The sequence below is a fragment of the Curtobacterium sp. VKM Ac-2887 genome (assembly GCF_015350935.1).
Taxonomy (GTDB): Bacteria; Actinomycetota; Actinomycetes; order Actinomycetales; family Microbacteriaceae; genus Curtobacterium.
The window spans coordinates 57,672-279,914 of the sequence record NZ_JADKSB010000003.1; the positions used below are offsets into that span (position 1 = coordinate 57,672).

The 222,243-nt window shown below is 71.3% G+C and carries 226 protein-coding genes, 5 tRNA genes and 1 riboswitch (2 of these 232 running past the window's edge); of the genes, 121 read left to right on the top strand and 110 right to left on the bottom strand.

Features of this window, described 5'->3' with window-relative positions:
• A protein-coding gene (locus ITJ69_RS04510; RefSeq protein WP_194672122.1) for a hypothetical protein crosses the window boundary here: on the bottom strand, positions 1 to 188 show its beginning. The gene continues 310 nt to the left of window position 1, outside the view; 188 of the gene's 498 nt are visible here — the first part of the coding sequence; it begins with the start codon at positions 186 to 188; its stop codon lies off the left edge, out of view.
• A 71-nt stretch (positions 189 to 259) separates the two neighbouring features.
• On the opposite strand from ITJ69_RS04510, the gene ITJ69_RS04515 reads away from it, so the two are divergent.
• Together ITJ69_RS04515 and ITJ69_RS04520 are read left to right on the top strand one after the other, a co-directional pair.
• Positions 260 to 871, top strand: coding sequence for a hypothetical protein (locus tag ITJ69_RS04515; protein WP_194672123.1), 612 nt, complete (start codon positions 260 to 262; stop codon positions 869 to 871).
• 52 nt (positions 872 to 923) lie between these two features.
• Positions 924 to 1,772, top strand: a complete 849-nt coding sequence (locus ITJ69_RS04520; protein WP_194672124.1) for an ornithine carbamoyltransferase — start codon at positions 924 to 926, stop codon at positions 1,770 to 1,772.
• On the opposite strand, the gene ITJ69_RS04525 is transcribed toward ITJ69_RS04520, so the two are convergent.
• The 6 genes from ITJ69_RS04525 to ITJ69_RS04550 all read right to left on the bottom strand — a co-directional run bounded on the left by ITJ69_RS04525 (position 1,766) and on the right by ITJ69_RS04550 (position 5,296).
• Entirely contained in the window at positions 1,766 to 1,906 is a 141-nt protein-coding gene (locus ITJ69_RS04525) for a hypothetical protein (RefSeq protein WP_165901085.1), read from the bottom strand. The two genes, ITJ69_RS04520 and ITJ69_RS04525, sit on opposite strands and share 7 nt — an antisense overlap.
• A gap of 17 nt (positions 1,907 to 1,923) precedes the next feature.
• A complete protein-coding gene (locus ITJ69_RS04530; RefSeq protein WP_194672125.1) occupies positions 1,924 to 2,451 on the bottom strand; it encodes a hypothetical protein in 528 nt (175 codons plus the stop codon).
• Positions 2,452 to 2,462: 11 nt separating this feature from the next.
• Positions 2,463 to 3,116: a signal peptidase I gene (locus tag ITJ69_RS04535; RefSeq protein WP_323742977.1), complete on the bottom strand. Its 654-nt coding sequence runs from the start codon at positions 3,114 to 3,116 to the stop codon at positions 2,463 to 2,465.
• Positions 3,113 to 3,997: a hypothetical protein gene (locus ITJ69_RS04540; protein ID WP_194672127.1), complete on the bottom strand. Its 885-nt coding sequence runs from the start codon at positions 3,995 to 3,997 to the stop codon at positions 3,113 to 3,115. The genes ITJ69_RS04535 and ITJ69_RS04540 overlap by 4 nt, the downstream gene beginning before the upstream one ends.
• Positions 3,994 to 4,590, bottom strand: a complete 597-nt coding sequence (locus ITJ69_RS04545) for a TasA family protein (protein WP_194672128.1) — start codon at positions 4,588 to 4,590, stop codon at positions 3,994 to 3,996. The genes ITJ69_RS04540 and ITJ69_RS04545 overlap by 4 nt, the downstream gene beginning before the upstream one ends.
• A gap of 151 nt (positions 4,591 to 4,741) precedes the next feature.
• Positions 4,742 to 5,296: an alternate-type signal peptide domain-containing protein gene (locus ITJ69_RS04550; protein ID WP_123291956.1), complete on the bottom strand. Its 555-nt coding sequence runs from the start codon at positions 5,294 to 5,296 to the stop codon at positions 4,742 to 4,744.
• A 356-nt stretch (positions 5,297 to 5,652) separates the two neighbouring features.
• On the opposite strand from ITJ69_RS04550, the gene pnuC reads away from it, so the two are divergent.
• A complete protein-coding gene (gene pnuC / locus ITJ69_RS04555) occupies positions 5,653 to 6,318 on the top strand; it encodes a nicotinamide riboside transporter PnuC (RefSeq protein ID WP_123291957.1) in 666 nt (221 codons plus the stop codon).
• Positions 6,319 to 6,445: 127 nt separating this feature from the next.
• Positions 6,446 to 7,156 (top strand): hypothetical protein, encoded by a 711-nt coding sequence (locus ITJ69_RS04560; protein WP_194672129.1) that lies wholly within the window; start codon positions 6,446 to 6,448, stop codon positions 7,154 to 7,156.
• On the opposite strand, the gene ITJ69_RS04565 is transcribed toward ITJ69_RS04560, so the two are convergent.
• From ITJ69_RS04565 to ITJ69_RS04590, 6 genes are all read right to left on the bottom strand, one after another.
• Complete coding sequence (locus ITJ69_RS04565; RefSeq protein ID WP_123338725.1) at positions 7,153 to 8,376, bottom strand: ABC transporter permease; 1,224 nt, start codon at positions 8,374 to 8,376, stop codon at positions 7,153 to 7,155. The genes ITJ69_RS04560 and ITJ69_RS04565 overlap by 4 nt on opposite strands.
• A complete protein-coding gene (locus ITJ69_RS04570; protein WP_123338726.1) occupies positions 8,373 to 9,299 on the bottom strand; it encodes an ABC transporter ATP-binding protein in 927 nt (308 codons plus the stop codon). Before ITJ69_RS04570 ends, ITJ69_RS04565 begins: the two co-directional genes overlap by 4 nt.
• A gap of 145 nt (positions 9,300 to 9,444) precedes the next feature.
• The gene (locus tag ITJ69_RS04575) at positions 9,445 to 11,106 is read right to left on the bottom strand and encodes a glycoside hydrolase family 13 protein (RefSeq protein ID WP_194672232.1); all 1,662 of its coding nucleotides are present in this window, start codon (positions 11,104 to 11,106) and stop codon (positions 9,445 to 9,447) included.
• Between the two features lie 68 nt (positions 11,107 to 11,174).
• The gene (locus ITJ69_RS04580) at positions 11,175 to 12,080 is read right to left on the bottom strand and encodes a carbohydrate ABC transporter permease (protein ID WP_123291961.1); all 906 of its coding nucleotides are present in this window, start codon (positions 12,078 to 12,080) and stop codon (positions 11,175 to 11,177) included.
• Positions 12,080 to 13,027 carry a carbohydrate ABC transporter permease gene (locus tag ITJ69_RS04585; RefSeq protein ID WP_123291962.1) on the bottom strand — a complete coding sequence of 316 codons (948 nt, stop codon included), beginning with the start codon at positions 13,025 to 13,027 and terminating at the stop codon, positions 12,080 to 12,082. Before ITJ69_RS04585 ends, ITJ69_RS04580 begins: the two co-directional genes overlap by 1 nt.
• An 11-nt stretch (positions 13,028 to 13,038) precedes the next feature.
• Complete coding sequence (locus tag ITJ69_RS04590) at positions 13,039 to 14,337, bottom strand: ABC transporter substrate-binding protein (RefSeq protein WP_194672130.1); 1,299 nt, start codon at positions 14,335 to 14,337, stop codon at positions 13,039 to 13,041.
• A gap of 132 nt (positions 14,338 to 14,469) precedes the next feature.
• Here ITJ69_RS04590 and ITJ69_RS04595 point away from each other — a divergent pair, with 132 nt between their 5' ends.
• Entirely contained in the window at positions 14,470 to 15,726 is a 1,257-nt protein-coding gene (locus tag ITJ69_RS04595) for an ROK family protein (RefSeq protein WP_194672131.1), read from the top strand.
• Here ITJ69_RS04595 and ITJ69_RS04600 read toward each other — a convergent pair.
• Complete coding sequence (locus tag ITJ69_RS04600; RefSeq protein ID WP_194672233.1) at positions 15,632 to 16,360, bottom strand: NUDIX hydrolase; 729 nt, start codon at positions 16,358 to 16,360, stop codon at positions 15,632 to 15,634. The two genes, ITJ69_RS04595 and ITJ69_RS04600, sit on opposite strands and share 95 nt — an antisense overlap.
• Before the next feature lie 154 nt (positions 16,361 to 16,514).
• Entirely contained in the window at positions 16,515 to 17,345 is an 831-nt protein-coding gene (locus ITJ69_RS04605; protein ID WP_194672132.1) for a siderophore-interacting protein, read from the bottom strand.
• A gap of 113 nt (positions 17,346 to 17,458) precedes the next feature.
• Between ITJ69_RS04605 and ITJ69_RS04610 the strand changes: the two genes are divergently transcribed.
• A complete protein-coding gene (locus ITJ69_RS04610; protein WP_194672133.1) occupies positions 17,459 to 17,980 on the top strand; it encodes a hypothetical protein in 522 nt (173 codons plus the stop codon).
• A gap of 85 nt (positions 17,981 to 18,065) precedes the next feature.
• Here the strand turns inward: ITJ69_RS04610 and ITJ69_RS04615 are convergent, their stop codons facing one another.
• From ITJ69_RS04615 to ITJ69_RS04665, 11 genes are all read right to left on the bottom strand, one after another.
• Positions 18,066 to 19,049 (bottom strand): glycoside hydrolase family 16 protein, encoded by a 984-nt coding sequence (locus ITJ69_RS04615; protein ID WP_228504866.1) that lies wholly within the window; start codon positions 19,047 to 19,049, stop codon positions 18,066 to 18,068.
• Positions 19,050 to 19,324: 275 nt separating this feature from the next.
• Positions 19,325 to 20,518, bottom strand: coding sequence for an alpha-hydroxy acid oxidase (locus ITJ69_RS04620; protein ID WP_123672509.1), 1,194 nt, complete (start codon positions 20,516 to 20,518; stop codon positions 19,325 to 19,327).
• A gap of 128 nt (positions 20,519 to 20,646) precedes the next feature.
• Positions 20,647 to 22,125 (bottom strand): rhamnulokinase, encoded by a 1,479-nt coding sequence (locus tag ITJ69_RS04625; RefSeq protein ID WP_194672135.1) that lies wholly within the window; start codon positions 22,123 to 22,125, stop codon positions 20,647 to 20,649.
• A gap of 51 nt (positions 22,126 to 22,176) precedes the next feature.
• Positions 22,177 to 24,261 carry a bifunctional aldolase/short-chain dehydrogenase gene (locus ITJ69_RS04630; RefSeq protein ID WP_194672136.1) on the bottom strand — a complete coding sequence of 695 codons (2,085 nt, stop codon included), beginning with the start codon at positions 24,259 to 24,261 and terminating at the stop codon, positions 22,177 to 22,179.
• A 4-nt stretch (positions 24,262 to 24,265) separates the two neighbouring features.
• Complete coding sequence (rhaI, locus tag ITJ69_RS04635; RefSeq protein ID WP_194672137.1) at positions 24,266 to 25,438, bottom strand: L-rhamnose isomerase; 1,173 nt, start codon at positions 25,436 to 25,438, stop codon at positions 24,266 to 24,268.
• A 335-nt stretch (positions 25,439 to 25,773) separates the two neighbouring features.
• Entirely contained in the window at positions 25,774 to 28,080 is a 2,307-nt protein-coding gene (locus tag ITJ69_RS04640) for an alpha-L-rhamnosidase (RefSeq protein WP_194672138.1), read from the bottom strand.
• A gap of 120 nt (positions 28,081 to 28,200) precedes the next feature.
• Positions 28,201 to 29,004: a carbohydrate ABC transporter permease gene (locus ITJ69_RS04645; RefSeq protein WP_243648916.1), complete on the bottom strand. Its 804-nt coding sequence runs from the start codon at positions 29,002 to 29,004 to the stop codon at positions 28,201 to 28,203.
• Between the two features lie 89 nt (positions 29,005 to 29,093).
• Positions 29,094 to 30,029, bottom strand: coding sequence for a carbohydrate ABC transporter permease (locus ITJ69_RS04650; protein ID WP_243649937.1), 936 nt, complete (start codon positions 30,027 to 30,029; stop codon positions 29,094 to 29,096).
• Positions 30,030 to 30,033: 4 nt separating this feature from the next.
• Entirely contained in the window at positions 30,034 to 31,383 is a 1,350-nt protein-coding gene (locus tag ITJ69_RS04655) for an ABC transporter substrate-binding protein (RefSeq protein ID WP_194672139.1), read from the bottom strand.
• 281 nt (positions 31,384 to 31,664) lie between these two features.
• Complete coding sequence (locus tag ITJ69_RS04660; protein WP_194672140.1) at positions 31,665 to 32,750, bottom strand: LacI family DNA-binding transcriptional regulator; 1,086 nt, start codon at positions 32,748 to 32,750, stop codon at positions 31,665 to 31,667.
• Between the two features lie 79 nt (positions 32,751 to 32,829).
• Positions 32,830 to 33,840, bottom strand: coding sequence for a LacI family DNA-binding transcriptional regulator (locus tag ITJ69_RS04665; RefSeq protein WP_123291975.1), 1,011 nt, complete (start codon positions 33,838 to 33,840; stop codon positions 32,830 to 32,832).
• A gap of 432 nt (positions 33,841 to 34,272) precedes the next feature.
• Here ITJ69_RS04665 and ITJ69_RS04670 point away from each other — a divergent pair, with 432 nt between their 5' ends.
• From ITJ69_RS04670 to ITJ69_RS04680, 3 genes are all read left to right on the top strand, one after another.
• A complete protein-coding gene (locus tag ITJ69_RS04670) occupies positions 34,273 to 35,628 on the top strand; it encodes an MFS transporter (protein WP_207895494.1) in 1,356 nt (451 codons plus the stop codon).
• Positions 35,625 to 35,966, top strand: coding sequence for an L-rhamnose mutarotase (locus ITJ69_RS04675; protein ID WP_131879475.1), 342 nt, complete (start codon positions 35,625 to 35,627; stop codon positions 35,964 to 35,966). Before ITJ69_RS04670 ends, ITJ69_RS04675 begins: the two co-directional genes overlap by 4 nt.
• Before the next feature lie 78 nt (positions 35,967 to 36,044).
• Positions 36,045 to 36,311, top strand: a complete 267-nt coding sequence (locus ITJ69_RS04680; protein ID WP_194672141.1) for a hypothetical protein — start codon at positions 36,045 to 36,047, stop codon at positions 36,309 to 36,311.
• Positions 36,312 to 36,374: 63 nt separating this feature from the next.
• Here the strand turns inward: ITJ69_RS04680 and ITJ69_RS04685 are convergent, their stop codons facing one another.
• The 7 genes from ITJ69_RS04685 to ITJ69_RS04715 form a co-directional block, all read right to left on the bottom strand.
• Positions 36,375 to 39,044, bottom strand: a complete 2,670-nt coding sequence (locus tag ITJ69_RS04685; protein ID WP_194672142.1) for an alpha-L-rhamnosidase — start codon at positions 39,042 to 39,044, stop codon at positions 36,375 to 36,377.
• Between the two features lie 13 nt (positions 39,045 to 39,057).
• On the bottom strand, positions 39,058 to 40,002 hold the full coding sequence (locus tag ITJ69_RS04690; protein WP_228504869.1) for a carbohydrate ABC transporter permease: 945 nt from the start codon (positions 40,000 to 40,002) through the stop codon (positions 39,058 to 39,060).
• Positions 39,999 to 40,976 (bottom strand): sugar ABC transporter permease, encoded by a 978-nt coding sequence (locus ITJ69_RS04695; protein WP_323742980.1) that lies wholly within the window; start codon positions 40,974 to 40,976, stop codon positions 39,999 to 40,001. The genes ITJ69_RS04690 and ITJ69_RS04695 overlap by 4 nt, the downstream gene beginning before the upstream one ends.
• Positions 40,973 to 42,340, bottom strand: a complete 1,368-nt coding sequence (locus tag ITJ69_RS04700; protein WP_194672143.1) for an extracellular solute-binding protein — start codon at positions 42,338 to 42,340, stop codon at positions 40,973 to 40,975. The genes ITJ69_RS04695 and ITJ69_RS04700 overlap by 4 nt, the downstream gene beginning before the upstream one ends.
• Before the next feature lie 165 nt (positions 42,341 to 42,505).
• Positions 42,506 to 43,816 carry a cytochrome P450 gene (locus tag ITJ69_RS04705; RefSeq protein WP_194672144.1) on the bottom strand — a complete coding sequence of 437 codons (1,311 nt, stop codon included), beginning with the start codon at positions 43,814 to 43,816 and terminating at the stop codon, positions 42,506 to 42,508.
• A gap of 28 nt (positions 43,817 to 43,844) precedes the next feature.
• Positions 43,845 to 45,113, bottom strand: coding sequence for an NAD(P)/FAD-dependent oxidoreductase (locus ITJ69_RS04710; protein ID WP_194672145.1), 1,269 nt, complete (start codon positions 45,111 to 45,113; stop codon positions 43,845 to 43,847).
• Between the two features lie 2 nt (positions 45,114 to 45,115).
• Complete coding sequence (locus ITJ69_RS04715; RefSeq protein ID WP_165918787.1) at positions 45,116 to 45,307, bottom strand: ferredoxin; 192 nt, start codon at positions 45,305 to 45,307, stop codon at positions 45,116 to 45,118.
• Between the two features lie 143 nt (positions 45,308 to 45,450).
• Between ITJ69_RS04715 and ITJ69_RS20890 the strand changes: the two genes are divergently transcribed.
• The 4 genes from ITJ69_RS20890 (at position 45,451) to ITJ69_RS04735 (ending at position 51,271) form a co-directional block, all read left to right on the top strand.
• Complete coding sequence (locus ITJ69_RS20890; RefSeq protein ID WP_323742981.1) at positions 45,451 to 46,311, top strand: AraC family transcriptional regulator; 861 nt, start codon at positions 45,451 to 45,453, stop codon at positions 46,309 to 46,311.
• A gap of 62 nt (positions 46,312 to 46,373) precedes the next feature.
• A complete protein-coding gene (locus tag ITJ69_RS04725; RefSeq protein ID WP_194672146.1) occupies positions 46,374 to 48,950 on the top strand; it encodes an alpha-L-rhamnosidase in 2,577 nt (858 codons plus the stop codon).
• A gap of 116 nt (positions 48,951 to 49,066) precedes the next feature.
• Positions 49,067 to 49,981: a metallophosphoesterase gene (locus ITJ69_RS04730; RefSeq protein WP_194672147.1), complete on the top strand. Its 915-nt coding sequence runs from the start codon at positions 49,067 to 49,069 to the stop codon at positions 49,979 to 49,981.
• A 228-nt stretch (positions 49,982 to 50,209) separates the two neighbouring features.
• A complete protein-coding gene (locus ITJ69_RS04735) occupies positions 50,210 to 51,271 on the top strand; it encodes an NADP-dependent oxidoreductase (protein ID WP_194672148.1) in 1,062 nt (353 codons plus the stop codon).
• A gap of 25 nt (positions 51,272 to 51,296) precedes the next feature.
• Here ITJ69_RS04735 and ITJ69_RS04740 read toward each other — a convergent pair whose 3' ends face one another.
• From ITJ69_RS04740 to ITJ69_RS04750, 3 genes are read right to left on the bottom strand one after another with little or no spacing between them, the layout of a single operon-like run.
• A complete protein-coding gene (locus ITJ69_RS04740) occupies positions 51,297 to 52,175 on the bottom strand; it encodes an ABC transporter permease (protein ID WP_173169249.1) in 879 nt (292 codons plus the stop codon).
• Positions 52,162 to 53,124 (bottom strand): ABC transporter ATP-binding protein, encoded by a 963-nt coding sequence (locus ITJ69_RS04745; RefSeq protein WP_194672149.1) that lies wholly within the window; start codon positions 53,122 to 53,124, stop codon positions 52,162 to 52,164. The genes ITJ69_RS04740 and ITJ69_RS04745 overlap by 14 nt, the downstream gene beginning before the upstream one ends.
• 38 nt (positions 53,125 to 53,162) lie before the next feature.
• The gene (locus ITJ69_RS04750) at positions 53,163 to 54,239 is read right to left on the bottom strand and encodes a LolA family protein (RefSeq protein ID WP_194672150.1); all 1,077 of its coding nucleotides are present in this window, start codon (positions 54,237 to 54,239) and stop codon (positions 53,163 to 53,165) included.
• A gap of 139 nt (positions 54,240 to 54,378) precedes the next feature.
• Between ITJ69_RS04750 and ITJ69_RS04755 the strand changes: the two genes are divergently transcribed.
• Positions 54,379 to 55,848, top strand: coding sequence for an FGGY-family carbohydrate kinase (locus ITJ69_RS04755; RefSeq protein ID WP_194672151.1), 1,470 nt, complete (start codon positions 54,379 to 54,381; stop codon positions 55,846 to 55,848).
• 86 nt (positions 55,849 to 55,934) lie between these two features.
• Here ITJ69_RS04755 and ITJ69_RS04760 read toward each other — a convergent pair whose 3' ends face one another.
• Genes ITJ69_RS04760 through ITJ69_RS04775 form a run of 4 tightly spaced genes read right to left on the bottom strand, consistent with a single transcriptional unit; the run spans position 55,935 to position 60,639 of the window.
• A complete protein-coding gene (locus ITJ69_RS04760; protein WP_194672152.1) occupies positions 55,935 to 56,417 on the bottom strand; it encodes a ribose-5-phosphate isomerase in 483 nt (160 codons plus the stop codon).
• Complete coding sequence (locus tag ITJ69_RS04765; RefSeq protein ID WP_194672153.1) at positions 56,414 to 58,153, bottom strand: dihydroxyacetone kinase family protein; 1,740 nt, start codon at positions 58,151 to 58,153, stop codon at positions 56,414 to 56,416. Before ITJ69_RS04765 ends, ITJ69_RS04760 begins: the two co-directional genes overlap by 4 nt.
• 11 nt (positions 58,154 to 58,164) lie before the next feature.
• Positions 58,165 to 59,481 carry an MFS transporter gene (locus ITJ69_RS04770; protein WP_207895492.1) on the bottom strand — a complete coding sequence of 439 codons (1,317 nt, stop codon included), beginning with the start codon at positions 59,479 to 59,481 and terminating at the stop codon, positions 58,165 to 58,167.
• Positions 59,482 to 59,508: 27 nt separating this feature from the next.
• Positions 59,509 to 60,639: a zinc-binding dehydrogenase gene (locus ITJ69_RS04775; protein ID WP_123672438.1), complete on the bottom strand. Its 1,131-nt coding sequence runs from the start codon at positions 60,637 to 60,639 to the stop codon at positions 59,509 to 59,511.
• Positions 60,640 to 60,744: 105 nt separating this feature from the next.
• On the opposite strand from ITJ69_RS04775, the gene ITJ69_RS04780 reads away from it, so the two are divergent.
• A complete protein-coding gene (locus tag ITJ69_RS04780; protein WP_132099999.1) occupies positions 60,745 to 61,557 on the top strand; it encodes a GolD/DthD family dehydrogenase in 813 nt (270 codons plus the stop codon).
• Positions 61,558 to 61,582: 25 nt separating this feature from the next.
• Positions 61,583 to 62,545, top strand: a complete 963-nt coding sequence (locus ITJ69_RS04785) for a sugar-binding transcriptional regulator (RefSeq protein WP_111084401.1) — start codon at positions 61,583 to 61,585, stop codon at positions 62,543 to 62,545.
• A gap of 126 nt (positions 62,546 to 62,671) precedes the next feature.
• On the opposite strand, the gene ITJ69_RS04790 is transcribed toward ITJ69_RS04785, so the two are convergent.
• Positions 62,672 to 63,196, bottom strand: a complete 525-nt coding sequence (locus tag ITJ69_RS04790) for a DinB family protein (protein WP_194672154.1) — start codon at positions 63,194 to 63,196, stop codon at positions 62,672 to 62,674.
• A 210-nt stretch (positions 63,197 to 63,406) separates the two neighbouring features.
• Here ITJ69_RS04790 and ITJ69_RS04795 point away from each other — a divergent pair, with 210 nt between their 5' ends.
• Entirely contained in the window at positions 63,407 to 64,939 is a 1,533-nt protein-coding gene (locus tag ITJ69_RS04795; RefSeq protein WP_123938534.1) for an MFS transporter, read from the top strand.
• A 237-nt stretch (positions 64,940 to 65,176) separates the two neighbouring features.
• Here the strand turns inward: ITJ69_RS04795 and ITJ69_RS04800 are convergent, their stop codons facing one another.
• Positions 65,177 to 66,205, bottom strand: coding sequence for a GTP-binding protein (locus tag ITJ69_RS04800; protein WP_194672155.1), 1,029 nt, complete (start codon positions 66,203 to 66,205; stop codon positions 65,177 to 65,179).
• Positions 66,206 to 66,262: 57 nt separating this feature from the next.
• Here ITJ69_RS04800 and ykgO point away from each other — a divergent pair, with 57 nt between their 5' ends.
• From ykgO to ITJ69_RS04815, 3 genes are all read left to right on the top strand, one after another.
• Positions 66,263 to 66,385: a type B 50S ribosomal protein L36 gene (gene ykgO / locus ITJ69_RS04805; RefSeq protein ID WP_131879438.1), complete on the top strand. Its 123-nt coding sequence runs from the start codon at positions 66,263 to 66,265 to the stop codon at positions 66,383 to 66,385.
• A 28-nt stretch (positions 66,386 to 66,413) separates the two neighbouring features.
• On the top strand, positions 66,414 to 67,070 hold the full coding sequence (locus ITJ69_RS04810; protein ID WP_194672156.1) for a histidine phosphatase family protein: 657 nt from the start codon (positions 66,414 to 66,416) through the stop codon (positions 67,068 to 67,070).
• Positions 67,071 to 67,257: 187 nt separating this feature from the next.
• Complete coding sequence (locus tag ITJ69_RS04815; protein ID WP_194672157.1) at positions 67,258 to 69,294, top strand: hypothetical protein; 2,037 nt, start codon at positions 67,258 to 67,260, stop codon at positions 69,292 to 69,294.
• A gap of 78 nt (positions 69,295 to 69,372) precedes the next feature.
• Here the strand turns inward: ITJ69_RS04815 and ITJ69_RS04820 are convergent, their stop codons facing one another.
• Entirely contained in the window at positions 69,373 to 71,133 is a 1,761-nt protein-coding gene (locus tag ITJ69_RS04820) for a glycerol-3-phosphate dehydrogenase/oxidase (RefSeq protein ID WP_194672158.1), read from the bottom strand.
• Between the two features lie 191 nt (positions 71,134 to 71,324).
• Here ITJ69_RS04820 and ITJ69_RS04825 point away from each other — a divergent pair, with 191 nt between their 5' ends.
• The 4 genes from ITJ69_RS04825 (at position 71,325) to ald (ending at position 75,967) form a co-directional block, all read left to right on the top strand.
• The gene (locus tag ITJ69_RS04825) at positions 71,325 to 72,287 is read left to right on the top strand and encodes a sugar-binding transcriptional regulator (RefSeq protein WP_165901120.1); all 963 of its coding nucleotides are present in this window, start codon (positions 71,325 to 71,327) and stop codon (positions 72,285 to 72,287) included.
• Positions 72,288 to 72,336: 49 nt separating this feature from the next.
• Positions 72,337 to 73,296, top strand: a complete 960-nt coding sequence (locus ITJ69_RS04830) for a helix-turn-helix transcriptional regulator (protein ID WP_133937936.1) — start codon at positions 72,337 to 72,339, stop codon at positions 73,294 to 73,296.
• 53 nt (positions 73,297 to 73,349) lie between these two features.
• The gene (locus tag ITJ69_RS04835; protein ID WP_194672159.1) at positions 73,350 to 74,738 is read left to right on the top strand and encodes an FAD-binding oxidoreductase; all 1,389 of its coding nucleotides are present in this window, start codon (positions 73,350 to 73,352) and stop codon (positions 74,736 to 74,738) included.
• Positions 74,739 to 74,866: 128 nt separating this feature from the next.
• Positions 74,867 to 75,967 carry an alanine dehydrogenase gene (gene ald, locus ITJ69_RS04840; protein ID WP_194672160.1) on the top strand — a complete coding sequence of 367 codons (1,101 nt, stop codon included), beginning with the start codon at positions 74,867 to 74,869 and terminating at the stop codon, positions 75,965 to 75,967.
• A 225-nt stretch (positions 75,968 to 76,192) separates the two neighbouring features.
• Here the strand turns inward: ald and ITJ69_RS04845 are convergent, their stop codons facing one another.
• A complete protein-coding gene (locus ITJ69_RS04845; RefSeq protein ID WP_123292320.1) occupies positions 76,193 to 76,993 on the bottom strand; it encodes a tryptophan-rich sensory protein in 801 nt (266 codons plus the stop codon).
• A 164-nt stretch (positions 76,994 to 77,157) separates the two neighbouring features.
• Here ITJ69_RS04845 and ITJ69_RS04850 point away from each other — a divergent pair, with 164 nt between their 5' ends.
• The 7 genes from ITJ69_RS04850 (at position 77,158) to ITJ69_RS04880 (ending at position 84,401) form a co-directional block, all read left to right on the top strand.
• Positions 77,158 to 78,141, top strand: coding sequence for a magnesium and cobalt transport protein CorA (locus tag ITJ69_RS04850; RefSeq protein ID WP_307860976.1), 984 nt, complete (start codon positions 77,158 to 77,160; stop codon positions 78,139 to 78,141).
• A gap of 14 nt (positions 78,142 to 78,155) precedes the next feature.
• Positions 78,156 to 80,270, top strand: a complete 2,115-nt coding sequence (locus ITJ69_RS04855; protein WP_194672161.1) for an alpha-galactosidase — start codon at positions 78,156 to 78,158, stop codon at positions 80,268 to 80,270.
• 60 nt (positions 80,271 to 80,330) lie between these two features.
• Positions 80,331 to 81,614 (top strand): chloride channel protein, encoded by a 1,284-nt coding sequence (locus ITJ69_RS04860; protein WP_123338757.1) that lies wholly within the window; start codon positions 80,331 to 80,333, stop codon positions 81,612 to 81,614.
• A gap of 54 nt (positions 81,615 to 81,668) precedes the next feature.
• A complete protein-coding gene (locus ITJ69_RS04865) occupies positions 81,669 to 81,923 on the top strand; it encodes an antitoxin (RefSeq protein ID WP_416354925.1) in 255 nt (84 codons plus the stop codon).
• A gap of 133 nt (positions 81,924 to 82,056) precedes the next feature.
• Positions 82,057 to 83,349, top strand: coding sequence for an aminotransferase class V-fold PLP-dependent enzyme (locus ITJ69_RS04870; protein WP_194672241.1), 1,293 nt, complete (start codon positions 82,057 to 82,059; stop codon positions 83,347 to 83,349).
• Positions 83,346 to 83,795, top strand: coding sequence for a Fe-S cluster assembly sulfur transfer protein SufU (sufU, locus tag ITJ69_RS04875; RefSeq protein ID WP_131921813.1), 450 nt, complete (start codon positions 83,346 to 83,348; stop codon positions 83,793 to 83,795). Before ITJ69_RS04870 ends, sufU begins: the two co-directional genes overlap by 4 nt.
• Before the next feature lie 135 nt (positions 83,796 to 83,930).
• On the top strand, positions 83,931 to 84,401 hold the full coding sequence (locus ITJ69_RS04880; RefSeq protein ID WP_194672162.1) for a GNAT family N-acetyltransferase: 471 nt from the start codon (positions 83,931 to 83,933) through the stop codon (positions 84,399 to 84,401).
• Here the strand turns inward: ITJ69_RS04880 and ITJ69_RS04885 are convergent.
• From ITJ69_RS04885 to ITJ69_RS04895, 3 genes are read right to left on the bottom strand one after another with little or no spacing between them, the layout of a single operon-like run.
• The gene (locus ITJ69_RS04885) at positions 84,394 to 84,717 is read right to left on the bottom strand and encodes a hypothetical protein (RefSeq protein WP_194672163.1); all 324 of its coding nucleotides are present in this window, start codon (positions 84,715 to 84,717) and stop codon (positions 84,394 to 84,396) included. The two genes, ITJ69_RS04880 and ITJ69_RS04885, sit on opposite strands and share 8 nt — an antisense overlap.
• Before the next feature lie 28 nt (positions 84,718 to 84,745).
• Entirely contained in the window at positions 84,746 to 85,201 is a 456-nt protein-coding gene (locus ITJ69_RS04890; RefSeq protein ID WP_194672164.1) for a hypothetical protein, read from the bottom strand.
• A gap of 18 nt (positions 85,202 to 85,219) precedes the next feature.
• A complete protein-coding gene (locus ITJ69_RS04895; protein WP_194672165.1) occupies positions 85,220 to 86,272 on the bottom strand; it encodes a zinc-binding alcohol dehydrogenase family protein in 1,053 nt (350 codons plus the stop codon).
• A gap of 95 nt (positions 86,273 to 86,367) precedes the next feature.
• On the opposite strand from ITJ69_RS04895, the gene ITJ69_RS04900 reads away from it, so the two are divergent.
• Positions 86,368 to 86,943 carry a TetR family transcriptional regulator gene (locus tag ITJ69_RS04900; RefSeq protein WP_194672166.1) on the top strand — a complete coding sequence of 192 codons (576 nt, stop codon included), beginning with the start codon at positions 86,368 to 86,370 and terminating at the stop codon, positions 86,941 to 86,943.
• On the opposite strand, the gene ITJ69_RS04905 is transcribed toward ITJ69_RS04900, so the two are convergent.
• From ITJ69_RS04905 to ITJ69_RS04920, 4 genes are all read right to left on the bottom strand, one after another.
• Entirely contained in the window at positions 86,897 to 87,352 is a 456-nt protein-coding gene (locus ITJ69_RS04905) for a GNAT family N-acetyltransferase (protein WP_194672167.1), read from the bottom strand. The genes ITJ69_RS04900 and ITJ69_RS04905 overlap by 47 nt on opposite strands.
• A gap of 61 nt (positions 87,353 to 87,413) precedes the next feature.
• Positions 87,414 to 87,989 carry an HdeD family acid-resistance protein gene (locus ITJ69_RS04910; RefSeq protein ID WP_194672168.1) on the bottom strand — a complete coding sequence of 192 codons (576 nt, stop codon included), beginning with the start codon at positions 87,987 to 87,989 and terminating at the stop codon, positions 87,414 to 87,416.
• 52 nt (positions 87,990 to 88,041) lie between these two features.
• A complete protein-coding gene (locus tag ITJ69_RS04915; protein WP_260235416.1) occupies positions 88,042 to 88,284 on the bottom strand; it encodes a hypothetical protein in 243 nt (80 codons plus the stop codon).
• Between the two features lie 52 nt (positions 88,285 to 88,336).
• Entirely contained in the window at positions 88,337 to 88,819 is a 483-nt protein-coding gene (locus ITJ69_RS04920; RefSeq protein WP_194672169.1) for a MarR family winged helix-turn-helix transcriptional regulator, read from the bottom strand.
• A gap of 61 nt (positions 88,820 to 88,880) precedes the next feature.
• On the opposite strand from ITJ69_RS04920, the gene ITJ69_RS04925 reads away from it, so the two are divergent.
• The 3 genes from ITJ69_RS04925 (at position 88,881) to ITJ69_RS04935 (ending at position 91,227) form a co-directional block, all read left to right on the top strand.
• Positions 88,881 to 89,249 (top strand): VOC family protein, encoded by a 369-nt coding sequence (locus tag ITJ69_RS04925; RefSeq protein ID WP_194672170.1) that lies wholly within the window; start codon positions 88,881 to 88,883, stop codon positions 89,247 to 89,249.
• A 66-nt stretch (positions 89,250 to 89,315) separates the two neighbouring features.
• Positions 89,316 to 90,719, top strand: a complete 1,404-nt coding sequence (locus ITJ69_RS04930) for an LLM class flavin-dependent oxidoreductase (RefSeq protein WP_207895489.1) — start codon at positions 89,316 to 89,318, stop codon at positions 90,717 to 90,719.
• Positions 90,720 to 90,723: 4 nt separating this feature from the next.
• Positions 90,724 to 91,227 carry a GNAT family N-acetyltransferase gene (locus tag ITJ69_RS04935; RefSeq protein ID WP_194672171.1) on the top strand — a complete coding sequence of 168 codons (504 nt, stop codon included), beginning with the start codon at positions 90,724 to 90,726 and terminating at the stop codon, positions 91,225 to 91,227.
• 4 nt (positions 91,228 to 91,231) lie between these two features.
• On the opposite strand, the gene ITJ69_RS04940 is transcribed toward ITJ69_RS04935, so the two are convergent.
• Together ITJ69_RS04940 and ITJ69_RS04945 are read right to left on the bottom strand one after the other, a co-directional pair.
• Complete coding sequence (locus tag ITJ69_RS04940) at positions 91,232 to 91,819, bottom strand: VOC family protein (protein WP_123292003.1); 588 nt, start codon at positions 91,817 to 91,819, stop codon at positions 91,232 to 91,234.
• Between the two features lie 117 nt (positions 91,820 to 91,936).
• Positions 91,937 to 92,692 carry an SGNH/GDSL hydrolase family protein gene (locus ITJ69_RS04945; RefSeq protein WP_200849207.1) on the bottom strand — a complete coding sequence of 252 codons (756 nt, stop codon included), beginning with the start codon at positions 92,690 to 92,692 and terminating at the stop codon, positions 91,937 to 91,939.
• 173 nt (positions 92,693 to 92,865) lie between these two features.
• On the opposite strand from ITJ69_RS04945, the gene ITJ69_RS04950 reads away from it, so the two are divergent.
• The 6 genes from ITJ69_RS04950 (at position 92,866) to ITJ69_RS04975 (ending at position 100,049) form a co-directional block, all read left to right on the top strand.
• Entirely contained in the window at positions 92,866 to 94,425 is a 1,560-nt protein-coding gene (locus ITJ69_RS04950) for an NCS1 family nucleobase:cation symporter-1 (RefSeq protein ID WP_123292004.1), read from the top strand.
• An 82-nt stretch (positions 94,426 to 94,507) separates the two neighbouring features.
• Positions 94,508 to 95,272 (top strand): aspartate/glutamate racemase family protein, encoded by a 765-nt coding sequence (locus tag ITJ69_RS04955; RefSeq protein ID WP_131879412.1) that lies wholly within the window; start codon positions 94,508 to 94,510, stop codon positions 95,270 to 95,272.
• Complete coding sequence (gene allB / locus ITJ69_RS04960) at positions 95,269 to 96,687, top strand: allantoinase AllB (protein WP_194672172.1); 1,419 nt, start codon at positions 95,269 to 95,271, stop codon at positions 96,685 to 96,687. The genes ITJ69_RS04955 and allB overlap by 4 nt, the downstream gene beginning before the upstream one ends.
• Before the next feature lie 43 nt (positions 96,688 to 96,730).
• Positions 96,731 to 97,963, top strand: a complete 1,233-nt coding sequence (locus ITJ69_RS04965; RefSeq protein ID WP_131845765.1) for a pyridoxal-phosphate-dependent aminotransferase family protein — start codon at positions 96,731 to 96,733, stop codon at positions 97,961 to 97,963.
• Positions 97,960 to 99,219 carry an allantoate amidohydrolase gene (locus ITJ69_RS04970; protein WP_159573203.1) on the top strand — a complete coding sequence of 420 codons (1,260 nt, stop codon included), beginning with the start codon at positions 97,960 to 97,962 and terminating at the stop codon, positions 99,217 to 99,219. Before ITJ69_RS04965 ends, ITJ69_RS04970 begins: the two co-directional genes overlap by 4 nt.
• Positions 99,216 to 100,049 (top strand): MurR/RpiR family transcriptional regulator, encoded by an 834-nt coding sequence (locus ITJ69_RS04975; RefSeq protein ID WP_123292009.1) that lies wholly within the window; start codon positions 99,216 to 99,218, stop codon positions 100,047 to 100,049. The genes ITJ69_RS04970 and ITJ69_RS04975 overlap by 4 nt, the downstream gene beginning before the upstream one ends.
• Here the strand turns inward: ITJ69_RS04975 and ITJ69_RS04980 are convergent.
• A complete protein-coding gene (locus ITJ69_RS04980; protein ID WP_194672173.1) occupies positions 100,016 to 100,531 on the bottom strand; it encodes an SRPBCC family protein in 516 nt (171 codons plus the stop codon). The two genes, ITJ69_RS04975 and ITJ69_RS04980, sit on opposite strands and share 34 nt — an antisense overlap.
• Positions 100,528 to 101,103 (bottom strand): GNAT family N-acetyltransferase, encoded by a 576-nt coding sequence (locus ITJ69_RS04985; RefSeq protein ID WP_194672174.1) that lies wholly within the window; start codon positions 101,101 to 101,103, stop codon positions 100,528 to 100,530. The genes ITJ69_RS04980 and ITJ69_RS04985 overlap by 4 nt, the downstream gene beginning before the upstream one ends.
• Before the next feature lie 44 nt (positions 101,104 to 101,147).
• On the opposite strand from ITJ69_RS04985, the gene ITJ69_RS04990 reads away from it, so the two are divergent.
• Together ITJ69_RS04990 and ITJ69_RS04995 are read left to right on the top strand one after the other, a co-directional pair.
• Positions 101,148 to 102,185, top strand: coding sequence for a dipeptidase (locus tag ITJ69_RS04990; protein ID WP_194672175.1), 1,038 nt, complete (start codon positions 101,148 to 101,150; stop codon positions 102,183 to 102,185).
• Positions 102,186 to 102,263: 78 nt separating this feature from the next.
• Positions 102,264 to 103,292, top strand: a complete 1,029-nt coding sequence (locus tag ITJ69_RS04995; protein WP_194672176.1) for a PDDEXK nuclease domain-containing protein — start codon at positions 102,264 to 102,266, stop codon at positions 103,290 to 103,292.
• Here ITJ69_RS04995 and ITJ69_RS05000 read toward each other — a convergent pair.
• A complete protein-coding gene (locus ITJ69_RS05000) occupies positions 103,283 to 103,954 on the bottom strand; it encodes a DUF899 family protein (protein WP_194672177.1) in 672 nt (223 codons plus the stop codon). The genes ITJ69_RS04995 and ITJ69_RS05000 overlap by 10 nt on opposite strands.
• Positions 103,955 to 104,120: 166 nt before the next feature.
• Between ITJ69_RS05000 and cysK the strand changes: the two genes are divergently transcribed.
• Together cysK and epsC are read left to right on the top strand one after the other, a co-directional pair.
• On the top strand, positions 104,121 to 105,059 hold the full coding sequence (gene cysK, locus ITJ69_RS05005) for a cysteine synthase A (RefSeq protein WP_123292013.1): 939 nt from the start codon (positions 104,121 to 104,123) through the stop codon (positions 105,057 to 105,059).
• On the top strand, positions 105,056 to 105,640 hold the full coding sequence (gene epsC / locus ITJ69_RS05010) for a serine O-acetyltransferase EpsC (protein ID WP_243649931.1): 585 nt from the start codon (positions 105,056 to 105,058) through the stop codon (positions 105,638 to 105,640). Before cysK ends, epsC begins: the two co-directional genes overlap by 4 nt.
• Positions 105,641 to 105,704: 64 nt before the next feature.
• Here epsC and ITJ69_RS05015 read toward each other — a convergent pair whose 3' ends face one another.
• Entirely contained in the window at positions 105,705 to 106,004 is a 300-nt protein-coding gene (locus ITJ69_RS05015) for an excalibur calcium-binding domain-containing protein (RefSeq protein WP_235035941.1), read from the bottom strand.
• A gap of 155 nt (positions 106,005 to 106,159) precedes the next feature.
• Here ITJ69_RS05015 and ITJ69_RS05020 point away from each other — a divergent pair, with 155 nt between their 5' ends.
• Entirely contained in the window at positions 106,160 to 106,534 is a 375-nt protein-coding gene (locus ITJ69_RS05020; protein WP_123292015.1) for an MmcQ/YjbR family DNA-binding protein, read from the top strand.
• Here ITJ69_RS05020 and ITJ69_RS05025 read toward each other — a convergent pair whose 3' ends face one another.
• Positions 106,535 to 107,182, bottom strand: coding sequence for an MOSC domain-containing protein (locus ITJ69_RS05025; protein WP_123938558.1), 648 nt, complete (start codon positions 107,180 to 107,182; stop codon positions 106,535 to 106,537).
• A gap of 106 nt (positions 107,183 to 107,288) precedes the next feature.
• Here ITJ69_RS05025 and ITJ69_RS05030 point away from each other — a divergent pair, with 106 nt between their 5' ends.
• From ITJ69_RS05030 to ITJ69_RS05040, 3 genes are read left to right on the top strand one after another with little or no spacing between them, the layout of a single operon-like run.
• The gene (locus ITJ69_RS05030) at positions 107,289 to 107,843 is read left to right on the top strand and encodes an RNA polymerase sigma factor (protein ID WP_111084365.1); all 555 of its coding nucleotides are present in this window, start codon (positions 107,289 to 107,291) and stop codon (positions 107,841 to 107,843) included.
• Complete coding sequence (locus ITJ69_RS05035; RefSeq protein ID WP_194672179.1) at positions 107,840 to 108,484, top strand: hypothetical protein; 645 nt, start codon at positions 107,840 to 107,842, stop codon at positions 108,482 to 108,484. Before ITJ69_RS05030 ends, ITJ69_RS05035 begins: the two co-directional genes overlap by 4 nt.
• On the top strand, positions 108,481 to 108,789 hold the full coding sequence (locus tag ITJ69_RS05040; protein WP_194646517.1) for a hypothetical protein: 309 nt from the start codon (positions 108,481 to 108,483) through the stop codon (positions 108,787 to 108,789). The genes ITJ69_RS05035 and ITJ69_RS05040 overlap by 4 nt, the downstream gene beginning before the upstream one ends.
• Before the next feature lie 75 nt (positions 108,790 to 108,864).
• On the opposite strand, the gene ITJ69_RS05045 is transcribed toward ITJ69_RS05040, so the two are convergent.
• From ITJ69_RS05045 to ITJ69_RS05075, 7 genes are all read right to left on the bottom strand, one after another.
• Positions 108,865 to 110,031: a low temperature requirement protein A gene (locus tag ITJ69_RS05045; RefSeq protein ID WP_323742983.1), complete on the bottom strand. Its 1,167-nt coding sequence runs from the start codon at positions 110,029 to 110,031 to the stop codon at positions 108,865 to 108,867.
• Between the two features lie 92 nt (positions 110,032 to 110,123).
• Positions 110,124 to 111,014, bottom strand: coding sequence for a phospholipase (locus tag ITJ69_RS05050; protein WP_194672180.1), 891 nt, complete (start codon positions 111,012 to 111,014; stop codon positions 110,124 to 110,126).
• Positions 111,015 to 111,304: 290 nt separating this feature from the next.
• Positions 111,305 to 111,760, bottom strand: coding sequence for a MarR family winged helix-turn-helix transcriptional regulator (locus ITJ69_RS05055; protein ID WP_131921792.1), 456 nt, complete (start codon positions 111,758 to 111,760; stop codon positions 111,305 to 111,307).
• Between the two features lie 186 nt (positions 111,761 to 111,946).
• The gene (locus tag ITJ69_RS05060) at positions 111,947 to 112,597 is read right to left on the bottom strand and encodes a GntR family transcriptional regulator (RefSeq protein ID WP_194672181.1); all 651 of its coding nucleotides are present in this window, start codon (positions 112,595 to 112,597) and stop codon (positions 111,947 to 111,949) included.
• Between the two features lie 122 nt (positions 112,598 to 112,719).
• Positions 112,720 to 113,511, bottom strand: coding sequence for a YqjF family protein (locus ITJ69_RS05065; protein WP_194672182.1), 792 nt, complete (start codon positions 113,509 to 113,511; stop codon positions 112,720 to 112,722).
• Positions 113,508 to 113,906, bottom strand: a complete 399-nt coding sequence (locus tag ITJ69_RS05070; protein WP_123338786.1) for a hypothetical protein — start codon at positions 113,904 to 113,906, stop codon at positions 113,508 to 113,510. The genes ITJ69_RS05065 and ITJ69_RS05070 overlap by 4 nt, the downstream gene beginning before the upstream one ends.
• 29 nt (positions 113,907 to 113,935) lie before the next feature.
• Positions 113,936 to 115,210 (bottom strand): bifunctional phosphopantothenoylcysteine decarboxylase/phosphopantothenate synthase, encoded by a 1,275-nt coding sequence (locus tag ITJ69_RS05075; protein ID WP_194672243.1) that lies wholly within the window; start codon positions 115,208 to 115,210, stop codon positions 113,936 to 113,938.
• 64 nt (positions 115,211 to 115,274) lie between these two features.
• On the opposite strand from ITJ69_RS05075, the gene ITJ69_RS05080 reads away from it, so the two are divergent.
• Positions 115,275 to 116,066 (top strand): NRDE family protein, encoded by a 792-nt coding sequence (locus ITJ69_RS05080; protein ID WP_173169278.1) that lies wholly within the window; start codon positions 115,275 to 115,277, stop codon positions 116,064 to 116,066.
• 57 nt (positions 116,067 to 116,123) lie between these two features.
• Here ITJ69_RS05080 and ITJ69_RS05085 read toward each other — a convergent pair whose 3' ends face one another.
• Positions 116,124 to 117,032, bottom strand: a complete 909-nt coding sequence (locus ITJ69_RS05085) for an SDR family oxidoreductase (RefSeq protein ID WP_173169279.1) — start codon at positions 117,030 to 117,032, stop codon at positions 116,124 to 116,126.
• An 88-nt stretch (positions 117,033 to 117,120) separates the two neighbouring features.
• On the opposite strand from ITJ69_RS05085, the gene ITJ69_RS05090 reads away from it, so the two are divergent.
• The 3 genes from ITJ69_RS05090 (at position 117,121) to ITJ69_RS05100 (ending at position 119,861) form a co-directional block, all read left to right on the top strand.
• A complete protein-coding gene (locus tag ITJ69_RS05090) occupies positions 117,121 to 118,230 on the top strand; it encodes an LLM class flavin-dependent oxidoreductase (RefSeq protein WP_216834442.1) in 1,110 nt (369 codons plus the stop codon).
• A gap of 149 nt (positions 118,231 to 118,379) precedes the next feature.
• Positions 118,380 to 119,009, top strand: coding sequence for a hypothetical protein (locus ITJ69_RS05095; protein WP_123292027.1), 630 nt, complete (start codon positions 118,380 to 118,382; stop codon positions 119,007 to 119,009).
• Between the two features lie 360 nt (positions 119,010 to 119,369).
• Positions 119,370 to 119,861, top strand: coding sequence for a pyridoxamine 5'-phosphate oxidase family protein (locus ITJ69_RS05100; protein ID WP_194672183.1), 492 nt, complete (start codon positions 119,370 to 119,372; stop codon positions 119,859 to 119,861).
• Positions 119,862 to 120,000: 139 nt separating this feature from the next.
• Here ITJ69_RS05100 and ITJ69_RS05105 read toward each other — a convergent pair whose 3' ends face one another.
• A complete protein-coding gene (locus ITJ69_RS05105) occupies positions 120,001 to 121,242 on the bottom strand; it encodes a hypothetical protein (RefSeq protein WP_194672184.1) in 1,242 nt (413 codons plus the stop codon).
• 226 nt (positions 121,243 to 121,468) lie between these two features.
• Here ITJ69_RS05105 and ITJ69_RS20895 point away from each other — a divergent pair, with 226 nt between their 5' ends.
• Complete coding sequence (locus ITJ69_RS20895) at positions 121,469 to 121,870, top strand: RidA family protein (RefSeq protein ID WP_235035960.1); 402 nt, start codon at positions 121,469 to 121,471, stop codon at positions 121,868 to 121,870.
• 50 nt (positions 121,871 to 121,920) lie between these two features.
• Here ITJ69_RS20895 and ITJ69_RS05115 read toward each other — a convergent pair whose 3' ends face one another.
• The 5 genes from ITJ69_RS05115 to ITJ69_RS05135 are packed head-to-tail and all read right to left on the bottom strand — an operon-like array spanning position 121,921 to position 127,363.
• Positions 121,921 to 123,594: an N-acyl-D-amino-acid deacylase family protein gene (locus tag ITJ69_RS05115; RefSeq protein WP_194672185.1), complete on the bottom strand. Its 1,674-nt coding sequence runs from the start codon at positions 123,592 to 123,594 to the stop codon at positions 121,921 to 121,923.
• On the bottom strand, positions 123,591 to 124,250 hold the full coding sequence (locus ITJ69_RS05120; protein ID WP_123292032.1) for a bifunctional 4-hydroxy-2-oxoglutarate aldolase/2-dehydro-3-deoxy-phosphogluconate aldolase: 660 nt from the start codon (positions 124,248 to 124,250) through the stop codon (positions 123,591 to 123,593). The genes ITJ69_RS05115 and ITJ69_RS05120 overlap by 4 nt, the downstream gene beginning before the upstream one ends.
• 55 nt (positions 124,251 to 124,305) lie before the next feature.
• Positions 124,306 to 125,283, bottom strand: coding sequence for a sugar kinase (locus ITJ69_RS05125; RefSeq protein ID WP_123292033.1), 978 nt, complete (start codon positions 125,281 to 125,283; stop codon positions 124,306 to 124,308).
• Entirely contained in the window at positions 125,280 to 126,125 is an 846-nt protein-coding gene (locus ITJ69_RS05130; protein ID WP_131879380.1) for an IclR family transcriptional regulator, read from the bottom strand. The genes ITJ69_RS05125 and ITJ69_RS05130 overlap by 4 nt, the downstream gene beginning before the upstream one ends.
• Positions 126,125 to 127,363: an alanine racemase gene (locus ITJ69_RS05135; protein ID WP_194672186.1), complete on the bottom strand. Its 1,239-nt coding sequence runs from the start codon at positions 127,361 to 127,363 to the stop codon at positions 126,125 to 126,127. Before ITJ69_RS05135 ends, ITJ69_RS05130 begins: the two co-directional genes overlap by 1 nt.
• 159 nt (positions 127,364 to 127,522) lie before the next feature.
• Here ITJ69_RS05135 and ITJ69_RS05140 point away from each other — a divergent pair, with 159 nt between their 5' ends.
• Together ITJ69_RS05140 and ITJ69_RS05145 are read left to right on the top strand one after the other, a co-directional pair.
• A complete protein-coding gene (locus tag ITJ69_RS05140) occupies positions 127,523 to 128,932 on the top strand; it encodes an MFS transporter (protein ID WP_200849218.1) in 1,410 nt (469 codons plus the stop codon).
• A 152-nt stretch (positions 128,933 to 129,084) separates the two neighbouring features.
• Entirely contained in the window at positions 129,085 to 129,861 is a 777-nt protein-coding gene (locus tag ITJ69_RS05145; protein ID WP_111084345.1) for an endonuclease/exonuclease/phosphatase family protein, read from the top strand.
• 359 nt (positions 129,862 to 130,220) lie between these two features.
• Here the strand turns inward: ITJ69_RS05145 and ITJ69_RS05150 are convergent, their stop codons facing one another.
• From ITJ69_RS05150 to ITJ69_RS05160, 3 genes are read right to left on the bottom strand one after another with little or no spacing between them, the layout of a single operon-like run.
• Entirely contained in the window at positions 130,221 to 130,838 is a 618-nt protein-coding gene (locus ITJ69_RS05150; RefSeq protein ID WP_111084480.1) for a methionine ABC transporter permease, read from the bottom strand.
• Between the two features lie 50 nt (positions 130,839 to 130,888).
• Positions 130,889 to 131,959 carry a methionine ABC transporter ATP-binding protein gene (locus tag ITJ69_RS05155; protein WP_194672187.1) on the bottom strand — a complete coding sequence of 357 codons (1,071 nt, stop codon included), beginning with the start codon at positions 131,957 to 131,959 and terminating at the stop codon, positions 130,889 to 130,891.
• Positions 131,959 to 132,912 carry a MetQ/NlpA family ABC transporter substrate-binding protein gene (locus tag ITJ69_RS05160; protein ID WP_123292037.1) on the bottom strand — a complete coding sequence of 318 codons (954 nt, stop codon included), beginning with the start codon at positions 132,910 to 132,912 and terminating at the stop codon, positions 131,959 to 131,961. Before ITJ69_RS05160 ends, ITJ69_RS05155 begins: the two co-directional genes overlap by 1 nt.
• 146 nt (positions 132,913 to 133,058) lie before the next feature.
• Here ITJ69_RS05160 and ITJ69_RS05165 point away from each other — a divergent pair, with 146 nt between their 5' ends.
• Entirely contained in the window at positions 133,059 to 133,553 is a 495-nt protein-coding gene (locus ITJ69_RS05165; protein ID WP_194672188.1) for a 2'-5' RNA ligase family protein, read from the top strand.
• Positions 133,554 to 133,622: 69 nt separating this feature from the next.
• On the opposite strand, the gene ITJ69_RS05170 is transcribed toward ITJ69_RS05165, so the two are convergent.
• From ITJ69_RS05170 to ITJ69_RS05180, 3 genes are all read right to left on the bottom strand, one after another.
• Positions 133,623 to 134,870: an FAD-binding protein gene (locus ITJ69_RS05170; protein WP_194672189.1), complete on the bottom strand. Its 1,248-nt coding sequence runs from the start codon at positions 134,868 to 134,870 to the stop codon at positions 133,623 to 133,625.
• Positions 134,871 to 134,911: 41 nt separating this feature from the next.
• On the bottom strand, positions 134,912 to 136,393 hold the full coding sequence (locus ITJ69_RS05175) for an MDR family MFS transporter (protein ID WP_194672190.1): 1,482 nt from the start codon (positions 136,391 to 136,393) through the stop codon (positions 134,912 to 134,914).
• A 132-nt stretch (positions 136,394 to 136,525) separates the two neighbouring features.
• Positions 136,526 to 136,807, bottom strand: coding sequence for an acylphosphatase (locus tag ITJ69_RS05180; RefSeq protein WP_228504877.1), 282 nt, complete (start codon positions 136,805 to 136,807; stop codon positions 136,526 to 136,528).
• A 166-nt stretch (positions 136,808 to 136,973) separates the two neighbouring features.
• Here ITJ69_RS05180 and ITJ69_RS05185 point away from each other — a divergent pair, with 166 nt between their 5' ends.
• The 7 genes from ITJ69_RS05185 (at position 136,974) to ITJ69_RS05215 (ending at position 143,451) form a co-directional block, all read left to right on the top strand.
• A complete protein-coding gene (locus tag ITJ69_RS05185; protein WP_111084339.1) occupies positions 136,974 to 137,672 on the top strand; it encodes an NUDIX hydrolase in 699 nt (232 codons plus the stop codon).
• An 8-nt stretch (positions 137,673 to 137,680) separates the two neighbouring features.
• Positions 137,681 to 138,952 carry a quinolinate synthase NadA gene (gene nadA / locus ITJ69_RS05190; protein ID WP_123338800.1) on the top strand — a complete coding sequence of 424 codons (1,272 nt, stop codon included), beginning with the start codon at positions 137,681 to 137,683 and terminating at the stop codon, positions 138,950 to 138,952.
• 50 nt (positions 138,953 to 139,002) lie between these two features.
• A complete protein-coding gene (gene nadB / locus ITJ69_RS05195) occupies positions 139,003 to 140,634 on the top strand; it encodes an L-aspartate oxidase (RefSeq protein WP_194672191.1) in 1,632 nt (543 codons plus the stop codon).
• The gene (gene nadC / locus ITJ69_RS05200) at positions 140,631 to 141,509 is read left to right on the top strand and encodes a carboxylating nicotinate-nucleotide diphosphorylase (protein ID WP_194672192.1); all 879 of its coding nucleotides are present in this window, start codon (positions 140,631 to 140,633) and stop codon (positions 141,507 to 141,509) included. Before nadB ends, nadC begins: the two co-directional genes overlap by 4 nt.
• 2 nt (positions 141,510 to 141,511) lie before the next feature.
• Entirely contained in the window at positions 141,512 to 142,687 is a 1,176-nt protein-coding gene (locus tag ITJ69_RS05205; protein WP_194672193.1) for a cysteine desulfurase family protein, read from the top strand.
• Positions 142,688 to 142,780: 93 nt separating this feature from the next.
• Positions 142,781 to 143,047: a hypothetical protein gene (locus ITJ69_RS05210; protein ID WP_131921776.1), complete on the top strand. Its 267-nt coding sequence runs from the start codon at positions 142,781 to 142,783 to the stop codon at positions 143,045 to 143,047.
• A gap of 322 nt (positions 143,048 to 143,369) precedes the next feature.
• A tRNA-Ser gene (locus ITJ69_RS05215) sits at positions 143,370 to 143,451 on the top strand.
• 69 nt (positions 143,452 to 143,520) lie between these two features.
• On the opposite strand, the gene ITJ69_RS05220 is transcribed toward ITJ69_RS05215, so the two are convergent.
• Positions 143,521 to 144,033 carry an MSMEG_6728 family protein gene (locus ITJ69_RS05220; protein WP_194672194.1) on the bottom strand — a complete coding sequence of 171 codons (513 nt, stop codon included), beginning with the start codon at positions 144,031 to 144,033 and terminating at the stop codon, positions 143,521 to 143,523.
• Between the two features lie 89 nt (positions 144,034 to 144,122).
• Between ITJ69_RS05220 and ITJ69_RS05225 the strand changes: the two genes are divergently transcribed.
• Complete coding sequence (locus tag ITJ69_RS05225; protein WP_165901113.1) at positions 144,123 to 144,719, top strand: NAD(P)H-dependent oxidoreductase; 597 nt, start codon at positions 144,123 to 144,125, stop codon at positions 144,717 to 144,719.
• Positions 144,720 to 144,834: 115 nt separating this feature from the next.
• On the opposite strand, the gene ITJ69_RS05230 is transcribed toward ITJ69_RS05225, so the two are convergent.
• Positions 144,835 to 145,887, bottom strand: coding sequence for a Gfo/Idh/MocA family protein (locus ITJ69_RS05230; protein ID WP_228504879.1), 1,053 nt, complete (start codon positions 145,885 to 145,887; stop codon positions 144,835 to 144,837).
• 299 nt (positions 145,888 to 146,186) lie between these two features.
• Positions 146,187 to 146,630 (bottom strand): type II 3-dehydroquinate dehydratase, encoded by a 444-nt coding sequence (gene aroQ, locus ITJ69_RS05235; protein WP_123292051.1) that lies wholly within the window; start codon positions 146,628 to 146,630, stop codon positions 146,187 to 146,189.
• A gap of 143 nt (positions 146,631 to 146,773) precedes the next feature.
• Here aroQ and ITJ69_RS05240 point away from each other — a divergent pair, with 143 nt between their 5' ends.
• Both ITJ69_RS05240 and ITJ69_RS05245 read left to right on the top strand, forming a co-directional pair.
• A complete protein-coding gene (locus tag ITJ69_RS05240; protein ID WP_123292052.1) occupies positions 146,774 to 148,444 on the top strand; it encodes a sodium:solute symporter family protein in 1,671 nt (556 codons plus the stop codon).
• Positions 148,445 to 148,466: 22 nt separating this feature from the next.
• Entirely contained in the window at positions 148,467 to 148,802 is a 336-nt protein-coding gene (locus ITJ69_RS05245) for a hypothetical protein (protein WP_111084327.1), read from the top strand.
• A gap of 215 nt (positions 148,803 to 149,017) precedes the next feature.
• Here the strand turns inward: ITJ69_RS05245 and ITJ69_RS05250 are convergent, their stop codons facing one another.
• A complete protein-coding gene (locus tag ITJ69_RS05250; RefSeq protein ID WP_123292053.1) occupies positions 149,018 to 149,545 on the bottom strand; it encodes a hypothetical protein in 528 nt (175 codons plus the stop codon).
• Positions 149,546 to 149,641: 96 nt separating this feature from the next.
• Between ITJ69_RS05250 and ITJ69_RS05255 the strand changes: the two genes are divergently transcribed.
• Genes ITJ69_RS05255 through ITJ69_RS05265 form a run of 3 tightly spaced genes read left to right on the top strand, consistent with a single transcriptional unit; the run spans position 149,642 to position 151,597 of the window.
• Entirely contained in the window at positions 149,642 to 150,058 is a 417-nt protein-coding gene (locus ITJ69_RS05255; protein ID WP_131845730.1) for a VOC family protein, read from the top strand.
• A 49-nt stretch (positions 150,059 to 150,107) separates the two neighbouring features.
• Positions 150,108 to 150,734 (top strand): DNA-3-methyladenine glycosylase I, encoded by a 627-nt coding sequence (locus ITJ69_RS05260; protein ID WP_131879351.1) that lies wholly within the window; start codon positions 150,108 to 150,110, stop codon positions 150,732 to 150,734.
• Between the two features lie 50 nt (positions 150,735 to 150,784).
• The gene (locus tag ITJ69_RS05265) at positions 150,785 to 151,597 is read left to right on the top strand and encodes a DJ-1/PfpI family protein (protein ID WP_194672196.1); all 813 of its coding nucleotides are present in this window, start codon (positions 150,785 to 150,787) and stop codon (positions 151,595 to 151,597) included.
• A 46-nt stretch (positions 151,598 to 151,643) separates the two neighbouring features.
• Here ITJ69_RS05265 and ITJ69_RS05270 read toward each other — a convergent pair whose 3' ends face one another.
• On the bottom strand, positions 151,644 to 152,114 hold the full coding sequence (locus ITJ69_RS05270; protein WP_194672197.1) for a GNAT family N-acetyltransferase: 471 nt from the start codon (positions 152,112 to 152,114) through the stop codon (positions 151,644 to 151,646).
• Positions 152,111 to 152,908: a LysR family transcriptional regulator substrate-binding protein gene (locus tag ITJ69_RS05275; RefSeq protein ID WP_194672198.1), complete on the bottom strand. Its 798-nt coding sequence runs from the start codon at positions 152,906 to 152,908 to the stop codon at positions 152,111 to 152,113. Before ITJ69_RS05275 ends, ITJ69_RS05270 begins: the two co-directional genes overlap by 4 nt.
• Positions 152,909 to 152,941: 33 nt before the next feature.
• On the opposite strand from ITJ69_RS05275, the gene ITJ69_RS05280 reads away from it, so the two are divergent.
• Together ITJ69_RS05280 and ITJ69_RS05285 are read left to right on the top strand one after the other, a co-directional pair.
• Positions 152,942 to 153,331 (top strand): DUF5997 family protein, encoded by a 390-nt coding sequence (locus tag ITJ69_RS05280; protein ID WP_123292059.1) that lies wholly within the window; start codon positions 152,942 to 152,944, stop codon positions 153,329 to 153,331.
• Between the two features lie 38 nt (positions 153,332 to 153,369).
• Positions 153,370 to 153,876 carry a hypothetical protein gene (locus ITJ69_RS05285; RefSeq protein WP_194672199.1) on the top strand — a complete coding sequence of 169 codons (507 nt, stop codon included), beginning with the start codon at positions 153,370 to 153,372 and terminating at the stop codon, positions 153,874 to 153,876.
• A gap of 20 nt (positions 153,877 to 153,896) precedes the next feature.
• Here the strand turns inward: ITJ69_RS05285 and ITJ69_RS05290 are convergent, their stop codons facing one another.
• Together ITJ69_RS05290 and ITJ69_RS05295 are read right to left on the bottom strand one after the other, a co-directional pair.
• Positions 153,897 to 154,337, bottom strand: a complete 441-nt coding sequence (locus ITJ69_RS05290; RefSeq protein ID WP_194672200.1) for a phage holin family protein — start codon at positions 154,335 to 154,337, stop codon at positions 153,897 to 153,899.
• A 197-nt stretch (positions 154,338 to 154,534) separates the two neighbouring features.
• Positions 154,535 to 156,010, bottom strand: a complete 1,476-nt coding sequence (locus ITJ69_RS05295) for an MFS transporter (RefSeq protein WP_111084317.1) — start codon at positions 156,008 to 156,010, stop codon at positions 154,535 to 154,537.
• 112 nt (positions 156,011 to 156,122) lie between these two features.
• Between ITJ69_RS05295 and ITJ69_RS20695 the strand changes: the two genes are divergently transcribed.
• A complete protein-coding gene (locus ITJ69_RS20695) occupies positions 156,123 to 156,689 on the top strand; it encodes a TetR/AcrR family transcriptional regulator (RefSeq protein ID WP_123338818.1) in 567 nt (188 codons plus the stop codon).
• Positions 156,690 to 156,698: 9 nt separating this feature from the next.
• Entirely contained in the window at positions 156,699 to 157,226 is a 528-nt protein-coding gene (locus ITJ69_RS20900) for an Lrp/AsnC family transcriptional regulator (RefSeq protein WP_123292064.1), read from the top strand.
• Positions 157,227 to 157,266: 40 nt separating this feature from the next.
• Here the strand turns inward: ITJ69_RS20900 and ITJ69_RS05310 are convergent, their stop codons facing one another.
• Positions 157,267 to 157,698 carry a GNAT family N-acetyltransferase gene (locus ITJ69_RS05310; protein ID WP_123292065.1) on the bottom strand — a complete coding sequence of 144 codons (432 nt, stop codon included), beginning with the start codon at positions 157,696 to 157,698 and terminating at the stop codon, positions 157,267 to 157,269.
• Between the two features lie 111 nt (positions 157,699 to 157,809).
• On the opposite strand from ITJ69_RS05310, the gene ITJ69_RS05315 reads away from it, so the two are divergent.
• The 6 genes from ITJ69_RS05315 to ribH all read left to right on the top strand — a co-directional run bounded on the left by ITJ69_RS05315 (position 157,810) and on the right by ribH (position 165,728).
• The gene (locus tag ITJ69_RS05315; RefSeq protein ID WP_194672201.1) at positions 157,810 to 159,132 is read left to right on the top strand and encodes a hypothetical protein; all 1,323 of its coding nucleotides are present in this window, start codon (positions 157,810 to 157,812) and stop codon (positions 159,130 to 159,132) included.
• Positions 159,133 to 159,220: 88 nt separating this feature from the next.
• Positions 159,221 to 161,005, top strand: coding sequence for a hypothetical protein (locus tag ITJ69_RS05320; RefSeq protein WP_194672202.1), 1,785 nt, complete (start codon positions 159,221 to 159,223; stop codon positions 161,003 to 161,005).
• A 91-nt stretch (positions 161,006 to 161,096) separates the two neighbouring features.
• A complete protein-coding gene (locus ITJ69_RS05325; RefSeq protein ID WP_194672203.1) occupies positions 161,097 to 163,490 on the top strand; it encodes a bifunctional lysylphosphatidylglycerol flippase/synthetase MprF in 2,394 nt (797 codons plus the stop codon).
• Between the two features lie 167 nt (positions 163,491 to 163,657).
• Positions 163,658 to 163,792: riboswitch (FMN riboswitch) on the top strand.
• 90 nt (positions 163,793 to 163,882) lie between these two features.
• Complete coding sequence (locus tag ITJ69_RS05330; RefSeq protein ID WP_159574083.1) at positions 163,883 to 164,572, top strand: riboflavin synthase; 690 nt, start codon at positions 163,883 to 163,885, stop codon at positions 164,570 to 164,572.
• A complete protein-coding gene (gene ribB / locus ITJ69_RS05335; protein ID WP_159574084.1) occupies positions 164,572 to 165,252 on the top strand; it encodes a 3,4-dihydroxy-2-butanone-4-phosphate synthase in 681 nt (226 codons plus the stop codon). The genes ITJ69_RS05330 and ribB overlap by 1 nt, the downstream gene beginning before the upstream one ends.
• Entirely contained in the window at positions 165,249 to 165,728 is a 480-nt protein-coding gene (gene ribH, locus ITJ69_RS05340) for a 6,7-dimethyl-8-ribityllumazine synthase (RefSeq protein ID WP_123292070.1), read from the top strand. Before ribB ends, ribH begins: the two co-directional genes overlap by 4 nt.
• A gap of 80 nt (positions 165,729 to 165,808) precedes the next feature.
• Here the strand turns inward: ribH and ITJ69_RS05345 are convergent, their stop codons facing one another.
• From ITJ69_RS05345 to ITJ69_RS05365, 5 genes are all read right to left on the bottom strand, one after another.
• Positions 165,809 to 165,979, bottom strand: coding sequence for a hypothetical protein (locus ITJ69_RS05345; protein ID WP_159574085.1), 171 nt, complete (start codon positions 165,977 to 165,979; stop codon positions 165,809 to 165,811).
• A 66-nt stretch (positions 165,980 to 166,045) separates the two neighbouring features.
• Complete coding sequence (locus ITJ69_RS05350) at positions 166,046 to 166,594, bottom strand: TetR/AcrR family transcriptional regulator (protein ID WP_123292071.1); 549 nt, start codon at positions 166,592 to 166,594, stop codon at positions 166,046 to 166,048.
• 95 nt (positions 166,595 to 166,689) lie between these two features.
• Complete coding sequence (locus tag ITJ69_RS05355; protein WP_123938594.1) at positions 166,690 to 167,604, bottom strand: carbohydrate ABC transporter permease; 915 nt, start codon at positions 167,602 to 167,604, stop codon at positions 166,690 to 166,692.
• The gene (locus ITJ69_RS05360) at positions 167,601 to 168,635 is read right to left on the bottom strand and encodes a carbohydrate ABC transporter permease (protein WP_194672204.1); all 1,035 of its coding nucleotides are present in this window, start codon (positions 168,633 to 168,635) and stop codon (positions 167,601 to 167,603) included. Before ITJ69_RS05360 ends, ITJ69_RS05355 begins: the two co-directional genes overlap by 4 nt.
• On the bottom strand, positions 168,632 to 169,942 hold the full coding sequence (locus ITJ69_RS05365; RefSeq protein ID WP_235036058.1) for an ABC transporter substrate-binding protein: 1,311 nt from the start codon (positions 169,940 to 169,942) through the stop codon (positions 168,632 to 168,634). The genes ITJ69_RS05360 and ITJ69_RS05365 overlap by 4 nt, the downstream gene beginning before the upstream one ends.
• Positions 169,943 to 170,144: 202 nt before the next feature.
• On the opposite strand from ITJ69_RS05365, the gene ITJ69_RS05370 reads away from it, so the two are divergent.
• The 5 genes from ITJ69_RS05370 (at position 170,145) to ITJ69_RS05390 (ending at position 176,526) form a co-directional block, all read left to right on the top strand.
• Positions 170,145 to 172,181 (top strand): aldo/keto reductase, encoded by a 2,037-nt coding sequence (locus ITJ69_RS05370; RefSeq protein ID WP_194672205.1) that lies wholly within the window; start codon positions 170,145 to 170,147, stop codon positions 172,179 to 172,181.
• Entirely contained in the window at positions 172,160 to 173,191 is a 1,032-nt protein-coding gene (locus ITJ69_RS05375) for a LacI family DNA-binding transcriptional regulator (protein ID WP_123938596.1), read from the top strand. Before ITJ69_RS05370 ends, ITJ69_RS05375 begins: the two co-directional genes overlap by 22 nt.
• A 393-nt stretch (positions 173,192 to 173,584) precedes the next feature.
• The gene (locus ITJ69_RS05380) at positions 173,585 to 175,108 is read left to right on the top strand and encodes an MFS transporter (protein WP_123292076.1); all 1,524 of its coding nucleotides are present in this window, start codon (positions 173,585 to 173,587) and stop codon (positions 175,106 to 175,108) included.
• Positions 175,109 to 175,357: 249 nt separating this feature from the next.
• Positions 175,358 to 175,867, top strand: coding sequence for a flavin reductase family protein (locus ITJ69_RS05385; protein WP_111084301.1), 510 nt, complete (start codon positions 175,358 to 175,360; stop codon positions 175,865 to 175,867).
• A 44-nt stretch (positions 175,868 to 175,911) separates the two neighbouring features.
• Positions 175,912 to 176,526, top strand: a complete 615-nt coding sequence (locus ITJ69_RS05390) for a superoxide dismutase (RefSeq protein ID WP_194672206.1) — start codon at positions 175,912 to 175,914, stop codon at positions 176,524 to 176,526.
• Between the two features lie 84 nt (positions 176,527 to 176,610).
• On the opposite strand, the gene ITJ69_RS05395 is transcribed toward ITJ69_RS05390, so the two are convergent.
• A complete protein-coding gene (locus ITJ69_RS05395; RefSeq protein WP_194672207.1) occupies positions 176,611 to 177,186 on the bottom strand; it encodes a hypothetical protein in 576 nt (191 codons plus the stop codon).
• 154 nt (positions 177,187 to 177,340) lie between these two features.
• Here ITJ69_RS05395 and ITJ69_RS05400 point away from each other — a divergent pair, with 154 nt between their 5' ends.
• Positions 177,341 to 178,312 carry a carbohydrate kinase family protein gene (locus tag ITJ69_RS05400; protein ID WP_194672208.1) on the top strand — a complete coding sequence of 324 codons (972 nt, stop codon included), beginning with the start codon at positions 177,341 to 177,343 and terminating at the stop codon, positions 178,310 to 178,312.
• 63 nt (positions 178,313 to 178,375) lie between these two features.
• On the opposite strand, the gene ITJ69_RS05405 is transcribed toward ITJ69_RS05400, so the two are convergent.
• The 5 genes from ITJ69_RS05405 to upp form a co-directional block, all read right to left on the bottom strand.
• Entirely contained in the window at positions 178,376 to 179,833 is a 1,458-nt protein-coding gene (locus tag ITJ69_RS05405) for a serine hydrolase domain-containing protein (protein ID WP_194672209.1), read from the bottom strand.
• The gene (locus ITJ69_RS05410; RefSeq protein ID WP_194672210.1) at positions 179,830 to 181,179 is read right to left on the bottom strand and encodes a cryptochrome/photolyase family protein; all 1,350 of its coding nucleotides are present in this window, start codon (positions 181,177 to 181,179) and stop codon (positions 179,830 to 179,832) included. Before ITJ69_RS05410 ends, ITJ69_RS05405 begins: the two co-directional genes overlap by 4 nt.
• Positions 181,176 to 181,688 carry a MarR family winged helix-turn-helix transcriptional regulator gene (locus tag ITJ69_RS05415; protein WP_131845712.1) on the bottom strand — a complete coding sequence of 171 codons (513 nt, stop codon included), beginning with the start codon at positions 181,686 to 181,688 and terminating at the stop codon, positions 181,176 to 181,178. The genes ITJ69_RS05410 and ITJ69_RS05415 overlap by 4 nt, the downstream gene beginning before the upstream one ends.
• Before the next feature lie 278 nt (positions 181,689 to 181,966).
• On the bottom strand, positions 181,967 to 182,737 hold the full coding sequence (locus ITJ69_RS05420; RefSeq protein ID WP_123292081.1) for a winged helix-turn-helix domain-containing protein: 771 nt from the start codon (positions 182,735 to 182,737) through the stop codon (positions 181,967 to 181,969).
• Positions 182,738 to 183,234: 497 nt separating this feature from the next.
• On the bottom strand, positions 183,235 to 183,870 hold the full coding sequence (gene upp, locus ITJ69_RS05425; RefSeq protein WP_111084293.1) for a uracil phosphoribosyltransferase: 636 nt from the start codon (positions 183,868 to 183,870) through the stop codon (positions 183,235 to 183,237).
• Positions 183,871 to 183,946: 76 nt separating this feature from the next.
• Here upp and ITJ69_RS05430 point away from each other — a divergent pair, with 76 nt between their 5' ends.
• On the top strand, positions 183,947 to 184,378 hold the full coding sequence (locus ITJ69_RS05430) for a nucleoside deaminase (protein ID WP_194672245.1): 432 nt from the start codon (positions 183,947 to 183,949) through the stop codon (positions 184,376 to 184,378).
• Between the two features lie 12 nt (positions 184,379 to 184,390).
• On the opposite strand, the gene ITJ69_RS05435 is transcribed toward ITJ69_RS05430, so the two are convergent.
• The gene (locus ITJ69_RS05435; protein WP_194672211.1) at positions 184,391 to 185,347 is read right to left on the bottom strand and encodes a cation diffusion facilitator family transporter; all 957 of its coding nucleotides are present in this window, start codon (positions 185,345 to 185,347) and stop codon (positions 184,391 to 184,393) included.
• 64 nt (positions 185,348 to 185,411) lie between these two features.
• Between ITJ69_RS05435 and proC the strand changes: the two genes are divergently transcribed.
• The gene (proC, locus tag ITJ69_RS05440; RefSeq protein WP_194672212.1) at positions 185,412 to 186,242 is read left to right on the top strand and encodes a pyrroline-5-carboxylate reductase; all 831 of its coding nucleotides are present in this window, start codon (positions 185,412 to 185,414) and stop codon (positions 186,240 to 186,242) included.
• A 12-nt stretch (positions 186,243 to 186,254) separates the two neighbouring features.
• Here proC and ITJ69_RS05445 read toward each other — a convergent pair whose 3' ends face one another.
• The gene (locus ITJ69_RS05445) at positions 186,255 to 186,920 is read right to left on the bottom strand and encodes a potassium channel family protein (protein WP_111084290.1); all 666 of its coding nucleotides are present in this window, start codon (positions 186,918 to 186,920) and stop codon (positions 186,255 to 186,257) included.
• Positions 186,921 to 186,942: 22 nt separating this feature from the next.
• Complete coding sequence (locus tag ITJ69_RS05450) at positions 186,943 to 188,376, bottom strand: TrkH family potassium uptake protein (RefSeq protein ID WP_131921759.1); 1,434 nt, start codon at positions 188,374 to 188,376, stop codon at positions 186,943 to 186,945.
• A 74-nt stretch (positions 188,377 to 188,450) separates the two neighbouring features.
• Between ITJ69_RS05450 and ITJ69_RS05455 the strand changes: the two genes are divergently transcribed.
• The 5 genes from ITJ69_RS05455 (at position 188,451) to ITJ69_RS05475 (ending at position 190,117) form a co-directional block, all read left to right on the top strand.
• On the top strand, positions 188,451 to 188,966 hold the full coding sequence (locus tag ITJ69_RS05455; RefSeq protein WP_123292085.1) for an ArsR/SmtB family transcription factor: 516 nt from the start codon (positions 188,451 to 188,453) through the stop codon (positions 188,964 to 188,966).
• A gap of 100 nt (positions 188,967 to 189,066) precedes the next feature.
• Positions 189,067 to 189,261 (top strand): helix-turn-helix domain-containing protein, encoded by a 195-nt coding sequence (locus ITJ69_RS05460; RefSeq protein WP_022902482.1) that lies wholly within the window; start codon positions 189,067 to 189,069, stop codon positions 189,259 to 189,261.
• A 128-nt stretch (positions 189,262 to 189,389) separates the two neighbouring features.
• Positions 189,390 to 189,488 carry a 30S ribosomal protein bS22 gene (locus ITJ69_RS05465; RefSeq protein ID WP_003792170.1) on the top strand — a complete coding sequence of 33 codons (99 nt, stop codon included), beginning with the start codon at positions 189,390 to 189,392 and terminating at the stop codon, positions 189,486 to 189,488.
• An 84-nt stretch (positions 189,489 to 189,572) separates the two neighbouring features.
• Entirely contained in the window at positions 189,573 to 189,827 is a 255-nt protein-coding gene (locus ITJ69_RS05470; RefSeq protein ID WP_123338836.1) for a glutaredoxin family protein, read from the top strand.
• Positions 189,824 to 190,117: a Dabb family protein gene (locus tag ITJ69_RS05475; protein ID WP_123292087.1), complete on the top strand. Its 294-nt coding sequence runs from the start codon at positions 189,824 to 189,826 to the stop codon at positions 190,115 to 190,117. Before ITJ69_RS05470 ends, ITJ69_RS05475 begins: the two co-directional genes overlap by 4 nt.
• Before the next feature lie 133 nt (positions 190,118 to 190,250).
• Here the strand turns inward: ITJ69_RS05475 and aspS are convergent, their stop codons facing one another.
• Entirely contained in the window at positions 190,251 to 191,591 is a 1,341-nt protein-coding gene (gene aspS, locus ITJ69_RS05480; RefSeq protein WP_131845711.1) for an aspartate--tRNA(Asn) ligase, read from the bottom strand.
• Positions 191,592 to 191,764: 173 nt separating this feature from the next.
• Between aspS and ITJ69_RS05485 the strand changes: the two genes are divergently transcribed.
• Positions 191,765 to 192,118, top strand: coding sequence for a hypothetical protein (locus ITJ69_RS05485; protein ID WP_131845710.1), 354 nt, complete (start codon positions 191,765 to 191,767; stop codon positions 192,116 to 192,118).
• A 248-nt stretch (positions 192,119 to 192,366) separates the two neighbouring features.
• Here ITJ69_RS05485 and ITJ69_RS05490 read toward each other — a convergent pair whose 3' ends face one another.
• Entirely contained in the window at positions 192,367 to 192,741 is a 375-nt protein-coding gene (locus ITJ69_RS05490) for a MerR family transcriptional regulator (RefSeq protein WP_111084475.1), read from the bottom strand.
• 69 nt (positions 192,742 to 192,810) lie between these two features.
• Between ITJ69_RS05490 and ITJ69_RS05495 the strand changes: the two genes are divergently transcribed.
• The 6 genes from ITJ69_RS05495 to ccsB all read left to right on the top strand — a co-directional run bounded on the left by ITJ69_RS05495 (position 192,811) and on the right by ccsB (position 199,114).
• Complete coding sequence (locus ITJ69_RS05495) at positions 192,811 to 194,301, top strand: SulP family inorganic anion transporter (protein ID WP_194672213.1); 1,491 nt, start codon at positions 192,811 to 192,813, stop codon at positions 194,299 to 194,301.
• A gap of 68 nt (positions 194,302 to 194,369) precedes the next feature.
• A complete protein-coding gene (locus tag ITJ69_RS05500) occupies positions 194,370 to 195,026 on the top strand; it encodes a histidine phosphatase family protein (RefSeq protein ID WP_123292091.1) in 657 nt (218 codons plus the stop codon).
• Positions 195,023 to 195,643 carry a TlpA family protein disulfide reductase gene (locus tag ITJ69_RS05505; protein ID WP_123339052.1) on the top strand — a complete coding sequence of 207 codons (621 nt, stop codon included), beginning with the start codon at positions 195,023 to 195,025 and terminating at the stop codon, positions 195,641 to 195,643. Before ITJ69_RS05500 ends, ITJ69_RS05505 begins: the two co-directional genes overlap by 4 nt.
• Before the next feature lie 45 nt (positions 195,644 to 195,688).
• Positions 195,689 to 196,387 (top strand): cytochrome c biogenesis CcdA family protein, encoded by a 699-nt coding sequence (locus ITJ69_RS05510; protein WP_123292336.1) that lies wholly within the window; start codon positions 195,689 to 195,691, stop codon positions 196,385 to 196,387.
• Positions 196,371 to 198,080, top strand: a complete 1,710-nt coding sequence (gene resB, locus ITJ69_RS05515; protein WP_216834452.1) for a cytochrome c biogenesis protein ResB — start codon at positions 196,371 to 196,373, stop codon at positions 198,078 to 198,080. The genes ITJ69_RS05510 and resB overlap by 17 nt, the downstream gene beginning before the upstream one ends.
• Before the next feature lie 5 nt (positions 198,081 to 198,085).
• Positions 198,086 to 199,114, top strand: coding sequence for a c-type cytochrome biogenesis protein CcsB (gene ccsB, locus ITJ69_RS05520; RefSeq protein ID WP_194672246.1), 1,029 nt, complete (start codon positions 198,086 to 198,088; stop codon positions 199,112 to 199,114).
• A 119-nt stretch (positions 199,115 to 199,233) separates the two neighbouring features.
• Here ccsB and ITJ69_RS05525 read toward each other — a convergent pair whose 3' ends face one another.
• The gene (locus ITJ69_RS05525; protein WP_194672214.1) at positions 199,234 to 200,223 is read right to left on the bottom strand and encodes an o-succinylbenzoate synthase; all 990 of its coding nucleotides are present in this window, start codon (positions 200,221 to 200,223) and stop codon (positions 199,234 to 199,236) included.
• Between the two features lie 133 nt (positions 200,224 to 200,356).
• Here ITJ69_RS05525 and ITJ69_RS05530 point away from each other — a divergent pair, with 133 nt between their 5' ends.
• The 4 genes from ITJ69_RS05530 to ITJ69_RS05545 are packed head-to-tail and all read left to right on the top strand — an operon-like array spanning position 200,357 to position 203,918.
• The gene (locus ITJ69_RS05530; protein WP_123292094.1) at positions 200,357 to 200,767 is read left to right on the top strand and encodes a hypothetical protein; all 411 of its coding nucleotides are present in this window, start codon (positions 200,357 to 200,359) and stop codon (positions 200,765 to 200,767) included.
• Between the two features lie 22 nt (positions 200,768 to 200,789).
• The gene (locus tag ITJ69_RS05535; RefSeq protein WP_111084280.1) at positions 200,790 to 201,719 is read left to right on the top strand and encodes a 1,4-dihydroxy-2-naphthoyl-CoA synthase; all 930 of its coding nucleotides are present in this window, start codon (positions 200,790 to 200,792) and stop codon (positions 201,717 to 201,719) included.
• 16 nt (positions 201,720 to 201,735) lie between these two features.
• Positions 201,736 to 202,866 (top strand): AMP-binding protein, encoded by a 1,131-nt coding sequence (locus ITJ69_RS05540; protein ID WP_194672215.1) that lies wholly within the window; start codon positions 201,736 to 201,738, stop codon positions 202,864 to 202,866.
• A 50-nt stretch (positions 202,867 to 202,916) separates the two neighbouring features.
• Positions 202,917 to 203,918: a 1,4-dihydroxy-2-naphthoate polyprenyltransferase gene (locus ITJ69_RS05545; RefSeq protein ID WP_123339055.1), complete on the top strand. Its 1,002-nt coding sequence runs from the start codon at positions 202,917 to 202,919 to the stop codon at positions 203,916 to 203,918.
• 12 nt (positions 203,919 to 203,930) lie between these two features.
• Here ITJ69_RS05545 and ITJ69_RS05550 read toward each other — a convergent pair whose 3' ends face one another.
• Positions 203,931 to 204,266, bottom strand: a complete 336-nt coding sequence (locus tag ITJ69_RS05550; RefSeq protein WP_194672216.1) for a DUF4229 domain-containing protein — start codon at positions 204,264 to 204,266, stop codon at positions 203,931 to 203,933.
• A gap of 64 nt (positions 204,267 to 204,330) precedes the next feature.
• On the opposite strand from ITJ69_RS05550, the gene ITJ69_RS05555 reads away from it, so the two are divergent.
• Both ITJ69_RS05555 and menD read left to right on the top strand, forming a co-directional pair.
• Complete coding sequence (locus ITJ69_RS05555; protein ID WP_131921755.1) at positions 204,331 to 204,687, top strand: PLD nuclease N-terminal domain-containing protein; 357 nt, start codon at positions 204,331 to 204,333, stop codon at positions 204,685 to 204,687.
• Between the two features lie 49 nt (positions 204,688 to 204,736).
• Entirely contained in the window at positions 204,737 to 206,425 is a 1,689-nt protein-coding gene (gene menD, locus ITJ69_RS05560) for a 2-succinyl-5-enolpyruvyl-6-hydroxy-3-cyclohexene-1-carboxylic-acid synthase (protein WP_323742998.1), read from the top strand.
• Positions 206,426 to 206,444: 19 nt separating this feature from the next.
• Here the strand turns inward: menD and ITJ69_RS05565 are convergent, their stop codons facing one another.
• Positions 206,445 to 207,704 carry an isochorismate synthase gene (locus ITJ69_RS05565; RefSeq protein WP_194672217.1) on the bottom strand — a complete coding sequence of 420 codons (1,260 nt, stop codon included), beginning with the start codon at positions 207,702 to 207,704 and terminating at the stop codon, positions 206,445 to 206,447.
• Between the two features lie 108 nt (positions 207,705 to 207,812).
• Between ITJ69_RS05565 and ITJ69_RS05570 the strand changes: the two genes are divergently transcribed.
• From ITJ69_RS05570 to ITJ69_RS05585, 4 genes are all read left to right on the top strand, one after another.
• The gene (locus ITJ69_RS05570) at positions 207,813 to 208,604 is read left to right on the top strand and encodes a demethylmenaquinone methyltransferase (RefSeq protein ID WP_111084274.1); all 792 of its coding nucleotides are present in this window, start codon (positions 207,813 to 207,815) and stop codon (positions 208,602 to 208,604) included.
• Positions 208,605 to 208,636: 32 nt separating this feature from the next.
• Positions 208,637 to 209,713, top strand: a complete 1,077-nt coding sequence (locus ITJ69_RS05575; protein WP_111084273.1) for a polyprenyl synthetase family protein — start codon at positions 208,637 to 208,639, stop codon at positions 209,711 to 209,713.
• 86 nt (positions 209,714 to 209,799) lie between these two features.
• Entirely contained in the window at positions 209,800 to 211,173 is a 1,374-nt protein-coding gene (locus ITJ69_RS05580; RefSeq protein WP_194672218.1) for an FAD-dependent oxidoreductase, read from the top strand.
• A gap of 5 nt (positions 211,174 to 211,178) precedes the next feature.
• Positions 211,179 to 212,294, top strand: coding sequence for a heparan-alpha-glucosaminide N-acetyltransferase domain-containing protein (locus ITJ69_RS05585; protein WP_194672219.1), 1,116 nt, complete (start codon positions 211,179 to 211,181; stop codon positions 212,292 to 212,294).
• Positions 212,295 to 212,662: 368 nt separating this feature from the next.
• Here ITJ69_RS05585 and cls read toward each other — a convergent pair whose 3' ends face one another.
• A complete protein-coding gene (gene cls / locus ITJ69_RS05590) occupies positions 212,663 to 214,123 on the bottom strand; it encodes a cardiolipin synthase (RefSeq protein WP_123338849.1) in 1,461 nt (486 codons plus the stop codon).
• A gap of 5 nt (positions 214,124 to 214,128) precedes the next feature.
• Positions 214,129 to 214,617, bottom strand: a complete 489-nt coding sequence (locus ITJ69_RS05595; protein ID WP_111084269.1) for a YajQ family cyclic di-GMP-binding protein — start codon at positions 214,615 to 214,617, stop codon at positions 214,129 to 214,131.
• Between the two features lie 137 nt (positions 214,618 to 214,754).
• Here ITJ69_RS05595 and ITJ69_RS05600 point away from each other — a divergent pair.
• From ITJ69_RS05600 to ITJ69_RS05620, 5 genes are all read left to right on the top strand, one after another.
• Positions 214,755 to 214,839 (top strand) — tRNA-Tyr (locus ITJ69_RS05600).
• Between the two features lie 57 nt (positions 214,840 to 214,896).
• Complete coding sequence (locus tag ITJ69_RS05605; protein ID WP_194672220.1) at positions 214,897 to 215,718, top strand: inositol monophosphatase family protein; 822 nt, start codon at positions 214,897 to 214,899, stop codon at positions 215,716 to 215,718.
• Between the two features lie 148 nt (positions 215,719 to 215,866).
• Positions 215,867 to 217,090 (top strand): M23 family metallopeptidase, encoded by a 1,224-nt coding sequence (locus ITJ69_RS05610; RefSeq protein WP_194672221.1) that lies wholly within the window; start codon positions 215,867 to 215,869, stop codon positions 217,088 to 217,090.
• 93 nt (positions 217,091 to 217,183) lie between these two features.
• Positions 217,184 to 217,255 (top strand) — tRNA-Thr (locus ITJ69_RS05615).
• A gap of 32 nt (positions 217,256 to 217,287) precedes the next feature.
• Positions 217,288 to 217,361 (top strand) — tRNA-Met (locus ITJ69_RS05620).
• Positions 217,362 to 217,515: 154 nt separating this feature from the next.
• Here the strand turns inward: ITJ69_RS05620 and ITJ69_RS05625 are convergent.
• A complete protein-coding gene (locus tag ITJ69_RS05625) occupies positions 217,516 to 217,914 on the bottom strand; it encodes a hypothetical protein (RefSeq protein ID WP_131845699.1) in 399 nt (132 codons plus the stop codon).
• Between the two features lie 130 nt (positions 217,915 to 218,044).
• Between ITJ69_RS05625 and ITJ69_RS05630 the strand changes: the two genes are divergently transcribed.
• Genes ITJ69_RS05630 through ITJ69_RS05640 form a run of 3 tightly spaced genes read left to right on the top strand, consistent with a single transcriptional unit; the run spans position 218,045 to position 219,947 of the window.
• Positions 218,045 to 218,494 carry a MaoC family dehydratase N-terminal domain-containing protein gene (locus ITJ69_RS05630; RefSeq protein WP_123292106.1) on the top strand — a complete coding sequence of 150 codons (450 nt, stop codon included), beginning with the start codon at positions 218,045 to 218,047 and terminating at the stop codon, positions 218,492 to 218,494.
• Positions 218,491 to 218,916: a MaoC/PaaZ C-terminal domain-containing protein gene (locus ITJ69_RS05635; RefSeq protein ID WP_123292107.1), complete on the top strand. Its 426-nt coding sequence runs from the start codon at positions 218,491 to 218,493 to the stop codon at positions 218,914 to 218,916. Before ITJ69_RS05630 ends, ITJ69_RS05635 begins: the two co-directional genes overlap by 4 nt.
• A gap of 2 nt (positions 218,917 to 218,918) precedes the next feature.
• Positions 218,919 to 219,947: a UDP-N-acetylmuramate dehydrogenase gene (locus tag ITJ69_RS05640; protein WP_194672222.1), complete on the top strand. Its 1,029-nt coding sequence runs from the start codon at positions 218,919 to 218,921 to the stop codon at positions 219,945 to 219,947.
• A gap of 85 nt (positions 219,948 to 220,032) precedes the next feature.
• Here ITJ69_RS05640 and ITJ69_RS05645 read toward each other — a convergent pair whose 3' ends face one another.
• The gene (locus ITJ69_RS05645; protein WP_131921844.1) at positions 220,033 to 221,214 is read right to left on the bottom strand and encodes a pyridoxal phosphate-dependent aminotransferase; all 1,182 of its coding nucleotides are present in this window, start codon (positions 221,212 to 221,214) and stop codon (positions 220,033 to 220,035) included.
• A 180-nt stretch (positions 221,215 to 221,394) separates the two neighbouring features.
• Here ITJ69_RS05645 and ITJ69_RS05650 point away from each other — a divergent pair.
• From ITJ69_RS05650 to nusG, 3 genes are all read left to right on the top strand, one after another.
• Positions 221,395 to 221,467: transfer RNA gene (locus ITJ69_RS05650), tRNA-Trp, on the top strand.
• A 35-nt stretch (positions 221,468 to 221,502) separates the two neighbouring features.
• Entirely contained in the window at positions 221,503 to 221,766 is a 264-nt protein-coding gene (gene secE / locus ITJ69_RS05655) for a preprotein translocase subunit SecE (RefSeq protein WP_228504884.1), read from the top strand.
• Positions 221,767 to 221,885: 119 nt separating this feature from the next.
• On the top strand, positions 221,886 to 222,243 hold the start of the coding sequence (nusG, locus tag ITJ69_RS05660) for a transcription termination/antitermination protein NusG (RefSeq protein ID WP_194672223.1). Its footprint extends 656 nt past the window's final position; the window shows 358 of its 1,014 coding nt (coding positions 1-358); its start codon is at positions 221,886 to 221,888; its stop codon lies off the right edge, out of view.

Here is a 222,243-nt window from a genome sequence, read left to right on the forward strand (position 1 = left end):
CCAGCGCCGAGTTCGCCGGGCTGGTCCGCCCACCGATCCTGGACGTTCTCCATCCAGGCGGAAGCGTCGTCAACCGGCGTCGCACGGCCGGAGCAGGCGGTGAGGGACACCACGATCACGAGCGTCAGCCCGATGACGCTGCTCCATCGGCCGCGGCGAAGGTGGTCGTGCACAGACGAAGCAATCATGTCGATCACAGTGTCGTGCACGCCGGCCGCTCCCGCACCCTCCCGTTCTGGCGTCGTACGCTGGGCGAGTGGTGAGCGCGATCGTCCTCGTGATGGCCGAGTACATGGTCGACGACTCCCCGCTCTGGTTCCGCGGGTCGCGCGAGTGCATCGGGAGCGTTGATGCGGGAGCACTCGGGCTGAGCAGGCCGCTGCGCGACGACCTCCGGGCGTGGAACGACGTCTTCGATTCCCACGGGGAGCCCGACTTCGACTGGCCTTCCGGAGCGGTCCGTGACGCTCATCGCGTCGAAGCGTTCGTGCTCGCGAGCCGTGTGCAACTCGAGCTCGGTGACGATGCTCATGTCTGGTGCGGAGCCGGCGGCGGCATCGACACGGTGGCCGAGGCGGGTACTGCCGTCGTGCTGCCGACTGCACGGCCCGGAACCGATGTCGAGTTCTTGCGTGACGGGGAGCGGGACGTCCGGTCGGCACGCGCCGCGGGTACTGGTGATGGCACCGCGAAGGCGATCGTGCACTGGCGTGCCCTCACCGAACGAGTCGGGACGCCGTTCGGTGACGCCGAGACCCGCGCACTCGGGCTCCGGACGGCAGCGCGCATCCAAGCCGATGTCGGCGTTGGTGCCCAGGTGGTCTTCCTCAGCGGCGCATCGGTGGCGTATCGATCGGACGAGTTCGGCTGAGGCTGACACCCTCCAAGCACACGCTGTTCCGGACAGTCCCTACGGTGGTGGGATGCGTTCTCTCGCCAAGCTCGATGACTGGTCTCCGTCCGACGTCCATGCGGTCTTCGAGCTTGCTGACGCGTACCAGCACGGCCGGGGACCGGTGACGGCGGGGTCGGCAGCCATGTTCTTCCCGCCGACCAGTCTGCGAACCAGGGTGACGTTCGAGCAGGGTGCTTCGCTGATGGGGCTCGGTCCGATCGTGTTCCCGGACACGACGCTCGACAAGCCAGAGGCGCTGGCAGACGTCGCCCGGTACCTCGTCAACTGGGTCGACATCATCGTGGTGCGTCACCGTGACCTCGCCGTCATCGAGGGACTGGTTGCCGCGCATGCGCTGCCTGTCGTGAACGCCATGACCGACGAGAACCACCCGTGCGAGGTCCTCTCCGACCTCTACGCACTGCGGCAGCGTGGGGAGATCTCGTCGCTCCGCTTCCTCTTCGTCGGGGCGGACGGCAACATCGCCAGGGCATGGCAGGAAGCTGCTCGAGTCCTGCGACTCGACCTGGTCCAATGCTGCCCGGCCGGCCTCGCAACGCCGGGCGCTGCATGGACCGACGACCTCGAGACTGCCGTGCGGTCGGCGGACGTGATCCTGACGGACGGCCCCGGAGCGCACGTCGACGCCCTCGAGTCGTACCGGATCACCGCGGCGCTCCTCGACCTCGCGCCGACGGGAGCCCGCTTCGACCCGTGTCCGCCGTTCGTGCGTGGCCGTGAGGTCAGCGCCGATGCCGTGGAACACCCCGCGTTCGTCGGGCACGGGTTCAAGGCCGCACTGCTCCCGGTGCAGCAAGCAGTGATGGCGTTCTGCCTCGGTCTCGGACCGTCGGGCGGCTCCGCCAGCCGTCAGTAGTCGGGGTCCTGGCGGTCCTGGTCCTGCCAGGGGAGCATCCGACCGGCGACCAGCGACAGCACGCCCCCGAACATGAAGACGAGCAGCACCGCCCACCAGGGGTTGCGTCGTTCGCGCGGCTGCTGTCCGTCCATGCCGTCACGATAGCGGGTCAGTCGGTCGCACCCCGGGGCGGTTCGACGAGCAACCCGACGCGGTCGGCCAGGTAGTCGGCGAGCGGGACGGCGGAGCCCGCGGCCGGTGACCAGCGGACGAGCGGCACGTCGTCCTCGACGAAGAGCACACCGGTCGAGCCGACGAGCGTTCCGTCCAACGCGATCGCCGTGGCGCCGTGGTTGACGGTGTCGCCGGCCGCGAAGTGTCCCTTCGCCGCAGCAGCGCGGTAGGCCCGACGGACCTCGGCGGAGACCGACTGGAACTGTGCCCGGCCCGGATCGGTGACCCGGGTTATCGCCCCGGTGGCCCAGACCCGACCGCCGGACTCGAGCGACGACCCGATCAGCAACGCACCGACCCGCCACACACGGCCGAGGGGCCGCATGGTCGCTTCGCGGCGGATGCCGAGCACCGCCTTCGGCTGCGCGTACTCGCCGAGCGCCTCGTCCGGCACCCCGGCGGAACGGAGCCGTCGTGCGGCGTCGTCGAGCAGTTCCCTCGCTCGCTGCACTCCGTCGGTCACGTCCACCGAGCCTAGACCGGGGCCTGCCCCGAGCCCCGGTGCGATGCCCTGCGGCGCCCGTGACCGGCCGTCGCACGTCGCCCGCGCCCGGACGCCCCACGTCGACGGCGCGCGGCCGTGACCGTGCCGATGGTGATCATCACGCCGCCGTACGCCAACAGGACGCCGGCGACGGTCGGGATGAGCCAGCTCCGCGAGCCGTTGACGAGCTGGTTGACGACACCGATCTCGGGGATGCTGTACCAGACGACTCCCCGGATCTGTGCGGCGGTGACGGGGTGCGGGTCGGCCTTCGCGTTGTTGTCGCCCTTGAGGACGAACGTGCGCGCCCCGTTCGACGACGAGGACACCGAGGTCACGCGGTGGCTGATGACGGCCGGCTGGCCGGAGACGATCTGGTAGGTGACGACGTCGCCCACCTCGATGTCGTCGACGGCGGTCGGGCGGACGACGAGCAGGGTGCCCGGGGGCAGCGTCGGCTCCATCGACTGGGTCAGGACCGTCAGCGGCATCGACCCGGTGGCCTTGGGGACGACGACGAGCACGACGGCGAGGGCCGCGACGAGCAGGAGCAGCCCGGTGCTGAGACCGAGGACGACGGCGTGCACGACCGCACGCCCACCGGAGCGCTCCGCACGTTCGGGACGAGCCGCCGCGCGGGTCACGCGCCGCACCGGATCGCCGCGCCGTTGTTCTGCGTGAAGAGCGTGACCGGGCCGCTCCCGGCGACGGTCGAGGTCGGGTTGCCGGCGCTGTCGAGGACCTTGACGGTGACGGTGAGCGTGCCGGAGGTACCCGCGCTCGCCGGGATGTCGCTCGGGGCGATGGTGATGAACGCCGAGTAGTCCTGGGCCTTCTGTCCGACCGGCGTGGTCCCGACGTAGGCGGCGTACCAGGTCTCCTTGGGGCGGCCTGCGGCGTCCCAGGTGACGTCGACGTAGTTGCCGCTGTGGTCGTTGCAGGTCAGCGCTGCTTCCGCTGCGGAGGTGTTCAAGTAGAAGCCTCCCTGCACGACGCCCGACGTCCAACTGCCGCTCGCCACGGTGAGGTTCACGTTCACGTTGGCCGTGGCGGATGCCGGCGCCGAGGACTTGGGCGTGCTGCGGGTGCACCAGATGGCCGAGGCGCCGGCGGCGAGCTTGGACGTCATGCTCGGCAGTGACGCCCAGGTGCCGGTGACCGAGCCGCTGCCGACCGCGGTGTTCGTCGTGCACGCCGCGGTCGTGGCGACGGGCCACGCGACGACGGTGACCGCCTGCGCGAGCGCCGTCGAGCTGCCGGAGACGACGGACACGGTGGTCGTCGCGGTGCCGGCGATGGAGCCCGAGTTGGTGAGCGTGATCGGCTTCGTGAGGGACGTCACCGTGGACGAGAAGGTGGTGGTCAGCGCGCTCGTGCCGGCGATCGACGCGGAGACCTTGCCGATCGTGACGCTCGAGGCCGTGGTGCTGGACGCACTCCACAGTGCCCAGGCGGCGCTCGACCCACCGCCGACGAACACGGCGGTGAGCAGCACGGCGACGACGAGCCGGAGACGGCGGTTCATGCGGAGACCTGCGTTCCGGTGACGGTGAGGGTGAAGTCGGTGACGGCACCGGACACGCTCTGCGGCGCGTCGGCGTCGAGGACCAGCTCGACACAGCCGACGGTGCTCGCACCGGGCTGGAGCGTGAACGAACCGCTCCCGGTGTCGAAGGCGGCGAGACGGCCGCTCGCGCCGGACAGCCCGGTGGTGCAGGCCGCAGCCGATGACACGTTGGTCAGACGGAGCGTCAGCTCGCCGAGGACGGCCGCCGACGACGCGTTCGTCGCGTAGGCGACGTTCATGGACGTCGTGGCGACGCGCATCGAGAGCGGGATCGAGCCGGTGTTCTTCACGGCGAAGGTGCCGGTGACCCCGGTGCCCGGTCCGAGGACGGTCGTGTTCATCGTCGACAGGGTGCCGACGGTGATCGTCGCGGTCGCGGACTTCACGGTGGTGGCCGCGGTGCTGGCGGTGCCGTTCCAGAGGGCGTAGGTCCCGCCGACGCCGAGGAGCGCCGTGGCGACGGCGACGACCAGGGCGAGCGCGACGGGCGGGATCCACCGGTGGCGTCGTGCCGCGCGGTGGCGGCCCGTCGTCCTCGGTGTCCCGGTCATGTGCGTCCCCTGGTGCTCGTGAGCCTCTGCTGGTGCGGGCCACAAGGGCCCAGGCGGGCCACAAGGGCCCAGACGGGCCACAAGGGCCCAGCACGGACCACGACCGGCGGATCAGGGGCCGGTCGTGGCCCGCGTCAGTGCGATCGGTGGATCAGGAACCGATCGCGGTCTGGGTGAGCGTGAAGGCCAGGGCGCCGACGTTGATCGACCCGTTCTGCCCGGTCGTCGCCGAGGACGGCAGCGTGATCGTGAAGACGACCTTGACGGTCGAGGTCGACGCCGACGGCGAGACGACGAAGGTGTTCGCGTTCGACGTGGACTGCACGACGGTGGCGCTCGAGGACGTCACGGCGAGGGTCTTCTGCGTCGCGGCGAGGAGTGCGGAGTCACCGGTGATCGACTGGCTGGCGTAGGTCAGGTTCGCCTTGAGGTCCTGGCCGGTCGCACCGATGTTCAGCGTCTGCGTGAACTGGAACGTGTTGCCCGGCACCATCAGGGCGGTGGTGGGGTTGATCGCGGTCGAGCGGCCGTTCGTGATGTCCGTCCAGGCGCCGTCGTTGTTCGCGCTGAGGGTCAGCGTGCCGGAGCTCACCGAGGATGCGGCGCTGGAGGCACTGGCGTTCCAGAGGGCGAAGGTGCCTGCTCCACCGAGGAGGAGGGCGATGCCGGCTGCGCCGGCGATGGCACCGGTGACGATCTTGTGCATGGTGGCGGGTCCGTTCTGTGCGTTCAGGGCGCACTGGATTCCACCGGCTCGTGATTCGGGTCGTCGTGCCGGTGGGACGGTGTCATCGACCTCGCGGGTGAGGGGTCGCGGCTGACCTTTGCCGAGAGCGGTCGCCGGGCTCCGGAGCGCAGATCTGCTGCTCGGGCGGGCTGGACTCGCTCTGGTGACGACGGTACTCGTCCCCCAAAGTGCGGACAAGTGGGAACATGATTTCGCATGGACCCAAAACGGGGGTGATTTTTGTCCACCCTGTGGTGGACATGTTTGTACCCCGATCACCACCGGAATGCCGGACATCCCCCGACCGTTGCACCGACCGGAAACGAGGAGGGCCCATGGGCATCGTGCGCTGGCTGTTCGACGCGCAGATCGTCATCGGCGACCAGACGGTGCTCTGGCGCGAGGTGATCGGCAACGTCTTCGGGCTGCTCAGTGCGCTTGGCGGGATGCGCCGCAAGGTCTGGGCCTGGCCCGTCGGGCTGGTCGGCAACGCGCTCCTGTTCACCGTCTTCATGGGCGCACTGTTCGACACCCCGAACCCCGTCAACCTGCTCGGCCAGGCCGGCCGCCAGGTGATGTTCATCATCGTGAGCATCTACGGCTGGTACCGCTGGACCCACCGCCCCGACGACACGTCCACCGTGATCGAACCGCACTGGGCATCGTGGCGGACCCGCGTCCTGCTGGTCGTCGGCATGGTCGGTGGGACCGCCCTGCTCACGCCGGTGTTCCGCGCCCTCGGGTCGTACGAGCCGGTGTGGAGTGACGCGTGGATCTTCGTCGGCTCGCTGCTCGCCACCTACGGCATGGCGAAGGGCTGGGTCGAGTTCTGGCTCATCTGGGTCGCGGTCGACCTGGTCGGTGTCCCGCTCCTGTTCTCGGCCGGGTACTACGCGTCGGGTCTCATGTACGTCTTCTACGGCGTCTTCACGCTGACCGGGTTCTTCGTCTGGGCGAAGCAGCGGGTGAAGCCCCCGGCAGCCCCCGTCACCGTCGGCTGACGAGTCGGCTGACGACCCGGCTGAACGGCCCGCCCACGCCGAGCCGGTCCACGCCGACCCGGCGTGGATGTGACGGCCCCCGGTCTGGGACGAGACAATGGGGTACCGCACACGATGGGATGGTCGGATGGAACCCCTGCACGGCGAACGCGTCGAGGACGATGAGTCCCTCGCCGAGCGCACCGTCCGCGGAGCGATCCGCGCCTACCGGCTGCACTCCTTCGACGCGGTCGACGCCTCGGTGGTGGCCGAGGTCGCGGGCATCCCGCTCGAGACCGTGGAGCGGTTGTTCCCCGCGTGGGAAGCCCTGTTGCTGGTGACGTACGACCGGTGGACGCAGCTGCGTGGCACCCGTCGGAAGACCCCGCCGGCGTGCACGATCGACCACGTCCGGCTGACCTTGGCCGAGGACGTCGCCGACCCGGGGCTCGTCCGCGTCCTCGCGGGCGTGATCACGGTCGCGAGTTCCGAGTCCGGCTTCGCCGAGCTGTTCCGCAAGCGCTTCGACGAGTACGTCGAGCAGCTCAGCAACGGTCTGCAGCGCGACTTCGACAACGGTGCCGAGGAGTCGGCGATCCCGTCCTACCAGGCGGCCACGCAGCTGCTCGCGGTGTACGAGGGGCTGCAGATCCAGATGCTCGTCCGGCCGCACATCGACGTCATGGTGGAGTTCGACCGGTCGGTCCGGACGCTCCGCCAGGGCTGGAAGCAGCACGAGCTGCCGTCGTGGGACCTCGACGCCGACGTCCCCGAGCGCGAGACGCCGCAGCGCCAGCGATCGGCGGAGCGCCAGCAGACCGCACGCGAACCCGAGCGGGAACCCCAGAGCCGTCCCTAGCGGGAGACCGACCGCCGCCGCCACGACACGATCTGTCGCAGCGTCACCTTCGACCCGTACTGCGCGACCGAGTGCCGGAACAGGTACTCGGCGAACCAGAGCAGCAGCCCGGCGGCGACGAACACCTCGACGATGCAGACCACCGACTCGACGACGCTCAGCGAGCCGACGGCGTTCCGCACCATGGCGGTGACGGGCGTGAACGTCGGGAAGTACGTGAAGAACGCGGCGACGGGCGACGTCGGGGTGGTCATCACGAAGAACGCCGCGTAGAGCGGGATGATCAGGGCGAAGATCGCCGCCGACTGCAGTGCCGAGGCGTCCTTGATCGACGGCACGGCGGCACCGACGGCGACGAACAGTCCGGACGCCAGCAGCACGCCGCCGACGAGCAGCAGCGCGCCGACGAGCATGCGCCACGGGTCGATCGTCAGCCCGCCGAGCTGCGAGGCGACGAGTGGCAGGACGGCGAGCATCCCGACCAGCCCCGGGATGACGAACACCCCGACCTGCACGAACCCGACGAGCAGCATCGCGATCACCTTGCCGCGGATCAGGTCGCCGGCGGTGACGGCGGTCAGGATCATCTCGGAGATGCGGTTCTCCTTCTCCTCGACCACGACGGTCACCATGCGTGCCGCGAGCAGGATGACGAGTCCGAAGAAGGCGGCGACGTACAGGAACGGCGGAACGATCGACAGCCATCCCGGCGCGACCTGCCCGTCGGCGTAGGTCGTGACGTCGGTGGCCGGTGGGGAACGCAGGAGCTCGACGGTCTCGGGGTCGTCGACGGTCGCGGCGACGCTCTGCTCGAGCACCCGTTCGGCGAGCGACGAGTAGCCACCGTTCGCGAACAGGCCGCGGTCGGCGGCATCGACGGTGATCGGCGAGGTCGAGGGGGAGGACGGGAACGAGATGAAGGCGTCGAGGTCCCCGGAACGCACGGCGGCGCGGTCGGCGTCGGCGTCGGTGGACGGCGACCCGCCCCACTTCGCCGCGACGGACTCGGACACCAGCCCGGAGTGGTCGACGTAGCGGAACGGGGTCTTCGTGGCCGACGAGCCCGAGACGACCGAGTCGGTGCCGGCTGCCTGTCCGATGCCGACGAGCAGGGACACGATGACGATGACGACCGGCAGTGCGAGGGTGCCGATCCAGAACGCGGGCTTCTTGACCGCGCGGACGAACTCGAACCGGACGACGGTGCCGAGGCGGCTCACGCTGCTGCCCCCGCGGCGGCGAGCGCGTCGTGGCCGTAGACCTGCACGAAGATCTCGTCGAGCGGGATCCGACGCATCTCGAACGCGGTGACGCGGACACCGTCCGCCACGAGCGCCGCGAGGATGTCGGCACCGTCCGGTGCTGCGGCGGACGTCGGCACGAGGTAGGCGACGTGCCCCTCGTGCCGCGCGAGCTTGTACAGCGGCGAGCGGGGGACCGGCCCGTCGAGGCCGACCCGGGCGACGGCACCGCCGAAGGCATCCTGCACGTCGGGGATCGACCCGTAGGCGGCGGCGGTGCCGTCCTTGAGCAGCAGGATCCGGTCGCAGAGCCGCTCGACCTCGTCCATGTGGTGGGTCACGAGGATGACGGTCGCGCCGTCGGCCTTCCGTTCGTCGACCAGGTCGAGCAGCAGCCGTCGGTTCACGGGGTCGAGGCCCTTCGTCGGTTCGTCGAGGATGAGCAGCCGCGGCCGGTCCATGATCGTGATGCCGAGCTGCACCTTCTGCTGCTGCCCGCCGGAGAGCTTGTCGACGCGGAGCTTGGCGCGATCGGCCAGACCAACGCGTGCCAGGTAGTCCATGCTCCAGGCCGTCGCCTCGGGGCCGCGCAGCCCGCGGAGCCGTCCGAAGTAGGACATCACGTCGATGACGGATTCCTTGCGGTAGAGCCCGCGCTCTTCCGGCAGGTACCCGATGCCACCGGTGGCGGGCCGGTAGGGCTGGCCGTCGATGGTCAGGGTGCCCGCGGTCGGGGTGGTGATGCCGAGCAGGGCGCGGATCGTCGTGGTCTTGCCGGAGCCGTTGCTGCCGAGCAGGCCGAACGTCTCGCCGGCGGCGACGTCGAACGACAGTCCGTCGACCACGTTCCGGTCCCCGAACCGCATGACGAAGTCCTGCACGCTGATCGTCGCCCCGCTCATGCGGCGACCCTACCGGCAGCGGCTGACGTCTCGGGTGCCGGTCGCGGCCCGAGATGGTGACCCCACGGCGGACGGGAGGCCCGGTGCCTGCCTGCACCGCGCCTCCCGTCCGTCACCTGGTCGCGTCCACGACGCGCACCCTGCGTCAGGAACGCAACCAGGCCGTCCCCACGCCCGTGAGGGCACCGTCTGCCACCGGTGCCGAGGCGAGCAGCAGCTCGCCGGCGGGGAGTTCGTAGGGCTCGTCACCGAACACCGTCACGCTCGTCCACCCGTTCGGGCGTCGGAACGCGAGCACGTCGTCGCGGCCGGTCTCGAGCCACTCCAGGTGCTCCTCGGACTGCAGCTGGCCGCGCAGCCCGAGGGCCTTCCGGTACAGGTTCAGGGTCGAGTCGGGGTCGGTGTCCTCGGCCTCGACGCTGGCGTCCGCGAACCACGCCGGCTGCGGCAGGTGCGCGGAGCCGGAGCCGAAGCCGAACGACGGGCCGGACCGGGTCCACGGGATCGGGACACGGCAGCCGTCGCGGCCGACGTCGACGCCCGGGTTCCGGAAGAACGCGGGGTCCTGGCGGTCGGCGTCGGGGATGTCGCCGACCTCGTGCAGACCGAGCTCCTCGCCCTGATACAGGTAGGCGGAGCCGGGCAGTGCGAGCTCGAGCAGGGTCGCGGCCTGCGCGCGGCGCAGCCCGAGCGAGCGGTCCAGCGCGTCCTGCGACCCACCGGCGAGCAGCCACTTGCCGCCCTGCTTGTCGGGGGAGCCGTTCCGCGCCGGCAGCGCGTAGCGGGTGGCGTGCCGGACGACGTCGTGGTTCGAGAACACCCACGTGGTCGACGAGCCGGACTGCTCGGCCAGACCGAGGTTGAACTCGATGATCTCCCTGAACGAACCGGCGTCGAAGTCGGCCTCGAGCAGGTCGAAGTTGAACGCCTGCCCCAGACCGTCGGCACTGGCGTACCGGGCGCGGCGGTCGGCGGCGACCCAGGCCTCGGCGACCGCGGTGCGTGCCGGGGTGTACTCGTTGAACACGGTCCGCCACTCGGCGTAGATCTCGTGCACGTCGTCGCGGTCCCACAGCGGGTGCGAGCCGTCCTTCGGGATCTCGGCGAGCTCCGCCCAGGTCGGCAGGGCTCCGGACGGCAGGTCCTTCGCGAGCCCGTGGGCGACGTCGATGCGGAAGCCGTCGACGCCACGGTCCGACCAGAAGCGCAGGGTGTGCAGGAAGTCGTCGCGGACCTCGCGGTTCGCCCAGTTCAGGTCGGGCTGCTCCTTGGCGAAGGAGTGCAGGTACCACTGGCCGTCGCCGACCGCGGTCCACGCCGGGCCGCCGAAGATCGAGATCCAGTCGGCCGGAGCCTGTTCGCCGGACGGCCCGGTGCCGTCGCGGAAGACGTAGCGGTCGCGGGCGGGGGAGCCCTTCGGAGCGGCGAGCGCCTCGCGGAACCACTCGTGCCGGTCGCTCGTGTGGTTCGGCACCACGTCGACGATCACCCGGATGCCGGCGGCGTGCAGCGCCTCGACCATCCGGTCGAAGTCGTCGAGCGTGCCGAGCTTCGGGTCGACGTCGCGGTAGTCGTCGACGTCGTAGCCGCCGTCGGCGAGGGCGGACGGGTAGAACGGGCTGAGCCAGACGGCCTCGACACCGAGCGACGCCAGGTACGGCACGCGCTCGGTGATGCCGGGCAGGTCGCCGATGCCGTCGCCGTTCGCGTCCGCGAAGGAGCGGGGGTAGATCTGGTAGACGCTCGCCTGGCGCCACCAGGTCTCGTCGGCGCTGGTGGTGGCGGGCTGGGCGAGGGTGTCGGTCACGACGGGCCTTTCGTGGTTCGTGGCGGTGTCGGTCGGTTCGGTCGTACCGGCCGGGTCGGTCGTCGTGCTCACTTGATGGCGCCCTGGGTCACACCGGCCATCACCCATCGCTGCGTGACGAGGTAGACGATGATCGCCGGGGCCATCGCCATCAGGTACGAGGCGAACGAGACGTTGTAGTTGTTGCTGAACTGGGTCTGGAACATCTGCTGCAGCACCGGCAGGGTCTGCAACGCCGGGTCCGAGGTGATCAGCGACGGCATCACGAAGTCGTTCCACGACGCCAGGAACGCGAAGATGCCGACGGTGGCGCTCATCGGTGCCAGCAGCGGGAACACGAGCCGCCAGAACACCTGGCCGGTGCTCGCGCCGTCGATGCGGGCGCTCTCCTCGAGCTCGGCCGGGATCGACCGCAGGAACGCGGTGAAGAGCAGCACGCTGAACGACAGCTGGAACATGACGTGCAGCAGCGCGACGCCGAACGGGTTGTCCAGGTGCGCGAGGCCGGTGAGCTTCACCTGCGACAGCGCGAGCACCGGGAACGGCAGGAACATGGCGGCGAGCAGGTAGAAGAACGACCAGCGGAACAGCCGGCGGTCCCAGTTCCGGGCGATCGCGAACGCCGTGAACGATGCGAGCAGGATCGTGCCGACGACGGTGATCGCGGCGACGAGCACCGAGACGCCGAACGCCCGCGGGAAGTCGGTGAGCTCCCACGCCTGCACGAAGCCGTCGACGCTGAACGGTGCCGGCAGCGAGAACGCGTTGCCGTCGACGGCCTGGCCGGTCGTCTTGAACGCCATCGTCAGGGTGACGTAGAGCGGTACCAGGATCGAGAGCGCGCAGAGCACGAGGACGACGGTGACGGGCCAGTTGGCGTTGCCGCCGCGGCGGCCGGCGGTCCGGTCGGCGTCGACCGATCTGATGCTGCCCGTCTTCGTCGTCCCCGGACGGAGGGGTGTCTGGATGGTCATCAGAGCGCTGCCTTCCCGCGGGTCGCCCGCAGCTGGATCACGGCGATGACGACCGCGATGATGAAGAAGATCGTGGCGTTGGCCATCTGGTAGGCGTAGTCGCCGCCGTTGAAGCCCTTGAAGATCGACATCGCGACGCTCGTGGTCGAGGTGCCGGGGCCACCGTCGGTCAGGCCGACGATGATGTCGTACGAGTTCAGGAAGTTCTTGAACCCGATCACCAGGTTGATCAGGATGTAGCCGGCCGTCAGCGGTGCGGTGATCGAGATCAGCTGCCGCCACGCGCTCGCGCCGTCGAGGGCAGCTGCCTCGTAGACCTCGCCGGGGATGGACAGCACCCCGGCGATGTAGATGAGGAGCGTCGACGGGATCGCCTGCCACGCGGTGACGATCACGATGGCGACCCACGCCAGGTCGGGGTTCGCCAGGATGCTCTGCTCGAGCGGACCGAAGCCGATCGCACTGGCCAGGGCCGGCAGGCTGTTCGCGAACAGGAACGAGAACACGTACGCGATGACGATGCCCGAGATGACCATCGGCAGCACGAACACCGCGCGGAGGGCGATCTTGCCGCGGATCTTCGACGTCAGCGCGATGGCGAGCAGGAACGCGATCGCGTTGACGACGATCACGGTGACGAGCGAGAACCCGAGGGTGAACAGGTACGCCTGCAGGATCGCGGGGTCGGAGAACACCGCGACGTAGTTCGTGAGCCCGATGAAGCGGAACTCACCGAAGCCGACGGAGTTCGTGAAGCTGAGCACGATGCCCATCACGGCCGGCAGCGTGATGGCGAGCGTGAAGAGCAGCAGGGTGGGGAGCAGGAAGGCGAGGAAGAGCGGTTCGATCCGCTTCCGCTTGTGGGTGACGGACGGGAGGCCCGGGGCGGCTCCGCCACGTCGGCGGCGGTCCGCCGTCGTGATGGCTTCGGTGGTCGTGGTTGCCATGGGACGTCTCCTTACGCGGCCGTGCGGAGCGCGAGACGCGCCCAGTCGGCGTCGAGGGTGCGGAGCTGGCGCTGCGGATCGCCTCCGAAGGCGATCGACTGCGCGTAGTTCGCGACCGGGATCTCGGCGGGGATGAGCTGCGACGCACCGAGGTAGAAGGCGGCGTCGTCGTAGTACGACTGCATGCCGGTCAGCGCCGGGTTCGACGCCGGGGGAGCGTCCTTCCGGACACCGAAGCCGTTGTTGTCGGCGTTGTACTTGTCGTTGACCTTCGACTGCATCAGGAACGTCAGGAACTCGCGGGCGGCCTCCTGCTTGCGGGACGCCTCCGGGATCCAGAGCGCCAGGTCGACGTTCACCCGCACCTTGTTGTCCGCGGCGTGGTCGGTGACGGGCAGCGGGAACGTGCCGAGGTCCATGTCCTTGTTCGTCTTGGCGATCTCGCCGAGCGCCCACGGCCCCTGCAGGTACATCGCGGCCTTGCCCTGTGCGAACGCGAGGTTGCCGTCGCCGTAGCCGCGGCTGGCGGCACCGTCCTGGTGCCATGCGCGCAGCTGGGTCATGCGCTCCATCGGCGTCCGGAGGTCCTTCTCGAACGACACCGACGAGTCCTTGCCGACGCTCGTGCCCTCGCGTCGCAGTGCGTCGAACGTCTTCGGGGTGTCGATCGCACCGCCGACCGTGTAGTCGAACATGCCCTGCGCGATCGTCCAGTTGTCCTTGAACGTCCCGTAGATCGGGGCGATGCCGGCCTGCTGCAGCCGCCCGCAGAGATCGGCGAACTCGCTCCAGGTGGTGGGCACCTCGAGTCCCTGCTCGGCGAACAGCGCCTTGTTGTAGATCACCGAGGCGGCGGTCACCGAGTACGGCAGCGCGCTCTTGCGACCCGGGTAGTCGGCGGTCTGCTGCATGAGCGGCCACAGGTCCGGGTTGATCGTGTCGGCCTGCGGCAGGTCGGAGAGGTCCGTCAGGGCTCCGTGCTCGACGAACGGCACGACCGAGAAGTTGTAGTTCCAGCAGCCGAGGTCCGGCGGTCGGTTCCGGACGAAGTTCGCGGACATGCTCGAGGTCGAGTCGCGGACGACCCGCACCTTCGACTGGCTGTCGTGGAACTGCGCGATGACGCCGTCGAAGTACCCGATGACCTCGGGCTTCGAGACGTAGAACGTGATGGTCTCCGGCTTGGCGCTCGAGGACCCGATCGGGGCGCACCCGGCGAGCGCGAGGCCCGCCCCGATGCCGCCGGCTCCGAGCAGGAACGAGCGTCGGCTCACCGATGCCGCAGTCCTGGTCGTGGCGTGTGGTTGCACGTCGTCTCCGTCCGTCCGGACCCGGCAGCCCTGCCGTTCCGTCCTGCGATCGGCTCCGATGCCGACCGCGAGACTAAATCTAGCGACAAAATCTAATTACGCAAGGAACTCGTTGCGCGATAAGGTCACGGCATGCCGCCACCCCGTCGAACGAGCGCCGAGACACTGCTCGCGCACGCCTTCGACGCTGGCGCCTTCACCGCGACCGAAGCCATCGACGCCACCGGCCTGACCCGCTCGACCGTGCTGGCCGCGTGCGAGGAACTCGTCCGGCTCGGCTGGCTCCACGAGCTCGACGACGCCCGTGCCGCCGGGGAGTACCGGATCGGCCGGCCCGCCCGTCGCTACGAACTCGACACCGCCGCCGGGGTCGTCGTCGGCGTGGACGCCGGACAGCACCGGGTCACCGCCATCGTCGCCGACCTGCGCGGCACCGTGCTCGGTCGCGCCGAGGGGGCGCTCGGTGAGTCGGGACTCGAGGTCCCCGTCCGGCTCGCAGTCCTCGCCGACACCGTGGACGACGCGCTCGCCGCCGCCGGAGCCGGCCGCTCCCGCGTCCTGGTCACCGTCGTCGGCATCCCCGCGCCGGTCGACGCCGGCGGGGCATCGCCGGACGACGGCGGCTTCTGGGACCGGATGAACCCGGGCTTCGCCGGCGCCGTCCCGCACGGCCGCGTCGTCGTCGAGAACGACGCGAACCTCGCCGCGCTCGCCGAGCGGCCGTCCTCGGGGGACGCCTCGTTCGCCGCACTGCTCTCCGGCGAGCGGTTCGGCAGCGGCCTCGTGGTCGACGGTGTGCTGCTCCGCGGTGCCCACGGCGGCGCGGGGGAGATGCGTGTGCTCGACATCGTCCAGGGCGTCGGGTCGTCGGACGGCATCGGCGCGACGGCGCGGACGCTGGTCGCCGAGGCCGTCGCTGCGGGCGAGGTCCGGCCGGGCAGTCCGCTCGCGGTGGACGCCGGTGCCTCCGCCGTGTTCCGCGCGGCGCAGGACGGCGACACCGTGGCGTTGGCGATCGTCGACCGCCTCGGCGACCGACTGGCCCGCGTCTGCGTCCTGCTCGCCAGCCTGCTCGACATCGACCGCGTGGTGGTCGCCGGTGCGATCGCCCAGCCGGCGGTCGCCGTCATCGACCGTGCCCGCGCGCTGCTCGACGGCTGGCACTTCGACCCCGTGCCCGACCTGGTGGCGTCGACGCTCGGCGGCGACGTCGTCGTCATCGGGGCCGTCGCCCACGCGGTGGACGCGGTCCGTGCCGACCCGCTGTCGTTCCCCCTGGGCGGTACCGACCGGCTCAGTGTCGACGATCGAGCGGCAGTTCCCGCTCCCGATCCCAGTCCTCGGTCCACCCGAGCCGGTCGAACAGCGCATCCAGCAGCATCGCGGTGAACCCCCACACCAGGTGGTCGTCGTGGTGGTCGTCGTCGTCGTGGTCGCCGTGCTCCGCATCGACGGTGAAGCCCGGCCCGCGCCACTCCTGACCACCGCGTCGGATCACCGTGACCCCGCGGTTCGCCGGGTCGAGCAGGTCCGCCACGGGGACCCGGAACACCGCGGCCGACTCGCGCTCGTCGACGACCCGGATCGGAGACGGCTCGCGCCACCACCCCAGCACCGGGCGCACCAGGTGGTTCGAGAACGCCAGCGGCACCGCGGGCAGCGTGCCGAGGACCTCGACGCCCGTCGGGTCGAGCCCGGTCTCCTCGTGTGCTTCGCGGAGGGCTGCGGCGACGGCGTCGGCATCGCCCCGGTCGATCCGTCCGCCGGGGAACGCGACCTCGCCCGGGTGCGCGCGCAGGGTCGTGGCGCGCGCGAGCAGCAGGACGTCCAGGTCGCGCGGGACGTCGGCGGCGACGGCCGGGCGGTCGCTCGGGGCGCGGTCGAGCGTGCCGAAGAGCATCAGGACGGCGGCGTGCCGCGGGGTGGACGAACCGGTGAGTTCGCCCGCCACGGGCCCGGCATCCGCCCACCCGTTCGCTGCGACGGTCGCGAGTGCCGCCCGTGCTCGCCCCTCGTCGCCCATCACCCGCCCACCCTAGGCGCGCGGCGCTGGTGGCCGTGCGCCGTGCTTCGTGCTTCGTGCGTCCGCGCCGTGCTTCGTGAGCAGAAATGGTCGGGTCGGGAATCGGCACTCGACCATTCCTGCTCACGAAGTCGCCGGAGGTGCCCGAACGCAGTCAGCCGGACCGGCCCGCGCGCCAGTACCCGGTGAAGGCGATCCGCTCCTTCGGGATGCCCGCGCCGACCCAGTGCCGTCGTGCTCCGCCGGCGAGGGACTGCTCGCCGGCGACCCAGGCAGCGTGGTCGGGGCTCACCGACGATCGGGTGACCGCGTCGAGCGCCGCGGCTCCGGGACGTCGACCGGGTTCGCGGGTGATCCACGTCACGTCGATGCCGGTCGGCGCATCGATGGTCCGCACGTCGGCGTCCGTCGGGACCTCGAGGATCGCGGTGCCCTTGGTCGAACGGGGGAGCGACTCGAGGATCCCGGCTGCAGCGGGCAGGGCGCTCTCGTCCGCGACGATCACGATCGGACGACCGAGGGCGTCCCGGTCGAAGCCGATGCCCTCGTCGATGAGCCCGGCCACGTCGCCGGGCTGTGCGCCGAGTGCCCACCCAGCCGCGGTCGGCCCGGTCGGTGCGTGGTCGTCGCCACTGCCGTGCACCACGAAGTCGACGTCGAGCTCGTCGCCCTGGTGCAGTCGGCGGAGGCTCCGCACGGTGTAGCTGCGGAGGATCGGTCGGCTCGCCTTCGCCACCGTCAGGAACTTCAGGTAGCTCACCGTGTCGAGCTTCTGCGGGGCCCGCGCGAGGTCACCGCCGTCCACCGGCAGGAACAGACGGAACCACTGGTCGTAGCCCATGTGGGTGAATCGGCTCAGGTCGTCGCCGCCGAACACCACGCGGACGAAGGACGGCGAGATCCGTTCGGTCCGCACGACGCGCAGGGTGAGGAGCTCGATGCGTTCCGGCTTCGTGCGGGTCGCCTGCATGTTCGTCCGTGCCATGTAGGTAAGGCTAACCTAACTAAACCTTCGGTGGGATGGTTCAGTCGACTCCCGGGAGTCGTCGGCATGGTGGAGGAACCGAGGAGCACTCGAACATTCGATGAGGAGACACCGTGGACCGCTTCCGAAGGCTGCCGCTGCCGGCGCTGCTGCCCATCCTGTTCGTGCTGGTCGGCGGACTGTACTTCGCCATCGGTCTGATTTCGAACCCCGACGGTGCCGGTCTGGCCGCCCGCGCGATCGGATCGCTCTTCTCCGCCGTCTTGATGACGGTGTTCTTCGGCTTCCTCATCGCCTACCGTCGCCGCCGAGCGGGTGGCACCGAGGGTGCTGCCGCGATCCAGCGAGCGGTGCGCTCCGGAGACCTGCCGGACGACGTCGACCACGTCGTGTGGACCCGCGAGCTCGAGTCGACCCGCAAGCGGTACCGGAACAACCGGGTCATCGTCCCGATCATGGTCGTCGTCTTCGCGGCCTTCTCGGTCTGGGCAGCTCTGACGGTCAGTCCGTTCTGGTGGGCGATCCTGGTGCTGTTCGTGGGGATGTGCGCGTACTCCGTCTGGGAGACCCGACGGGCACTGCGGAACATCGACCACCTGCTGACCACCCTGCGCGGAACCTGGACCGTGCGCTGACGTCGCGAGCCTGATCCAGTGAGCAGAAGACGTCGGGTCCCTGGTGGGGACCCGACGTCTTCTGCTCACTCAGTGGGCCGAACGCTCACTCCGTGGTGGAGACCCAATCGATGAGCAGGTTGCCCTGGTCGCCCCAGTTGCCGACCTGGAACATGAAGCGGTGCGGGGTCGTCGGTACGTCGTGGGTGATCGTGTCGAGGACCTTGCCGTCGACGCTGTAGGTGACCGACTCTCCGGGCACCCAGTCCACCGTGTAGGTGTGCCAGTCGCGCCACGAGACGCCGGTGCCGATCTGGACGCGGTCGGCTTCCTTGCCCGGGGTCATCGAGTGGTGGAAGGCCGAGGGGCTGTCCTCGAAGTTGCCCTCGGGGAAGTCGATCTCGCCGTCGGACCAGGTGCCCGACGTCGGCCACAGCATGAACGCCGCGCCGTTGCCGTCTCCACCGGTCGCCTTGGCGCGGACGGAGAACGAGCCGCCGACGTGGTCCCATGCTCCGGCGGAGGAGCCGAACGTGCCGGCCGCCCCCGCTCCGGTGCCGAGGGCGACGTCCATCACGCCGTCGTGCACCGAGACGGTCTTGCTCGGTGCGTAGATGCCGGAGGTGCCGTCGGGGTAGGGCTGCCACGACTCCGGGTAGAGCCGTGAGACGAGGCCGGTGACGGCGTCGGTGGTGAAGTCCTCGACGAACGAGGCGGCTGGCGCAGCGGAGGTGTCGGCGACCTCGTTCTGCGGTTCGGCCGCGTCGTCGGCGTCCGGCTCCGCGGCTTCGGCGTCGTCGGTGGGCGCAGCCGCCTCGGGTTCTGCGGTCGGGGTGGTGTCCTCGATCGGCGCGGCCTCGGCGGTCGGCGCGGGCGTCTCCGTCGGCGTCGTGTCCGACTCCTCGTCGTCGGACGGGGCCGGGGTCGCAGTGTCCGAGGGGGTGGGCGTGGGGGTCACCGGGGCGTGCTGCCCGTGGCGGTGTCCGCCCCAGCCCCACCAGCTGTCAGCGGAGGCGGCGGAGGCGGTGGGGACTCCGAGTGCCAGGCAACCGGCGGTCGCTGCCGCCAGGATCGCGCGACGGCGGCTCATCGGGTGTGCCGTTCGGTGGTGGAGGTGATGGGCGTGGTGGTCGCGGGGGTCGTGCCGCGCGTGGGCGTGCACGTGCTTCGGGTCGAGATGTCGGGCTCCTCGGGGTGCTCGGGCGCAGGATGCGGGGAGGGGACGGCGCGCCAGGGGGCAGGATGCCGAGGGGTTCGGTGACGCGTCCACGGACATCTTGCATCATTTGTGCCCCGTTCGGGGGTAATCGCCCGAATCGGCACTCGAACGCGCGGTGAACGGCGGGCAGCCCGCTGCCCGCAGCCTCAGCCGCGCGGTACCGGCTGCAACCGCTGCAGCTGCGTCACGTGCCCGGGCTCGAGCTCGTCGAGCGACGTGACCCCGAGCAGCCGCATCGTGCGCTCGATCTGCTCCGACAGGATCTGGATCATCCGGTCGACACCGGCCTCGCCGCCCGCCATCAGCCCGTACAGGTACGCCCGGCCGACCATCGTGAACTTCGCACCGAGCGCCACGGCGGCGACGATGTCCGCGCCCGACATGATGCCGGTGTCGAGGTGCACCTCGGTGTCCATGCCGACCTCCTTGACCACGGAGGGCAGCAGGTGGAACGGCACGGGTGCGCGGTCGAGCTGGCGTCCGCCGTGGTTCGACAGCGTGATCCCGTCGACGCCCATGTCCGCCAGGCGACGCGCATCGGCCAGGGACTGCACGCCCTTCACGACGACCTTGCCCTTCCACTGGTCGCGGATCCACGCGAGGTCCTCGTAGGTGACGGTCGGGTCGAACATGTGGTCGAGGAGCTCCCCGACGGTGCCGGACCACCGGTCGAGCGACGCGAACGCCAGCGGTTCGGTGGTCAGGAAGTCGAACCACCACCACGGCCGCGGGATGGCGTTCAGCACGGTCCGGGCGCTGAGCTGCGGCGGGATCGAGAAGCCGTTGCGCTTGTCCCGCAGACGCGCGCCGGCGACGGGCACGTCCACGGTGACGAGCAGCGTGTCGAACCCGGCCTTCTCGGCGCGGGAGACCAGCGCCATCGACTTCTCGCGGTCCTTCCACATGTACAGCTGGAACCAGTTGCGGCCGTTCGGGTTGGCGTCGCGGACGTCCTCGATGGCCGTGGTGCCCATGGTGGAGAGTGAGAACGGGATGCCCGCGCGTCCGGCTGCCCGGGCACCGGCACGCTCGCCCTCGGTCTGCATCATGCGCGTGAACCCGGTGGGGGCGATGCCGAACGGGTACGCGACCGGCGCACCCAGCACCGAGCGCGAGGTGTCCACGGACGACACGTCGCGCAGGATCGCGGGCGTGAACTCGATGTCCTCGAACGCCTGGCGGGCGCGCGCGAGCGAGATCTCGGCCTCGGCGGCGCCCTCGGTGTAGTCGAACGCGGCCTTCGGCGTGCGGCGGGCGGCGATGTCGCGCAGGTCCCAGATCGTCAGGGCCTGTTCGAGGCGCTGACGCCGACCGGGCAGCGAAGGCTTCTTGAACTGCATGAGCGGCGCGAGGTCACGCACGGTCGGCAGCTGCCGCTTGATCGGGGTCCGCCGGGCCGACGGTGTGCCCGGGGTGGCTGCCGGTGCGCCCGTGGCGGGGTCGACGCGGTGCTGGTCGTCGGTCGAGGTCATACAGACATCCTACGTCTCGAGGTGGATTGGCGGAGGGAAGCGTCGGAGGAACGCGGGGCGTACCGGACGGGCTCGACGGTGCGCGCGATCGTCGCGCGCAGGGCCTCGAGCGATGCGCCGCGCAGGCCGCCGAGTCCGGCTGCCCGCGCCTGCACCAGGATGTTGCCCAGCGCTGTCGCCTCGACGGGCCCGGCCAGGACGGGCACCCCGGTGCGGTCGGCCGTCAGCTGGCAGAGCAGCCGGTTCTGCGATCCGCCGCCGACGATGTGTACCTGTCGGACGTCTTTGCCCGTGATGGTGCCGATCGTTGCAAGTGTCTCCGCGTACGCGGCGGCCAGCGACTCGAGGATCGAGCGCACGAACTCGGCCCGCGATGCGGGCGCTCTGAGCCCGTGGTCGCCGCACCAGGCGGCGATGCGCGCGGGCATGTCGCCAGGCGCCGTGAACGACTCGTCGGCGGGGTCGAAGACGGGGACCGGGGCCGTGACGGCCGCGGCGGAGGCGAGCAGGGCCTCCAGGTCGATGCTCGCGCCGTCACGTTCCCAGGTGCGGACGCTCTCGGAGAGCAACCACAGTCCGGACACGTTCTTCAGGAACCGGACGCGGCCGTCGACCCCGCCCTCGTTGGTGCAGTTCGCGTCGCGCGCCGCGTCCGACAGGACGGGTGCGTCGAGCTCGACGCCGACGAGTGACCAGGTGCCGGAGGAGATGTACGCGAAGTCCGGTTCGGTCGCGGGGACCGCGACGACGGCGGAGGCCGTGTCGTGCGAGCCGACGAGTGTGACGGGTGCCTGCCCGCCGACGGCGTCGGCGACGGACGGCAGCAGTGGCCCGAGTCGGTCGCCCGGGTCACGCAGGGTGGGCAGGAGGCCGGCCGGGAGGCCCGCAGCAGCCCGCAACGCCGGGTCCCACCCGCGGGTCGTCGCGTTCAGGACCCCGGTCGTCGACGCGTTCGTGCGCTCGGCCGCCTCGACACCGGTGAGCCAGTAGCCGAGCAGGTCGGGGACGAGCAGCGCCCGCTGCGCGAGCTGCAGCGACGGGTCGGCAGCGAACTGGAACACCGTGTTGAAGGGCAGGTGCTGCAGGCCGTTCCGTGCGTACAGCTCGGCCGCGTCCATCCGTCGGTGCACGCGGTCGACGCCGCCCTCGTGCCGCTCGTCGCGGTAGTGGTACGGCAGCCCGAGCAGCCGACCGTCGCGCAGCAGGCCGTAGTCCACCGCCCACGAGTCGATGCCGATGCTGACGATCGCCGGGTGCGTGGCGAACGCCTGACGGAGGCCGTCGGTCACCTGTCGGTGGAGCTCGACGACGTCCCAGTGCAGGGCCTCGCGGTCGTGCTCGTGCAGGGTCACGGGGCCGTTCGGGAACCGGGCGACGTGCTCCATCCGGACGCCGTCGGTGTCGACGTGCCCGAGGATCACGCGGCCGCTGGTGGCCCCGAGGTCGACGGCGGCGACGGTGCCGCTGGTGGACATGCTCTTACCTCTTGTCGGACATCAGCTTGTCGTGCATCAGCTTGTCGTTCATCAGCGCAGGAACGCGGCGGCGACACCCGCGTCGACGGGCACGTGCAAACCGGTCGTGTGCGAGAAGTCGTCGGTGCAGATGGCGTAGACGGCGTTCGCGACGTTCTCCGGGACGACCTCGCGCTTGAGGATGGTGCGCTGGGCGTAGAACGCGCCGAGGTCCTGCTCCTCGATGCCGTAGGTCTTCGCGCGGTTCGCTCCCCAGCCGCTCGCGAAGATCCCCGAGCCACGGACGACACCGTCGGGGTTGATCCCGTTGACGCGGACGCCGTGCTCGCCGAGCTCCGCCGCCAACAACCGGACCTGGTGCGCCTGGTCGGCCTTCGTCGCCGAGTACGCGATGTTGTTCGGACCGGCGAACACCGAGTTCTTCGACGAGATGTAGACGATGTCGCCGCCGAGGCCCTGCTCGATGAGGACCTTCGCCGCCGCCTTGGACACCAGGAACGACCCCTTCGCCATGACGTCGTGCTGCAGGTCCCAGTCCTGTTCGGTGGTCTCGAGCAGGCTCTTGCTGAGGGAGAGTCCGGCGTTGTTGACGACGAGGTCGAGGCCGCCGAAGTGCAGCAGCGTCTCTTGGATGGCCTGCTCGATCTCCGCTGCGGACGTCACGTTCGCCGCGACGCCGATGGCCCTGTCCGTGTTCCCGATCTCCGCGGCAGCGTCTTGCGCCTTCGCCAGGTCGAGGTCGGCGATGACGACCGCGGCACCCTCGGCGGCCAGGCGCTTCGCGATCGCCTTGCCGATGCCGCTCGCGGCTCCGGTGACCAAGGCGATGCGGGTGGCGAGCTTCTTGGGGGCCGGCATCCGCTGCAGCTTCGCCTCTTCGAGGGCCCAGTACTCGATGCGGAACTTCTCGGCCTCGTCGATGGGGGCGTAGGTGCTGAGCGACTCGGCACCGCGCATGACGTTGATCGCGTTGACGTAGAACTCCCCGGCGACGCGGGCGGTCTGGGCGTCCTTGCCGTACGAGAACATCCCGACGCCGGGCACCAGCACGATGAGCGGGTCGGCGCCGCGGATCGCGGGGGAGTCCGGGTTCGCGTGGCGGTCGTAGTAGGCCTGGTAGTCCGCGCGGTACTGCTCGTGGAGTTCGTGCAGGCGGGCGGTCTGCTCGTCGACGCTCGCGGTGGCGGGCAGGTCGAGGATGAGGGGCTTCACCTTGGTGCGCAGGAAGTGGTCGGGGCAGCTCGTGCCGAGCGCGGCGAGCTCCTCGGCGCGCGACGACGCCAGGAACTCGAGCACGACATCGCTGTCGGTGAAGTGACCAACCATCGGCTTGTCGTGCCCGGCGATGCCGCGGATCGTCGGGGCGAGGGCGGCGGCGCGCTGCCTCCGCGCCTCGGTCGGCAGCGCCTCGAAGCCTGCCCGGGACCCGCCGAACGGGTCGGCCTTCCCGTGCTCCGCGATGTACTGCTCGGCGGTGTCGATGATCCAGCGCGAGTTCGCCTCGGCCTCGGCAGAGGTGTCGCCCCACGCCGTGATGCCGTGGCCACCGAGGATCGTGCCGATCGCCTGCGGGTTGTCCCGCTTGATCGCGGCGATGTCCAGCCCGAGCTGGAACCCGGGTCGGCGCCACGGCACCCACACCACCGTGTCGCCGAAGATCGTCGACGTCAGAGTCGGTCCGTCCGCCGCCGTCGCGATGGCGATGCCGGCGTCCGGGTGCAGGTGGTCGACGTGCGCGGCGTCGACCAGGGCGTGCATCGCCGTGTCGATGGACGGAGCGGCACCGCCCTTGCCGTGCAGCGTGTAGTCGAACGCGGCGACCATCTCGTCCTCGCGCTCCACCCCCGGGTAGACGTCCTGGAGGGCACGGACGCGGTCGACGCGCAGGACTGCGAGGCCCGTCGGGGTGAGGGTGCCGAGGTCGCCCCCGGAGCCCTTCACCCAGAGCAGCTCCACCGGCTCGCCCGTGACCGGGTCGGTGTCGGTGCCCTTCGCCGAGGTGTTCCCGCCGGCGTAGTTCGTGATCCGCGGATCCGAGCCGAGCGCGTTCGAGCGCGCGATGAGCGCACTGATCGTGGTGTCTGCGTCGGTGCCGTGCGTTGCGGGGTCCACCCGAGCCTCCAGTGTGTGTGCCATGTGTCTACGCGCCCCAACCGGCCTGGACGCCGCCGACGCGGTCCTCGGCGATCGACTGCTGGTACCCGGAGTCCAGGTACGCGCGCATCGGGTTCGCCGGCAGGCCGCGGGATTCGCGCCACGCGGCGAGGTCCGCCCGGACGTCGGTCTGGTACGCGTCCATGAAGACCTCGTTCGCGCCGAGGACGTCGTGGGCCTCCTGCGCTGCGGTCAGGGCCACGCGGTCGAGGAGCAGTGCCCGGGCCGTCATCTCCTGCACGTTGAGCACGGAGCGGATCTGACCGGGGATCTTGTCCTCGATGTTGTGGCACTGGTCGAGCATGAACGCGACGTCGTGGTTGTCGTAGCCGCCGCCGCGGATGACCTCGACCAGGATGCGGAACAGCTGGAACGGGTCCGCTGCGCCCACGATCAGGTCGTCGTCGGCGTAGAACCGCGAGTTGAAGTCGAAGCTGCCGAGCTTGCCGAGGCGCAGGAGCTGCATCACGATGAACTCGATGTTCGTGCCGGGGGCGTGGTGGCCGGTGTCGAGGCAGACCATCGCCTTGTCGCCGAGCGCGGCCGTCTGCACGTAGCTCGTGCCCCAGTCCGGCACATCGGTGTGGTAGAACGACGGCTCGAAGAACTTGTACTCGAGCACCAGGCGCTGGTCGGCACCGAGGCGGTCGTAGATCGTGCTGAGCGACTCGTGCAGGCGGTCCTGGCGGGAGCGCATGTCCTCCTGCCCGGGGTAGTTCGACCCCTCGGCGAGCCAGATCTTCAGGTCGCGGCTGCCGGTGGCGTCCATCACGTCGATGCAGCGCAGGTGGTGGTCGATCGCCTTCTGCCGGATCGTCTCGTCGACGTGGGTCAGGGCGCCGAACTTGTAGTCGTCGTCCTGGAACGTGTTCGAGTTCACTGTGCCGAGCGACACCCCGTGCTCTTCGGCGTGCCGCTTGAGGTCGCTGAAGTCGTCGACGAGGTCCCACGGGATGTGCAGGGCCACGGTCGGTGCGAGGCCGGTGTACTCGTGCACCTGGGCGGCGTCGGCGATCTTCTCGTACGGGTCGCGCGGGGTGCCGGGCGTGCTGAACACCTTGAAGCGGGTGCCGGAGTTGCCGAAGGCCCAGCTGGGCAGCTCGATCTGCTGTCGTGCGAGCTGGTCGGCGATGCCGGTGAAGGTCGGGGTCGATGTCATCGTGTCACTTCCTCGTGTGCGATTGAATCGTTTCATACAGTACGGGTCGCGGCGGTCTGCCGCAACCGTGTGGGGTGTGTTGCGTCGCGCACCCCGTTGCGGTCTTCGCGCCCCGGAGAGTCGGGGCGCGATGACCGCACGGGGGCGCGATGCGGGACGGGCGCGGGCGTGATGCGCGCACGGGGGCGCGGGACGGGCGCGGGCTGCGCGCCCCGTTGCGGTCTTCGCGCCCCGAAGAGTCGGGGCGCGAAGACCGCCCGGGGGCGCGACACGGGGCGAGCGCCGTCAGGCGTCCCGCGCACCCACCGTGACCAGCCCACCGTCCGGTCCCCGCGCTACGCCGCGGGGACCGCAGCCGGCGCGCGCAGCTCGTGCGAGCCAGCGCCGAGCCGCTGCTCCGCAGCACCCGGCAAGCGCACGACTGCGGTGACGCCCTCCGGCACCTGTGCACGGACGAGCAGCTCGCCGTCGACGAGCTCCCACCGCACCGCGATGTGCCCGTGCACGGAGTCGAGCGACGTCGAAGCCCACGTCAGGCCGCCGCCCGGCTGCGGCGCGATGAGCACGGAGGAGTACCCCGGTTCGAGCGCCGACAGGCCGCCCACCACCCGGTGCATCCAGTCCGCCACGGCACCGAGTGCGTAGTGGTTGAACGAGGTCATCTCACCCGGGTTGATCGTGCCGTCCGGCAGCATCGAGTCCCAGCGCTCCCAGACCGTCGTCGCACCCATCGTCACCGGGTACAGCCACGACGGGCACTCCGTCTGCAGCAGCAGCCGGTACGCGTCGTCGAGGTGGCCGGTCTGCGTCAGCGCGTCGGTGATGAACGGCGTACCCGCGAAGCCCGTCGAGATCCGGTACCCGGAGTGCTCGGTCAGCTCCGCCAGGCGGTCGCCCGCACGGCGCTCGTCGTCCTCGTCGAGGATGCCGAACACGATCGCGAGCGCGTAGACGGTGGTGCAGTCGCTCCGGATGCGACCGTCGGTCACGTAGTGCTGACGGAACGCGGCCTGGAGGCCCGTGGCGAGCTCCTCGGCTTCCGTCGCCTCCGCCTCGTGGCCCGTCAACCGCGCCGCCTGCGCCACGAGGGTCGCGCTGCGGTACGCGCACGCCGTCGCGACGACGCCCGGGTCGGCCTTCGCCTTGGCGGCGTCCTCCGGCGGGGCGTCCGGGTCGAGCCAGTCGCCGAACTGGAAGACGGTGTCCCACAGGCCCTCGGGTGACAGGTGGCCCTTGATGCGGCGGAGGTGCGCCGTCATCGAGTCGAGCTGCTCCTCGAGCACCGCGGTGTCGCCGTACGCCTGGTACAGGGTCCACGGCACCCAGACGCCGGCGTCCGACCAGATGGCGGTGGCGTCGGGGGTGCCGAAGTCCTCGGCGGGGGAGTACTTGAGCACGTCCGGCACCACGAACGGGATGACACCGTCGGCGTGCTGCTGCTCGAGCCACACGTCGCGGAGCCAGTCGCCCAGGAACGCGCGGGTGTCGAACAGGTAGGACGCCGTCGGCGCGAACGCCGCGATGTCGCCCGTCCAGCCGAGGCGCTCGTCACGCTGCGGGCAGTCGGTCGGGACGCTCAGGAAGTTGCCCTGCATGCCCCGGATGACGTTGTCGTGGAACGTGTTGAGCAGCTCGTGGCTGGACTCGAAGGTGCCCGTCCGGGTCAGGTCGGAGCCGACCTGCACCGCGGTGACGGCCGCGCGGAGTTCGTCGAGCGTGCCGGTCCAGCCGTCGACCTGGGCGTACCGGAAGCCGTGGAAGGTGAAGCGGGGCTCGAAGTGGTCCTCGCTGCCGCTCAGGGTGAAGTGGTCCGTCGCCTTCGCGGTGCGCAGCGGGCGGGCGCCGAGCTCGTCGTGTTCGAGCACCTCGGCGTGCTTCAGGGTCAGGACGGTGCCGGCCGGTCCGCTCGCGGTCAGGCGGAGCCAGCCGACCAGGTTCACGCCGAAGTCGATCAGCGTCGCGCCGGACGGGCTCGTCCAGACCTCGACGGGGGCGATCTCGGCGAGGGGTCGGACCGGCGGCACGGTGTCGGCGACGAGTTCGCGCTCGCCGATGTCGACGGTGCGCACGGCGCTGGTGCGTCCCTCGTGGCCGTCGACGCTCGGTGTGGTGACCTCGCCGGGCGTCAGGAAGGAGCCGTCGCGGAGTCGGGCGTCGATGTCCTCGCCGTCGTACAGCTGATCGGCGGTGATCGCGCTGGACAGGGCCTGCCAGTCCGTGTCGGTGGCGACGAGCTGTTCGTGGCCGTCGGCGAAGGTGATGCGGAGCTCGGCGAACCCGGCGGGCTCGTCGGCGTACCAGCCGCCGCCACCACCCCAGGCGAGCCGACCGGCGGCCCAGCCCTTGCCGAGCACGAGTGCCAGCACGGCGACACTGCCCGCGGCCGTCTCGGTCAGGTGCGCCGTGACGTCGTGCGAGACGACGCGGATGCGCCACTCGTAGCTCGTCCACCCCGGTTCGAGCAGGTGGTCGGAGACGCGTTCGCCACCGAGCCACGCCTCGACGACGCCGAGGGCGCTGACGTCGAGGGTCGCTCCGGTGACGGCGCCGTGGCCGTCGTCGAGGGTGAACTCACGGCGCAGGATCGGTGCGCTCCCGAGGTCGGCGTCGCTCGTGATGAACGGTGCTGTCCAGGCGGTCATGTGGTGTGTCCTTTCACGCGACCGGTCGTCGTCGACCGGTGCGGGGGTCCGGGGCCCGGCCGCCCGCCCGGGTGGGCGGTGCGGCGGAGGCGGGTCGCGCCTCCAGGCCGGGGTCGGGCGTCAGCCCTTGACTGCGCCGCTGGTCATGCCGGCGACGATCTGGCGGTTGAAGAAGATGTACAGGATCAGCGGCGGGATCGTGATGAGCAGGACGTCGGTGAACAGCAGGTTGAGCTGGCTGACCGACTGGCTCTGGAACGAGTAGAGCGTCTGCTGCACCGTGGCGTTCTCGGATCCCGGCAGGAAGTACAGCGGGTTCGTGAAGTCGTTGAACACCGTGACGGACTGCACGAGCACGACCGTGATGATGACCGGCTTGAGCAGCGGCAGCACGACGCCGAAGAACAGGCGGATCGGTCCGGCGCCGTCGAGGACGGCTGCCTCGTCGAGCTCCTTCGGGATCGTCGCCACGAACGCCCGGAAGAGCAGGATGCAGAACGACAGGCCGAAGGTCGCCTCGATGAGGATCATCCCGCCCATGGTCTTGAACAGGTTGAGCCCCTGCAGCACCCAGATCGTCGGGACGATCGCGGGCGGGACGATGAGGCCCGCCAGGACGAAGAAGTTGATCACACCGTTCCACTTGCTCGGACGACGCTGCAGCACGTACCCGACCATCGCGGAGAACACGACCATCACGATCACGCTGCCCACGGTCAGGACCGCACTGTTCAGGAACGCGCGGACGATCACGCCGTCACCGGACCCGAACACGGCCTGCAGGTTCTGCCAGAGCTGCCACTCGGTCGGCAGGCTGAAGCCGAGCTGGTTCGCCTCGGCCGGGTTCTTCATGGCCTGCAGCAGGACGAAGACGAACGGCACCAGGAACACCACGAAGCTGACGACGATGGCGATCGAGCCGATGACCCACCGTCGGGTCCGGCCCGGGTGGCGGTTCCGGCTCGCCGGCGTCGGCGCACGGCCGGCGGTCCGGCGGGGGCTGGTGACGGCGGTCACAGGTCCGCCTCCTTGCGGTTCAGGAGCCACGAGATCGGGACCATGATCGCCGTGACGACCACGAACAGGACCACGTTGCCGGCGGTCGACAGGCCGTAGAACCCGGCCTGGTACTGCTTGTAGATGACGCTCGCGATGACGTCACTGGTGAACCCTGGCCCACCGCCGGTCATCGCCCAGATCAGGTCGAAGGACCGCAGCCCGCCGATCAGCGACAGGATGATGACGGTGCCCATCGCGGGACGCGACAGCGGCAGGGTGATGTTCCGGAAGATCGACCACGCGCTCGCGCCGTCGACCCGTGCGGCCTCGAAGTACTCCTGCGGGATCGCCACGATGCCGGCGATGAAGATGAGCGTCGCGATGCCGACGCCTTTCCAGACGTCCACCGCGGCGACGCTCCACAGGGCGAGTGCCGGGTCGGTCAGCCACCCCGGAGTGGGGAGGCCGACCGAGCCGAGGACGCCGTTGATGATCCCGTGGAACGGGTCCATCAGCGCCTTGAACGTGATGCCGATGCCGATCGTCGACACGAGCACCGGGAAGAACACGACCGCCCGCAGGTAGCCGCGCCCCAGCACGGGCGACGTGAGGAGCAGGGCGAGGGCGAGTCCGATGACCACCTTCGCCGCGCTCGTCACGAAGCCGTACTGGAACGTGTGCACGAACCCGGAGACGAGCTGCGGGTCCTGGAAGAACCGGACGAAGTTGTCGAAACCGATGAAGGTCTGGTCGAACAGTGTCCAGCGGGTGAGGGAGAAGTAGAACCCGGCGAAGGTGGGGACCGCGAAGAACACGACGTACAGCGCGATCGCGGGGATGAAGAACCACGCGGGGTAGAACGAGCGCATCCGCTTGCGCGCGGGACCGGTCCCGCCGGAACCCGCTCGGGTCTTCGCCGGCTCGAGTGCCGTCGTGAGTGTCGCGGTCACCGTGTCACCAGCCCTTGATGCCGAGCTGCTGGGCCTGCTGGACGACGTCGTCGTCGTACTGGTCAGCACCCTTGGCCGCGTTGGTGATGCCGGAGCCGACCTGCACGCAGATCTTCTCGAGGTTCGGGCCCTTGATCGGGGACAGGAACTCGAGCGCCGGGCTCGCCTTGCCGTCGTCCAGGTACTTCTGCAGGTCGTCGATCATCGGGGGCACGTCGTCCGGCAGCGAGCAGGTCGAGATGACGTACGGGCCACCGGGGGTTCCGGTGTCGTTCTGCACCTTGCAGCCGTCGGCCGAGTTCGCGAAGGCGATGAACTTCTTCGCGGCGGCGAGCTCGTCGCCCTCGGTGGTCTTCGGGATGTACAGGCCGTTCGGCTCCCAGATGGTCAGGTTCGTGTCGTCGGCGTCCTCGGCCGGCAGCGCGAACGCTCCGATGTCCTCGACCGCGTCGGGGCTGTCCTGCTGCAGGGTCGAGATCGCGTTCGTCAGCATCGGGTACTGCGCCCCGGTGCCGTCGGCGAGCATCTTCAGGCCGTTCGCCTGCGTGGCCGAGGCGTAGTCCTCGTTGTAGAGGTCCTTGTCCTTGCCCTCGGCGAGGTGGTCGAAGCCGGCGAGTGCGGGGTCCTTGGCGTAGGACTCCTTGTTCGCGGTGTAGTTCTCCGCCCAGTCCTTGTCCTGCGCCGTGATGTTGGCGAAGTCGCCGAGCACGAACAGCTGGCTGGTCCAGGTGTCGCCGTACGTCTGGATGATCGGGGCGACCTTGCCGGCGTCCTTGATCTTCTCGCTGTTGCTGATGAACTCGTCCCACGTGGTGGGGACGCTGAGTCCGAGGTCGGCGTAGACCTTCTTGTTGTACATGACGCCGCCGCCGAAGCTCGTGCCGAAGGGAGCGCCGTAGACGCCCTTGTCGGTGCTGACGACCTTGGTGAACTGCTCGTCGACGTCCTTCGTCCAGCTCTCGTCGGACAGGTCCACCAGGGTGTTGTCCGGGTTGAGGGCCTGCATGAGCGAACCGGAGTTGTAGTTGAAGACGTCGGCCATCTCGCCGGTCGACAGCTGGGTCTTCACCAGGTTGTCGCCGTCGGTGCCCTGCGGGCGGGTGTCGAACTTGACCGTGATGTCGGGGTTGGCCTTCTCGAACGCCTCGATGAGCGGCTTCGCGGTGGCTGCGGTCGCGGGTGAGTTGTCGGCCTGGTAGGTGATCTGCACCTTGCCGCCGCCTTCGTCGGCGGAACCGCCGGACGAACACGCCGCGAGCCCGCCGATCAGGACCGTGGCGCCGCCGATGGCGACGAACCGTTTGACGACGGCGCGCTTGGTGAGCGTCCTCGTGGTCAGGGAACGAGCTGACATTCCTTACCTCCTCGTAAGGCCCGGGGCGGGGTACCCCGGGTGAAACGGACCCGGATCCCGCGTCGTCGTGGGCTCCGGTTGCTGCTGTTTAGAACGTTTCAATCAGGATGGAACCACGTGGATTGAAGCGTGTCAATCGCTGTGCCGATTTCGTTACGGGAACGCGCATGCCTGGTGCGCGCGGTCCCGAGTCTCGGGGTGAGCGACAGTCCTCGCGCCCCGCAGCCCGCGAACTGTCGCTCACCCCGAGACTCGGCGCCCTCGCCCCAAGACTCGGGCGCTCAGGCCTCGGTACGGCGCGGGTCGCTCGGCGCCGTGGCCCGCGCGGCCGCTGCACCGGCGCGGCCGAGCGTGCTCTCGCGGGGGACGAGCTCGCTGCCGAGCACCACGGTGCGGTGGACGTGCATCGGGTCGGAGAGTTCCTCGAGCAGCAGGGCCACCGCGGTGGCGCCCATCTCCTCGCCGTGCATGGTGACCGAGGTCAACGGCACCGCGCCACCCCACGCGACCGAGTTGTGGTCGCACCCCGACACCGGGATGTCCTCGGGCACGCGGATGCCGGCGGCTCGGAGCTCGGAGACGACCGCCATCGCGAGCAGGTCCGTGACGCCCAGGACGCCGTCGGGCCGTTCGGCGACCGGCATCGCGGCGATCCGCGCGCCGGCGTTGGTGCCGCCGGGCGGGTCGATGTCACCGGCGTCGACGTCGACGAGTTCGACTCCGGGGTGTTCCGCGATCGCGCGGAGGAGCCCCGCGCGGCGACGGGCCACCGGCTGCAGGTCGGGCCGGGCACTCACGAAGCCGATGCGTCGGCAGCCCTGCTCGATGAGGTGCTGCGCGGCCACGTACCCGGCCTGCTCGTTGTCGACGACCACCGAGCAGGCGTCCACCTCGGTCGGTTCGTAGTTGACGTAGACGACGGGCAGGCCGTGCTGCTTCGCCGCCTCGACCTGTGCGCGGGACTCCGTCATCGAGGCCAGCAGGATGCCGGACACCCGGGTGCTCTCGAGGAACGCGAGGTGTTCGCCCTGCGCCTCGAGGTCGTTCTCGCTGCTGGCGACGAGCAGGGTTCGCCGGCGTTCGCGGGCGGTCGTGTGCGCGCCGCTGACCACGTCGGTGAACAGGGAGTTGCGGAGCGAGGCGACAACGAGACCGATCGCCCGGGTGCTGCCGGACACCAGGGCCCGGGCGTTGCGGTTCGGCGTGTACCCGAGTTCGGCGATCGCGTCGTGCACGCGTGCGGCCGTGGACTCGGCGACCCGCTCGGGGTGGTTCAGGACGTTCGAGACGGTCGCCAGCGAGACGCCAGCGCGAGCTGCGACGTGGTGCACGCTCGGCGGGCCGTCGCGCCGGGGGACATGCACCATGCTCCGATCGTAGGCCGCGGCGGCGGCCGGTCCGTGCCGCAGAGCTGGGCAGGCTGGTGGGCAGACGCGAGGCGGTCGGCTACGCGTCGGCGACGGAGGACTGCCGGACCACCAGCTCCGGCGTGAACTCGACGTGCTCGAGGTCGATGCCCTGCCCGAGCTCGACCTGCTTCGTCAACAGCTCGATCGCCTGGCGCCCGAGGTCCTGTGCAGGCTGGCGCACCGAGGTCAACGGGACGACGGCTGCCTCGGCGAAGGCGATGTCGTCGTAGCCCACGATCGCGATCTCGTCCGGCACTGCGATCGTGCCGCGCATGATGAACGCCTGTTCGAGACCGACCGCGAGCAGGTCGTTCGCCGCGAACACAGCGTCCGGCCGTTCACCGCGGGGGCGTGCCTGGAGTTCTTCGCCGATGCGACGCCCTTCGAGCACCGACAGGGACGCGGTCGGCAGGACCTCGAGCTCGATACCAGCTGCCCGAGCCGCCGATAGCGCCCCGGCGTGCCGGTCGGCAACCTGGCGGATGCTGGACGGGCCACCGACGAACGCGATGCGCGTCCGCCCGATGGCCGCGAGGTGCTCGACCGCGATGCGACCGCCCGCGACGTCGTCCACCGACACCGAGGCGAAGTGCTCGTCGTCGGCGCGGCGGTCGACGAGCACGACGGCAGTGCCCTGGTCGCGCAGGCGGGCGAGGCGGGACAGGTCGTCACCGGCGGGGGAGATGAGCAGGCCGGCGACGCGGCGTTCCTCGAACAGGTCGACGTAGGTGCGCTCGCGGTCGGTGGACTCGTCGGAGTTGCCGATCAGGACGGCCAGGCCCTTGTCCATCGCGGCGTCTTCTGCACCGCGCGCGACGTCGGTGAAGAACGGGTTGCCACCGTCGAGCACGATCAGGCCGACGGTGGAGCTGCGGCCGGCCCGGAGCTGGCGTGCGGAGTCGTTGCGGACGAACCCGAGTGCGGCGATGGCGGACTGGACTCGATCGACGGTGGTCGGGGCCACCTTGTCGGGGCGGTTCAGGACGTTCGACACCGTGCCCAAGGACACGCCGGCGAGCGCTGCCACCTCTCGCACACTGACCGCCATGTGGCCATCCTGGCATCGCACCTGCGCTTCCGGGTGGTGCGCGCCGTGATCTGTGGAAAACGGCGGACGGGAGGCGCGGTGCGGGCTGGACCCGGGCCTCCCGTCCGGTGGGTGGGCAGGTCCACCGCACGGTGCGAGATCGTGGGTGCGGCCGCGCCCCGTGCGTGCTCAGCTCCGGCGTCGCACCGTGCGTGCTGCGCCGCCACGTGCGAGGTTGGCCGCTCGGTGCGCGCTTGCAGCGCCGCACGGAGCGGGCAACCTCGCACCGAGTGAGCGACCGCGCACCGTGCGGACGCGGGCGCACACCGTGCGGACGCGGGCGCGCCGCACGCGGACGCGCACAGCACGGACTTGCCAACGCCCGCCGGAGCGCACTATCGTCTCGCTGTCCCGTTGAAACGATTCACTGGCGAACACGCGAACGGAGGACCAATGGCGGTCCGAATCGGAGCCCGGAGCACCACGGGCTGGAAGGCGACCGTCTCGGTCGCCATGTCGAACTACATCGAGTCGGGGTCGATCATCGCGATCGCCACGAGCCTCAGTCTGTGGCAGGCGCAGTTCCACGTCGGCGACCTCGAGGTCGGTCTGCTGGCGAGCCTGTCGGCGAACGCGTTCGGCGCCGCCGCCGGCGCCATCATCGGCGGACCGCTGTGCGACCGCTACGGCCGGAAGTTCATCTACACCTACGACCTGCTGCTCTACATGCTCGGCATCCTGCTCGCGGTCTTCGCCGGCAGCTACGGCATGCTGTTGGTCGGCTTCATCCTGACCGGCATCGCGGTCGGCGCCGGGGTGCCGGCGAGCTGGACCTACATCGCCGAGCAGGCACCGGCGGACAAGCGTGCGGCCCACGTCGGCACCGCGCAGCTCGCCTGGTCGATCGGCCCGATGGTCGGCTTCGCGTTGGCCATCGCCGCCGCACCCCTCGGACTGCTCGGCAGCCGGCTCATCTTCGCGCACCTGTTCGTCGTCGCCGCCGTCGTCTGGTGGCTTCGCCGCGGGCTGCCGGAGTCGGCGATCTGGAAGGACGAGCGCGCCGCGACCGGCACCGCGAACTTCTTCCACGGGATCACCCAGCTGTTCAGCCGGCGCCGGAACCTGACCGCGATGCTGTTCCTGTTCGGCGTCTACGCGCTCTGGAACACCGTCGCCGGGCAGGCCGGCATCTTCCAGCCGCGGGTCTACTCGGCCACCGGGGTCACGAGCGTGACCGAGCAGTACGGCCTGCAGATCCTGGTGTGGGGCTGCACCGTCGCCGCGACCTACTTCGGCTTCATGCGCTACGGCGACCGGGTCAGTCGACGGTTGCTGTTCGCCCTCGGCGCGGCGCTGGCGATCGTCGCCTGGGCCGTCCTGATCTACGCACCGGCGAACCTCGGCACGCTGCTGTTCTTCGCCGTGGCGTGGGGCATCTCGTCGGGCATCGGCGCCCAGGCGTTCTACGGCCTCTGGACGAGCGAGCTCTTCGCCACCCGGTACCGGGCCAGTGCGCAGGGCGTGCTCTTCCTCGCCGCGCGGGTCATGGTCGGTCTGCTGAGCATCTGGTTCCCGCTGCTGCTGTCCGACATCGGGCTCCGTGCACTCGGTGGACTCATCCTGGGGCTCCTCGCGATGTCGTTCCTGGTCGGCACCATCTGGGCGCCGCGCACGCAGGGCAAGACGCTCGAGGCGATCGAGGCCGAGCGGTACGGCACCGTGACCACCGTCACCGGTACCGTGCGCACCGCCGACGAGCGCGCCGTGCAGGACGCCGAACGGCGTCGCCGCGCCGAGGCCGACCGGTGACCCGCGTCTGCTTCCGACTGCAGGTGCAGGCCGAGCACCTGGACGCCTACCGCGAGCGGCACGCTGCGGTCTGGCCGGCGATGCTCCGGGCGATCGCCACGGCGGGGCGGCGGAACTACTCCCTGTTCCTCGACGACGACGGCCTGCTGATCGGCTACTACGAGACCGACTCGGTGGCCGATGCCGACGCGTCGCTCGCGGCCTCCGAAGTCGCGAGCGCATGGGAGGCGCACATGCAGGACCTGTTCGACGGTGCCGCGGGTCGGGCGGACCAGACCGCGCGGGTGCTGCCCGAGGTGTTCAACCTGGAGGACCAGCTGGCCGCCGCCGCCGAGTGAGCCTCGCGCGGGCACCAAGCGCTCGGCACCTCGAACGGGGAGTCGTACGCCGTCGGTCCGCGGCCCTACGGTGGCTGGATGCGATTCCTGCGTGGCCGAAACCCGTTCCAGTTCGCCCTCGGTGCCCTCGCGGTGGTCGGCGCCGTGATCGTCGTCGTGCGGTGGATCGTGAGCGCCGTCTCGTCACAGACGTACAGCTACGCGTACATCGCGGGCGCCGGTGTCGCGATCGACCTGCCGTTCATCGTCGTCGTCGAGCTCGTCACGATCCTGTCGTTCGTCGGGTGGCTCGTCGTCGGTGCGCTGCACTGGGGGCCGCGGCGCACCGCACCGACGAGCGAGTGAGCAGAAGTGGTCGGGCGGGATGACCCGACCCGACCATTCCTGCTCACGAAGCGCCCGCCCGCGCTACACGGGAACCGAGGCCTGCCACGTGCCGTGGGCCAGTGGCGTCGCCGGAGCGCCGGGCAGGTCGAGCACCGCGGTCGCGCCGACCGGCACGGTGACCGTGACCGACAGCGTGCCGTCCACGACCTCCCAGTCGATCGCAGCCCGTCCGTGCGGGGTGTCGAGCGCTGCCCCCGCCGAGGTCAACCCACCACCGGGGCGCGGGGCGAACAGGATGTCCCCGTAGCCGGGGGACGCGAGCGCGATGCCGGCCACCACCCGGTGCATGAAGTCCGCGACCGACCCGAGGGCGTAGTGGTTGAACGACGTCATCCCGCCGGAGTTCACACGGCCGTCCGGCAGCAACGAGTCCCAGCGCTCCCAGATCGTCGTCGCGCCCTGCGCCACCGGGTAGAGCCACGACGGGCACTCGTCCTGCAGCAGCATCGCGTAGGCGTCGTCGAGGTGTCCGGCCTGCAGCAGCGCGTCGCAGACCACGGGGGTGCCCGCGAACCCGGTGCCGATCCGGTGCCCGTTCGCGCGCACCAGAGCGGCGAGCCGGTCACCGACCGGCCCCGAGGCGTCGACGAGCCCGAACACGATCGCGAGCGCGCTGGACGCCTGCGAGTCGTCGAGCACCTCGCCGGCGTCGGACAGGAACCGTTCGCGCCATGCGTCCCGGATCCGTGAGGCGAGCGCCGCGTAGTGGTCGGACGAGGACTGGTCCCCGAGCACCCCCGCCCACGCCGCCAGCACCGACGTCGATCGGTAGGAGTACGCCGTCGCCAGGCAGTACTTGTCGGCCTTCGCGGCCGCGGCGTCCTCCGGCGGGGCGAGCGGGTCGAGCCAGTCGCCGAACTCGAAGCCGTCGACGCGCACCAACGACTCGTCCGAGGTCGCGTGCACCCCGTCGACCCAGGCCTTGGCGGAGGCCCACTGGTCCTCGAGCAGCCCGACGTCGCCGTACGCCCGGTACAGCTCCCAGGGTGTGAGCACCGCCACGTCGCCCCACACGGCGGCGTGGTTGCCCTCGGGGTCGGCGCCGGGCAGCGTCGGCACGTAGTGCGGCACGCCGCCGTCCGGTCGCTGCTCGAGCGCGAGGTCCCGCAGCCACGACCGCAGGACGCCGGCGCAGTCGTACAGGAACGCCGCGGTGGGCGTGAACACCTGCAGGTCGCCGGACCAGCCGAGCCGTTCGTCGCGCTGCGGGCAGTCGGTCGGGATGTCGACGAAGTTGCCGCGCATCGACCAGACGACGTTCTCGTGGAACCGTTCGAGTCGCGGATCCGAGCAGTGGAACCACCCGGTGCGGCGCATGTCCGAGTGCAGGACCTCGGCGACGACGTCCCCGGGCTCGAGCGTCGCGGACGGCCATCCCTCGACCTCGGCGTAGCGGAACCCGTGCACGGTGAACCGCGGGTGCCACGTGCCGGTGCCGTCGTCGGACGGCCCGGAGTAGAAGACGTCGGTGGCCTTCGCCGTGCGCAGTGGCCTGGTGGCGAGCTCGTCGTCCTGCATGACCTCGGCGTGCCGGATCGTGACGCCGAACGGTCCGACCGCGTGGTTCCGGATCCGCAGGCGGCCCGGCAGGTTCTGCCCGAAGTCGAGCTGGATCGCGCCGGCGTCCCAACGCCGTGACCACGTCGGTTCGATCTCCTCGGTCACCCGGACGACGGGGCCGTCGGCGGCGACGAGCGAGGCGGACGGGCGGTCGAGGACCTCGACCGGGTCCCAGTCGGAGTCGTCGAACCCGACGGCCTGCCAACCGTCGGGCTCGACTCCGCCATCCCACTTCTCTCCGTCGTAGAGGCCGGAGAGCAGGATCCCGGCGCGTGCGGCGCGCCAGGAGTCATCGGTGCCGAAGGTCTCGGCCGTGCCGTCCTCGTACTCCACCTCGAGTTGGGCGATGAGTGCGAGGCGGTCGCCGTAGACGTTCCGCATGCGGTCGTCCCAGGTGATCCGGCCGCGGTACCAGCCGTCCGCCAGGCGGGCGCCGAGGACGACGTCGCCGCCCTGCGACAGGTGTCCGGTGACGTCGTGCACGAGGTACCGCACGCGGTGTCCGTACGACGTCCACCCCGGCGCGAGCTCGGCGTCGCCGACGCGCACCCCGTCGATGGTCACCTCGTGCAGGCCGAGGCTCGCGACCGCGAGCCGCGCCCGGCGGACCGGCCCGCGCAGCGAGACCTGTCGCCGGAGCACCGGCGGTGCCTGGTCGACACGGGTGTTCTCCCGCCAGGGCGCGGCGACGAACGAGGCGGTCCAGTCGCTGTCGGCCAGGAGGCCCGCCTCGACCTCCAGGGGCTCGCTCCAGTCCGTCGCGTGCTCGGCTCCGGTGCCGTCGTCGCCCACCACACGGACGCGCCAGACCGCGCGCTCGCGGGACGTCAGTGGTGCGAACGGCCACGCGACGAGGACGCCGGAGCCGTCGACCCGGGCGGTGGAACCGGCGTCGTCGCCCGCCGACCGCGAGACGAGTTCGACGTCGGCTCCGATCGGGGACCAGCCCGCGGGGGCGTCGGGTACGAGCCACGACAGGCGCGGAGTCGGTGAGCCGATCCCGAGGGGGTCGCGGAGGTGTTCGACGCGGAGCCCCGACGGGGCGACCGTGTCCTGCGGGCCGGTGGCGGGCCTCCCGGTCGGGTGGGAGCCGGCCACACGGCGGGCGGTGGATGTCGTCGTGTCGGTCATGCGGTTCCTTTCGTCAGTCCTTGATGCCGGACATCGTGATGCCCTGGATGAATGTCTTCTGGGCGAAGAAGAACAGCACCACGATGGGGATGAGGATGATGGTCGAGACGGCCATGAGGGGGCCGACCGCGGTGTCGCCCTGCGCGCCCTGGAAGAACGTCAGGCCGAGGGACAGGGTGTACTGGCTCGACTTCGTCAGGTACAGGAGCGGGCCGAGCAGGTCGCTCCAGGACGCCAGGAACTGGAAGAGCATCACGGCCGCCAGCGCGGGCTTGCAGAGCGGCAGGATCACCTGGAAGAACACACGCAGCTCGCCGGCGCCGTCGATGCGTGCGGCGTCCGACAGTGCTTCGGGGATGCCGAGGAAGAACTGGCGCATCAGGAAGATGAAGAACGGGATGCCGAAGAACGTCGGCACGATGAGCGGCAGGTACGTGCCCGTCCAGCCGATGTCACGGTAGGCCACGAACAGCGGCACCATCGTGACGTAGAACGGCACCATCATCGTCGCGATCAGGATCGTGAAGATCCCGTTCCGCCACGGCCACCGGATCTTCGAGACGCCGTAGCCGACCATCGCGCTGGACAGTGCGGCGCCGATCATCGAGGGCACGCAGATCACGAGCGTGTTCCAGAAGTACTGCAGCAGCGGGAACGTGGCGAGGCCGTACGAGAAGTTGCCGGTCGTGATGGTGTCCGGGAACCACTTCACCGGGAACGCTCCGATGTCCGCCTGGGTCTTGAACGCGCCCGTCACCATCCAGAACAGGGGCATCAGGAAGACGACGCTCAGCACGATCAGGACGGAGTGCTTCGCGATCGACTCGGCGACCTGCGGCCAGGTGCGCTTGCGGTGCATCGGGACCGGTCGGCTGGGCTCCGCGGTGCCGGGGCGGCCGGGTTGCCCCGGCTCGAGGGCGGCCGCGGCCGCGCCGGTCGGACTGTCGATGGCGGTCATCGTGCCTCACCTCCGTAGTAGACGCGCCGGCCGATGATCCGGTACGCCAGGATCGAGACGGCGGCGATGATCACGAAGAGCACCCAGCCGACCGCGCTCGAGTAGCCGAGTTGGTAGTGGTAGAACGCGGACTGGTACAGGTAGACGCCGGACACCAGGGTCGAGCCAGCTGGATCGCCGTACCCGCCCGTCATCACGAACGCCTGCGTGAAGTACTGGAACCCGGCGATCAGGCCCGTGATGGTCGCGAACAGCAGCTGCGGGCTGATGAACGGCAGCGTCACGTTGCGGAACTGCTGCCAGGCGCCGGCGCCGTCGAGGGACGCCTGCTCGAGCAGGTCCTGCGGCACGCCCTGCAGGCCGGCGAGCAGGATCACCATGAGGTTGCCGACGCCCCACAGCCCGAACAGGATCAGCGCGGGCTTGGACCAGTCCGGGTCCGAGAGCCAACCGGGGCCCTGGATGCCGAACAGCCCGAGCATGTTGTTGATGACGCCGTACTGCGGGTTGAGGACGTACGCCCAGATCACCGCACTGGCGACGATCGGCACGATGGACGGGACGAAGAAGACCACGCGGTAGAAGCCGAGGCCCCGCACCCGCCAGTTCAGCAGCAGTGCCAGGCCGAGCGCGACGGCGATGCCGAGCGGGACGGAGATCACCGTGATGAAGAGCGTGTTGCCGAGCGACAGCCACCACTGGCCGTCGGCGAAGAGCGTGCGGTAGTTGTCCCAGCCGATCCAGTCGCGGCTGCCGCCGAGCAGGTTGGCGTTCGTGAAGCTGTTCACGGCGCTGGTGATGATCGGGCCACCCGTGAAGGCGACGAGGCCGATGATCGCCGGCGCGGTGAAGAAGAGCCCCCACAGGAACGTCTGTCGCTGCGCGCGGGTGCGGGGGATCCAGTGGGTGAGCCAGCTGGACCCCTTGTCGCGCGACCGTGGTCCGCTGGTCGTGATGCTCCGTGTGACGGTCACGGGTGCTCCTTCCGGAACTCGTCGAGGGCGGAGTTGACCTGCGCGGCGACGCTCTTCATGGCGCGCTCGGGGGTCGTCTTGCCGTAGATGGCACTGCTGACGGCGACGTCGAGTGCCGTCGCGTACGTGCTGGCGACCGGGATCGTCGGGCGGATGTTCCGCGCGGACAGCAGGCCCTCGCGGTAGATCGCGACCGTCGGGTCGTCGCGGAACTCCTGCAGGACCGGGGACTTCGTGTAGCCGGGCAGCAGGGTGCCGTTCGTGAAGTTCGCCTGGGTGCCCTCGTCGGACGTGGTCGCGAACTGCAGGAAGTCCCACGCGGCGTCGTGCTCCTTCGACTCCTTCGGGATGAAGAGGTCGTAGCCGCCGAGCCAGGTGGCACTGCCGGGGGAGCCGAGCCCCTCGGCGTAGGGGAACAGTGCGGCGCCGAGCTCGACCTTGGACGAGTCACCCTGCTTGTAGACGTTCGAGCTGTCGGTCGTGGTCATCGGCGCCATGCCGACGTTGCCGCTCGCGATGGACGGCAGGGTCTGCGACGGAGCGGTGACGGCGAGCTGGCTGGCGCCGCCGACCTTCTTCGCGTAGTCGCACATCCACTGCAGCCCCTGCACGATGTTGTCGTCGTCCGGGGTCGCGACCTGGTTGTCGTCGCTCATGAACTTGCCGCCGAAGGCGAAGCCGAGCGTGAACATCGAGTTGCTGAAGCCGTAGTAGTCCCACGGGATCGTGCCGATGCGGGTGATCCGCCGGCCGTCCTTCCGCAGGATCTTGTCCGAGAACCGGTCGAGCTCGTCGATGGTCGTCGGCGGCGTCTCGGGGTCGAGGCCGGCGTCGGCGAAGACCTTCTTGTTCCAGAACAGCGGGAAGTTGACGTCGACCAGGATCGGGTGCGCGTAGATGCCGTCGGTCGCGGTCATCTGCTTCCACACCGCCGGCGCGTAGTCGGCTTCGCCGAGGCCGGCCTTCGCCATGTAGCCGTCGAGCTTCGTGACGACGCCGTACCCGGCGAACTGCGGGTACTCCTCGGGCGTGCAGAAGGCCAGGTCGGGCGGGGTGCCCGCGGCGATCGCGGTCTGCAGACGGATCTGGGTGTTGCCGGACAGCGGCGCGTACGTGACCCGGACGCCGGTGTGCGACTGCGACTTCTCGTAGAGCTCCCCGAGCAGCACCCAGGCGTTGCCGAGGGTGCCGCCCCAGATGTTGTAGAGCTCGATGACGTGGTCGCGGCCCGGTGCCGGGTCCTTGCTGAGTCGGATGCCCTGCTGGTCGGCAGCAACTGCGCCGCCGCTGATCACGGTGCACCCCGCGAGCCCGATCGTCGCTGTGCCGGCGGCGATCGCTGCGAGGAACGCCCGACGCGACACGTCGCGTGGCGCGGGCCTGGTGGGTGGGTGTGGTGGTCGGCTCGACATCGAGTCCCTCCGGTCATCTTCGTTGACAATCGGCACACCGTCCGGTGGAGGTGAATCGTTTCACCGGGCGGCTGGCGACAAATGTACGACGCTCCGGGCCGGAGCGCCAGCATTAATTCAGATCGATGGACAAATTGAACGAGGATCGGTTTTCGGGCCGGTCCCCGCGGTCCCCGCGGTCTCCTGGTCCCACGTGACATGGACCGCTCCCGCCTCGTACGTGGCGACGGGGTTCGCGAACGGCAGCGGGTGGAGCTGGTCGGCGTCGAGCAGTCGGAGCCCGGGCAGGCCGGCGAGCAGTTGCGTGAGCGCCTGCCGGATCTCGAGCCGCGCGAGCTGCTGCCCGACGCACCCGTGCGGACCGTGCCCGAACCCGAGGTGCCCGAAGGCGTCCCGCTCGACGTCCAGGCGATCGGGGTCCGGGAACCGTTCCGGATCCCGGTTCGCACCGACGGGCGAGACCGACACCGTCGTGCCGGCCGGGACGAGCCGGTCGTCGACGACGACGTCCTCGGTCGCCGTCCGCGGGAACAGGGTCAGGAACATCGCACCGGTTCGCATGAACTCCTCGATGGCCGGCGCGATGCGGTCCGGGTCGTCGCGGAGCAGGGCCAGCTGGTCGGGGTTCGTGAGCAACGCGACCATGGCGGTGGCGATCAGGTAGGCGACGGAGTCGTGTCCCGCGCTCATGAGCTGGAACACGAGCCCCTCGACCTCGTACCGCTCGAAGTCCGAGGCGAGCAGGTCGCTCACGACGTCGTCGCCGGGATCGCCCGTCCGTCGGTCGAGGACCGTCCGGATGTGGTCGAACCGCTGCTGGGTGGTGGTCGTCGTCACCTGGTCGACGAACAGTTCCCGGAACTGCGGCACCAGGTCGTCCGGCACCCCGATCACCCGGCAGTGCGTCCGTGCGGCGATCGGCTGGGCGAAGTCGGCGAACACGTCGGCGCCGGGGCCCAGTGCCCGGAACACCGCGAGCTGGCCGGCCACCGTGTCGTGCACCCAGGGCTCGCGACCACGGACCTGCTTCACCGAGAACCGGCTGGTCACACCGCGGCGCATGCGCTGGTGGGCGTCGCCGTCCAGGGCGAGCAGGTTGGCGGCGTCGATCGACCGGCGTGCGGCGTCGTCGAGCGTGTCCGGTGGAGGCGCCGTGGTTGCGTGCGCTGGGTCGTGGGCCGGTGCAGCGTCGCTCCGCGGCATGCGGTGGGGCAGCTGGCTGAAGCGCGGGTCGCCGAGCACCGCTCGCGCGGCCTCCCACCGGGTCACGACCATGCCGACGTGGCCGTCCTGGTACTCGAGCGGTACCGCGGCGTCGGATGCGCGCCACGCGGCGATCGTCGGCGACGGGGTGAGCGGCGTGCCGTCCACGGGCAGGGTGCGCGCGTGCGCGAACGGGCAGGCGGCGGGTTCGGTCGAAGTGGTCACGGGGACCTCCAGGTCGGTGCGGTGCGGGTCATCGGGTGGGTGTCGGGATGCCGGCCGCCAGGAGCCGTCGTGCGCGTCGGAAGGACCGCGGTGCTCCCCAGCCGACGACGCCCGTGGTCGCGCGGTCGCGGGCGCCGCCGCGGTCGCCGGCACCGCCGTGGTCGCCGGCGCTGCCGTGGTCGCCGGAGCGCTGCACGAGGACGGCCGGGTCGTCGTCCCACGGTTCGAGCGGCGCGGCGGGGTCGAAGGTGCCGGCTGCCTGCACGAGCACGCCGTGCACCTCGGACCAGAAGAACGGCACGCGCTCGGTCTGGTCGTCGTGGCCGGTGATGGTCGCGGCGACGGACAGGGCCTGCTCGATCGCGTTGGTCTGGTGCTCGACACGGGGCGGCAGCGACGTGCCGGACGCGGGAGCGGGTGCCGGTACGACCCCGGGCGCCGCCCACCGCGCCACGTCGCCGATCGCGAAGACGTCGGGAGCCGCGAGCCCGCGTGCATCGCAGCAGACGCCGTCGTCGACGACCAGCCCGGAGCCAGCGAGCCAGGCCGTGTTCGGACGTCCGCCGGTCGCGGCCACGACCACGTCGGCCGGCACGCGCCGACCGTCGCCGAGCACGACCGCCGTGCCTCCGCGCCCCGTGCCGCCGCGCCCCGTGCCGTCGGTCCGCGTGGCCTCGACCGCCCGTGCCCCGGCGCTCGGTTCGACCGTGACGCCCGCGGCCCGGTGCAGCGCGGTGAGCCGATCGGACAGCGCGAGCCCGACCGTCCCGAACGACAGCCCGCCACGACGTCCGACCATCGTGACTGCGCGCTCGCTGCCCCGGGCCGCCGACGCGATCTCGGACGCGAGCACCCCGCTGCCGATGACCACGACCCGCTCGGCCGACGTCCACGCGGCACGCAGCCGCACGGCGTCGTCGAGCGTCCGCAGCAGGTGCACGCGTTCGGCGCCCGGTACGGCGGGTCGGACCGCGGTCGCCCCGGTGGCGACGACGAGCACGTCGTACGCGATCGGGCCGGCATCGGTCAGCAGTCGGTGCGCCGACGGCTCGAGGCCGGTGGCTCGGACACCACTGCGGATCGTGACGTCGAGGGCGTCGAGCTCCGCGGCGGTCCGGAGCGCCGCACGATCGGCATCCCACGCTCCGGTCAGGACCTGCTTCGAGAGCGGTGGGCGACCGTACGGCACGTGGGGCTCGTCGCCGACCAGGGTCACCGGCCCGCTGTGGCCCTCGGCCCGGAGCGCCTCGGCGACCGTCAGACCGGCGACCGAGGCGCCGACGACGACGACGTGCACGGTCAGTCCTGCAGGGTGATCGCGTGTGCGGGGCAGAGCGCCGCCGCGCGTCGGGCTGCTGGTTCGTCGGCGGCGCCCGGGTGCTCGTCGAGCAGCTCCACGATGCCGTCGTCGTCCTGGTCGAAGAGTGCTCCGGCGACCAGGGCGCACTGCCCGGCTCCGACGCAGATGTCCGTGTCCGCGGTGATCCGCATGGTCGTCCTCCTGTCACCGATCGCCGTCGACCGGTGCACCGACGCTACGTTCGGACCAGGTGGCGGCGGCATGGGTTCCGCGGGCAGAACCTGGACGATCCGGTCAACGCTGGTCCACCTGCACCGATGCGTACAGTGTCCGCATGGACGAACGCGCTGCCGCCGGCCCCGTCGTCGTCGCGGCGAACTGGTACCGCTTCCGCCCGGGTGAGCAGATCCACCACCTGTGGGTGCACAGCGTGTGCTGCCTCTGGGTGCTGAGCGGGAGCGGGGTGGTCGAGTCCACCGGGCAGCGGTTCCACCTGACCGCCGGCGACGTCCTCCGGCTGCCGTGGAGCCACGACGTCGCCTACCGCGCCGACGACCGCTCGCCGTTCCGGTTGGGGACGGTGCACGTCGTCCCGCGCCATGCGCACGGTCGGCCGGTCGTGCCGGAGGTCGCGCACGCGCCCGGTGACCAGGTGCTGGACGACTCCGCACGCTCCGACGATCCCGACGGCGTGGACCTCCCGATCCTCTGGCCCGGGCGCAGCAGTGTCGCGCGTCGCCTCGGGTCGCTCGGCCGGTACGTCGTCGAACGGTTCGCCGACGGCCCGTTCGACGAGTCGGTGTTCCGCGCGCTCGGGGCGGTCGTGCTCGCCGAGACCCGCGCCGCACGCGACGACGAACACGAGACGGTTCCGGTCGCGCTCGACCGGATGACGGACTTCGTGCTCCGGAACCTGCAGCGCCCGATGACCGTCGCCGAGATCGCCACCGCTGGCGACTGCAGTGAGTCGACGGCCGGCCGGCTGTTCGCCGCGCACCTCGGGTCGTCGGTGTCGAGCTGGGTGCGCGAGACCCGGATGCGAGAGGCAGCCGAACTGCTGTTGACGAGCGGACTCCGGGTCGGCGAGGTCGCCGCCGCAGTCGGGTTCGCCGACCCGCTGTACTTCTCGCGGGCGTTCCGTGACGCGTTCGGAGTCCCGCCGAGTCGCTACGGCACCGACCGCATCCGACCTTGATGCCGCACGGGTTGACAGCGCCCGGATCGTCCTGAATCGTTTCATCCGACCTTGGAGGTGCGATGGAGCTCCTGGACCACGACGTCGACGGCCAACACGACCCGATCGGGACCGCACAGTGCGGCCTGCGGTTCGCCTGGCGTCCCGACGAGACCCAGACCGCTGCGCAGGTGGTGGTCCGGGACGCCGACCGCGTCGTCTGGGACTCCGGCCGCACGGAGACGCCGACACCCTGGTTGCGTTCGCCGTCCGACCTGCGGTTCACCGCGTGGACCGAACACGCTTGGGAGGCCCGGGTGGAGTCCGCCACGGGCGTCGCCGTGGTACGCGGCAGGTTCACCCCGGCACCGCTCGCCGCCGCCGAGTGGTCCGGAGCACGCTGGATCGGAGGCCCGGCCAGCGCCGGAGCCGCCGCGCGTGACGCCGCCGACGACGGCTGGGGTCCGCGCGCACGCAGCGCGGACGGCAGCTTCGCCGCACCGGTGCTCTCGATCGGTGTGCCGGCCGGACCGCCGATCGAACGGGTACTGCTCGCCCTCGCCGCCGGGGGCCACGCCGACGTGCGCGTCGACGGGGCGCTCGCCACCGACGAGGTCCTGGCGCCGACCACGACGCACTGGGACCGCCGGGTCCAGGTGGTCGTGCACGACCTGACGGCGGCGCTCGGCGACGGCAACGCGCACGAGGTCGGTCTCGAACTCGGCCGCGGCTTCCACGGCATGACGAACGCGAACGTCTGGGCGTGGGAACGGGCGCCGTGGCACGCGGAGCCCTCGGTCCGTGCGGTGCTCCGGATCGAGCGCGACGGCGGCGCGGTGGAGGTGCTGCCCACCGGACCGGACTGGACCGCGCGGGCCGGCACGATCCTCCTGGACGACCTCTACGGCGGCGAGCAGGCGGACCTGCGCCGACGCGTCGGCGGGTCGCTGGCGGCGGTCCCGCAACCGGCCACCGTCGTCCCCGGCCCGGCCGGGGCGCTCGAGGCGCGACGTGAGCAGCCGATCCGGATCGTCGAGGAGCTCGCGGCCACCTCGGTCACCGAAGCCGCACCGGGGGAGTGGGTCGTGGCCTTCCCGCGGGTGATCGCCGGTTGGGTCGGTCTGCGGTTGCCAGCCGGTGCCGCGGGCCGGACGGTCCGGATCCGCTCGGGCGAACGGCTGCGCGCTGACGGACTGCCGAACGCCGACGACGACAACCACTACTTCGCCGACGGGTTCCAGACCGACGAGGTCACCCTCGACGACCGTGGCGGGTGGTGGGAGCCGCGCTTCTCGTACAAGGGGTTCCGGTTCGTGCGGCTCTCCGGCTGGCCGGACGCGTCCGGTCCTGCTCCGTCCGACGTCGTCGCCCGGGTGGTGCGCACCGACGTCGCACGGCGCGCGGACTTCCGGACCGACGAGGCCCTGCTGCAGTGGGTGCACGACGCGACCGTGCACACGATGGAGAACAACCTGCACGGGTACCCGACCGACACCCCGAAGTACGAGAAGAACGGGTGGACCGGCGACGCAGCGGTCGGCGCGGACATGTTCCTGACGAACCTCGACACCGCGGCGGTGCTCACGAAGTGGGTCGGTGACCTCGCGGAGACCGTCGCACCGGGGCACCCGCCCGCGCTGATCGCCCCCAACGCCGGCGTGTTCGGCGTCGACACCCGCGCACCCGTGTGGCACGCAGCGCTCGTCACCGTGCCGTGGGACGTGTACCGCCACACCGGGGACCCCGCAGTGCTGGAGCAGCACGTCGACGTCATCGAGGAGTACGCGCGCTTCGAGCTCGAACGGTCGCCCGGGGGGATCGCCGACACGATCCTCGGGGACTGGGTCGCCCCCGGCACGAGCCCCGGCGGCGGCAACCCACCCGAGGACTCCCGCGTGCCGGCCACCGCGTTCCTCGTCCGGATCCTCGACACCGTCGCCGCGATCGACGACGTGCTCGGGCGCGACGGGTCCTGGGCACGAACGGCCGCAGAGGACTTCCGCGCGGCGTTCACCGAGGCGTTCCTGCACGACGGCGCGGTCCGGGGCGAACACGACGAGGGATTCCGACAGTCCCACCAGGTGCTCGCCCTCGCGTTCGACGTCGTGCGCGCCCCGTCCGACCGGGCAGCCGTGGCCGCGGCGCTCGCCGCCGACGTCCGGGCCCGCGGCGACCACCTGGACACCGGGGCGATCGGGACGAAGTGGCTGCTGCCCGTCCTGACCGACGCCGGCTACCCGGACCTCGCGCTCGCCGTCGCCCGACAGACCTCGCCACCGTCGTGGGGCGCCTGGCGCGAGGCCGGGGCGACGTCGATGTTCGAGCACTGGGACCTGGCGGCACGGTCGCACGGCCACTACTTCCTCGGGACGGTCGACGACTGGCTCACCGGGTGGGTCGCGGGGATCCGGCCGACCGAGGCCGGGTGGCGGCGGTTCACCGTGGCGCCCGCGGTGTGCGGCCCGGTCGGGTCGGCATCGTGCACGGTGCGGACCCCGTACGGTGACGCCGCGGTGGCGTGGACCGCCGATGACGGCACCGTGTCCCTCACCGTGACGGTGCCGCCCGGTTCCGGCGCGGACGTCGTCCTGCCCGACGGCACGCAGCACGTCGCCGGCCCCGGCACGAGTCACTTCGTGAGCAGAAACGGTCGAGTCTGACGCCCCGACCCGACCATTCCTGCTCACGAAGCGCCCACGACCCGCTCACGAAGCGCCCCCGACCCAACCCCGCCCCGCCCAGCCCACCCATCGCCCCCATGGCTACCGTGGACCCCATGCAGCCGCCCGCAGCAGGAACCCTCCGCGTCCTCCACCTCTCCGACACCCACCTGACCGGCGACGGCGCCCTGCACCAGGGGTCCGTCGACACCACCGCAGCGCTGGACGGCGTGCTCGCCCGCGTCGACGGAGTGCCCGGCATCGGCCTCGTCGTCATCTCGGGCGACGTGTCCGAGGACGGCAGCCCCGAGTCGTACGCCGCCGTCCTCGAGCGGGTCGGCGGATGGGCCGAACGCCACGGAGCCGCCCTCGTCGCGGTCCCGGGCAACCACGACCTGCGCGAGGGCTTCCGCCAGGTGCTGTCCAACGGCCACGTCCTCGGCGAGGGCGGCCGCCCCGTCATGCACACGATGGAGCACCACCCGCCGACGGTGCCGGTGTGGGGGCAGTCCCTCGTCGCCGGCCGGAGGATCGTCACGGTCGACACGAGCGTGCCGGGTGCCGGCTACGGCGAGCTCAGTGACGCCAGCCTCGAACGGCTCCGCACCGCGCTCGCCGGGGACCACGCCCCGCACGGCACGGTCGTCGTCCTGCACCACCCGCCCCTGCCGGCCCCGACCGAGCTGCACGAGGCGCTCCGGCTGCAGAACCCCGAGGCGCTCGCCGACGTGATCCGGGGTTCCGACGTGCGCGTGGTCCTGGGCGGGCACTACCACCACCACTTCGCCGGCTCGCTGGCCGGCGTCCCGGTCCTCGTCGCCCCCGGGGTCGCGAACGACACGGACGTCACCGGCGCCTACGACCAGGAATCCGCGTACGCCGACAGCGGCGCCCTCGTCGTGGACGTCGCCGAGGACGGCTCCGTCTGGTCGACGCCGCTGCGCGTCCCACGCCCCGACACCGACCCGCTCGCGTTCCACCTCGACGCCGAGACCGTCGCGTCCGTCATCGCGGCCGCCGGCAAGCACTGAGCGGCAGTCAGCAAGCACCGAGCGGCTGGCGTGCAGTGAGCGCGCGACGCGTACCGGGCGCGCGAGGCGCACTGGACGTGCGCGACCGACGGACGGGAGGCCCGTGGCGGCGCCGCCACAGGCCTCCCGTCCGCTCGTCGGTACCGCCCACGGCCGGTACCCCGCCTGCTCGGGCTGCACGCGGGGAAACCGAGTAGGCCGGACCCACACGCCAGCGAAGGAGCACCCATGCGGAACGGCAAGGCAGTCCAGTACGACCGGTACGGCGACTTCAGCGTCGTCGAGCTCGTCCCGCAGGAGAAGCCGACGGCCGGCCCCGGCGAGATCGTCGTCGAGATCGTCGCCGCCGGGCTGAACCACATCGAGCGTTTCCTGCGCGAGGGGAAGCTCCGGGACCACATCGAGCTCGAGTTCCCGGCACGGCAGGGCGTCGACTTCGCCGGCATCGTCCGGGCGCGGGGCGACGGCGTGAAGGACCTGCGGGTGGGTGACGAGGTCATGGGGCACGCGCCCCAGGGCGGCTCGCACGCGAACTGGATCGCGGTGCCGCGTGGTGCCGTCATCAAGAAGCCCGAGTACGTCGGGTGGGAGGTCGCCGGTGGCCTGTACCTGGCCGGGTGCACGGCGGTGTCGGTGGTGCGATCGCTCCGCCTCGGACCGGACGACACCGTCGTCATCACCGCGGCGGCGGGCGGTGTCGGCCACATCGAGAGCCAGCTGGCGCACGACGCCGGTGCGACCGTGATCACCCTCGGCAGTGCGCGCAACCACGACTACCTGCGGCAGATCGGCACGCTGCCGGTCGTGTACGGCGAGGGCGAGGAAGACCGCATCCGAGCGATCGCGGACGGCCGGCCGATCACCGCCTTCATCGACAACCACGGCGAGAGCAACGCCGAACTCCTGGCGGAACGCCTCGGGGTCGGGGACGAGCGCTTCGTGTCGTCGGACGAGCGCCGCGACATCGAGCTCCGTTTCTTGCGCGCCCCGGCAGAGGACGAGGAGACCCGTGAACTCCTGACCACGTTGGCGAAGGCCCTGCAGGAACGTCGCTTCCAGGTGCTCATCTCGGGCTTCTACCCGTTCGAGTACATCGTCGAGGCGTACGAGGACCTCGCCGAGATGAAGTCACGCGGCAAGGTCGTCATCGGGATGCAGACGGTCGAGACCGGGGCGCGGCTCGACTGGTACCGCTCCGAGAAGGCCCGCGACCTCCGGGACCGTTACGCGGATGCGCGCGGCTCGGAGGCGGAGACGATGGCGGGCGGCTCAGCGAGCCCGGCGAGCTGACCACGGTCGGGCTCGGCGGTCGGGCTCAGCTCAGGATGTCCTTCGAGGCGAACCGGCTGTACGCCAGCGCGCCGAACACGACGACGTAACCGAGCTGCAGCAGTGCGTTCGACCCGAACGAGTCGAACGAGATCGGGTCGCGGAGCAGGTCGCCGAACCCCAGCCACTGGTGCGAGAACAGGTACGGGTGCAGCCAGTCGAGCTGGGGGAGCTGGTCGAGGACCTGGGAGGCCCCGGCCAGCACCACCGTCGCGGCCATCGCCCCGACCGGCACGTTCGTCAGCGTCGACGCGAACATGCCGATCGCCACGAGTCCGAGCATCGACATCGCCACGTACAGGGCGAGGAGCAGTGCCCGACCGGCGTACGACGCTCCGCCGACCTGGGTGCCGGACAGCAGGGTGACCGGACCGATCGGGAACAGCACGGCACCGATCGCCGCACCGACGAGCACCACGAGCAGCGTCGCTGCCAGGCAGAACGCGACCGCGCCGGCGAACTTGACCAGGATGAACCGCACCCGCCCGGTCGGTGCGACGAGCAGGTAGCGGATGGTGCCGTGGCTGGCCTCGCCCGCGACGGTGTCGCCCGCGACGACGCCGACCGTGAGCGGCAGGAACAGCGGGATCGACACCGTCAACGCGGTGAACGCCACGAACAGGCCGTTGTTGGTGATGTCGCCGAGGAACGCCGGGCCGCCGTCGTCACCGTCGGTCGTCAGCTTCACCGCGACCGCGATCAGGACGGGGACGAGCGCGAGGGCCCCGAGCATCGCCCACGTGCGGCGGCGGCGGAACACCAGCGCGAGTTCGGAGCCGAGCAGGGCGAAGGGACGCTGGCGGCGCGGGGCCTCGGCATCGGCCTCGGCGTCGGGCAGTGCACGGGCAGTGTCAGGCAGCGACATCGAAGCCCTCTCCGGTGAGCGCGACGAACAGGTCCTCGAGCGTGCCGCCGCCGACCGTCAGCCCACGGACGCGGACGTCGACGCGGACGAGTTCGGCGGTGATGGTCTCGGGCAGCAGCTCGTGCGGCAGGTCGGCGACCAGGACGTCCGCGCCGCCGTCGTGCCGGGGGACGAGTCCGAGCCGGCTCAGCACGCTGCCGGCCTGCCCGACGTCGGGCGTGCGGACGGTCACGGTGCGTGCTCCGGCGGACCGCAGCTCGTCGAGTTCGCCCTGTGCCACGAGCTTGCCGGTGCGCATCACCGCGGCGTGGGTGCAGACCTGCTCGATCTCGGCGAGCAGGTGGCTCGACACGAACACCGTCGTGCCGTCGTCCGCCAGGGACCGGATGAGGTTGCGGACCTCGCGCGTGCCCTGCGGGTCGAGGCCGTTCGTCGGTTCGTCGAGCACCAGCAGGTCCCGCGGGGAGAGCAGTGCGTTCGCCAGGCCCAGTCGCTGCTTCATGCCGAGCGAGTACGCGTGCGCCTTCTTGTCCGCCGCGTGCGTCAGGCCGACCCGGTCGAGAGCACTGGCCACGCGGGCCTTGCGGGTGCGCGGGTCCGACGTGGGGTCGGCCGCGTCGAAGCGCTGCAGGTTCGCGCGCCCGGACAGGTACGGGTAGAAGGCCGGCCCCTCGACCAGGGCGCCGACGCGCGGCAGCACCTGGTGGAGCGCCTTCGGCATCGACTGGCCGAGCACCTCGATCGTGCCGCCGGTCGCGCTCGACAGCCCGAGGAGCATCCGGATCGTGGTCGTCTTGCCGGAGCCGTTCGGCCCGAGGAACCCGAACACCGCGCCGCGCGGCACCGACAGGTCGATGCCGTCGACGGCGCGTTGCTTGCGGAAGACCTTCTGGAGGCCCGTGGTGCGGATGGCGAGGTCGGTGCCCGTGGTCGGACGGATCGCGTCCACGGCGGCCGGTTCCGTCGTGTGCGCGGGTTCCGGTGTGCTCACTTCGCGGCGGCGACCAGCGACGACACCGGCACGGCGCCGGCGAGGACCCGGCCGTCGTCGGTCAGGTAGACCGACACGAGCGAGGTCTGGACGGCACGGCCGCCGTCGACGGCCTTCGTGAGCTGGCCGAGCAGGCCCGATGCCTCGTCGCCGAGGGCCGACTGGTCCACGGTGCCGGCGGGGAGCTCGGCGATCGTGCCCCAGCCCTCGCCCGTGAAGGTCGGCTCGTCACCGTCGTGCGCACCGCGGGCGTGGTCGCCCTTCGCGTGCGCACCGTGCTCGGCGTCGGACAGGTCCTTCTCGGTGACCTTCGCGTTCGACGGGGGAGTGAAGTCGAAGAGCCGTGCGGCCGGGGCGCCGTAGTCGAGGCTCGTGAACCCGACCTGCACCGCGGGGTCGTCCTGCCCGGCGGCCTGGATCGTCGCGCGCAGCGGGAGCCCGGTCTGCTGGTCGACCGCCAGTCGGACGGTGCCGACCAGGGTGTCGGAGGACTTCGGCGTCAGCGTGATCTGCCAGGCGTCGTGACCTGCGACGCTGACCTCGGTCGGCTTCGAGACCGTGGTGCTGGGGGTGATGGCGTCGATGGCCTGCTCGGCGATGTCGGTCGGCGTGGTGGTGCCGTCCTGCGGGTCCTTCGCCGAGTCGGAGGGGAGGGTCACGTGGGTGGCCGTGCGCTCCTTCGAGTCCCAGGTCCAGACCTCGGACCCGTTGCGGACCACGTCCTGCTCGGCGAGCTGCTGCGTCAACTGCACGCGCTGCTTGTCGGCGCCGTCGACGTACACGCGGGCGGTGTGCGACGAGGTGAGCAGCCCGAGCACGTCCGAGGCGTCGCCCTCGAGCGAGGAGCCGCCGGAACCGGTCGGCAGTTCGGGGAGCCCGAGGTCGCTCGACTGCGTGAGCTTGCCGGAGTACTGCGCGTCCGAGGACTTCGCGATGCTGGCGATGACGTCGGCCGCGGTCGGGTTCGTCCCCGCGATCGGGTCGTTCGCGGCGTTCGCGATCATCGGGGCGGCGACGGCGCCGGCGACGACCACCGGCGCGATGACTGCTGGCAGCCAGGCTGACTTCTTCATCGGGTTCCCCTCGTGGAGCATCGGAGTCGTGAGTACGGTACGTCCGGCCCCCGACAGGACGCTGGGCGTCGACGGATCGCGATCGTTCGTAGACTCGGGACGCGACCGACGGCGGTCGCGTGGCGGCGAAGGAGGCGGCATGCGGGCGGTGCTCGGTCTGGACATCGGGACGTCGAGCACGAAGGCGCTGCTGGCCCGGTTCGACGGCACCGTGATCGCCGAGGTGAGCCGCCGACACGACGTCGACCGTCCTGCCCAGGGACTGGTCGAGATGGACGCGGCCCTGTGGTGGGACGAGTTCACGACGTTGACGCACGAGCTCCTCGCGCTCGTCCCGGATGCCGACGTGCAGGCCGTGGGCGTGAGCGGCATCGGCCCCTGCGTCCTGCTGACCGACGACGTGGGTGATCCGCTGCGCCCGGCGGTCCTGTACGGCATCGACACCCGGACGGCCGACCTGCTCGACGAGGTCACGGCCGAGCTCGGGGGCGAGGACGCGATCCGCGCCCGTTGCGGCTCTGCGCTGAGCACCCAGGCCGCCGGGGCGAAGCTCGCGTGGGTCGCCCGCCACGAGCCCGACATCTGGGAGCGGGCGGTCCGGTTCACGATGCCGGCGTCCCGCGTGGTGGAGCTGCTGACGGGGGAGTACGTCCTCGACCACCACTCGGCCAGCCAGACCACGCCGCTCTACGACGTCCACGAGAACACCTGGATCACCGAGTGGTGCGAGCAGCTTGCGCCCGGCCTGCCCCTGCCGCGGCTGCTGTGGTCCGGCGACCAGGCGGGCGTGGTGACGCGCGAGGCGGCCGCGGCCACGGGCCTCCCGGTCGGTATCCCCGTGACGGCCGGCACCATCGACGCATGGGCGGAGGGCGTGAGCGTCGGGGAGTCCGTGCCGGGCCGGATGTTCCTGCAGTACGGCACCACGATGTTCATGATCGCGCCGACCGCCGAGCCGACGCCGGTGCCGGGCATGTGGACGACGGTCGGGACGCACCCGGGGCAGCCGAGTGTGTCGGGTGGGATGGCGACCTCCGGGGCGATCACCGACTGGCTGCGACGGCTGGTCGACGGCGAGTGGCCGACGATGCTCGAAGAGGCTCGGTGCGCCGGGATCGGCGCGAACGGGCTGCTGATGCTGCCGTACTTCGCGGGGGAGCGGACGCCCATCGCCGATCCGGACGCGCGCGGGGTGATCGCCGGGCTGACGGTGCGGCACACGCGTGGGGACATCTACCGGGCGACGCTCGAGGCGACGGCCTACGCGGTCCGGCACAACATCGAGGTGCTGCGCGCGGCCGGGGTCGAGGTCCGCGAGCTCGTGGGGGCGGGCGGCGGGTTGCTCGGACGGCTCTGGCCGACGATCGTGTCGGACGTCACCGGGCTGCGGCAGACGGTGCCGTCGGTGACCGTGGGAGCGTCGTACGGGTCGGCGTTCTTGGCGGCAGCGCTCGTGGCCGACGTCGACATCCGGCAGTGGAACCCGCCGGCCACCGTCATCGAGCCCGACCCCGTCGCGACGGCGGCCTACGAGCCCGGGTACCGCGACTACCGCGAGCTCTACGAGGCGACGAAGGCCGTCGTGCACCGCTTGGCCGCGCGCAGCTGACCGTTCGACACCGCGCAACGGACACAGCACCGCGCAGATGCACGGTGCTGTGTCCGGAACCTGGTTCCGCGGGAGTGCCGCCGCGCCTACGCCGAAGCGTCGACGCCGGCCGGCGCGCTGCCGTCGTACTCGCAGATGGCCTGGACCTTCGAGGCGCTCGCGCTCGTTCGGTCGAACTCGTAGCCCAACCACTCCTTCGCCATCCGGCGGGCGACCTCGACGCCGACGACCCGCTGGCCCATGCAGAGGACCTGGGCGTCGTTCGACAGGACCGAACGCTCGACGCTGAACGAGTCGTGCGCCGTGACGGCCCGGATGCCCGGGACCTTATTCGCCGCGATCGCGACACCGAGTCCGGTGCCGCAGATCAGGATCGCGCGGTCGGCTTCACCCGACGCGACGAGTCGCGCTGCGTCGACGGCCACGTGCGGGTACGCGGTGTGCCCGTCCGCGTCGACGCCGACATCGACGACCGACGCCACCCGCGGGTCGGCCTGCAGGTCCTGCTTGATGATCTCCTTGTAGTCGAACCCGGCATCGTCCGAGCCGATCACGAGACGGTACGTCATGCGTGTGTTCCTTCCTTGTCAGCACGGGCGGCGAGGACCTCGCCGACCCGCGTGAGGATCATCCCCATCGAGGTGGCACCCGCGTCGGGTGTCCCCAGGCTCTTCTCCGCCAGCGGCCGGGCACGCCCGACCTTCGGCGTGAGGTCGGCTGTCTTGTCGGCCTCGTCACGAGCGACTTCCGCTGCAGCCTGCCACGCGTCGGTGAGCGAGGAGCCAGCCGACACCGAGGTCCGCAGTGCATCCACGAACGGCAGCAGTGCGTCGAGCAGGGTCTTGTCCCCACGGGACGCCCCGCCCAGGTGGACGATCGAGTCGGCGAAGGCCTGCGCGGCCTCGACGACGTCGGACGCCTCGTACGCGGAGCGGTCGTCGCGCAGCGACCGTCCGAAGGCCTCGAGTGCCGCACCCCACAGGACTCCCGAGGTGCCGCCCGCGAACTCGGCCCACGCGTCACCGGCGCGTCCGAGGACGAAGGCGACCCCTGCCTCCTGGCCGACCCGGTCGACCGCCTTCCGGGCTGCGCCGATCCCCTTGACCATGCCGCGTCCGTGGTCGCCGTCGCCGGCGACCGCGTCGATGCGGCCGAGCTCCTGCTCGTGCTCCCGCAGGAGCGCGTCGATCGCCTCGATCGCGTCGCGTGCCGTCTGCGCGGCCTGCCGGGAGGCATCACTCGCGTCCGGCACGGCCGTCGCCTCGTCCTCGGCGTCGTCCACGGCGTCGGCCGGCAGCAACGCTGCGATCGGCGCGGCCGCCTTGCGGTACGCGGGCGTGTAGGTGTCGGCGCGCCACAGGGGGTCGAGCTCGTCGTCGAGCCACTGGAGGGTCAGCGAGCAGCCGCCCATGTCGAGGCTCGTGACGAGTTCGCCGACCTCGGGTTCGACGATCTCGAGGCCGGCGTCCCGCAGCAGCGGGAGGACGCGTCCCCAGAGCAGGAACAGTTCCTCGTACTTGGTGTCGCCGAGGCCGTTGAGGATCGGGGCGACCCGGGTGCCCGCGTTCGCCGGTCGGTCGGCGAGGAGTCGTTCGACGAGCAGCGCCGCGAGGTCGGTGGCGCGGAGCAGTGGGACGTCCTCGATGCCGGGTTCACCGTGGATGCCGAGCCCGAGTCCGAGGTGGCCGTCGGGCACGGTGAAGAGCGGCTCGGTGGCGCCGGGCATGGTGCACCCGGAGAACGCGACACCGATCGTGCGGGTGGCGGCGTTCGATGCATTGCCGAGGCGTTCGACCTCGTCGAGGTCCGCGCCCGCGGCGGCTGCGGCACCCATCGCCTTGAAGACCGAGAAGTCCCCGGCGATGCCACGACGCTTCGACTCCTCGTCGGCGCTCGCGATGTCGTCCGTGACCACGACGATCCGGGTGTCGATGCCCTCGGCACGCAGCCGCTCGGCGGCGAGCCCGAAGTTCATCGTGTCACCGGCGTAGTTGCCGAACGACAGCACGACGCCCTTCCCCTGGTCGGCCGCCTTGGCGACCGAGTACACCTGCGCGGTGGACGGCGAGGTGAAGACGTTGCCGACGACGGCGCCGGTGGCGAACCCCGGGCCGACGATCCCGCAGAACGCGGGGTAGTGGCCGGAACCGCCGCCGACGACCACCGCGACCTGGGGGTCGGCGCCCTCGGTGGGCAGGGTGACGACGCCGCCGTGGACGCCGCGGACGCGGTCGGCGTAGAGCGCGAGCCAGCCGGCGAGCTGGTCCTCGGCGAACTCGTCGGGGGCGTCGTGGATCGTGGTCATGCTGGAGTCCTTCAGTGGGAGGTGCGGGTGCCCTGCGGCACCTTGAGGAAGTGGATCATCACGAACGCGCAGGCGTACAGACCGACGAACGTCCAGGTCGCAGCCTGACCGCCACCGCCGAGTGCGAAGACCGCGGCGACCACACCGGTGCCGAGGAACGCCGCGCCACCGGCCGCCGTCGTGTACATCGCCATCGCGGCGCCCTTGTGCTCGGGGGCGAGCGCCGGCATGATCGCGCCCATCGGCACGAAGCCGGCGAGCAGGCAACCGAACACGCAACCGGCGACGACGGAGAGCACGTAGCCCCAGTCCGACCCGGCGGGGACGAGCTGCGGGACGTACCACCAGGCGATGAGGCCGAGGGCGGACCCGACGATGCCGAACCACTTGACGGTGCGCTGCCAGCCGATCTTGTCGCCGACCCAGCCGAACAGCGCGTTCACCAGGATGTTCGTCGCGTAGACGCACACGGTCATGAGCAGCCAGCGGCTCTGGCCCCACCCGCGCTCGTTCGCGATGACGGCGGGCAGGACGACGAACATGCCGAACTCGGGCGCGGTGTTGATCAGGCGGACCAGGAAGCCCATCAGGATCTTCGGCCGGGTGACGGTCAGACGGATGCCGCTCGTCAGCACCTGCCAGGCGCTCTCTCCGGCCGGTGCGATGCGGGAGAACCCGTTCGGCAGCCGCACGCCGAACAGCATGATGAGGAAGCCGATCACGACCAGGCCGATCGAGGCGACCATCGCGCCGGTCTCACCGATCGTGCCGCCGCCGAACACCGGGATGGCGCCGATCGCGAAGAGGGAACCGAGCGTCGGCAGGCCACCCGTGAAGGCGACGTAGAACCAGCCGACCGCCGAACCGTTCCGCTCGACCGGGGTGGTGATGTTCACCCAGACCAGGAACGCGAAGGCGAAGAGCGGGTAGCCGAAGCCCCGGACGGCGTAGGCGACGGCCGCGAACGGCACGCTGCCGATGTTCAGCGCGAGCAGGAACAGCACCTCGAAGACGACCCAGACGGCGAACCCGAGGATCATCACCCGGCGCGGCCCGATCAGGTCGGAGAGGGCGCCGGAGACGTAGCTGCCGATCAGGGCGGCGAGGCTGTAGAAGGTCACGATCGTCGCGACGGTGGCCTCGGGACTGCCGAGGACCGCGACCATGTGCGGGGTGATGAAGTTCGACTCGACGCCGTTCCCGGTCATGAAGACCAGGACGGCGACGAACCCGAGGGCGAGCGGGCGGGGGATCCCCATCCGGTCGAGGCGGCCCTCGGCGCGAGGGGTCGTGGGCGCACCGGTGGCGCGCTGTGTCGTCGTTGACATGCTTGCTGACTCCAGGGGTCGGCGGGCTCAGGCCTGCAGGGACGGGAGGATCGAGACCTTGACGCTCGCGCCGGCGGAGTCGCCGACCAGGTCGAGGGCCTCTTGGAACCGCTCGAGCGGGAACTGGTGCGTGCAGATCTCCGACATCGGCAGGGTCTCGGCCTCGAGCAGCTTGATCGCCGCCGGCCAGGTGTGCGGGCCGAGGTGGGCGCCCCGGACGTCGAGCTCCTTGTCGTCCGAGATGATCGACCAGTCGACGGAGACGGCGTCCTTGAACACCGAGTACTCGACGAAGGTGCCGAGCTTGCGCAGCAGGTTGAGGCCCTGGGGCACCGCCGACGGGTGGCCGGTCGCCTCGATGTAGACGTCGGCGCCGTAGCCGTCGGTCAGTTCCTTGACCCGGGCGACGGCGTCGTCCTCGGCGATGTTGATCGTCAGGTCCGCGCCGACCTTGCGTGCCAGCTCGAGCTTCGCCTCGACCACGTCGAGCGCGATGATCCGGAGCGGGTTCTTCTGTCGAGCACCGGCGATGGCGGAGAGGCCGATCGGTCCGGCGCCGGCGATCACGACGGTGTCGCCGAACTTGATGTCGCCCCGCTCGACGGCGTGGAACGCGCAGGACAGCGGCTCGGCGAACGCGGCGACCTGACCGGGCAGGGCGCTCGACACGGGGTGGGTCAGGGCCTTGGCGGGGACGAGCACGTACTCGGCCATCGCGCCGTCGTAGCCCTTGAAGCCGAACATGTCGTGGACGTTGCACATCCAGTACGCGCCTTCGAGGCAGTAGCGGCACTCCCAGCACGGCACGATCTGCTCGCACGCGATGCGGTCGCCGAGTGAGACCTTCCGCTTCGCCAGGGTGTCGTCGTCGCCGGACACGATCGTGCCGACGAACTCGTGCCCGGGGATGCGGTCCGTCTCGGCCCAGGCGGCGCGGTTCTCGTCACCCCAGAACTTCGCGGCGCCGTGGTAGCACTTCAGGTCGCTCGCGCAGATGCCGACGGCGTCGGTGCGGAGCAGGAGCTCGCCGGGGCCGGGCGTCGGCACGGGGCGTTCCTCGAGCCGGTAGTCGCCCGGGCCGTGGACGACGACGGCTCGCATCGTCGTGGGGATGGTCGTGGTGGCGGTCGTGGCCGCGTTCTCGGTCGTCGTCGACATGCGCTGCTCCTTCGTTGGATGGCTTCGGCGACGACTGTACACCTCGCAGAACGTTTGTCCAGAACACAATTTCTGCTAGGTTCGACCCGACGCAAAGGAGCGAACATGACGACCAGCACCACCACCGACTTCGCCGCAGCCCTGCGCCCGGGCCCGGACACCGTCGACCTGACGAACGACTTCACCGGCCGCACCGCAGTGGTGACCGGCGGCGCCTCCGGCATCGGGCACGCCATCGCCCGGGCACTCGCCGCACGGGGTGCGCGGGTCGCGATCGTCGACGTCCGTGCGGACGGCGCCACGACGGCGGCGGCCGACCTGCCGGCCGCGGGCCTCCATGCCGGGTTCGGCTGCGACGTGACGGACGAGACGTCCGTGGCGCGCACCGTCGCCGACGTCATCGCGCACTTCGGCCGCATCGACGTGCTCGTCAACTGCGCCGGGATCGCCGCACTCGCTCCGGCGGACGAACTGTCCGCCGAGACCTGGTCGAGGACGATCGACGTCAACCTGACCGGCACCTTCCGCGTCGCCCAGGCCGTCGGTCGGCACATGCTCGCCGCCGGGTACGGGCGCGTGGTGAACATCGCCTCGCAGGCCGCGCACGTCGGCATCGACGGGCACGCCGCCTACTGCGCCTCGAAGGCGGGCGTCATCGGACTCACCCGTGTGCTCGCGCTCGAGTGGGGCGGTCGCGGCGTCACCGTCAACACCGTGTCGCCGACCGTCGTCCTCACCGACCTCGGCCGTGCCGCGTGGGCGAACGAGAACGGCATCCGGCACCAGGACGAGATCCCCACCGGCCGCTTCGCCACCCCGGACGAGATCGCCGCCGCGGTGCTGTTCCTGGCGGGGGAGTCGAGCGCGATGGTGAACGGCGCCGACCTCCGGGTGGACGGCGGGTTCACGATCCGCTGAGGTGTGCCGGGGATACGATCGGCGCATGTCCGCCGAGAACCCTGCCGCCGAGGGTGCCCGGACCCGGTTCCCGCTCGACACCGTCTACCAGGCGGCGCGGATGTACTACCTCGAGGACGCCACCCAGGTCGAGATCGCCTCGCGCCTCGGTGTCTCGCGTCCGACGGTGTCGCGGCTCGTGGCCGAGGCGCGCAAGGCCGGACTCGTCCGCATCGAGGTCGTCGACCCGTTCCAGGACGAGACCGTCGCGCTCGCCGAACGGCTGCAGGTCGTGCTCGGCATCCGAGCGGTGCACCTGGCCGCCGTCACGCACACCGCCACGCTCGGCGCCGACCTCGCCGCGCCCCTGGCCGCTGCGGTCGAGGGCATGGGACTCGTCCCGGGTGACGCCGTCCTGATGTCGTCGGGCCGCACCGTGTACGACGTCGCACACGCCGGCATGCCGAGCCTGCCCGGCGTGCAGCTCGTCCCGACGGTTGGCGGGCAGGCCGACCCGATGCCGTGGTTCCAGACGAACGAGATCACCCGGACCGCTGCGGAGCACTCCGGAGCGATCCCCGCCTTCCTGTTCGCGCAGGCGCTGCCGTCGCCCGCGATGCGGTCCTCGCTCGACGAGGACCCGGCCTTCCAGCACGTCGTCGGGCTCTGGGGCCGGGCGAAGGGCGCGATCCTCGGCATCGGGGCGCCGACCCCGACGCGCGACGCCCTGGCGCGGGGCGTCCCCGTCGAGGACGCCGCGTTCGACCACGCCGCCGGTGACGTCTGCCTCAACTTCTACGCCGCGGACGGTTCGCCCATCGAGTTCCCCGGCAGCGACCGGATGGTCCGGACCTCACGCGAGGTCCTGTCCGGTGTGCCGCACGCCGTCGGCGTCGCCGTCGGCAGCGCCAAGGTCGGCAGCATCGTCGGCGCCGTGCGCGGAGGGCTCGTCAACGAGTTGGTGTCGGACGCCGCGACGGCCCGCGCCCTGCTCGACGCGCTCGCCTGAGCGGTCTGCTCGACGCCTGGCAGGTGCGCGTTCCTTCCCAGAACGGGCGCGATGGAAGGCGCTTTCGGGCATACCTGGTCGTTTCTTCGTGGCAGGTACGCCCGATTCCGGCAGGTACGCCCGAACCTAGTGCGTGCGCCGCACGTCCCACAGGTGGTGGACGGGGTCGTGCGCGTAGTACGTCGCGAGGCTCGCGACGGTGAAGGCGCTGCCGTCCGACCGCAGCCCCGTGCGCTGGAGCTGGTCGTCACGGACCTCGTCGAACGCCCGCGCTGCCCGGTGCGCGGCCTCGCCGAGCTCCCGGACGACGACGGCCGGGTCCTGCTCGCCGTACCGGTCCTGGACCGCCGTGGCGTCCTGGTCCCAGTTCGGGAACGTCGGGGCGTCCTCTGTGAGCATCAGGGCGAGCCGCTCGGTCATCTTCCGGTGCACGTCGCGCACGTGAGCGCCGTACTCGAGTGCCGACCAGGTGTGGTCGTCGGGACGCTCGCGCACGTCATCCCGGCCGAGTTCGGTCGGCCACGCGGTCGTGTTCGCGTCGATGATCCCCGGCACGTCGCGGATCGACACCGTGGTGCCGTCGTAGCCGCACTCGGGGCAGGTGCCCTCGATGACCCAGGTCCAGCTCTTCGTCTCGGGTTCGATCGCCATGCGCCGATGTTATGTCCTCGTTACTCAGCCTGGCGGATCCGCAGACGCATGCGGATCGGGCCCTCCCCCCGTTCGGGTGACACGCCGCTGCCTGGGAATCACCGGCCAATGACATTTCGGTCGCTCGGTAACGTCGCTCGCTGTTCCTGAGCCGGTCTCCACCGGCCCGAGCCGGTCCCTGCCGGCTCGTCACGATCCTCGAGGAGAGACATGGGCTCCGATCCCAGCCATACCCCGACCCGGCCGCACCGACGTCTGCGCGAGAGCGACGTCACCGTGGTCGACAAGAGCATGATGCGCCGCGCGGTGAGCGGCATGGTCGTCGGCAACACGATGGAGTGGTACGACGTCGGCGTCTACGGCTACCTGGCGGTCACGATGGGGAAGGTCTTCCTGCCGACCGCCGAGCCCGCCGTGCAGATCCTGTTCAGCCTCGGTGTCTTCGCTGCGACGTACATCGCCCGTCCGCTCGGCGGCATCGTCTTCGGCCGTCTCGGCGACCGCATCGGGCGCCAGAAGGTGCTCGCGACGACGCTCATCATGATGGCGGCGTCGACGTTCCTCATCGGAGCGCTGCCCGCCTACGCGACGATCGGGGTGTTCGCACCGATCGTGCTGGTCGTGCTGAAGCTGGCGCAGGGGTTCTCCACCGGCGGTGAGTACGCCGGCGCGACGACCTTCGTGACCGAGTACGCCCCGGACCGTCGCCGCGGGTTCTTCGCGAGCATCCTGGACTTCGGCAGCTACCTGGGCTTCGCGCTCGGAGCGACCGTGGTCTCGGTGCTGCAGATCACCCTCGGCGAGGACGCGATGGTCGCCTACGGCTGGCGCTTCCCGTTCCTGGCGGCCGGTGTGATCGGCGTCGTCGCGATCTGGTTCCGTCTGCGCATCGAGGAGTCGCCGGTGTTCCAGGCGACCCAGGCCGCGCAGGAGGCCGCGTCCGAGACCCGCGCGTCCTTCGACGGGGAGCGTCCCGCGAACGTGCTCGTGATGGTCCGAGACCACTGGCGGCCGATCGTCATCGCGATCATGCTCGTCGCGGCGTCGAACACCGTCGGGTACGCCCTGACCTCGTACATGCCGACCTACCTGACCGACTCGCTCGGGTACTCGCCGCTCGACGGCACACTGCTGACGATCCCGGTGCTCCTGCTCCTGGCGGTCATGCTCCCGCTCACCGGCAAGCTGTCCGACAAGCTCGGTCGACGCGTCGTGATGTGGATCGGTGCCGCGACGACCGTGGTGCTCGTCGTGCCGGCGTTCATGCTGATCGGGCACGGTGCGCAGTGGTCCACGCTGGCCGGACTCGGGCTGCTCGCACTGATGACCGCGCTGTGGGTCTCGAACCAGGCTGCGTCGCTGCCGGCGCTGTTCCCGACCTCGACGCGGTACGGCGGCATGGGCTTCGCCTACAACATCGCCATCGCGGTCTTCGGTGGGACCACGCCCCTGATCGTGCAGGCGCTGCTGACCGTGACCGGGGACGAGCTCGCTCCCGCGTACTTCCTGATGGCGATGAGCGTGGTCGGTGCGATCGGCGTCTTCTGCATGAAGGAGTCCTCGCGCCGTCCGCTGCCGGGTTCGATGCCGGCAGTGGAGACCGAGGCCGAGGCGAAGGAGCTCGTGCTCACGCAGGACACGAACCCGAACCTGGACCTGGGAGACCTGCCGTTCGCCGCGCAGGACGCTGCCGCCCGGGCCGCGGGCGACGCCGCCGAAGCCGAGGCCGTGCCGACGCGCTGACCCTGGGGGCGCTCGCGACGTGACCACGGACGGGAGGCGCGGTGCAGGTCCGACCTGCACCGCGCCTCCCGTCTGTGCGTGCGCATGCTGCGACGATCCACGCGTCGATCGACTCGTGTTCTGTCGGAAGATGCGCACGCACCGGATGCGTCCGCATGGTGCGACGATCCACGCGTCGATCGACTCGTGTTCTGTCGGAAGATGCGCACGCACGGACGCGCCCCAGCCGCACTCGCCTCACTCGTGCCGGTGCTCCGACGCCGGGTCCACCGCCGGCCACACGGGGAACGGGTCCGCCCACCCGCGCCACAGGTCCGGCCCGGCCAGCAGCTCCAGCGGCGTGAGCAGCGCCCCGTCGAGGGCACGTTCGATCGCCCGCACGTCGAGCCGCTCGCCGACGAACCACAGCGCCTGCCCGATCGGGGCGTCGGCGTCCCACGACGGGTTCGCGGTGGGGTCGAGCGCGAGCATCGCCCCGAAGCTTGACCACGAGCCGACGTGGTCCGGGCGTGACGCCAGCCGGAAGAACCCCTTCGAGCGGAGCACCCGGCCCGAGCTACCGGCGGCCAGGTCCCGCTCGATCACGGTGGCCAGTCGCCCGGGGTGGAACGGCAGCGGCTCCCGGTAGCGCATCGCGACCAGGTCGTCGCGGGCGTCCCGGCCGGTGTCGGCTCCGCTCGACAGGGCGCGCATCCACCCGGCGCCCGAGGCAAGGACCCGAGCGGCCCCGCCGTTCGACGCGGGCAGGTCGCGCGCGGTCCGGAGTGCGGGCAGCGCCACGATCACGGCCTGTGGCGCGAGCCGGTGCAGCAGCGCGACCAGTGCGCGACGGCGGCGCAGGGAGAGTGGCGCGAGACGGTCGAGCGCGATGACGGTCGCGTACTCGACGAGGGACGCCACCCGGTCGGCGGCCACGAACGCGTCGTCGACGTCGGACCACAGCAGGTGGGCGACGTCGTCGGCGCGCAGCACCCCGACCACGTGTCGGAGCACCCGGTCGTCGCCGGTCTCGCTCCGGGCGGCGTTCGCGAGCATCATGCCCACGGCGCGGGCGTCGGAGCCGGGTCGCAGGGTGACGACGAGGCCGTGGTCGGCGTCGGGGCCGCAGGCGCGGTCGAGGTGGTCAGCCCGCTCGGCGACCGCGCGGGCCGCTGCGAACGCGCTCCCGTCCACGTGCATCCGGTGCCCGGTGGTGATCCGGGCGGCGACGCGGTCGGCGTCGGCCTCGTGGAGGGCGGTGACGAGGGTGATGGCAGCAGCACGCATGTCGGGTACCCTACCTGAAAACCGTTCTCAACAAGAGAGCGCCGACGGAGGAGAACCATGAAGGTCCGCAACTCGCTCAAGGCACTGAAGAAGATCCCCGGCTCGCAGGTCGTCCGTCGCCGCGGCCGGGCCTACGTCATCAACAAGCAGAACCCCCGCTGGAACACCCGCCAGGGCTGACGTCGGCGGTGGTCCGTAGGGTGGATCCATGCGACTGCTGCTCATCCGCCACGGCCAGACCCCCGCGAACGTGAACGGTGTCCTCGACGCCGTGGTGCCCGGACCCGGCCTGACCGAGCTCGGCCAGCAGCAGGCGGATGCCCTGCCGGCAGCCCTGGCCGACCGGGGGATCGAGCGGCTCTTCGCCTCCACCATGGTCCGGACGCAGATCACCGCGGCACCCCTGGCGGCGTCGCTCGGGCTCGAGCCCGTCGTGCTGCCCGGTCTGCGTGAGATCGAGGCCGGGGACACCCAGGGCAAGAGCGACACGGTGTCCGTGCAGCTGTACATCTCGACGGTGCACGGCTGGTCCGGCGGGGACCGCACGACCCGGATGCCCGGGGCGGAGAGCGGGCTCGAGTTCTTCGAGCGGTACGACGACGCCGTGCGGCAGATCGAGGCCACCGGCGTCGGCGTGGCGGCGGCGGTGAGTCACGGTGCGGCGATCCGTACCTGGGCGAGCGCGGCCGCCGACAACACCCCTGACCACTTCGGCACCAAGCGCCACCTGGAGAACACCGGCATCGTCGAGCTCGAGGGGTCCTTCGCCGACGGCTGGCACCTGGTCGACTGGGAGGGCGAGCCGATCGGTGGTGACCAGCTCATCGACCGCACCGCGCTGGACCCGACCGGCGAGCGCTACTGACGCGCGGGCGAAACTGTCCCAAACCGATCGATGGCTCGCGGCGGCTCGACCGTTGACTCCGGAGGAAATCCCGACGGTTCGCTGCCCCGCGACGCTGACACATAGCCCCCAGATAGGGGTAACTGCGGCGTTTCCGCGTCGGAAGCGGTCGCTCAGGGTGACGTGATGTGTGAGAATTACTCCACGCATGAAGAAGGATGACCCAGTGACCAGTTCCCTCGTGGGCTACGCAGTGCTGCGCGCTAACTATAATGCAAATTCCGGGAGCTATTTAGACAATTTTGTAGGGTTTGTGCTCGATGCGCTCGCGGCGAGTCACCCACGCTTTCTGCAGCGGGATGAGATAGCCGAGCAGATTCGCTCAGAGTACGGGATCGCAATCCCCGACCTTGTGGTCGGTCAGCTTCTACGTAGAATGCGAAAGCAGAAGTTGACGGAAGAAGCGGCGCAGGATTGCTATACCGTGACAGCGGAGGGCCATAGCCGAGCGCCTGCAATCCAGGAGCTAGCCACTGGTTATAGAGCACAGCAGGCGGAGCTTGAGTATCATTTCCGAGAATTCGTCGCTAAGAAGTTTCCTGAGCATATGGAAATTCTGACACAGGATGTCGGAGCGGCTTTGCAGTCGTACTTCGAGCAGCACGCTGTCCCGCTTTTGAGTCGTAGCATCAAGGGTGCTCCTTTGAAAATCGAAAGCCGGGCAGGCTTCGATTACCTCATATCCGGCTTCGTTGCCGAGCTTGCTGAGATCGACCAGGGGCGATTCAACTACGTTGTCGAGGCTTCGAAGGGAGCAATCCTCGCTGCGGTACTCGAAATGGATACCTCCGGCTTCAAGGACTCGCTGGTTGGTCTTCAGATCTATTTTGATACTCCGGTGGTCATCAATGCCCTCGGGTTCGCCGGGGAAGTTCTGCAACGTGCCGCCACTCAGACGATTAAACTGGCCCAATCGCAAGGTGCTCAATCACTTCTCTTCACTCACTCGATGAAGGAAATAAGGGGAATCCTGAACGGCGCACAGTCTTCTCTGCGGGCAGGGTCCCGATCGATGTCGACTAGCGCCGTCTACCTACACTTTGTTGAGAGCGGTTACTCTGCAGTAGATGTTATGGAGATCGAGGAGTCTCTCGAGGAGAGAATAGCAGAACTCGGACTATCCGTCGTGGGTAAGCCAGCAAATTACGCGACGTTTGGTCTCGATGAAGCGCGGCTTGATAACCAGTTGCAGGAAGTTGTTCGGTATCGAGAGGCCGCGACGCGGCTGTATGACGTTGATTCTCTCTCCGCAATTCACCGACTTCGCGAGGGCAGTGTTCCGCAGAAGTTTGAACGAGCCAAAGCAATATTCGTGACATCTAATAGCGCCCTCGTGAGAGCCGCGCGCGAGTTTAGCGCCACAGACCGAAGGGCCAAGTTTCCCCTCGCTCTACACGACACTGCGGCGGCGGCGATTCTCTGGGTGCGTAGTGCATCGATGGAAGATGAAGTGCCGAGAGAGCAGCTCCTAGCTACCGCCTACGCGTCGATGCAACCTAATCAGACGTTGTGGGCGAAATACCTCGAGGAGATTAATCGACTCGAGGCTCGGGCTGAGGTTAGTGCTGATGAGGCCGCCGTGCTGCGTGCGACGACGGTGGCTCGCGAAGCTCTTATGGACGAGACGCTCGGGGACGGGGAGCTGATGACTGCAGACCTCCCGCTTCACGTTCTGGATCGCGTCAGAAGTGGTATTGAAACCCCACTCAAGGCACTGGTTGAAAAGTTCGAGGTCGCTCACGCGACTGCAGCTGTTGCGTCCATTGAGTATGCTCAGGCCGCAGCGGAAGAAGCGGATGCGCGCAAAAGGGTCGAAGCGGATCTTGCCAGCATGAATGCTCGCCTGGCAGAGAGCGAGAAGCAGGCTGCTGAGCTCAAGCGGAAACAGTTGAGCACCCTGGATTCAAGAGTTGCTAAGACAACTCGAGTCTCGGTGAGAATAGGCTTGTCGCTCGTGTTTGCATCCATCGTGATAATTGCGTTCGTGATTGCTTTGAAGTCGTTTGTGGGAAATGAGATAGAACACAATCTAATATTTGCGAGTGTCATGGCTGGGCTGGCTATTCTGGGGCTCGTGCCGCAGTTCTTCCCTGGGTCAATACTCGAATGGCTCAGGCCGCTAGAAAACTCGATAATAGCGCGGCGGAAAAAGAATGGGAGAAAGAAGCTCGGATTCGACGAGTAAGAACTGCGAATGAGGGCTGGCAGAAGAGGCCCGGTACCAGCTGGTACCGGGCCTCCCGTCTGAATGCGGTCGCGTCGACTACGCGAGCTGCGACGCCGACGCCTGTGCCGTTGCGGACGTCAGCGGCACGATCACACGGTGCGCCTCGCGCAGCACGTCGAGCGTGCGCTGGACCTCGTCCGCGCGCTCCTCGGGCGTCCAGTCGAGCGCCCCGGCGAGCACGTCGGCCAGCTCGTCGAGCAGGTCGATCGTGACACCGCCGACGAACGCCAGGTTCGTGCGGCGCAGCACCACGTCGACCAGGTGGACGGCCTGCTCGTGCTCGGCGAAGTACGCGACCTCGGCGCGGGTGAGCGACGGGTCGGACTCGAGCGCCTCGACGGGGCCGTCGGTCAGGACGTCCACGACCTCGGCGGCACGGGTGCCGTAGCGCTCCAGCAGGCCTTCGACCAGGGACTCGTCCAGACCGTCACGGTGCGAGGTGATCCACAGGGCGCGCTGCGCGTCGGTGGTCGGGAACTCCTTGCCACCGCCGATCGCCATGCCGGTGGTGTCGACCTTGCGGGTCATCCCGAGCTTCGTGGTGGCCTCGGTCGACAGGTGCGCGGCGAGGGCGCGGAACGTCGTCCACTTGCCGCCGACGAGCGACAGCACGGTCGACTTCGGCAGCCCGGCGATCTGGGTGTCCACGATCCGGTAGTCACGCGAGACGAAGCCGGGGGCGGTGTCCTCGTGGCGGGGGAGCGGGCGGATGCCGGAGTAGCTGTAGACGATGTGGTCGCGGGTGACGTCGATCTGCGGGAACACGTGCTTCACGAGCCCGAAGAAGTAGTCGATCTCCTCGTCGGTGGTCGTGACCGGCTTCGAGGGGTCGGCGTCGATGTCGGTCGTGCCGATGAGGACCCGGCCCTTGAGCGGGTAGATGAGGACGATGCGTCCGTCGTCGTTCTCGAAGAACAGCTCGCGGCCCTTGGTGGCCTCGAGCAGCTCGTCGTTCTGGACGACGATGTGCGAGCCCTTCGTGCCGCCCATGAACTTCGTCTCGCCGCCGAACGCCTCGTTCGTCAGGTCGGTCCAGGGGCCGGATGCGTTGATGACGACCTCGGCGGTGAACACGAACTCCTCGCCGGTCTCGCGGTCGCGCAGCAGCACGCCGCCGTCGCGGGTGCCGGCTGCCTCGACGTAGTTCGTCGCGCGGGCGGTCCCGGCGGAGCCGGTCCCGGTGCCTGCGGCGATGCCGTCCTTGAGGACGTCGAGGGCCAGGCGCTCGGGCTCGTGCACGCTCGCGTCGTAGTAGGTGCCGGTGTACTTCAGGTCCTTGTTGAGGGCGGGCATGTCCTCGAGCGCGGCCTTCTTGGTGCGGAAGACGTGCTTCGGGACGGAGCCGCCGTCGCGCGAGAAGGAGTCGTAGATCGTCATGCCGATCTTGATGAGCATCGCGCCGCGCTCCTTGGTGGAGCGCTGCTTGTGCGTCAGCATGCGCAGCGGGGCGTTCATGATGCCGGAGAACGTCGAGAAGATCGGCATCGTGGTCTGCAGCGGCTTGACGTAGTGCGGGGCGATGCGGATGAGGCCGTTGCGCTCCTGGACGCTCTCGCGCACCAGGCGGAACTCGCCGTTCTCGAGGTAGCGGATGCCGCCGTGGATCATGTGGCTCGACGCGGCGGACGCACCGGAGGCGTAGTCGCCGCGCTCGACCAGGGCGACGTCGACGCCCTGCAGCGCGAGGTCGCGGAACGTGGCGATGCCGTTGATGCCGCCGCCGACGACGAGGACCTGCGCGTTCGGGCGCTCGGTGAGGGCGGTCACCGTGTTCCGGGGCTGTGTCTTCTTCGACATGGTTCGTCGCTTCCTTCGTCGGTTCTCGTGGTCAGGATCGATCGTGCGCCGGTTTGGGAGGTCGGGCAACTTGCATGCACGAACGTGCAGCACACGTGTCGTGCGCTCCGATCCGGGGGCCGGGAGGCGCGACAGGGGTTGCAGATGCCGTGCACGTCCGTGCATGGTTGCGTTCGACAGAACGGAGCACCATGAGCGATGCGGCTCAGCCCATGCGCACGCAGCAGGCGCTGCGCGCCGCCCACCTGTACTACCTGCAGGACCTGACGATGGACGCCATCGCGGACGAACTCGCCACCTCGCGCTCCTCGGTGTCGCGCCTGCTGAAGTACGCCAGGGACACCGGCCTCGTCGACATCCAGATCCGCTCACCCCTCGACCAGGCGGCCGCGCTGAGCCGCAGCATCCGCTCGCGGTTCGGCGTGCACGCGCACGTCGTCCCGGTGCCGGACCACACGAGCGACGTCGACCGCCTGGAACGGGTCGCCCTGTCCGCCGCCCGGATCCTGACGCAGTACGTCGAGTCGAACATGGTGATCGGGATCTCGTGGGGCTCGACGGTGAGCGCGGTCAGCCGGTACCTCGTGCCGAAGACCACGCACGGCTCGACGATCGTGCAGATCAACGGCGCCGCGAACACACGGACCACGGGCATCGTCTACGCCTCGGAGATCCTGCGGCGGTTCGGCGAGGCGTACGGCGCGTTCGTGCAGCAGTTCCCGGTGCCCGCGTTCTTCGACGACCCCGCCACGAAGGAGGCGCTGTTCCGCGAGCGGTCGATCCGCCGTGTGCTCGACCTGCACGAGCGGATGGACCTGGTGGTGTTCGGTGTGGGCGCCCCGCAGGCCCCGGTGCCGTCGCACGTGTACTCCGGCGGCTACCTCGACCCCGCGGACCGCGACGAGCTCACGAAGGCCCAGGTCGTCGGGGACGTCTCGACGGTGTTCTACCGGGCCGACGGGTCGTGGCGGGACATCGGCGTGAACGCGCGCGCCGGCGGGCCGGACCTCGACACCATCAAGCGCGCGCCCCGTCGGGTGTGCGTCGTCGCGGGCCGCTCGAAGGCCGCGTCGTTGCGGGGTGCGCTGGCGTCCGGGCTCGTCACGGACCTGATCCTGGACGAGAGCGTCGGGCAGGCGATCCTGCAGCCCTGAGTCAGGATGTGACCCGGTTCTGTCGGGGGTGCCGGGTACGGTCTCGGCCATGGTGATCTCGATGGACCGACCGGGCGGCCGGTACTCCCGTCGCGTGGTCGGCACGGACGTCGACCAGGCGCTCGCGTTCTTCGGGCGCGACTACGACTTCCGGGCGCCCGCGGTCCGGCGCACCCGCCCCACCGCGCACTGGGACTTCGCCGGAGTCGGCGACGACCGGATGTCGCTGCGGTCGTCGCGGTTCATGGTCGACCTGCGCAGCGAGAGCCAGGTCGACGACGAGTTCCTGGTGGCCTGGATGCGGAGTGGCTCCAGCCGGATCACCTGCGGCGGCGAGACCTGGGCGCTCGAAGCCGGCGTGCCCGTCGTGCTGCCGTTCGCCGAGCCGTACTCCCTGCACCACCGCGACATCGCGCTGAACCTCGTGCACCTGGACCGCGACTTCGTCCGGGCGCTGGTCGGCGAGGACGACTTCGCCTTCGAGCCGATGCAGCGCCCGACGGCTGCGGGCACGGCCGCGTGGCAGGACGTGGTCCGGACGCACTCGTCGACGTGGCTCGACGTGGACCACGACCTCGACCCGATCGCGCAGCGCGACATCGCCGAGGCCTTCGCGACCGCTGCGATCCGTGCGTTCCCGCAGCGCGATCGCTGGCGCTCGACCGTGGCCGGCGGCGGTCCGGAGCACGGCCGCGTCCGCCGGGCGCTCGACTTCGTGCACGAGCACGCCCGCGAACCCATCGGCACACCCGAGATCGCCGCGGCGGCGGGGCTCAGCCCGCGCGGGCTGCAGCAGTCCCTGCGACGGCACCTCGACCAGACGCCCGGCGACCTGCTGCGCGAGGTGCGGCTCGACGGTGCGCGGGCGGACCTGCTCGGGGGTGCGCGCGACGAGACCTCGGTGGCCGAGATCGCCCGGTCGTGGGGCTTCGGGCACCTCGGGCGGTTCTCGGCGACGTACCGTGCCCGCTTCGGCGAGCTGCCGAGCGAGTCGCTCCGCACGCGCTGACCGCCGCGGGGCACCGAGCCGGGGAGTCCACCCGGCGGCGGTAGCGTGACGACATGGACACCGTCGTCACCGCGCTCCGCTCCGCACTGCAGGACCCCGACGGCACCGTCGTCCGGACCGAACCGGGCGTGCTCGACGCCGCGCGGACCGACAAGTCCGGCTGGATCGCACCCGGCGGTCCGGTCGCCGTCGTCGAGGCCCGCACCGTCGAACACGTGCAGGCGACACTCCGGACCTGCTCGGCCCTGGGCGTCCCCGTCGTCCCGCGCGGCGCCGGCACCGGTCTGGCGGGTGGCGCGAACGGCACCGAGGGCACGGTGGTCCTCAGCGTCGCGCGGATGGACCGCATCGTCGAGGTGTCCGTCGAGGACGAACTCGCCGTCGTCGAACCCGGGGTGCTCAACGGTGCGCTGAACGCCGCCGTCGCCGAGCACGGGCTGCGCTTCGCACCGGACCCCGCGAGCGCGGCGATCGCGAGCGTCGGCGGGAACATCGCCACGAACGCCGGTGGTCTGCGGTGCGTGAAGTACGGCGTCACGCGCGAGGCCGTGCTCGGGCTCGACGTCGTGCTGGCGGACGGCCGGCTCGTGTCGACCGGCCACCGCACCGTCAAGGGCGTGACCGGTCTCGACCTGACGGCGCTGCTCGTCGGGTCCGAGGGCACGCTCGGCGTCATCGTCGGCGCGACGGTCCGACTCGTCCCGATCCCGGCGGGTGAGCCCGCGACGCTCGGGGCCGTCTACCCGTCGGTGCAGCAGGCCGCCGCGGCGGCAGCGGCCGTGGTGGCGGGAGTGGACCGGCCGTCGACGGTCGAGCTGCTGGACGCCCTCGCCCTCGAGGGGATCGCGGCGTACCTCGGATCCGAGGTGATCGTCGAGACGGTGGGGAGCACCGCGGCGGGCGGGGTCTTCCTGCTCGTGGAGTTCGACGGTCCGGGCGCGACCGAGGCCGCGCTGGGAGCCGTGCCGCGCCTCCAGGCCGAGGGCGGAACCGTGCACCTGGCCGGGTCGGCGGCGGAACGCGAGCGCCTGCTGACGATCCGCCGGTCCTTCCACGCCGCGATGGAGTCGCGAGGCCGGGTGCTCATCGAGGACGTCGCCGTGCCGCGCAGCCGGCTCGCCGAGATGTTCGCCCGCGTGGAGGAGATCGGTCGCGAACACGGTGTCCCGATCCCGACCGTGGCGCACGCCGGCGACGGCAACCTGCACCCGAACTTCGTCTTCGACGGCGACGAGGTGCCGGCTCACGTCTGGGACGCCGCTGATGCGATGTTCCGTGCCGCGATCGAGTTGGGCGGGACACTGACCGGCGAGCACGGCGTGGGGGTGTTGAAGCGTCGGTGGATCGGTGACGAGCTCGGCGACGACGTGCTCGAGCTGCAGCGGGGGATCCGACGGGTGTTCGACCCGGCAGGCATCCTGAACCCGGGCAAGGTCTTCTGAGCGACTGATCGCCGAATCTCATCGCACGGATGCGCCGTGCGTCGTCCGGATCTTCGGCCGTAACGTCACCGCAACGAATCCGGCGCTGAATGGTGTGGACGAGAGCACCACCCACGAAGGAGTCTGCGATGCGCATCGGCGTCCCCACCGAGATCAAGAACAACGAGTACCGCGTGGCGGCCACCCCAGCGGGTGTCGCGGAGCTGGCGCTGCACGGCCACCAGGTCCTGGTGCAGGCCGGCGCCGGCACCGGGTCGGCGTTCCCCGACGACGAGTACCGCACCGCGGGCGCCGAGATCGTCGACACCGCGGACGAGGTCTGGGCGCGCGCCGAGCTGATCCTGAAGGTCAAGGAGCCGGTGGCGTCCGAGTACCCGCTCATCCGTCCGGGCCAGGTGCTCTTCACGTACCTGCACCTGGCGGCCGACCGCCCGCTGACCGATGCACTCATCGACTCCGGAGCCACCGCGATCGCCTACGAGACCGTGCAGCTGCCGGACCGCTCGCTGCCCCTGCTGTCGCCGATGTCCGAGGTCGCCGGACGGCTGTCCGCCCAGGTCGGCGCCTACAACCTGATGCGCACGAACGGCGGACGCGGACTGCTGCTCGGTGGGGTGCCCGGCACGCCGAAGGGTCGTGTCGTCGTCATCGGCGGCGGGGTCGCGGGCGAGCACGCGGCGACGATGGCGCTCGGCATGGGGGCCGACGTGACGGTCTTCGACATCAGCCTGCCGCGGCTGCGCGCGCTCGACGCCCGGTTCGACGGGCGGATCACGACGCTGCGGTCGTCGGCGCACGCCATCGCTGCAGAACTCAGGGACGCCGACCTGGTGATCGGTTCCGTGCTCATCCCCGGGGCGTCCGCGCCGAAGCTCGTCACCGACGCCATGGTCGCGGACATGCGGCCGGGATCGGTACTCGTCGACATCGCGATCGACCAGGGCGGCTGCTTCGAGGGCTCGCACCCGACCACCCACGACGACCCGACGTTCGCGGTGCACGACACCGTGTACTACTGCGTGGCGAACATGCCCGGTGCCGTCCCGCGCACGAGCACGATCTCGCTGACGAACGCGACGCTGCCGTACGCCGTCGCGATCGCCGACCGCGGGTGGGAGGCCGCGCTGGCCGCCGACCCGTCGCTCGCCCTCGGCCTGAACGTGCACGCCGGCCAGGTCACGAACGAGGCCGTGGCGGCCGCGCACGGTTTGGTGGCGTCCGCGCGGTAGGCCCCGGCTGCGTCGCGCCGGGCCGGGCCCCGGGCCCCGGCCCCCGGCCCCCGGCCCCCGGCCCGCGAAAGCGACAGTCTGCCGCGGAACATCCGCGGCAGACTGTCGCTTTGGCGGCACGGACCGGATCGGCGCCGCGAGAAGTGTCGGTTTGCCGGCACAGACCGGGACAGACCGGGACAGACCGGGACAGACCGCCCCGGGCCGCCCCGCCCCGGCCCGCTGTCACGCCGTGCGCGCCGCCAGGCCACGCGCGCCGGACCAGCCCGCACGCGCCCGTACGGCGACCGTCACCACCACGACCGCGGCGGCTGCGACCACCGCGGCCACGGCGGTCGGCGTCGACACCAGCGGACCGTCGAGCCGCGCGACCGCCACCCACGCCAGACCCCAGGCCAGGGACAGCATCGGCGCCAGGCGACCCCGACCCCACACCGCCAGCAGCAGCCCGACGAGCCCGGCCACCGCTGCGACGAGCACACCCCAGACGTCCTGCCCGAGGTCGAAGCCCCGGAAGCCCGCTGCCGTCAGCACCGCGGCCGTGTTCGCTGCCGTCGCGACGCACACCCACCCGAGGTAGAGGCCGAACGTGCCGTCGGTGACGATCGCCTCGACGACGCCGGAGGGCTTCGTCCGTCGCAGGATCGTGAACGTCCACACCAGCACCGCGAGCAGGGCCACGATGATCGGCTCGCTCGCCCACAGGAACCCGAACTGCACCGACAGGATCCACGCCGCGTTGAGCAGCAGGGACAGGATCGCCGGCACCGCCAGCTTCGCGTGCCGGTCATCGTCCGACGTGCGGAAGAGCTGGCGGATGGCGTAGGCGATGAGGCCGACGTAGACGACGCTCCAGATCGAGAACGCCGGGCCGTCCGGTGCGATGGCGGTCGACGACGCGGACAGTGCTCCGCCGGCAGCGTCTTGGATCGGCGTCCCGCCGGCCGCGCCGGACCCGACGAACGCCCCGACCACCGCGACGACGGCACTCACGGCGACTGCGATGCGCTTCCAGATCCTCTTCATGACCGTTCCCTTCGTCAGCATGCTGATGACCTGAACCGTAGGCGGGCGGTCCTGTCGGGCGCGCAGCGTGCGTTCAGCCTGTGGGGGACGGCGGACTGGAGGCGCGTGGCGGGCCCGCCACGGGCCTCCCGTCCGAAAGCCGGTCACCTGCGTACGGTGGTCGCGTGAGCGTCGAGATGAACACCGTGTACGTCGACCGGATCGCCCCGATGGCGAGTCCGTCGCTGGACGACACCTTCCGGATGCTCGACGAGCAGGGCGCGAGCGCGTGCATCGTGCTGTACCAACCGGACGCGCAGGAGCTCGGCGACGTCGCGGTCGCCCTCGGCCTGCACGAGCTCGCGGTCGAGGACTCCGCCGAGGGGCACCAGCGGCCGAAGCTCGAGCGGTACGGCTCGACGCTCTTCGTGGTCCTCAAGCCCGCGCTCTACAACGACGGGCAGGAAGAGGTGGCGTTCGGCGAGGTGCACGCCTTCGTCGGAGAGGACTTCTTCCTCGTCGTGGTGAAGGCCGACCCACGCGGCAAGCCGACCGTCCCGCGAGCGCTGCAGCGGATGAGCGGCAAGCCCGGCCTGGTGACGGTCGGACCGCAGGCGCAGCTCTGGGCGCTGATGGACACGATCGTCGACGGCTACGTGCCGGTGATCGACGGGCTGGAAGAGGACATCAACCAGATCGAGGACCAGCTGTTCGCGGGCGAGGCCGGGGTCTCTCGGCGCATCTACGAACTGTTCGGCGAGGTCGTCGACTTCCAGCGTGCGGCCCGCCCGCTCATCCACATCATCGAGAACCTGCACCGCGGCGCCGAGAAGTACCACCTGCCGATCGAGATGCAGCGTCGGTTCCGCGACGTCCTCGACCACGCCATCCGCACGGTGGAGCGGTTGGACACGTTCCGGCAGCTGCTGCAGAACGCCCTGACCGTCGACTCCACCCTGGCGGCGCAGAAGCAGAACGACGACACGAAGAAGATCTCCGGCTGGGCGGCGATCCTGTTCGCCCCGACGCTCATCGCCGCCATCTACGGCATGAACTTCACGCACATGCCCGAGCTGACGTGGACCTGGGGCTACCCGCTGTCGATCGTGGGGATGATCCTGTTCGCCGCGATCCTGTGGGTCGTGTTCAAGGTCAAGCGCTGGTTCTGAGGAAGACTGGGGCCGTGACCTCGTACGACCTCGTCCACCTGACCGCCGGGGGCGTCTCCCTCGTCCTCGACTGCCGTGACCACGCGCTGCCCGCGGTGGTGCACTGGGGAGCAGCCCTCGGGCCACTCGACGACGACGCGCTCGTCGCACTCGCCGACGCGGACGTCGCCCCCGTGGCCCAGAACGAGATGGACGACCCCGTCCGTGTCGCCGTGCTGCCCGAGCCGAACCGCGGGTGGAGCGGACGACCCGGCCTGGCCGGACACCGCGACGGCCACGACTGGTCGCCGGCGTTCACCGTGCGGTCGCTCGACGTGACCGACACGACCGTCAGGGCCGAGGCTGCCGACGACACCGCGGGGCTCGCGGTCCGCGTGACGATCGAGGTGCTCGGCTCCGGACTCGTCCGTGCCCGGGCTGCCGTCACGAACACCGCCGACGGCGTCTACACGGTGGACGACCTGACGGTGGCGATGCCGATCCCGTCCGGTGCGCGCGAGGTCCTGGACTTCGCCGGTCGGTGGGGCAAGGAACGCACCCCGCAGCGCCGCGAACTCGTCGTCGGCACCCACCAGCGTGAGAGCCGGAAGGGCCGGACCGGTGCCGACGCCGCGACCGTCCTGACGGTGGGGGAGCCCGGCTTCGGCTTCGCCCGCGGTCAGGTGTGGGGCGTGCACACCGGGTGGAGCGGGAACCACCGGCACCACGCCGAACGCCTGTCGACCGGGCGCCAGGTGATCGGCGGCGGCGAACTGCTGCTGCCGGGCGAGGTCCGGCTCGGCACGGGCGAGACGTACGAGGGGCCGTGGGTGTGGTTCGCCCACGGTGACGGGCTCGACGAGCAGGCCCGACGCTTCCACCAGTGGCTCCGGAGCCGGCCGCAGCACCCGACGACGCCGCGGCCGATGACGATCAACGTCTGGGAGGCCGTGTACTTCGACCACGACCTCGCCCGGCTGACCGACCTGGCGGAGCGCGCCGCGGCCCTCGGGGTCGAGCGGTACGTGCTCGACGACGGGTGGTTCCGCGGCCGCCGGAACGACCACCTCGGGCTCGGCGACTGGTACGTCGACGAGGACGTCTGGCCCGACGGGCTCGGGCCGATCGTGGACCGTGTCCGGGCGCTCGGCATGGAGTTCGGCCTGTGGTTCGAACCCGAGATGGTGAACGAGGACAGCGACCTCGCCCGCGCCCACCCGGAGTGGATCATGCAGGCGGACGGCCGACTGCCGATGCGGTCCCGCGACCAGCAGGTGCTCGCCCTGGCGATCCCCGAGGCGTACGAGTACGTGCTCGAGCGGATGACGGCGATCATCGGCGAGTACGGCATCGAGTACGTCAAGTGGGACCACAACCGCGACCTGGTGGAGGCCGGGTTCCCCGGTGGCGGCGCGGCGGTGCACGAGCAGACCCTGGCGACGTACCGGCTGATGGCGACCCTGAAGGAGCGCTTCCCGACGCTCGAGATCGAGTCGTGCGCGTCGGGCGGCGCCCGGGTCGACCTCGGCGTGATCGAGCACACCGACCGCGTCTGGGTGTCCGACGACATCGACCCCCTCGAGCGGCAGCAGATGCACCGGTGGACGCAGCAGCTCCTGCCCCCGGAACTCCTCGGCGCGCACATCGCGAGCGGCAGGAACCACTCGACGGGCCGCGTCCACGACCTGGCCTTCCGGGCAGGCACTGCGCTCGTCGGGCACCTGGGCATCGAGTGGGACCTCACCGAGGCGACGGCGGAGGAGTCGGCGTCGCTGGCCGAGTGGATCGCGCTGTACAAGGAGCTGCGCGGGCTGCTGCACGGCGGCGACCTGGTGCGCATGGACGAGGTCGACGACTCCCGGCTCGTGTACGGCACGGTCACGCCGGACCGGCAGCAGGCCGTCTTCTTCCTGGCGAGCATCGGGCGGTCTGAGGCGTCCGGCACCGGTCGGGTCACCTTCCGCGACCTCGACCCGGACGTCTCGTACCGCGTCGACCCGATCGTGGTCGGTGACGGGCACGGGATCGTCCGGCCGGACTGGTGGAGCGGCGCACGGGTGTTCAGCGGTCGGGTGCTCGGCGCGGTCGGCCTGCACCCGCCGCTCATGCCCGCCGACTGCGTGGTCCCGTTCCGTCTGACGGCCGTCTGACGGCAGGTGGGACGACCGGGAGGCCCGGTGCCGGTGATCGGAGCCGCTAGGGTTTCCGACATGCCGCGCTCCGGACACGCGACCCCCGTCTGGGCGCTCAAGCTCGCCGTCGTCACCGCCCTGGTGGGCGTCTCCGGCGGCATCGCCGGCATCGCCGTGTGGCTCGCGCTGCAGCTCATCCAGTTCGTGGCCTTCGGGTACGGCTTCGGTGGGCACCTCGAGGCGGCGGACGCACCGTCGGCGCTGAACCGGTTCCTCGCCCTCGTGGCCGCCGGTGTCCTGACGGGCTTCGCCTGGTGGGCGCTCCGGCGCTGGGGGCGTCCGATCGTGTCGGTCACCGCGGCGGTCGGCGGCAAGCGGATGCCCGCACTCGCGACCCTGGCGAACGCCGGCGTGCAGATCCTGGCGGTCGGGCTCGGCGCCTCGATCGGCAAGGAGGTCGCCCCGCGCGAGGTCGGCGCCTGGCTCTCCCAACTCGTCACCCGTCGTGCCGGTCTCACCCCGCGCGAGACGAAGATCCTGGTCGCCTGCGGAGCGGCAGCGGGCCTCGCCGCGGTGTACGACGTCCCGCTCGGCGGTGCGCTGTTCGCCGTCGAGGTCCTGCTCGGCGAGATCAGCTTCGCCACGGCCCTGCCCGCGTTCGCCACGAGTGCCGTCGCCGCGTTCGTCGCCCGGCTCGTGATCCCGGACGAGGTGCTCTACCACGTGCCGGCGATGCACATGTCGCCGTCACTGCTCGTCTGGGCGATCATCGTCGGGCCCGTCCTCGGCCTGGCGGGCGTCGGGTTCGTGAAGCTCACCAACCGGCTGCAGGGCATCGCGCCCAAGGGCTGGCACCTGCTCGTCGTGCTGCCGGTGGTGTTCGCGATGGTCGGGCTCATCGCGGTGCCGTTCCCCGAGATCCTCGGCAACGGGCGGGCGCTGGGCATCGTCGCGATGAACGCCTCGCTCGACGACGACACCGTCGCCGGCCTGGCGCCGATCGTGCTGCTCCTGCTGCTCGGCGTCGTCCGCACGATCACCACGTCGGCCACGATCGGTGCCGGCGCGGTCGGCGGCACCCTGACACCATCGATCGCGATCGGTTCGGCGATCGGTGGCGGCCTCGGTGGCGCGTGGCTCCTGCTCTGGCCGGCTGACGGCCCGGGCCTGGCGGCCTTCGCGTTCGTCGGCGCCGCGGCGTTCCTGGCGACCACGATGCGGGCCCCGTTCACGGCGCTCGTCCTGGTGGTCGAGTTCACCCAGGAGGGCACCGACATCCTCATCCCGTCGCTGCTCGCGGTGTCCGGGGCGGTCGCGGTCGGGTACGTCCTGGCACGTCGACGCAGCGCACAGATGGTGTGAACACTTCGTCACGGTCCGGGACAGACGACGGTTCTGCGGCCTACGATCTGCGGCATGACGGAGCGACGGGCTCCGCACCGAGCTGAGGAGCAGGCCATGGCGGGGTTCGACGACATCACGAAGAAGGCCCAGGACTTCCTGAAGGACAACAAGGTCCAGGGCGCCCTGAAGAGCGAGAAGGCCGAGGACATCAGCGACCAGGTCCTCGGGGGCGTCGCCGACGCGGTCAAGAAGGCCACCGGCGGCAAGTACGACGACAAGATCGACGGTGCCCGCGACGCTGCGGACAAGAAGATCGGCAACGAGTAGCCCCACCGTGCGACGGCCCAGGACCGGCGTGGTCCTGGGCCGTTGCCGTGCCGACTGGACGCCGCCGGGAACAACGGCCACCATTGACGGGTTGCTCCGGACAGCAACACCAGGAGGACGAGACGTGACAGTCGTGGCGCCGAACCAGCCGCTCACCGAGGCCGAGGTCGAGACGATCAAGTCGGACTTCCCGATCCTCGCGCAGGACGTGAACGGGCAACCGTTGGCGTACCTGGACTCCGGGGCGACGGCGGAACGCCCGACCCAGGTCCTCGACGCCGAGCGCCGGTTCCTCCAGCACGACAACGCCGCCGTGCACCGCGGCGCGCACACGCTCGCGGCCCTGAGCACCGATGCCTACGAGGACGCCCGTGCCACCGTCGCCGACTTCATCGGCGCTGCCGGTCCGAGCGAGGTCGTGTGGACCGCGAACGCCACCGACGCCCTCAACCTCGTTGCCTACGGCATCGCGAACGCCAGCCGTGGCCGCGGCGGGGTCGACGCCGCTCGCTTCCGCATCGGACCGGACGACGAGATCCTGGTCACCGAGGCCGAGCACCACGCGAACCTCGTGCCGTGGCAGGAACTCGCCGCGCTGACCGGTGCGACGCTCCGCTGGGTCCCGGTCGCCGACGACGGCACCTGGACCGCCGAGGACGCCGCGGCCCTGATCACCGACCACACCAAGGTCGTCGCGTTCGCGCACGTCTCGAACGTCACCGGCATGGTCGCCCCCGTCGAGCAGATCGTCGGTCTCGCCCACGCCCGCGGCGCACTGGTCGTCCTCGACGCCTGCCAGTCCGCGCCGCACCGGCCGCTCGACGTGCAGCAGCTCGGCGTCGACTTCGCCGCGTTCTCCGGGCACAAGATGCTCGGTCCGAACGGCATCGGCGTGCTCTGGGGCCGCAGCGAGCTGTTGAACGCGCTGCCCCCGTTCCGCACCGGCGGGTCCATGATCACCACCGTGACCATGGAGGCGTCGGAGTTCATGCCGGCACCCGAGCGGTTCGAGGCCGGCACGCAGCCCGTCTCGCAGGCCGTCGCCCTGGCCGAGGCCGTCCGCTACCTGCAGGGCATCGGCATGGAGCGTGTCCGCGCGCACGAGGAGCACCTCGCCCGGCGCATGCTCGACGGCCTGGCCGCCGTCCCCGGCATCCGCGTGGTCGGTCCGCCGGTCGGCGTCCCGCGATCGGGCCTGGTGTCGTTCGACGTCGACGGTGTGCACGCCCACGACGTGTCGCAGTACCTCGACGCGCAGGGCATCGCCGTCCGCTCGGGGCACCACTGCGCCCAACCCCTGCACCGCCGACTCGGCCTGGTCGCCACCAGCCGCGCGAGCACCTACGTCTACACGACCGAGCACGACGTGGACCGGTTCATCGCGGCCGTCGGCGAGGTCCGCGGCTACTTCGGAGCGACCGTATGAACTCCCTCGACAGCCTGTACCAGCAGGTCATCCTCGACCACGCCAAGGCCCGGCACGGCGACGGCGACCTGCCCGACGCCGACGCCTCGCACTTCGAGCGCAACCCCACGTGCGGCGACGAGATCACCGTCCGCATCCGCCTCGAACCGGGCACCGACCGCATCGCCGGTCTCGCCTGGCAGGGCGACGGCTGCTCGATCTCGATGGCCTCGGCATCGGTCCTCACCGACATGGCCGTGGGCCGCACGGTCCCGGAGCTCCTCGCACTGACCGACGAGTTCCGCACGATGATGCGCTCCCGCGGCGTCGGCGAGCCCGACGAGGACGTCCTAGAGGACCTCATCGCCTTCCACGGCGTCTCGAAGTTCGTCATGCGGGTCAAGTGCGGCATGCTCGCCTGGGTCGCGGCGGAAGCCGCCGCGCGTGAGGCGACGGCGTCCCGCTGAGCCGGGTGCGGCTCGCGATCGCGACCACGTGACGGCCAGGAGGCCCGTGGCGGGGCCGCCACGCGCCTCCCGTCCGCAGCTGGTCACCGACCGGGCCCCGAACGGCTTGAATGGTGTGCCTGTCGGAGGGGCGCGATGATCTTCGAGACGGAGCGACCCGGCGCAGGCAGGGCCGACGCGATCGTGCGGGACTACCTGACCGAGGTCGCGTCGCGGTGGTTCGGGCGGGCGGCGACGCCGGCCGAGGTCGACCGCGCGATGCTCGACGAGCCCTTCGACGACCTGCAAGGGGACTCCGGGCTGTTCGTCGTCGCCTCGGACGGGGGAGCGGTGGTCGCGTGTGCCGGCGTGCGTTTCGTGGGTGTCGTCGGTGAGCTGACGAAGGTTTTCACGCTGCCGGATTGCCGCGGTCGGGGTGTCGGTTCGGCACTCCTGCGGCACGTCGCGGAGGTCAGCCGGGCGCGCGGGATCACGTCGCTGCGGCTCGACACCCGGGCCGAGCTCGCCGAGGCCTGTGCCCTCTACGAGCGGCTCGGGTTCGTGCAGGTCGCGCCGTTCAACGACGACCCGTACTCCGACCGCTGGTACGCGAAGCCGCTCAGCTGACCGCGCCGATCTCGCGGAGCGCATCGCCGACCGTGATGCGCTCGTCGCGTTCCTGCGCTCGTGCCCAGCGGGCTTTCGCGAGCGCGACGGCCCGGTCGTCGAGACCGAGGAGCTCGTAGAGACCGTCCAGTTCTCGGGGAACGAGGTCGGCGAGCGGCAGGGGGAACTTCCGGTCGGGGCTGGCGTAGCTCTGCTGGGCGAGCTGGTCGAGGAGGCCCGGGTCGGTCTCTCGCTGTTCCATGAGCAGGACGACGGTTCGCGACCTCGTCATCATGAGGAAGGCGGACCGCACGTTCTCGTCCGGGTCGGTCGCCAAGGTGATCTCGACGGCGAGGGGGAGGTCCTCACGCGAGCTCCCAGCGCTGCGAGGTGTCCCCTCGAACCGCCGTGAGCATGTCCGGGTGGACGCCGAAGGCGCGCTCGCCGAGTTCCGGTCGCAGAGCGGGCGGGCGGGAGCCGTCCCCGACGCGCGCCGTGGGGAAGCCGACGCCCGCGTAGACGGTGTGGGCGATCGGGAGGAACTGGAGTGCCTCGTGGAGTGCGGTCGCGGCGTCGTGCACCGCCAGGGCAGTCACGTCGCCGTCGGCGGCATCGAGTGCCGCGGCGTACGCCGTCAGCGCCGTGTGCTGCTGGTCCATCGCCCGGGTGAACATCTCCTTGCCCCGGGCCGCGTCGCCGATGCGCCGCGGATCGAGGTGCAGGGTCACGGAGCTCGGATCCTGCAGGTGGCCCCGTGGCGTGCCGCCGCCCGACATCGTGAAGCTGAAGGTCTCGTCGTCGGGCACGTCGGCATCGGTCACGTCGCTGACGCTACCGGGTCAGGGGAGCGTGACGACGAGCTTCCGGGCAGAGACACCGGCGCGGAGCTCGGCGAGGGCCTCCGGGATCGCGGCGAGTCCGGATCCGACGACGGATGCGGTCGGCGTCGCCTGGTACCGACCGGTGCGGAGTGCCTCGGGCAGGAAGTCGCGGTAGATCGCGGGGCCGACCTCCGATTCGGTCGGGCGGCCGCCCCAGATCGCGGTGATGTGGATGCCGTGTCGACGCTCCAGCCGCGCACGGATCGTCGTCACCGGCGTCGGGTACGCCGATGCGAGTCGGCCGGACCCGGTGGCTGCCCGGACGATCGGGAGCGTACGGGGCAGCGAGCCCTGGCCGAAGGCGAGGGTACCGACGAGCTCGCGGTCGGCGACTGCGTCGAGGACGCGGCGTGCGGCACCGTCGTCGCGGTAGTCGAACACGGCCTCGGCACCGAGGGACTGCACGAACCCGTGGTTCTTCGGCGACGCGGTGCCGATCACGGCGTGCCCGGCGGCCCGGGCGAGCTGGACGGCGTTGGCCCCGACGCTCGTCGACGCGCCCCACACCAGGACGACCCCCGGGCGCTCGGACGTGTCGGCCGTCGGGAGTGACAGCGCGAGCTGATCCGGTTCGAAGAGCCCGGCCGCTGCGGTCGAGACGGCGAGCGGCAGGACCGCTGCCTGCTCGGCGCGCAGGTCGTCCGGCACCGGGGTCGTCACACGTTCGAGCAGGAGGACCTGGCGCTGGAAGGCTCCTTCGGCGGAGCTGTTCCGATGCTGCTCCTGCCCCGCTGCGTGCCCGACGACCCGGTCGCCCACGCGGAAACGCTCGGCGCCGGCGCCGGTCGCGACGACGGTGCCGGCGACGTCCGACCCGAGCACCGCCGGGAACCGGAGCTTCGGGAACACCAGGTGTCGGAAGAGTCCGCCGACGGCGTCGACCGGGTTCACGGCGACGGCTTCGGCCCGGACGACGAGTTCGCCGGGGCCGGGCTGGGGGACCGGCGCGGGGCCGACGGTGAACTGCCCGGTCGACGTGGTCCAGAGTGCTGCGTTGTCCGTTGACGACATGGTGTCCGGATCCCTTGCTCGAAGTGGGTCATGACACGACGTGTCATCGACCATTCAATCATGACACGGCGTGTCATCACCACTACTGTTGACCCATGCGTTGGTCTCCGGATGCCCGAGGGCGACTCGAGCGAGCGGCCTTCGAGCTCTTCGCCGAGCAGGGCTACTCGGCGACGACCGTGCCGCAGATCACCGCACGTGCGGGGCTCACCACCCGGACCTTCTTCCGGTACTTCGCCGACAAGCGCGAGGTGATCTTCGCCGGCGACGAGATCCCCGACCTCGCCCGAGCCGCCATCGAGGCCGCGCCGGCAGGGATCGACCCGCTCGACATCGTCGTGCACGGTCTCCGCCAGGTCGCCGACGGGCGGTTCGAGGGGCATCACGACCAGGTCGGTGCGGTGCGGCGGCTGGTGCTGTCCGAGCCCTCACTGCGGGAGCGTGACGCCCGGAAGCGCGCTGACCTCACCGACGCGGTCCGTGCGGCGTTCGTCGCTCGTGGCCTCGACCGGCCCGAATCCGCTGTGATCGCGGAGACGACCGTGATGCTCTTCCACCTGGCACTCGAAGCATGGCTCACGGGCCCCGCCGAGCGCCGGATGGCCGACGCGGTCGACGAGCAGCTCAGGATGCTCCGTACCGTGCTCGGTCCGGAGCGCGCAGGGTCATGAAGACGTCGACGTCGCCCTCGGTGTCGACGACGAAACCGTGCCGTTCGTAGAGCCGGCGCGCGGCGCTGCCCTGCAGGACGTTGAGTCGCGTCGCACCCGTGTGGGGCTCGGCCAGGACGGTCCGGAGCACTGTCGATCCGACGCCCCGCCCCTGGACCTCCGGCGCGAGGTAGAAGTGCTCGACCCACCGGGTGTCGGCGTCCGGCCGCACGGTGATCGAGCCGCGATCACACCCGTCGACCACGACGACCCGGGTGTGCTCGGGCGCGAAGGCATCACGCATCCGCCCGCGGACCCGGACCGCGTCGAAGCGGCCGAGACGCTCCAGGTCGGCACGGAGGACCTGTGCACGCAGCTCGACGAGCCACTCGATGTCCTCGGGGATGCTGTTCCGCAGGGTGACGTCCACCCGTCGAGCCTAGGAGTCGTCGGCGCCGATCCCGTGACGGGCCCCTGCGCAGCGGCCGTGGTCAGGCCGCTCGACCGGCGGTCGTGGCGGATCGGTCAGCGCGTCCGACGGTGACCCCGAGGGCGATCTGCACGATGCCGAACAGGATCAGGAAGCCGGCGATGGCGACGACGGCCAGCGCTGCCCCGATGGACGGCAGGTTGATGACGAGCACGCCGATGACGATGCTGAGCACCGCGGCGCCGATCGTCAGGGCACGGTTCGTCGGTGTCGGGGCGTAGAGCAGCGTGATGCCCTCGACCAGCCAGGCGAAGCCGATCACGAACGCGATCCACCGCACCCCGACCGGCGGGGCGACGAGCGCCACGATGCCCCCGGCGAGGATCAGCGCACCGAGGACGACCAAGCCGATGCGGCGGCCGGTGCCGATCCCGCGGGCGAACGCACGGACGATCATCGACAGACCGGACACCACCAGGTAGATGCCGAACACCCACGCGACCGCGAACAGTGTCGCGTGCGGAAGCACGAGTGAGGCGACACCGACGAGGACCGCCACGATGCCGACGATCAGCAGCGCGGTCCGCAGTCGTCGATCCCCGCCGACGTCGGTGACGACGTCGTCCTGCAGCGCCATGGTGTCCGCCCTTCCCTGAGAGGATCTGGTCCTGCGCGCTTCTGCGTCAGGGCTACTCCTCTGAACCGCCCGTGTCCGGTGCCGATGCGGACGCATCGGTCCGCGCGGGGTCGGTCCGGCTCGGCGGGCGCGCCGGCCACGTGACGAGCAGCAGCACCGCGAGCGGGCCGAACAGCAGCGTCAGGAGGAACCAGGTCCACGCCGATCGGTTCCGGGTCCGGGCGTACCCACCGGCGAGCATCGCGACGCTGAGCCAGAGGCTCGACAGGTACAGGCCGGTGAAGTCCTCGTGCACGAACGGTTCCCTTCGAGAGATACATCAATACCGGTCGAAGGGTAGCGCGTCCTCAGACCGTGCTGGCCTCGTCGTCGCTGGTGCGGCGGAGTGAGCGCACCATGCTGCGCAGCGCCCCCCGCGCCGCCACCTGCTGCTCACCCGACAACCCGTCGAGCATCCGGACCTCGACGCCGCGGACAGCCGCGCTCGCGAGCTCGAGGCTCGCCCGCCCGCTCGCCGTCAACCGCGTCGGGAGCGCCTTGCCCACCGGCGCCTCGGTGGCCCGCGTCACGAAGCCGTCCCGTTCCAGGGCCTGCAGCAGCACGTTCATCGACTGCCGCGTGACGAAGGCGCCGCGTGCGAGCTCGGAGTTCGACAGCCCGGGCCGCTGTGCCAGGAGTTCGAGGCACGAGTAGTGCGTCATCGTCATGCCGAGCGGGCGCAGCACGGCCTCCATCGCAGCGCGGAGCGCGCTCGCGGCTTCCTTGAGCAGGTATCCGAGGGACGTCTCGAGGTCGATGACGTCGCTGCTGTCGGTGCCGTCTTGACTCATGTCAGGAGTCTGACATAGGTTGTGCCGTGTCAGAAGACTGACACAACCGAAGGAGCACCACATGCCCGTCACCGGCCCCGACTTCATCTCCCTGCAGACCCGCGACCTGGCGGCGTCGCAGGCGTTCTACGAGCAGTACCTCGGTCTCGTCCGCTCCCAGGCCGGCCCGCCACACGCCGTCGTCTTCGAGACGACGCCCATCGCCTTCGCGCTGCGGGACGTCGTCCCCGGCACCGACCTCGACGCGGTCTCGCAACCGGGCATCGGGGCGGCGATCTGGCTGCACTCGACCGACGTGCAGGCCATCCACGACGCCCTGGTGGCCGACGGCCACACGATCGTGTCGGCACCGATCGACGGCCCGTTCGGCCGGACGTTCACGTTCGCCGACCCGGACGGCTACCAGGTCACGCTCCACGACCGCGCCTGAGCTGCGGCCGTCACGCTTCGTCACGATGGATGACGGACGCAGACCCCGCACGTAGCGTCGCCAAGCGTGACCAGCAGCAGCGAACCCCGGCAGATCCGCTTCAACGCGTTCGACATGAACTGCGTCGCCCACCAGTCCTCCGGGCTGTGGCGGCACCCGCGCGACCGATCGCGGGACTACCGCGACCTGACGTACTGGACGGACCTGGCGAAGACGCTCGAAGGCGGGGCGTTCGACGGCATCTTCATCGCCGACGTGCTGGGCACGTACGACGTGTACGGCGACTCGAACGAGGCCGCGCTCCGCACGGGCTCGCAGGTGCCGGTCAACGACCCGATCCTGCTGGTGTCGGCGATGGCGTCGGTGACCGAGCACCTCGGCTTCGGGATCACGGCGGGCACGGCGTACGAGCACCCGTACCCGTTCGCCCGGCGGATCTCCACGCTCGACCACCTGACCAAGGGGCGCGTCGGCTGGAACGTCGTCACCGGCTACCTGCCGAGCGCCGCACGGAACATGGGCCAGACCGACCAGCTGTCGCACGACGACCGCTACGACGTGGCCGACGAGTACCTCGAGGTCCTCTACAAGCTGTGGGAGGGCTCGTGGGAGGACGACGCGGTCGTCGCCGACCGCGCGTCCGGCGTCTTCACCGACCCGGCGAAGGTGCACCCGATCGAGCACCACGGCAAGCACTTCGACGTGCCGGGCATCCACCTGTCCGAGCCGTCGGTGCAGCGTTCGCCCGTCATCTACCAGGCGGGCGCGTCGCCGCGCGGCATCCGCTTCGCAGCGGAGAACGCCGAAGCCGTCTTCGTGGGCGCACCGACCGTCGAGCAGCTCGCGTCGACCGTCGCGAAGGTCCGTGACGCCCTGGAGGCAGCTGGTCGCGACCGGTACGCCGCTCGCGTCTACACACTGCTCACCGTGATCACGGACGCCACCGACGAGCTGGCCCAGGCGAAGTACGAGGACTACCTGTCGTACGCGTCGGAGCTCGGTGCGCTGGTGCTCAACTCCGGCTGGATGGGCGTCGACCTGTCGCAGTGGGACCTCGACGAGCCCCTCGGCGATGTCGAGTCGAACGCGATCCAGTCGGCTGCGGCCAACATCGCGGCGGCCACCGGCGAGGACGGCAGCTCGTGGACGATCCGCGACCTCGCCCGGCACACCGCGATCGGCGGGCTCGGGCCGGTCGCCGTCGGCGGGGGCGCGACCATCGCGGACCGCCTGCAGGAGATCCAGGAACGCACCGACGTCGACGGGTTCAACCTGGCGTACGCGGTGACCCCGGGCACGTGGGAGGACGTCATCGAGTTCGTCATCCCCGAACTCCGGGCGCGCGGGGCGTACCCGACCGGCTACGAGCCCGGTTCGCTGCGGCACAAGCTGCACGGCCGCGGTGACCGGCTGCCCGAGGAGCACCGTGGAGCGTCGTTCAGGATCGGCAGCAGCGCGGTCGTAGGCTGACCGGGTGATCGAACCGTCCGTGTCCGTGCGTCCAGCGGCCCCGGACGAGGTGTCGGCCTGTGTCGACCTGTGGGTCGCAGCGGTCGCGGCACGGGACAGCGTTCCGGAATCCGATGCGGTGCGAGCCCGCGCGGTGTCGAAGTTCGCCGTGCCTCGGGTCGCCCTGCTCGTCGCTGTCGGAGCGGCCGGTGCGATCGACGGCTTCGCGCTCGTGACGGCGCCGGGGTCCGGGCGGTCGACCGACCCGTCCGACGCCGCCTACCTGTCGCTGCTCGCCGTCCGCCCGGACGTGCAGGCGCGGGGTGTCGGGCGTGCGCTCCTGGCCGCGTCGGTCGACGCGGCGTCGGCGGCGGGACACCCCGCGGTGGTCCTGCACGCACTCGCCGGCAACGAGCGAGCGCTGCGGCTCTACGAAGCCGGCGGGTTCCGGGCGGACGGGGTCGAGTTCCCGCACGCCCTGACGGGCGGGCCGACGCGGACGTACATCGCGACGGCCCCGGCGCGCTGAACCGTCAGACGCGCCACTTCGGTCGCGGGGCGTGGTCCTCGTACGACTGCCGACTCGGGTAGGTGATCAGCTCGATCGTCGATCCCCACGGCGTTCCGACGTACACGAACCGGTTGCCGAACCCACCCTCGTTGCCGCCGAGGTCACGCGGGTCGGCGTACCGCTGGCCGCCCGCCGTCTCGATGTGCGACAGCGCGTGGTCGATGTCGTCGACGTAGAACGCCACGTGCTGCCAGCCGAGGTCGCTCGCGCGGACGGCCGGGCGCTGGTCGGGGCCGTGGTACTCGAAGAGCTCGAGTCCCGGCCCGTTCGGCAGCGCGAGCATACGCAGTGCCCCCTGGGCCATGGTCTTCGGGATGCCGAGGCGCCGCTGGACGTCGGGTTCACCGCGGAGCGGTTCGCTCCGGAGGAACCGGTCGTACAGGGGGACGGCGTCGAGTCCCAGGACGAAGAAGTCGGTGGCCTGGTCGATGTCGGGCACGGTGAGGCCGATGTGGTCGATGCCGTGTGCGGTGCTGGGGGTGCCCGTCGGGGTGGTGACGGTTGCAGGACGTGTCGCGGTGGTGCCGGATGGGCGTGGCGCAGTGTGCATGGTGCCGTCTCCCCTGAGTTCGGCTCGGACGTGGATCACCCGAGTAGAACGGCTGTTCGCGGGGGAGGACAAGCGGAGCGCGGGACGCGTGCGGAGAACCGCCGCGATCGTGCGTGATCAGTCGACGGGGGTCCACGCCGGGTAGGTTGCCGAGCGTCCGTCGCCCGAGGACCGCCGGGTGACGCGGCGCTGTACCCAGGGCAGGACGTGCTCGCGGTAGTAGCGGAGTTCCTCGGAGAGTCGGGTGCGGCCGGTCTGTTCGGACGCCGGCTCGATCGGTGCCGGTCCGTCCTCGATCGCGTGCAGGGCGAGGTCCGCGACGCGCTGGTGGCCGGTGTCGTTCATGTGCAGCCGGTCCTCGGACCAGAACTCGGCACGGCGCAGGTGCGGATCACGGGACACGTCGACGAAGGGCAGGTCGTACCGGTCGGCGAGGTCGGCGAGGGCGTCCGCCCAGGCGTCGCCGCGCGCGTTGATGAGGCGTCCGAGGGGGAGTCGTGCGCTCGGGTCGGCGGGGCTCAGCAGCGCCAGCCGGACCCCGCGGCCCAGGACCGTGTCGACCGCCGCTTCGAGTGGTGCGATGAGGGCGTGGGCGTCGAACCGTGGCCGCAGCAGGTCGTTGCCGCCCGCGCAGAACGTGATCAGCGTCGGTGCGGGGTCGAGTGCGAGAGCCGCGTCGAGCTGCTCTCCGAGGACCCCGGCGAGCAGGCGCCCGCGGACCGCGAGGTTGGCGTACCGGACGTCTGCGTCGTGCGCACGGGCCATGCCGCTCGCGAGTCGGCCGGTCCAGCCGGGGAACGGTACGGCGCCGGCGTCGCCGATGCCCTCCGAGAAGCTGTCGCCGATCGCGACGTAACGGATGGTGTCGGGCATGCGGCCATCATCGTGCACATGTCTGTGCACGTTCTGGTGTGGAACGAGCGTTTCAGGACAGCGACCACGACACACGACCGTTACACGAGGGAAACGGCGGGCGCGAAGAGGCTCCCTAACTTCTGTGGTGGAGGCGATCACCGCCTCCCCACCCCACTCCCTCGGAGGACGCCATGGCTACCGATCTCGTGACACCCGTCGCAGCGCCCCACGCCCCCACCACGACCGCCGCACCCGCTGGTGCCGGCGTCGTCAAGCCCGGGTACGACCCGGCGCTCACGAACGAGGACCTCGCCCCGCTGCGCAAGCAGAGCTGGACGAGCTACAACTTCTTCGCCTTCTGGATGTCCGACGTGCACTCGGTCGGCGGCTACGTCACCGCCGGGTCGCTCTTCGCACTGGGCATCGCGAGCTGGCAGGTGCTCATCGCCCTGGTGGTCGGCATCCTGATCGTGCAGGTCTTCGCCAACCTCGTCGCCAAGCCGTCGCAGCGCACCGGCGTGCCCTACCCGGTCATCAACCGTGCGGTGTTCGGGGTGCTCGGGGCGAACGTGCCCGCGATCATCCGCGGGCTGATCGCGATGGCCTGGTACGGCGTGCAGACGTTCCTCGCCGCGCAGTCGCTCAACATCATCTTCCTGAAGTTCATCCCCGCCTCGGCCGGGTTGCTCGACCACTCGTTCCTGGGGCTGTCAGCGCTCGGGTGGATCTCGTACGCGATCCTGTGGGTCGCGCAGGGGGCCCTGTTCTGGATGGGCATGGAGGCCATCAAGAAGTTCATCGACTGGGCGGGCCCGGCGGTGTACGTCGTGATGATCGCGCTGGCGATCTACCTCGTCAGCCAGGCCGGCATCGGCAACATCTCGTTCACGCTGTCGGTGGGGGAGCCGCTCTCGTTCGGCGCGTCGATCCCGGTCATGCTCTCCGCGGTCGCCCTGGTGGTCAGCTACTTCTCCGGCCCGATGCTCAACTTCGGTGACTTCTCGCGCTACGGCAAGTCCTTCGCGGCCGTCAAGCGGGGCAACTTCTGGGGCCTCCCGATCAACTTCCTGTTCTTCTCGGTGCTCACCGTGCTGTGTGCGAGTGCGACCGTGCCGGTCTTCGGCAAGCTCATCACCGACCCGATCGAGACCGTGCAGGCGATCGGCGCCCCGTTCGCGATCCTGCTCGGCGGCCTGACCTTCGTCACGGCGACGGTCGGCATCAACATCGTCGCGAACTTCATCAGCCCCGCGTTCGACTTCTCGAACGTCGCTCCACGCAAGATCTCGTGGCGAGCCGGCGGCATGATCGCCGCGGTCGGCTCCGTGCTGCTGACCCCGTGGAACTGGTACGGCAACGACCAGGCCATCCTGTACACGCTCGGGGTGCTCGGCGCCCTCATCGGCCCGCTGTTCGGCATCCTGATCGCCGGGTACTACATCGTCGGGAAGCAGCGCATCGCCGTCGACGACATGTACACGAAGGACACCTCGGCCCGGTACTGGTACCGCGGCGGCTTCAACCCGAACGCCATCGGTACCCTCGTCGTCACCGGGGTGGTCTCGGTCGCCAGTGCGGTCCTGCCGCCCGCGCTCGGGATCCTGCCGGGGCTGAACAACTACAGCTGGTTCATCGGCTGCGGCCTGGGACTCGTGGTGTTCTGGGGACTCGAGCGGGTCCGGCCGAGCATGCCGGAACTCGCCTCGGACGACCCGACGGTCGACGACGGCGCCGCCGTCGGACGAGCCTGAGACGCCGCAGCGACACCGCACCACCAGCGACACCCGCACCACCAGCGACACCCGCACCGCCCGCTCCACCGGAAGGACCCCGATGCGCATCCGCGTCGTCAACCCGAACACCACCGCCTCGATGACCCGCTCGATCGGCGTCGCCGCCACCGCGGTCGCCGGCCCGGGCACCATCGTCGAGGCGGTGAACCCCACGATGGGCCCGGCGTCGATCGAGAGCCACTACGAAGAGGCGCTCGCGGTGCCGGGGCTCCTCGAGCAGATCGCACTCGGGGAGCAGGACGGCGTGGACGCCTACGTCGTCGCCTGCTTCGGTGACCCGGGCCTCGACGCCGCGCGGGAGCTCGCCGCCGGGCCGGTCATCGGGATCGCCGAGGCGGGCTTCCACGCGGCGGCGATGCTCGGGCGCCGGTTCGGCGTCGTGACGACCCTTGCGCGGACGACCGGCCGGGCCCACGAGCTCGCCGAGCGCTACGGCTTCGCGTCGCTCGTCACCGAGATCCGGGCGTGCGAGGTCGCGGTGCTCGAGCTCGACGACCCCGCTTCGGGCGCACGCGCCCTGGTGATCGAGGAGTGCCGGGCCGTCATCGCCGGCGGAGCCGACGCGGTCGTGCTCGGCTGCGCGGGGATGGCGGACTTCTGCGCCGAGGTCTCGCGGGCGATCGGGGCACCGGTCGTCGACGGCGTCGCCGCGGCGACCGTGCTCGCCGAGTCGCTCGTGCGGCTCGGGCTCTCGACGGGCAAGCACGGCGAGTACGCCACCCCGCCGACGAAGGCGATGTCGGGTCTGCTGGCGGGCTTCGAACGCCAGCCGGCGGCGGGCGCGACGGTCGGGGCGGGCGCATGACGGGCCTCCCGGCCGACGGCAGCACCGAGTCCCGCACCGACGTCGACACCGTCGCGGACCTCGTCCTGCGCGCAGATCGCGCCTGGATCGACGGAGCCTTCCGCCCCGCAGCGGTCGTCGTGCGCGACGGCCGTGTCGACACCGTCCTGCCGGTCGACGCGCCCGTGGCCGCCGTCGACGACCGCACCGTGCCGGCCGACCAGGTCCTGCTGCCCGGCCTCGTCGACACCCACGTGCACGTCAACGAACCCGGACGCACCGAGTGGGAGGGGTTCGCGTCCGCGACCCGGGCCGCCGCACTCGGCGGGGTCACGACCATCATCGACATGCCGCTCAACTCGATCCCCGCGACGACGACGGTCGAGGCGCTCGCCGTGAAGCGCGCGAGTGCCGAGGGGCGGGTCGCCGTCGACGTCGGGTTCTGGGGCGGGGCGGTCCCCGACAACGCCGGCTCGCTCGGCGCACTGCACGACGCGGGCGTCTTCGGGTTCAAGTGCTTCACCGCGCCGTCCGGGGTCGACGAGTTCCCGCACCTCGACGCCGACCAGCTGCGCGCCGCGATCGAGGAGGTCGCCCGGATCGACGCCCTGCTCATCGTGCACGCCGAGGACCCCGAGTTCCTGGTCGACCACGCCGCGCTCGGCGGCCACTACGAGGACTTCCTCGCCACCCGCCCGGTCGACGCCGAGCGGTCCGCCATCGCGCGGGTCATCGACGGCGCACGGGCCACCGGCGCGCGGGTCCACATCCTGCACCTGTCCGACGCCGGTGCGATCCCGATGATCCGCGCCGCGAAGGACGACGGCGTCCGGATCACGGTCGAGACCTGCCCGCACTACCTGTCGTTCGAAGCGGGGTCCATCCCCGACGGCGCGACCGAGTACAAGTGCTGCCCGCCGATCCGTGACGACGCGAACCGCGACGCCCTGTGGGCCGGTGTGCTCGACGGCACGATCGACATGATCGTGTCGGACCACTCGCCGTCGACCGCCGACCTCAAGGTCGACGACTGGGGACTCGCCTGGGGCGGGATCGCCGGCCTGCAGGTCGGCTTCCGGGCCGTCTGGACCGAGGCCCTCCGCCGCGGCGTCCCGCTCGAGGTGCTGTTGCCGCTGTTCACGACCGGTCCGGCGGCACTCGTCGGCTTCCCCGACCGCGGGGTCATCGCCCCCGGCGCGCTGGCCCACTTCGCCGTGTTCGACCCGTCCGCCACGGCGGTCATCGACGTGGCCGGCCTGGCACACCGCAACCCGGTCTCCGCGTTCGCCGGCCTGGAGGCCCGTGGCCGCGTCACCGAGACCTGGCTGCGCGGGCGCGTGGTGGCGTCCACCGCGTCCGGCGTCACCGCCGTCGAGGGGCAGCTCGTCGCGGCTCCCGTGACCGCGGATGCCCGGGTCACCGAAACACGTCTGTAACGATCGTTCCGGTACGCTCGTGATCGGAACGGAAGGACCAACCATGCACCCCGTGAACCCGCCAGCCCGCCTCCTCATGGGCCCCGGCCCGATCACCGCCGACCCGCGTGTGCTCCGCGCCCTGTCGACCCCGCTCGTCGGGCAGTACGACCCGTGGATGACCTCCGCCATGAACGACACCCAGGAGCTCTACCGCGGTGTGTTCGGCACCACGAACGACGCCACCGTGCTCGTCGACGGCACCTCGCGCGCCGGGATCGAGGCGGTGCTCGTGTCGCTCCTCGCACCCGGGGATCGCGTGCTCGTGCCGGTGTTCGGCCGGTTCGGGCACCTGCTCGCCGAGATCGCCGGCCGTGCCGGGGCCGAGGTCCACACCATCGAGACCGCGTGGGGGCAGGTCTTCACACCGTCCGCGATCGAGGACGCCATCGTCCGTGTCCGGCCGAAGGTGCTGGCGATCGTGCAGGGCGACACCTCCACGACGATGAACCAGCCGCTCGACGAACTGGGCGCGATCTGCGAGCGGCACGGTGTGCTGTTCTACACCGACGCCACGGCGACCGTCGGCGGCAACCCGCTCGAGGTCGACGCCTGGGGCATCGACGCCGTCAGTGCCGGCCTGCAGAAGTGCCTCGGCGGGCCGTCCGGCAGCGCGCCGGTCACCGTCTCGCCGCGTGCGACCGCCGTGCTCGACGAGCGCCGCAGCGTCGAGGCGGGCATCCGCGAACCCGGTGACGACGTCGCCGACGAGCCGATCCGCTCGAACTACCTCGACCTCGCGATGATCCTGGACTACTGGGGTCCGCGGCGGCTGAACCACCACACCGAGGCCGCGTCGATGCTCTACGCCGCCAACGAGTGCGCCCGCATCCTGCTCGACGAAGGGCGCGAGCAGGCGATCGCACGCCACGAACTCGCGGGCCGCGCGATGCTGCAGGGCGTCCAGGCGCTCGGGCTCGGGGTGTTCGGTGACGTCGCACACAAGATGCACAACGTCGTCGCGGTGGAGATCCCGTCCGACGTCGTCGGCGACCAGGTCCGTGGTTCGATGCTCGACGACCACGGCATCGAGATCGGCACCTCGTTCGGACCGCTGCACGGCAAGGTCTGGCGCATCGGCACCATGGGCTACAACGCCCGCAAGGACACCGTCGTGACGACGCTCGCCGCCCTCGAGCACGCGCTCCGCCGTGCGGGGCACGCCGTCCCGCACGGCGGTGGGGTCGACGCGGCCCTCGACGTCTTCTCCGGTGCGCCGGTCGGGGTGCTGGCGTGAGCGCGGCCCCGGTCGTGACCGCCACCGCCCTGGGTACCGCCGACGCCGAGCTCGTGGCGCGCTGGTGCGACGAGCTGGCCCTGGTCACCGAGGAGACCGGCCGGATCACCCGCGTGTACCTGTCGCCCGAGCACGCCCGTGTCAACGGGATCGTCGCCGGGTGGATGCAGGACGCCGGACTCACCACCTGGCAGGACGCCGCCGGCAACCTGCACGGACGGGTCGGCGGGATGGCCCCCGACGCCCCCGTGCTGCTGCTCGGCTCGCACCTCGACACCGTGGTGGACGCCGGCCGCTACGACGGGATCGTCGGGGTCCTGATGGCCATCCGCACCGCTGCGCGACTGACGGCCGCGGGGCCGCTGCCCGTCGCGCTCGAGGTCATCGCGTTCTCCGACGAAGAGGGGACCCGCTTCGGCAAGGCCCTGCTCGGGTCGTCCGCCGTCGCCGGGGTGTGGGACGAGTCCTGGTGGGACCTGGCGGACGGCGACGGCGTGACCCTGCGCGAGGCCTTCACCCGGTTCGGGCTCGACCCGGCCCGGGTGGGTGACGCGGCGGCCGACCCGACGACGCTCGCCGGGTACCTCGAGGCGCACATCGAACAGGGCCCGTACCTCGAGCAGGCCGGTCAGGCGCTCGGCGTCGTCACGAGCATCGCGAGCGCACGACGGTTCTCGGTCGAGGCCGTGGGCGAGGCCCGGCACGCGGGCGGCACCCCCTACGAGCGCCGCCACGACGCGCTGCTCGCCGCGGCCGAGGCCGCCTTGGCCGTCGAGCGGATCTGCCGGGCGTCGCACCACGTCGGCACCGTCGGCACGATGACCGTCGAACCGGGCGCGGTGAACGTGGTCCCCGGCCTCGCACGGTTCTCGGTGGACCTGCGCGGCGAGTTCGACGACGGCCGCGACGCGGTGTGGGACGAGCTCACGAAGGCGTTCTCGCTGATCGGGGAACGACGCGGGGTCAGCGTCACGCCGACCGAGGTGCACCGCGCGCCGGCGGTGTTCTGCGCGCCGCGGCTGATGGACGCCGTCCGCGCCGGCATCGAGTCGACGGGTGAGGCCGCGCCGATGGAGCTGTTCTCGCGGGCCGGACACGACGCCATGTCGCTCGGGCTCGTCACCGACGTCGCGATGCTGTTCCTGCGCAACCCGGACGGCATCAGCCACCACCCGGACGAGTTCGTCTCGACGCCCGACATCGCGCTCGGGCTCGACGCGCTCGCCGTCGCGGTGGAGCGGGTGGCCCGGGCATGAGCACCGCCGGACCGGACGTCCGCGCCCGCATCGACTCCGTCTGGGAGCAGCTCTCGCCCGCCGAACGACGCGTCGCCGCGATGGTCCGGCACGACCCGGAACTCCTGCTCGTCGGGACCTCGGCCGAACTCGCCGCCGAGTCGGGCACGTCGAAGGCCACGGTGTCCCGGCTCGTCCGATCGCTCGGGTTCCAGGACGCGGCCGAGGTCCGGCAGAACCTGATGTCCGCACGCGGCTCCGGCCTGCCGTGGGTTGCGGAAGACGCCGCCCACGTCGACCAGCGCGCCGTCGAGGCCCGCAACCTCGACGCGGCCTTCGCCTCGCTGGCCCGTGCCGATCGTCCGCGACTCGCTCGCCGCATCGTCCGCGCTCATCGCGTGCTCGTGTTCGGGGAGCGCGGCGCCTACCCGGTGGCGCTGCAGCTCCGCGCGCAGCTCGCCCAGGTCCGCTCCGACGTCCGGGTCGGTCCGGCACCGGGGCAGCGGCTCGGCGAAGAGGTCGCCGACCTCGACCGCCGTGACCTCGTCGTCCTGGTGACCGTGCGTCGGCACACTGCCGGGGTCGACCGGATCGTGCGGCACTGCGTGTCGACCGGCGCCGACGTCGTCGTGCTGGGCGATCCGACCGCAGCCGTCATCGCGGCACCGGCGAACACCGCGATCCTGTGCCCGGTCGACTCACCGGCGGCGTTCGACTCGATGGCGGCCTTGTTCGCGGTCGTCGCGGCCATCGCGAACGACGTGTACGAAGCCTCGGGACCGGCCGGCCGCGCGCGGGTCGATGCGGTGGCGAGTGCCTACGACGCGCTGGGGGAGCTCGCAGCGCCCTGACCGTCGGGGCCGTCAGGGCCGTCGCGGCCGTCGGCGTGCAGCTCGGTGGCGAGCGACGCGTTGCGCTCACGGATGAGCCGCGGCAGGTAGCGCTCGAGGGCGACGACCTCAGCCAGACGACCGAGCGGGCCGAACGGTGCTCGGAACGTGATGGTGTCGACCATGCGCGTGCCGCCGGCCGACGGCTCGAACCGGTGCTCGTGGTGGAAGCGGGCGAACGGACCACGCACCTGTTCGTCGACGAACCGGTGCGGAGCCTCCAGGCTGGTGATCTCACTCGTCATCCGCCAGACGATCCCGAAGTGCCGCGCGCGCCAGGTGACGGACTCGCCCAAGCCGATCGTGCCGGACGTCGTGCCGGCGACGGCGCGTTCGTCGGTCGCAGCCATCGACCGCTCGTGCGCGCCGATGTCGAGCGACAGCGCGAACGCGCGCTCGGGCGGTGCGGCGAGCTCGGTCACCACGAGGAACGTCACCGTCACGACGCAGGCCAGACCGTCGGCGTCGAGCGGTCGTCGTCGCGCAGAGCAGCTGCGATGAGCTGGTCGTGGCGTCGTCCGCGGTGGAACACGCCGGACCGGAGTCGCCCCTCGTAGCGGAGCCCGAGCCGCTGCGCGATCGTCGCAGACGGGGCGTTCGTGGCGATCGCTCGCCACTGCACGCGGACGAGCCCGAGTCCGTCGGGCGACGGCGCGAACGCCCACGCCAGGACGGCGGCTGCGGCCTCGGTCACGAAGCCGTGGCCGCGACCGTCCGGGTGCACGGCGTAGCCGACCTCGGCCGCGCCGTCGACGAACCCGAACAGCCCGATCGTCCCGAGGAGTCGGAGGTCGTCGGCTCGCCGGATGCCGAACTCGTAGCGGGAGTCCGTGGACCAGCCAGCGCGCACGACGTCGGTGATCCAGTGGTGCGCCTCGGCGTGGCCGTACGGCACCGGTACCGGTGTGTAGGCGACGACGTCGGGATCGTTCGCGTAGGCGACGACGTCCTCCGCATCGGCGGGCACCGGCACGGAGAGCACCAGGCGATCGGTCCGGAGGGTGACGGGGTCCACGCACCGAGCCTAGCCACAGGGACGTGCGCGGTAGCGTCGGGGGCATGACGTTCGACGCGATCCCGTTCCCGGTCATCGACGGCCACAACGACCTGCCGTGGGAGCGCCGCGAGACCCACGACTCCGGGCTCGAGGGCATCGACACCGAGGTCGACTCGCTGCACACCGACCTGCCGAAGCTCCGCGCCGGTGGGGTCGTCGGGCAGTTCTGGTCGGTCTTCGTGCCCGTCGACGAACCGGACCCGGTGCGGACGACGCTGCAGCAGATCGACCTGGCGCACCGGATCATCGCGCGGTACCCGGAGTCGCTCGCACTCGCCCGGACGGCGGCCGAGGTGCGGGCGGCGGTCGAGTCCGGCCGGATCGCGTCGCTGCTCGGCGCCGAGGGCGGGCACTCCATCGGCGACGACCTGGCGGTGCTCCGCGACTTCGCCCGACTCGGCGTCCGCTACATGACGCTCACGCACAACGACGACACCCCCTGGGCCGACTCGGCGACGGGCTCGCGTCCGCACGGCGGGCTGACCGACCGCGGCCGCCAGGTGGTGGCCGAGATGGAGCGGATCGGCATGCTCGTCGACCTGTCCCACACCGCACCGGCGACCATGCGGGACACCCTCGACGTCGCCACGCAGCCCGTCGTCTTCAGCCACTCGTCCACCGTCGCCGTCGACGACCACCCGCGCAACGTGCCGGACGACGTGCTCGCCCGGTTGTCGGACAACGGCGGCATCGTGATGATCACGTTCGTGCCGAAGTTCGTCTCCCGCGACTGGGCGGACTGGGAGGACGCCGGCTCGGTGGGGGAGCCGCCGCTCGTGACGGTGTCGGACGTCGCCGACCACGTCGAGCACGCCCGCGACCTCGCCGGCGCAGCACACATCGGCCTCGGCGGGGACTACGACGGCACCCCGGTGCTGCCGCCGGACCTGCGTGACGTGTCCCGGTACCCGGTGCTCGCCGCCGAGCTGCAGCGGCGCGGGTGGGGAGCGGACGACCTGCGGGCGCTCGCCGGGGGCAACGTGCTGCGGGTGCTCGGAGCGACCGACGAGCGGTTCGCGCGGACGGCATTCGTGCGCTGACCCTGGCCATGTGCCCTCACACGTGACGTCCATACCGATTCGTGGACGGCGCGTGCCAGCAGCCCCCACGATCGGCGGATGACTGATGGATCGACGCTCCCGGCCGAGTACGAACACACGTTTCGAGTGATCCGCGAACAGGTGACCGCGACGCGGCATCGCGTGCAGCTGGCAGCGAACGCGCAACTGGTGCACCTGTACTGGTCGATCGGCACGGTCCTGCTCGAGCGGTCGAAGAGCGGGCAGTGGGGGAGCGGTGTCCTGAACCGGCTCGCCGACGATCTGCGAAGCGAGTTCCCGTCGATGAAGGGGCTGTCGGCGACGAACCTCAAGTACATGCGGCAGTTCGCGGCGGCCTGGCCTGAGGAAACATCAATTGGTCCACAGCTTGTGGACCAATTGCCGTGGGGGCACATCCGTGCTCTGCTCCCAGTGGCGGAGCCTGATCGCCGGGCTCGGTACGCCGTAGCTGCGGTTCAGGGCAGCTGGTCGCGCAGTGCGCTCGTGCACAACCTGCGAACTCGTGTCTTGGAGCGCAGCGGGACTCCGCCAACGAACTTCAGTCGTCTCCTGGACGAAGACGGTGCCGATCTGGCTCGGCAGATGACCCGGGACCCGTACGTGCTCGACTTCCTCGCCGTCGACGGCGACCTCGACGAGCGAAAGCTCGAGCGCGCACTGGTGCAGCGGATCGAGGAAACCCTCCGCGAGTTCGGTACCGGGTTCGCATTCGTCGGGCGGCAGGTGCACTTCGACGTCGATGGCAACGACTTCTTCGTCGATCTCCTCTTCTTCCACGTCGAGCAGCTCCGGTACGTCGTCGTGGAACTCAAGACCGGGGAGTTCCGGCCGGACAACATCGGGCAGCTCTCGTTCTACGTTGCCCTCGTCGACGGCGAGCTCCGCCGCCCAGCGCACGCTGAGACCGTCGGGCTGTTGCTCGTCGCGGGCAAGAACGACGCCGTCGTCCGGTACGCACTCGGCGCGTCCAACGCCCCGGTGGGAGTGGCTTCGTTCGATCTGCTGCCAACTGAGCTGCAGCGAGCGCTGCCTTCGGAGGCGCAACTCCGGCGGGCGCTGCGGCCAGCGGAGGACGCTCAACCGTAGGTGGGGTACTGCGGCCAGCCCTCGGGGCTGTCCTCCCAATCCTGCTGGCGGCCGTACGCGGTGCGGTCCATGATGTGCGCGACGGGCAGGATCGCCTCGGTCCCACGCGATCCGGTGGCGTACGTCAGGTAGGGCACGCCATCGCGCAGCAGGTAGTACGAGTAGCCCGGCACCGGACCGTCGTAGTCGTCGTGGTGCAGGGTCCAGCCCCAGTCGTCGTGGTAGCTCGTGGCGCCCGACGACACCCACCGGTGCGGCCAGCCGCGCAGCTCCCGCCAGCGCTCGAGCTTCTCGATCGGAGCCTGCGAGACCATGGCGAACGCGATGCCCTCGTCGTCGAGCCGGCCCGTGTTCGCCGGCAGGTTGTCCACGGCCCAGGTGCAGCTCGGGCAGCCGTCGTCCCAGTCGGGCGCGAACATCACGTTCTGCACGAGCAGCAGGTAGCGGCCGTCGAACAGCTCGGAGAGCCGGACCGGGCCGTCGGAGCCCTGGAACTCGTAGTCCTCCACCTGGACCATCGGGAGTCGGCGGCGGGCGGCGGACACCCGGTCGCCGTGCCGGGTGAGTTCCTTCTCGTCGCGGACCTGGGTGGCGAGTGCCTCGTCGAACGCGGCACGGTCGACCACGGGCGGTGCGACCTCGGGTTGCTGCAGCTTGGACATGGCGACCTCCTCGTCGTTGCCCGGCACCGTACGCCCAGGTGGGCCACACGGCAATGGGAGCCCGATGCCGTGGACAGGACCACCTGGGGTCCGGTCGCTAGGATCGGGCGCACACCGCGCCTCCAGGAAGAGCGATGCGCGACCTGACCCGATGAGGACGGACCGGATGAGCGGCACGATCTACGACAACATCTCCCAGGCGTTCGGCAACACCCCGCTCGTCAAGCTGAACCGGCTGCCGAAGGCGGGTGGCGCCGAGGTGCTGGCCAAGCTCGAGTTCTACAACCCCGGCGCCAGCGTGAAGGACCGCCTCGGCGTCGCGATCATCGACGCGGCCGAGCAGTCCGGCGACCTGCAGCCGGGCGGCACCATCGTCGAGGGGTCGTCGGGCAACACCGGCATCGCCCTCGCGCTCGTCGGTGCGGCCCGCGGGTACAAGGTGATCATCACGATGCCGGAGACGATGAGCGTCGAGCGTCGTGCGGTGATGCGCGCCTACGGCGCCGAGATCGTGCTCACCCCCGGTCCCGAGGGCATGAAGGGCGCGGTCGAACGCGCCGCCGCGATCGTCGACGAGACGCCCGGCGCGATCCTCGCCCACCAGTTCGAGACCGCCGCGAACGCCGCGATCCACCGGAAGACCACCGCTGAGGAGATCCTGCGCGACACCGAGGAGCACGTCGACGTGTTCGTCGCCGGCGTCGGGACCGGTGGCACGATCACGGGTGTCGGCCAGGTGCTCAAGGAGCGCGTGCCCGGCGTGCAGATCGTCGCGGTCGAGCCGAAGGACTCCCCGCTGCTGACCGAGGGCAAGGCCGGACCGCACAAGATCGCGGGCATCGGTGCGAACTTCATCCCCGAGGTCCTCGACCAGTCCGTCATCGACGAGGTGTTCGACGTCGAGCTCGACGACGCCCTGCGTGTGGCGCGGGCGCTCGCGACCGACGAGGGCATCCTCGCCGGCATCTCGTCCGGCGCGATCATCCACGCCGCGCTCGAGATCGCAGCGCGACCCGAGAACGCCGGCAAGCGCGTCGTCGCGATCGTCTGCGACACCGGGGAGCGCTACCTGTCGACGGTGCTCTTCGAGGGACTCACTGCGTGAGTCGTCCCGTCCGACGAGGCGTGCTGCGGACGGTCCGGGAGGACCTGGCCGCAGCACGCCGCGGCGACCCCGCCGCCCGTGGTGACCTCGAGAACGCGATCGTCTACTCCGGGCTGCACGCCATCTGGACCTACCGCGTGACGCACCGGCTCTGGCTCGCCAGAGGCCTGCCCGGGTCCCGGTTCGTCGCACGGGTCATCGGCCAGGCAGCACGGTCGGTGACGGGCATCGAGATCCACCCCGGCGCCCGCATCGGCCGACGGTTCTTCATCGACCACGGCATGGGCGTCGTGATCGGGGAGACCGCGGTGATCGGGGACGACGTCGTGCTGTTCCACGGGGTGACCCTCGGCGGGCGCGGTGGCGACCACGGCCCAGGAGCTCGCCGGCATCCGATCGTCGGCGACCGCGTCGTGCTCGGCGCGGGATCCTCGCTGATCGGGGCGATCACCATCGGACAGGACTCCGTCGTCGGTGCGAACACCGTGGTGACGAAGGACGTCCCCGCGGGGTCAGTCGTCACCGGGGTCGCCGGGACCGCCCGCCCGCGGTCCGGGCACGAGGGCGTCCCGACGCTCTGAACGCCCCGCCGGATCGACGGGGCGTTCGAGGGCCAGCGCTTCGGTGCGTCAGCGCGTCAGCGCCTCAGCTCTTCTCGCAGGCGATGCCGTCCTTGTCGCGGTCGAGCTTCGCGTTCGCCTTGTACAGGGCGTCGTCCTTCTTCACCGTGCCCTTGAGCGCACGGGTCGTGGTCTTGCCGCCGGAGACCACCTTGTTCTTCGTGACGGACTTCTTCGCGATGCCGCCCGAGTAGACCTTGTGCACCGCGGTGCAGTTGGCGTAGGTCTTCGGGGCGGCCTGCGCGGTCGAGGCCCCACCGACGACGACGGTGGTGGCGAGGACTGCGGTGGCGGCGGCGATGCCGAGGGTACGGATGATGCGCACGGGTTCCCCCTGGAACGAGTGGGTGATCGCCGGAGCGACCGCCGCGTCGGGTACGCGGCGGTCTGATCCTACGATGTGAACGACGCTCATGACATGCCCCCGAACAGGTCCGGTCCGCGAGCCGCGGTGTCGGGCGTCTGGGGCATGCTGGGTGCATGGACGGCGCGCAGTTGCACGAGATCGCGAGTCGCACCGCGATGGGCCTGCCCGCGGTGTTCGAGACCGAGCCCTTCGGCGAGGGCGCCCTGGTCTACAAGGTCGTCGACAAGATGTTCGTCATGACGAGCGAGCTCCGTGGTGTGCCGATCGTCAACCTGAAGTGCGCGCCACCGCACGGGGCAGCACTCGTCCGCGACCACGCCGAGATCACACCGGGGTGGCACATGAACAAGCGGCACTGGATCACGCTCGCTCCCGGTGACGGCATCGACGAGACCCTGGTCGAGGACCTCGTCGCGAACGCCTACGACCTGGTCGTCGCCGGGTTGCCCCGAGCGAAGCGGCCCCTCGACCCGACGCGCGGCGACTGATCAGGAGCTGGCGGCTGCCGAGGACCGGGCGAGGACCTTCGAGACGTCGCGGACGACCTTCGGCGCGAGTCGCTCCCCGGACTCGAGCACGGCACGGGCACGCTCAGGGGTCAGCCCTGCGAAGACCTCGCCGATCGTCACCCCGTGCTCCGGCCGGTACGTCACGACGACCGGGTCGCCAGCTGCAACCGGGCCGGACTTCACGACCCGCAGGTACGCGCCCGGACGGCCTTCCTCGGTGAACCGCCGGACCCACTTGTCGACGCCCATCCGGCGCGCGAACGTGCCGCACGGGATCCGCGGGATCGTCACCTCGAGCTCCAGCGTCTCGCCGATGCGCCACCGCTCGCCCGTCACGGCCCCGGTGACGTCGACACCCGTCGTCCGCAGGTTCTCGCCGAACAGGCCCGGCGGGATCTCGCGCTCCAGCGACGCGGCGAAGTACGCGGCGTCCTCGTCGGCGTAGGCGTACACGGCCTGGTCCTCGCCACCGTGGTGCTTCCGGTCAGCCTGGACGTCGGCGTACAGCCCGAGCGGTCGGACCCGGACCTTGCCGTCGACCGGACGCTTGTCGATGGCGGTGACGCCGATCGTGCCGGAGTCGGGCAGCAGGCGGTCGACGCGGCAGACGGCGGTGACGAGCGACATGCCACAACTCTGGCGCAAGTGTGACGAGAAGTGTGACGATCCGCCGTCCTCGCGCGTCCCATCAGCGACCGACCTCGTTCCCAGCCCCGACCAGTAGAAGGAAAGCGTGCACCACCAGTCCCTCGCCGAGCTCGACGACGCGGTCCTCGCCGGCCGGTCGTCCGATGGCGACGTCCGGGCCTTCGAGGTCCTGATCCGCCGCTACACACCGCTCCTGCGCGCCTACGCCCGTCGGACCCTGGGATCGACCGACGAACTCGACGACGTCGTACAGGAGACCTTCATCACCGCGTGGGACCGCCTGGACCGGCTCGAGGACCACGCCAAGGTGAAGTCCTGGCTGATGCGGATCCTCAGCCGGAAGTGCCTGGACCGCATCCGGGCCCGCCGGTTCCACGACGACGTCACCGAACTCGAGGTCGCCGCACCCGCCGACGACGCTCCCGACCGGGTCGCCGAGGCCCGCTCGCGCGAGGAAGCGGCGGAGACGGCGCTCGCTGAACTGCCCGAAGCCCAACGACGCTGCTGGATCATGAAGGAGGTGCTCGAGTACAGCTACGACGACATCGCCGCAGAACTCGACCTGCCTCCCTCGACGGTCCGCGGACTCCTGTCCCGAGCGAGGAAGAACATGATCCGACTCATGGAGGGATGGCGATGAGCGACCTCGACGCACTCGAACTCGACGACCTCGACGGCCACTCCATCGACGAGCTCGCCGACTACCTCGACGCCGGCATGCAGCCGCCGGACCCCAGCATCGACGGCTCACCCGCGTGCCAGAACGCCCTCGCGGCGATCCTGCGCGTGCGGCACGCGTCGCTCGGGTCCCTCGAGGCCGCCGCCCGCGACGAAGCCCCGGCCGACGAGTCGTGGATCGGCGGCGTGCTCGCCAACATCTCGCTGGAGTCCCGCTCCGGACGTGACGTCCCGCTCCGCGCGCAGTCCGAGTCGGAGCGCCCGGTGATGACCGAGGGAGCCATCCGATCGCTCATCCGCCGGACCGGCGACGGTGTTCCCGGCGTCCTCGTCGCCCGGTGCCGGCTCGAGGGCGACGTCACCGAACTCGCCGCACCGATCCGCGTGGTCGTCGAGGTCGCGATCATGTCGGGTCCGTCGATCGTCGCGACGGCGGACCTGGTCCGCACCGGGGTCGCCCAGGCGCTGGCCGAACAGACCGACCTGGTCGTCGAGTCGATCGACGTGGTGGTCCGCGACCTGCTCGAACCGCAGCCCGACGCCGACGACCCGCACACCGACACCGACACCGACACTGAGATCGATACCGAGGGGACCCGATGAGCACCACCGACGACACCCTCGCCGCGGTCGAACAGGCCGTGGTCGACGTCCCCGGCGTCACCGACCTCTACCGCGCCCGCCCGACCGTGGCCAGCACGGTCAGCGCCGTCCGCGGCATGGCGTCCAGCACGACCCCCGCACGCATCGTGGTCGACGACGGCGTCCTGCGTGTCGTCATCGGCACCGACGGACACCGCCCCGCGCCCGAGGTCGCCCGCGCCGTGCACGACGTCGCCCTGACGACGGCGTCGGCGCACGGCCTGGCGCTCACGCGGGTCGACGTGCGGGTCGCGCGGGTGGGGTGAACCCGGCCCACTGACGGACGGGAGGCCCGTGGCGGCACCGCCACGGGCCTCCCGTCCGACCCCCCGATCGCGTCCTCAGCGCACGCGGTGCGTCCCCGGCCGCCGCTCGGCGACCTCGAGCACCACGACGATCGCGGCGACGAGCAGCGCGGTCGCGACGAGGGAGACGTCGGGCACCGCGATCGTCGCGAGGATCGCGACGGCGAGCACGACGACGATCGCGTTCCACCCGGCGGACAGCGACGGCCGGAGTGCGAGCGCCCAGATCGCGAGCACGAACAGCGCGACCGGGACGGCCACGGTCGCAGCCACCGTGGCGTGCGACAGGTCGGCCTCGCCGGCGTCCGCGCTGACCGCGACCTCGATCCCGGCCGGCAGCGCACCCGCGGCGGCGAAGACGAAGTAGTGGCCGTAGCCGAACACGAGCGCGCTCGGCAGGTTCCGGATGTGGTCGTGCTGCTCACGCGAGAAGTAGATCCACCACAGTCCGGCGACGATGACGAGCCCGGCCGCGGCCAGGACGAGCAGCGACGCGAGGTGGTCGGCCTGGGCGATGCCGTCGATGACCGCGTTCGCCGAGGCGACGAGTCCTTCGCCCAGCACGATGAGGGTGAACAGCGCGTACCGCTCGGCGATGTGGTGCGTGTGCCACGGCGTCGTCTCGCCCGTGCCCTCGGCGATCGGCGGGACGAGGACCTCGAGCAGGACGAGGACGGGGAACGCCCACGCCGTCGATCCCTGCGGCAGCGCGAGCATGCCGACCCAGAGCGCCTGGACGACGACGATGCCCACGGCGTACCGGAGTGCGGTGCGGCGGTACCGCGAGGACGACACGGCGACGCGGAGCCACTGCGCCACCATCGCCAGGCGCATCACCACGTAGCCGATCACCGGCACCGTGAAGTCGCCCTCGGCCATGGCGGCGTGCACCCCGGCGGCGAGCACGAGCACGCCGGCCATCTGCACGAACGTCGTGACGCGGTACAGCCAGTCGTCGGTGTCGAACGAGGTCGCGAACCAGCTGAAGTTCAGCCACGCCCACCAGATGGCGAAGAACACCATGGCGTACGCCACCACCGCGGAGCTGACGTGTCCCTCGGTCTCGATCTCGTGCAGGTTGGTGGCGGCGAAGCCCACCGCGACGACGAACACCAGGTCGAACAGCAGTTCCAGGGGGCTCGCGGCACGGTGTCCCTCGGCGGGGTCGCGGGGCGCCATCCGGCGCAGTCCGATCGTCGTCACCCGGCATGCCTACAGGACGAACGGCCCCGGGCGGTACCCGGGGCCGTTCGACGTGCAGGTGCGTGGGCCAGCAGGCGGCCGGCCCGCGCCGCTCAGTAGAAGTTGCTCGCCTGCGAGTGCGCCCACGCCGAGCACGGGGTGCCGTACGCGGCACTGATGTACTGCAGGCCCCACTTGATCTGGGTCGTGGCGTTGGTCTGCCAGTCGGAGCCGATGGTCGCCATCTTCGAACCGGGCAGCGCCTGCGGGATGCCGGTCGCCCCGCCGTTGGCGTTGACGGCCTGGTAGTTCCAGCCGGACTCCTTGGTCCACAGGTTGTCGAGGCACTGGAACTGGTCGGAGCCCCAGCCGTACTCGGAGGACGCCAGCGAGGTCGCCGTCGCCTTGGCGCCTGCGACGGTGTTGCCCGCCGCCAGCTTCTGTGCGGCCTCCGCTGCTGCTGCGGCCGCCCGCTTCTCGGCGGCGGCCTTCGCGACGGCTGCTGCCTTCGCGTCGACGTCGCGCTTGTCCTGCGTGGCGCTGGCCTGCGCGACGTGCGCGGTCGACTCGACGGTCGACGAGATGCGCGTCGTGAGCGCGGCGCCGGACAGCTCCGGGTAGTCACTGAGCGCGTCGATGTGCTGCTCGAGCGAGGCCGTGTCGGTCTTGGCGTTCGCCGTCGTCATCACGGTCTTCGCGGTCGAGATGGTCGCCGCCGCCTGGGCACGGTCGAGGGCGGTGCCGCGCAGGGCGGGCTGGGCCGTCGCGATCGCGCTCGCGGTGCCGGTCGGCATGCCGAGCGCTTCGCCGATGGCGGGCTGGGTGCCGATCGTGAGGGCACCGCCGGCAACGGCGAGGACCGCGGCGCCGCCGACGATCAACGTCGCACGGTGTCGGAGCGCACGGTGGCGGAGGGCGCGGCGCACACGCCGGCTGGGGGAGTTCAGGGCCTCACGTCGGGTCGAGGCGGTGGTGGTGGGGAGGTCGGGGGTGTGTCCTGGCATCGGTTCCGGTGGTCGGGCGGTTCGTAGTGCGGGACTCCGGGCTGCGCGGCACATCGGGGACGGTGAGCGATGCTGCGCGCGTCGAGGTGCGCGCAGCAGGGGGAGTCCGGCGAACCGGGGAGGACCGGACGGTGGTGTGGGGCCCGTCCGTCCGCCGCGACCGGCCCTGGGGAGGCCGCCGTCGGGCGAAGCCGACACGATGACTCGTCAGACTGGATGACGCGTCCAGGATCGCTGGCAGAACCGTCCGTCCACCCGTTGGTAACGGTTCGGTAACGGCCGGTTCGGACCTAGAACGTGTGAGGTTCCTGGGTGCGGTCGCCCTGGGCGACGCGTTCGAGGGCGTCGAGCGCTCCGGCGATCGCGGTGACGTCGGACTCACCGAGCTCGGCGATGAGCTCGGCGACGATCCCGGTGCGGTCCGAGCGTGCTCGTTCGACCGCTGCGATGCCCTCGTCGGTGGCCGAGACCATGAAGGCCCGACCGTCTCGGGGGTCTGCCTCGCGCGCGATGAACCCGCGTTGTTCGAGCTCGGTCAGGATGCGGGTCATCGTGGGCTTCGTGACCACCTCGATCCGCGACAGGTCGCCCGGGCGCAGGGGTCCTTCGCGCTGGATGGTGGCGAGTGCGGACACGATCCCGTACCCGAGCGAGGCCGAGTCCGTCCGTGCTCGCCGGTTGATCCGTCCGACCGCCGCGGCCAGACGTGCGGCGACCTCGGTACGGTCCGTCGATCGAGGACTCATGTGCTGCTCCGGGTGGGCGATCGGGTGGTCGCCAGCGATGCTATCGGCTCGCCGGATCCGCAGTCTGGGAGCGTCGTGCGCGTCGGTCGCGGGTCCGGACGGGGTGTCCGGGAGGCCCGTGGAACGCGGACCGCCCGCCCCGCGTGCGCGAGACGGGCGGGTTCCTGTACGGGCGTACAGCCGGACTCAGTGCTTCTCGCCCGGTAGCTGGTGGATCGCCTCGGTCGCGAGCTCGGCGGCGACGTTGTCGCCGGACTCGGTCGCGGTGCGCAGCCGACGGAAGTCCGCGGTCATGCGGTCCCAGTCGACCAGCTCGTCGAGGTTCGGCAGGCGCAGGCGGAAGGCCAGACCATCCATGGTGTCGCGGCACACGCGCTGCAGGTTCTCGTTGCCGCACTCGGCGACGTAGAGCGCGAACACGTCGAGCGCGTCGTGGTTGACCGCGGGGACGTCGTGCGACTCGAGCTCGGCGATCGTCTTGTCGAGCTGCGCGAGGATCTTCTTCCGTGCACCCGCGCCGAGGCGCGGGACCGCGAGGCGGACGACACCACCGAACAGCACCCCGAGGGTCTGCATCGCCTCGATGACCTCGGCGGGGTTCGGCGTCGTGACGCGCGTGTACCGGTTCGGCGCCATCTCGATGAGGCCGGCGCGGGAGAGCTGGCTCAGCGCCTCGCGGATCGGCGTGCGGGAGACGCCGAGCCAGGCGATGAGCTCGTCGTCGTTGAGCCGCTCGCCGGGGACGAGCGTGCCGTCCATGATCGCGTCGTGGATCTTGTGCCGGACGGTGTCGCGGAGCAGCTGGTGCTCGGTCGGGGCGCTGCGGGGGACCGGCATGCGTTCTCCTTCGATCGGGGCGCGGTCAGTGCACGCGCACCGATCAACGTACCTGATATGAGACCGGCGTTCCGCTCGGCTCAGCGCGTGTCACCGGGCGGCATCGTCCGTGGCGTGGTCGCTTACCGCACGACCCCACCCCAGGCGTACCGCACCGTGGTGCCGTCGACGACGAGCAGCGAGTCGGGTGCCCGGTCGAACAGCCCCGGCATGCCGACGGCGTCCGGCAGGTCCCCGTCGAGCCGGTCGAGGTGCGCGGCCCGCACGGTCAGCGGCGGGTGCTGTCGCTGCCAGAACAGCGTCTGGGCGAGGTACCGGGCGTGGATGCCGGCGCGGGTGGTGAGTTCGGCGGCCAGGGGCGTGTCGACGACGTCACCGGCGGTGACCCGGATCGAGGCCGCGTGCCGGGGTCTGGCCGTGCCCGAGGGGCGTTCCTGCCGCAGCGACCGCGCCCAGCGCACCGGGTGCAGTGCACGTGCGGGGTGCCGGACCGACCGGTGCGCGACGACCTCGCCGCGGCGGCGCGACCGGGCGTGCGCGAAGGTGTACGGCACGCCGAGCAGCGCGTGCGCGGCCACGATCGCCGGCACGTTCGCGGTGTCCACGGTGCGGTACGCGACGCCGCGCCGGCCCTGGTCGTCCACGGTCAGGACCTCGATGGTGACCTCGGTCATGCGGCCGAGGCGGCCGGCGGAGGGGAACGGCGGCACCCGCGTCTCGTGGAAGACGTACGCCGTCAGTCCCACCCAGGCGCTGCCGTCGACCACGTCGGGGCGCGTCCCCCGCGGGACGAGTCGCGCCAGTGCGCCCGGGTCGTGTCGCCAGTGCGCGAAGACGATGTCGTCCCACGCGTGCTGGGTCACCGGCCGGTGCAGCAGTGGTGCGGCCGCACGGGTCCAGGACGGCTGGGTCACCGCTTCGGTGCGTGCCGACCGACGCGCACGGCCCACAGGACGAGCGGGGCCTGCAGCGGGAGCCGCAGCACGGAGACGAGGCGCATCGCCCGGGTCGACCGCGGGCTGTCGAGCAGGTCGTTCGCCATCTTCACGTTCGCGGGGAAGACCGCGGCGAACAGGGCAGCTGCGGCCCACCCCGAGGCCCGGCGAGTGGCCGGGAACGCGAGCCCGGCGGCGATGCCGAGTTCGGCCACGCCGGACGCGACCGTCGTCAGGCGCGGTGGCAGTGTGTCCGGCACGATCCGGTCGTAGTGGCGCGGCTGCAGGAAGTGGGTGACGCCGGCCCCGCCGAGCAGCACCGCGAGCAGTGTGGCAGTCCGGGTGGCTCGTTTGATCCGCTCACGTCGTCGCATGCCCCCATCGTGCTCGCCCGTCCTCGGAATCAGGTCAGTGCGGTCGCGACGAGGTCGAGGACCGCCGCCGCCACCTCGGCCTTCGTGCCCGAGGTCTCGCGGACCACCTCGCCGCCCGGCACCAGGACCTCGATCGCGTTCTCCTCGCGCTCGAACCCGGCCGACCAGCCGACGTGGTTCACGACGAGCAGGTCGGCGGGCTTGCGGGCGATCTTCGCGCGGCCGAGTGCGATGCGGGCGTCGCGGTCGGGTTCGGTCTCGGCGGCGAACCCGACGATGACCTGCCCGGTGCGCCGCGCCGCCACCAGGTCGGCGAGCACGTCGGGGTTCCGCACCAGCTCGAGCGTCATCCGCTCGCCCTGGGCGTCCTTCTTGAGCTTCTCGGCGAGGACCTCGGCCGGCCGGTAGTCGGCGACGGCAGCGGTCATCACGACGACGTCGGCATCGACCGCCGCGGCGTGCACGGCCTCGGCGAGCTCGAGCGCTGACCCCACCGGCACGACGGTCGCGTCGATGCCCGCGGTCAGGCCGGCCTCGACGTTCGCGGCGACGACGGTGACGACGGCGCCGCGCGCCGCTGCGTCGGCGGCGATGGCCAGGCCCTGCCGGCCGCTCGACCGGTTGCCGACGAAGCGCACCGGGTCGAACGGCTCACGGGTGCCCCCCGCGCTGACGACCACGCGGACACCGGACAGGTCGCCCTGCTCGCCACGGGCCCCGGCGCCGGACTGCGTCCCCCCCTCGGTGCCGGCGCGACGCCCCGCGCCTGCACCGGCCGGGTCGTCCAGCACGGCGAGCGCCGCGGCGACGATGTCCTCGGGTTCCGCCATCCGACCGATGCCGGCGTCGTCGCCCGTCAGTGCGCCGACCACCGGTCCGACCAGGTGGACGCCCCGCTCGCGCAGGACGGCGACGTTGGCCCGGGTCGCGGGGTGCTCCCACATCTGCGGGTGCATCGCCGGAGCGACGACGACCGGGGCGTCGGTGGCGAGCAGCGTCGTGCCGAGCAGGTCGCTCGCCAGGCCGTTCGCCATCCGTGCCAGGGAGTCCGCGGTCGCCGGGGCCACCACGACCAGGTCCGCGCGACGGCCGAGGGCGACGTGGCGGACCTCGGAGACGTCGTCCCAGACGCTCGTGGTGACGGGGTTGCGGCTGAGTGCCTCGAGCGTCGGCAGTCCGACGAAGCGCAGCGCCCCCTCGGTCGGGACGACGTGCACCTCGTGCCCGCGCTTGACGAGGTCGCGGACCACGCCGACGGCCTTGTAGGCGGCGATGCCCCCGGTGATCCCCACGATGACGGTCAGGGTGCGCTCTGCTGCTGCGTTCACGCCGCTCACGCTACCGGGGGCACGTGCGAGGATCGACGGCATGTGCACCGTCGTCGTCCGCGTCGACCCCGGGTCCGCGTGGCCCGTCACCGTCCTCGCCCTGCGGGACGAGTCACCCGAGCGTCCGTGGGACCCGCCTGCTGCGTGGTGGCCCGATCGCGACCCCGGGGTCCGCGGTGTGCGCGACCGTGCTGCCGGCGGTGCGTGGCTCGCCGCCTCGGACCGCGCCGGACTGGCGGTCGTGCTCAACCGCGGCGAACCGGTGCCGAGTGTCGACGGCACGTGGACGACCCGCGGCGTGGTGCCGGTCGACGCCGTCGCCGACGACCTGCTGCCGGGACACGACGGCACGCTGCCGACCACCCGCGCGTTCAACCTGGTGCGGGCGACCGCCGACGGCGCCGCGGTCCTGACCTGGGACGGCACACGGGTCCGCACGACCGAGCTCGGCCCGGGCGTGCACATGGTGACGCACGGCGAACCGGACGACCCGGCGGCGCCGCGCATCGGGCGGTGGCTCGAGGCCTTCCGTGCCGCGGACGCCCCGGTCGGGCCACCGGTGCTCGGACCCTTCGACGAACTCCGGACGGTGGACGCGGGGGACGACGCCGGAGACGGGTGGAGCGGCTGGTTCGGTGTCCTGGCCGAGTCCGCTGCGCTGCCGAGCGACCACCCGGACGCGATCCTCCGCGACGCGCACGAGGCCGAGGGGCACATGACGACGCTGTCGATCGTCGCCGCGGCGATCGGTCCGGACCGCACGGTCCTGCAGCACGCCCGCCTGACCGAACCCGGACGGCTGGACGGGTCGGTGGAGCTGCACCGCGCCTGACGCGGGCGGCGCACCGGACGCGCCACGGGCCTCCCGGCCGCGCCCCGCGCCCCGCGCTCAGAGGGGCGGACGTGTCCCGGTGAGGTCCTCGGCGACGGCCCAGAGCGAGCGGGCGAGGTCGGCGCTCCGTGCCGACCCGGGGATCGAGACGGCGGTCGTCGGTCCGGTCAGGCCGAAGGGGCCGGCCGGGCCGTAGTAGGCGCCGCCGACCGCGTTCGGGCCGACCGCGGCGTAGAGCAGCGGCTCGGTGCCCTGCTCGACCGCCTGCGTGAAGGGGAGCGCGCGGTTGCTGGACCGCACCGGCTTCGTGCGTCCGAGTGAGCGCCCGGCCGACTGGAGGTTCGTGCGGGTGTAGCCGGGGTGCGCCGCGGTGCTGACGAGGGGGACGTCCGCCTCGACGGTCAGTCGGTGCAGGTGCAGCGCGAGGAGCAGGTCGGCGAGCTTGGACTGGCCGTAGGCGCGCCAGCCGTTGTACCCGCGTTCCCACTGCAGGTCGCCGAAGCGGATCCGGCCGGGGATCGCGGCGAGGCTCGACATTGTCGCGACCCGCGGTGCCTCGGCACGCAGCAGCGAGGGCAGCAGCAGGTTCGTCAGCGCGAACGGACCGAGGAAGTTCGTGCCGAACTGCAGCTCGAACCCGTCGACCGTCTCGAAGCGCTGCGGCGGCGCCATGACGCCAGCGTTGTTCACCAGGACGTCGATCGGGCGGTCCTCGCCGACGATGCCGTCGGCGAAGCGGCGCACGCTCGCCAGGTCCGCGAGGTCGAGTTCGCGCACCTCGACGTCGGCGTTCGGGTGGGCTGCACGGATCTCGGCCGCGGCGGCATCGCCCTTCGCGGTCGTGCGCACGGCGAGCACGACGCTCGCGCCGGCGGCCGCGAGACGGGTCGCGGCTTCCTTCCCGGTGCCACTGTTGGAGCCGGTGACGACGATCCTGCGTCCGGTCTGGTCAGGGAGCTTCGGCATGCGGGCGACCGTACACGCGGGCGCTGGCCATCACGGCTCGGCCGTGCTATTTTGATGCAAACGCATGGAAGTGCGACCAGGAGGAACCATGAGCAACGCATTCGGCACCGACCGCCCCTCGGACGTCCCGCCGCCCGCACCCGAGCGGATCGGACGCGTGGAGCTCGGCATCGACACCTTCGGCGACGTCACCGAGCTCGCCGACGGCAGCCTCAAGTCCGACGCGCAGAGCATCCGCGACGTCGTGGCCCAGGCCGTCCTCGCCGACCAGGTCGGCATCGACTTCATCGGCGTCGGCGAGCACCACCGCGCCGACTTCGTGGTGAGCGCACCCGAGGTCGTCCTCGCCGCGATCGCCGCCTCGACCTCCCGCATCCGGATGGGCTCCGCCGTCACGGTGCTGTCGTCCGACGACCCCGTGCGCGTCTACGAGCGCTTCGCCACCGTCGACGCGATCTCGGACGGCCGTGCCGAGGTCATCCTCGGGCGCGGTTCCTTCACCGAGTCGTTCCCGCTGTTCGGCCACGAGCTCTCCGACTACGAGGTCCTGTTCGAGGAGAAGCTGCAGCTCTGGGCGGCCCTGCGCGGCGGCGACGCCGTCACCTGGTCCGGCACGAAGCGCGCGAGCCTGGTCGACCAGGACGTCTTCCCGAAGCTCGAGCACGGCGCCATCCCCACCTGGATCGGCGTCGGCGGTTCCCCGCAGTCGGTGATCCGTGCGGCGTCGTACGGCCTGCCGCTGTTCCTCGCCATCATCGGCGGGCAGCCGGCGCAGTTCGCCCCGTTCTCGCGGCTGTACCGTCAGGCGCTCGCTCAGCTCGACCTGCCGCAGCAGCCCATCGCGATGCACTCGCCGGGCTTCGTCGCGGCGACCGACGAGGAAGCCGCCGAGCGGTACTGGCCGTACCACAAGGCCGTCACCGACCAGCTCGGCCGGGAGCGCGGCTGGCCGCCCCTCGACGTCGCCGGCTACCACGCGGGCCTGTCCGCCGGTGGCTCGCTGTACGTCGGGTCGCCGGAGACCGTGGCGCGGAAGATCGCCCGGAACATGCGGATCCTCGGCGCCTCGCGGTTCGACATGCGGTACGCGACCGGTCGCCTGCCGCACGAGGACATGCTGCGGTCCATCGAGCTGTACGGCACCCAGGTCGCGCCCCGTGTGCGCGAGCTGCTCGCCGAGCCCGTCCCCGTCCCGTAGGCGATCACCCCGGCGGGCCTACCCCACGAAAGCGACAGATCGCCGCGGAACGTTCGCGGTGATCTGTCGCTTTGGCGCACCCGTCGGCCGGGAGGCGCGGGTCGGCTCCGTCGGTCCGGCTCACGGGCACGCCGGGTACGGTCCACGGCATGCCGTCACGCCCCAGCACCCCACCCGTCGAGCGCCGGTTCCGCGGCCGGATCATGGGCGTCGGCACCACCTCGGGCGTCCGGATCGTCGTCGGGATGTGGGACCGCTCGCCGTTCGGGGCGTTCACCGACGTGTTCCTCGAGCTACCCGACGGCACCAGCGTGCTGCTCGCGCCGGACGAGATCGTCGCCGCCTACGTCTCCGGCACCTACCGGTTCGACACCGTGTCCGTGGTCGACGTCCGGGCCCGACGGACGGCCCGTGGCCTGGAGCTCGACGCCGGCGCCCTGCAGGTCTCGGTCGACGTCGGCACGATCTCACCGCTCGGCCGGGTGCTGCGCGTCGTGCCGAAGCCGATCGCCCGCGACCCGCGGTGGCTCGCCGCGATCGACCCGATCGCCCGGCTCGTCGCGCCCGGATCCGGCACCGCCGGCTCGGCGGGGAACGGCCGCCGCGAGTACTACGGCGTGACCGGGGCGCACGACGTCACCGGCGTGCGCGGGACCTGGGCGGGGGAGCCCCTCGGCACCCTGGCACCGCTCGACCCGCCCGTGGCGTTCGGCTTCGCGTCGATGCCGCGGGTGCCGCAGGTCGTCGACGTCGAGACCACCATCCGCGAGCCCGCCTGACGCGTTCCGTACGGGTGCATCTTCCGACGATCCACCACCGGATCGCCTCGTGGACTGTCGCTCGTTGCGCATGCATCCGGTGCGTGTGCATGTTCCGACGATGCACGCGGTGATCGACTGGTGGAGTGTCGCTGTGTGCGGACGCATGGAGTGCGCCGGACCGGGTGCGGGCACTGCGGACCGGCCACCTGCGTGGCCGGACGTGTCCGGGGGAGTCGGCACGGGCCTCCCGGTCGGGGTGGTGCTGCCACGTGCCGGACGCGCCCAGCGTCGAGGGGCACACTGGCGGGAACGGTACGGCCCCGCCGGACCCGCGGTCGAACGTCGGGACGGGTGGGGCGCACGACGCAAAGGAGCATCATGACCGACACGCAGACCGACCAGCGCGCCGCCATCTCGGACATCGTCCACGGCGCCCACACGGCCCTGTTGACGACGGTGAGCGAGGACGGCCAGCTGCACGCCCGGCCGCTCGCTGTGCAGGACAAGGCGTTCAACGGGACCCTCCGCTTCCTGGTGCAGGACGGCAGCGAGAAGGTCGACGACATCGCCAGGAACCCGCACGTCAACGTCTCCATCGAGTCGCAGGGCGGCTACCTGTCCATCGCCGGCACCGCCACGGTGACGCAGGACAGTGCCGTGATCGACGAGCTGTGGTCACCGTTCGCCGAGGCCTGGTTCCCGGACGGCCGCGACGACCCCTCGATCCGACTCCTCACCGTGTCGGGCGACTCGGTCGAGTACTGGACGCAGGACACCGGCCCGGTCGGCAGCCTCGTGCAGACGCTCAAGGCCGCACTCGGCACGCAGAGCCAGCCGGACACCGGGGACCACGGGACCGTCGAGCTGTAGGGGCGGGGCGGGGCGGGGCGGGCTCGGCTCGATCCGACTCCGAACGACGGGACCGATGTCGTACGACGTCGATTCCGTCGTTCCGCGTCGGAGCTGCCGTCGTGCCCATGCAGGGCCGCTGCCGGCGTCGCCGTCCTCGCTACGGAGGCCCGAGCAGCCAGAGCACCGCGACGAGCACCGGCTGCCCGGCCAGCGCCGCGGTGACGAACGTCCACCGCATCCACGGCTTCGCGACGAGCTCCGGCGAGCCGAACAACGGCGCCAGGGGCATGAGCAGCCGCGGGGTCGAGGCCATCGGCAGCGACACCGCGAAGATGTAGAGCGCGTAGGCGGCCGAGTACAGCACGGTCGTCGACCCGAGCCGCTTCGTCGACCGGCGGAGCAGCCAGATCGGGAACCCGACGAGCAGGAACACCACGATCAGGACCCCGCCGACGCCGAGCCAGCGCCCGGCGATGAGGAACCACGGCGACAAGGGCACGAAGTCCACGCGGCCGATGAAGTTCACCCACCACGACATCTCGGTCTCGAGGTAGGCGTTCGGCGTGCCGGTCACGTGCGACGCGATGACCGGCCACGCGAGACCCGCCACCACCATCACGGCACCGGCGGCCACGACCTGCAGCTGCTCGCGGAGCGGGAAGGTGTCGAGCACCCGCCCGGTCTCACGGCGAGCCCGGACCCACCGCACCAGGGCGATGACCCCGAGCACGAGCGGGACGGCCAAAGCACCCGGACGGGTGAAGGCAGCGGCGACCCCGAGCACGGTGAGCAGCCCGTACCGGCGACGCTCCAGGGCGAGCAGCGCGCCGAACGTGAGCGCGAGGAACATGCTCTCCGCGTACCCGACCTGCAGCAGGAACGACAGCGGCCCGCACGTGAAGAAGAAGACTGCCCACATCGCGGCGGCGTTGCCCGCACGGTCGCGGACCAGGCGGTGCAGCAGATAGGTCGCCAGCAGACCGGCCAGCACGGAGATGAGCGGGGCGCCGACGGTGAACGGCAGCCCGGTCGAGGCGGTGAGCATCCGGATCGTGAACGGGAACGCCGGCAGGAAGGCCCAGGCGTTCTGCGCCACGTTGCCGACGGCGTCGAGCGGCAGCACGTCGGGGTACCCGTGCAGCGAGATCTGCTCGTAGTACTGACCGTCCCAGGCGGTGAGGAACGCCGTGAAGCCGTGCCCGTTGCCCCAGATGGCGTTGTCCGGCATCGCCCGTCCGATGAGCGGGTACGCGAGTGCCAGCCACAGCGTCGACACGATCCGGCCCCCGGTCCAGACGAGCAGCACGGCCGCCCACGCCGGCAGGGAGGTCACGGTGTCGAGTGCGCGGCGCCGTCCGGTCGGGGCGGTCCCGGTGACCGCGCCGTCGAGCCGGCTCATGCGCGTGCTCGGCGCGAGCCCGTGCACGCTCGGCGGCGTTCGGGCAGGGAGGACGGCACCCGGCCAGGGTAGTCGCCCTCCACCTGGGTGGTCGGTGCGGCACCCCGGACGGGAGGCCCGCCCTGCGTTCTGCAATACGGAATCGGTCGGGTGCGTGGTCGGCTCTCGAGGCGGCCTTCCGCCTAGCCTGGAGTCCGCCCACGACCGACGAACCACAGGAGCAACCGTGCCGAACCCCACCGCGCCGAAGACCGCCATCGTGACCGACAACGCCCCGAAGCCCGCCGGGCCCTACAGCCAGGGCATCGTCGCCAACGGCTTCATCTACACCGCCGGGTTCGGCCCGCAGGACCCCGCCACGGGTGCGATCGCCGACGACGTGGCCGGTCAGACCGCGCAGGTGCTGGCCAACGTCGCAGCGGTCCTGGCCGAGCACGGTGCCACCCTCGACGACGTCGTGAAGTCCACGGTGCACCTCGAGCACTCCGACCGCGACTTCCCGGCCTTCAACGAGGAGTACGCGAAGCACTTCTCGCAGCCGTACCCGGTCCGCACCACCGTGCAGTCGCACCTGGCGAACATCCTGGTCGAGATCGACGTCGTGGCGGTGCTGCCGAGCGCTTCGTGACGTCGGCGCAGGCTGTGTGAAGCCTCACCGAGGCGCCTCGCCGTGCTGGGTCACCGACCCCCGGTGCCCGCTGCTCCCTGCCCGTGGTCGATCCGACCCGGGTGGCGACGCAGCCCGGCACCGGGGGTCGCGTGCGTCAGGGCGCCTTCGGCCAGCACGGGGACGCCGGCGACGAGGACGTCGTCGATGCCCTCGGCCAGGCGCATCGGTTCGTCGTAGGACGACCGCGCCGCGACCCGATCGGGATCCACGACCACCAGGTCGGCGACCGCCCCGACGGTGACTGCGCCCCGTCGACCGAGACCGAGTCGCTCGACCGCAGTGGCGGACAGGTGCCGCGAGGCCTCGAGCCACGTCAGGAGCCCCGTGCGGGCGAAGTCCTGCAGGTACCGCCCGAACGTCCCGTACGCCCGTGGGTGCGGGTGCGTGCCCACGAAGATGCCGTCGGACCCGGCCGTGTGCCCGGGCAGCCGGAAGAGCGGTGCGAGGTCGTCGGCAGTCCGAGGACGGGGCACGCGCATCACGGCGGTGACCTGCAGTGCCGAGTCGACCAGGACGTCGAGGGCCAGGTCCGCCGGATCCGTCCCGGTCGCCTCGGCGGCGTCGGCGAGGGTGCGGCCCTGCAGCGCGTGGAACTCGGCGGCGGGCACGTGCGACAGCGTGATCTGCTCCGCCCAGCCGGTGCCGAGGTCGGCGCGGGACAGCACGCGGTCGAGCACGGCCGCCCGGACCGCGGCACGACCCTCGTCGTCGGCGATCGCGTGGGCGAGGTCCTCGGTGCCGGGGCGGGCGAGGGCCGCGGGCAGCAGCAGCATCGACAGGATCGTGCAGCCGCGCGAGTACGGGTAGGCGTCGAACGACATCGGGGCGCCCTCGGCCTCGAGTTCGGCCAGTGCCGTCACCGCGAGGTCGACGGGCGCGTGCAGGTGGGAGACGTGTGCGCGGACGCCCGACGCGCGGACGATGTCGGCGATCTCGTCGAGGCCGGCGCGGGCGTTCCCCTCGTAACCACCGCGCATGTGTGACACGTAGAGGCCGTCGACGGCAGCGACCTCGGTGCAGAGCGCAGCGAGTTCGGCGGTGCCGGCGAACAGGCCGGGGACGTAGTCGAGCCCCGTCGCCAGGCCGACCGCACCGTCCGCGAGGCCGTCGCGCACGAGCTCCCGCATCGCGGCCAGCTGCGCGCTGTCCGCCGGCCCGGGGTCGTCGCCCATGACCTCGTGCCGGACCGTGCCGGCGGGCACGAGCGTCGCGACGTTGATCGGGGTCGTTCCGTCGTAAGTCGTCAGCAGGCCGTCGACCCCGCCACCGCGGTACGTCGGGTGCGGGCCGTCGATGGCGGTGAAGTACGTGTCGGCGTACGAACCGTCACCCGGTGCCGGCCCGACGCCGTCCTGTCCGGTCACGATCGTGGTCACACCTTGGCGCAGGAGCGCGAGCTGCACGCCCTCGTCGAACACGAGCGACCCGGCGTGCGAGTGCGCGTCCACGAAGCCCGGCAGCACCAGTCGTCCGTCGCAGTCGATCACGTGCGCGTCGGCGGGGGTGGCCAGGTCGGGACCGACGGCGCGGATGACAGCGTCGGTGACGAGGACGTCGGCGCGCACCGGGGCCCCGTCCGCACCGAGTAGCGACCCGCCGCGCAGCAGGACGACGCCGCCGGCGGACTGCTCGCCGGTGGGCTGCTCGGAGCCCGTCACGTGCTCGGGACCGCCGGTGGTCATCGGTCGAGCGCCGCGACGAGGCGGCCGGCCCGCTCCCGCAGGGCGTCGAGGTCGCCCGAGGTCAGCGCGTCGCCGACGAGCGGGGACCCGAGTCCGACGGCGACCGCACCGGCGGCCAGGTAGTCCGGGGCGTCGTCGACCCCGATGCCCCCGGTCGGGATGACGTCGACGAAGTCGAGCGGTGCCAGGACCTGCTTCAGGAACGCGGGGCCGCCGAGCTGCGCCGCCGGGAACACCTTCACCGCGCGGGCACCGAGCCGCCACGCGTGGACGATCTCGGTCGGGGTCGCGGCACCGGGGTACCAGCCGAGGCCACGCTCGTGCGCGCGCTCGCCGAGTTCGGCGTCGAGGTGGGGACTGACGGCGAACGAGGCGCCGGCGGCGGCGGCCTCGTCGAGCTGGCGGACGTCGAGCACCGTGCCGACGCCGATGGAGGCCGCGGAACCGTACCGCTCGACCGCCCACGCGATGCCCTCGCGCCAGCGTGGGGTGTTCGTGGTGATCTCGATCGCCGTCACGCCGGACTCGACCAGGGTGGCGATGACGTCCTCGACGTGGTCGCCGGTGCCGCCGCGGAGGATCGCGATCGCCGGTCCGGCCTGGTGGCGGTGCCGTGCGCCGGCGTGCTGCTCGGTGCTCGTGGTGTCGTTCGTCATGGTGCGCTTCCTCGAGTGGTGGTGTTCGGCGGACACGGTGTCGGCGGACGCGGTGTCAGCGGTCGACGTGGTCGTGCACGGTGTGGTCGGTGTCCGACGGGTCCGGGGCGTGGTGCAACGCGGCCGGGTCCGGTCGGCGCCAGTCGCTCTCGACGGTGCAGGCGAGGGCGCCGGCGTCGGCGGCCCGGTCGAGCGCCTCGGCGGCGTCCGCTCCGCCCATGCTCGCCGCGAGCCAGCCCGCGACGAACGCGTCACCGGCACCGACCGGGTCGACGACGCGCACCGGGGTCGCGGGCCGACGGACGAACACGCCGTCGATCGACGCCACGGCGCCGCGAGAGCCGAGCTTCACGACCGCGCGGCCCCGTGCCAGTGCGGCGAGGTCGTGCGCGAGTGACTCCTCGTCGTCGTCCTGTTCGTCGCGGTCGAGCACGAGTCGGGCCTCGTCGTCGCCGGCGAACACCACGGCGGACCGTGCTGCGACGGCTCGGTACCGGTCTCGTGCAGCGTCGGCGCCGATGAGCTTCGGCCGGTGGTTGACGTCGAACGACACCGGCACACCGGCGGCGGCAGCCCGGTCGAGCGCTGCGGTCACGGTGTCGTGTGCGGACTCGGAGAGCGCGAGGGTGATCCCGGTGACGTGCACGAGCGCAGCGGTCTCGACGACGCTGCCGGGCAGGTCCGTCGCGGCCAACGCCGAGCCGGCCGAACCACGGCGGTGGTAGGTCACCCGGGTGCGGCCGTCGAGCAGCCGCTCCTTCATCATGATGCCGGTGGATCGCTCGGCGTCGGGGACCGCGAGGACGTCGACGCCCTCCCCACCGATGTCGGCGGCGACCCGGTCGCCGGCGGGGTCCGTGCCGACCCGACCGATCCACGTGGCCGGCACCCCGGCGCGGACCAGGCCGATCGCGACGTTGCTCTCCGCGCCGCCGGTGTCCACCCGCATGTGCTCCAGGTCCGGCACCGCGCCGACGTCGCGCCCGGTCAGGAGCAGCATCGTCTCGCCGAACGTCAGCACCGAGCCGGTCACCGGGCACCCCGCGCGAGGGCGAGCTGCGCCGACGAGGACCCGAGCGCGACGGAGATCTCGTGGGCGGTCCGAACGACGCCGTCGCCGAGTTCGCGGACCGCCGCTGCGGGGAACCGCGAGGCCAGCCCGGAGATGCTCATCGCGCCGACCACCTGGTTCGCGTGGTCGAACACCGGGGCGGCGACGCACCGGATGTCCGGCTCGTTCTCGCGGTCGTCGATGCCGTACCCCCGTCCGTGCGTGCGGTCGACCTCGTGCCGCCAGCGGTCGTCGTCGGTGATGGTGTGCTCCGTCATGACCTGGGCCGGCTCGGCGAGCACCCGGTCGAGCAGCTCCGGTTCACCGAACGCGACGATCGCCTTGCCGGACGCCGTGTTCCGCATCGGCAGGCGGTTCCCGATCCGGGAGCCCATGCGGACGGTGCCGCGGGTCTCGACCTTGTCGACGTAGACGATGTCGGTGCCGTCCGGCACGACGAGGTGGCACGTCAGCCCGGTCTGCTCCGCCGTCCGACGCAGGAACGGTGCGGCGGCGGAGCGCAGGTCGATCCCCTCGAGGTAGCTCTGCCCGAGCAGCAGGGCACCGAGGCCGAGCGTGAACCCGGCGTCCGCGGTGCGGCGCAGCAGGTCGTTCTCGAGCATCGGGGCCGTCAGGCGGAGCACCGTCGACTTCGAGGTGCCGAGCTCGGCGGCCAGCACGGACAGGCTGACGGACACCGCGCCGCTGCGGGTCCGGTCGGCGATGCAGTCGAGCAGGCGGAGCCCGCGACGCAGGGACAGTGCGGCGTTCCGGGCAGGACCGTCGCCGTCCGTCGGCACCGGGGCCGCGGTGGTCGCGCGCATCAGAACCACGTCGCGATCGTCCGGAGCACGGTGTCGTCGTCGGCCAGGACGTGCACCTGCCGCCACTTGTCGAATACCGTGCAGGGGTGCGAGATGCCGAACACGACGACGTCGCCGGGCGTCAGCTCGGGGGCGCCGTCCGCCAGCGCGAGGTAGCAGTGCTGGTCGTCGAGGCGGGTGACGGTGACCGCCCCGGGCGGCGGGACGATCTGTGGGGCGCCCGCCGGGCCTCCTGGCAGGGTCGGCCGTACCGACCGCACCACCGGCAGCCCTTCGTCGAAGGAGATGTCGCGCTTGCCCACGGCGACGAACGCGAGCCCGGGCTCCGGGCAGGACGTCACGCGTCCCCAGACCTCGATCGCGGCGACGAGCGAGCCCTCGGCCGGGTGCCGGCCGAACGGCGTGCGCTCGGCGTAGAAGCCGTCGTCGTGGGTCAGGTACGCACCCGACCGCAGCAGCACGTCGAGGTCGTCGGTGCGGGCTGCCACGGCGTCCACGACGGCGTCGAACCAGGCGCTGCCGCCCATGCTGAGGAGCCCGCGACCGTCGACGAGCCCGCGGACGTCCTCGGCGACGTCGAGCACGCCGGCGACGTACTCGCGGGCAGCGTCGACGCCGGGCAGTCCGCCCTCGTACCCGGAGACACCGCGGAGCACGAGCCCGGCGTCGTGGGCGAGCAGCGCGAGGGCACGCGCGTCGTCGGGGGAGCGGACCCCGGTGCGCCCGCCCGGGAACCCGAGCTCGACCAGGACGTGCAGCTCGCCGGCGACGGTGCCCTGCGCGGCGACGGCGGCGGTGACACCTGCGGCGGAGTCGACGTAGCAGAGGACGTCGGCGTCCGGGTCGACCGTGCGCCGGGACGCGAGCCAGGCGAGGCCGGCTGGGTCGAGGACCTCGTTCGCGACCAGGATCCGGTGCACGCCGTGCTCCCACGCGATCATCGCCTGCTGGACGGACGCGACCGTCACGCCCCAGGCCCCGGCGTCGATCTGCCGTGCGGCGAGGTCGGGCGCCATGTGCGTCTTCATGTGCGGTGCGAAGAGCAGTCCGTGGCGGTCGACGTAGGCCTGCATGACGGCGGTGTTGTTCGCCAGGGCGGACTCGCGCAGGGTCATCACGGGCAGGTGGGCGTGGTCGAGGACGTGGTGCGGAGTGTCCGATGCCGGGTCCCAGGCGCCCTTCGTGGTCACGGTCACGGTCACGGTCACGGTCCCGGTCGTCGTGTCGGCGTCGGTCATCGGTGAGCCTCCTGTCGTCGCGCAGCCTCCACGCTCCCGCTCGGCGGACCCGCAGGGCAACGCGCTGGTGCGCATCATTCTGCAATGCACAACACGATCGCGGAACCTCCTGACACGATCCGCCCGCGACCCGGCAGCGGGCATAACCTTTGACGCGACATGGCGACGACGATGACGACACCCAGACGGCGGACGGGCAGCACGGCGGTCGCCGTGCTCGTGGCGGGGACCTTCTTCATGGAGCTCCTCGACGGCACGATCCTGGCGACGGCGGCGCCCGCCATGGGACGCGACCTCGGCGTCGACTCGGCCGCCGTCGGCGTCGCGATCACCGCGTACCTGGTCACCCTGGCGGTGTTCATCCCCGTCTCGGGCTGGCTCACCGACCGGATCGGGTCCCGCACCGTCTTCGCGGGCGCGATCGCGCTCTTCACGATCGCATCGGCGCTCTGCGCGATGTCGACCGGCCTCGTCGACCTGACGCTCTGGCGCATCCTGCAGGGGCTCGGCGGCGCGCTGATGGTGCCCGTCGGCCGGCTCGTGGTGCTCCGGAGCGCCGGCCGCGAGCAGCTCGTCACCGCCATCGCGATCCTCACCTGGCCCGCCCTCGCCGCGCCGATCATCGCCCCGTTCATCGGCGGCGTGCTCGTCGACACCCTGACGTGGCACTGGATCTTCCTGATCAACATCCCGCTCGGCGTCATCGCGTTCGTCGCCGCGCTCGTCCTCGTCCCGCAGGAGCGCGCCGCGCAGCGTGTGCCGTTCGACTGGTTCGGGTCGCTGCTCGCGTGCTTCGGCCTCGGGTCGCTCGTCGTCATGGCGTCGCTGCTCGCGCTCGACGTCATCCCGGTCCTGGCCGTCGTGGTGTCCGGTGTCGTCGGTGCCGTCTGCTGCTGGTTCGCGATCCGGCACTTCCGCCGGGCACCGCACCCGATCATGGGGCTCGAGGCGTTCCGGCTCGAGACGTTCCGGGTGTCGCACGCCGGCGGCAGCCTGTTCCGCCTGGCGGTCTCCGCGGTGCCGTTCGTGCTCCCGCTGCTGTTCCAGGACGCCTGGGGCTGGAGCGCCGTGCTCGCCGGGTCCGCCGTGCTGTGGGTCTTCGTCGGCAACCTCGGCATCAAGCCGATGACGACGCCGTTCCTGCGCTGGTTCGGCTACCGCCCGGTGATCATCGTGTCGAGTGCGATCGCGGCGCTGACCGTCGTCGCGATGGCGTTCATGACCGAGGACACCCCGTTCTGGCTGCTCGCGGTCCTGCTCGTCGTCAGCGGCGCCGCCCGCTCCGTCGGCTTCACGGCGTACAACACCATCGCCTTCGCCGACGTCGAGCAGGCCGACATGACCCCGGCGAACACGCTCTCGTCGACGCTGCAGCAGACCGCCGCCGGGTTCGGCGTCGCCGTCGCCGCGGTCGTGATCCGCGCGGCCGGCGGTCTCGGTGGCGACGGCCCGTATTCCGTCGCGTTCTGGGTCATCGCGGCGCTGCTCGCCGTCGCGTGCGTCGAGGGCATCCTGATGAGCCGCACAGCGGGGGACACCGTCCGCCCCGCCCGCCGGGTCCGCGCCTGACCCGGGCGGTTCTGCGCGGCCCATGACTGTCCGTTTCCGTCACGGTCACACGCGCGAAACCCGACAGGCGTTACAGTCTCAGCATCCGTTTGCGAACGCCGAGTACGGTTGCCGCGGCAGGGTGACCCGGACCACCCGGACAGGAAGGCAGCATGGCCGCGCCAGAACAGCAGAGCACGATCGCCACCGACGCAGGCGTGCCGCCCACTGCCCTCCGGGTCGTCAGCTACAACCTCCGGGAGCACACCGCGAACGGTGAACTCGCCGCCCTGGCCGAGGCCTCCGACGCCGACGTCCTCTGCGTGCAGGAGTGCGACAGCAACGACCTGGCCCCGTCGATCGGTGGGCTCTCGCTCGCCGCGTCGACCCGCACGAACCGCCTCGGGCTCGCCATCTACAAGCGCGACGACCGCTTCGAGGTGCAGGACTTCAGCATCCACTCGCTGCAGAAGTCCCTGCACGACCGGGTCCTCGCACCCGCGCACGAACGGCTCATCGCGATGCACCTGCGCGACACCGAGGCCGACGCCGAGGTCGTCGTCGCTTCGTTCCACGCCTCACCGCTGACCGCGACGAACTCCCTGCGTCGCAAGCAGATCGAGGCGGCGCACCAGTTCCTCCGCGAGCTCGCGAAGGACGTCCCCGCGGTCATGGTCGGCGACTTCAACTACCCCTGGTTCCAGACGAACCTGCGTCGCAAGATCGAGCAGGGCGGGTTCGCACTGTCGCTGTCCGACCAGCCGACGTACCTGCGGTACCGCAAGTTCACGGGCCACTTCGACTTCGCGACGAGCGTCGGGCTGCACATCGCCGGCGTCGAGACCCTGCCGGCGGGTATCTCCGACCACCGTCCGATCCTGGTGCGCGCGCACTACGAGCACCCCGGCGCGACCGGCACGATCGAGACCGTGGAGTCGCCGGCCGCCTGACCCGCGAGCATGTCGTCGAGTGGTCAGCAAGTGTCGGCCGGCGGTCCGGCAGACGACACGTCGTGACCACTCCGCGGGCGACGGCGGGAAGTCGTGACCGCTCGGCGGGCGACGCTGGGCGCGCCGGTGGAGCCGGCAACGCACTGGAGGCCCGGTGCCGGTCTCGTGTACCGGCACCGGGCCTCCAGGCGGTTGCGGCCACGGCACATGGCGAGGCGGCGAAACGCGCCGCGCCCGCCGTCGCGTGGTCACGAACTGTCGGCCAGCGTTCCGCCGAGCGACACGTCGTGACCACTCGGCGGACGTGAGCGGGGAGTCGCGAGCCCGCGACGCGCCAAGCCGCGAGCGGCGCCTCCGCGTCAGCGACGCAGGGTCGCGCGCGCCAGCCGGTTGCCGACGAACTGGCCGAGCTGCACGATGACGACGATCGCCGCGACCGACACGTACACGATCCACCAGTCGTACCGCTGCGATCCGTAGGTGATCGCGTACTCACCGAGTCCACCGCCGCCGATCAACGCACCCTGCGCCGTCATGTCGACGATGCCGATGTAGATGAACGTGTAGCCGAGGATGAGCGGCCCGAGGCCCTCGGGGATCAGGACGGTCAGCAGGATCGAGATCGGGTGCGCACCCGACGCGCGAGCCGCCTCGACGACGCCGGGGTCGACCGCGAGCAAGTTCTGCTCGACGATGCGCGACACCGCGAAGGCCGCTGCCAACGAGATCGCGAAGGTCACCGCGGGCACGCCGATCGTGGTCTGCACCACGACGCGCGACAGCGGGGCGATCGCGGCGAGGAAGATCACGAACGGGATCGGCCGGACCAGGTTCACGACGACGTTGATGATCGTGTACGCGGTGCGGTTGCCGAGCAGGTTGCCCGGCCGGGTCGCGTAGAGCAGCAGCCCGAGGGCGAGCCCGATGACGCCGGCGATGACGAGTGACACGAGCGACATCACGATGGTGTCGCGCATGGCGGCGAGGAAGACGTCGAACGTGTCGATCACGCTCTGGAACGAGTTGTTCACGCTGCTGCCTCCTCGTCGGTCGTGACCCCGTCGGCGCGCAGGGCGGCGACGGCGCGGTCGATGGCGTCCGGTGCACCAGCACCAGCACCGGCGTCGGCGACCCCGCCGGCCGTGAGCTCGTACGTGAGCGAACCGATCCGGCGCTCGCGGATCTCGCCGACCCCGCCGTACACGAGCTCGGCGGTGACCCCTGCCGACCGGAACACCGCGTCGATCCGGTTCTGCAGCCCGGCCTCGTCGGAGATCTGCACGGTCACCAGACGACCGGGGTGGCGTTCGCGCAGGCGAGCGAGCGTGTCGACCGAGGGGCGGTCGTGCAGCGCGGTGCGGACGAACCGCTGCGCAGCACCCGTCTTCGGCGCGGAGAACACGTCGTAGACGTCCCCGACCTCGACGACGCGACCCTGCTCCATCACGGCGACGCGGTCGGCGATCTGCCGGACGGCGTCCATCTCGTGCGTGATGACGATGATCGTGACGCCGAGTTCCTTGTTCACCCGGCGGAGCAGCCCGAGCACCTCGGACGTGGTCTCCGGGTCGAGGGCGCTGGTGGCCTCGTCGGCGAGCAGCAGGTCGGGCGACGCCGCGAGGGCCCGCGCGATGCCGACGCGCTGTTTCTGACCGCCGGACAGCTGCTCCGGGTAGGCGTGGGCGCGCTCGAGGAGCCCGACGAAGTCGAGCAGCTCGGCCACGCGACGGTCCCGCTCGTCCTTCGGCACACCGGCGACCTTGAGCGGGTACGCGACGTTGCCGGCGATGGTGCGGGACCGGAACAGGTTGAACTGCTGGAAGATCATCCCGATGTTGCGACGCGCCAGACGGCGATCCCGCTCGGGGATCGCCGTCAGTTCCTTGCCCGCCACGGTAACGGTCCCGGAGCTGGGGAGCTCGAGGGCGTTCACCAGACGGACCAGGGTGGACTTGCCCGCACCGGAGTACCCGATGACGCCGAGGACCTCTCCCTGGTGCACGTCCAGGGAGACGTCCTCGACGGCCACCACGGTCTCGCCGGTGTCGGCGCGGCGGTAGTGCTTCGAGACGCCGCGGAGTTCGACGAGGACCGGCACTACTCCGCTGCCGCCTTCGCGTCGGACTCGACCGTGGTGAGCTCCTTCTGCAGCGAGGCGGCACTCTCGTCGCTCGGGACGGCGTCCGGGTAGTCCTTCGCGAAGACCTTCTGCACGGCGTCGTCCTGGAACAGCTTCGCCAGGTCGAGGTACGTCTTGTTGGTCTTGTCGGCGTCGCGGACGGCGAAGACGTTCACGTACGGGGCGGCGGAGGCGCTCTTCGGGTCGTCCTGGAAGATCGCGTCCTTGGTGTCGAGCCCGGCCGAGGTGGCGTAGTTCACGTTGACGATCGCGCCCTCGACGGAGCCCTGCTGCAGGGCGTTCGCGGTCTGCGAGGCGTCGAGCGTCTGCACGTCGACCTTGTGCGAGGTGATGTCGGCCGTGGTCGAGAAGGCGTTGCCGCCGTCCTTGAGCTCGAGCAGGTCAGCGGCCTGCAGGACCAGGAGCGCACGGGCCTCGTTGATGGCGTCGTTCGGGATCGCGACCTTCGCGCCGTCCTCGAAGTCCGCGACGTCGGAGACCTTCGTCGAGTACAGCGGCAGCGGGTAGACGGCCGTCGCGCCGATCGGCTGCAGGTCGTCGTCCGAGGTGACGTTGTAGTTCGCCAGGTACTGGATGTGCTGGAACTGGTTGATGTCGATCTGCTTGTCCTTGAGCGCAGGGTTCGGCAGCGAGTAGTCCGAGAAGTTCTGCAGCTTCACGGTGACGTTGAGCTGCTCCTTGGCGGCCTTTACGTACGTGTTCCAGTAGGGCAGCGACTTGTCCGAGACACCGATCGTGACGGTCTTCGGCGCAGCGTCACCGGCGGCAGCGCCACCGCTGTCACCACCGGAGCGCACGACTCCGACGATGACGGCGACGACGATCGCCACGACGACGATGACGGCGGCGACGATCCAGCCGATCGGGCGCTTGCCCTTCGGCTTCTCGGGCAGTGCGGGGGCTGCGGACATGCTGGTGCTCCTCGTGGGCCGTGCTGTGCGGGGGAGCCGCGGTGGTCCGCGGCGTGGAGTCGAGTGTGACGGGAGCGGGTCCCCGGTGCGAGTTCCGTTCCGCCGTGTTACATCGCCGTCACGGGGTGCGTTGGTTCACTCGGTACGTGCGCAGCATCGAACTCGTCCTCGACGGCCCCTCGGACGCGGCGGTCCGGGCACTCTGGCAGACCCTCGTCGCCGTGGAACTGCCGAGCCTCGGCCACTCGGGCACGAACGACCCGCACGTCACCCTCGTGGCCGGCGAGGCCGTTCCCGTTCCGACGGACCTCGACGTCGCGGTGCCCGAGGCCCTGCGCGTCGCCGGTGTCCTGCTCTTCCCCGCCGGCCCCGGTCGGCACGTGCTCGGCCTCGGTGTGGTCGTCGACGAGCCACTGGCCCGCTTCCACCACGCGGTCGACGCCGCCGCTCCGGGCTCGGTCGACTCGTCGCTGCCCGGTCGGTGGGCGCCGCACGTCACCCTCGCTCGGCGGATCCGCGACGTCGACCTGCCGGCGGCGCTCCGGGTCCTCGCTGCGGACGCGCCCCTGCCCGAGGTGCTCACCGTGGGCGGTCTCCGGCACTGGGACGGGGATGCGAAGGCGGTCACCCGCCTGCGCTGACGCGCCCTGCGGACCGGCACCGGGGCGCGGGCGCGCGGGGGCGCGGGGGCGTCGGACTGGAGGCGCGGGTCAGGCCCGCAGCACCCGCTCGCCGAACGCGGATGCGAACGTCCGGTCCGGGTCGGCTCGTGCGATCAGCTCACGGACGTCCGCCACCCGCGGGTACAGCTCCGCGATCGCGTCGCCGTCGAGCGAGCTCATCTTGCCCCAGTGCGGTCGCCCGTCGAACGGTGCGAGCCGCGCCTCGAGGTCGGGCAGCAGCGCGGCGACCGCCTCCGGGTGCTTCTGCCAGGTGAACGCGATGCAGAGCACGTCCTCGCCCTGGGTCGGGCTCAGCCAGAGGTCGTCGGCCGCCATCGTCCGCAGCTCGCACACGTGCAGGTGCGGCTGGATGCGGTCGGCCAGCCAGCGTAGGGCGTCGAGCGCCGCCGCCGCGTGCCGGAGCGGGACGAAGTGCTCGCTCTGCACCTCGGACCCGTGGCTCGGCACGGACTCGATGGGGAAGTGCGGCAGCCGGTCCCACCAGGGGCCCACCGAGCCGTCGCGCGCCGTGTGGTGGCCGTCGCCGGGGGAGCCGGGCAGCCGGGGAGCGCCGAACAGGTCGTCCGGCACGGCGGTGTCGTCGGCGCCGTCGGGGACCCGGGACTTCACGAGCGCCTCGCTGATCTCGTCGCCGAAGACCGTGTAGGCGCACACCGAGTACCCGGCGGCGTGGACTGCGGCGACGTGGTCGGTGAACGTGCTCCACGGGAACGGCCCGTACGAGTCCTGCCGCATCCGGTACGTGGGTTCGAGGTCGAGCGTGACCCGGGTCACGACGCCGAACAGCCCGAGGTGCAGGGCGGTGCCGGGGAACGCCGGGTCGGTGCGGTCGACGGTCCGGAGCGAACCGTCGGGGCCGAGCAGTTCGAGGGACCGGACCGCGGTGGTCAACGAGCCGAGGGTGGTGCCGGAGCCGTGGGTGCCGGTGGCGACCGCGCCGCCGACGGAGATGTGCGGGAGCGACCCCATGTTGTGCAGCGCGAACCCGGCGCGGTCGAGGTCGGGCGCGACGACGCCGTACCGGGTGCCGGCTCCGAGGGTCGCCGTCCGCCGCTCGGGGTCGACGACCAGGTCGGTGGGGACCGCGGTCAGGTCGAGCAGGACCCCCGGGGCGTCGGCGGAGTCGTTGAACGAGTGCCGGGTGCCGAGCCCGTGCACCCGCGGGGAGCGTGCGACGACCTCGGCTGCCTCGTCGATCGAGCCCGGTCGGAGTACCTGCTCGGCCGTGTACGTGACCGTGCCGGACCAGTTCAGTTCGCTCGCCGTCGACCGCATGCCGCCCACGATGCCACGTGGACCCGTGGGCGGCACCGCGGTCAGTGCGCGGGCGGGGGCGTCGGTGCGCCCTCGGGCACCGCCGGACGGGTGACGAAGACCGATGCCAGGATGCCGAACAGCGAGATCACCGCGCCGACCAGGAACGCGGTCTTCACACCGGAGGCGGTCGCAGCGGCCACGGCGTCCGCACCCGCGCCGGTCGCTGCCGTGGCGGCGCCGATCGTGAGCAGGGTGACGAACAGGGCGGTGCCGGCGGCTCCGGCGAGCTGCTGCGCCGTGCCGAGGACCGCGCTGCCGTGCGAGTAGAGCTTCGGGGGCAGGCCACCGAGCGCCGCCGTGAACAGCGGGGTGAAGGTGAGCGCCAGGCCGATGCTCAGCACGACGTGCGCCCCGAGGACGAACCACACGCTGGTGTCCACGCCGACCGTGGAGAGCGCCCAGAGCACCGCGCTGACGATGATCGAGCCGGGGATGAGCAGCACGCGCGGTCCGCGACGATCGTAGATGCGCCCGACGATGGGGGAGAGGAGCCCCATGAGCAGCCCGCCGGGGAGCAGCAGCAGTCCGACGTTCAGGACCTCGAGCCCGAGGACGCGCTCCAGGTAGATCGGCAGCAGGATGAGCGTGCCGAACATCGCCATGAAGCTCAGCGCCATCGCGACGATCGGGACGGTGAAGCCGCGGGTCTGGAAGGTGCGCAGGTCGAGCAGGGCGCTGTCGGTGCGCTGCAGTCGGGTCTGACGGAGGATGAAGACCGCCAGGGCGACGGCACCGACGACGAGCGCGGTGACCGGGACGAACAGGCCGGTGGTGCCGGCCTCGCCGATGCTGGACAGGCCGTAGACGATCCCACCGAACGCGAACGCGGACAGGATCACCGAGACGACGTCGAGCGGTGCCCGGCGGGGCGTCGAGACGTTGCGGACCTTCACCATGCCGAGGATGAGCGCGGCGATCGCGATCGGCAGGACGAAGCCGAACAGCCAGCGCCACGAGAACGCGTTGAGGATGAGCCCGGAGATCGTCGGGCCGATGGCCGGCGCGACCGAGATGACGATCGAGATGTTGCCCATGATGCGGCCGCGGTGGGCCGGGTCGACGAGGGTGAGCACCGTCGTCATCAGGAGCGGCATCATGATCGCGGTGCCGCTGGCCTGGACGATGCGGCCGACGAGCAGCAGCGTGAACCCGGGTGCGAGCAGGGCGATCAGGGTGCCGGCCGAGAACAGGCCCATCGCCCAGACGAAGACGGGGCGGGTGTTGAACCGCTGCAGCAGGAACCCGGTGATCGGGATGACGACCGCCATGGTGAGCAGGAAGCCCGTGGTCAGCCACTGCCCGGTCGCCGCACTGATGTCGAGGTCGTCCATCAGCCGCGGCAGTGCCACGCCCATGATCGTCTCGTTGAGGATGACGACGAACGCGGACACGAGCAGCAGCCCGATCACGAGACGGGTCTCGGCAGCGGTCGGTTGCGAGACGCTTCCCGTGCGGGGGGCGGAATCGACGGCCTGGGTCATGCGGGAGCTCCTGGTGGATCACGACTGGTGGAACGAGGTGGCGCAGAACGCGCAGACAGGGCAACCGCCTGAGTGGATTCGATTATTCCGCTCCGCACCGACATCCGCACGTGAACGGTCGGTGCGACCGGGTCAGTGCAGGATCGCGAACCCGTCGGCGTCGCCGTGCGGCACGACCGGCCGGAACTCAACGTCCGTCACGGTGGCCGACGGCGGCCCGCTCCGCAGGCACTCCATCAACGTCTCGACCGCGACCGACGGCCCCTCGGCCTCGACCTCGACGGTGCCGTCCCAGAGGTTCCTGGCGTACCCGACGAGGTCGAGCCCGTCGGCCTTCCGTGCCGTCCAGTACCGGAACCCGACCCCCTGGACGGTCCCCGACACCACGGCATGCATCCTCGTCACCGTCGTCATGATCCTCACCGTATCCACGCGGGGCCTCCCGGAGTTTTCGGCCTCGTGACGATCTGTTTCCGGTTCGTGACGACCCGGAGCCGCCTGCGGGCGCAACACACCGCGAAGCGGTGATAGGGTCATCGCAACCCGAACACTTCGAGTCAGAATGACATTAAGGTCCACCATGGACGAAGCAGGCATCCGCGTCGCGGTCTCGACCGTGATCGTCGCGCTGCGCCCGCACCCCGACACCGGGGCGCCGGCGCTGTGGATGCCGCTGGTGCGCCGGGTGGCCGAACCGTTCGAGGGGTCGTGGGCACTGCCCGGCGGTTGGGTCGGCGTCGACGAGGGACTCGAGGACTCCGCCGCGGCGCGCCTGCGCGAGACGACGAACGTGCAGCCCCGCTACCTCGAACAGCTCTACGCGTTCGGCGACGTCGGCCGCTCACCGAGCCGGGTGGTGTCGATCGTGTACTGGGCGCTCGTGCACCCGGACGAGGCGAACGTCGTGCCGGACGACTGGAACGTCCGCTGGTTCCTCGCCGACGAGCACCCGCCGCTCGCCTTCGACCACGACCGGATCGTGGAGTACGCGCTCTGGCGGCTCCGCACCAAGATGTCGTACTCCCGCATCGCCCAGGCCTTCCTGGGGGACCGGTTCACCCTCGCCGAGCTGCGCGGGGTGTACGAGGCGGTGCTCGGGCGTGCGCTCGACCCCGCGAACTTCCGTCGGCAGGTCGAGAAGACCGACGCGATCCTGCCGACCGACGAGACCACGAGCGGGGGCCGGCACCGTCCGGCCCGGCTGTACCGCTCGAACCCCGACCTGGCCTACGCGGACAACGGCCCGCTGCAGCAGGGCACACGACCGCAGAACCGATAGGAACCACCGTGTCCATCGCGACGACCATCGACCTCATCTCGAACGGCAAGGCCGGCGGCAGCACCTGCACGCCCGACCTCGCCATGCCCACGTGGGACTTCGACTCCCGGCCCGGGTACGGCCCGGGTTCGTCGATGACCGACGTCATCCCGACGAGCGCACCGCGGCAGGGCGTGCTGCCGGACGAGTACAAGACCGCGCCGACCGACGAGCTGCACGCGCGCATCGAGCGGGCGAAGGCGACGCTCGGCGACCGGGTCGTCGTCCTCGGGCACTTCTACCAGCGCGACGAGGTCGTCCGGCACGCGGACTTCCTCGGTGACTCGTTCCAGCTCGCCAACGCGGCGCTGACGAAGCCCGACGCCGAGGCCATCGTGTTCTGCGGCGTGCACTTCATGGCCGAGACCGCCGACATCCTGGCCCGCGACGACCAGCGCGTCATCCTGCCGAACCTGGCCGCCGGCTGCTCGATGGCGGACATGGCCGACATCGACAGCGTCGAGGCCGCCTGGGCCGAGCTGACCGCCGTCTACGGCACCGAGCCCGACGCCGACGGCCGGGTGCCCGTCATCCCCGTCACCTACATGAACTCCGCTGCCGACCTCAAGGCGTTCTGCGGGCGCAACGGCGGCATCGTCTGCACCAGCTCGAACGCCGCGACGGTGCTCGAGTGGGCGTTCGAGCGTGGGCAGCGCGTGCTGTTCTTTCCCGACCAGCACCTCGGTCGCAACACCGCCAAGGCCATGGGGATCAGCACCGACCTGATGCCGATGTGGAACCCCCGGAAGCCCCTGGGCGGCAACGAGACGAGCGACCTCGAAGCGGCGAAGGTCATCCTCTGGCACGGCTTCTGCTCGGTGCACCGCCGCTTCACGGTCGACCAGATCGACCAGGCCCGCCGCGAGCACCCCGGCGTCCAGGTCATCGTGCACCCCGAGTGCCCGATGGCCGTCGTCGACGCCGCCGACCACGCCGGCAGCACCGACCTGATCCGGAAGACCGTCGCCGCGGCCACCGAACCGACGACGTTCGCGATCGGCACCGAGATCAACATGGTGAACCGGCTCGCCGCCGAGTACCCGCAGCACACGATCTTCTGCCTCGACCCGGTCGTCTGCCCGTGCTCGACGATGTACCGGATCCACCCGGGCTACCTCGCCTGGGTGCTCGAGGCACTGGTGCGCGGCGAGGTCCTCAATGAGATCGTCGTCCCCGCCGAGGTCCAGGCCGACGCCAAGGTCGCCCTCGAGCGGATGCTCGCGGCCAAGCCCCGCGGCTGAGCCCCGAGCCCGAGCCCGAGCCCGAACCCGAACGACCGAGGGAGACCACCGTGCACGTCGTCATCGTCGGCTCCGGCATCGCCGGACTGACCGCAGCGATCCGTGCCAGCGCCGTCCACGACGTCACGCTGGTGACGAAGGGCGCGCTCGCCGACAGTGCCACCGCGTACGCCCAGGGCGGGGTCGCGGTGGCGCTCGGAGCCGACGACTCGCCGGCACTGCACCAGGCCGACACCCACGTCGCGGCAGCCGGCAGCGCGGACGCGCGCGCCGTCGAGGTCCTCTGCACCGACGGGCCAGCCCGGGTCCGCGACCTGCTCGCCCTCGGTGTGCCGTTCGACCGCTCGACCGACCCGTCGGCACTCGACCGGTACGGCGACGACCTGGCCCGCGGGCGCGAAGCCGCGCACGGACGCTGGCGCGTGGTGCACGCCGACGGCGACGCGACCGGCGCGGCGATCGAGCGTACGCTCATCGACGCGCTGCACCGCCAGCACGTCACGATCCTCGAGCGCACCTGCCTCACCGACCTCGTCGTGCGCGACGGCACCGTCGTCGGCATCGACGTCCTCGACCTGCTCGGCGAGCCCCGACGGATCGACGCCGACGCCGTCGTGATCGCCTCCGGGGGAGCGGGACACCTGTACCGCGAGACCACCAACCCGCTCGTGGCGACGGGGGACGGCGTGGCCGCCGCGTGGCGTGCCGGAGCGGTGGTGGCCGACCTGGAGTTCGTCCAGTTCCACCCGACCCGCCTCGCGGTGCCGGACGGCGGGCTCGTCTCCGAGGCCGTCCGCGGCGAGGGAGCCGTCCTCCGCGACGCGCGCGGACGGCGCTTCATGGCGTCGGTGCACCCGGACGCCGAGCTCGCACCGCGCGACGTCGTCGCCCGCGGCATCGCCGCCGCCGTCCGCGACCAGGGCGGCGCACCCGTGCTCCTCGACGCCACCGGACTCGGCGCGGACTTCCTGACCGGACGCTTCCCCGGACTCACCCGGGCCACCCGTGCGGCCGGTTTCGACTGGACCCGGCAGGGTGTGCCGGTGTCCCCGGCGGCCCACTACTCGATGGGCGGCATCGCCACCGACGCCGAGGGGCGCACCAGCCTGCCGGGGCTGCTGGCCATCGGCGAGGCCGCCTGCACCGGGGTCCACGGCGCGAACCGACTGGCCTCGAACTCCCTGCTCGAGGGACTCGTCTTCGCGGTCCGCGCAGCGGACGCGGTCGCCGGACCCCGGCCCGGCCTGCTCCGCCTGCGGGGGAACGCAGACCTGCGCGTGACCAGCGTTCCCCGAGCGGCGGACGTGATCCGCGCCTCCCGTCAGACCCTGCCTGGAGGCGCGACCCACCTCGACGACGTCGGTGCCGTCCGGCAGGCGGTCCAGGCCGTCATGACCGACCGCGTCGGGCTGCTGCGTGACGCGACCGGACTGGCGAGCGCCCGGCGCGAGCTCGACGCGCTCACCGCGCCCGCCACCGGTGGCGTGCGCGAGCACGAGGACCGCGCACTGCTCGACCTGGCACGGCTGGTGGCGCTCGCCGCCGAGACCCGCGCGGAGTCCCGCGGTGCCCACGCCCGCACCGACCACCCCGACACCGATCCAGCAGCCCCGGCCTCGTACGCCTGGGTCGCCGAGACGGTCACTCGACACATCGCCGTTCCGCAGGAGGTTCCCGCATGACCATCGACCCCGGCACCATCCCGCCGCACGCCCTCCGCCGCGTCATCGAGACCGCGCTGGAAGAGGACGCGCCCTGGGGCGACGTCACCAGCGAGACGCTCATCCCGGCCGACGCGACCGCGACGGCGACGCTCGCAGCCCGTGAGTCCGGAGTACTGAGCGGCGGGACCGTCTTCGTGGCGGTCATGCACGCGGTCGACCCGTCGATCCGGGCGACCCTGCACGCCGACGAGGGGTCCGCGTTCACCGCCGGCGACACGCTCGCCACCGTGACGGGGTCGGCGCGTTCGGTGCTCCGCGCCGAGCGGGTCGCGCTGAACCTGGTGCAGCGCATGTCGGGGATCGCCACCGCCACCGCGGCCCACGTCGCGGCCGCAGCGGGCACCTCGGCGCGCATCGTCGACACCCGGAAGACCACGCCAGGCCTCCGTGCGCTCGAGCGGTACGCCGTGCGCTGCGGCGGCGGGCACAACCACCGCACGTCGCTGTCCGACGCCGTGCTGGCGAAGGACAACCACCTGGCCGTGCTGCTCGCCGGTGGCATCGGCATCGGTGACGCGATCACCGCCGCACGGCACCGGCTCGGGCACACCGTGCACGTCGAGGTCGAGGTGGACCGCATCGACCAGATCGAGCCCGTCGTCGCGGCGGGAGTCGACACGATCATGCTCGACAACTTCACGCCGGCCGAGCTCGAGACAGGTGTCGGCATCGTCGCGGGTCGTGCGCTCGTCGAGGCGTCGGGCGGAGTGTCCCTCGACACCGTCGCGGCCATCGCCGCGACCGGGGTCGACGTCATCTCGGTCGGGGCGCTCACCCACTCGGCCCGGGCGCTCGACCTCGGGCTCGACATCGCGGTGGCGGCCGGGGACTGACCGTGTTCTACCTGGACCGGGCGGCCACGACCCCCGTCCGCCGCGAGGTCCTCGAGACGATGTGGCCGTACCTGACCGGGGTGTTCGGCAACCCGTCGTCGACGCACGGTGTCGGGAACGAGGCCGCGCGCGGGCTCGCGGCTGCACGGGCCACGGTCGCCGGCGTGCTCGGCTGCCGACCGGCCGAGGTCGTCTTCACCACGGGTGGGACCGAGGGTGCGAACACCGCGGTCAAGGGTATCGCGCTCGCCGCCCCACGCGGACGCCACGTCGTCACCAGCGCGATCGAGCACGAGGCCGTGCTCGAGAGCTGCGCGTACCTGGCACGCTTCCACGGCTTCGACGTCACGGTGCTGCCGGTCGCGTCGGACGGCCTGGTCAACCCGTCGGTGCTGCGCGCGGCGCTCCGGCCGGACACGACCCTCGTGTCGATCGCGCACGCCGACAACGAGATCGGCACCGTGCAGGACGTCCCGGCGCTCGCCGCCGAGGCCCACGCGGTCGGCGCGCGCTTCCACACCGACGCCGTGCAGTCCGCGCCGTGGCTGCTGGTCGGGCTCGACGTCCTGGGCGTCGACGCACTGTCGCTGTCCGGGCACAAGCTCGGGGCGCCGAAGGGGACCGGCGTGCTCGCGGTCCGGTCGGGGGTGCCCGTCGAACCGTTGCTGCACGGCGGGGGACAGGAGCGGGGCCGACGCTCCGGCACCGAGGACGTCGCCGGCGCGGTGGCGGTCGCGACGGCGCTCGGGTTGGTGGCCTCCGGCGGTGCTGCTGCCTCCGGCGGTGCTGCTGCCTCCGGTGGTTCTGCTGCCTCCGCCGCCGCGACGACCGTCCGTGACGCCGTGCTCGACGGGGTGCTCGCCACCGTCCCCGGCGCGTTCGTGACCGGGTCGCGCGAGCACCGGCTGCCCGGGCACGCGTCGTTCTGCTTCCCCGGGGTCAACGGCGAGACCGTGCTGCTCGAGCTGGAACAGCGCGACGTCGTGTCCTCGTCGGGCAGCGCCTGCGCCGCGGGCAGCACCGAGGCGTCGCACGTGCTCACCGCGCTCGGGATCCCGGACGAGGTCGCCCGGACCGCGCTCCGACTCACCTTCGACGGTTCACTCGCCGCGGAGGACGTACCGGTCGTCGTCGGAGCGGTCGCGGACGCCGTGGCCACCGTCCGCGCACTCGGCTGACGTGTCGAACGCAGGGTGTACTAGACGTTCTACTCCATGAGTGGGGTCGTGTCCCCCCTTATGCGGACACGGAATCTGCGCCAGAGTGTCCACATGGCAAACGTGATGATGACCCGGACACGACGGGACGACCGCTTCCGAGCGGTCCAGCTCCTGCCCGCACCGGCGACCCTCGTCGCGCTCGCCCTGGCTGCGCAGCACGACCTCGGCACCGCCCCCCTCGGGCTGATCGCCGCCGTCGGAGCCCTCGCGACCGTCGGGAGCGCCCTGCTCCCCATGATCCGACCCGCCGCCGCTCGACGGTCGATGCCCGCACCGATCGAGACGGACCGGTACCGAGAGGACACCGAACACCCTTGAGGTCCGACACCGCCCGGCTCCTCCCGTGACCCGGCCGGTGCCCCAGACCGGATGCCGATACCCCTGATCGACATCCGGAGCGGGGCGCGACGTTCCCCCTGTCGTCGCGTCCCGCCACACACCGCGACCCGCCGTGGGCCGACGTCGACCCCCTGAACGACGTCAGTTCCCCTGCAGCCCACGGCGGGCTCCCGGTGTCTCCCGCTCCCGCTACCGTCGGAGCATGCCCTCGTACCGTGTGACCCTGGCGATCGGCGCGCTCGCCGCCGGCACCGCGCCCGACGCCGTCCTGCCCGCTGCGGCCCGGCTGGTCGCCGAGCACGCCGTGGTCGAGGCGCAGGACGTCCGCCTGCTGCGCGGTGTGCCGTGCGCGGTCGTCCGGTTCGAGTCCGACGACGACGCCACGGCAGCGGTCGTGCGCGACCGGGCCGTGCACGGCCTCCGCGACGTGGTCGAGATCCGCTCCGACGTCGTCACGCGTCGTGACGGTGCGCGGTGGATCCCGGTGGCGTGACGGCTGCGGCCGTGCTGCCCGGGGCGTCCGGCGTGCCCGGCCAGACGTAGTCGAGGTCGTCGGGTGCGTCCGGGAACAGTACGCGGTAGTGCTCCGGCGCCTTCTGCACCAGCTTCGAGCGGTGTGACGCGTGCAGGGCCTCGTCGTCGTTCCACGGCGGGATCGGGACGTCGCCGCGCTCGTACGCCGCCAGGTCCTCCGGGACCCGCCCGAGGTCCAGCAGCGTCTTCTCCAGGCAGGTGTCCACGTGCCCGCGGTCGAGCCAGACGCGGCACGTCGCCTCCTGGTACGCCATCAGCGCCGGACGGTAGCCGCGCCACATCGCGGTGACCGGGTGGTGCTGCCAGCCGTACCCCGGCAGTGTCAGCGCCCGCATCACCTGCAGGGTCTCAACGCGCTGCTTGCCGAGACGTCGGTCGTCGAGGACCTCGGCAGAGGCCCGGAAGTCGGCGTACGGCAAGAACGTCTGCATGCCGCGGGACGGTACCCGGGGGGCCTGGCACCCGACACATGTCGTCACACGCGGACCGCCCCGGCGGCAGGCGTGTGAGCATCGACCGCATGAGTGGAGAACTGGTCGTCGGCGTCAGCGGTAGCCCTTCGGACCCCTCGAGGACGTCCACCCTGGTCGCGGCCACGGTGGCGCGCCTCGGGCAGGAGATCGAGGGAGCCCGCACCGAGACCATCGAGATCGGCCCGCTCCTGGCCGACCTCGGTGCCGCGTCCTCGCGCGAGGCGATGTCCGAGCGCACCCGGGCGGCACTCGAGACCGTCGAGGCCGCCGACGTGCTCGTCGTCGGCAGCCCGGCGTTCCGCGCCGCCTACTCCGGCGCGTTCAAGCTGTTCTTCGACTGGATCGGGCAGTACGACCTCGTCGACACCCCGGTCCTGCTGACCGCGACGGGCGGCAGCGACCGTCACGCCCTGCTCGTCGAGCACCAGATGCGCCCGCTGTTCGGCTTCTTCCAGTCGACGACGCTGCCGATCGGGGTGTTCGGCAACGAGCGCGACTTCACCAAGCGCGAAGGTGGCTACGACATCGGCAACGTCGACCTCGAACTCCGCATCGACCAGGCCGTGCGCCGGGCGATCCCGATCATCCGCGGGGGCTTCGCCACCGCCGGCCTGGCCGACGTGCGGCGCCCCGCGGACTTCTGACACGGGGCCGCCGCTCTCCCGCGCGTTCCTGGTCGATTCGGGCGTACCTGGTCTGGAGTTCTCACCAGGTACGCCCGAATCGACCTCGCATCGCAGATGTCGTGGGAAAGAACGCCTACGGAGCGGGGACGGTGACCGTCTCGCCCGACACCGCCGACCGGCGCGCCGCGTCGAGCACCTCGACCACGTGCACCGCGTCGTCGACGGGCACCGGCACCGGACCGAGCCCGCGGACGGCACGCGCGAACCGCTCGTAGTAGTCCGTGTAGGAGCTCTGCGCCGACGGGACGTCGACCGTGCCGGACTCCGTCGTGAGGGTCCCGGGCGAGGGCTCGACTCCCCAGGTCGACCGGTCGTCGGCAGGTGACGCACCCGCCACGGCTGCCTGTGCCTGCACGTCGGTGCTCGTGGCCTCGTACGTCCCGTCGACACCGTCGAGGCGGAGCTGCCGTGCACCCAGCCACCCGGCCTTGTTCGACGTCAGGACGGACTCGACGCCGGACACGTGCGTCGCTGCGAGCGTGAAGCCGGCGTCGATCTGGCCGTCCTGGTCACGGCCGAGCGAGCGGGCATCGCGGACGTCGAGCGTGCAGGACACCCGGGCGATCGGTCCGAACAACGACACGGCCTGGTCGACCAGGTTCGAGCCGATGTCGGAGAGCACGCCGCCGCCGATGCCGGTCGCGATGCCGTGCCGCTCGACCAGGTCGAAGCGGGACCAGAAGCGCAGTGGCGTCCCGACCCGTCCGGCGTCCAGCACGCTCCTGAGGGTCGTGAGGTCGGTGTCCCAGCGGCGGTTGTGGAAGGGCGTGATCACGACGCCGGCGTCGGCCGCGGCCTGCCGGATCTCGTGCGCGGTGGCCGGGTCCGGGGCGAACGGCTTGTCCGCGACGACGGCGACCCCGGCGGCGATCGCCTGCAGGACGAGTTCGCGCCGGGTGGACGGGGGAGTGGTGACGACGACGGCGTCGACGCCCGCGGCGATCAGGTCACCGAGGGAGTCGTGCACGGTGACGCCGGGCAGGTCGGTCGCGAGCTGCTCGCGCTTCGCGGCCGAGCGGGCGACGACGCCGACGAGGTCGATGCCTGCCGCGTCCAGCAGGAACGGGCGGTGGAACGCCCGCCCTCCGATGCCGTAGCCGACGAGTCCGATGCGCACTTTGTCCATACATATGAACCTAGCGCGTCCAGCCAGAGTTGGGAACGTTCCAACGAGGCGGACGGGAGGCCCGCTGCGGCCCCGCCACGGGCCTCCCGTCCGCCTTTTGCGCACGTGTCGGGCGCGACGTGCGCGCGCGACGGGCGCGACGTGCGCGACGTGCGCGACGTGCGCGACCGCCGGGTTCCACGACTTGCCGTCCGCGTGACGCCGAGGTTCCACTCCGAGGCGGCAGCGGCGCCGAGGTTCCGAGATCTCGGAACCTCGGCGGGGGCGGGGCGAGAGACGCCCGTGCGGCGTGACGGGCGTCAGGCGATGAGGGACGCGACGTGTGCGACGGCCAGGCGGTAGCCGTCGGCGCCCGCGCCGGCGATGACCGCCGTCGCAGCGGTGGCGACGTGGTCGACGTGCCGGAAGGGCTCGCGCTTCCACGTGTTCGACAGGTGCACCTCGACGACGGGGACGGACAGCGCCTCGACCGCGTCGTGCAGCGCGACCGAGGTGTGTGCGTAGGCCGCGGGGTTGATCACCACGGCGGCGAAGTCGTCGAGGGCCTCGTGCAGCCACTCGACCAGTTCGCCCTCGCGGTTCGTCTGCCGGAAGTCCGCGTCCAGCCCGTGCACGGCAGCCTCGGTGTGCACGATCGCCTCGAGCTCGGCGAGCGTCACGGTGCCGTACTGCTCCGGGTCGCGCCGCCCGAGGATGTCGAGGTTCGGTCCGTTGAGGACGAGGATGCGCGCCTGGTCGGTCATGGGGCGAGCCTAGCGATCGCGGGCCACGGGGTACCGCCGGGCAGACACATGCCTCGGCTATGTGAACGGTCACAATTCGGTGTAACGTCTCCGTCCGGGTCGGCGGAGTTGTCGACTGCAACACACTGACGTGGAGATGTTGAATGGTTCTCGCTGCAGCGAACGAAGGGATCCGGCTCGACTTGGGCTGGGTCGACTACCTGATGGTCATCGTGTACTTCGCGGTCGTCATCGGGATCGGGTTCACCGCCCGCAAACAGGTCCGGACGAGCATGGACTTCTTCCTGTCCGGGCGCTCGATGCCGGCGTGGATCACGGGCCTGGCCTTCGTGTCCGCGAACCTCGGTGCGACCGAGATCCTCGGCATGGCCGCCAACGGTGCCCAGATCGGCATGGCGACCCTGCACTACTACCTGGTCGGCGCGGTGCCGGCCATGGTGTTCCTCGGGCTCGTGATGATGCCCTTCTACTACGGCTCGAAGGTCCGGTCGGTGCCGGAGTTCATGCTCCGCCGGTTCGGCAAGGCCCCGCACCTGGTGAACTCGATCGCGTTCGCGGTGTCGAACGTGCTCATCGCGGGCATCAACCTCTACGCCATGGCCATCGTCATCGAGGCGATGCTCGGCTGGCCGGAGTGGCTGGCCATCGTCGTGTCCGCCGGCTTCGTGCTCGTCTACATCACCCTCGGTGGGCTCTCCAGCGCGATCTACAACGAGGTCATGCAGTTCTTCGTGATCATCGCCGGGCTCATCCCGCTGACGATCGTCGGTCTGCACCGCGTCGGCGGCTGGGACGGGCTGTCGTCTGCCATCGTGAAGACCCAGGGCGTGCAGCACCTGCAGGCGTGGGCCGGCACCGGCTTCGGCGACGTGACCAACCCGATCGGCGCCAACTGGCTCGCGATCGTGCTCGGCCTGGGCTTCGTCCTCGGCTTCGGGTACTGGACCACCAACTTCACCGAGGTGCAGCGCGCGTTCTCGGCGAAGAACATGTCCGCAGCGCGCCGCACGCCGCTCATCGCCGCGATCCCGAAGCTGTTCATCCCGGCCATCGTCGTGATCCCCGGCCTCATCGCCGCGGCGGTCGTCGGCAACCAGTTCGCCGACGGCTCGCTCACCTACAACGACGCGATCCCGAAGCTCATCCAGATGTACCTGCCGACCGGTGTCCTCGGCGTCGCGGTGACCGGCCTGCTCGCGTCCTTCATGGCCGGCATGGCGGCCAACGTCTCGTCGTTCAACACCGTCTTCACGTACGACATCTGGCAGCGCTACATCAAGCCGAACATGCCGGACATCCACTACCTGAAGACCGGTCGCTGGGTCACCGTCGTCGGCGTCCTGGTGGGCATCGCGACCGCGTTCATCGCGGCCCAGGCGTCGAACATCATGACGTACATGCAGACGCTGTTCTCGTTCTTCAACGCGCCGCTGTTCGCCGTCTTCATCCTCGGTCTGCTCTGGAAGCGGATGACCACGCAGGGTGCGCTCTGGGGCTACGTGCTCGGCATCGTCACGCCGACGATCACCTGGATCGCGTACCTCGTGAACCCGGACCTGTTCGCCACGGCGACCGCCGAGACCCTGTACGGCGCGATCATCTCGTTCGTGACCGTCCTGATCGTCGGGTTCATCGTCTCGATGTTCACCACGCCCAAGGACGAGAAGGAGCTCGGCGGTCTGGTCTACGGCATCGGCAAGATCGACCTGCACGGCGACTCCGTCGCGACCGACACCGCCTGGTACCGCTCGCCCGCACTGCTCGGCACCGTCGCACTGATCCTGTGCGTCGTCCTGTACCTGCCGTTCCTCTGATCCGCGAAGGAGATCACCGACCATGAGTGACACCACCACCCCCGGCGCGCTGACCGAGGAGCAGAAGGCCGCCCTCGTCCGTTCGACCCGTCGTCTCGACCTGCGCCGCATCCTCGGCGGCCTGTTCGTGCTATACGGCGTCATCGTGACGATCGTCGGCATCGTCCACTGGGACACCGACCCCGAGAAGACCGGCGGCATCCACATCAACCTGTGGGTCGGACTGTCGATGCTCGTCGGCGGCCTGCTGTTCTTCCTCTGGGACCGCCTGAACCCGGTGCCGGCCGAGGACATCATCGGCCAGGCCGAGGCCGAGGCCGACCAGAAGGCTGCCGGCGAGGGCCGCGCGTCCGCCTGACCTCGGGCGCGCGCCACTGAGCCGACTCGGAACGACGAAGCCGCTGTCGCTCGACAGCGGCTTCGTCGTTCCGAGTCGGTGTCCTGGATCACTTGACGTGGCCCGCGCTGGACTCGTAAAATTGATATGTCGACCGCGTGCTGCTCGGTCGAAAGTGAGCCCCGGAGAATCCTGCAGCCAGCGCGGGACCGGGGTTTTGCGCTGTCCAGGGTCGTTCACCCCACGCGGACAAGGGTGCTGTCGAGCTCGTCGTCGAGGCCCGCCACGTGCGCACCGCAAGCAAGATCAGCCAGTGCGACCAGTGGTTCATCGACCCCGCGGACGTGCTCGTGTCGCACCGGAACGCCGACTCCTCGTCGTCGAAGGGCATCGAACATCGACCGGTCGCCGTCATCTCGTGCCCTCCCTCGCGATTCGAGGACGAGGAGTGTGACGCCCCGCACCTCGAGCTCCCAGACGAGTCGCTCCAAGCACCGGCGTCGTCGCCGTTCGGCGCGCGCAGCGGCTCCCTCGTAGCGGACGACGACGATCTCGACAGCCCGTCGGAGGAGGTCGAGCCACGAGAGCCGCTGACCGGGGAGGGCTTCGTACCAGTGCAGCTTCCGCATCCGCCTCGGTGTCGCCGCCCGCACGTCCACACGTGCCGCTTCGCAGGCGGATGCCGTGATGACCACGGCCGCCATGACGTACGTCGTGTGGTCGCGTCCGCCGCCCGGCTCCGATTCATCGACGTACGCCCGCATCGGCCCAGCATATTGCGTATCAGGCCGTACCGCGACGGAACGGTTGCGCATCGCCGCGCCACGGGCCAGGTTGAGCGTGACGAAAGGAACCTCCCCATGGACACGATGGTCTTCATCAACCTGCCCGTCACCGACCTCGACCGTTCGAAGGCGTTCTACGAAGCCCTCGGCTACTCGATCAACCCGATGTTCAGCGACGACACCGCTGCGTGCATCGTCATCAGCGACACGATCTACGTCATGGTGCTCACCCACGCGAAGTTCGCCGACTTCACCGACAAGACGATCGCCGACGCCGGCACCGTCGAGGTCATCAACTCGCTCACCGCCGGGTCGAAGGACGAGGTGCACCGCATCGTCGACGCCGCCGTCGCGGCCGGCGGGAGCGAGGACCGCGCGCCGATGGACCTCGGCTTCATGTTCCAGCGGAGCTTCACCGACCCGGACGGCCACCGGTGGGAGTACGTGTGGATGGACCCGCAGGCCGCCCAGGACGGCCCGCCGGCCGAGTGACCACACGGTCGGCAACGAGGGTGTCGGCGGCGCACGCCAGGATGGTGCGATGAGCACCGAGCCCGCAGCCACCGAGCCCGCGCCCCACTCCGACCTGGTGATCGGCGACGACGGACTCGCCCGGCCGGTGTGGGCATCGACGGACGAGCTGCTCCGCGACTACTACGACACCGAATGGGGCATGCCCGTCCGGGACGAGCGCGGGGTGTTCGAGCGGCTGTCACTCGAGGCATTCCAGTCCGGCCTGTCCTGGCGCACGATCCTGGCGAAGCGTCCGGCGTTCCGTGCGGCGTTCGCGGACTTCGCCCCCGACACCGTCGCGGGCTTCGGCGAGGACGACGTCGCTCGGCTGATGGCCGACGCCGGCATCGTCCGGAACCGGGCGAAGATCCTCGCGACCATCACGAACGCGAACGCGACGGTCGCCCTGCGGCAGGACGGCGGGCTGTCCGACTTCGTCTGGTCGTTCCGTCCGGCGACGACGCCCGAACCGGAGTCGTACGCCCAGGTCCCGACGACCTCCGACGAGTCCGTCGCACTGTCGAAGGCACTGCGGAAGCGCGGCTTCGCGTTCGTCGGTCCGACCACGATGCACGCCCTGATGGAGGCGCTCGGCATCGTCGACACGCACCTGCTCGGCAGCCACCGGCGCGGGACCTCGGGCGTCTGGAACTGACCAGGACGCCGACCCCACCGCCGGCGAGGGCACCGGGCTAGGGTCGCGGCATGAGCACCGACCAGCCGAACCCGCGCGTGCGTCCTGTCCACCCGGTCGACGCCGACGTCGTCGACGTGCCCGTCGACGTGCCCGCCCCCGCGCCGGACACGGCCGGGGACGCGGCGACGGCGCCGGGTCACGACCCCGCCGAGGTTCGGATCGCCTTCCTGCTCTTCCCGGACCTGACGCAGCTCGACTTCACCGGCCCGGCGCAGGTGCTCTCCCGGGTGCCCGGCGCACGCGTCGAGTACGTGGCGGCGACGCTCAACCCGGTGCCGACCGACTGCGGGTTCGCGCTGGTCCCGACGACGACCATCGCCGACGCGGGTCCGGCGGACGTCCTCGTGGTCCCCGGCGGTGACGGTGCCTTCGACGCGATGCTCGACCCCGAGGTCATCGGGTTCGTCCGGAGCGAGGCCGAGCGCGCCACCTGGGTGACCTCGGTCTGCACGGGCGCGTTCGTCCTCGGTGCCGCGGGACTCCTCGCCGGCAAGCGTGCGACGACCCACTGGGCGTCGAAGCCGATGCTTGAGGCGTTCGGTGCGCAACCGGTCGACGAGCGGATCGTCGACGACGGTGCCGTCGTCACGGCGGCCGGCGTCAGTGCGGGCATCGACATGGCGCTGTGGCTGGCGGCCGAGCTCGCGGGGCAGGCAGCGGCCGAGGCGATCCAGCTGCAGATCGAGTACGACCCGCAGCCGCCGTTCGACGCGGGCTCCGCGGAGCGCGCCGACGCCGTCGTGGTCGCCCGTGCACGGGCTGCGGCCGAGGCAGCTCGCGGGGACCGGGTCACCCGCGCAGCGGCTGCCGTCCTGCCGTGACGAAGCACCTGCCGCGACGAAGCGGCAGAACCCAGCGGCAGAACCCTCAGACCAGCGGCTTCTGCATCTGCGTCGCCGTGACCTCGTACCCGAGCGAGGCGTACAGGTCCTGCGCGCCGGTGTTGTAGCCGAACACGTTGAGCCCGATGCTCGTCGCGCCGTGCTCCGCTGCGGCCTGGTGGCCGAGGTCGAGTGCGCGGCGCGCGTGCCCGCGACGACGGTGCGGTTCGTCGATCTCGACGTCGAACACCCACCAGTCGGTCCCGCCCGGAGCGAACGGGCCGATCCAGAGGTACCCGACCGCGGTGTCGTCCTGGTCGAGGACGTCCCACACCAGGTGTCCGTCGGCCGGGGACCCGCCCGGGAACCACTGGTCGAGCGACTTCTGCTTGTTCGCCTCGGCCTGTTCGCGGGTCTCACCCGCCTGCATCCGCGACGCCACGTACTCGGCCATCGTCCGGTCGAGCCAGGCCGGGAGGCGCGTGGCCGGCATCTCCTGCAGGCGCGTGTCCGTCATCGGTTGCCCTTCGAACCCCGGCTCGGCTTGCCGCGCATCTTCCCGCGTCCGGGGGTGGGGCCCTTGCCGGTGTTCGACTTCTTGCCGCTGCCGGACTTGCCGCTGCCGGGCGACTTGGCCTTCGCCTTGCCGCCGGCGCCTCCGGCACCCGCTCCGCCCTTGGCCGAACCGCCCTTGCCCGATCCGCCGCCGGCCTTCGAGCCGGCCTGCGTCGCACGCAGGGCCTCTTCGACGTCGCGATCGGTGCCGGTCGGCTGGTTCCGCGAACTGTTGGCGGTGCGTCCGCGGACCACGCCGATGAACTCCTCGGTGGTTTCAGTGGCGTCCTCGTCACGCCATACCAGCGCGATCTGCGTGCCGGGGGCGCCGAAGAGCGGGCGCGCGACGAGGTCCTTGCGGCTCGCCGCGCGGAAGAGCGACTGGGGGAGCACGACCACGCCGACGTTCGCCTCGACCAGGTCGAGCGCGGCGGCGATGTCGGCCGGCACCGGACCGGCGTCGACGACGTGCACCTCGGCGTCGGCGAGGTCCACCTCGGCCAGGTCGGCGAGGGGGGAGTCCTTCGGCATCGCGACCACGGCGGTCTCGGTCCAGAGCGGGATGGCGTTGTGCTGGTCGGAGACGGGCATGCGTGCGAAGACCATGTCGACCTCGCCGGCGAGCGTGTCGTCGACGTCGTCGGACCCGATCGGCCGCAGTCGCAGCTCGATCGAGGGGTGTCGATCCCGCCAGACACGGGCCCACTTGGCCGGGGAGACCCCGGGCACGAATGCGATGGTGAGTGCCGCGGTCATGCAGACGAGCATAGGGGCCGTACTCTAGGGGGCATGGCGCAGGAACAGACCATGAAGCCCGAAACGGCTGCGAAGAAGCTCGGCATCTTGCTGGCGGCCGCTCCGGAGTCCTTCCAGGGCGCTCCCGTCACACGGACCGCCTTCGACGAGCTCCGGACCGAACCCCCGACGTGGCTCGAGGACCTCCGACGCGACGGCCCGCACCCGCGACCCGTCGTGGCGCAGAAGCTCGGCATCTCGATCTCCGGGCTGACCCGTGCGGGGATCGACGACGCGCTCACCACGGCGGAGATCAAGACGCTGCTCGAGCAGAAGCCCGAGTGGCTCGTCCGCGAGCGCGAGACGCAGGCCGCCGTGCACGTCGAGAACGCCCGTGTGAAGCAGGAGCGCGCCGCCAAGGCCGCTGCCCGCGCCGAGGACTGACCCGCCCGGCACCGCGCCGCCGCAGCTGAGGACCCGCCGTGCACGAGACCGTCGCCGACGCCATGCTCGTCGTGCCGCAGTTCGCGTCGGTGTGCTGCATCGTCGGGGACCGCTACCGACCGCGCCCCGGCGTGATCGTGCCGGCTGCGGTGATGCTCGTCGCGATGCTCATGCCCGTGGTGCACGCCGGTGCGGTGTGGACGCTCTTCGCGGCGACGCTCCTGCTGTTGCTCGCGCCGCTGCCGGTGATGCGCCGACGCCGTGCCGACGGCCGCCGCGCCGAGCCGATGGACGTGCACCGCGCGCTGTCGGCGGTCGTGATGGCCGGCATGCTCCTGATGGGCCACGCGACCGGTGTCACCGACGGGCACGCCGGGCACGGCATCGCGTTGTCCGCGGTGCTCGGTGCCGGCGTGATCGGCTACTGCGCGTTCAGCGGGTGGCTGCTGCGGCACGAGTGGGCGCAGGAGGACCGCCGGGCCGTACGCAGCGGCGAGGTCTTCGCGATGACGGTCGCCGTCGTCGGCATGACCCTCGCGATGTAGCGCTCGAGCGCTGTCGGGGCTCAGTCGGTCGCTGCCGACGAGTCGACCGTGTGCGTGACACGGTCCTTCGCTGCGCGGATGGTGTCCTTCGGCACCGGCGGCACGCCCCGTCGGATGCCTCGGAGTCCGACGACGAACAGGACGGCGGTGACGACGGCGAACACCACGAACGTGATCCCCGTCGCCGCCCAGATCGGCAGCGCCAGGGCCAGGAGTGCCACCACGAGGCCGGCCAGCAGCACGAGTGTGGTCAGTGCGAAGGCCACCGCGGCGCCGGTGAGCACCAGCCCGGTCTTCGCGCCGTTCGCCCGTTCGCTGATCTCCCGCCGAGCCGAGGCCACCTCGTCACGGACGGCGCGCAGCACGGGTTCCAGCGCCTTCTGCACCAGGCCGGCGGTGACGGTGTCGCGGAAGGACGGCTTGCTGCTGGTCGTGGTGTCGTCGTGGTCCGTGGTGCTCATGGGTCTCCTGTCCGGGGCGCGGTGATCGCGTCCACCTGCTGTGACGCGTCCGGTCCGATGATCGTCACGTCGGCGGCGGCGCGCTCGGTCGCTTCTCAGCTTGCGGAGCCGCCGGTAGCGGTGGGCGCGACCGCCGGGAGGCCCGCCCCGCGTCGACGACGCAGGACGGGCCTCCCGGGGTGGTCGGGCCGAGAGCCCTACTCGGCGATCTCCTCGAGGTCGTCGATGCCACGGGCCGCCGCCGCTGCGCGGCGCGCGCGCATCGACGGCGCCGCGAGCGCGGCGAGCACGGCGAGGACCGCCACGCCGGTGCACGCCCAGAACCCGATGGTGAAGGCGTCGTCCGTCGGCAGACCCTGCGGGGTGCTGTGCGAGGTGATGAGCGCCGCGATGACCGCGGTGCCGACGCTCGAGCCGATCGTGCGGACGACGGTGTTGGCGCTGATGGCCTCGCCGGTCTGGTTCGCGGGGACGCTCTCGATGATGGCGTTCGAGCACGCGGCGAGGGCCAGGCCGATGCCGATGCCGGTCAGGATGCCGGAGACGACGACCTGCCAGAGCTCGCCGTGCGCGATCGCGGGCAGCAGGAACGCCGCGACGATGGCGATCCCGCCGAGCAGCATGGGCGGCTTCGGACCGACCTTGCGGACGAGGATGCCGGCGATCGGCCCGGCGACGATCATCATCAGGACGGTCGGCAGCAGGAAGAGACCGGCCTGGGTGACGTCCTTGCCGAAGCCGTAGCCGAGGGCGCTCGGCAGCTGCAGCAGGGTGGGCACGAGCACGAAGGTTCCGAACATCGCGAACCCGAAGACGAGCGCGACGACGTGGGCGGTCCAGACGCCGCGGACGGCGAACAGGCGGACGTCGATGAGCGGTTCGGCGACGCGGAGCTCGACCAGGACGAACGCGACCAGTGCCACGGCGCCGAGGACCAGCAGGCCGATGGTCTTGCCGTCACCCCAGCCCCAGGTCTCGCCCTCGCTGACGGCCAGCAGGATCGACACGAGCGAGACGGCGAGGACGAACGTGCCGACCATGTCGAGGCGGCCGGGCTTGCGGACCGGTGACTCCGGCATGCCGAAGATCGCGCCGAGCAGGGCGATGACGACGAGCACGGCGGGCAGCCAGAACAGCCAGTGCCACGACAGGTGCTCGACGATCGGTCCGGCGGCGACGATGCCGACGCCGGCGCCGATGCCGAAGATCGCGGAGAGCAGACCGATCGTGACGCTGACCTTCTCCTTCGGCAGCTCGTCGCGGACGATGCCGATCGACAGCGGCATCACCGCGCCGGCGGCGCCCTGCAGCGCACGGCCGACGATGAGGACGCCGAGGTTCGGTGCCAGCGCGGCGAGCACGGCACCGACGAGCAGGATCGACAGCACGACGATCAGGACCTTGCGCTTGCCGATCATGTCGCCGAGGCGGCCGAGGATCGGCGTGAGCACCGACGCGGAGAGCAGGTAGGCGGTGAGCACCCAGCTCGTCGCGCTCGTCGAGGCGCCGAGGTCCTGTCCGATGGTCGACAGCGCCGGGGCGACGAGCGACTGCAGGACCGCGAACGACAGACCGCCGAGGGACAGGTAGACGATGATCGCCGTGCTGTTCGGCCGGTGTCCGGCGGTGGTGGGGTGCGAGCCCGTGCGGGGGCTCTGCATGGTGTCGGTCATCGTGCTCCGTGTCTCGGGTGATGTAAACAATTGCTGACTTGACGAGGGTACGCAGTTCTCACGCGATGTCAACACTTGCTTACATCCCGGGTCGGGCCGGTACGCTTCGACCATGAGCAAGGACGCCGCCGCCACCCGACTGCTGCTCGTGCGGGCGGCGCGGCACCGGTTCGCGTTCGACGGGTACAAGGCGACGACGGTGCGCGACATCGCCGCCGACGCCGGGGTCAACGTCGCGCTGATCAACCGCTACTTCGGTTCGAAGGAGGGGCTGTTCCGTGCCTGCCTCGACCGGGTGGTGCAGGACCTCGGGGTCGAGCAGCCCGTCGAGCGCGGCCTCGAGCGCGCGCTGGCCGGCCTGGTGTCACACGTGGTCCGCGCGCCGACCGACGACGACTCCCTCCAGCTCATGCTGCTGCTCCGGTCCTCCGGCGACGACGGTGCCGACGCCATCCGCCGCGAGACCCTCCGCCGGTACGCGGAACGGCTCGCCACGGCCGTCGGCGGCGAGGTCACCGAGGAACTGCTCGTCCGGGCCGAGATCGCGCTGTCGGTGGTGCTCGGGATGACGATGCTCCGGCGGTCCACCGCGGTGGAGCCGCTCGCGTCGGCCGACGACGACGTCGTGGCCGGGGCACTCGACGACGCGCTCCGCGCCCTGCTCGCACCGTCGCGGTAGCGTCGAGCCGTGTCCGACCGACCAGCCCGCCGTCCCGACCCCGCCCCGCGCCTCGACGAGGTCGACGAGCGCATCCTCTGGACCCTGGCCGGCGACGCCCGGATCCCGAACAACCGGCTCGCCGCCGCGGTGGGCATCGCGCCGTCGACGTGCCTGACCCGGGTCCGGGCCCTCGAGGACGCCGGGGTGATCCGCGGCTACCGGGCCGAGGTCGACATCGCGCGCCTCGGCTTCTCGATCGAGGCGATGGTCTCCGTCCGGGTCCACGCCGCGGCCCGCCACGAACTCCGGGACTTCGCGAAGCGACTGCTCCGGGTGCCCGTCGTGCAGGACGTCTCGTTCCTGGCCGGCGACAAGGACTTCCTCGTGCACATCGCGTGCGAGTCGACCGAGCAGCTGCGGGACTTCGTCGCCGACGAGCTCAGCGGCGACCCGTCGGTGGCGACGACCCAGACGAACATCGTGTTCGAGCGGCTCGTCGCCGACCGGTCCACGCAGGGTCGCTCGTTCGACGAGCTCCGCCGCTGGCGCGCCTGACGCGCGCCCTCAGTCAGACGCGCCTGACGAGCCGGTCCGGTCAGCGCTGCCGGGTCATCGGGACGTGCGGGATCCGGTCCTCGAGGTACTCGTCCCCGGAGCGCACGAACCCGAAGCGGGCGTACCACTGCTCGAGGTGCGACTGGGCGCCGAGGGCGATGCTCGCGGAGCGGGACTCGGCGATCGCGGCCTCGATCAGCCGCCCGGACAGGCCCTGCCCGCGGGCGTGCGCCGCCGTGACGACCCGGCCGATGCGCTCGGTGCCGTCGGGTTCGCGCAGGAGCCGGAGCGTGGCGTCCACCGAGCCCTGGCCCGCCCAGAACTGCACGGTGCCGGGCTCGAGGTCACGCCCGTCGATGTCGCCGTACGCGGCGCCCTGCTCGACGACGAAGACGTCCTGTCGCAGGCGGAGGATCTCGTGCAGCGTGACGATGTCCAGGTTGCGGGTCGGGGCGGAGAAGATCGAGACCACGGACGGCCTTTCCTGAGAATTTCTTCCAGAACGGGGTGCGTTCCGGAACGGACCGGCGTACATTGCCGGTCAACCACTCTACGTGCGCAGCCGAGTTCAGGAGGTGAGCGCATGGACACGACGTCGCGCGCACCCTGGCTCGCGGTGCTCCGGATCGCCCTGCTGGGCGTCGGGACCCTCGCTGCCCTCGTGCTGCTGTCCCTGGCGTTCGGGGCCCGTCCGGCCTCGGCTGCCGAGGCCGCGTCCACTCCGCCCGCCCAGACGCAGCAGCGCGGGATCGTCAGCGGTGTGGTCGACGGGCTCGGCGAGACCGTGCACGACGTGTCCGGCGGTGTCGGACAGGTCGTCGGCGGCGTCGTGGACCCCGTCCGCGCAGCGGTTGCGCCAGCTCCGAAGCCGGCGCCGGCTCCGGCTCCGGCGCCGGCAGCCCCGAAGCCGGCCCCGGCACCCGCGGCAGCCCCGGCAGCGCCCGCGCCTGCGCCGGCTCCCGTCGCCCCCGCCCCAGCAGCTCCGGCTCCCGCAGCTCCGACCCCCGCCGCTCCGGCGACCGCGCCCGCGGTGCCGGCCACGACCGCCCCTGCGGCCGAGCCAGCCACGCACCCGGTGCAGGGCGTCGTCGAGCACGTGGGCACCGCCTCCCGGCCCGTCACCGACACCGTCGCGAAGGCGCTGCGCCCCGTCACCGGGACCGTGCAGACGGTCACCGACGCGCGACCCGTGACCACGGTCGTCGACACGCTCGACCACGTGGTCGGCAGCGTCCCGGTGGTCGGCCCCGTCGTCGGCGGCGACACCCTCGGCACGGTCACCGCTCCGGTCACCGGCCTGGTCGACGACACCCTCGGCGGTGTCGGCACGATCGTCGGACAGGTCCCCGACGTCGTCGCAGGCGTTGTCCCGTCGGTCGGTGGCGTCCTGCCAGGAGGCACGGATCCCGTCATCGACGTCCCCGCACCTCCGCTCGTCGTCGGCACCACCCCGTCCGGCGTGCCCGGTTCGGCTGTCCCGTCCGCGCGACCGCCGCAGGCTGCCGCCCCGGCGACGACCCCGTCCGCGCCCACGGTCGCGTCGACCGACGATCATGCCGCTCTCGGAACGAGCGTCGAGCGTCGTCCCGGTCTGGCCGTCCCGTCCACCTTCGTGACCGGACCGCTCGCCGGCCCCGTCGCTGGTGCCGTGCAGGACGCGACGCTGGGCGGCGTCGCCCTGCTCGTCCCCGAGCCGGGCGACGGCCACCGAGCGCCGTCCGACCGCCAGGGCGGCGCGGGCGTCCTCGGGGGCAGTGCCACCTCGACTCCCGGCGGCGTCGCAGCCGTCGGCATCGTCGGCTCGACCGACGACATCGTCTCCCTCGCCGCGGGGTCTCGCGGCACGCTCTCCGACGACGCGGTCCCCGCATCGGTCGTCGGCGAGCACGACGTCGCCCCTGACTGAGATCGGTGCGCCTGTCCGGCACGGCAGGCACGCACACACACCGACCGCGACCGCGGTCGGCCAACGATCTCGATCAGGGAGTACGACCATGAACAAGTACGTCTCGAGAGGGCTCTGGTTCGCCCTCTTCGTCGGCGGCCTCACGCTCGGAGGGGCGGCAGCGGCGAACGCTGCCACGACCTCCGGAGCGGACGGCGCCGTGTCCGGAACCCAGGTGGTTCCGTCGGTGGACGCTCCGGTGTCCCTCACCGGCAACGCCCTCGGGGTGCTCGGCGACGCGGTGTCGTCGGTGACCTCGCCCGCCGCGGCGCCCGCGGCTCCTGCAGCTCCAGCCGCCGCTCCTGCACCGGCCCCAGCTCCCGCGCCGACGACCTCGGGCGCCGACGGCACGGCCTCCGGCACCCAGGTGGCGCCGGCTGTGACCGCCCCGGTCTCCGTCGGTGGCAACGCCGTCGCCGTCGGTGGCGACGCGGTGTCGGCCCCGGCTGCTGCTCCGGCTGCGCCTGCTCCGGCTGCTCCGGCTGCGCCTGCTCCGGCTGCTCCGGCTGCGCCTGCTCCGGCTGCTCCGGTTCCGGCTGCCGCCGCTGCTCCGACCACGTCCGGTTCGGACGGCACCGGCTCGGGGACCCAGGTCGCCGGCGACGTGACCGTGCCCGTCACGGTCGGTGGCAACGCGGTCGCCGTCGGCGGTGACGCGGTGTCGACCACGACGCCGCCCACCCCGGCGGCATCCACCCCGGCAGCACCGGCCGAGCCCGCTGCTCCGGCACCGGTCACCTCGGGTGAGGACGGCGCGGCCTCGGGGACCCAGGTCGCCCCGGTCGTGTCGGTCCCGGTGACGGTGTCCGGCAACGGCATCGGGGTGCTCGGGGACGGCACCGCTGCGGGGTCCGGCCCGGCGGCGACGCCGGCACCGGCCGCTCCGGCCACGACCACGCCGAGCACGTCCGGCGACGACGGGCTGCTCTCCGGCACGCAGGTCGGCGGACTGGTCGACGTCCCGGTCACGATCGGCGGCAACGGCATCGGGCTACTCGGTGGCGGCACCTCGGCGGGCACGACGCCCGCCGCGGGCACCGGCACGGCTGCCGGTCCGGCTCCGGCTGCCGGTGGCACGACGGACGGGGCGGACGGCACCGCCTCGGGCACCCAGGTGGCCCCGGTGGTCGCGGTCCCGATCACCATCGGCGGGAACGGCATCGGCGTCGTCGGCGACGGCACCAGCACCGTCGGGGCGACCCCGGCGGGCACCACCCCGAGCAGCACGACCCCGTCCGCCGGAGGGTCGACCTCCGGTGACGGTGGCCTGCTCTCCGGCACCCAGGTGGTCCCGGTGATCAGCCTGCCGATCACCATCGGTGGGAACGGCATCGGCGTCGTCGGTGACGGTACCGCCACCACCCCGGGCACCGGCACGACGCCCGGCGACGGCACGGACCCGGGCACCGACCTCGGTACCGACCCCGGTACCGACCCGGGCACGACCCCGGGCGACGGCACCGACCCGGGCACGACCCCGGGCGACGGCACGGACCCGGGCACGACCCCCGGTGACGGGACGGACGCCGGCGACGGCACCGTGCCCGGAACCGTGACCACCCCGGCCGGTGCCACCGGCGCGGACGGGCCGACCCGGGCCTCCACAGCGGGTGTGGTGACCACCACGGCCGCCGCGACCAGCGGGATCCCGGCCGTCGCACGCACGGTGGCCGACACGGTCGCCGCCGGTGACGGCGCGACCGCGCTCGCCTACACGGGAGCGACCTCGCCGGTCGTCCCCGTCGGGTTCGCGCTCCTGCTGCTGCTCGCCGGGGCGGGCACGCTCGTGCTCCGTCGCCGGCACTCGGCGGTCGGCACCGACGGGCCGCGCTGACAGCAGGTGACCGAGGGGCGTCGCACCGCCGGCGCCCCTCGTCACCGTGCCCGGAGTTGTCCGAACGGCCGGCCGGCACCACCATGAGGGGGTGCGCTCCGCCCTCGTCCGGCATCCGGTGACGGCCGCCATCACGTTCCTCGTGGTCGCGACCGCGGTCTTCGGCATCGTCGTCCGGGTGCTGCACGGTGCCGACCCGGCCTCGTACGGGCCCTTCCGGATCTTCGCGGCGTCCACCGGCGCGGTCGCGTTGCTCACCACGATCGCCGGCGTCGTCGTCCTCGTCGGTGCCGCCGAGCGGCTGATGGGGTCGTGGCGGACCGCCCTGGCGTTCGTCGTCACCACGGTCGTCGGCACCGCGGCCGGCGCGCTCACCGCGTTCGTCGACACGGACGGCCGCGACCTCACCGGCCTGCTGCTCGGTCGGGCGACGGCCTTCGACCCGTGGACCGCGATCGTCGGCACGATCGTCACCGCGAGCGCGTTCGCCGGACCGCTCTGGCGACGGCGCATCCGGGTGAACGCACTCGCCGTCGTGGCCGCGCTCCTGCTCTACGCCGGGCACGCCTCCGACCTGTACGCGGTGCTCGCCGCCGCTGCGGGATGGGTGCTCGGTGAGCCGCTCCGCCGCACCCCGGAGCGCGGCGGATGGGTGCGCAGCTCGCACCGCGAGACCCGGGTCCTGCTCGGGACGGTCGTGCTGGTGTCGGCGATCGGCCCCGTGGTGGCGCTCGTCTCCCGCGCACGGATCGGACTGCTCGCGCCGATCGCCGCGGTGCTCGGCACCGGGCCGGTCACTCCCGTGAGCGGCTGCGGCACCGACGGGGCCGCTGGGCAGTGCCTCCGCGCGCTGCTCGCGTACCGCGCGACCGACCCGTGGACGCTGCTGCTCGCCATCGCGCCGCTGCTCGTCCTCGTGGTGGGCGGCCTCGGGCTCTTCCGGGGCAGCCGGTTCGCCGTCTGGCTCGTGGTGGCGGTCGACGTGGTGACGGCGGTCGCGGCCGCGGTGACCTACGGGGTGCTGCCTGCGCGGGCCGGTGGGCTGCAGGGCACCGCCGACGAGTTCGTCACGGCGCTGTCGGTCGGTGCGTCGATCGTGGTGCCGCTCGCGACCGCGGCCGTCCTCGTGCTCCGGCGCCGGTCGTTCACGGTGCTGCCCTCACGGCGGCGTGTGGTCGCCTTCGCGGTGACCGTGGTCGCGGCGGTCGCCGTCGTGGTCGGCACCGTCGCGGTGTTCGCGGCGTCGGCCCCGGAGCACGTCGAGGACCCGCTCCGGCTCGCCGTCGCCGCCCTCGGCCCCCTCTCGCCGCTGACCTTCTGGGAGCAACTGCCCTCACTCGGGACGGCGCTGCGCATCGTGATCGGACTCGCCGGCCCCGTGCTCTGGTTCGTCGTCGCGCTCGCCGCGGTCCGGCCCACCGGCGCAGTGGAACCCGACACCGACGCGGACGGCTCCCGGTCCGACCGCGAACGGGCCCGGGCGCTGGTGCTCGCGGGCGGCGGCGACACCTTCGGGTGGATGACGACCTGGCGCGGCAACGCCTACTGGTTCGCGGCCGACGGGCGCGCCGGGGTGGCGTTCCGGCGCAACGGTGGGGTGGCCGTCACCGTGGGTGGCCCGTTCGGCTACCCGGACGCCCGCGCCGCCGCGATGACGGACTTCGCCCGGTACTGCGACGACAACGGGTGGACGACGGTCTTCTACGGCATCGACGCCGGGACGGCCGAGCTGCTCACGACGCAGGGGTGGTCGACGTTGCCGGTCGCCGAGGACGCCGACCTCGACCCCCGCACGTGGACGACGACGGGCAAGCGCAAGCAGGACGTCCGCACCGCCGTGAACCGGGCCCGCCGCGAGGGCATCACCGCCACCTGGTCGTCCTGGCAAGACCTGCCGCCGTCGACGGCACGGCAGATCGAGGCGATCTCGGAGGAGTGGGTCTCCGAGCGGGAGCTCCCCGAGATGGGCTTCACGCTCGGCGGGGTGGACGAGATGCGCGACCCCGCCGTCCGGACGCTCGTCGCGCAGGACGCCACCGGGCGGGTGCTCGCCGTGACGAGCTGGTTGCCGAGCCACCGCGAGGGGCGGGTCGTCGGCTGGACCCTCGACGTCATGCGCCGGACCGAGGCCGCGCCGAACGGCGTGATGGAGTTCCTCGTCGCGAGCGCCGCCGAACGGATGCGCGACGACGGCGTCGAACGACTCAGCCTGTCGGCGGCACCGCTCGCGCAGGCGGGCGAGAACGCTGCACCGAGCGACGGCGTGCAGAGCCTGCTCGAGCTCGTCGGGGGAGTCCTCGAACCGGTCTACGGCTTCCGGTCGCTGCTCCGGTTCAAGCAGAAGTTCGGCCCCGACCTGCACCCGCTCGTCCTCGCCTACCCCGACCCGGTCGCGCTGCCGTCGATCGGCCTCGCGGTCGTCCGGGCGTACCTGCCGGACCTGTCCCTGCGGCAGGCGGTCGCGCTCGCGCGCGGACGCGGCTGAGGCGGCACGGTCGACGGGGCCGGTGCGGTGGACGCGACCGGGCGGCGGACGGGAGGCGCGGTGCGGGCCCGCCCCGGGCCTCCCGGCCGTGCGCCGCGTCGCCCCGTTACGTGCCCCGCTCCGGCCCGACGCGTCGGTCACCGGTCTGGGGTATCGTTCCGACTACGCAAGCGCTCCGGGGTCGGTGCAATTCCGAACCGGTGGTGACAGTCCACGAACTGATGACGGGTGCGAACCCGGCAGAGGTTGACTCGGTGAAACTCCGGGACCGACGGTGAGAGTCCGGATGGGAGGCGCGCTGGCGGACGAGACGACCCACCCTGCGTGGGACGACCCGTCCGTCGATGCCGACGATCGTCGAACGCCCCCGGAGTCCCGTTGAGAGGACACCAGTGTTCACCGGCATCATCGAGGAACTCGGCACCGTCACCGCCGTCGAGCAGCACGGCGACTCCGTCGCGCTCACCGTCCGCGGGCCGATCGTGGTCGCGGACGCCAGCCACGGCGACTCCATCGCCACCAGCGGCGTCTGCCTGACCGTGGTCGAGCAGACCCCCGACTCCTTCACCGCGTTCGTCATGAAGCAGACGCTCGACATGAGCGCGCACGGAGCATTGCGGGTGGGCGACCGCCTGAACCTCGAGCGCGCGGCGTCGGTCGGCGACCGGCTCGGCGGCCACATCGTGCAGGGCCACATCGACGGCACCGCCACCGTGCTCGAGACCGCGGACGGCGACGGCTGGCGCCGGGTGCGGTTCTCGCTCGCGCCGGCGCTCAGCCCGCTCGTCGTCGACAAGGGGTCGATCGCGCTCGACGGCGTCTCGCTCACCGTCAGTGCCGTCTCGCCCGAGGACACCGCGCCGGACGCCGCCTGGTTCGAGGTCAGCCTGATCCCGGAGACGCTCGAGGCCACGACCCTCGGCCTGCGCGTGCCGGGGGACCGGGTGAACGTCGAGACCGACGTGCTCGCGCGGCACGTGCGCCGGATGCTGCGGCTCGACGCCGCGGTCGGCTCGGTCGACGCCGCGGGCTCGCTCGAGCCCGTCGGCTCGTTCGAGCCCGTCGGATCGGAGGCCCGGTGATGGTCGCCTCGGCCCCGCAGACGCTCGGTTCGTCGAGCATCGAGGCCGCGATCGCGTCGGTCGCGGCCGGCCGCCCGGTGATCGTCGTCGACGACGAGGACCGCGAGAACGAGGGCGACGTCATCCTGTCCGCCGAGCTCGCGACGCCGGAGTGGATCGCCTGGACCGTGGCGCACTCGTCGGGGTTCATCTGCGCGCCCGTGAGCGCCGAGATCGCCGACGCCCTCGACCTGCCGCCGATGGTCCAGCACAACGAGGACGTCCGCGGCACCGCGTACACCGTCACGGTCGACGCAGCCGTCGGGGTCACCACGGGCATCAGCGCCCACGACCGAGCGCGCACGCTGCGGGTCCTCGCCGACCGGACCTCCGTGCGCGACGACCTGCACCGCCCCGGCCACGTCGTCCCCCTGCGGGCACGACCGGGCGGGGTCCGCGAACGTGCGGGACACACCGAAGCCGCGATCGAGCTCGTCACCGCAGCCGGGCTCCGGCCCGCCGCGGCGATCTGCGAGATCGTCGACGAGGACGGCAGCATGATGCGGCTGCCGGCGCTCGTCGCACTCGGGGCGCGCGAGGGCGTGCCCGTCATCACCATCGCCGCGCTCGTCGAGTGGCTGGACGCGGCAGACCGGACAACGGCAGCAGCTGCCCTGTCCACGGAAGGAACAGCACGATGAGCGGAGCAGGCGCGGCGGACCGCGACCACGTCGACGGCACCGGGATCCGGGTGGCCATCGTCGCCGGGCAGTGGCACGACACGATCGCGGCGGGCCTCCTCGCCGGGGCGCAGCGCGAGGTCGAACGGCTCGGCGCCACCGCGTCGGTGTTCCCGGTCCCGGGGAGCTTCGAGCTGCCCGTCGTCGCGAAGACCGCCCTCGAGGCCGGGTTCGACGCCGCGGTCGCGCTCGGCGTGATCATCCGGGGCGGCACCCCGCACTTCGAGTACGTGTCCGACGCCGCCACGAGTGGGCTCACCCGCGTGGCGATCGACACCGGCAAGCCCGTCGGGTTCGGCGTGCTGACCCTGGACGACGAGCAGCAGGGCATCGACCGGGCCGGGCTGCCCGGCTCGAAGGAGGACAAGGGCGCCGAGGCCGTGCACGCCGCCGTCGCGACCGCGGTGACGCTGCGCTCGCTGCGCGTGCTCGCCTAGCGCGGCTGGTTCACACGGCGCCCGCACGCGGAACGGCCCCGCACCTCGAGAGGTGCGGGGCCGTTCTGCATCGGCGGAGGTTACCGCTTGCCGAACACGTGGATCGGCAGGAAGAAGGAGAGGGTCATCAGGATGAGGCCACCCATGAAGATGAACGCCTGGCCCGAGTCGACCTGGAACGCGAACCCGAACAGGTACATCGACACCAGCAGCAGCAGGATCGAGAAAACAGCGGCGATGACGCGGCCCACGGGATACCTCCGGGTGTCGACGAGTGGAACGTCGCCAAGTCTATCCCCAGGAACGGGGATGGTCGTTCACGCGCCGGGCTTCGTCGCGATCAAACGGTCCACGACGGCGAGGAGGGCCTCCATGTCGACGGTGCTCCGCTTCGGTCGACCGTCGCTCGCCGCGCCGAGGGAGGCCTGGTGGTACAGGCCGTCGCCGAGGAGCTTGACCGCCTGGGCGGTGGGCTCGTCGTGGAGGGCGTCGACGAGGGTCACGAGCCACGCGTTCTCGGTGTCGTCGAGGGTCCGGCCGGCCTCTTCGTAGCCGGCCTGCTGCAGGCGGCTCGCAGCGAGGAGCGCGAGGTCGAGCTCGCTGCCGACGAAAAGGCAGTTGCGCACGAAGTAGCGGGCGGCGCCGTCCTCGGCCTCGGCCATGCGCTCGACGTCGATGGCGGACAGGTCGGAGAGTCGCTCGCACAGCCCCTCGACCAAGGCCGCCTTCGAGCCGAAGTGGTACAGCAGCCCGCCCTTGGAGACACCGGCGCGGGCGGCGACGGCGTCGAGCGTCGCGGGACGTTCGCCGTCTTCGCACACGATGGCGACGAAGCTGTCGAGGACGCGGTCGCGGGCACTGGCCATGGGCACGAGTCTAGGAGGAGTTGTGCACGAGCAGGTGCAGGCGTCGCGGGCCGTCCCGCGACGCCTGCACCCTGCCGGTCGGGGCGCTCGACCCGTCAGCCCTTCAACGCTCCGGCGGCGATGTTGGCGATGAAGTGGCGCGAGCCGATGATGAACACGCCGATGAGCGGGAACACGCTGATCACGGCGCCGGCCATCACCGCCCCGAGGTCGGTCGCGTTCACCGAGCTCAGTCCGGCCAGGGCCACCTGCAGGGTCTGTCCCTTCGGGTCGATGAGGACGATGAGCGGCCAGACGTAGTCGTTCCAGGCGGTGATGAACGTGAAGATGCCGAGGAACGCGAGCCCGCCGCGGAGCATCGGGACCGCCACCGACCACCAGGTGCGGAAGAACCCCGCTCCGTCCACCCGGGCCGAGTCGATGACCTCGTTCGGGATCGACGAGGTGGCGAACTGCCGGAGCAGGAAGATGCCGAACGCGTTCGCCGCCCCCGGGATGATGAGCGCCTGCAGGCCACCGATCCACCCGAGGTTCGCCATGAGCACGAAGCTCGGCACCAGCGACAGGCTGCCGGGCACCAGGAACGTGGCGAGCATGACGGTGAAGAGCGTGCGCTTGAACGGGAACTCGTACTTCGCGAACGCGAACGCGGCGAGCGAGTCGAACAGCATGACCAGGACGGCGGTGCTGCCGGCCACGAGCACGGTGTTCAGGAGTGCCCGCAGCATGTCGACGTTGCTGAACACGGACGCCACGTTCGCGAGGGCGTTGTCCCCGAACCAGAGCGACGGCGGGTAGCCGAAGATCTCGGCGTTCGTCGACGTCGACATCACGAGGAGCCACCAGAACGGGAAGATCGACAGCAGCACCCCGATGATCAGGCAGAGGTGCGTGACGGCGGTCCCGAGCCAGCCGCGGCGGAACCCGCGGCCGCGTTCGTTCCCCGCGGCCCCCGGTCGCCCGAGTGCCGCGGCGGTGTTGGTCGTCGTCGTGGTCGGTGTCGCGGTCATGCGTCGACCCCCTTCGTGCTGGTGCGGACCGTGCGGGCCACGCGGAGTCGTCGTGGGGTCTTCAGGCCGTCGCGTTCACTGAGCAGACGCCAGTTGATGATCGCGAACACCACGGAGAACAGGAACAGCATCCAGGCGATCGCCGAGCCGTACCCGAAGTCGAACTGGTTGAACGCCTGCTCGTACTGGTAGAGCACGATCGTCATGCCGGCCTCGTCGGGGCCGCCCACCGCTTGTCCGTTGAACAGGATCTGCGGCTCCGTGAAGAGCCCGAGCCCACCGATCGTCGACGTGATGAGGGTGAACAGGATCACCGGGCGCAGCAGCGGCACGGTGATGCGCGAGAAGATCTGCCACGCGTTCGCGCCGTCCACCTTGGCGGCGTCGTACAACTCGGTCGAGATGGACTGCAGTCCGGCCAGGTAGATGATCGCGTTGTAGCCCGTCCAGCGCCAGATCACCATCACCGAGATGGTGACCTTGATGCCCCAGTACGACGACAGCCACCCGACCGGGTCCGCGCCGAGTGCGCGCAGTGCCGCGTTCACCAGGCCGAAGCCGTCGGAGAACACCGAGCCGAACACGATCGCCATCGCGACCATGCTCGTGACGTTCGGCACGAAGAACGCGACGCGGTAGAAGCCCTTCGCCCGGATGTTGCCGTGCAGCAGGAACGCGAGCACGAGCGCGAGGAACAGCATCGGGATCGTCGACATGACCCAGATGAGGAACGTGTTGCCGACGGCGTTCCAGAACCGCGGGTCGCCGAGCAGGTACTGGTACTGGGCCAGACCGACGAACGCGGGGGAGCCGACCCCGTCCCAGTCGGTGAACGACAGCACGATCGAGAACACGATCGGGAACAGCCCGAACACCAGGAAGAGCACGTAGAACGGCGCGATCGCGACGTACTGCGGCCAGAACCGGCGGAGCCCGTGCCGTTTGCCGGTCGCTGCGGTGGTGATGGAGGACGTCGGGGTCCCGACGACCGCGGGGATGCTCGTGGTCGGTGGTGCCTGCTTGGTGCTCATGCGCGGACCCCCCGCTTGTCGAGGACCCGGTTGGTCTGGTCGACGGCGTCCTGCCAGGCGCGGTCCGGGTCCTTGCCCCCGGCCTCGACGTTCGTGATCTCGGTCGCGAACGCACCGATGAACCGTTCGGAGTTGGAGATGTACGTCACCGGGACGTCCATCGCCGAGGCGTTGAAGAACGCCAGCGGGTCCTGGTCGCCGAAGTAGTCGCCGGGCTTCCGCATGATCCCGTTGTCGAACGACGCCGGGGTGGAGGGGAACAGCTGGATGTCGTTGTACGTGTGCGACTGCACCTCGGGCGAGGTGATCCACTGCGCGAACGCGGCGGCCGCGGCCGGGTCCTTCGAGGTCTTCGGGACGGCGAGGAACGACCCGCCGCTGTTGCCCGGGCGATCCGGTTGCCGGGCGACCCGCCACGTACCGGCGGCGTCGGGAGCAGTGTCGTGGATGACCTGCGTCCACCACGCTCCCTCGATCTGTCCTGCGACCCGGCCGGACACCCACCCGGCGTTCTGGTCAGTGCCGGACTGCAGGTTGCCGGTGAGGCCGGAACGGACGCAGGCGACGGCGTTCTCCCACGCCTGCCGCACCGAGCTGTCGTCCTGCTCGAAGACCGGCTGGTCGTCGCGGTCGAAGTACCGCGTGGGGCTGGCGTAGATGTACTGGTTGAAGAGCTGGTTTGCGGTGATGACCGTCGCGGCGTCCGCACCCTTCCGGATCTTCGCGCCGAAGGAGCGGAACCCGTCCCACGTCGCGATCGCGTCGGAGACCTCGTCCGGGTCGGTCGGCAGCCCGGCCTTCGCCAGGACGTCCTGCCGGTAGAAGAAGCCGGTCGGTCCGGTGTCGACGGGCCAGAAGCACTGCCGGCCGCTCGGCGTCCGGCCGAGCGCGCTCTTCCAGTCGTAGTACTCGTCCCGCTTCGCCGCGCCGCCGTGGTCGTCGAAGTCGGTGAACAGGTCTTCGTCGGGGAAGTACAGCCAGCAGTTCGAGTTGACCATGAGGACGTCGGGGATGAACGCGTTCCCGGCGAGTGCCGTCCGGAACTTGGTGTCGTACGAGGCGCCGCCGATCAGGTCGGGGCGGAGCCGCTTGGACCCCTGCCCGGCGATCCCCCCGGCGGCCTGCCGCAGGAACTTCGGGTCGAGCGACCGGTTCCAGTACCAGAGGACGAGTTCGTCAGGGTCCTTGGAGATGGCGGTGCTCGTGGAGCACCCGGCCAACAAGGCGGTGGTGGCGAGGGCTCCGAGGGCACCTGCGCCGGCGAGGAACCCCCGCCTGCTGAGACTGATCGATGGAGATGACGTCACGAAACTACCTGCTCTCGTCGTTGAGATCGGGTTGGAAACAGCGATACCGGGTCCCCGGAGCGTTCGACCGTGAACGCTCACGAAGTGGTCCAGAGCATCCTCTGTGAGACACGCCGTGTCAAGCACTTCCGCATTGATCCGCCGGGCGTGTGGCACTAGCGTCGTCGTGACCGTGAAGGTTCACGAGACGACAAGGATCCGCATGTCAGCGCAGACCGCGAACACCGCCAGCACCCCGACCCCGACGGTCGCCGACCGCCCCGGCTGGGCCGTCCTCGGCCCCGGGGGCATCGCCCGCCGCTTCCTCTCCCAGCTGCCCGCGAGCGGTGGTGCCCTGGTGGCCGCCGGCAGCTCGTCCACCGAGCGGGCGCAGACCTTCGCCGACGAAGCCGCGCAGCTCGGGTTCGCCGACGTCTCCGCTGCGACCTACGACGAGGTCCTCGCCGACCCGCGCGTCGACGCCGTGTACGTCTCGACCGTGCACACCGGGCACGCGCGGCTCGTCCTCGCCGCGCTCGAGGCCGGCAAGGCCGTCCTGTGCGAGAAGCCCCTCGCCCCGAACCACGGCACCGCCATGGCGCTCGCCGATGCCGCACGCCAGGCCGGCCTGCCGCTGGTCGAGGCGTTCATGTACCGCTTCCACCCGCAGACCGCCGCACTGCTCGACGTCGTGCGGGACGGCGTGATCGGCGAGGTCACGCACATCGACGCCTCGTTCGCGTTCCGGACCGGTGAGCGGACCGGCCGACTGTTCGACGTCGACACGGCTGGCGGCGGGATCCTCGACGTCGGCGGGTACCCGGTGACGATGGCCGCCGCGATCGTGCAGGCCGCGACCGGTGTCGCCGTCGCCGAGCCGACCGAGCTCACCGCCACCGGCACCCTCGGGCCGACCGGTGTCGACGAGTGGACCGTCGCGCAGCTGACCTACCGCGGCGGCATCACGGCGTCCGTCCGCACCGGCGTCTTCGTGCAGGACGACAACGCGGTCGCGGTGTACGGCACGCGCGGTCGCCTCCTGCTCGCCGACCCGTGGACCCTCGGCGCCGACCCGACGATCGAGGTGCACACCGTCGACGAGGATCCGCGCACGCTGTCCTTCGCCGGCGAGCACCCCTACGCACGTGAGGCCGACGCCACCACCGACGCCCTGCGTGCCGGTGCGGTCGAGGCAGCACAGATGACGATCGACGAGTCGCTCGCGACCGCCCGCACCCTCGACAAGTGGCGCGCCGCGATCGGCCTGCGCTACCCGTTCGAGGCTGAGTCCGCCGACATCCCCACCGTGAGCGGTCGGCCGCTCCGGGTGCAGGACGGCAACCCCATGCAGTACGGCGAGATCCCTGGTGTCGGCAAGCAGCTGTCGCGCCTGGTGATGGGCGTCGACAACCAGCCCGACCTCGCCCACGCCAGCGCGATCTTCGACCTGTTCGTCGAGCAGGGCGGCAACGTCTTCGACACCGGCTACATCTACGGCGGCGGTGTGCTCGAGGGTCGGCTCGGCAAGTGGATCCAGAACCGCGGCATCCGCGAGGACGTTGTCGTCATCACGAAGGGTGCGCACACGCCGTTCTGCGACCCGGAGTCCCTGACGAAGCAGCTGCTCGAGAGCCTCGAGCGCCAGGGCACCGACTACGCGGACATCTACATGATGCACCGCGACAACCCGGACATCCCGGTGGGGGAGTTCGTCGACGTCCTCGACGAGCACCGCCGCGCCGGCCGCATCCGCGTGTACGGCGGGTCGAACTGGACGCCGGCACGCTTCGACGAGGCCAACGCCTACGCACGGGCGAACGGGAAGCACGAGTTCGAGGTCCTCAGCAACCACTTCGGCCTGGCTGAGGCGTACGACGTGCCGTGGGACGGCTGCGAGCACGCGACCGACGCCGCGTCGAAGGCGTGGCTCGAGGAGCGTCAGGTCCCGCTGCTGCCGTGGTCGTCGCAGGCCCGTGGCTTCTTCACCGGCCGTGCGACGCCGGAGGACACCAGCGATGCCGAACTCGTCCGCTGCTACTACAGCGACGAGAACTTCGAGCGGCTCCGTCGCGCGCGGGAGCTCGGCGACCGGTTCGGCGTCCCCGCCACGGCGATCGCCCTGGCGTACGTGCTGAACCAGCCGTTCCCGACGTTCCCGCTCTTCGGACCGCGTACGATCGCGGAAGCCCGATCGTCCATGACGGGCCTCTCCGTCGACCTCACCCCGGAACAGGTGGCATGGCTGGACCTCCGCGACTGACCCAGTCGCCACCGGACGGCCCGCACTCCGGCGGCCGCGCGACGATCATCGACGTCGCTGCGGCCGCCGGGGTGTCCCGGCAGACCGTCACCCGCGCGATGAACGGCATGTCCGGCATCAGCGCGACCACGAAGGAACGGGTGCTCGCCGTCGCGGCGTCGCTCGACTACCGGCCGTCGCGGTTCGGCCGCGGGCTGGTCACCGGCGGCGACCACCAGCTCGGGCTCGTCGTGAACGACCTGCGGAACCCGTACACGCCCCAGCTCGCGTCCGCCGTGTTCCGGCTCGCCGCCGAGCAGGGGTGGAACGTCATGCTCGCCGACGTCGACCTGGCGAGCGACGCCGACCGGATGGTCCAGGCGCTCGGTGCGCAGACCGACGTGGTCATCGGTTACCTCGGCTCGCGCCGGCACCGGTGGAGCGAGCTCCTCGGCAACGTGCCGATGGTCGAGCTCGACCCGTCCTCCGACCCGCCCACGGCAGCGGTGTGGATCGACCCCGCCGACGCGATCGAAGCGCTCGCCGACCACCTGGTGGCGACCGGGGTGCGGCACCCGGTCGTGCTCGACAACTCGTCGCCGGACCACACGAGTGCGCGCGGGCTGCTCATGCTGGACGCGCTGCGCCGCCGCGGCTACCTGCCGGAGCTCGTGCACGCGCCGCACGGCACCGCCGAGTGCGGTGCCGACGAGACGGCGCGGATCCTGGCTCGGAAGCGCCGACTCGACGCGATCCTGGCCTTCAACGACGTGATGGCGCTCGGCGTGCTGCAGGCCTGCCGCCGCGCGGGCGTCGACGTCCCCGGTGAGGTCCGGGTCGTCGGCGTCGACGGCCTGCCGCTCGGCGCTCTCGTGTCGCCGATGCTGACGACCCTGGCGGTCGACCTCGATGCCGTCGCGCGCGAGGCCCTCGCGCTCGCGCTCGGCATGCTCGCCGGTGAGCTGCCGCGGCACGGCGCCGCAGTGCAGCGCACCGTGCGCCACAGTCTGCTGGTCCGCGACTCCGCCTGACGACGCGCCCCGCGCCGGTCCCGCCCCCGAGGTTCCGAAATCTCGGCATGTCGGCGCTCAGGCCGCCCGACATCGGAACCCGGGCGGAGACCACGCGGCGTGTTGTGGAACCCAGGCACCGAAACCCCGGCACCGGAACCCCGGCACCGGACGCAGGTCGTGCCGCCGCCCCAGCCTCCCGCCCTGGGCGGGACCAGCCGTCGGACGGGAGGCCCGTGGCGAGCCCGCCACGGGCCTCCCGTCCGCTTGTTGGTTGCATTTGCAACCATAACCGTCCAGACGGTACACTGACGGAGTCCTGACGGGGCGCGTGTCCATCCCGCGTCCCGTCTCGTCTGCCCCACGCACCGCCCGCCGTCGACCAGGTCCGGCTCGAAGTCCCAGGAGTCCGCCGTGTCCGCACTGCTCACCAGTCCCATCGCCACCCGCGTCACCGGCAGCCGCGCCCGACGGTTCCTCGCGCTCGCCGTGCTGATGCTGCCGGTGCTGCTCATCTCGGTGGACAACACCGTGCTGAGCTTCGCGCTGCCGTCGATCAGTCGTGCGCTCAACCCGGACGCCACCACGCAGCTCTGGATCGTCGACGCGTACCCGCTCGTCCTGGCCGGGCTGCTCGTCGTGATGGGCAGCATCGGTGACCGCATCGGCCGCCGTCGGATCCTGGTGATCGGGGCCACCGGCTTCGCGCTGTTCTCCGTCGCCGCGGCCTTCGCGACCGACGCCTGGATGCTCGTCGCCGCACGGATCGCGATGGGGGTGTTCGGGGCGATGCTCATGCCCGCGACGCTCTCGATCATCCGCAACGTCTTCGTCGACGCGGGGGAGCGGCGGATGGCGCTGGCCGTCTGGTCGACCATGTTCGCGGCCGGCAACGCCCTCGGTCCGCTCGTCGGTGGCACGCTGCTCGCGCACTTCCACTGGGGCAGCGTCTTCCTGGTCGCGGTGCCGATCCTCGTGCTCATGCTCGTCGGTGTCCCGTTCTGCGTGCCGGAGTCGCGCGACCCGATGCCGGGACCGGTCGACGTGCCGAGCATGTTCCTGTCCCTCGGTGCGCTGGCGCCGATCGCCTGGGCGATCAAGTCGTTCGTGCACCCGGAGGAGCGCGGGTTCGCGGTCGCGATGCTCGCCGTCGGGGTCGTCTGCGGCATCGCGTTCGTCCGCCGGCAGCTGCGGTCCCGCACGCCGATGCTCGACCTGCGCCTGTTCCGCAGCACGGCGTTCACCGGCAGCGTGCTCATGAACCTGATGGCGATGTTCTCGCTGACCGGCTTCCTGTTCTTCATCGCGCAGCACCTGCAGCTCGTGGCGGGGCTCGATCCGTTCGCCTCGGGCGTCGTGCTCATCCCCGGATCGGTGCTCACGATCGTCGCCGGCCTCGCGGTGGTGCCGGTCGTCGCACGGGTCGCACCGCGCTGGGTCGTGTCGGTGTCCCTGCTGTTCTCCGCCGCGGCGTACGCCCTCGTGGCGGTCCTCGGACACCACGCGTCGATCGCGGCGCTGGCGTTCGCGTTCGTGCTGCTCGGCATCGGGATCGGCGCGTCCGAGACCGTCACGAACGACCTCATCATCTCGACCGCACCGGCGGACAAGGCCGGTGCGGCGTCGGCGATGTCCGAGACGGCGTACGAGATCGGTGCGGTCCTCGGCACGGCCGTCCTCGGCACGATCCTGGCGACCACCTACCGGGCGCACGTCGTGGTGCCGGGCGGGCTGAGCTCGACGGCGCACACCGCTGCCCAGGAGACGCTCGGTGGTGCGGTGTCCGCTGCGTCGTCCCTCGGCGGCGGCGCCGGCCAGGCGCTCCTCGAGTCGGCGCGGGCGGCGTTCGACTCCGGCGTGACGATCACGGCCGGCGTCGCCGCGGTGCTCATGGTGATCGCTGCCGCAGGCGCCGTCGTCATGCTCAAGCGCCGCTGACGCGCGCCGCTTCGTGAGTCGCTGACGCGCGCCGCTTCGTGAGTCGCTGAAGCGCGCCGCTTCGTGAGCAGAAATGGTCGGGTTGCGCCACGCGACCCGACCATTTCTGCTCACGAAGTCATCGCCACGGCGCGCCCGGGAGCCGTCGAACCTGTGAATCGTTGACCTCAACCATGGTTCAGGTCATACGTTGGGACATGCCCGCCCAGTGACGGCACACCCCCGCGCGAAGGAACGACGACGAACACCATGCCCGACGAAGCCCCGGCGAACATCGCCGAAGCGTACAAGTCCGCGTTCCGCGGGCACCCGGCCGGCGTCGCCGTCATCACCGCCGAGGGACCGGACGGTCCGACCGGACTCACCGCCTCGAGCGTCGCGAGCGTGGCTGTGGACCCGCCGGTGCTCGTCTTCTCGCTGTCGACGAACTCCGGGTCCGCCGGGGTCGTGCTCGGCGCCCCGGTCTTCGTCGTGCACCTGGTCGACTCGCTCAGCGTGGCGCTCGCCCGGCGGTTCGCCTCGACCGGCAGCCCGACCGCGGACGACCCGATCTGGGGCACCCTGCCCTCGGGTGACCGCTACCTGCCCAGTGCCGCGAGCGCGCTCCGGTGCCGCCCGCTCTCCACGACCCCGATCGGCAGCTCGACCGTCGTCGTCGCCGAGGTCCTCGACATCGTCGTCGGCCTCGAGCACGGCGAGCCGCTGGTCTACCACAACCGGGAATTCCACTCCCTCACCGATCGTTCCCGGCTCTCGTGAGCCGCGGAATCCCATCCGCAACCCACTGATCGAAAGGACCTCACATGGCTGAGTACACCCTGCCGGAGCTGCCGTACGACTACGCCGCACTCGAGCCGCACATCAGCGGCAAGATCATGCAGCTGCACCACGACAAGCACCACCAGGCCTACGTGACCGGAGCGAACACCGCGCTGCAGCAGCTCGGTGAAGCGCGCGCGTCGGGCAACTTCGGTGCGATCAACAAGCTCGAGAAGGACCTGGCCTTCCACCTCGGTGGCCACGTCAACCACTCGATCTTCTGGACCAACCTCGGCCCGGACACGAAGGTCCCCGAGGGCGAGCTCGCCGCGGCGATCGACGAGTTCTTCGGCTCGTTCGACACCTTCAAGGCGCAGTTCGCCGCCGTCGCGAACGGCATCCAGGGCTCCGGCTGGGCCGTCCTGGCCTGGGACACCGTGGGCCAGAAGCTGACCACGTTCCAGCTGTTCGACCAGCAGGCCAACGTGCCGTTCGGCCTCGTGCCGATCTTCCTGCTCGACATGTGGGAGCACGCCTTCTACCTCGACTACCTCAACGTCAAGGCGGACTACGTGAAGGCCGTCTGGAACATCGTCGACTGGGAGAACGTCGCGGCGCGCTTCGCCAACGCGAAGTCGCAGTCGTTCGTGACGCTCTGATCCACCGACCGCGGGTCGCGTGACGCGACCGACGGACGAACGGGAGGCACGGTGCCAGCTGGCACCGTGCCTCCCGTTCGTGCATCACCCCGCGGTGACTGCCGCGCCGGCGGCGAGCCGGTCGGCGATCGCCCGGAGCGCGGCGTCGGTGTCGGCGCGCTCGCGGTCGATGATCGCGGTCCACTGGGCACCGCGGGCAGTCGTCACGGCGTCGCGTGCGACGCGGTCGGCGGCCTCGGCGTCGTAGCCGTGTGCGAGGCACCACGCGGCGACCGCTGCCACGTGGTCCCGGTGCAGACCGCGTTGCCGGACCCGGCCGTCCATCGCCTCGACGGACCCGAGCTCGAAGGTGAGCCGGGCGGCGAGGGCTCGGTGCGGGTCGTCGAGGCGACCGAAGCTGGTCACCAAGTAGCTAGCGAGGGCGGAGCGGTCTGCCGCGGGATCGAGCGCAGCGTGGCAGACCGTGTCGGCCAGGTGCACGACCACGCAGTCGATGAGGGCGTCGCGGGAGCCGAAGTGGTAGACGATCGGGTACGCGCTGGTGCCCAGGATGCGCCCGAGGCTGCGGACCGAGACGTCCTCGAGCTTGGTGTCCAGCAGGTGCAGGGTGACCTTCTCGAGGATCGCCGGCTTGAGCGTCGGGTCGGGCTTCCGGGGCATGGCATCTCCGTCGGATCGTCGGTGGCGGGCACACGACCCGCCACATGGTGGCATTGCGTATGTTACCGGTCGGGCGGTGCGATTGGCCACCACGATGAGGGTCCGTGCGGTCCCGAAAACGGAGCTTTGCTCGGTTCCCCGTACACTGGAGCAGATGTCCACGCCGCAAGAGGCCTCCGTGCCCGTGTCGCAGCCCGAGGGGACCCGTGCCGGACGGGTGGTCGCGGGCCGCCGTCGTGGCGCCGGAAAACGGTTCCTGGTCATCGGCGACGTCCTGGACGGCGTGCTCGTGCAGACGACCGCGCACACCATCGGGGTGCACGACCCCGCCGCCGTGATCCGCCACCGACCGACGGGTGCCGCCGGCAACACCGCCGCCTGGCTCGGCTGGCTCGGTGCCGAGGTGGACCTCGTCGCGCGGGTCGGCGTCGACGACGTCTACCGGCACGAGCGCTCGTTGGAGGACGCCGGTGTCCGCCCGCACCTGCGCTACGACGCGATGACCTCCACCGGGGTCGTGGTGTCCGTGCGCAACGACAGCGGCCGCACGGCGATGTCCGACCCGGCCGCGAGCGGGAAGCTCACGGCTGCCGACGTCCCCGAGGCCGTGGCACGACGCGCGGACATCGTGCACCTGACCGGGCACGCGATGCTCGGTGGCGGCGCCGACCGCATCGCGTCACTGGTCGCCTGCGCACGGACCGGGTCGGCTCGGGTGTCGCTCGACCCGTCCTCGGCGGCCATCGTCCGGTCGGTCGGAGCTCCTGCCTTCCTCGAGGCCCTCGTCGGCGTCGACGTCCTCTTCCCCGGCCGGCAGGAGGCCCTCGAACTGACCGGGACGACCGACCTCGACGACGCGGTGCGGCGACTCACCGAGCACGTCCCGCTCGTGGTGGTCACGGTGGGCGCCGACGGCGTGCTGGTGGGGCGACGCGGACGGAGCGTGCACCGCGTCCCCGCGACGCCGGCCACGGTCGTCGACACGGTCGGCGCCGGTGACGCGTTCGCCGCGGGCTTCGTGCGTGCCTGGGCGACCGATCCCGTGCGCGTCGGGGCGGCTGCGCGTGAGGGCACTCGCGTGGCGGCGCGGGCACTCGGGTTCGTGGGTGGTCGTCCACCGGTGTGACGGGCAGTCGCCGGACCGGCACCGACACGGACCGGGCCGGCCCGCCGCGTGGGGTTCGGTGTGTCAGCGCTCGGCGGGCTCCGCCACGACGGTGAGGGTCTGGACCCGTCCTGCCGCGCCAGGGGCGAGCCGGATCTCGACGCGCAACCGCCCGCAGGTGCCGGGCAGCCACCACCGCAGGTGCGACGGCGTCGACGACTGCTCCGCGACGGGAGCGGCGGTCAGGTCAGCACCCACCTCGGCCACCGCCGCCGCGATCGCCCGCCGGCGTCGGTCGTAGGGGACGTCCATCGCCACGTTCGGCGTGCAGACCACGTCCGCTCCGTCGTCCTGCCAGTCGGCCAGGAGGCCCGTCACGGCAACCTGCGCGGCTCGCGTCGCCCGGATGGTCGGCTCGGCGCCGGGGCGGCGCACCGGTCCGGTCGTCGTGTCGCCGTGCCCGTCGGACGCTGCCGGACGCGCTGCGTCCAGGAGCAGGTCGTGTGCCTGCTGGGCAGCGGTGGAGACCTTCGCCTGCGTGGCGTTCTCGAACGCGACGACACCGAGACCCGTCTGCGCGGACCAGCGCATGTGTGCCGAGAACCCCGGGTAGCCGCCGGAGTGCGAGACGAGTTCGCCGAACCGGTCGTCCTGTTCGACGAACAGTCCGAAGCCGTAGGCCGTGGCGCGTGACGAGCCGGGGACGACGGACGACGGCACGACCCGCATCGCCTGCTGCATGAGCCGGCGATCGGCGGGGGAGACCGGGCCGGGTTCCGGGGCGTCGGAGGACGCCGACCCGAGGTGCGTCGCCCACCGTGCGAGGTCGCGGACGGTGGAGAACAGTCCGCCGATCGACGAGAACGCACCCGGGCCGGTCATCGGCAGGGGCTCCCAGTCGCCGTCGTGCGGGCGGAACCCGGTGACGACCGGTCCCTGCGCCTCGGCCGCGCTGAACACCGTGCGGTCGAGACCGAGCGGTCGGAGCACGGTGTCGCGTGCTGCCTGGGTGAACGGACGGCCGGTGACGACGGCGACGACCCGCCCGAGCAGGGCGTAGCCCAGGTTCGAGTAGGCGAACCGGGTGCCCGGCACCGAGTCGAACAACAGCCCGCCGCGCAGGACGTCGTCGAGCTCGGCGTCGCTGATCGACTCCTGCCGGTCCGCCCAGGGGTCGTCGGTGGGGAAGCCGGCCGACATGGTCAGCAGCATCCGCACGGTCGGCACGGGGGAGTCCGGTGTGGGCAGGGGCACCGCGCCGAACGCCGGGACGAACGCGGTGATCGGCGCGTCGAGGTCCAGTCGGCCGTCGGACACCAGCGTCAGCAGTGTCGCCGCGGTGATGCTCTTCGTGCACGACGCGATCCGGTAGACGGTGTCGGCGTCCGGCCGCTGCCCGTCGCCGCGGTCGCCGTGGCCCCCGGAAGTGACGAGACCCGTCCGGTCGAACACACCCCACGCACTGCTCGGCGCGACGCCACGGTCGACACGGTCACGGAAGAGCGCGTCGACCTGCGCGACGGCGGTGTCCCACGGGCTCATGACCGACGCATCTCGGCGTACGCGTCGAGCGCGCGCTGCCGGGTCGCCTTGAGGTCGACCATCGGCTCGGGCCGGAGCTCCTCCGACGGCACCCACCGGTGCACGTACTCGCGGTGCGGGTCGAAGCGCTCGAGCTGCCGGTCGGGGTTGAACACCCGGAAGTACGGCGCCGCGTCGAAGCCCGACCCGGCGACCCACTGCCAGTTCGCGGCGTTGTTGGCGGAGTCGGCGTCGACGAGGGTGTCCCAGAACCACTGCTCGCCCACCCGCCAGTCGACGAGCAGGTTCTTGACGAGGAAGCTCGCGGTCGCCAACCGGACGCGGTTGTGCATGGCGCCGGAGTGCCACAGCTCGCGCATGCCGGCGTCGACGAGGTCGAACCCGGTCGTCCCGGTGCGCCACCGGTCGACCTCGGCATCGGGGGCTTCCCGCCACGGGAACGCGTCGAACTCGCGACGCACGTTCACCGTCGTGATGTCCTCGCAGTGGAAGTACTCGTTCCAGTTGAACTCGCGCCAGGCCAGCTGTCGCAGGAAGGCGGAGGCGTTCTGGCGCTGCTCGGGCTCGAGCGCTCCGTGCAGCCGGTGCCACACCTGGTACGGGCTGACCTCGCCCCAGCGCAGGTGCGGGGACAGGTCGCTCGTGGCGGCCATGGCGGGTTCGTCGCGCTGGTCGTAGTCCTCGAGCGCATGGGTGACGAAGTGCTCGAGCCGCTGGTGTGCGCCGTGCTCGCCGGGCTCCCAGGCATCGCGGAGTCCGCCGGCCCAGTCGGGACGGGTCGGCAGCAGGTCCCACTGGCGCAGGTCGTCGCTCGCGACCCGGGCCGGGGCGGGCAGGTCGCGCGGCTTCGGGAGCGGGTGCCGTGGTTCCGGCATCGCCTGGGCAGCGCGCCAGAACGGGGTGAACACCTTGTACGGCTCGCCCTGCCCGGTGCGGACGGTCCACGGTTCCCAGAGCAGGCTCGCCGCGAAGCTGTGCGCCTCGATGCCGCGGTCGTGCAGGGCGCTCTTGATGCCGGCGTCGACCTCGCGCTCGGCCGGACCGTACCGACGGTTCCAGAACACGGCGTCGGCACCGGTGTCGGCGACGAGGGTGTCGATCACCGCGGCGGCCGCACCCCGTCGCAGCACCAGCCGCGAGTCACGGTCACGCAGTTCGCCGTCCAGCGCGGTGAGCGAGTGGTGGAGCCACCAACGGCTCGCCGCGCCCGCGGGACGGATGCCGGGGGATTCGTCGTCGAGGACGTAGACCACCGTGACGTCGCCGCCGTGGTCGATCGCGGCACGCAGCGCAGGGTTGTCGGCCAGCCGCAGGTCGTCGCGGAGCCAGACCAGTGCGCCGGTCACACCGGTGCCGGGTCCGACTCGGAGACCGACCGCGCGACGGCCCGTCGGCCCGGGGCGGTGCCGACCGCGAGGCGCAGCTTCGTGCAGAGCTCGGTGAGGGTGCGGAGTTCGGCGTCGGACAGTCCGGCGCCGACCTGCTGCGCGATGCTCGCCGCGTGCTGCACGGCCACCTGGCGGTAGACGTCGAACCCGTGCGGGGTGAGCGCCACGATGACGCCGCGGGCATCGGACGGATCCGGCTGCTTCTCGACGATCCCGCGGGCGAGCAGGCGATCGACCAGACGACTCACGCTCGGCTGGGTGAGGAGCAGGTGGCCGGTGAGGTCACGCATGCGGCAGCGTCGACCGGGCTGCGTCGACAGGTTGAAGCAGACGTCGTACTCGTTGAAGGAGATCTCGCCGCCGGGGAAGTCCGCGTTGAGGCTCCGCATCACGGTGACCTGGGCGCGGAACAGTGATTCCCAGGCGGCAACGGCGGTCGCCTTCTCGCTGCGGCGTGACTCGCTCACGATGGCGCTCCCCTCTGGTCGGACGGTCCGTCCACACTACCGACGGCCCCCGACAGGCGCGGGTTCGACATGCATGCGCTCCGACATGCACGAGGGCCGGCCGCTCTTCCGAGCGACCGGCCCTCTCCCTTGCACCAAGAGTTTCCTGCAATCACATTCCGCAGGCGGTGCCACAGCAAACACCGTCTGCACGACCGACTGTATAACGAAGCGGTAACGGCGCGCTAGCCTCCCGCTGCGTCGTTCGCTGCGAGTTCACCAAGAGCGACCGATCAGGATCAGAAGAGGTCGGGTGAGGGCGTCGAGGCGTAGCGCACGGCCACGTCGGCGTGCCGGTCGAACCGGTAGCCCACACCGCGGACGGTGCGGACGATCTCCTCGAACGCGCCGAGCTTGGAGCGGAGCCGGCGCACGTGCACGTCGATGGTGCGCTCGTTCGGGGTCTCGTCCTCGCCGTCCGACCACAGGCCGTCGATGATGGCCGAGCGGTCCACGGTCTGGCCCTCGCGCAGCACCAGGAACTGCAGGAGTTCGAACTCCTTGTAGGTCAGGGGCGCTGCGTCGCCGTCGAGCGTGACGCGCTTGCGGGAGATGTCGATGACGACACCGGTCTCCTCCGGCTCGGGCTTCTCGGCCTGCTTGCGGGCGGCGACCGCGGACCGGTCCTGCAGGGCCAGGCGGACGACGTCGACGTCACGGCCACCGGACTGCTCCGCGGCGACGGCGACGGCCGCGTAGGTCTCCGAGTTCGGCACCAGCTGCGCGGTCAGTGCCTTCAGCTGCTCGACGACGGCTGCGAGCGTCGTGCCGGCCGCTGCCGCCTTCGCCTCGTCGATCCCGACGTAGAGCGCGAAGCCACGGGCCTCGGTGCCCTCGGGCAGGGAGCGGTTGCGCTGCGGTGCGACGACCGGGCTGGTCGGCACGCTCGTCTGCCCGGTCGTGGCCGGCGTCGCGGGACGCGGACGGATCGGGGTGACCGTCCCGAGGTCGGTCGGCGCCGGAGCGGCGGTGCGGAGCGCGGTGCGGGGCTGGGCGATGGTGAGCGACATGGTGGTTCTCCGGGCGATGTGGCCGGTGCGCGTGTGGCGCTGGCGGCGGTGTCGAATGCGTCGACCCGGGTACGGCTGGATGCCGATGTGCCCTGCGGTCCTGCTGCGGACCGGGGCGGACCCGGGGGAACGGGAGACAGACCTCGTGACGTGGTGCGCGTCGCCGACGGTGTCCGTCACCCGGGGATCACACGCTCGCGACCGGGGTGGTGTCGCGGGGGATCCGGCTGGAACGGGTGCCGATCAGGCACACATTCGACAACGCATGACGGCGACCGGCATCATCATGCCGGCAGTCCCCTGGACCTCGGAGAGGACGCGGGTGGACACGGTTGCAGTCATGGGACGAGTATCGGCGGTATACCAAGGTGGTGTCAACCGTCCGAGCAGACGGTGCGTTCCGCGCACCGGTGGCGGTGGACCGGGCTGACGGACGACGGGAGGCCCGTGGCGGTGTCGCCACGGGCCTCCCGTCGATCGTCGGTGACGTCGACTGCCTACTCGGCCAGACCGTAGAGGCGGTCGCCGGCGTCGCCGAGACCGGGGACGATGTACCCGTTCTCGTCGAGCTTCTCGTCGAGGGCACCGAGGACGATCGAGACGTTGCGGTCGCCGACGGCCTCTTCGACCATGGCGAGCCCCTCCGGCGCACCGAGGATGCACACGCAGGTGATCTCCTCGGCACCGCGGGCGAACAGGAAGTCGATGGCAGCGGCGAGGGTCCCGCCGGTGGCCAGCATCGGGTCGAGCACGAAGCACTGACGGCCGGACAGGTCGTCGGGCAGGCGCTCGGCGTAGGTCTGCGGCTCGAGCGTCTCCTCGTTGCGGGCCATGCCGAGGAACCCGACCTCGGCCGTCGGCACGAGCTTGACCATCCCTTCGAGCATGCCGAGGCCGGCACGCAGGATCGGGACGACGAGCGGACGCGGCTTGGCGATCGAGACGCCCATGGTGTGCGCCACGGGGGTGTCGATGGGCGTCGCGGTGACCCGGACGTTCCGCGTGGCTTCGTACGCGAGGAGCGTGACGAGCTCTTCGGTCAGGGCGCGGAACGTGGGGGAGGGTGTGGTCCGGTCGCGGAGCACCGAGAGCTTGTGGGTGATGAGCGGGTGGTCGGCGACGTGGACTCGCATAGGGTCGAGCCTACCGTGCTGCCGACCACCTGGAGGTCCCGTGGAAGCGCCCGCTGCCCGTCCGTTCGTCCCGGCGATGGAGCGCGCGCTCGACGAGGCCCGGGCCTGCGTGGCGACCGGCGACGTGCCCGTGGGGGCGGTGGTGCTCGACCGCGACGGCGTCGTCGTCGCCGTCGGCCGGAACGAGCGCGAGGCGCTGCAGGACCCGACCGCCCACGCCGAGGTACTGGCGCTCCGCGCGGCCGCTGCGGTCACGGGGGACTGGCACCTCGACGAGCACACGCTCGTCGTGACCCTCGAGCCGTGCCCGATGTGCGCCGGGGCGATCCTGGCCGCACGTGTGCCGCGGGTCGTGTTCGGTGCCTGGGACCCGAAGGCGGGCGCGACCGGCAGCGTCTACGACATCGCCAGGGACCGCCGGCTGCCGCACCGTTCCGAGGTCGTCGGCGGCGTGCTCGAACGCGAGTGCGCCGCGCTGCTCGACGCGTTCTTCGCCGGACGGCGCTGAGCCGGGCGCCGCTCAGTCAGCGGTGAGGATGACGATCGCCTCGGTCGGCGGGCGCGGACCGGTGCGGAGCACGTCGGGCTCGACGTAGATGACCCGGGCGATCGGCACCGCGGAGCGCACCCGCTGCTCGACCGTGTCGATGCCCGCGGCGACGTCCCCCAGGCGGCGGTCGCCGTCGACGGCGACCTTCACGCCGACCATCAGCTCGTCCGGACCCAGGTACAGGGTCTTGATGTGGATGATCGAGTCGACCTCCGGGCCGTCGAGCACCGCGTGCTTGATCCGCTCGACGTCGGCGGCGGTCGCGCCTTCCCCGACGAGGAGGCTCTTCGTCTCGATGCCCAGGACGACCGCGACGGCGATGAGCAGTGCGGCGATGAAGATCGTGCCGATCGCGTCGAAGACGCCGTTGCCGGTGATCGCGGTCAGCCCGACGCCGAAGAGTGCGAACACCAGGCCGAGCAGTGCCGCGGTGTCCTCGAGCATGACGACGGGCAGCTCCGGGGCCTTGGCGCGGCGGACGAACTGGACCCAGCTGAGCGTGCCCTTCTGCGGCCGGGCCTCCTTCAGTGCGGTGCGGAGCGAGAAGCCCTCGAGCCCGATCGCGATGACGAGCACGACGAGCGGCAGCCACCAGTTCTCGAGCGGGTGCGGGTGGGCGAGCTTCTCGATGCCCTCGTAGAGCGAGAAGACGCCGCCGACGGAGAACAGGATGATCGAGACGACGAAGGCGTAGACGTAGCGCTCGCGGCCGTAGCCGAACGGGTGCTCCTCGTCGGCAGCGCGGCGCGCCCGGCGACCACCGAGCAGCAGGAGGAGCTGGTTCGCGGAGTCGGCCAGGGAGTGCACGCCCTCGGCCAGCATCGACGCGGACCCGCTGATCGCCGCCGCGACGAACTTCACGATCGCGATGCCGACGTTCGCACCGAGTGCGGCGAGGATCGCCTTCGTGCCTCCTGAAGCGCTCACAGCTGTCCCCTTCTCCCGATCTGGAAGACGATCCTAGGCGAGACCGGTCGGTAGGGTCGGGAGCATGACGATCGACCTGCCCCGTACCGCCCTGCTCGGCGTCGGCTCCATGTCCGGCTCGGTCCTCGACGGCCTGCTCGCCGCCGGACTCGACCCGGCGACCGTGACCCTCACGACGAAGTCCGAGGCGTCGGCGGCCGCCCACCGGGAGCGCGGGCTCGACGCCACCGCGAGCGACACCGACCCCGACGCGAACCGCTCGGCCGTCCGTGGCGCGGCACTCGTCGTCGTCGGTGTGAAGCCGTACGTGATCGCGGACCTGCTCGACGAGGTCGCCGCCGACCTGGAGCCCGGTGTGGTGCTGGTCAGCGTCGCGGTCGGCACCACCACCGCGAGCATGGAGGCGCGGGTGCCGGCCGGGGTCCGCGTCGTCCGGGCGCTGCCGAACACGCCGATCGGCGTCGGCCACGGCGTCACCGGGATCAGCGCCGGGGCATCGGCGGACGCCGAGGCCGTCGCGCTCGCGTCGTCGGTGTTCACGGCGTCAGGACGGGTGCTCGAGGTGCCCGAGGCGCAGCTCGACGCCCTGTCGGCGGTGTCCGGCTCGGGCCCGGCCTACGTCTTCCTGCTCGTCGAGGAGTGGCAGCGTGCCGCCGAGGCGCTCGGCTTCGCCCCCGAACAGGCGGCCGCGATGGTGCAGGGCACGCTCCGGGGTGCCGTCGAGCTGCTCGACCGGTCGGATCGCGGACCCGCAGACCTGCGGCGTGCCGTCACGAGCCCGAAGGGCACCACCGAGCGGGCCGTCGCGGTGCTGCAGGACGCCGACCTCGCTGACACGTTCCTGCGCGCGTCGCGCGCGGCGATCGCGCGTGCGGAGGAGATCGCGGCGTCGTAGACGCGTCCGGGACTACTCGTAGGCGGCGAAGCGCTCCAGGTCCGTCTCGGAACCCGAGACGATGATCACGTCGTTCTCGCCGATGATGCTCTCCGGGGTCGCCGGCACGAACGGGCTGCCCGGCGGCTTGATGCCGAGCACCGTCAGGCCGAACCGCGTGCGGATCACCGTGGTCGCGAGGTCCTTGCCGCGCACCGCCCGCGGCGGGAACATCTTCACCACCGCGAAGTCGTCGTCGAACTCGATGAAGTCGAGCATGCGTCCGGACACCAGGTGCGCCGTGCGCTCGCCGGCCTCGCGCTCCGGGTAGACGACGTGGTTCGCGCCGATGCGGGACAGGATCGTGCCGTGCGACCGGCTGATGGCCTTCGCCCAGATCTGCGGGATGCCGAGGTCGACCAGGTTCGCGGTGATCAGCACGCTCGACTCCAGGTCGCTGCCCGTGCCGACGACCGCGATCGCGAAGTCCTGCGCACCGATCTGGCGCAGGGCGTCGATGTCGGTCGCATCGGCCTGCACGGCGTGCGTGACCCGGTCCGACCACTTCTGCACCAGGCCCGGGTCGGTGTCGACGACCAGCACCTCGCGGTCCTGCCGTTCGAGCTGACCGGCGGTGGCGGCGCCGAACCGGCCGAGGCCGATGACGAGCACGGGTGCGTCGTGACTGATCGCACCCATCGGGTGCGGGGGACGGGTTCGGTCAGCCAACGATCGGCCTCTCCTCGGGACGGCGGAACAGTTGCCGGCTCTGACTCGCGGCCAGGGCTGCGGCGATGGTCACTGTACCGACCCGGCCGAGGAACATGGTGGCGGCCAGGACGTACTTGCCGGACTCGGGCAGGTTCGCGGACACACCCGAGGACAGCCCACTGGTCGAGAACGCCGAGATCACCTCGAACAGGACACGGTCGAGCGAATCGTCCGTGATCTGCAGGAGCACCACGGTCGCGACAGCCACGATCGTCGCCCCCCAGAGCACGATGGCGACCGCGACCCGCAGCACGTCGCTCGGGATGCGGCGGCCGAACGCCTCCATGCTCTGCCGGCCCCGGGCCTCGGCGACCGCGGCGAGGAACAGCACGGCGAGCGTCGTGACCTTGATGCCGCCGGCGGTCGAGGCCGACCCGCCGCCGATGAACATGAGCATGTCGGTGACGAGCAGGCTCGAGCCGTTCAGCTGGTCGAAGTCGACGAGCGAGAAGCCACCGGACCGGGTCATCGTCGACAGGAAGAGGGCCTGGAACGCGGTCCGTCCCGCGCCTTCCTCGCCGAAGGTCGTCGGGTTCGACGCCTCGAGCGCGGTGTAGACGATCGCACCGCCGATGAGCAGGACGGCGCTCGTGGCCAGCGTGAGCTTGACGTGGATGGGCCAGCGGCGCGGCGTGCGGAGCTGCTTCGTCAGGGTGCGGATGACCGGGAACCCGATCGACCCCGCGACCACACCGATCATCAGGAGCGTCAGGAACCAGTAGTCGTGGGCGAACGGGTCGAGGCCGTCCGCGTTCGGCGAGAAGCCCGTGTTCGTGAACGCCATGGCGGCGTAGTAGAAGGAGTCGCCGACCGCGGTCCAGAACGGGATGCCGGCGATCAGCACGGACGGCAGCAGCAACAGGCCGAGGACGATCTCGATCGACAGGGTGCTCACGGCGACCGTCGCGAGCAGGGTGCCGACCTCGCCGAGGCGGACGGCCTGCCCCTCGGGGACCGCCCCGTGGTGGGTGCGGAGCGGGTTCGAGTCGCCAGCGGCCATCAGCTTCGCGCGGAGCCCGAGCTTGCGGGTCACGAAGAGCCCGAGGATCGACGCGAAGGTCAGGACGCCCACCGCACCGATCTGCGTCCCGATCACCACGAGGACCTTGCCGAACACCGACCAGTGCGTGGCCATGTCGACGGTCGCGAGGCCCGTGACGCAGACCACCGAGGCCGCCGTGAACAGCGCGTCGGAGAAGTGCGTGCCGGTCCCGTCGGCCGCCGCCCACGGGGTCATGAACAGCGTCGTGAACACGAAGATGAGGGCGACGAAGACCAGGATCGCCAGACGCGACGGCGACGAGCGCAGGACCGTCGCGATCCGTCCGCCCCGCCGTCGGGTGACGGCCGCGTGCCGCAGGTGCGGCTCGGTACGGTCGAGCATCGTATGCCTCCGAGGACATGGGCCGGGACGGTTCGTCATGGTACATCCGTGGTGCCCCGGCTAGCCTTGCCCGCATGGCCGACATCTTCTCCGTCGTGGCGGACCCCACGAGGCGCGAGCTGCTCGGGACCCTCCTCGCCGCGTACGGATCGGACGTCACCGGCGGGGAACTCAGCGTCGGGCAACTGGTCGAACGACTGGGCGTCAGCCAGCCGACGGTGTCGAAGCACCTCCGGGTCCTGCGCGACATCGGACTCGTCACCAGCCGTGAAGAAGGGCAGCACCGCTTCTACCGGCTCGACCCGGAACCGCTCGTGTCGCTGGAGGACTGGGTCCTGCCGTTCACCGGCGCGGTCGACGCCGACGGCATGCCCGCGACCACGGCCTGGACCCCCGACGGTCAGCCCGTGTCCGTCCGCCGCAACGGTGCTGCCGGCAAGACCACCGTCGAGGTCGGGACCGAGCTCGGGCGTGTCATGGCCGAGGCGTCCTACCGGGCCACCGCGGCGATCTCCGGTGCGCAGCAGGGCTGGGAGCGTGTCGTCGACCGCAGTCGCAAGCGCTTCACCCGCCGCGGCGACGAAGACTGAGCCTGGACACTGGGTCGCACGCGCCTCTACAGTTGCCAGTGACCACACAGGTCACACCAAACCCGTGCGCGGATCGCGTGCGAGCCACCGAAGGCGGATCATGACCGGCAGTTTCGACGACGTGCGCTTCCTCACCGTCGCTGAGGTCGCCGAGATGATGCGTGTCTCGAAGATGACCGTGTACCGCATGGTCCACGCCGGTGAGCTCCCCGCCATCCGTTTCGGCCGGTCCTTCCGTGTCCCCGAGTCAGCCGTCGCCGACGTGCTGCGCGGCGGCATCGCAGACGTCGGCTGAGCGCACACCCGTCCGTTCCGGGCGCGTTCGACATCGCGTCAGCCCTCCGGTACACTCGGCCGGGTTGATTTTCCGCGGTCTCGACGGCCCGGTGTCCGATACATCAGCACAGTCCGAGCGAGGTCCACATGGGTTCTGTCATCAAGAAGCGTCGCAAGCGCATGGCGAAGAAGAAGCACCGCAAGCTGCTTCGCAAGACGCGCCACCAGCGTCGCAACAAGAAGTAGGCCCCGAGCCTGCAGCGTCAAGCCCCGGTTCGCCGGGGCTTTCGCATTCCCCAGGGGACGCGGACCGCGGGCTACGCTGGAGCCATGCCCGCAGTGACGTTCCTGACGAAGCCCGGATGCCACCTCTGCGACGATGCACGGCCCGTGGTCGAACGCGTCGTCGCCGAACACCCCGGCGTCACCCTGCAGGAACGCTCGATCCTCGACGACGACGCCCTCCGCCAGGAGTACGCGGAGGACATCCCCGTCGTGCTGGTCGACGGGCGCGTCCACAGCAACTGGCACGTCGACGCCGACCGGCTCGCACGTGCCCTCGAGAAGGCCGGTTCCCCCGCATGATCTCCCACGTCGTCGCCTGGACCCTGCGCGAAGACCTCGACCGCGCCGCGACCATCGCCCGGATCCGCGAACTCCTGACCGGCCTGACCGGCACCATCGGGTCGATCCGTTCGCTCGAGGTCGTCGAGAACGTCGCCTACCCGGAGAAGAACAGCGACGTCGCCGTCGTCGCGTCGTTCGACGACCTCGCCGGACTCGACGAGTACCAGGTGCACCCGGACCACCAGGCTGCCGCAGCCGAGATCCGTGGACTGGTCACGGGGCGGGCTGCCATCGACTGGCAGAGCTGAGCCGGGCCTCCCGTCCCGCCCCCGGTGCTGCGTGCGCTGCGGCGCTTCGTGAGCAGGAATGGTCGCCTCCCGTATCGGGAGGCGACCATTTCTGCTCACCATGTGCGCTCGCGCGGGGCGCCGCGCGATGTGACTACGGGGTCAGGCGCGTCGGTCCACGGAAGAGGTACGTGACCTCGCGGATGGACGGCTCACCCAACATGAGCATGAGCACGCGCGCAAGGCCCATGCCGAACCCACCGTGCGGCGGCACGCCGTAGCGGAAGAAGTCGAGGTACCAGCCGAGCTCCTCGGGGTCGAGGCCCTTCTCGACGGCCTGCGCCTCGAGCACGTCGACGCGGTGCTCGCGCTGTGCGCCCGTGGAGATCTCCGCGCCGTTGAAGATGAGGTCGTAGCTGTTCGTGAGCGAGGGGTCGCCCGGCTTGCGCATGTGGTAGTACGGCCGGATCGAGGCGTCGTACTCGGTGACGAACACGAACTCCGAACCGTGGTGCTCCTTCGCCCAGGCGGCAACGCGGCGCTCACCCTCGGGGTCCAGGTCGCCGTCGGCGCGGACGACGTCGTGGCCGCTGTCGGCCACGATCTTCCGGGCCTCGGCCAGGGTCACGCGGGGGAACGGCGTCGCGGGGACCTGCAGCTCGAAGCCGAAGACCTCTTCGATGTCCTTGCCGTACTTCTCCTTGACCGCGGTGATGCCGGCGACCAGGACTTCTTCGTGCATCGCCATGACGTCTTCGTGGGACTCGATCCACGAGAACTCAGCGTCGACGCTCGTGAACTCGGTCGCGTGGCGGCTCGTGAAGGAGGGGTCCGCGCGGAACGCGTCGGCGATCTCGAACACGGCGCCGAAGCCGGCCGGCTGGGCCATCTGCTTGAAGTTCTGCGGCGACTGCGCCAGGTAGGCGGTCGTCTCGAAGTACTCGAGCTGGAAGAGCTCGGCGCGCGACTCGGACGCCGACGCCATCAGCTTCGGGGTGTGGATCTCGATGTAGTCGCGGTCCACCCAGTAGGTGCGGAACGCGTGCTCCAGGGTCGTCTGGATGCGGAAGATGAGGTTCTGCTTGCGGTTGCGCAGGTCCAGGAAGCGCCAGTCGAGCCGCTTGTCGAGCGACGAGTCGTCGGCGATCGGGGTCTCCGGGATCGCGGCGCTCACCACCTCGAGCGTGCCGACCTTGACCTCGAGCCCGCCGAGCTTGACGCGCTCGTCGTGCTTCAGGGTGCCGGTGGCGTGGATGAAGGTGCCGTGGGCGAGGGCCGAGATCTCGGTGGTGGTGGCGAGCGCGGCCTGGGCGGCGTCGTCACCGTCCGCGGCCTCGCGCGTGGCGGGGTTCACGAGCTGGACGGCGCCGGATTCGTCGCGGAGGACGACGAACTGCACCTTCTTCTGGTCTCGGACGGTCTCGACCCATCCGGCCACGGAGACGGGGCCGTCGGGGAGGGCAGCGAGGTCGGCGATGCGGGTGCGTTCGATCACGGTGGTCGAGTCTAACCGTCTGCGTCCGGCGGCGTCGGTCCGCAGGGTGTTCCCCTCCACAGGGCGGCTCGCTTCCGGCGTCGTCCACAGGTCTGACCGGGAGGCCCGTGGGGCGTCGAGTGGGTCCGTAGCGTTCTCGACGTGGCCGGGTCGCGAGACGAGAGGGGGACCGGGTGGGGACGGGGACGGGGGAGCTCGCGACCTGGCCGCCTGCGGCGGTCGCGGTCGTGGCAGCAGCGCTGTGCACGGCGGCGTTCACGCTGCTCGCGGCGTTCGTCGGTGGGCTGTGGGCGGTCGTCCGGTGGCGGCGGGACGTCGCGCGCGAGCAGCGGGACCGGGCGTGGTCGCGCTTCGTCTGGACGGTGGACCAGACGTGCGCCGACGACATCGGTCGCGCTGAGCTCGGTCGTGCCAGCGCGAAAGCGATGTACGAAATGCAGATTCTTCGCGACGACGACGAGGCGGTGGGCAACATCGTGTTGGAACTCATCACGGGAAGAGAGGCAACGTGGACGAACACGGAGTGACGGAGCGTGATCCGGTGGTCGAGCTCTTGGAGCGTCGAGAGGCCGAGTGGCGAGAACGCATCAGGCGGAAGTACCGGTTCCGACCGAGGAAGGCGCGCCGTGTCATCTGGGAGCACGACGAGATCCGACGTCGCTTGCGCGAGTGGGACGCAGCCCACCACGAGCGCGCGCGACTCCGCGCCGAGCGCGCGCGACTCCGCGCCGAGCGTGCGCGCCCGGGGGCCACTGCGGCGGTGGGTGCCGCACGGTCAGGGGAGCGAAGCGCGGAGTGACCCCAGGGTGCCGATGAACTCCTCGGCCATGCCGGCGCGCTCGACGAGCTTGGCGTGCCGGGCCCGGGCGTCGTCGAGGTACTCGTCGAGGCGTGCAGCCAGCGCGGGCTCGTCGTCGGGGTCCTTCGCCGCCAGCGCGTCGACGACCCGCAGCAGGTCCGCCATCTCGTCGAGCGTGAACCCGAGTGGCTTCATGCGGCGGATCACGAGCAGCCGGTCCAGGTCCTGCGCGGTGTAGACCCGGAACCCGCCCGTGGTGCGGCCGCTCGGCACGAGCAGCCCGACCTCGTCGTAGTGGCGGATCGTCCGCAGGGACATGCCGGCACGGTCCGCCAGCTCGCCGATGTGCATCGTGTCCGGGGTGTCGGTGGCGCTCACGGTGCACAACTCTACCCTCACGTGAGGGTAGAGTTCCGATCGATGTCCGTGATCACACACGCGCCGGCGGCCCCGAGCGTCCTCACCGCCCTCCGCTCCCCCCGCATGCTCACCCGCGAGGTCCTCGCCGGTGTCGTCACCGCGCTCGCGCTCATCCCCGAGGCGATCTCGTTCTCCGTCGTCGCCGGGGTCGACCCCGCGGTCGGCCTGTTCTCGAGCGTCATCATCGCCGTCGTCATCTCGATCGTCGGCGGCCGTCCGGCGATGGTGTCCGCCGCGGCCGGTTCGGTGGCCCTGGTCATCGCGCCGCTCGTCCGCGAACACGGCATCGAGTACCTCGTGCCCGCGATCGTCCTCGGTGGCCTGTTCCAGCTCGTGCTCGGGTTCCTCGGGGTCGCGCGCCTGATGCGCTTCATCCCGCGCAGCGTCAACGTGGCGTTCGTCAACGCGTTGGCCATCCTCATCTTCACCGCGCAGCTGCCCAACCTGCTCGGCCCCGACGTCCCGTTCGTCGTCTGGCCGCTCACCGCCCTCGGCATCGCGATCATCGTCGGCTTCCCGTTCCTGACCAAGGCGGTCCCCGCGCCGCTCATCGCGGTCGTCGTGATCACCGGCATCACCATGCTCTTCAGCGTCGTCGTCCCCACGGTCGGCGACGAGGGCGAACTGCCCACCGCACTGCCCGGGTTCAACGGCATCGTCACCCCGTTCTCCTTCGAGACGCTGCAGATCATCGCGCCGTACGCGTTCGGCGTCGCGATCGTCGGCCTCATCGAGACCCTGTTGACCGCGCAGCTCGTCGACTCCATCACCGAGACCGGCTCGAGCAAGTGGCGGGAGTCCTGGGGGCAGGGCGTCGCCAACATCGCGTCGGCGTTCTTCGGCGGGACGGGTGGTTGCGCGATGATCGGCCAGACGGTCATCAACGTGAAGACCGCGGGCGCACGGACCCGGATCTCGACCTTCGTCGCCGGTGCTTCCGTACTCGTCCTGACGATCGTGCTGCACGACCTCGTGGCCGAGATCCCGATGGCCGCGCTGACCGCCGTGATGCTCATGGTGTGCGTGGCGACCTTCGACTGGCACAGCATCCGTCCGCGAACCCTGCGGCGGATGCCCCTCGGGGAGACCGCCGTCATGCTCATCACCGTCGTGGTGGTCGTCGTGACCGAGAACCTCGCGACCGGCGTGCTCGTCGGGGTCGTCGTCGCAGCACTGGTCTTCGCTCGCCGGGCGGCGCACGTCGTCACCGTCGTCCGCGAGCCGGTCGACGAGCACACCGTGCGGTACCGGGTGCGCGGCGCCCTGTTCTTCGCGTCGTCGAACGACCTCGTCACGCGGTTCTCCTACGCCGAGGACCCGGAGCACGTGGTCATCGACCTGTCCGACGCGCACGTCTTCGACGCCTCGACGGTCGCGGCGCTGGACGGCGTCGAGCAGCGGTTCGCCAAGCACGGGTCCACGGTCGAGGTCGTGGGCCTCAACACCGGGTCGGTGGCCATCCACGGGCGGTTGTCGGGCGAGCTCGGCTGAGCGCTTCCGCATCCGGTGAATCGGCTGTGGGGCCGGTGAGCACCGGAGGGCGACCTACACTGGAACCCATGCCCGCCACCCGACTCCACCTCGTCCGGCACGGTGAGGTGCACAACCCCGACCGCGTCCTGTACGGGCGGCTCCCGGGCTTCGGACTGAGTGACCTCGGCAAGCAGATGGCCCTTGCCTCGGCGACCGCGTGGAAGGACGCCGGTGTCGACGTGCGCCGGATCGTCGCCTCGCCGCTGCAGCGCACGCAGGAGTCCGCGGCGCCGTGGTCGGCCGCGTACGGGCTCGACGTCACGCTGGACGAGCGCCTCATCGAGCCGACGAACCGGTACGAGGGGCAGCCCCCGGGCTTCACGAAGCGTTCGCTCGGCCGTCCGGCGGAGTGGCCCTGGATCGCGAACCCGTTCCGGCCGAGCTGGGGCGAGGCGTACGAGTCGATCGCGAACCGTATGCTCGCCGCGATGACCACGGCGTGGGAGAGCGTGGACGGCGGCGACGTCGTCCTGGTCAGCCACCAGCTGCCGATCTGGACGGTCCACCGGAAGCTCGCGGGGGAGTCGCTCTGGCACGACCCACGCAAGCGCCGCTGCGACCTGTCGAGCATCACGACCGTCGAACGGGTGCCCGCCACGTCGACCGGTCGGTTCACCGAGGTCGGGTACACGGATCCCGCGCAGGAGCTGCGCGCGACCGCCATCGACGAAGGAGCAGTGTGAGCGTCATCAGCAAGCGGTTCGCGGTCCTCGCAGCGACGGCGGTCGCCGCGGCGCTCGTCCTGTCCGGGTGCTCGTCGGACAACGGTGGCCTCGCCAAGCAGTACGGCAACGGCACCACCCAGAACTACATCTCCGGCGACGGCGCGGTGACCGAGGTCACCGCCGACAAGCGGTCCGACGCGGTCGACTTCGAGGCGAAGGACTCCGACGGCGACACCGTCTCGTCGAAGGACCTCAAGGGCAAGGTCGTCGTCCTGAACTTCTGGTACGCGAGCTGCCCGCCGTGCCGCGCCGAGGCGAAGTACCTCAACGAGGTGCACGAGTCCTACGCCGGTGCCGACGACGTCGCGTTCATCGGCGTCAACGTCCGCGACGAGGCAGCGACCGCAGCCGCTTTCGAGCGCACCTTCGGCGTCGACTACCCGACCGTCCTCGACCAGAAGACCGGCACGATGCAGCTCGCCCTGTCCGGTCAGATCGCCCCGAACGCCGTGCCGGCCACGATCGTCCTCGACACCAAGGGCCGTGTGGCTGCCCGGGTGCTCGGCGCCGTCGACGGCACGAGCATCCTGAAGACCCTGATCAGCGACGAAGTCGACGCCGGCAAGGCATCCTGACCCGTGGCCTCCAACCCCTTCGCCGAGGCGATCCTCAGCGGCCAGATGGCCGTCGCGCTGCCCGTGGCGGCGCTCGCGGGGCTCGTCTCGTTCCTGTCGCCGTGCGTGCTCCCGCTCGTGCCCGGCTACCTCGGGTACGTCGGTGGGATCGCCGAGGGCGGGCAGCGCCGCGGGCGGGTCGTGCTCGGCGTGCTCCTGTTCATCCTCGGCTTCACGGCGGTCTTCGTCGCGTACACGACGGTGTTCGGCGCGCTCGGGTTCTGGCTCGTGCGCTGGCGCGACCTCATCACGCAGATCCTGGGCGTCGTCGTCATCGCGATGGGGCTGGTGTTCGTCGGCCGGTTCACGTTCATGCAGCGCACCATCAAGCCGAGCTGGACGCCCGCGACCGGACTCGTCGGCGCCCCGCTGCTCGGCATCGTGTTCGGCCTCGGCTGGACCCCGTGCCTCGGCCCGACCCTCGCCGCCATCAACCTGCTCAGCGTGCAGTCGGGCAGTGCCTGGCAGGGCATGTGGCTCGGCGTCGCGTACTGCCTGGGCCTCGGCATCCCGTTCGTCCTCGTCGCCCTCGGCGCCGGCTGGGCGACCGGTGCGATCCGCGCCGTGAAGCGGCACATGCGCACCGTCAACATCATCGGAGGAGCGATCCTGATCGTCATCGGTCTGCTCATGGTCACCGGAATCTGGTCGGCCGTCATGTCGAGCGTTGGGGCGGTGATCCAGAGCTTTGTCCCCGCGGTCTGATCCCGAAACCGAAGCGACGGGCGCCGACACCGCGTCGGACCCGCAGCGACCGTCCGACCACGTCGACGGCTCCGGACCCGGCGACGCCGGCATCAACCAGCCGAAGCTCGGCTTCGTCGGCACCCTCCGGTTCTTCTGGCGACAGCTCACGAGCATGCGCACCGCGCTGTTCCTGCTCATGCTGCTCGCCCTCGCGGCGATCCCGGGCTCGCTCGTGCCGCAGCGCACCGCCGACCCGAACGGTGTCGTCCAGTACAAGGCCGACCACGCCACGCTCTACCCGATCCTCGACAAGCTGCAGGTCTTCGACACCTACACGTCGGTGTGGTTCTCGGCGATCTACCTCCTGCTGTTCGTCTCCCTGATCGGCTGCATCGTGCCGCGCACGAAGCACCACTGGCAGGCGCTCCGCACCCGTCCGCCCCGGACCCCCGTCCGCCTGACGCGACTGGCGGGCTTCCGCACCGTGGCGGTGCAGCCCGACGCGATGATCGACGGCACCACCGGGATCGACGTGACCACGGGCCTCCCGTCCAGCGAGCACGCGGTCACGCGCGCGATGACGATCCTGAAGCGCTCCGGGTACCGCGTCGAGCGCTTCGGCGACTCGGTGAGCGCGGAGCGCGGCTACCTGCGCGAGACCGGCAACCTGGTGTTCCACGCGGCGCTCGTCGGTGTCCTGCTGGCCGTCGGTGTCGGCGGCGGGTTCGGGTTCACCGGCCAGCGGCTGCTGGTCGAGGGGCAGACGTTCTCGAACGTCCTCGGCTCCTACGACTCGTTCAACCCGGGTCGCTGGTTCCAGCAGACCGACCTCAAGGGCTACAACCTGACGCTCGACAAGTTCGTCACGAAGTACGAGGAGCGCAACCTCGACGCCCTCGGCCAGGCGCTCGACTACTCGGCGACCGTGACGAGCAAGGAGAAGGGCGGCGAGTCGACGACCAGCCGCCTGGGCGTGAACGACCCGCTGCACGTGGGCGGCACCAACGTCTACCTGCTCGGCAACGGCTACGCGATGAACGTCACGGTGCGCGACGGCGAGGGCAACGTGGCGTTCCAGGACGTCGTGCCGTTCCTGCCCGAGGACGCCAACTACACGTCCACCGGCGTCATCAAGGTGCCGGACGCGCTGCCGGACCAGCTCGGCATGGTCGGGTTCTTCTACCCGACGGCGTCGAAGCTCGCCTCGGGTGCGTACACGAGCGCCTACCCGGACACGCAGAACCCGCTGCTGACGCTGCAGGTCTACACCGGCGACCTCGGCCTCGACAGCGGCGTGCCGCAGAGCGTCTACACGCTCGACACCAAGGGCCTCACGCAGATCGCCGGCCGTCAGTCCGACACGGCGAGCATCGCGCTCGAGCCCGGGCAGACCAAGAAGCTGCCGAACGGTGCCGGGTCGATCACCTTCGACGGCGTCAAGCGCTACGTGTCGCTCGACGTGCACCACGACCCGTCGCAGGCGTGGGTCGCCGCCTTCGCGCTGCTCTCGACGCTCGGGCTGCTCACGTCGCTCTTCGTCCCGCGCCGACGCGTGTGGGTGAAGGTCGTCCCCCGCAAGGGCGCAGAGCACGGCGAGTACGACTTGGAGTACGCGGGCCTCGCCCGCGGTGAGGACCCCAACCTCGAACGGGCCGTCGCGGACATCGCACAGCGCCACACGTCGGACCTCGGAGTTAGGATGCCCCAGTGAACGACATGACCACGAACCTCGCGACCTACTCGGTCGTGCTGACGTACTCCGCGATGGCGGTCTACGTCGTCGCGTTCATCTCGTTCGCGCTGGACATGGCGAAACGCTCCGGCGAGGTGACGGCAGCGGCGAAGAACGCTGGTGCGGACTCGGACGACGCTGCGGCGACCGCCTCGGTGGGCGCGGCCCGCTCGGCGAAGACCGTCGCCACCGTCCGGGGCGGCACCGTCGTGCTCGAACCGGTCGCGGCACCCCCGGCGAACGCTGGCGGCTCGGCCGCGCGCGGCACGAAGTTCGAGCGGGTCGGCATGGCCATGACGATCCTCGCGCTGGTGCTGCACGTCGCATCGGTGGTCCTGCGCGGCATCGCGGCCGACCGTGTGCCGTGGGGCAACATGTTCGAGTTCTCGCTCACCGGCACGGCGCTCATCACGCTCATCTTCCTGCTCGTGCAGTTCTGGCAGAACCTGAAGTTCCTCGGCGTCTTCATCACCGGGCTGACGATCATCCTGCTCGGCATCGCGACGGTGAACTACTGGGTCCCCGTCGTGCCGCTGCAGCCGGCGCTGCAGTCGTACTGGCTCGTCATCCACGTCTTCGTGGCGATCGCCGGCACCGGGTTCTTCGCGCTCGGTGCGGGGCTCGCGGTGGCGCAGCTCGTGCAGACGTACCGCCAGGGCCGGACCGCCTCGGGCAAGCTCCGCTTCATGGCGACCCTGCCGGACGCCGACCGCCTCGAGGTCCTGACCTACCGCGTCCTGCTCGTCGGCTTCGTCCTCTGGACCTTCACCCTGATCGCCGGTGCGGTCTGGGCGGAGCGTGCCTGGGGCCGGTACTGGGGTTGGGACACCAAGGAGGTCTGGACCTTCATCATCTGGGTCGTCTACGCCGGGTACATCCACGCCCGTGCGACCCGCGGCTGGCGCGGTGCGCGGTCGTCGTGGCTGGCGCTCATCGGCTTCGCCGCCGTGATGTTCAACTTCTCGGTCGTGAACGTCTTCTTCAAGGGCCTGCACAGCTACTCGGGCCTGTGAGCGACGCGCGTCACTGACGCGGCTCTGGTCGCGACCAGGACCGGACGGGAGGCACGGTGCCAGCTGGCACCGTGCCTCCCGTCCATCGTCCGGTCGCGTGCAGGGCCGGGAAGACGGGTCTACGCGGCGGCCAGTACGGCGTGCACCCGCGCCACCCGCGCGAGCCACCACGCCGTGCGCTCCGGCGACGCGGCGTTCCGGTCGAGCAGGTCCGCCGACACCGCGACCCGTCGCACCGGCACGCGGCCCCCGACCGGCAGGAGCGGGTCCGCGGTGACGTCGGACGCGAACATCGCGGCGGTCCCGAGCCCGGCTGCGTACCCCGGGGACATCGCAGCCGCGGCGAGGAACGCGCCCATGCCGAGCCCCACCGAGGTGTCGAGCGCGCTGGAGACCACGCACGGCAACCCGGCCTGGGCGATGACCGTACGCGCCGCGGTGATGCCCCCGAGCGGTTGCGCCTTGACGACCAGGACGTCAGCCGCTCCGGCTCGTGCGACGGCGAGGGGGTCAGCGGCCTTGCGAACGCTCTCGTCCGCGGCGATCCGCACCCCGAGGCCGTCGATCCGTGCCCGCAGCGCGGCGAGCTCCGGCACGGTCCGACAGGGCTGCTCGGCGTACTGCAGGTCGAAGGGGGCAAGGCGTTCGAGCGCCTCGGTGGCCTGGTTGACGCTCCACAGTCCGTTGGCGTCCACCCGGACGGCGGCCGCAGGGCCCATCACCCGTCGGACCTCAGCGACCCGGGCGACGTCGTCGTCGACGGTGGTGCCGGGTTCGGCGACCTTGACCTTGGCGGTGGTGCACCCGGGGTAGCGCGCGAGCAGTGCGGCGACCTGCTCCGGGGCGATCGCCGGCACCGTGGCGTTCACCGGCACCGAGTCGGCGGCGGCCTCGTGCTCGGTCCAGCCGAAGTCGATCGCGCCCCGGAGCCACGCGGCGGCCTCGGTGTCGTCGTACTCGACGAAGGGTGAGAACTCGGTCCAGCCCGAGGGGCCGCGGAGGACCAGCGCCTCGCGCGTGGTGATGCCGCGGAACCGCACCCGCATGGGCAGGGCGACCACGTGCGCGTCGGCGGTGAGTTCGGCGAGGTCGGGGAGCACGTCGGCCATCCTCCCACCGCACCCAGGGCACCTGCCGGTTCCTCGGAGGGGACCGCCAGGGCAGGGCATTAGCATGCATCGGTCGGCCCCGGTCGGCACTGGTCACGACCCGGATCGAACCGTCCGGAACGAGGGAGGCGCGGTGGCGCGGGAACCGCAGCAGCGTGCGCAGCGCCCCGGTCGCGACACCGACGAGTTCGCGCGGCTCATGCAGCAGAACACCGTCGACGTCCGCCAGACGGCGGGTCGGAAGCGCCGCAGCCCGATCGTCGGCAAGATCGCCCTCGGCCTCGCGGTGGTGTCCGCCGCGGTGGACGCCAGCGCCTTCGCGGTCTTCATGGGCGGTGACACCGAGTTCGCGTTCGGGATCTGCTTCGTCGTGGTCTTCCTGACGCTCATCGCGGCGGTGCTCGGCTTCGTCGCGGCCGTCGGCGGCCTCGGCCGGTGGTACGGGGCGATCGGTGTCGTGGTGGCCTTCTTCGCCAACCCGGTGATCCTCATCGTGATCCTGGTGTTCGTCGCACCCGAGGTCCTGACCGGCATGGGCGCCTGACCGGCGGCGGTACGTTGGAGGCATGGCTGCTCCCGTCTCCGACCTGTTCGACCCCGACGTCTGGACCGCGGCTCCGATCGCGGAGCAGTTCACGGACATCACGTACCACAAGCACGTCTCGAAGGGGATCGTCCGGGTCGCGTTCGACCGGCCCGAGGTGCGGAACGCCTTCCGTCCTCGCACCGTCGACGAGCTCTACCGGGCGCTCGACGACGCCCGCCAGGACCCCCGCGTCGGCGTCGTCCTGCTGACCGGCAACGGCCCGAGCCCGAAGGACGGCGGCTGGGCGTTCTGCTCCGGCGGCGACCAGCGCATCCGGGGGCGCAGCGGCTACCAGTACGTCGGCGACGAGGGTGCGCCGCCCGAAGGAGTCGACCCCGCGGCCGCGCAGGCGTCGATGGGACGACTGCACATCCTCGAGGTGCAGCGCCTGATCCGCATGATGCCCAAAGTCGTCATCGCCGTCGTCCCCGGTTGGGCAGCCGGCGGCGGGCACTCGCTGCACGCGATCTGCGACCTGACCATCGCGAGCGCCGAGCACGGCAGGTTCAAGCAGACCGACGCCGACGTCGGGTCGTTCGACGGCGGGTACGGCAGCGCCTACTACGCCAAGCAGATCGGCCAGAAGTTCGCGCGCGAGGTCTTCTTCCTCGCGCAGGAGTACTCGGCGCAGCGTGCGTACGAGATGGGTGCGGTGAACGCGGTCGTCCCGCACGAGGACCTCGAGCGCGAGGCGATCCGCTGGGGTGAGATCGTCCTCGGCAAGTCCCCGACGGCGATCCGGATGCTCAAGTACGCGTTCAACGCCGTCGACGACGGGATGGTCGGCCAGCAGGTCTTCGCGGGCGAGGCGACGCGGCTCGCCTACGGCACCGACGAGGCCGTCGAGGGCCGCGACTCGTTCCTCGAGAAGCGCGCCCCCGAGTGGACGTCGTTCCCGTGGCACTACTGAGCCCGGCGGTGCCGGCATGACCCGTCCGCTGGTCGCGCTGGGCACGTCGGATCCGCTGGCGGTGCTCCGCGGTCTGGAGGCAGCGCTCGCCGGCGGCCCCGCGCTGCTCCCCGTCGCCGAGGGGGCGCCGGCGTTGCCGACCCCGCCACCTGCAGACGTCCGGCAGCGGGTCGCCCTGGTGGTCGAGACGAGCGGTTCCACCGGCACCGGCAAGCGCGTGGCCCTCTCGTCCGAGGCGCTCCTCGCCGGTGCCGCAGCGGCGGACGCAGCGCTCGGCGGACCGGGCAGCTGGGTGCTGGCGCTGCCCACGCACTACATCGCGGGCCTCAACGTCCTGACCCGCTCGATCGCCGCGGGGACGACGCCGGTCGTCGTGGCACCGGGGCACTTCGACGCCACGGCGTTCGCGGACGCCGCGGACCAGCTCGTCACCGGCCCTGCGGCTCCGCGTCGCTACACGTCGCTCGTCCCCGTGCAGCTCGCCCGCGTGCTCGACGACGACCGCGCGACGGCTGCGTTGGGAAGGTTCGACGCGGTCCTCGTCGGCGGGCAGGCGACCCCGGCGGCGCTCCGCGAGCGAGCGGTCGCCGCGGGTGTGCGCATCGTGACGACCTACGGCGCCAGCGAGACGAGCGGCGGCTGCGTGTACGACGGCGCGCCGTTCGGGACCGTCCGCACCGCGGTGGTGGACGACGAGCTCCAGTTGGCGGGTCCGATGCTCGCCGAGGGGTACGTCGGCGACGAGGACCGCACGGCTGCGACCTTCGTCGAGCGCGACGGCCTGCGCTGGTACCGCACGGGGGACACCGCCACGGTGTCGGACGGGGTGGTCCGGGTGCTCGGACGCCTCGACGACGTGGTGATCTCCGGCGGCGAGAAGGTCCGGCTCGGCGCGGTGGAGCGGCTCGTGCGCGACCTGCCCGACCAGCACGGTGCAGTCGTCACCCGACGGGCCTCGGGGGAGTGGGGCGAAGTACCGGTCGTCGTCACCGAGCAGCCGCTCGACCTCGACACCGTCCGGTCCCACGTGGGCGACGCCCTCGGCCGAGCCGCACGTCCGGCCGCGGTGGTGGTGGTCGACCGGCTGCCGATGCTCGCGTCCGGCAAGCCCGACCGGCGGGCGATCCAGGACCTCGCGGCACGGTAGGTGCGCTCGACGGCACCGCGGTGCAGTGTGACGCGGCGCGGATAGGATCGGTGGTCGTGGCACGAACGAAGAACACGACGCACAAGCAGGGCCGCTCGGGCAACCCGGCGAAGGCTGCGACCCCGGTCCGCTCGAAGCGCCGGGCGACCGCGCGGGACTGGATCGGCGGGGCACGGCTCCGCACGCTGACGCTCGGCGTCGTCCCCGTGGTGCTCGGCACCACCGTGGGCTTCGTCGACAGCGGCACCACGGGCGACTTCGGTGCGTTCCTGGCGCAGGACGGGCACCTCGCCATCGCGCTGCTCGCCCTGGCGGTGGCACTGTTCCTGCAGATCGGCGTGAACTACAGCAACGACTACTCCGACGGGGTCCGCGGCACCGACGAGTACCGCGTCGGCCCGGCTCGACTGACGGGGGCCGGCCTCGCGAAGCCCCGGACGGTGCTGACCGTCGCGCTGACGTTCTTCGGGCTGGCTGCCGTCGCCGGGATCGTCATCGTGGTGCTCACCCAGCTGTGGTGGCTGCTGCTCGTCGGCGCCGCCGCCATCGTCGCCGCGTGGTTCTACACCGGCGGCAAGAAGCCCTACGGCTACAACGCGCTCGGCGAGGTCTTCGTCTTCGTGTTCTTCGGCCTCGTCGCCGTGCTCGGCACCCAGTACGTGCTCATCGGCCAGGCCACCACGAGCGGGTGGGCCGCCGCGGTCGCCGCCGGGTTCTTCGCCTGCGCGGTCCTGATGGTGAACAACATCCGCGACATCGACGAGGACCGTCTCGCCGGCAAGCGCACCCTGGCCGTCGTCGTCGGACGACCGGTGGCACGGGTGCTGTACGGCCTGTTCCTGCTGCTGCCGTACGTCGTGCTGCTCTGGTTCGTCCTGCTCTACTTCCGCACGGGCTTCACGTACTTCTCGCTGCTGCTGGCCCTGCCGGCGCTCGCGATCGGGGTGTCGTCGCGCAAGCCCCGTGAACTCATCACGGCACTGCAGCTGTCGTCGTTCGCCTCGCTGGTCTTCGGCGTCGTGCTCGGCATCACGCTCGCCGTCCAGCCGTAGGACTCCGCCGGACTACTCCGCGTCGGTGTCCCGGCGCGCGGCGTGCCGGTCGGCGTCCGACACCGGGCGCACGGTCGGCGTGTCCGCGGCGTCGGTGTCCGCCGCGTCGACGAAGTCGTCCTCGAAGTCGGTGTCCGCATCGCGCTCCGGGCCACCGCGGCGGTTCGCCAGGCTCAGGGCGACCTTGGTGCGGAGTCCGGCGAGCGCGATGTAGGACACCAGCAGCCCGACGAGGGCGGCGATGATCGTCGCCCAGTACCAGGGCATCGGGGTCAGGAGCCGGAGGAGCAAGAGCGCCGCCGCGAAGATGCCGAGCCGGGCCAGGGTGTACAGGAGCCACGCTTTCACCCTGCGAGTCTACGGACGGCCGACCGGCAGGGTCGTCACAGGCTCGCGACCTAGACTCCTGGGCATGGTCCGCTTGTGGTTGATCGTCGTCGTCGCCGCTGTCGCCTTCACGGTGTACGCGGCCATCGACTGCGCGACGATGCCCCGCGAACGTGTCCGATCCCTCAGGCGCGGTGTCTGGATCCTCCTCGTGATCGTCCTCCCCGTCCTCGGTGGGGTGCTCTGGTTCCTGCTCGGCCGCTCGCCGGCGTCCCCGGGCACGACCGCCCGGTACCGTGGACCCGAAGACGACCCGGACTTCCTCGGCACCACGCCCGTTCCGGGGGACACCCTCACGGACAAGGACCAGGACGACGCGACCCTCCGAGACCTCGAAGACCAGTTCCACGACCGAGACGACGACGGCCGCACCGATCGCTGACGGTCCCGCCGGATCGGGCAGTCCGGCGACGGACGCTGCCCTGACGCTGCTGCAGGAACTCGTCCGCGCCGGCGTCACCGACGTCGTCGTCAGCCCGGGCTCACGATCCCAGGCCCTGGCGCTCGCGGCCGTCGCCCTCGAGCGTGCCGGCGGCCTGACCGTCCACGTCCGGCTCGACGAGCGCACCGCCGGGTTCTTCGCCCTCGGGCTCGCGGTGGAGTCCGGTCGACCGGCCGCCGTCGTGACGACCTCGGGCACCGCCGTCGCCAACCTGCACCCTGCCGTCCTCGAAGCGCACCACTCCGGTGTGCCGATGATCGTGCTGAGCGCCGACCGGCCGGACGAGCTCCGCGGCATCGGAAGCAACCAGACCACCGTCCAGCCGGGGATGTTCGGCGACGCGGTCGCCTTCGTCCGCGACGTCGAGGCGCCCGCTGCGCACGGAGCCGACGCCTCGGTGCGTGCAGCGCTCCGCGACCTCGCCCGCCAGGCCGTCGCCGCAGCCGCCGGACACACCGGACAGCCGGGGCCGGCGCAGCTCAACGTCGCGTTCCGTGAACCCCTGTCCGCCGGCCTCGACGCCGACCGCGTGCAGGGCGTCCCCGACGACGAGGTCGAAACCGCGTTCGCCACCCGTCGTGCGCACGGCGGACTCCCGGTGGCCGAGCTGTCGCCGGACGACGAACCGGGCACGGTCGTCATCGCCGGGCACGACGCCGGCGAGGACGCCGAGCGCATCGCGTGGGAACTCGGCGCGCCCCTGCTCGCCGAGGTCTCCAGCGGCGCACGGTTCGGCCGGAACCTCGTCGTCACCTACCGCGAACTCCTGCGCGACCAGGACTTCGGCGGTGTGGTCCGTCGTGCCGTCGTGCTCGGCCACCCCACCCTCAGTCGCGAGGTCCCGGCGCTCCTGCAGCGGCAGGGGGTCGAGACGTTCGTGGTCCGCGGACACGCGGCCGATCCCTTCGACCCGGCCCGCGCCTCCCGGCCCTCCGACACCACCTTCGTGTCCGACGTCCGCGTGACGGGCCGGACCCGGCCGGAGCACCGTGCGTGGGTCGGGCGCTGGGTCGGCGCGAGCCGGCAGCTGCTCGGCGACGGTGACGCCGGACCCGACCTCGGTGCCAAGCGGTCCCCGGACCGTGCCGAGCGCAACAAGTTCCTGCGCGACGAGGTCGCCCTCCGCCGCCGACCCGTCGACCGCGCGATGCTCGCCGACGCCGTGTGGGGCGTGACGTGGCCGCACGACCGGCTCGTGTTCGGCGCCTCGCAGATCATCCGCGTCGCCGACGGGCGCGTGCTCGGCAAGAAGATCCGGGTGCACGCGAACCGTGGGCTCGCCGGCATCGACGGCACCGTGTCGACGGCCCTCGGGATCGCCGCGGCCCTCGAACAGTCGTCGGCGTCGGTCGGCACCACGCGCGTGCTGCTCGGCGACCTGACCCTGCTGCACGACCTCGGGGCGTTCGTCACCGGCACCGAGGAGCGCACGCACCGGGTCCAGGTCGTCGTCGGCAACGACCACGGCGGCGCGATCTTCCGCGGGCTCGAGGTGGCACGCACCACTCCACCGGAGGACATGCGGCGGATGATGTCGACGCCGCAGCACGTCGACGTCGAACGGGTCGTGACCGGCCTCGGCTGGGAGTACCGCCGCGCGGAGACGTGGGGCGACCTCGAGCGGGTGCTCACCGATCCGGCCGAGCGGGTCGTCATCGAGGTCCCGCTGGCCGACTGACGCGTGGCCGCCGCGCCGCTCAGGCCAGCGCGTCGGTGACCGGTCGGAACTTCAGGGCGGTCTCGGCGACCTCGCGCGCCGGTTCCGACCCCGCGACGACGCCCGCGCCCGCCCAGGCCCGGACGGTGCCGTCGTCGTCGATCCGGGCGCTGCGGAGCGCCAGCATCCACTCGCCGTCGCCGGTGGCGCTCATCCAGCCCACCGGGCCGGCGTAGCGACCGCGGTCGACGCCCTCGAGCTCGGCGACGAGTCGGACGGCCACGTCGGTCGGGGTGCCCGCGACGGCGGCGGTCGGGTGCAGGGCGTCGGCGACGTCGAGCGAGGTGGTGTCCGGCGGCAGGGTCGCCTGCACGTCGGTCGCCAGGTGCCACAGGTTCGGCAGCTGCAGCCGGAACGGCTCGGGGTCGGCGCGCAACTCGGTCACGAGCGGGCGGAGCGAGGCGAGCAGGCTGTCGATCGCGAACGCGTGCTCGTCGACGTCCTTCGCGCTGGCGGCGAGGGCCTCGGCAGCGGCACGGTCCGACACCTCGTCTTCGCCGCGTGCGGCGCTGCCGGCCAGCACCCGCGCCGTCAACCGGGTGCCGTCGGTGCGGGCGAGCGTCTCGGGGGTCGCACCGACCAGGCCGTCGACCGCGAAGGTGACGCACTGCGGGTAGGCGGCGGCGAGGTCGAGCAGCAGGGCGCGGTGGTCGGCGTCCGCTGGCATCCTGCCGACGAGGTCGCGGGCGAGGACGACCTTCTGCGCGCTCCCGGCGGCGATGCGCCGCACGGCCTCGGCGACGTTGGCGGCGTAGGCGGCCTCGTCGATCCGGCCGGGGTGCAGCGCGACGGAGACGTGTGGTCCGACGTGGGGGACCGGCACCGAGGTCCGCGTGAACGTGAGCGGCTCGGCGCCGACGGTCGTGTCGATCGCCGTGAGCCAGGCCTTGCCGCGCCGACGGCCGATGACCACGCGCGGGACGATCAGGACGCTCTCGTCGGCGGAGTCGTCGGCGAAGGCGAAGGAGCCGAACGCGACCAGGCCGGAGCCGCGCAGCTGCACCGGGTCGTCGACGACGGCCGACTCCACGACGGTGCGCCACACCGCGGCGGCGTCGCGCATCCGGTCGGGGCCGGTGAACGTGAACCGCAGCGCCTCCCCGATGCCGACGATGCCGTCACCGTTCCGGACGAAGGCCAGGGGACGGTCGCGCAGGGTGTGGCGGAGGACGGTGCCCGGGTCGTCGAGGATCCGGGTGGAGACCGTCAGCGGGGGCGCCGCCGTGGTGGTTCGGGTCACGGCTCCGATGCTACGCGCGGTCGGTGGACCACCCGGCCGCGCGCTCGACGAGTGGGCCGTTGCTGCGAGTCCGGTGAACGTACGGTCGGGACCTCTAGGATTGGTCGGGTGAGCAGAGCGGACCTGAACAAGCGGCCGGACGAGGTGGCGGCGATGTTCGACGACGTCGCGGCCAAGTACGACCTCACGAACGACATCCTGTCGGCGGGCAACGCCCCGTTGTGGCGTGTCGCCACGGTGCGGGCGGTCGACCCGCAGCCCGGCGAGAAGGTCCTCGACATCGCCGCGGGCACCGGGACGAGTGCCGCGGCCTTCGCGAAGAAGGGGGCAGAGGTCAGCGCGCTCGACCTCTCCGCCGGCATGATCGCGGTCGGTCGCGAGCGGCACCCCGAGATCACCTTCGTCGAGGGCGATGCCGAGCACCTGCCCTTCGACGACGACACGTTCGACGCCGTCACGATCTCGTTCGGGCTGCGCAACGTGAACGACCCGAAGCAGGCGCTCGCCGAGATGCTGCGGGTCCTCAAGCCCGGCGGCCGAGTGGTCATCTGCGAGTTCTCGACCCCGCCGCGTGCGTTGCTGCGCCTCGGCTACGGCACCTACCTGAAGCGCGTGCTCCCGGGCATCGCGAAGCTCTCGAGCAGCAACCCCGCCGCCTACCGCTACCTCGCCGAGTCGATCGACGCGTGGCCGGACCAGCAGGTCCTCACCCAGTGGCTGCGCGGCGTCGGCTTCTCCGTGGTCGCCTACCGGAACCTCACGGCCGGTATCGTCGCACTGCACCGTGGCCGCAAGCCCGTCGCCGACACGGTGCGCGAGTCCGCGGCCCGTCGTGCGAAGGCACGCCGCGACCACCAGACCACCGGCGAGCAGCCGCGCGTCGACCCGGCCGACGACTGACCGGTCACCATCCCCCGAAGACGGAGCAGCACTTGAATCCGAGCGTCCCGGTCGCACGTCGCGCGCCGAGCCTCCGCGCCTCGCTGGGCATCGGCGAGCGGTTGTTCGCCACGCCCGCCGACCGCCGCTTCATCGCCGCCGTCGACGACGGTCTCGAGCTCGTCGAGCAGGGGCTCGAGGACGCCATGCGGTCCACGGACACCCTCGCCGACACCACGAGCCGCTACCTGCTGTCCGCGGGCGGCAAGCGGATCCGTCCGACGCTGACGCTGCTCATCGCGCAGCTCGGCGACGGGGTGACCGACGCCGTGGTCAAGGCCGCCGTCAGCATCGAGACGACCCACCTGGCGTCGCTCTACCACGACGACGTCATGGACGAAGCGCCCGTCCGCCGCGGGGTCCCCGCAGCGCAGATCACGTACGGCAACAACGTCGCGATCCTGACCGGCGACCTGCTCTTCGCCCGCGCCAGTCTCATCACCGCCGACCTGGGCACCGAGGGCATCCGGATGCAGGCCGAGACCTTCCAGCGCCTCTGCATGGGGCAGCTGCACGAGACCACCGGCCCGCAGCCCGACGACGACCCGGTCGAGCACTACATCCAGGTGCTCAGCGACAAGACCGGCTCGCTCATCGCGACCGCCGCCCGCGCCGGTGTCATGTTCTCCGGCGCCGACCGTGCCTACCTCGACGCCGTCGGGACCTTCGGCGAGAAGGTGGGCGTCGCCTTCCAGCTCGTCGACGACGTCATCGACCTGGCACCGGCGACGGACAAGACCGGCAAGATCGCCGGCAACGACCTCCGTGCCGGCGTCGACACGTTGCCGATGCTGCACCTGCGTCGGCACGCGGCGACCGACCCGGCGGCGCAGGACCTCGTCCTGCGCATCGAGCGCGACGTGAACGGCGCCCCGGACGACGCGGTCGGCTCCGTGCCGTACCAGTCGGCCGTCGCCGCACTGCGTGACCACGAGGCGACCGCGTCGACGCGCACGGTCGCGGTCCGCTGGGCCCGCGAAGCCGTGGACGCCCTCGCCCCGCTGCCCGACGGCACCGTCAAGCGGGCACTCACCCGCTTCGCCGACTCCGTCGTCGACCGCAGCCGCTGAACACCACCCGCGACCGGACGACCCCACGGTCGCCGCGCGGGACGCACCACCGGGAGCACCCCACCCGAACGAACTGGAGACGATCAGTGCCCACCCTCCGAATCGCCATCGTCGGCGCCGGACCCGCCGGCATCTACGCCGCGGACATCCTGCTGCGCGAGGCCCACGGACACGACGTGTCGATCGACCTGTTCGAGCAGCTCCCCGCGCCGTACGGACTCGTCCGCTACGGCGTCGCCCCCGACCACCCGCGGATCAAGGGCATCGTCAACGCCCTGCGCGACGTGCTCGACCGCGGTGTCGTCCGGCTGTTCGGCAACGTCCGCTTCGGCGAGGACATCACCCTCGAGGACCTCAAGAAGCACTACAACGCGGTCGTCTTCTCGACGGGCGCGATCAAGGACGCCGACCTCGACGTCCCCGGCGTCGACCTCCGGGGCTCCTACGGTGCCGCCGACTTCGTCAGCTGGTTCGACGGCCACCCCGACGTCCCGCGCACCTGGCCGTTGACCGCGAAGAGCGTCGCGGTGATCGGGGTCGGCAACGTCGCGCTCGACGTCTCCCGCATCCTCGCGAAGCACGCCGACGACCTGCTGCCGACCGAGATCCCGGCGAACGTGTACGAGGGCCTCAAGGCGTCGCCCGTCACGGACGTCCACGTCTTCGGCCGCCGTGGTCCCGCCCAGGTCAAGTTCACGCCGCTCGAGCTCCGCGAGCTCGGCGAGGTCCGTGACGTCGACATGGTCGTCTACGACGAGGACTTCGACCACGACGAGGCGTCGAAGACCGCGATCGCCACGAACAAGCAGGTCATGGTCATCAACCGGGTGCTCGAGCAGTGGCGCACCCGCGAGACCGGCCAGGCGAGCCGGCGGCTGCACCTGCACTTCTACGCGAAGCCGACCGAGTTCGTCGGCGACGAGCAGGGCAACCTCACCGCGATCCGGTACGAGCGCACCCGGCCGAACGGCGAGGGCGGTGTCGAGGGCACGGGCGAGATCCGTGAGATCCCGATCCAGGCGGCCTACCGTGCCGTCGGCTACTTCGGTTCCCCGCTGCCCGGGCTGCCGTTCGACGAGCGCCACGGCGTCATCCCGAACCACGAGGGCCAGGTCCTCGACGACGACAACCAGCAGATCCCGGGCGTCTACGCCACCGGCTGGATCAAGCGCGGCCCGGTCGGGCTCATCGGGCACACGAAGTCCGACGCCATGGAGACCGTGCAGCACATCGTCAACGACCAGGCGAGCTGGTGGATGCCGGAGGACCCCTCCGAGGGTGCGATCCCGGCCCTGCTCCGCGAGCGCGGCGTCGAGTACACCGACCTCGAGGGCTGGCACCACCTGGACACCCACGAGCTCGCGCTCGGTGCTGCCGAGGGCCGTGAGCGCATCAAGGTCGTGCCCCGCGACGAGATGATCGACGTGTCCCTCGGTCGCGTCGACGTGCCCACGAACTGACACCGATGACCGACACGCGCCCCGTCCCGCCCACCGCGGTGCGGGGCGCGTCCGCGTCCGGCGTGCGACTGCAGGGCGTCGACGTCGCACGGGCCGTCGCGCTGCTCGGCATGATGGCCGCGCACATCGGCGGCATCGCGGACCAGCTCGACTGGTCCGATCCGTCGACGTGGTCCGCCGTGGCGCACGGGCGCCCGTCCACGCTGTTCGCCGTCCTCGCCGGCGTCTCGATCGGCCTGACGAGCGGTCGCACGACTCCGCCAGGGCCCCCGACGATCGGGCGGGTCCGGGCGCGCCTGGCGATCCGCGCCGCGGCCGTCGTCGCAATCGGGTTCGTGCTCATCGCCCTGGACACTCCGGTCTACGTCATCCTGCCGACGTACGGAGTGCTGTTCCTGCTGGTGATCCCGGTGCTCCGGGTCCGCCCGGCGTGGCTCCTCGCCATCGCGGGCGCCTGCGCCGTGTTGTCGCCGATCGTCGCTGTCTCGACCGCACCGGCCTACGCCGACGCGGGCATGGTCGGACAGCAGCTCGGCCTGGTCTACCCCGTGGTCACCTTCCTGGCGTACGTCCTGGTCGGTCTCGCCGTCGCCCGAGCCGGGCTGGAGATGCGGGGCACGCAGGTCGTGCTCCTCGCGTCCGGCGCACTGGTCGCCGCCACCGCGTACGTCGTCGGCACGGTCCTCGCGCCGCTTCCGTCGGGGGCCGCGTTCGCGTTCCCGGGGGTCCCGTACGCCGCCGAGGGCAGCACGCCGGCCGAGGCCCTGGCCCAGCTCTTCCTGTCACCGCGCGACCACTCGTCGACGACGGTGGACGTGGTCGGCACCGCGGGGGTGGCGGTGGCGGTCATCGCGCTCTGCACCCTGGTGTTCGACGGGCGCGGGCGGGTCGCCGAGCGGATCGCGTTCCCGCTCGCCGCCGTCGGGTCGATGCCCCTGACGATCTACTCGGGACACCTCGTGGTGATCGCGATGCTGCCCGAGTACCCGGAGTCGGCCGAGGCGTGGGGCTGGTTCGCGCTGGGCTCGGTCGTGTTCGCGATGGTCTGGCGCCGGTTCCTCGGCCGGGGCCCGCTCGAGCGGGCCGTCGCGGCCCTGGCGTCCACCGTCCCGATGCGCTGAGCGCTCCTGCCGGGCCGATCCGGTCCCGGAGCGCTGCCGCACGGTGCAGCGTTGTTCATTCACCGCGGGCTTGCCCGCTGGGTGACACGCTGTCGCGACGCACCGTGCTGCCAAGGTCGCACCGGGTGGAGGACGACGCACCGTGCGCGGCAGAGACGAGCCGCGCCTCCCGTCCGCACCGTGCGTGGGTGGTTGCACGGCGCCCTGACCTGGTCGGAGCGCTGCGGCACGGTGCAGCGTTGTTCGTTCACCGCGGGCTTGCTCGCTGGGTGCCCCGCTGTGGCGACGCACCGTGCTGCCAAGGTCGCACCGGGTGGAGGACGACGCACCGTGCGCGGCAGAGGCGAGCCGCGCCTCCCGGTCGTCCGCTACTGCAGCGCTGCCGTGAGCCGCGCGACGTTGTCGAGCACCTTGGACCGGCGCGGACGGTCGACCCACTCGTCGAGCGTCAGCTCGAAGCTGTGCTCCTTGTAGGCGTCCTGCACCTCGCGCAGGGCATCGACGAAGCGGTGGCCCCGGACCATCACGGAGACCTCGAGGTTCAGGCTGAACGAGCGCATGTCCATGTTGCTCGACCCGATCACCGACACCTCGTCGTCGATGGTGAAGTGCTTGGCGTGCAGGATCGTCGGTGCCCGGTAGAGCCAGATCCGCACGCCGGCGCGGAGCAGTCCCTCGTAGTACGAGCGCTGCGCGTGCCACGTCATGGCGTGGTCGCCCATCTCGCCGACGAAGAGCTCGACCTCGACGCCGCGCTGGGCGGTCGTCGTGATGGCGTAGAGCATCGAGTCGTCCGGCACGAAGTACGGCGAGGTGATCGACACCTTCTTCTGCGCCGAGTAGAGCAGTGCGTTGAACAGGCGCAGGTTGTTCTCGCCGTCGAACCCGGGCCCGGACGGCACCACCTGGCAGTCGAGGGCGTCGCCGCGGTCGGCCCGCTGGACGGGGTCGCTCTCACGGAGCAGCAGTTCGTCCGTCTCGCTGTACCAGTCGGTGACGAACAGGGCGTTCAACCCCGCGACGACCGGTCCCTCGAACCGGGCGAACAGGTCCTTGTAGACCATGCCCTTCTCGATGTGCGACTTGATGTCGTACGAGGGGTCGATCAGGTTCTGCGAGCCGGTGAACGCGACCGAGCCGTCGATGACCATGATCTTCCGGTGGTTGCGCAGGTCGGGGCGCTGGAACTTCCCCTGCAGTGGCAGCAGCGGGAGCATGAGGTGCCACTCGATGCCGGCGCGGTCCATGAACGCCAGCGTGTCCTTGTACCCGGGGTAGCCGCGGCTGGCCCAGTGGTCGAGCAGGAACCGGACGGTGACACCGCGGGCCTGTGCACGGGCGAGCGCGTCGAAGAACGGCCGCGTGGTGTCGTCGAGCGTCGCGATGTAGAACTCGACGTGCACGAACCGGCGCGACTGGTCGATCGCCCGGGTCATCTCCGCGATCGACTCCTCGGAGTCGGGGTAGAGCTCCGCCGAGTTGCCGCCGACCAGCGGCATCGCGCCGAGTTCGCGGTTCAGCGTCGTGATGCTCTCGAGCCACAGCGGCCACGGGTGGTCACGGCGCACGCGTTCGATGCCCTCGGTCTGTTCGAGGATGTACGCGTTGATCTCGGTCTGCTTCTCACGCCGCGCACGCGGCAGCTTCGTCGACCCGATGACCAGGAAGACGATGAAGCCGATGTAGGGGATGAGGAAGATCGCCAGCAGCCAGGCGGTCGCCGTCTGCGGCTTCCGGTTGATCGGGACGTAGATGATCGAGAAGACGCGGATCGCCAGGTCCAGCAGGACGGCCAGGACCGTGATCGCGACGGTGAGCCAGTGCTCCACGGACGTCAGCGGAAGTTGATGTACTGCAACGGGACGTCGAACTCTTCACCCTTGAGGAGCTGGATCGTGTTCTGGAGGTCGTCGCGGCTCTTCGAGGAGACCCGCAGTTCGTCGCCCTGGATCTGGCTCTTCACGGTCTTCGGGGCGTTGGCCCGCAGGAACGCACCGATCTTCTTCGCGACGTCCTGCTCGATGCCGTTCTTGAACTTCACCTCGATGCGGTACTCCTTGCCCGAGGGGTAGGGGTCGCCAGCGTCGAGGCTCTTCAGGCTGATGTTGCGCTTGATCGCCTTGCTCTGCAGGACGTCGAGGACGGCCTTCGCGCGCTCTTCCGAGTTCGCCTTGATGAGGACGTCCTCGCCGCTGAAGGCGACCGACGCGTCCGCGCCCTTGAAGTCGTACCGCTGCTCGATCTCCTTGGCCGCCTGGTTGAGGGCGTTCTCCGCCTCCATCTTGTCGACCTTGCTGACCACGTCGAAGGAACTGTCTGCCATGCCGGACAGCCTAACGGCGGACGGGAGGCCCGGTTCCGGTCGCGCAGATCGGTTCGCGGTGGTCACGACCACCGTTCCGGATCCGCTATGCTTTTGTGCGCGCCTTCGGTTGGTGATCACACCGGCTGGGTGCGCATGGCAAGTTACCCAAGCGGCCAAAGGGATCTGACTGTAAATCAGCCGGCGTAGCCTTCGGGGGTTCGAATCCCTCACTTGCCACCATCGCGAAGCCCCGTCCGACCCGGACGGGGCTTTCGTCGTCCCTGGCAGGATCGGTGCATGGCATCCGACTGCACACCGTCCCAGTTCGCCGACCTCGCCGAGACGATCGCGCGCGAAGCGGCCACGCTCGCCGCGCGACGACGGGCCGAGGGCGTCGAGGTCGCCGACCGGAAGTCGAGCATCGTCGACGTGGTCACGGCGGCGGACCGCGAGGTCGAGGCGCTCATCCGCGCCCGGATCGCCGAGGCCCGGCCGGACGACGCGTTCCACGGCGAGGAGTCCGGCTCGGCGTCGGGGGAGTCGGGCATCACCTGGGTCGTCGACCCGATCGACGGCACGGTGAACTACCTGTACGGCAGCGCCGAGTACGGCGTGAGCATCGGCGTCGTGCGGGGTTCCGCCGACCCGACGACGTGGGAGCCGATCGCCGGTGTCGTCGTCGCTCCCGCGACCGGGGTGGTGTTCCGTGCCGCTGCCGGACAGGGCGCCACCCGTGACGGCGTGCCCCTGTCCGTCAGTGCTCCGGCCTCGCTCGCCGAGACACTCGTGGCGACGGGCTTCGGGTACACGGCGGACCGGCGCCGCGAGCAGGTGTCCGTGCTCGCCGGGCTGATCGGCGAGGTGCGGGACATCCGGCGCGGGGGAGCGGCGTCGCTCGACTGCTGCGCGGTCGGGACCGGGGTCGTCGACGCCTACTACGAGCGCGGGATCAACCCGTGGGACATGGCCGGCGGCTCCGTCGTCGCGCGCGAGGCCGGAGCGTCGGTCCGCATCTGGGAGGCCGGCGGCACCCGTTCCTTCCTGTTCGCGAGCCCCGCGGTGGCCGACGACCTCGAGGCGCTGCTGCGCGGGCTGGAAGCGGAGGCGCTCGGCATCTGAGGTCCGTCGGTCCCTCGGTCTGGGGGTGCCCGGTGGACATGACCACGACTGGCGACGTGCGACGACGTTTGCTACCGTGCTCAGGTCCCGTTATCTGCTCGTTACCAACGAGCGCGCCCCTTCCCCGATCAGGATCGCCACCGCACGCATGCCCCACTCCCCACTGACGTCCGTCCCCACCGGTCCCGTCGACGCCGCCACCCCGGTCGTCCACCTGACCCGACGAGCACGGATCGAGGCGGAGCGAGCGGCTGCGAAGGGTGCTCCCGTCACGCAGGACCACGCGCAGGACGTCGCACCTGCCCGTGCCGCAGGCCCGTCGTTCGACGAGGTCGTCGGGCTGACCACACCGTCGTCGGCCGCGGCTCCTGTGTCGCCGATCGACCTCGCACCGGTGTCGCCCGCGCTGCCCGAGTCGGCGGTCCGTCCGGCCTCCCGCATCACGACGCCGCCGGCTCCCACGTCGCCGGACGTCCGCGCCACGGCGCCGCGCACCGCGACGGCTGCAGCGGAGTCCATCGCGCCCCAGCCCCGCCGTGTCATCGGCCAGGTCCCGGCGTCCCGTCGGCGGACCGGCCGTGCCGCACCGGCCGTGCAGGTCGACCGCGCCACCCGGCACATCGCGGCCAGCCGCACCGCTGCCGCGCCCGCCCCGTCTGCTGCTGCCCGGAAGCAGGGTGCCTCGTTCCGCCGGGCGGCCTCGCGCGTGACGGCGGTCGGTGCGCTCCTCTTCGTCGCCGGTCTCGTCGTCTCGACGTCGCTGCCCGCCCAGGCGCTCTACGTGCCGGAGACCGGCTCGACCGCGGCCCGGTCGACGGCGAGCGGTGCGACCCAGTCGATGAGTGTCAGCGCCGCAGCCGACGGGTCGACGAGCCGCGACCAGTACACGGTGTCGGACGCCACGCAGTACAAGAACGTCGACGCCTCGAGCTTCACCAACGACCCGACCGGCACGATCCAGTGGCCGTTCCTCACCGGCGTCCCGATCACCTCCGGCTTCGGCGGTCGTCAGGTCGCGGGCTGCTCGTTCTGCTCGACGAACCACATGGGCGTCGACTTCGCTCCCGGCGAGGGCACCCCGATCCGGGTGATCGCCGCCGGCACCGTCATCAAGGTCCAGGCGAACGACGGTGGCTTCGGCAACGACGTCTGGGTGGAGCACGACGTCGACGGCAAGCAGTTCGTCAGCGTGTACGGCCACATGGAGGACAACTCCTTCAAGGTGGTCACCGGTCAGCAGATCGAGGTCGGCGACGAGCTCGGTCTCGTGGGCAGCACGGGCAACTCCACGGGCCCGCACCTGCACCTCGAAGTGCACGTCGACGGGGTCCCCGTGGACCCGCTGGCGTGGCTCCAGACCAACGCGAACTAGCGGTCGCCGACGCGGCACGCCCGGGCGTCTCGCCCGGTTCCGGAGCAGCGTCGGAGGTCTGCTATCCTCGTGTGGTGCCGTTCGCGGCACATCGCCCCGATAGCTCAGTGGTAGAGCACCTCCATGGTAAGGAGGGGGTCGTCAGTTCAATCCTGACTCGGGGCTCCGACCCGGTGCGCGTGTCGCTCCGGATCTCTGGCGGGGTAGCTCAGTTGGTTAGAGCACACGACTCATAATCGTGGGGTCGCGGGTTCAAGTCCCGCCCTCGCTACAGCAAGCCCGGCGATCTGTTCGCCGGGCTTCCGTCGTTCCCGGGCTGCGTGCACAGCGGTGCGGACGCACTTCGGCTGTGCACTGGACCAGGTGCGTGCCAGGAGGCGCGTGGCGGACGCACACCGGGCCTCCCGTCCGCCCTGGGGTCGGCCCTACAGCGCGGAGTGCGACCCGGTGTCGGTCCGCGTCTGCAGCACGCCGGCCGCGCGCAGCGCGCGCTCGATCGCCGCGTTCACCTCGTGCCACGCGGCCCGTCGACGGCTCGCGCCGATGCTGCCACCGGAGACGGCCGTGCCGTGTCCGCGGTGCCGCAGCGTGATCGTGGTGGAGGCCCCGGTGACGGTCGTCGACAACTCGTAGCGGCGGAACTCGCGGGACGGGTGCACGAGCGCGCCCAGGAGGATCGTCAGCAGTCGGTTGCCGGTCGTCGCGGTGAGGGTCCCACCGGTCGACTCGACGTGGTGTCCCGCCGTGCGGAGTGCCGCGCCGGCGACCTCCATCGCGGTGCACCGGTCGCCCGTGTGCACGGCGAACTCGGTCCTGGTGTCCATGGTTGCTCCCCCCGTCCCCTGATCCGGTGTCGCGACCGGACCGCCGATTCCCCCGAACCGGCCCGGCAAGCCTAGCCGATGCATCCTCAGTATCGACAGGCCCCCGGACGGGCGTCGGTAGACTGCCGACGTGTCAGTGAACCCCGAGCTCGTCGGCAGGACGTTCCCGCCGGCCCAGCCCTACCTGGTCGGTCGCGAGAAGGTGCGCGAGTTCTCGCGCGCGGTGTTCGCGACCAACCCCGTCCACCACGAACCCGACGCGGCCCGCGCCGCCGGGTACGCCGACGTCGTCGCCCCGCCGACCTTCGCGGTCGTCGTGCAGGAAGCGACCCTCGCCCAGCTCCTGGCCGAGCCGGACGCCGGCATCGACTTCTCCCGTGTCGTCCACGGCGAGCAGTCCTTCACCTACGACCGGCCCATCGTGGCCGGTGACGAACTCACCGCGACCCTGACCGTCACGAGCGTCAAGACGCTCGGCGGCAACGCGATGGTCACGGCCCAGAGCACGATGAACGACGCCTCGGGGGAGCACGTCGTCACGGCGACGTCCACCCTCGTGGTCCGAGGAGACGACGCATGACCGCCGCACCCGCCACCGCGATCGAGGTCGGCACGGTCGTCGCCGAGCGCGAGGTGCACGTCACCCGCGACTCGCTCGTCCGCTACGCCGGCGCCTCCGGTGACTTCAACCCGATCCACTACCGCGACGACGTCGCCGCCTCGGTCGGCCTGCCGGGCGTCCTCGCGCACGGCATGCTCACCATGGGCCTCGCCGTGCAGCCGGTCTCCGAGTGGCTCGGCGACAGCGGCTGGGTCGCGGGCTACGGCGTCCGCTTCACCCGCCCCGTCGTCGTGGACCCGGAGCAGGGCGCGACCATCGGCATCGTCGCCAAGGTCGGGACCGTCGACGACGACGGCCGACCGAAGCGCATCGACCTCACCGTGACCGCCGGCGGGCAGACCGTGCTCGGCAAGGCGCAGGTCACGGTGGCGTTCCGCTGACCGTGCACGAGCCGGTGCTCGCCGACCTCACGACGCTCGGCGTCGGTGGGGCGGCCGCGCGGCTGCTCACGGCCACGACGACTGACGAGCTCGTCGCCCACACGCGCACCGCATGGGACGACCACGAGTGGCTGGTCCTCGGCGGCGGCAGCAACGTGCTGGTCGCCGACTCCGGCTTCGACGGCACCGTCGTCCTGGTCCGCACCACGGGGGTGGACGCCGACACGGACGCCGACGGCGTCACCGTCCGCGTCGCGGCCGGCGAACCCTGGGACGCGTTCGTCGCCACCACCGTCGCGAACGGCTGGACCGGCCTGGAGGCCCTCAGCGGCATCCCGGGCACCGTCGGCGCCGCCCCCGTGCAGAACATCGGCGCCTACGGGGTCGAGCTCTCCGACGTGCTCACCCGGGTCGAGTTCCTCGATGCGGCCACGGGGGAGCGCACGTGGGTGCCCGCGGCCGAGCTGGCGCTCGGCTACCGCACGTCGACCCTCAAGCACGGACGCCGCGGTGTCGTGCTGACGGTCGAGTTCCGGCTCGGCACGGCGGGGGAGCACGGCGTGCCGGTGCGGTACGCCCAGCTCGCCGGTTCGCTCGGGGTCGACCTCGGTGCCCTCGTGGAACCCACGACGGTCCGCGACGAGGTCCTGCGCCTCCGCGCCTCGAAGGGCATGGTGCTCGACGCCGACGACCGGGACACCTGGAGCGCCGGGTCGTTCTTCACGAACCCGATCGTGTCCGCGGCCTTCGCCGAGACCCTCCCCGCCGACGCGCCACGGTGGCCGGCCGGCGACGACGTCAAGCTCAGCGCCGCCTGGCTCATCGAGCACGCCGGGGTGCACCGTGGCTACGCCGTGCCGGGGTCGCACGCGGCGATCTCGTCGAAGCACACCCTGGCCCTGACCAACCGTGGCGGCGCGACGGCGGCCCAGGTGGCCGAGCTCGCGCGCTACGTGCAGGTCACGGTCCTGAACCGCTTCGGGGTGTCGCTCGTGCCGGAGCCCGTGGTGGTCGGCGACCTGCTCGACTGAACGAACCGGCACGACCCGGCCACGGGCCTCCCGGAACGGCGAACGGGCCACCTCGACGAGGCGGCCCGTTCTGTGATCGGGGGGACTACGCGAAGAACTTCGCCAAGCGGGCCACACCCTCGGCGATGTCGTCGTCGCCGAGCGCGTACGACAGGCGCAGGTAGCCGGACGGACCGAAGGCCTCGCCCGGGACGACCGCGACCTCGGCGTGCTCGAGGATCAGGTCGGCCAGCTCGAGGGTCGTCGTCGGGGTCGAGCCCGCCCACTCGCGACCGAGCAGTGCGGTGACGTCGGGGTAGACGTAGAAGGCGCCCTGTGGGGTCGGCGTGACGAAGCCCGGGATCGCGTTGAGCCCGGCGACGATGGCCTGGCGACGGCGGTCGAAGGCCTCGCGCATGGCCGCCACCGGCTCCTGCGGCCCGGTGAGCGCGGCGATCGCGGCGCGCTGGGACACGTTCGACACGTTCGACGACAGGTGCGACTGCAGGTTCGACGCGGCCTTGACCGCGTCGGCGGGACCGATGAACCAGCCGACGCGCCACCCGGTCATCGCGTAGGTCTTCGCGACGCCGTTGACCAGGATCGTGGTGTCGGCGAGGGCCGGCACGGCGTCGAGGATGCCGGTGAAGCGGAGTCCGTCGTACACGAGGTCCTGGTAAATCTCGTCGCTGATCACCCAGATGCCGTGCTCGAGTGCCCACTCGCCGATGGCCGTGGTCTGCTCGGCGGTGTACACGGCGCCGGTCGGGTTCGACGGCGAGCAGAACAGCAGCGCCTTCGTCTTCGGGGTGCGCGCGGCCTCGAGCTGCTCGACGGTGACGAGGTAGCCCTGGTCGCTGCCGGCGAAGACCTCGACCGGCTCGCCACCGGCCAGGCGGATGGCCTCGGGGTAGGTGGTCCAGTACGGGGCGGGGAGCAGGACCTCGTCGCCGGCGTCGACGATCGTCTGGAACGCCTGGTAGACGGCCTGCTTGCCGCCGTTGGTGACGATCACCCGCGACGGGTCGACGGTGATGCCGGACTCGCGTGCGGTCTTCTCGGCGATGGCCTGCTTCAGCTCCGGCAGACCGGTCGCCGGCGTGTACCGGTGGTTCTTCGGGTCCTGTGCGGCCTCGACCGCGGCGACGACCACGTGGTCGGGCGTGGCGAAGTCGGGCTCGCCGGCGGCGAAGGAGATGACGGGTCGGCCCGCGGCCTTCAGGGCCTTGGCCTTCGCGTCGACCTTGAGTGTCGCGGACTCGGCGATCGCCGCGATGCGGGACGCGATGCGCGGCCGATCGGTCGGCGCGGCGGCGGGGGTTGCGGTGGACTCGGGGCCGGGGGCTGCGGTGCTCACGGGTGCCAGCCTATCGGCGCGGCACGCCGTGGAGGGGGCCAAGTGGACACCGTGTGACGGACTCCCGTACACTCGACCACCGGAACACGATCGGTGACGGACGTGCTCTGAAGGGCGGTGGCTCAATTGGTAGAGCAGCGGTCTCCAAAACCGCAGGTTGCAGGTTCGAGTCCTGTCCGCCCTGCAACTCTGGAAGGGTAGAAGTTGGCGAGCAAAGACATGGAGACGACGGCGGACGACGTCGTCGCCAAGGCGAAGCAGGACCGGGCCGAGCGCCGGGGTCCGATCGCTGCCATCGTGCTCTTCATCCGTCAGGTGATCGGCGAACTGCGCAAGGTCGTGACGCCGACCCGCAAGGAGCTCTTCAGCTACACGCTGGTCGTGCTCGTCTTCGTCGTCGTGATGATGATCCTGGTGTCGATCCTCGACTTCGTGTTCGGTCTCGGCGTCGGGTACGTCTTCGGCAACGGGCCCACGGCCTGACCCGGACGTCGACTGCCGAGTGCGGCAGTCCACTGGAGTACGGTCGCCCGAGACGGTGCCGATCGTGACCAGGACCGTCCGCCATCCCGACCCGCACCACCGAACGGAAAGAATCGACTGTGTCTGACTACTCCCGCGACGACATCGACCTCGCGACGGCTGCCGAGCAGTCCTCCGAGGTCGAGGAGAACCAGGAAGGCGACGTCGAGACCGGCGAGGAGCGCTCCGCCGAGTCCGCCGAGGAGCGCGCGATCTCCGTCGAGTCCGAGGACGACGAGTCCCTCGGCATCGACGAGGAGCTGACGGCACTGCAGGAGTCCAAGGACCCCGAGGCCGACGCCGTCGTCGAGGACGCCCTCGAGATCGACTCCGCTGACGAGGCCGAGGCCGCCGTCGAGGCGGTCGAGGACGAGGAAGAGATCGAACTCGAGTCCGAGACCGCCGAAGAGGCGAACGAGACCCTCGCCGCCGACGAAG

Bases quoted from the DNA above. Each gene is read 5' to 3' on its own strand.
- ITJ69_RS05090 (WP_216834442.1), top strand. From the start codon at position 117,121: ATGAGCAACGCATTCGGCACCGACCGCCCCTCGGACGTCCCGCCGCCC.
- ITJ69_RS05040 (WP_194646517.1), top strand. From the start codon at position 108,481: ATGAGCACCACCGACGACACCCTCGCCGCGGTCGAACAGGCCGTGGTC.
- ITJ69_RS05465 (WP_003792170.1), top strand. From the start codon at position 189,390: ATGGGTTCTGTCATCAAGAAGCGTCGCAAGCGCATGGCGAAGAAGAAG.
- ITJ69_RS20695 (WP_123338818.1), top strand. From the start codon at position 156,123: ATGAGCAAGGACGCCGCCGCCACCCGACTGCTGCTCGTGCGGGCGGCG.
- secE (WP_228504884.1), top strand. From the start codon at position 221,503: ATGGAGACGACGGCGGACGACGTCGTCGCCAAGGCGAAGCAGGACCGG.
- ITJ69_RS04595 (WP_194672131.1), top strand. From the start codon at position 14,470: ATGCCGCCACCCCGTCGAACGAGCGCCGAGACACTGCTCGCGCACGCC.
- ITJ69_RS04605 (WP_194672132.1), bottom strand. From the start codon at position 17,345: ATGGCACGGACGAACATGCAGGCGACCCGCACGAAGCCGGAACGCATC.
- ITJ69_RS04570 (WP_123338726.1), bottom strand. From the start codon at position 9,299: ATGAGCGGGGCGACGATCAGCGTGCAGGACTTCGTCATGCGGTTCGGG.
- ITJ69_RS05290 (WP_194672200.1), bottom strand. From the start codon at position 154,337: ATGAGCACCACGGACCACGACGACACCACGACCAGCAGCAAGCCGTCC.
- ITJ69_RS04625 (WP_194672135.1), bottom strand. From the start codon at position 22,125: ATGTCCACCAGCGGCACCGTCGCCGCCGTCGACCTCGGGGCCACCAGC.
- ITJ69_RS04715 (WP_165918787.1), bottom strand. From the start codon at position 45,307: ATGCGGATCACCGCGGACACGGACATCTGCGTCGGAGCCGGGCAGTGC.
- ITJ69_RS05265 (WP_194672196.1), top strand. From the start codon at position 150,785: ATGAGCACCGACCAGCCGAACCCGCGCGTGCGTCCTGTCCACCCGGTC.
- ITJ69_RS05080 (WP_173169278.1), top strand. From the start codon at position 115,275: ATGTGCACCGTCGTCGTCCGCGTCGACCCCGGGTCCGCGTGGCCCGTC.
- ITJ69_RS05525 (WP_194672214.1), bottom strand. From the start codon at position 200,223: ATGGCCGACGTGCTCCCCGACCTCGCCGAACTCACCGCCGACGCGCAC.
- ITJ69_RS04920 (WP_194672169.1), bottom strand. From the start codon at position 88,819: ATGAGTCAAGACGGCACCGACAGCAGCGACGTCATCGACCTCGAGACG.
- ITJ69_RS05150 (WP_111084480.1), bottom strand. From the start codon at position 130,838: ATGCGCGACACCATCGTGATGTCGCTCGTGTCACTCGTCATCGCCGGC.
- ITJ69_RS04665 (WP_123291975.1), bottom strand. From the start codon at position 33,840: ATGGCGGTCAGTGTGCGAGAGGTGGCAGCGCTCGCCGGCGTGTCCTTG.
- ITJ69_RS04660 (WP_194672140.1), bottom strand. From the start codon at position 32,750: ATGGTGCATGTCCCCCGGCGCGACGGCCCGCCGAGCGTGCACCACGTC.
- ITJ69_RS05605 (WP_194672220.1), top strand. From the start codon at position 214,897: ATGGCATCCGACTGCACACCGTCCCAGTTCGCCGACCTCGCCGAGACG.
- sufU (WP_131921813.1), top strand. From the start codon at position 83,346: ATGAACTCCCTCGACAGCCTGTACCAGCAGGTCATCCTCGACCACGCC.
- ITJ69_RS04895 (WP_194672165.1), bottom strand. From the start codon at position 86,272: ATGTCGTCAACGGACAACGCAGCACTCTGGACCACGTCGACCGGGCAG.
- ITJ69_RS04585 (WP_123291962.1), bottom strand. From the start codon at position 13,027: ATGGCAACCACGACCACCGAAGCCATCACGACGGCGGACCGCCGCCGA.
- ITJ69_RS05405 (WP_194672209.1), bottom strand. From the start codon at position 179,833: ATGAGCCCGTGGGACACCGCCGTCGCGCAGGTCGACGCGCTCTTCCGT.
- ITJ69_RS05390 (WP_194672206.1), top strand. From the start codon at position 175,912: ATGGCTGAGTACACCCTGCCGGAGCTGCCGTACGACTACGCCGCACTC.
- ccsB (WP_194672246.1), top strand. From the start codon at position 198,086: ATGACCACGAACCTCGCGACCTACTCGGTCGTGCTGACGTACTCCGCG.
- ITJ69_RS05220 (WP_194672194.1), bottom strand. From the start codon at position 144,033: ATGCAGACGTTCTTGCCGTACGCCGACTTCCGGGCCTCTGCCGAGGTC.
- ITJ69_RS05105 (WP_194672184.1), bottom strand. From the start codon at position 121,242: ATGAGCCGGCTCGACGGCGCGGTCACCGGGACCGCCCCGACCGGACGG.
- ITJ69_RS05275 (WP_194672198.1), bottom strand. From the start codon at position 152,908: ATGACCGCGGCACTCACCATCGCATTCGTGCCCGGGGTCTCCCCGGCC.
- ITJ69_RS05035 (WP_194672179.1), top strand. From the start codon at position 107,840: ATGAGCGACCTCGACGCACTCGAACTCGACGACCTCGACGGCCACTCC.
- ITJ69_RS04955 (WP_131879412.1), top strand. From the start codon at position 94,508: ATGCGCATCCGCGTCGTCAACCCGAACACCACCGCCTCGATGACCCGC.
- ITJ69_RS05395 (WP_194672207.1), bottom strand. From the start codon at position 177,186: ATGCCCCGGAAGCCCGACCCGACGCTCAAGCCGGCGATCCTCGAGAAG.
- ITJ69_RS05025 (WP_123938558.1), bottom strand. From the start codon at position 107,182: ATGTCGCTCGTCACCGCCGTCTGCCGCGTCGACCGCCTGCTGCCCGAC.
- ITJ69_RS04670 (WP_207895494.1), top strand. From the start codon at position 34,273: ATGGCGGTCCGAATCGGAGCCCGGAGCACCACGGGCTGGAAGGCGACC.
- ITJ69_RS04615 (WP_228504866.1), bottom strand. From the start codon at position 19,049: ATGAGCCGCCGTCGCGCGATCCTGGCGGCAGCGACCGCCGGTTGCCTG.
- ITJ69_RS04790 (WP_194672154.1), bottom strand. From the start codon at position 63,196: ATGGCGATCGAACCCGAGACGAAGAGCTGGACCTGGGTCATCGAGGGC.
- allB (WP_194672172.1), top strand. From the start codon at position 95,269: ATGACGGGCCTCCCGGCCGACGGCAGCACCGAGTCCCGCACCGACGTC.
- ITJ69_RS05610 (WP_194672221.1), top strand. From the start codon at position 215,867: ATGCCCCACTCCCCACTGACGTCCGTCCCCACCGGTCCCGTCGACGCC.
- ITJ69_RS04925 (WP_194672170.1), top strand. From the start codon at position 88,881: ATGCCCGTCACCGGCCCCGACTTCATCTCCCTGCAGACCCGCGACCTG.
- ITJ69_RS05320 (WP_194672202.1), top strand. From the start codon at position 159,221: ATGAACAAGTACGTCTCGAGAGGGCTCTGGTTCGCCCTCTTCGTCGGC.
- ITJ69_RS05225 (WP_165901113.1), top strand. From the start codon at position 144,123: ATGAGTGGAGAACTGGTCGTCGGCGTCAGCGGTAGCCCTTCGGACCCC.
- ITJ69_RS04865 (WP_416354925.1), top strand. From the start codon at position 81,669: ATGACGGAGCGACGGGCTCCGCACCGAGCTGAGGAGCAGGCCATGGCG.
- ITJ69_RS05240 (WP_123292052.1), top strand. From the start codon at position 146,774: ATGGTTCTCGCTGCAGCGAACGAAGGGATCCGGCTCGACTTGGGCTGG.
- ribB (WP_159574084.1), top strand. From the start codon at position 164,572: ATGGTCGCCTCGGCCCCGCAGACGCTCGGTTCGTCGAGCATCGAGGCC.
- ITJ69_RS05175 (WP_194672190.1), bottom strand. From the start codon at position 136,393: ATGACCCAGGCCGTCGATTCCGCCCCCCGCACGGGAAGCGTCTCGCAA.
- ITJ69_RS04755 (WP_194672151.1), top strand. From the start codon at position 54,379: ATGCGGGCGGTGCTCGGTCTGGACATCGGGACGTCGAGCACGAAGGCG.
- ITJ69_RS05270 (WP_194672197.1), bottom strand. From the start codon at position 152,114: ATGACGGACACGCGCCTGCAGGAGATGCCGGCCACGCGCCTCCCGGCC.
- ITJ69_RS05210 (WP_131921776.1), top strand. From the start codon at position 142,781: ATGGCAAACGTGATGATGACCCGGACACGACGGGACGACCGCTTCCGA.
- ITJ69_RS04750 (WP_194672150.1), bottom strand. From the start codon at position 54,239: ATGAAGAAGTCAGCCTGGCTGCCAGCAGTCATCGCGCCGGTGGTCGTC.
- ITJ69_RS05470 (WP_123338836.1), top strand. From the start codon at position 189,573: ATGCCCGCAGTGACGTTCCTGACGAAGCCCGGATGCCACCTCTGCGAC.
- ITJ69_RS04795 (WP_123938534.1), top strand. From the start codon at position 63,407: ATGGGCTCCGATCCCAGCCATACCCCGACCCGGCCGCACCGACGTCTG.
- ITJ69_RS04810 (WP_194672156.1), top strand. From the start codon at position 66,414: ATGCGACTGCTGCTCATCCGCCACGGCCAGACCCCCGCGAACGTGAAC.
- ITJ69_RS05185 (WP_111084339.1), top strand. From the start codon at position 136,974: ATGGACGAAGCAGGCATCCGCGTCGCGGTCTCGACCGTGATCGTCGCG.
- ITJ69_RS04975 (WP_123292009.1), top strand. From the start codon at position 99,216: ATGAGCACCGCCGGACCGGACGTCCGCGCCCGCATCGACTCCGTCTGG.
- ITJ69_RS04680 (WP_194672141.1), top strand. From the start codon at position 36,045: ATGCGATTCCTGCGTGGCCGAAACCCGTTCCAGTTCGCCCTCGGTGCC.
- ITJ69_RS04820 (WP_194672158.1), bottom strand. From the start codon at position 71,133: ATGTCGAAGAAGACACAGCCCCGGAACACGGTGACCGCCCTCACCGAG.
- ITJ69_RS05450 (WP_131921759.1), bottom strand. From the start codon at position 188,376: ATGCTCGACCGTACCGAGCCGCACCTGCGGCACGCGGCCGTCACCCGA.
- ITJ69_RS05585 (WP_194672219.1), top strand. From the start codon at position 211,179: ATGACCGACACGCGCCCCGTCCCGCCCACCGCGGTGCGGGGCGCGTCC.
- ITJ69_RS05100 (WP_194672183.1), top strand. From the start codon at position 119,370: ATGACCGACACGCAGACCGACCAGCGCGCCGCCATCTCGGACATCGTC.
- ITJ69_RS05370 (WP_194672205.1), top strand. From the start codon at position 170,145: ATGTCAGCGCAGACCGCGAACACCGCCAGCACCCCGACCCCGACGGTC.
- ITJ69_RS04735 (WP_194672148.1), top strand. From the start codon at position 50,210: ATGCGGAACGGCAAGGCAGTCCAGTACGACCGGTACGGCGACTTCAGC.
- pnuC (WP_123291957.1), top strand. From the start codon at position 5,653: ATGGGCATCGTGCGCTGGCTGTTCGACGCGCAGATCGTCATCGGCGAC.
- ITJ69_RS04780 (WP_132099999.1), top strand. From the start codon at position 60,745: ATGACGACCAGCACCACCACCGACTTCGCCGCAGCCCTGCGCCCGGGC.
- ITJ69_RS04580 (WP_123291961.1), bottom strand. From the start codon at position 12,080: ATGACCATCCAGACACCCCTCCGTCCGGGGACGACGAAGACGGGCAGC.
- ITJ69_RS05595 (WP_111084269.1), bottom strand. From the start codon at position 214,617: ATGGCAGACAGTTCCTTCGACGTGGTCAGCAAGGTCGACAAGATGGAG.
- ITJ69_RS04940 (WP_123292003.1), bottom strand. From the start codon at position 91,819: ATGCACACTGCGCCACGCCCATCCGGCACCACCGCGACACGTCCTGCA.
- ITJ69_RS05255 (WP_131845730.1), top strand. From the start codon at position 149,642: ATGGACACGATGGTCTTCATCAACCTGCCCGTCACCGACCTCGACCGT.
- ITJ69_RS04785 (WP_111084401.1), top strand. From the start codon at position 61,583: ATGTCCGCCGAGAACCCTGCCGCCGAGGGTGCCCGGACCCGGTTCCCG.
- ITJ69_RS04860 (WP_123338757.1), top strand. From the start codon at position 80,331: ATGCCGCGCTCCGGACACGCGACCCCCGTCTGGGCGCTCAAGCTCGCC.
- ITJ69_RS05145 (WP_111084345.1), top strand. From the start codon at position 129,085: ATGGCCGCGCCAGAACAGCAGAGCACGATCGCCACCGACGCAGGCGTG.
- ITJ69_RS05355 (WP_123938594.1), bottom strand. From the start codon at position 167,604: ATGACCGCGACACCGACCACGACGACGACCAACACCGCCGCGGCACTC.
- ITJ69_RS05490 (WP_111084475.1), bottom strand. From the start codon at position 192,741: ATGCACATCGGCGAGCTGGCGGACCGTGCCGGCATGTCCCTGCGGACG.
- ITJ69_RS05120 (WP_123292032.1), bottom strand. From the start codon at position 124,250: ATGACGAACGACACCACGAGCACCGAGCAGCACGCCGGCGCACGGCAC.
- ITJ69_RS05510 (WP_123292336.1), top strand. From the start codon at position 195,689: ATGGCCGTCGCGCTGCCCGTGGCGGCGCTCGCGGGGCTCGTCTCGTTC.
- ITJ69_RS05250 (WP_123292053.1), bottom strand. From the start codon at position 149,545: ATGCGGGCGTACGTCGATGAATCGGAGCCGGGCGGCGGACGCGACCAC.
- ITJ69_RS05350 (WP_123292071.1), bottom strand. From the start codon at position 166,594: ATGGCCAGTGCCCGCGACCGCGTCCTCGACAGCTTCGTCGCCATCGTG.
- ITJ69_RS05095 (WP_123292027.1), top strand. From the start codon at position 118,380: ATGCCGTCACGCCCCAGCACCCCACCCGTCGAGCGCCGGTTCCGCGGC.
- ITJ69_RS04740 (WP_173169249.1), bottom strand. From the start codon at position 52,175: ATGTCGCTGCCTGACACTGCCCGTGCACTGCCCGACGCCGAGGCCGAT.
- ITJ69_RS04600 (WP_194672233.1), bottom strand. From the start codon at position 16,360: ATGGGCGACGAGGGGCGAGCACGGGCGGCACTCGCGACCGTCGCAGCG.
- ITJ69_RS05500 (WP_123292091.1), top strand. From the start codon at position 194,370: ATGCCCGCCACCCGACTCCACCTCGTCCGGCACGGTGAGGTGCACAAC.
- ITJ69_RS05160 (WP_123292037.1), bottom strand. From the start codon at position 132,912: ATGTCCGCAGCCCCCGCACTGCCCGAGAAGCCGAAGGGCAAGCGCCCG.
- ITJ69_RS04775 (WP_123672438.1), bottom strand. From the start codon at position 60,639: ATGTCGACGACGACCGAGAACGCGGCCACGACCGCCACCACGACCATC.
- ykgO (WP_131879438.1), top strand. From the start codon at position 66,263: ATGAAGGTCCGCAACTCGCTCAAGGCACTGAAGAAGATCCCCGGCTCG.
- ITJ69_RS05170 (WP_194672189.1), bottom strand. From the start codon at position 134,870: ATGCGGTCGACGGCGAGCGAACTGAACTGGTCCGGCACGGTCACGTAC.
- ITJ69_RS04835 (WP_194672159.1), top strand. From the start codon at position 73,350: ATGGACACCGTCGTCACCGCGCTCCGCTCCGCACTGCAGGACCCCGAC.
- ITJ69_RS04690 (WP_228504869.1), bottom strand. From the start codon at position 40,002: ATGACCGCCATCGACAGTCCGACCGGCGCGGCCGCGGCCGCCCTCGAG.
- ITJ69_RS04900 (WP_194672166.1), top strand. From the start codon at position 86,368: ATGCGTTGGTCTCCGGATGCCCGAGGGCGACTCGAGCGAGCGGCCTTC.
- ITJ69_RS04685 (WP_194672142.1), bottom strand. From the start codon at position 39,044: ATGACCGACACGACGACATCCACCGCCCGCCGTGTGGCCGGCTCCCAC.
- ITJ69_RS04880 (WP_194672162.1), top strand. From the start codon at position 83,931: ATGATCTTCGAGACGGAGCGACCCGGCGCAGGCAGGGCCGACGCGATC.
- cysK (WP_123292013.1), top strand. From the start codon at position 104,121: ATGAGCGGCACGATCTACGACAACATCTCCCAGGCGTTCGGCAACACC.
- ITJ69_RS05020 (WP_123292015.1), top strand. From the start codon at position 106,160: ATGGACGGCGCGCAGTTGCACGAGATCGCGAGTCGCACCGCGATGGGC.
- ITJ69_RS04520 (WP_194672124.1), top strand. From the start codon at position 924: ATGCGTTCTCTCGCCAAGCTCGATGACTGGTCTCCGTCCGACGTCCAT.
- ITJ69_RS04545 (WP_194672128.1), bottom strand. From the start codon at position 4,590: ATGACCGGGACACCGAGGACGACGGGCCGCCACCGCGCGGCACGACGC.
- ITJ69_RS05375 (WP_123938596.1), top strand. From the start codon at position 172,160: ATGGCTGGACCTCCGCGACTGACCCAGTCGCCACCGGACGGCCCGCAC.
- ITJ69_RS05245 (WP_111084327.1), top strand. From the start codon at position 148,467: ATGAGTGACACCACCACCCCCGGCGCGCTGACCGAGGAGCAGAAGGCC.
- ITJ69_RS04830 (WP_133937936.1), top strand. From the start codon at position 72,337: ATGGTGATCTCGATGGACCGACCGGGCGGCCGGTACTCCCGTCGCGTG.
- ITJ69_RS04945 (WP_200849207.1), bottom strand. From the start codon at position 92,692: ATGCCCGACACCATCCGTTACGTCGCGATCGGCGACAGCTTCTCGGAG.
- nadC (WP_194672192.1), top strand. From the start codon at position 140,631: ATGACCATCGACCCCGGCACCATCCCGCCGCACGCCCTCCGCCGCGTC.
- ITJ69_RS05070 (WP_123338786.1), bottom strand. From the start codon at position 113,906: ATGCGACGACGTGAGCGGATCAAACGAGCCACCCGGACTGCCACACTG.
- ITJ69_RS05475 (WP_123292087.1), top strand. From the start codon at position 189,824: ATGATCTCCCACGTCGTCGCCTGGACCCTGCGCGAAGACCTCGACCGC.
- ITJ69_RS04950 (WP_123292004.1), top strand. From the start codon at position 92,866: ATGGCTACCGATCTCGTGACACCCGTCGCAGCGCCCCACGCCCCCACC.
- ITJ69_RS04965 (WP_131845765.1), top strand. From the start codon at position 96,731: ATGCACCCCGTGAACCCGCCAGCCCGCCTCCTCATGGGCCCCGGCCCG.
- ITJ69_RS05400 (WP_194672208.1), top strand. From the start codon at position 177,341: ATGTCCACGCCGCAAGAGGCCTCCGTGCCCGTGTCGCAGCCCGAGGGG.
- ITJ69_RS05280 (WP_123292059.1), top strand. From the start codon at position 152,942: ATGGCGCAGGAACAGACCATGAAGCCCGAAACGGCTGCGAAGAAGCTC.
- ITJ69_RS05180 (WP_228504877.1), bottom strand. From the start codon at position 136,807: ATGACGACGGTGACGAGGATGCATGCCGTGGTGTCGGGGACCGTCCAG.
- ITJ69_RS05315 (WP_194672201.1), top strand. From the start codon at position 157,810: ATGGACACGACGTCGCGCGCACCCTGGCTCGCGGTGCTCCGGATCGCC.
- ITJ69_RS04800 (WP_194672155.1), bottom strand. From the start codon at position 66,205: ATGCGTGCTGCTGCCATCACCCTCGTCACCGCCCTCCACGAGGCCGAC.
- ITJ69_RS05050 (WP_194672180.1), bottom strand. From the start codon at position 111,014: ATGCCAGGACACACCCCCGACCTCCCCACCACCACCGCCTCGACCCGA.
- ITJ69_RS05535 (WP_111084280.1), top strand. From the start codon at position 200,790: ATGGCTGCTCCCGTCTCCGACCTGTTCGACCCCGACGTCTGGACCGCG.
- ITJ69_RS05295 (WP_111084317.1), bottom strand. From the start codon at position 156,010: ATGACCGACACCATGCAGAGCCCCCGCACGGGCTCGCACCCCACCACC.
- ITJ69_RS05445 (WP_111084290.1), bottom strand. From the start codon at position 186,920: ATGGGTGCGATCAGTCACGACGCACCCGTGCTCGTCATCGGCCTCGGC.
- upp (WP_111084293.1), bottom strand. From the start codon at position 183,870: ATGCGAGTCCACGTCGCCGACCACCCGCTCATCACCCACAAGCTCTCG.
- ITJ69_RS04825 (WP_165901120.1), top strand. From the start codon at position 71,325: ATGAGCGATGCGGCTCAGCCCATGCGCACGCAGCAGGCGCTGCGCGCC.
- ITJ69_RS05060 (WP_194672181.1), bottom strand. From the start codon at position 112,597: ATGCCGGTCCCCCGCAGCGCCCCGACCGAGCACCAGCTGCTCCGCGAC.
- ITJ69_RS05085 (WP_173169279.1), bottom strand. From the start codon at position 117,032: ATGCCGAAGCTCCCTGACCAGACCGGACGCAGGATCGTCGTCACCGGC.
- ITJ69_RS04770 (WP_207895492.1), bottom strand. From the start codon at position 59,481: ATGTCAACGACGACACAGCGCGCCACCGGTGCGCCCACGACCCCTCGC.
- proC (WP_194672212.1), top strand. From the start codon at position 185,412: ATGACGATCGACCTGCCCCGTACCGCCCTGCTCGGCGTCGGCTCCATG.
- ribH (WP_123292070.1), top strand. From the start codon at position 165,249: ATGAGCGGAGCAGGCGCGGCGGACCGCGACCACGTCGACGGCACCGGG.
- ITJ69_RS20890 (WP_323742981.1), top strand. From the start codon at position 45,451: ATGGACGAACGCGCTGCCGCCGGCCCCGTCGTCGTCGCGGCGAACTGG.
- ITJ69_RS05140 (WP_200849218.1), top strand. From the start codon at position 127,523: ATGGCGACGACGATGACGACACCCAGACGGCGGACGGGCAGCACGGCG.
- ITJ69_RS05130 (WP_131879380.1), bottom strand. From the start codon at position 126,125: ATGCGCGCGACCACCGCGGCCCCGGTGCCGACGGACGGCGACGGTCCT.
- ITJ69_RS05625 (WP_131845699.1), bottom strand. From the start codon at position 217,914: ATGGACACCAGGACCGAGTTCGCCGTGCACACGGGCGACCGGTGCACC.
- ITJ69_RS04620 (WP_123672509.1), bottom strand. From the start codon at position 20,518: ATGCAGTTCAAGAAGCCTTCGCTGCCCGGTCGGCGTCAGCGCCTCGAA.
- ITJ69_RS05455 (WP_123292085.1), top strand. From the start codon at position 188,451: ATGGCCGACATCTTCTCCGTCGTGGCGGACCCCACGAGGCGCGAGCTG.
- ITJ69_RS04845 (WP_123292320.1), bottom strand. From the start codon at position 76,993: ATGAAGAGGATCTGGAAGCGCATCGCAGTCGCCGTGAGTGCCGTCGTC.
- ITJ69_RS04995 (WP_194672176.1), top strand. From the start codon at position 102,264: ATGACTGATGGATCGACGCTCCCGGCCGAGTACGAACACACGTTTCGA.
- aroQ (WP_123292051.1), bottom strand. From the start codon at position 146,630: ATGACCGACCAGGCGCGCATCCTCGTCCTCAACGGACCGAACCTCGAC.
- ITJ69_RS04725 (WP_194672146.1), top strand. From the start codon at position 46,374: ATGGAGCTCCTGGACCACGACGTCGACGGCCAACACGACCCGATCGGG.
- ITJ69_RS04560 (WP_194672129.1), top strand. From the start codon at position 6,446: ATGGAACCCCTGCACGGCGAACGCGTCGAGGACGATGAGTCCCTCGCC.
- ITJ69_RS04630 (WP_194672136.1), bottom strand. From the start codon at position 24,261: ATGGCACACACACTGGAGGCTCGGGTGGACCCCGCAACGCACGGCACC.
- ald (WP_194672160.1), top strand. From the start codon at position 74,867: ATGCGCATCGGCGTCCCCACCGAGATCAAGAACAACGAGTACCGCGTG.
- ITJ69_RS05230 (WP_228504879.1), bottom strand. From the start codon at position 145,887: ATGGACAAAGTGCGCATCGGACTCGTCGGCTACGGCATCGGAGGGCGG.
- ITJ69_RS05055 (WP_131921792.1), bottom strand. From the start codon at position 111,760: ATGAGTCCTCGATCGACGGACCGTACCGAGGTCGCCGCACGTCTGGCC.
- ITJ69_RS04525 (WP_165901085.1), bottom strand. From the start codon at position 1,906: ATGGACGGACAGCAGCCGCGCGAACGACGCAACCCCTGGTGGGCGGTG.
- ITJ69_RS05135 (WP_194672186.1), bottom strand. From the start codon at position 127,363: ATGACCGACGCCGACACGACGACCGGGACCGTGACCGTGACCGTGACC.
- ITJ69_RS05115 (WP_194672185.1), bottom strand. From the start codon at position 123,594: ATGACCACCGGCGGTCCCGAGCACGTGACGGGCTCCGAGCAGCCCACC.
- ITJ69_RS05430 (WP_194672245.1), top strand. From the start codon at position 183,947: ATGGAGCGCGCGCTCGACGAGGCCCGGGCCTGCGTGGCGACCGGCGAC.
- ITJ69_RS04540 (WP_194672127.1), bottom strand. From the start codon at position 3,997: ATGAACCGCCGTCTCCGGCTCGTCGTCGCCGTGCTGCTCACCGCCGTG.
- ITJ69_RS04655 (WP_194672139.1), bottom strand. From the start codon at position 31,383: ATGTCAGCTCGTTCCCTGACCACGAGGACGCTCACCAAGCGCGCCGTC.
- ITJ69_RS05260 (WP_131879351.1), top strand. From the start codon at position 150,108: ATGAGCACCGAGCCCGCAGCCACCGAGCCCGCGCCCCACTCCGACCTG.
- ITJ69_RS04910 (WP_194672168.1), bottom strand. From the start codon at position 87,989: ATGGCGCTGCAGGACGACGTCGTCACCGACGTCGGCGGGGATCGACGA.
- ITJ69_RS04640 (WP_194672138.1), bottom strand. From the start codon at position 28,080: ATGACCGCCTGGACAGCACCGTTCATCACGAGCGACGCCGACCTCGGG.
- ITJ69_RS04550 (WP_123291956.1), bottom strand. From the start codon at position 5,296: ATGCACAAGATCGTCACCGGTGCCATCGCCGGCGCAGCCGGCATCGCC.
- ITJ69_RS05635 (WP_123292107.1), top strand. From the start codon at position 218,491: ATGACCGCCGCACCCGCCACCGCGATCGAGGTCGGCACGGTCGTCGCC.
- ITJ69_RS04760 (WP_194672152.1), bottom strand. From the start codon at position 56,417: ATGACGTACCGTCTCGTGATCGGCTCGGACGATGCCGGGTTCGACTAC.
- rhaI (WP_194672137.1), bottom strand. From the start codon at position 25,438: ATGACATCGACCCCGACCTTCACCGGCATCGCCGACCAGCTCGCACGA.
- ITJ69_RS04765 (WP_194672153.1), bottom strand. From the start codon at position 58,153: ATGACCACGATCCACGACGCCCCCGACGAGTTCGCCGAGGACCAGCTC.
- ITJ69_RS05495 (WP_194672213.1), top strand. From the start codon at position 192,811: ATGTCCGTGATCACACACGCGCCGGCGGCCCCGAGCGTCCTCACCGCC.
- ITJ69_RS05555 (WP_131921755.1), top strand. From the start codon at position 204,331: ATGGTCCGCTTGTGGTTGATCGTCGTCGTCGCCGCTGTCGCCTTCACG.
- ITJ69_RS05000 (WP_194672177.1), bottom strand. From the start codon at position 103,954: ATGTCCAAGCTGCAGCAACCCGAGGTCGCACCGCCCGTGGTCGACCGT.
- ITJ69_RS04730 (WP_194672147.1), top strand. From the start codon at position 49,067: ATGCAGCCGCCCGCAGCAGGAACCCTCCGCGTCCTCCACCTCTCCGAC.
- ITJ69_RS05460 (WP_022902482.1), top strand. From the start codon at position 189,067: ATGACCGGCAGTTTCGACGACGTGCGCTTCCTCACCGTCGCTGAGGTC.
- ITJ69_RS04815 (WP_194672157.1), top strand. From the start codon at position 67,258: ATGAAGAAGGATGACCCAGTGACCAGTTCCCTCGTGGGCTACGCAGTG.
- ITJ69_RS05385 (WP_111084301.1), top strand. From the start codon at position 175,358: ATGCCCGACGAAGCCCCGGCGAACATCGCCGAAGCGTACAAGTCCGCG.
- ITJ69_RS05540 (WP_194672215.1), top strand. From the start codon at position 201,736: ATGACCCGTCCGCTGGTCGCGCTGGGCACGTCGGATCCGCTGGCGGTG.
- ITJ69_RS04990 (WP_194672175.1), top strand. From the start codon at position 101,148: ATGACGTTCGACGCGATCCCGTTCCCGGTCATCGACGGCCACAACGAC.
- ITJ69_RS05420 (WP_123292081.1), bottom strand. From the start codon at position 182,737: ATGTCGCTCACCATCGCCCAGCCCCGCACCGCGCTCCGCACCGCCGCT.
- ITJ69_RS05360 (WP_194672204.1), bottom strand. From the start codon at position 168,635: ATGAGCACCAAGCAGGCACCACCGACCACGAGCATCCCCGCGGTCGTC.